Raw genomic sequence first — 162121 nt, 5'->3', positions numbered from 1 at the left:
TGTCCGAGAACGAGTCCACGTACATTCCGATCGGCATGACGCACCGCCTGGAGAATCCGGGCAAGCTGCCGCTGCACCTGATCGAAGTGCAGTCCGGCAGCTACCTCGGCGAGGACGACATCGTTCGATTCGAGGACATCTACAAGCGCGCTTGACAGGCGGGCCTTAGCGCATCCTCCGCGTCCGCACGGCCTGTGCGGACGCGTCTCTTCCTTTAGTTCCACAATGCTACAGTGCGTATGGCCGCGCGCATGCGGCATACAATGCGTCGTCGAGAACCCATCGGGGAAACATCATGAAGATGAAGACGATCATCGCGGCCGGCGCCCTGGGCGCGGCCCTGGCCGGCGTCGCCGGCACGGCGGCGGCAGGCGACATCATCGGCGGTTCCACTCTGCTTGACGCGAGCGGCCACGCCCAACTGGAACGCTGGCTCGGCGCCGGCGAATTCAACCTCAACAATGTGTACACGCTGCATCCCGGCGACACGTCGGACGCTTTCCACGCCGGCGCGGACGGCAAGGGTGCGACCTTCACCCTGCTGGAAGTGACGAACGGCGCGGGCGACAGCTTCCTCGTGGGCGGCTACAACCCGCAGAGCTGGGCCTCGGATGAGGGCTGGCACGAGACCCAGCGCGACTGGCAGCGCACGGCCTTCCTGTTCAATATGACGGACCCGGCCGTGTACCGGCAAGTGCTGACGGGCTATCAACTGCCGAGCCAGGGCCTGCGCCAGACGTACAACGAGGTCGGCTACGGCCCCATCTTCGGCTCCGGGCCGGACCTGTACGTCAACGACGCGCTGACGGCTGCCACGTCGTGGCAGCTGAGCTATGGGAATCCGGACAACGAGGGCCGCAGCATCATCGACGGCAGCCTGCACGGCGAAATCGTGAAGCTGGACGCGCTGGAAATCTTCGCGATTTCGCCCGTGCCCGAACCCGGCGCCGCGGCCATGCTGCTGGCCGGTCTCGGCGTGCTGGGCATGATCGCGCGCAGGCGCTTGTAGGGTGGGCACCCCGTGCCCACCATGCGTTCGCGGACCGATTTGCGTTTGGTGGGCACTGGGGTGCCCACCCTACTGGGACAGACTCTAAGCCGCGCTTAAGTTGTCTGCGTTGCAAGCTGTGGCATGATGTGCCCATGACCCGGATCCCGCGATTCTGCCCGTCCCTGCTCGCCTGCCTCCTCGCTTTCGTTGCGGCACCGTCCCGTGCCCAATTCGTCAGCGAGTCCCACCTCCAGCCCGATCAACTGGCCATCGTCATCAACGATGCGGAGCCGAACAGCGTCAAGGTCGGCGAGTACTATCGCAAGCGGCGCGGCATCCCGGCGGCCAACGTCGTGCATGTGCGCATTCCCGGCAAGCCGCGCGAGATCAGCGCCGAGCGGTTCGCGCAGCTGAAGGACGAGATCGACGCGCACCTGGGCCCCGGCATCCAGGCCGTGCTGATGGTGTGGACGGCGCCGTACAAGGTCGAGTGCAATTCCATCACGGGCGCGTACAGCCTCGGGTTCGACCCCGGCCAGTGCGCCAAGACGTGCGCGGCGGGCCGGCCGAGTCCCTACTTCAATTCCAGTTCCGCGCGTCCGTACACGGACCTGAATATCCGGATCTCGATGCTGTTGCCGACCGAATCCGTCGCGCAGGCCAAGGCCTTGATCGATCGCGGGGCGGGGGCGGGCTTTCGCATCGTGCCCGCCACCGCCTACTATTTGACGACGTCGGAGAAGGCGCGCAATTCGCGCGCGCTGTTCTTTCCGCCGGCCGGCAAGGTCGCGGCGCGCAGGCTGAAGACGAAGCCCATGCAGGCCGACGTGCTGGAAGGCGCCAAGGACGTCATGATCTACGAAACGGGCATGGCCGACGTCGCCAAGCTGGACACGCTCCACTTCCTGCCGGGGGCGCTGGCGGACCACCTGACGTCGCTGGGCGGCGACCTTCTCGGCGGCGAGCAGATGAGCAGCCTGCGCTGGCTGGACGCGGGCGCGACCGCCAGCTACGGCACCGTCAGCGAGCCTTGCAACCACTGGCAGAAATTCCCGAACCCGGCCGTGCTGCTCAAGCACTATGTGCAGGGCGCCAGCGCGATCGAAGCGTATTGGAAGAGCGTCGCCTGGCCGACGCAGGGCCTGTTCATCGGCGAACCGCTCGCCGCACCCTACCGCGCGCGCTGATCCGCCGGTTGTCCCGGGATTGGTCCGTTCGGACTAATCCGTGGTCATGATGTTGTCAATTTGTGCATTTAATATACATTTGTTAAATGTTGCATTGACAATTGATTTCCCAATCCCAGGACATCCCATGAACCCACGCGCTTTCCACTCTCCAGGACGCATGACCGTGCTGGCGGCCCTGCTGGCGGCCTTGTCGGCGCCCGTGTCCGCCGCGGCCGGCGGCGTCGTCATCAGCCAGGTCTATGGCGGCGGCGGCAATTCCGGCGCCACGTACAAGAACGATTTCGTCGAGCTGCTGAACACGAGCGGCACGACCGTCACGCTGGACAACTGGAGCGTGCAATACGCGTCGAGCGCGGGTACGACGTGGCAGGTCACCAAGCTGCCGGCCAGCGTGACACTCGCGGCCGGCCAGTACTACCTCGTGCAGGAGGCCAAGGGCAGCGGCGGCACGGACGCGCTGACGCCGGACACGGCCGGCACCATCGCGATGAGCGCGACGGCCGGCAAGGTGGCGCTCGTCAACACGACGACGGCGCTGTCGGGCAGCCAGCCGGTCGACAACGTCGTCGACTTCGTCGGTTTCGGCACGACGGCCAGTTACTACGAAGGCTCGGGCCCGACGCCGGCGCCGTCGAACACGCTGGCGGTGCTGCGCAAGAATGACGGCTGCCTGGACAGCGACGACAACAGCAGCGACTTCGTCACCGGCGCAGCGACCCCGCGCAACACGGGCAGCGACCGGGTGTCCTGCAGCGGCGCGCCGCTGCCGCAGCCTATCGTGCCGGCGTGCCCGGCCAGCGTGGGCGTCGACGTGGGGACGGGCACGACCGCGCCGCTGCAGGCGAGCGACGCCGACAGCCTCGTCAATAGCGCCGTCATCAGCAAGGGCGCCGTCGCCGGCATCAGCCTGACGGGCTTCACGGCCGCCACCGCCGCCAACCGCACGGCCACGGCGAACCTCGTCGTCGACGCGAGCCTGCCGGCCGGCACGTATCCGGTCGAGATCACGTTCGCCAACGACGCGAGCCAGACCGCCAGCTGCACCGTCGACGTGGCCGTCAGCGGCCTCGTCAAGATCCCGCAGATCCAAGGCAGCGGCCTGACGAGCCCGTACGCGAACACCGTGCAGTCGACGACCGGCGTGATTACGAAGAAACTGGGCAGCGGCTTCTTCATCCAGGATCCGGAAGGCGACGGCGATCCGGACACATCCGACGCCATCTTCGTGTACGGCGCCGCGACGGCCGCGCAGGAGGGCGACCTCGTGCGCGTGACGGGCACCGTGACCGAATACGCGCCGAGCGGCGCCAAGCGCTCGTACACGGAACTGAAGAACGTCAGCGCCGTGTCCGTCCTCGGCAGCGGCTACACGATCGCGCCCGTCAACATCGACCTGCCGGCCGAGCTGAGCCACTACGAAGGCATGCTGGTGCGCTTCGCGAACCCGCTGACCGTGAACGGCAACAGCTACCTGGGCGACCGCGGCGAACTGGTGCTCGCCAGCGGCCGCCGCGAGACGCCGACGAACCGCTACCGTGCCGGCTCGGCCGACGCGAACGCCCTGATGGCGGCCAACGCGCAGAACATGGTGGTCCTGGACGACGGCATCTTCACGGTGCCGCCGCATATCCCTTACCTGGCGGACGACAAGACCGTGCGCGCCGGCGACACGGTGACGGACCTCGTCGGCGTGCTGGACTTCGGCGCCATCGGCGGCGGCGGCGGCTGGTACAAGCTGCAGCCGACCGAAACGCCCGTGTTCAGCCGCACCAACCCGCGCGCGGACGCGCCGGCGGTCGCCGCCGGCAACGTGCGCGTGGCCAGCGCCAACGTCCTGAACTTCTTCACGACGTTCACGGACGGCACCGATGCCTGGGGCCGCACGGGGCAGGGCTGCACGATCGGCTCGTCGGCACCGTCCAAGAACAACTGCCGCGGCGCCGACAACATGACGGAATTCGTGCGCCAGCGCGACAAGATCGTCGACGAGCTGAAGGCGATGGACGCGGACGCCGTCGGCCTGATGGAAATCCAGAACAACGGCGACATCACGGTGAGCTATCTCGTCGACGCGCTGAACCAGGCGATCGGCGCGCCGACCCCGACGTATGCCTACGTGGCGAAGCCGGCCGCGACGGGCACGGACGCGATCCGCGTCGCCATGATCTACAAGCCGGCCGTGTTGACGCCGGTGGGCGGCGCGCTGTCGGACGGCGATGCCGTCAACAACCGCGCGCCGATGGCCCAGACGTTCAAGGTCAATGCGAACGGCGCCAAGTTCTCGCTGATCGTCAACCACCTGAAATCGAAGGGCGGCTGCGGCGGCGCGGGCGCCGGCGACACGGATGCCGGCGACGGCCAGGGCTGCTGGAACGCGACCCGCGTCCAGCAGGCCCAGCGCGTGTTCTCGTACTTCATCCCGACCGTCGTGGCGGCCGCCGGCGACCCGGACGTGCTGGCCGTGGGCGACTTCAATTCGTACGGCCACGAAGACCCGATCGCGTACCTGACGGACAACGGCATGGTCAACGAGCTGGAGCGCTTCGTCCGTCCGAACGGCATCCCGTATTCGTATGTGTTCGACGGCCAGAGCGGCTACCTCGACCATGCGCTGGCCAATGGCGCCCTCGACGCGCAGGTGGCCGGCGTGACGGAGTGGCACAACAATGCGGACGAGCCGGACGCGATCGACTACAACCTGGGCGACACGGCCGACGACCCGTACGTGAACAATCCGTTCCGCGCCTCCGACCACGATCCGGTCGTCGTGAGCCTGAACCTGGCGCCGGCCTATGCGGACGTCACGGCCAGCGTCAAGATCGCGCCGGGCGCACTCGGCTACAACCGCGTCACCGGCAAGTTCGTCGGCAGCGTCGCCATCACGAATACGAGCGGCGCGGCGCTGTCCGGACCGCTGCAATACGTGCTGCGGGGCTTGCCGGCCGGCGTCACGCTCGACAACAAGAGCGGCGACTTCGACGGCGCCCCGTACGTGACGTTGCCGGGCACGGCGCTGGCGCCGGGCGCGACCGTCAAGGTACCGCTGACCTTCACCAATCCGTCCAGGACGACCATCACGTTCACGTCGGCCCTGTATGCCGGCACCTTTTGATCGAGAGAGCGCACCATGACCCACCTGAAAACCCTGTTCTCCCGCGCGCTGCTGGCGCTGTCCCTGCTGGCCGGCGCGGGATTCGCGTCCGCCGGCCCGGTCTACCACGTCGCCCTCGACACGACCGGCACGAGCGGCGCGGGCTTCCTGCAGATCGACTTCCTGCCGTTCGCCACGAGCGACGTGGCGACGGCGACGATCAGCGGCCTCGACGGCGCCTTCACCGGCACGCCCGACCTCGTGAACGTGGCGCAGTCGGGCGGCGCGTACACGTTCTCGACCGACGCGTTCTCGGAATTGTTCCAGTCGATCACCTTGGGCGGCACGTTCGGCTTCGACGTGGCGTTCGGCGGCGTGCCGGCCGACGGCGGCAGCGCGACCTTGTCCGTCAGCCTGCTCGACAGCCCGACGACTTACCTGGCATTCCCGGCCGCCCAGATCAGCCTCGCGGCCGGCATGCCGCCCGCCATCGATGCCGATCCCGCGTTCGCCGCCGTGAACCCCGTGCCGGAACCGGCCGACTGGCTGCTCGTCGCCACCGGGTTGCTCCTGTTGACCGCGCTGCAGCGCCGCCGCGCCTGAGTCCGCGCAGGCCCTCGCCCACGATTTATTCGCCAAACATATGAATTCCTAATCGAAATCATATTGTTCAGCCGGACGTGCTTCGTGCATATTCGATCCTGTTGTCGCCAAGACAAGGATTCTTCGATGCGCACACACGTCCTCGCGGTCGATCCCGACCCCGCCGTTCGCCAGTTGCTGGAACTGAACCTGACCCGTGCCGGGCATCGCGTCGACCTGTGCCCGGACGCCGAGTCGGCGCACGCGGCGCTCGACGACGGCCCGCCCGACATGCTGTTGCTCGAATGGGATCTGCCCGGCCAGTCGGGCGCGGCGTTGATCCGGCGCCTGCGCGCCCAGGCGCGCACGTGCGAGCTGCCCATCATCATGGTGTCCGCGCGATCGGGGGAGCACGACACGATCCTCGCGCTGGAATCCGGCGCCGACGATTACCTGACGAAACCGTTCAATCCGCGCGAATTGCTGGCGCGCATGCAGGCCGTGCTGCGCCGGCGCGTGCCGCACGTGTCGGCCGACGCCGTGCAGATGGCGGGATTGCGCCTCGATCCGCACACGCAGCGCGTCGTGGCCGGCACGCGCCAGGTGGCGCTGGGGCCCGTCGAATTCCGTTTACTAAACTTCCTCATGCACCATCCGGAGCGGGTGCACACGCGCTCGCAGCTGCTGGACCAGGTCTGGGGCCGCCACGCCGTGCTCGACGAGCGCACGGTCGACGCCCACGTGGGGCGGCTGCGCCATGCGCTGCAGCCGAGCGGGCACCAGGAACACATCGAGACCGTGCGCGGCGCCGGCTACCGCTTCGTCGCCTGGACGTGAGCGTGGAACCCGTCGTCATCCTCAGCCGCCAGGAGCAGGAATACCTGCTGTGCGCCATCGAATCCGGGCTGCGCGTGGCGAGCCAGCGCCAGCTGTTCCTGTGGGCCCAGGGCCAGGTGCAGGCCTTGTTGCCGCACCGGGTGCTCGTGGGTCTGGAACTGGGGCCGGGCGGGACGCCGGCGCGGCTGGAATGCGTGCACGGCACCGTGCTGGCGCCGGCGGCGCAGCGGGCGCTGACGGACGGGCGCGACGGCCTGGCGCTGCGCATCGCGCGGCAGTGCGTGCAAGGGGGACGTCTACCGGTGCTGGCCGATTTCGGCATGGCCGCGCGCCAGCCGCTGGAGGGGCTGCGCGAGGAGATGAAGCGGATCGGGTTCGACAGCGTGCTCGTGCACGGCACGGGGCCGACGAGCGCGGGCGCCAGCGTGTTCGTGCTGTTCGGCCTCGCGCCGCGGCCGAACGCGCGCCACGCCTATTTCCTGGAATTGTTGCTGCCTTGCCTGCACCTGGCGCTGGGGCGCTTGCCGCCGCGCCGGGCGGCGGCGGGCGGTACGCCGGTGCGTCCGCTGAGCGCGCGCGAGGCCGAGATCGTCGGCTGGCTGCGGGCGGGGAAGAGCAATGACGAGATGGGGAGGATCCTGGGGATCAGCGCGCTGACCGTCAAGAACCATCTGCAGCGTATCTACCGCACGCTCGGCGTCAGCAACCGGGCGCATGCGCTGGCGCGCTGCATGGAATTGCGGCTGCTGGAAGAGGGATCCGCAGCCGCCGCGTGTCAAGACTGCGGTGCGTCGGCCGCGGCGCGGCGCATGGCTTCGTAGCGGTAGGCTTCGGCGTTCGCATCGATGATGCGCAGGCCTTTGCAGCCGTCGGCCGCGCAATCCGGCGCGGGCGTATTCGCGGTGGCGACCTGGGCGGCGTTACCGGTCTCGACCATGGCTGCGGTCTGGGTCGGCTGGTCGATCTGGGCGCCACTGCCGCAGGCGGCGAGGAGGGCGGTGAGGCTGAGGGCGAAAGCGGTACGGAAAGCGTTGATTTTCATGACTGAGGGCAATGTTTGCGTTCATCAATGCGCCCACTGTAGCGTCCGTTTTTCCGCAACTCAACACTTTTTTTGTTAAATTCGTGCAAATATTATGGTTTTGAAATATTTTTGCCTGGAAATAGCTGAAGATAGGCGATGATGAAGGGAAATATCCTGTAGGAAATTTTAAATGCATTCAGGAAAAAGTCGCGCAAAAACTACGCAGTTTTTTCTTCAATTGCACGGAAAATCATAAAGGATTTCACACAGTCAATGGGTTATGCTAGGCCATCCGTATAGCCAGCACGTGAAATGGGAGAAAGATTGTCCCGAACCTGTTCCGGCGCGCGGAACAAGGTTAAAATTTTGCGAACAAGAAATCCGTGTTTCGACCGACGAGCCCGGCGCAGGATCGCGCGATATACCAAGGTGTCATAGTTAAACCTCTCGAAATGATTTGTCGCCATCACGGGGCCATGGTAGCCTTCACGCAAGGCTTTACATTAGAGCAATAGAGGAGTCGGTTGGATGTATCGTGTGCAGACCAAGGACACCGCCGCGCGGGTCCGCCAGGCTGGTTTTACCCTGCTTGAACTTTTGGTAGTTATCGTTATCATCGGTTTGCTTGCGGCCTATGTCGGGCCCAAGTATTTCGCGCAGCTGGGCAAGTCCGAGGTCACGGTGGCCAAGGCCCAGATCGAAGCGTTCGAAAAATCGCTGGACACCTTCCGTCTCGACGTCGGCCGCTATCCGACGACGGAGGAGGGCTTGAATGCGCTGCTGACGGCCCCGCCCGCGGCGGCCGCCAAGTGGAACGGGCCCTATCTCAAGAAAAGCGTCCCGCTCGATCCGTGGGGCCACGCCTACCAATACCGCGCGCCCGGCACCAAGGGCGAGTACGAAATCGTCTCGCTCGGCAAGGACGGCCAGCCGGGCGGTGAAGGCGAGAGCGCCGACATCGTCTCCCAATAAGCGCGGTTTGTCGTTCTCGCATTCGCTCCCATGCAATTCGCGGTCCGCACCCTAGCGCCCGACATGCGCATCGCCAGCGTGGTCGTCGACGCCACCGACGAGGCGGACGCGCGCCGCCAGATCGAGGCGCGCGGCCTGTTCGTCAGCGCCATCGAACCCGCGCACGCGCCCCTGCTGCGCCGCCGGCGCGGCGGCAAGCTGTCGCTCGTGCTGTTCAGCCAGGAACTGCTCGCGCTGCTGACGGCGGGCCTGGGCATCGTCGAAGGCCTGGAAGCCCTGCTGGAAAAGGAAGCCAGCCCCGCCACGCGCGGCGTGCTGGAACGCCTGCTGGCCGGCCTGCGCGAAGGCAAGCGCCTGTCGACCGTGATGGCCGCGCAACCCCTGCTGTTCCCGCCGCTGTACGTGGGCATCGTGCGCGCGGCGGAAGGCACGAGCGACCTGCCGCGCGCGCTCGAACGCTATATCGAATACCAGCAGCGCATCGACACCGTGCGCGCCAAGGTCGTCAGCGCGTCGATCTACCCGGCCATCCTGCTGTGCGTGGGCGGCGGCGTGTCGATCTTCCTGATGTCCTATGTCGTGCCGCGCTTCGCCGAGGTCTACCAGGGCGCGGGCCGCAGCCTGCCGTGGCTGTCGCGCGTGATGCTCGACTGGGGCCAGTTCGCGGGCCGCCATGCGGGCGGCCTGTTGATCGGCTTCGCGGCCACCGTGAGCATCGCCGCCTGGGCGATCCGGCGCGCCTTGCAACGGGGCGGCGCGGCGCGCCTGCTGGCCAGGCTGCCCGGCATCGGCGAGCGCGCCCGCATCTATGAACTGTCGCGCCTGTACCTCACGCTGGGCATGCTGAACGAAGGCGGCATCACGCTCGTGAATGCGATCGATACCGTGCAGGGCATGGTGTCGCCCGGCGTGGCCGTCGGCCTGCGCGCCGCGCGCACCGCGATCGAGGCGGGACGGCCGCTGTCCGACGCGTTCGAGGCCAACGGCCTCACGACGCCGATCTCGCTGCGCATGCTGCGCGTGGGCGAGCGCACGGGCGCGATGGGCACGATGCTCACGCGCTCCGCCGCGTTCTACGACGGCGAGATCGGACGCTGGATCGACCGCTTCACGCGCACGTTCGAACCGCTGCTCATGGCGGCCATCGGCCTCGTCGTCGGCGCCATCGTCGTGCTGCTGTACATGCCGATCTTCGACCTGGCCGGAGACATGTCGTGAACGCGCCGCTCGCCTCGCTCGACGAAGCCATGCTGGCGCGCGCTCGCGCGCAAAGCCGCCAGTCGCGCCGCGCGCTCGTCGAGGAATTGCAGGGCTTGTCCGGCCTGGAGCCGCGCGAGATCGTGGGCCTGCTGGCCGCGCCGCTGGGTCTGACGGTGATGGAAACGCCGGAGATGTTCGGCCAGCAGCCCGCGTTCGACCTGCTGCCGCTGGCGCAGGCGCTGGCGCGCCACTGCGTGCTGCTGCGCGACGACGCCAGGCGGCTGACGGGCGTGATCGCCGACCCGTTCGACCTCGACCTGCAGACGTGGCTGCAGGCCCAGGCCGGCGCGACGGCCGCGCAGCCGCTGCACCTGCGGCTGGCGCTGCAGTCCGACATCCAGGCCTACCTCGGCAAGCACGAGGAATCCGCGCGCGCCGTCGACACGCTCGTCGGCGACAGTGGCGAGGGCCGGCGCGACGGCAAGAGCGCGACCGTGCTGTCGTTCGCGTCCGTGTCGGAAGCGGCCAGTCCCGCCGTCAAGCTCGTCAACTCGACCCTGTACGACGCCCTGAAGGCCGGCGCGTCCGACATCCACCTGGAGAGCACCGCCGGCGGCCTCGCCGTCAAGTACCGCGTGGACGGCGTGCTCGATCACGCCGCGTCCGTCGGCGGCATCGAACTGGCGGAGCACATCATCTCGCGCCTGAAAGTGCTGGCGGAGCTGGACATCGCCGAGCGCCGCGTCCCGCAGGACGGCAGCTTCCGCGTCGAATCGGCCGGGCGCGAGATCGACCTGCGCGTGTCGATCATGCCCAGCATCCACGGCGAGGACGCCGTCATCCGTATCCTCGACAAGCGCGCGATGATCGAGGCCTACGGCTCGCTCACGCTGGAAGCGCTGGGCTTCGACGCGCCGTCGCTGGCCACCTTGCGCATGCTGGCCCAGGAGGCCTACGGCATGCTGCTGGTGACGGGGCCGACGGGTTCCGGCAAGACGACCACCCTGTACGCGGCGCTGACCGAGATCCACAACGGCCGCGAAAAAATCATCACGATCGAGGACCCGGTCGAATACCAGCTGCCCGGCATCCTGCAGATCCCCGTCAACGAAAAGAAGGGCCTGTCGTTCGCCAAGGGCCTGCGCTCGATCCTGCGCCACGACCCGGACAAGATCATGGTCGGCGAGATCCGCGACCGCGAGACGGCGGAGATCGCGGTGCAGTCGGCGCTGACGGGCCACCTCGTGCTGACGACCGTCCACGCGAACAATGTGTTCGACGTGTTCGGCCGCTTCACGCACATGGGGATCGATCCGTACGCGTTCGTCTCGGCGCTGAACGGCATCTGGGCCCAGCGCCTGATCCGCATGAACTGCCCGCGCTGCGCCGTGCAGTACACGCCCGACGACGCCGAGCTGGCGTCCGCGCACCTGACGCGCGCGGAGGTGGCCGATCACGTGTTCATGCGCGGCGTGGGGTGCGGCGATTGCCGCGGCACCGGCTACAAGGGGCGCCGGTCGATCGCCGAGATCCTGACGCTTAACGACGAGATCCGCGAACTGATCGTCGACAAGCAGCCGATCCGCCGCATCAAGGCGGCCGCCGCCGCCAACGGCACGCGCAGCCTGCGCCTCGCGGCGCTGGACCTGGTCAAGCGCGGCGCCACGACGATCGAGGAAATTCGGAGGGTCACGCTGCATGCTTAGCGCCTTGAAATCGACGTTCGGGCAGCAGCTGCGCATCGGCGTCGCGCCGGATGCGCTGGCGCTCGTGCGCACCAGCATCTGGCCGCACGAACGGGCGCGCCTGCTGGGCCAGGTCGCGGCGACGGGGGGCGATCCGGTGTCGCTGGGCGCGGCGCTCGGCATGCTGCTGGGCGAGCACGACGTGGCCGGGTTTCCGGCGACGGTCGTGCTGTCCGACGACCTCGTGCGCCTGTGGCAGGTGACGCCGCCGCAAGGCGCGACGCGCCTCGCCGACCTGGAAGCGGCCGCCGCGCTGCGCTACCAGGCGCTGTTCGGGGGCAGTCCGGACGGCTGGACCGTGCGCGCCGACTGGGACGCCGCGCATCCGTTCCTCGCCGCCGCGCTGCCGCTGGCGCTGCTGGAACAACTGACGGCGGCAGCAAGCGGCCAGCGCTTCAAGCTCGTCGAGATCGTGCCGCAATTCGTCGCCGCGCTGAACCAGCACCGCCGCGCGCGCCGCGCGGGCGCGTGGTTCGGCGTCGTGCACGGCGGCGTGCTGTCCATCGCCGCGCTCGACGGCGACCTGCTCGCCGCCGTGCGCACGGCGCCGATCCCGCCGGGCGCGGACCGCGACTGGCTCGAAGGTCACGTGGCGCGCGAGGCGCTGCGCGTGGGCCTGTCGCGCCCCGAGCGCCTGCAGATCTGCGGACCGGCGCCCACCGGATGGGCGAGCAGCGCGGGCCGGCTGAAATTCGCCTGCACGCTGTTCGAGGACGAGACCGATCCGCTGTGGCCCGATTGCGCCCGGCTCGCGCTGACGGGGAGGGCGCCATGAAGAAGATCCGCATCGACTTCGCGCCGCCCAGCGTCGCCCGCGCGTGGCACCGCACGCCGCGCGGGACGTGGAGCCTCCTGGTCGCCGCCGTCGCGCTGGTGCCGGGGCTCGGCAGCAGCATCACGCAATACCGCGGCCTGGAGCAGAACGAGGCATTCCACGCTGCGCAGGTGGCCCGGGCGCAGGCCCGCGCCGCCGCGCGCGCGCCCGTCGCCGCGCCGGTGCGCGTCGTGCCGCCGGCGCAGGCCGGCGCCGTGAACGCGTCCGTGCAGCAGCTCAACCTGCCGTGGCGCGCCCTGCACGACGCGGTCCAGGCGGCGACGCCCGCCAACATCGCCCTGCTGGCGCTGGAACCGGACGCGAAGAAGAGCAGCGTGCGCATCACCGCGGAAGCGAAGACCAGCGACGACATGATCGCCTACGTCGAGGCGCTGCAGCAGGTCGACTGGTTCAGCACCGTGCTGCTGGCGCGCCACGAGATCAACGAGCAGGACCGCAACCGCCCGATCCGTTTCCAGATCGACGCCCAGTGGAGGGCCGCGCCATGAAGACGACCTTCGCGGCGCCCATGCTGCGCCTGCGCCTGGCGCTGCTGCGCGCGAACCCGGTCCTGCTGGCGGCGGCGCTCGTGCTGCTCGCCATGGCCGGCGCCTTCGCCTGGACCTTGCATGCCGTGTGGGCGATGGAGCGCCGGCAGGCAGCGTACGCCGCGCCGGCGCGCCCGACGGCGCGGCCCGCGACGACACCCGCGCCGGCGCCCAAGCCGGCGCCCGTGGCGCCCCCCGACAACCTGGCCGCGTTCTACGGCGCGCTGGGCGAACGGGGCGACGTCGAGCAACAGGTGAAGACGCTGTTCGCCCTCGCCGCCAAGTCCGGCCTCGTGCTGCGCCAGGGCGAGTACAAGCCGGGCTACGAGCGCAACGCCCACGTCTACACCTACCAGGTCAGCCTGCCCGTGAAAGGCAGTTACGCGGCCATCTGGCAGTTCGCGATGGCGGCGCTGCGCGCGATCCCGTTCGCGTCGCTGGACGAGATCAGCTTCCACCGCGACGCCATCGGCGACGCGACGGTGGAGGCGCGCCTGCGCCTGACCCTTTACCTGCGCGACGGGACGGCACGGCCATGAAGACGGGCCGGATTCAGCCGCGCCACGCGATCCTCGGACTGGCCCTCGTCGGCGCGGGGCTGCTCGCCGCGTTCGGCAACAAGACGCCGGCCGGCGACATCGCGGAGCCCGTGGCGCGTCCGGCCGCGCCGGCGCCGCGCGCGCCCACGCCCGCGCCGGCACGGGCACCGGCTGCGGCTACGGCTACGACACAGCCGGCCGAGGCGGGCGCGGGCCAGCCCGTCCTCGCGCTGGTGCCGCGCGATGCGCTGATCGGCGAGTCCGACACGCTGTTCGGCCAGGGGCAGAACGGCGCCGGTCCGTTCGCGCACCAGGACTGGACGCCGCCGCCCCCGCCGCCGCAACCCGCGCCGCCGCCACCGCCACCGCCGCCGCCCACGGCGCCGCCGCTGCCGTTCACCTTCATCGGCAAGTCCGTCAGCGACGGCGTATGGGAGGTCTACCTGGCGCGCGGCGCCCGCACCTACGTCGTGCGCGAGAAGGGGGCCGTGATCGACGGGACCTACCGCGTCGACGCCATCACCCCGCCGGTACTGACCCTGACCTACCTGCCGCTGAACCAGGTCCAACAGCTCAATATTGGAGTATTCGATTGATCGCTCGCCCCACTCTGGCCCGCTGCCTGCTCCCGGCGTTCGCCGCCATCCTGCTGTCCGGCTGCGCGGCGCAAATGGCCTACCGCGAAGGGAACGAGCTCGTGGCCCAGGACAAGGTCGAAGCCGGGCTCCTGAAATACCGGGAAGCGCTGGCCGCCGATCCGTCCAACGTCGTCTACAAGGCCACGTACCTGCGCGCGCGCGACGCCGCCACGAACCGCCTGCTGCCCCAGGCCGACCGTGAACTGGCCGACGGCAAGCCGGAACTGGCCATCGCGGACTACCGGCGCGTGCTGGCGTTCGATCCCCTCAACGACCGCGCGCGCGCCGGCCTGGCCCAGGTCGACGCCGACCGCCGCCACGGCGTGCTGATGGCGGAGGCGCGCACCGCGCTGGAACACAAGGACCTCGACCTGGCCAAGACCAAGCTGACCGCCATCCTGACGGAGCGCCCGTCGTACGAACCGGCGCGCCGGCTGCTGGCGGACGTCAACGAGAAGATCGCGGCGAATTCGCCCGAGGCGGCGCTGGCGGCCGCGTTCCGCACGCCCATCAGCCTGGAGTTCCGCGACGCGCCGCTCAAGCAGATCTTCGAGGTGATCGCGCGTCACTCGGGCCTCAACTTCCTGTTCGACAAGGACGTCAAGACGGACCGGCGCGCGTCCATCTTCCTCAAGAACAGCACGGTGGAAGCGGCCGTGTACTACCTCCTGATGACGAACCAGCTGGAACGCCAGGTCATGGACGGCAACACGATCCTGATCTACCCGAACATCGCGGCCAAGCAGAAGGAATACCAGGAGATGACGGTCAAGACCTTCTACCTGGCCAACGCGGAAGCGAAGTCCGTCGCCAATACCCTGAAGACGATCCTCAAGGCGCGCGACATCGTCGTGGACGAGAAGCTGAACCTCGTGATCCTGCGCGACACTCCTGAAGCCGTGAAGCTGGCGTCGCGGCTGGTGGCGCTGCAGGACGTGCCGGAGGCCGAGGTGATGCTGGACGTCGAGGTGCTGGAAGTGCAGCGCAACCGCCTGCTCGACCTGGGCGTCGACTGGCCCACGAGCCTGGCGTTCGCGCCGCTGACGACGACGGCCGGCAGCGCGATCACGGTCGACCAGCTGCGCCACCTGAACGGCCAGACGATCGGCGTGACGGGCGTCACCGGCTCGCTCACCGCCAGCAAGACCGACGGCGATTCCGAGACCCTGGCCGCGCCCCGCATCCGCGTGCGCAACAAGGAAAAGGCCAAGGTCGTCATCGGCGACAAGCTGCCGACCATCACGACGACCATTTCGTCGGGCGTGGGCGGCTTCGCGTCCGAGTCCGTGAACTACGTCGACGTCGGTCTCAAGCTCGACGTCGAGCCCACGATCTACCTGAACAACGAGGTCGGCATCCGCATCTCGCTCGAAGTCAGCAATCTCGTCGACACCGTCACGACGAAGGGCGGCACGACGGCGTACCGCATCGGCACGCGCTCGGCGTCGACGATGCTGCAGCTGAAGGATGGCGAGAACCAGGTGCTGGCGGGCCTGATCAAGAACGAGGACCGGTCGAGCAGCACCAAGCTGCCCGGGCTGGGTGATTTCCCGATCCTGGGCCGGCTGTTCGGCAGCCAGCAGGACACGCGCAACAAGACCGAGGTCGTGCTGTCGATCACGCCGCACCTGATCCGCAACCTGCAGCGCCCGCCCGCATCGGCGTCCGAATTCAGCGCCGGCACGGAAGCCAGCTTCCGGCGCCGCCCCGACATGACCGTGCGCACGCCGGCGCAACTGCCGGGGCAGGGCGCGCACCCGCTGCCGGGCGGCGCGCCCGCGCGCACGGCGCCGCCCGCGGCGCAGCCGCATCCCGCGCCGCCGCAGCCGGCACGGCCGCAATCCGCGCAACCGTTGCCGGTGCTGCCCGACCAGCCGCAGGCGGGCGCGATGGTCCCCGCCAGCAGCGTCGGCGCCAGCGGCACCTTGCCGGCCGCGCCGGCGTCCGTGGCGCCGTCCGAGCTGCCGGCCGCGCCCCCGGTCCAGATCACGCCGCTGCCGCAGCCGGACATCACGCCCATGCCGCAGCCGGCCAACAACCACGTGCCCGCGTCGCAGGCCGCGTTCCCGAACCAGAAATGAATGCCCGGCGCCCGCGCGGCTTCACCCTGATCGAGCTGCTCGTCACGCTGGCGATCCTGGCCCTGCTCGGAACGCTGCTAGTGCCGACCGCGCAGATCGCGCTGCAGCGCCGCCACGAACAGGCGCTGCGCGTCGCGCTGCACGACATCCGCGCCGCCATCGACGCGTACAAGAAGGCCGGGGACGAAGGGCGCATTCCGCGCGCGGCCGGGGCCACGGGCTATCCGCCGAAACTGGAGGTGCTCGTCGAGGGCGTGCCCGACCAGAAGAGTCCCAAGAAAGCCAAGATCTATTTTCTGCGCCGCCTGCCGCGCGATCCGTTCAACGACGACGCGGACCTCAAGGATGCCGAGACGTGGGGCAAGCGCAGCTACGCCAGCGAGCCGGACGAACCGAAGGAAGGGGACGACGTGTACGACGTCTACTCGACCTCCGGCAAGGTCGGGCTGAACGGCGTCCCTTACAGCCGCTGGTGAATCCATGGACAAGACAATGCGCAACCGGTGCAACTGGCGCAAGCGGGGTTTCACGCTGATCGAACTGCTGGTGGTGCTGGCCATCGTGGCGCTGCTCCTGACGCTGGCGGTGCCGCGCTTCTTCCCGAAGATCGACAGCACCAAGGAGACCATCCTGGCCGAGAACCTGCGCAATACGCGCGCCGTGATCGACCAGTTCCACGAAGACACCGGACGCTATCCGGAATCGCTGCAGCAGCTGGTCGAGAAACGCTACCTGCCGACGCTGCCGTTCGATCCGATCGCCGACACCGATTCGGCCTGGACGATCGTCCCGCCGGCGGAAGGCGACAAGGGCGGCGTCTACGACATCCACAGCGGCGCGCCCGGCACGGGCCGCAACGGCAAGCCGTATGCGGAATGGTAAGCCCTTGCCGCGCGAGGGCGGGTTCACCTACCTCGGGCTCGTGATCCTCGTGACCGTGATCGGCCTCGTCGGCGCGGCCACGCTGAAGGTCGATTCGTTGCTGCGGCGCGCGGCGGCGGAGCAGGAGTTGCTGGAGACGGGCGCCGCGTTCGGCGAAGCCCTGCGCACGTATGCCGAGGCGACGCCCAAGGGGCAGCCGCGGCAGCCGCCGACGCTGCAGGAGCTGTTGAAGGATCCGCGCTTTCCCGGCGTGCGCCGGCACCTGCGCAAGATCTTCGTCGACCCGCTGACGGGCAAGGCCGAGTGGGGCATCGTGTGGGCCAATCCCGGCGAGCGGCGCGGCGTGCTGGCCGTGTACAGCCTGTCGACGGCGAAGCCGCTGAAGCAGGCGAATTTCGGCCCGCGCTTTTCCGGTTTCGAGAACAAGCAGCACATCTCCGACTGGAAGTTCGCGGCGACCGGGCAGGCGATCATGCAGGGCCAGGTGCTGGCGCAGAAGTCGCAGGCGCAGAACCAGCCGGGACAACCGTCGCTGTTCCAGCCGGCGCCCGCGGACCCGCCGCCGGAGCAGCCGTCGCTGTTCCAGCCGACGCCCGCGAAACCCGCGCCGGAGCAGCCGTCGTTGTTTCCGGAGCGGGGCGCGCCGCAGTCCGACGCGGCGCCGCCGGCCGCCGTCGACGACGGCCGCTAGCCGGCGCGGTGCCTCACTTGGCGCGGCGCATGAACTGGCGCGGCCGGAAGCCCAGCGCCAGCAGCGCGGCGAAATAGACGGCGGCGGAGGCGCCGATGATGAGGAACAGGGCGCCGATGCGCAGCAGCGGGTGGGCGTGCAACGCGGCCCAGTTTAGTTGCGCCTGGCTGAACCACGCGACGAGTCCCATCAGCGCGACGGCCGCGACGACCTTGGCAAAGAACGGCAGCCAGCCCGCATGCGGCACATAGATGGCGCGCCGGCGCAGGCCCGTGAACAGGAAGCTGGCATTGATGCAGGCGCCCAGGCCGATCGACAGCGCGAGTCCCGCCACGCCGAGCCGCGGCACGAACACCAGGTTCATCAACTGCGTGGCGACGAGCACGCCGACGGCGATCTTGACCGGCGTGCGGATGTCCTGGCGCGCATAGAAGGCCGGGGCGAGGATCTTGACGAGGATGATGCCGAGCAGGCCGGCCGCATAGGCCATCAGCGGCGCGGTGGCGGCGGTGACGGCGTGGGCGGTGAAGGCGCCGTAGTTGAACAGGGTGGCGATCAGCGGATTGGCCAGCGTGGCCAGGCCGACGGCGGCCGGCAGCGCGAGCAGGAACGTGAGGCGCAGGCCCCAGTCGAGCAGGGCGGAGTATTCGACGGGATCGTTGTCCGCGTTCGCCTTGGACAGGCTGGGCAGCAGCACCGTGCCCAGCGCCACGCCCAGCATGCCGGTCGGGAATTCCATCAGCCGGTCCGCGTACTGCAGCACGGAGACGCTGCCGGCGCCCAGGCGCGACGCGATGTTCGTGTTGATGAGCAGGCTGATCTGGGCGGCCGACACGGCGAACACGGCCGGGCCCATCTTCCTGAGGATGCGCCGCACGCCGGGGTCGGACAGGCCGGCGAGGGGATTGATCGACAGGCGCGGCAGCATGCCGATGCGCTGCAGCGCCGGGATCTGCAGGCCGACCTGCAGGGCGCCGCCGACCATCACGGCCACGGCCATCGAATAGACCGGTACCTCGAAATACTTCACCATGAACAGCGAGAAGAAGATCGACGACAGGTTCCACAGCACCGGAGTGAACGCCGGGATCTTGAATTCGCGCCAGGTATTCAACACGGCGCCGGCCAGCACGACGAACGACATGCACAGGATGTAGGGGAACATCAGGCGGGTCATCACGACGCCGGCGTCGAATGCCGGCCCTGTCAGGCCGCTGGCGATGACGTACAGCACGACGGGCGCGCCGACGATGCCGAGCAGGCTGGTCGCCAGGGTCGCCCACACGAGGGTATTGGCCACGTGGTCGACGAGGGTGCGAGTGGCGGCGTCGCCTTTCTGGCTCTTGTATTCGGCCAGGATCGGCACGAAGGCCTGCGAGAACGCGCCCTCGCCGAACAGGCGGCGCAGCAGGTTGGGGAGGCGGAAGGCGATGTTGAAGGCGTCGGTGTAATCGCTGGCGCCGAAGGCACGGGCAAACAGGGAGTCGCGCAACAGGCCGGTGATACGGGACAGCATCGTCATGCTCGAGATGGCTGCCAGGGTCTTGAGTAGGTTCATAGGCCGCGATTATAGCTGTGCTATTGCACGAAAAGCGAACCAGGATTTGCCCTGTGATGAAACCTTCGCTATAATCGAGGGCTGTATTGAATTCTGTTGGCAGACACTCGTTTGGCAGGCACTGGAATGGGCCGGTTTGAATGTTTGCAAACGCAACTTGACCCCGATTAGGAAATTCCATGGCAAATACCGCACAGGCGCGCAAGCGCGCTCGTCAGGCAGTTAAGCAAAACGCGCACAATTCGGCTCAGCGCTCGACCCTGCGTACCGCAATCAAGGCCGTCCGCAAGGCCATCCAGGCTGGCGACAAGGCCGCCGCCACCCAGATCTTCCAGCAGTCCGTGTCGACCATCGACAGCATCGCTGACAAGAAAATCATCCACAAGAACAAGGCCGCTCGCCACAAGAGCCGCCTGGCTGCCGCCATCAAGGCCCTGTCGGCCTAATACCCCGACAGCAACGCCCGCGCGGCCCCGGCCGCGCGCGTAGCGTGGCTGAAAAACCCGCCTCGACGCAAGTCCGGCGGGTTTTTTTCGTCGCCCATAAATTCGGGGTCAGAGCATAAATTCGGGGTCAGAGCACATTTGAGCGACATGTTGTCCAGGTAACATCGTGCTCTCTGGGCGACCGAACACCTAGACGTTGCCGGAGCCGCTAGCGCGGCGCACGTGCTGCGCGCGCGGCGATTCATTCCCTTGCAACATTGTCGAAAAAAGTGCTCTGACCCCGAATTTGACGCTTAATGTGCTCTGACCCCGAATTGCACTGGCGCAAAAAAAGGCAGCCCGCGGGCTGCCTTGATCGGCGTCGGGGCGCTTACTTGGCTGCCGGCTCGGCCGATGCGGCTTCGGCTGCGGCGGCTTTCTTGGCCTTCTTGTGGTGGTGCTTCTTCATCTTTTTCGCGGGAGCGGCAGGTTGCTCGGCGGCGGCCGATGCGGCCGGAGCGGATGCTGCCGGGGCCGCTGCTTGCGGAGCGGCGAAAGCGGAAACGGCGAACAGGGAAGCAACCAGGCCAGCGATCAGTTTGGACATTTCGGGTTCCTTTAAAGAAGATGGTGATCCACAACGGTGAATCTGTTCCCTTAACGGCCCCCGGGAGTTGCCGGTTGACAGGTTTTTGTCGCGCCTACATTAACTTTTGGAAAGCTTGATTTAGGTCAAGCCGACCGTTCCTTGCCGCCCACGGCGGCGGCCGGCACCTCCATCCATTCGCCCGGCATCAGCGGATGCGTCGCCAGCGAAAACGGCCCGATGCTCGAGCGCACGAGGCGCAGGGTCGGCAGGCCGACGGCGGCCGTCATCCGGCGCACCTGGCGGTTCTTGCCTTCCTCGAGCGTGATCGCGATCCAGCTGGTGGGCTTGTCCTGGCGCGCGCGGATGGGCGGATTGCGCGGCCACAGCCAGTCCGGTTCCGCGATCAGCGCCGCGCGGCACGGCTTCGTCGTGAAATCGCCCAGGTCGATGGGCGCCTGCAGGCGCGCCAGGCTGGCGCGGTCGGCGACGCCATCGACCTGCACGAGATACGTCTTCGCTTCCTTGTGGTCCGGATGGGCGATCTGGTGCTGCAGGCGGCCGTCGTCCGTGAGGAGCATCAAGCCTTCGCTGTCGGCGTCGAGGCGGCCGGCCGGATAGATGTTCGGGATGTCGAGGTAGTCGGCGAGGGTGGCGCGCTCGCCTTCGCGCGAGAATTGGCAGAGCACCTGGTAGGGCTTGTTGAACAGGATGAGGGACATGAGGGATGATTTTTGGTGCATAATGTCATGCCAGTGTTGCGTCTTAGGCAAGACCGACGGCCACCCACTATTCTAATGGAGATCGCACACCCGGCGGGTCGACGTCGCCTTCGCGACCGCCGTGCGCCCACTTCGGAGAACATGATGGTTCAACATATCAAAGTACCTACCGATGGTCAAAAGATTACCGTCAACGCGGACTTCTCGCTGAACGTCCCCGACCAGCCGGTCATTCCCTATATCGAAGGCGACGGCACCGGTGTCGACATCACTCCCGTGATGCGCAAGGTCGTCGACGCGGCCGTGGCGAAGGCCTACGGCGGGCGCCGCAAGATCGCGTGGATGGAAGTGTTTGCCGGCGAGAAGTCGACGCAGGTCTATGGCCCGGACGTGTGGCTGCCACCGGAAACGCTGGAGGTCGTGCGCGAATACGTCGTGTCGATCAAGGGCCCGCTGACGACGCCGGTGGGCGGCGGCATCCGTTCGCTCAACGTCGCGCTGCGCCAGGAGCTCGACCTGTACGTCTGCCTGCGCCCCGTGCGCTACTTCAACGGCGTGCCGTCGCCGCTGCGCGAGCCGCACAAGACGGACATGGTGATCTTCCGCGAGAACTCGGAAGACATCTACGCCGGCATCGAATGGGCCGCCGGATCGCCCGAGGCGAAGAAGGTCATCGAGTTCCTGACCCGTGAGATGGGCGTGCGCAAGATCCGCTTTCCGGAAACGTCCGCGATCGGCATCAAGCCCGTGTCGCGCGAAGGTACGGAACGCCTCGTGCGCAAGGCGCTCCAGTACGCGATCGACAACGACAAGCCGTCCGTCACGATTGTCCACAAGGGCAATATCATGAAGTACACGGAAGGCGGTTTCCGCGACTGGGGCTATGCGCTGGCGCAAAGGGAATTCGGCGCCGAGCTGATCGACGGCGGACCGTGGTGCAAGTTCAAGAACCCGCGCACGGGCAAGGACATCGTCGTCAAGGATTCGATCGCGGATGCATTCCTGCAGCAGATCCTGCTGCGCCCGGCCGAGTACAGCGTGATCGCCACCTTGAACCTGAACGGCGACTACGTCTCGGACGCGTTGGCGGCCCAGGTCGGCGGCATCGGCATCGCGCCGGGCGCGAACATGTCCGACTCCGTCGCGATGTTCGAGGCGACGCACGGCACGGCGCCCAAGTACGCGGGCAAGGACTACGTGAACCCGGGTTCGCTGATCCTGTCGGCCGAGATGATGCTGCGTCACATGGGGTGGACGGAAGCGGCCGACCTGATCATCAGTTCGATGGAAAAGGCGATCGCATCGAAGCGCGTCACTTACGACTTCGCGCGCCTGATGGAAGGCGCGACCCAGGTCTCGTGCTCGGGCTTCGGCGAGGTGATGATCGAGAACATGTAAGCGCAGCCTGATTGATGCACATCAAGCCCCGTGCACGCACGGGGCTTTTTGTTTTCTCTACTAATATAGTAGGGGGACGCGGGGAAGGAGGTGGTCCTTGGCGGCTGCGCCAGAAAAAAACCCCGCCGCAGCGGGGCTTTCTGCTTCCGAGGGAGCTTACGCGCCGACGATGTTGGAAGCTTGCTTGCCTTTCGGGCCTTGCGTGACTTCGAATTGGACTTTTTGACCTTCTTTGAGGGTCTTAAAACCGTTCATATTGATCGCGGAGAAGTGCGCGAACAAATCTTCGCCGCCGTCATCAGGGGTGATGAAGCCAAAACCTTTGGAATCATTGAACCACTTAACAGTACCTGTTGCCATAAAATAACCTTCGATTAAAAACAAATCACACGAGCCATAAAAGCAAGAAGCTTCTTGCCCCCTCCTCAGCCTGCTCACTTCTTATCAACAAGTACATAAGTACATGTCAATAACTGCATTGTTGGTGCAATAATCTTGTAAGTCAAGCGGTTTTGAGGGCGTGTTGTGAAAATTTTCACAATCGCTAAAAAACAACCTCTTGATTTTGGCAATCGGGCCGCCATCTGCGCAGCGACTGGAAAACGCGTAAGATGGAAAGCAAATGGGATTACCTTGGGCGTTAGTTTCCGCACACACGAAGATCGAAAGCAATTTAGAATACCCCTATGGCAACCAAGCACGATACCGAACAGCTGCTGGAGCGGCAGACAGTCAAGCCACCTCCGTTGTATCAGGTGGCGTTGCTCAATGACGACTACACGCCGATGGAGTTCGTGGTCGCCATCATCCAGGAGTACTTCAACAAGGATCGCGAGACGGCGACGCAGATCATGCTTTCCGTACACCGCCATGGCAAAGGAGTGTGCGGCGTGTTTTCCAAAGATATAGCGTGTACCAAAGTGGAGTTTGTATTAACGCATGCGCGCAAGGCGGGCCATCCCCTGCAGTGCGTGATGGAGGAAGTATGATTGCGCAGGAACTTGAAGTATCTCTACATATGGCCTTTGTCGAAGCGCGGCAGGCTCGGCACGAGTTCATCACGGTCGAGCATCTGCTGCTGGCGCTGCTCGACAATCCGTCGGCCGCTGAAGTCCTGCGTGCGTGCGCGGTCAATATCGAAGACCTGCGTAAGACCTTGACGAATTTCATCGGCGACAATACTCCGACGGTGCCCGGCACCGGCGAGGTCGACACCCAACCGACGCTGGGCTTCCAGCGCGTGATCCAGCGCGCGATCATGCACGTCCAGTCGGCGTCGAACGGCAAGAAGGAAGTCACGGGCGCGAACGTGCTCGTGGCGATCTTCGGCGAGAAGGACTCGCATGCCGTTTACTATCTGCACCAGCAGGGCGTGACCCGTCTCGACGTGGTCAACTTCATCTCGCACGGCGTGCGCAAGGACCAGCAGATCGACAGCCAGAAGGCGTCGGAAGGCGTGGAAGAGGCGCAGGTCGAAGGCCAGGCCAAGGAAAGCCCGCTGGATCAGTTCACCCAGAACCTGAACAAGGCCGCCGCCGACGGCCGCATCGATCCGCTGATCGGGCGCGAAGAGGAAGTGGATCGCGTGATCCAGATCCTGTGCCGCCGCCGCAAGAACAATCCGCTGCTCGTGGGCGAGGCCGGCGTCGGCAAGACCGCGATCGCGGAAGGCCTGGCATGGCGCATCGTCCAGGAAGACGTGCCCGAGATCCTGCAGAATGCCGTCGTGTATTCGCTGGACATGGGCGCGCTGCTGGCCGGCACGAAGTACCGCGGCGATTTCGAGCAACGCCTGAAGGCGGTGTTGAAGCAGCTCAAGGATACGCCGAACGGCATCCTGTTCATCGACGAGATCCACACGATCATCGGCGCCGGTTCCGCATCGGGCGGCACGCTCGACGCGTCCAACCTGCTCAAGCCGGCCCTCGCGAACGGCCAGCTGAAATGCATCGGCGCGACCACGTTCACGGAATTCCGCGGCGTGTTCGAGAAGGATCACGCCTTGAGCCGCCGCTTCCAGAAAGTGGACGTGAACGAGCCGTCGATCGAGCAGACCGTGCAGATCCTGCGCGGCCTCAAGTCGCGCTTCGAAGAGCACCATGGCGTGAAGTATTCGGCGTCGGCGCTGTCGACGGCGGCCGAGCTCGCCGCGCGCTTCATCAACGACCGCCACCTGCCGGACAAGGCGATCGACGTGATCGACGAAGCGGGTGCGGCCCAGCGCGTGCTGCCGAAGTCGAAGCAGAAAAAGACCATCGGCAAGACCGAGATCGAGGACATCATCGCGAAGATCGCGCGGATTCCTCCGCAGACCGTCAACCAGGACGACCGCAGCAAGCTGCAGACCATCGACCGCGACCTGCGCAACGTCGTGTTCGGGCAAGACCCGGCCATCGAAGCGTTGTCGGCCGCGATCAAGATGGCCCGCGCCGGCCTCGGCAAGCAGGACAAGCCGATCGGTTCGTTCCTGTTCTCCGGTCCGACCGGCGTCGGCAAGACGGAAGTCGCGAAGCAGCTGGCGTTCATCCTCGGCATCGAGCTGGTGCGCTTCGACATGTCGGAATACATGGAGCGTCACGCCGTGTCGCGCCTGATCGGCGCGCCGCCGGGCTACGTCGGCTTCGACCAGGGCGGCCTGCTGACGGAAGCCATCACCAAGAAACCGCACGCGGTGCTGCTGCTGGACGAGATCGAGAAGGCCCATCCGGACATCTTCAACATCCTGCTGCAGGTGATGGACCACGGCACCTTGACCGACAACAACGGCCGCAAGGCGGACTTCCGCAACGTGATCATCATCATGACCACGAACGCGGGCGCGGAAAGCCTGACCAAGCGTTCGGTGGGCTTCGTGGATTCGAAGGCGCAGGGCGACGAGATGGCCGACATCAAGCGCATGTTCACGCCGGAGTTCCGCAACCGCCTGGATGCGATCATCAGCTTCCGCGCGCTGGACGAGGACATCATCCTGCGCGTCGTGGACAAATTCCTGATGCAGCTGGAAGAGCAGCTGCACGAGAAGAAGGTGGAAGCCATCTTCACCGAGAAACTGCGCAAGTTCCTCGCGAAGAAAGGTTTCGACCCGCAGATGGGCGCACGGCCGATGTCCCGCCTGATCCAGGACATGATCCGCAAGGCGCTGGCCGACGAGCTGCTGTTCGGCCGTCTCGTGAACGGCGGCCGCGTCACGGTCGACCTGAACGAGAAGGACGACGTGTTCCTCGAGTTCCCGGAAGGCGACGTCCCGCCGCCGCCGGAGCCGGTCGAGACCGTCGAAATCGAATAAGCGCTCCCCGATCGCGATCCCTCATCGCCGCAACGAAAGCCCGCCTCGCGCGGGCTTTTTTTTGTCCGGCGACATGCCGTGCTGTCATCCGCATGTCACAAAAGAGTTGTTGTAAGGCACAAATTTTCATTTTGTTGTCATATGGCATTTCTATAATCGCTCGTATCCCTCCCTTCCAGACACGATCCCATGCGACTCGCACACCTCAAGACCGGCACCAAGATCATCGGCGCCTTTGCCGCGGTGTCTCTTGCCATTGTCATCATTTCGATCGTCGCGCTGTGGCGCATGCAGGCTGCGGACGCCATCACGGACGATCTCGTCAACAACAAGCTGGCCCGTCAGCAGATGACGGCCGAACTGCTGGGCATGACGCGTCTGAACGGCGTGCGCGCCGTCGCCATCGCGCGCAGCGACAGCCTGGAAGCGGGCGATTATTTCCATGCCCTGCTCGCGCAGGGCGACAAGAACGCCGCCGCCCTGGAAGCGAAACTGCGCGCGCTGCCGTCCGTGCCGGACGAGCGCGCGCTGATCGACGCCGCCGCGCAGCGCAAGGCCGCCTACCTGAACGTGCGCGGGCAGGTGTTCCAGGCCAAGGACCTCGGCAAGACGCAGGACGTCGAGCAGATGGCGGCCGGCGAGCTGGCCACGACCTTCGACGCCTACACCCATGCCCTCGACGCGCTGCTGGCCTGGCAGACCCGCGAAGCGCACGCGATGGCCGCCACGTCGGCGCAAGCCTTCGCCTTCAGCCGCGTGCTGCTGCCCACGTTCGGCGTGGCCGCGCTGCTGATCGGCTGCGCGGCCGGCTGGCTGCTCACGCGCAGCATCGTCACGCCGCTGCGGGACGCCGTGGCGCTCGCCGAGCGCGTCGCCAAGGGTGACCTCAGCGCCACCATCGCCCACGAGCGCGGCGACGAGATCGGCCGCCTGTTCGATGCGCTCAACCATATGACGGGCGGCGTGTCGGCCACCGTCGTGAAGGTCCTCGACAGCGCGCGGACGATCGACGACGCGTCGGCCGAGATCGCGGCCGGCAACCGCGACCTGTCGCACCGGACGGAAGAGCAGGCGCGCAGCCTGCACGCGACCGTGCAGGCGATGGCCGACCTGACCGAGGCGGTCGAACAGAACCACGTCAACGCGCACGACGCCAACGAGCTCGCGCTGGCCGCGTCCGGCGTGGCGCAAGAGGGTGCCGGCGCCGTGGAACAGATGGTCGCGCGCATGGAAACGATCCGCCAGTCGGCCGCGCGCATCGGCGACATCACCTCGATGATCGACGGCATCGCCTTCCAGACGAATATCCTCGCGCTGAACGCGGCCGTCGAGGCGGCTAGAGCCGGCGAGCAGGGACGCGGCTTTGCCGTCGTCGCGGGCGAGGTGCGCAACCTGGCCCAGCATTCGGCGGCGGCGGCCAGGGAGATCAAGAATCTCATCGGCGAGTCGACGCTCGCCATCGAATCCGGCGCCGGCATCGCCGGCGCGGCGGGCGGCACGATGCGCGAGATCCTCGGCCGCGTGCAGCAGGTGGCCGATCTGCTGCATGCGATCGACGGCGCCAGCTCGGAGCAGGCGGCCGGCATCGCGCGCGTGCGCGGCGTCATCGCCGACATGGACGAAGCCACGCAGCAGAACGCCGCGATGGTCGAGCAGGCGGCGGCCGCGGCGGCGATGCTGCGGGCGCAGGCGGAGGGGCTGACGGACGTCGTGTCCACGTTCCGCGTGCGGGGCGGCGCGGCGGACCGCCACGTGCGCGTCGCGGACAGCGACGACGAACCGAGCCTCGCGCTGCCGGCGCCGGCCTGGGCTTGACCTCCTGCCGACGTCCGTTTCAGATGGCGGCCAGCGCCCGCGCCAGGTCCGCCCGCTGGTCGTCGACGTGCTCGATCCCGACGGATAGCCGGATCAGCCCGTCGCCGATCCCCAGCCGCGCCCGCTGGTCCGCCGGAATGGTGGCATGCGTCATGATGGCCGGGTGCTCGATCAGGCTCTCGACGCCGCCCAGGCTTTCGGCCAGCGTGAAGATCTCGCACTGTTCGAGGAAGCGGCGGGCGCCGGCCAGGTCCGTGTCGAGATCGACGGAGATGATGCCGCCGTAGCCGCGCATCTGGCGCCTTGCCAGCTCGTGCTGTGGATGCGACGCCAAGCCCGGATAGTAGACGTGCCGGACCCTGGTCTGGCCTCGCAGCCACTGCGCCAGCTCGAGCGCGTTGCCGTTGCTGCGTTCCACGCGCAGCGCCAGTGTCTTGATCCCGCGCAGCACGAGGAAGCTGTCGAACGGACCCTGGATGGCGCCGACGGCGTTCTGGATGAAGCCGAGGCGCTCGCGCCACGCCTGCTGGTGCGCGTGGCCGCCGACGACGGCGATGCCGCCGATGACGTCCGAGTGACCGTTCATGTACTTCGTCGTCGAGTGCACGACGACGTCGATGCCCAGTTCCAGCGGGCGCTGGTTGATGGGGCTGGCGAACGTGTTGTCGCAGACGGACATCACGCCGCGCTCGCGGCACAGCTGCGCGATCGCGTGCAGGTCGGCCAGCTTGAGCATGGGATTCGTCGGCGTCTCCACCCACACCATCTTCGTTTCCGGCCGCAGCGCGTTCGCGAGCGCCAGCGGGTCGGTCAGGTCGACGTAGGTGAAGTCGTGGCCGCTGCTGGCGCGGCGCACCCGTTCGAACAGGCGGTAGGTGCCGCCGTACATGTCGTCGCCGGCCACGATGTGCGAGCCGGCCGGCAGCAGCTCCAGCACGGCCGCGATGGCCGCGAGGCCGGACGCGAACGCGTACGCGGCGCCGCCGCTTTCGAGGTCGGCCACGCAGCGTTCCAGCGCCCAGCGTGTCGGGTTGTGCGAGCGGCCGTAGTCCAGGCCCTTGTGCACGCCGGGGCTTTCCTGGGCAAAGGTCGAGGTCGCGTAAATGGGCGGTATCACGGCGCCCGTGGCCGGGTCGGGCGCCTGGCCGCCGTGGATGACGCGCGTGGCGATGTGGCGTCGGTTCGTGTCGTCTGGATGGTTCACGTGAGTGTCCTGCGCAGGTGGTTGAGAAGGTCGAAGCGGGTGATCAGGCCATAGAAGCGGTCGCCGTCGACGATGACGGCCGTCAGGCCGCGGTCGAGGATGTCGCGCAGCTGCTGCATGCCGGCGGATGGGGCCAAGGTCTGCAGGTCGGACGTCATCGTGCCGGAGACGGGGGCCTTGAATCTTTCGCGTTCGCTCGTCACGTGCAGCAGCAGGTCGGACTCGTCGATCAGGCCGACGAGCTTGCCCTTGTCGATGACGGGCAGCTGCGCGAGGTCGGCGCTGCGCATGCGGTTGAAGGCGGTCAGCAGGGTGTCGGACGGCGCGACCGTCACGACCTCGCCGGCGTCGAAGCGGCGCCCGATCAGGTCGCGCAGGTCGCCCGTGCTGGGACGGTGCAGCAGGCCCTGGTCGACCATCCAGCCGTCGCTGTACACCTTGGTCAGATAGCGCGTGCCGGTGTCGCACACGAAGGTCACGACGCGCTTGGGCGTCGTCTGCGCCCGGCACCAGCGCAGCGCGGTGGCGAGCAGGGTGCCGGTCGACGAGCCGGCCAGGATGCCTTCCTGGCGCAGCAGCTCGCGCGCCGTGTTGAAGCTTTCTTCGTCGGAGATCGAATAGGCCGTCTTCACGCGCGACATTTCGGCGATGGCGGGAATGAAATCCTCGCCGATGCCTTCCACGGCCCAGGAACCGGAGACCTCGCTGACCTTGCCCGTCTCGACGTAGCCGGCCAGGATGGAGCCCTGCGGATCGGCCAGCACGAATTCGAGGTCCGGCTGGACGCGCGCGAAAAAGCGCGACAGGCCGGTGAGCGTGCCGGACGACCCGACGCCCACGACGATCGCGTCCAGCTCGTGGCGCATCTGGTCCCAGATCTCGGGGGCGGTGGTCGTCTCGTGCGCGGTGGGGTTCGCGGGATTGTTGAACTGGTCGGCGAACCAGGCGCCCGGGATCTCGCGCGCGAGCCGGGCCGCGACGTCCTGGTAGTACTCGGGATGGCCCTTGCCGACGTCGGAGCGGGTGAGGTGGATCTCGGCGCCGAGCGCCTTCAGGTGCAGGATTTTTTCGGAGGCCATCTTGTCCGGCACGACGAGTACGACGCGATAGCCCTTGATGCGCGCGACGAGGGCGAGGCCGAGTCCCGTGTTGCCGGCCGTCGCCTCGACGACGGTGCCGCCCGGCTGGAGCCGGCCGTCGCGTTCCGCCGCCTCGATCATGGCGCGGCCGACGCGGTCCTTGATGGAACCGCCGGGATTCTGGGATTCGAGCTTGAGGAACAGGCGGCACGGGCCCGTGTCCATGCGGGTCACTTCCACCATGGGGGTGTTGCCGATCAGGGAAAACAGTGCAGCTTGGGACAAGTCTTGCATAGCGCCTCCGTGCGAACGGGCCGGCGCGGGCCTCGTGGGCGCCGCGTGCGAAAAAGCTGGCACCGATCGGGCGCCAGGCCGTAGTGAAAAAATAATAATACGGCTTTTCGTGCGCGGATGCGTTGGGCCGCATTAAGGCGGACCGCACGTACTCGTCGTGAATGACGGCCTAGTTTCCGGCCTTCAATCTGCGCCACAACGTCGTGCGGCTGATGCCGAGGTAGCGCGCGGCCAGGTCGCGCCGGCCGTCGAAGCGCGCCAGCACGTCGGCCACGGTTTCCCGCGCCGGGGGCGCCGGCACCGGCGCGGCGGCGCTGGCGGGCATGGACGGTTGCGTGCCGAGTTCCGGCGCCACCGCCAGCAGGAAGGCCGGCGTCAGCGCCTGCAGCGGCTCGGCCGCGAGGAACAGCGCGAGGCGTTCCATCAGGTTGCGCAGCTCGCGCACATTGCCCGGCCAGGCATAGGCTTGCAACAGCGGGGCGCAGGCCGCGATCTCGGCCGCCAGGTTCGGGTGGGGGCGCGCGCTCAGCGCGGCCAGGGCGTTCTTGAGCGCCCATTCGGCCAGTTGCGGGATGTCCGCGCGGCGCGCGCGCAACGGGGGCAGGGCGAGGCGCAGCACGGCCAGCCGATAAAACAGGTCGGCGCGGAAGCGCCCCTCGCGCACCCGCGCTTCCAGGTCGCAGTGGGTGGCGCTGATCACGCGCACGTCGATGGGCACGGGGCGCGTGCCGCCCACGCGCATCACTTCGCGTTCTTCCAGCACGCGCAACAGGCGCGTCTGCAGCGCGAGCGGCATCTCGCCGATCTCGTCGAGGAACAAGGTGCCGCCGTCGGCCGCCTCGAACAGGCCCGCGTGGCCGCCGCGCCGCGCGCCCGTGAACGCGCCTTCCTCGTGGCCGAACAGTTCCGATTCCAGCAGCGACTCGGCGATGGCGCCGCAGTTGACGGCGACGAACGGCCGGTTGGCGCCGCGCCGCGGGCTCTCGCGGTGGATGGCCTGGGCGACGAGTTCCTTGCCGCTGCCCGTTTCGCCCTGGATGAGGACCGTGGCCGGCGAGCGCCCGTACAGCACGACGGTCTGGCGCAGGCGTTCCATCGCGGGCGATTCGCCGCGCAGGTCGGCGAGGCCGCGGCGCGCGTGGCGGCTGTCGGCGTTCGCGCCGCGGCGTCCGCGCCCGCTTTCGAGCCGGGTCAGGCGCGCCATCTCGAGGGCGTCGTCGAACGCGCGCCGGATCGAGTCGAGCGAGTACACGAACACCGTCGCCAGGCCCGCTTCCTCGGCCAGGTCGGTGATCAGGCCGGCGCCGACGATCACCTCGATCCCCGCCGCCTTCAATTCCGCGATGCTGGCGCGCGCGTCCTCTTCCGTCACGTAGGTGCGCTGTTCGACGGCGAGGCCGAACGTGGCCGCGAACTCCGCCAGTTCCGCCAGCGGCCGCTGGTATTGCACGAGGCCGATGCGCGCGGAGATGCGCCGCGCGCGCGTCAGCGCCTGCATGACGTCGAAGCCGCTGGCCGTCGCGACGACGACGGGCACCGACACGCGCCCCTTCAGGTAGGCCGCGTTGGAGCCGGCCGCGATGACGACGTCGCAGTGTTCCGTCGCCATGCGCTCGCGGATGTGGCGCGCGGCTTCGTCGAAGCCCAGGTGCAGCGGCTCGATCTGGGCCAGGTGGTCGTATTCGGGCGTGATGTGGCGGAACAGGTCGGACAGGCGCGACACCGACACCGTCCAGATGACGGGCTTGCCGGCGCCCTGGTCCGGCGCGGGCGCGGGGCGGGTGGGATAACTCATGTTGCAAGTGTAACCGAATCTGCAACCGATGTTTCAGCTTCGTTTCATACTGAAACTGTTGAGCGTAAACATTTCGGCCCGCCGTAAGAATCGGGTAAGGCGGCCCACTTAGGATCGGTGTCAGCCCGTCCACCTGAACGGCAATTAATAAAATGGAGACAAAAGTGGAAGATGACATCGTCCAGCGGGTCAAAAGCGACCCCAACTACCAGAAGCTTGTCCGGACCCGCTCCAGCTACGGCTGGATGCTGACCTGGGCCGTGATGATCGTGTACTACGGCTTCACGCTGCTGAACGCCTTCGACAAGGGGTTCATGGCCTCGAAGATCGGCTCCGGCGTCATGTCGTGGGCCGTCCCGCTCGGCCTGTTCGTGATCCTGTTCACGATCGCGATCACCGGCATGTACGTGCGCCGCGCCAACAACGAATTCGATGCGCTGACGGAAGCCATCCAACGCAACGCCGCCGCCGGCAAGGAAAAGGTACGCGCATGAAGACGACAACCCTCATCCGCAGTGCCGCCGCCGCGGCCCTGCTGGCCGCCACCGGCGCCGCGCTCGCCTCGCCCGACCTGGGCCAGGCCACCAAGCAGGCCACCAACTACACGGCGATCGGCATGTTCGTCGTGTTCGTGATCTTCACCCTGTTCATCACCAAGTGGGCCGCCAAGCGCACCCGCTCCGCCTCCGACTTCTACACGGCCGGCGGCGGCATCACCGGCTTCCAGAACGGCCTGGCGATCGCCGGCGACTACATGTCGGCCGCCTCGTTCCTGGGCATTTCCGCGGCCGTGTTCGCGAACGGCTTCGACGGCCTGATCTATGCGATCGGCTTCCTCGTCGGCTGGCCCGTCATCACGTTCCTGATGGCCGAGCGCCTGCGCAACCTGGGCCGCTTCACCTTCGCCGACGTGGCGGCCTACCGCTTCGCCCAGAAGCCGGTGCGCTCGTTCGCGGCATCGGGCACGCTCGTCACCGTGCTGTTCTACCTGATCGCCCAGATGGTCGGCGCCGGCCAGCTGATCAAGCTGCTGTTCGGCCTGGACTACTGGATCGCCGTCGTCATCGTCGGCGTGCTGATGATGGTCTACGTCCTGTTCGGCGGCATGACCGCGACGACCTGGGTGCAGATCATCAAGGCCGTGATGCTGCTGGCGGGCGCCTCGTTCATGGCGTTCTCCGTGCTGGCCATGTACCACTTCAGCCCGGAAGCGCTGTTCGCCAAGGCCGTCGAAGTGCACAGCAAGCATGATGCGATCATGGGCCCGGGCGGCTTCATCAAGGATCCGATATCCGGCATCTCGCTCGGCATGGCGTTGATGTTCGGCACGGCCGGCCTGCCGCACATCCTGATGCGTTTCTTCACCGTCCCGAACGCCAAGGAAGCGCGCAAGTCGGTGCTGTGGGCGACCACCTGGATCGGCTACTTCTACATCCTGACCTTCATCATCGGCTTCGGCGCGATCGTGCTGGTGAGCACCAACCCGGCCTTCAAGGACGCGGCCGGCAAGCTGCTGGGCGGTAACAACATGGCGGCCGTGCACCTCGCGAACGCCGTCGGCGGCGACGTCTTCCTCGGCTTCATCTCGGCCGTGGCCTTCGCCACCATCCTGGCCGTCGTGGCCGGCCTGACCCTGTCCGGCGCATCGGCCGTGTCGCACGACCTGTACGCCACCGTGATCAAGAAGGGCCAGCCGGCCCCGGGCAGCGAACTGCGCGTCTCGAAGATCACGACGGTCTGCCTCGGCATCGCCGCCGTGCTGCTGGGTATCGTGTTCGAGAAGGTCAACGTCGCGTTCATGGTGTCGCTGGCCTTCGCCATCGCCGCCTCGGCCAACTTCCCGGTGCTGTTCATGTCGGTCCTGTGGAGCAAGTGCACGACTCGCGGCGCGACCGTGGGCGGCTTCCTGGGCCTGGCCACGGCCGTGGGCCTGACCGTGGTGTCGAAGTCCGTGTGGGTCGACGTGTTCCACAACTCGGCCGCGATCTTCCCGTACACCTCGCCGGCACTGTTCTCGATGACCGTCGGCTTCGTCGGCGTCTGGCTGTTCTCGGTCACCGACAAGAGCCCGCGTGCCGCGATCGACAAGGCCGGCTTCGAGGCGCAGGAAGTGCGTTCCGAGACCGGTATCGGTGCCTCGACCGCATCGGCGCATTGATGTGAATGGTGGGCACGGGGTGCCCACCAAAACCGAAACCCGCCGCGTGCGGGTTTTTTTATTGCGGCGCCACGTCGCCCGCCTTCTCCGCGAACGGCCGCGCATAACGCACCAGCGAGACCAGCGTCTTGCCCGGCTCTTCGTTGAAGATCTCGTGCGCCGAATTCTCGAACCACACGAGCTGCTTGGACGGCGCCTTCACCTTCGCGAACCACTCGGCGGTCGCCGACGACGACACGTTGTAGTCGTGGCGGCCGTTGAAAATGACGATGGGGCAGTCGAACGTCGTGTAGACGCTGAAGTCCTGCGCGAGCACGTCCGTCAGCAGCCGGCTGCTCGAAAACTCGGTGCCGTCCCACAGGGTGCGCAGCTCCGCGTCCGAGTATTCCGGCGCCAGCTTGACGGCTGCCGATTCCGCGTCGAACCCGGTGCGGCCGTACACGGCGCCGCCGTAGCGGCCCAGCCATTTGCGCTGCAGGTACAGGTCCTTGAGCGCGAGCGGCTTGCCCGGCGCGGCATATGGCGCGATCGATGCCAGTTCGCGGATGGCTTCCTCGTTGTGTTCCCGTTTCGCGCCATCCATCGCGAAGCGCCAGCCGCGCCGCTCGCTCTCCATCGCATCCGTGATCTGGCCGACGCCGATGTAGGCGTGCAGCCAGTCCGGATGGCGTTGCGCCAGCTGGATGCCGAGCGAGGAGCCCCACGAGTGGCCGAGCACGAAGATGCGGTCCTTGCCGAATTCCTTGCGCAGCCACGCGACCATCTCCTCGGCGTCCGCCAGCATGCGCGCGCGCGTCATCGTGGGCGCGACCTTGGCCGGATCGTTGGCCGCATACGTCTTGCCGGCGCCGCGCTGGTCCCATTGGACGACCGTGAAATACTCTTCCCAGCCGCGCTGGAAGTACCAGCTCGTGGGCATCGACACATAACCGGGGCCGCCGTGCAGCATCAGCAGCACCGGATTGCGCCGGTCCGTGCCGCGCACGCTGATCCACTGGTCGATGCCGCCGATACGCACGGCGCGCGTTTCCTCGATGCCCTGCGGCGTCACGATGCGGCGCATGTCGGCGACGATCCTGACGGCGTCGGCGCGGCTGTCCGAGCCGGCGGCGCAGGCGCCGGCGGCGATGGACAGGCCGGCCAGCAGCACCGCGCACAGCCTGGATGGGCGGTTGAACATGGTCTTCTCCGGTGGATGAATGGCGTGATCGATGAGTCCGCGCGAGTCTGTTCAAATTCCATCGGACTGTCAATCGGTGTCGCGTCGTTTCGTTCGGTGTTTCATCTTGAAACAGTGTGCAACGTTCGGCGGGCAGCTTGGCTCGCCGCGCGGGCCCAAGTCCTTGAAAATCCGGGCTGTCCGCGTCCGGCGTCGACTGGCACGGTCCTTGCAAACCCTAGGCCACCACCACACTGACTCGCTTCTAGAAAGGTAAGGACATGACCCAACAATCCGCCGGCGCCGCATTCCGCCAGGCCGTCCGGGACGAACATCCGCTGCAGGTGATCGGCGCCATCAACGCCAACCATGCGCTGCTGGCCAAGCGGGCCGGCTACCGCGCCATCTATCTGTCCGGCGGCGGCGTCGCGGCGGGGTCGCTCGGCCTGCCGGACCTCGGCATCTCCGGCCTCGAGGACGTGCTGATCGACGTGCGCCGCATCACCGACGTGTGCGACCTGCCGCTGCTCGTCGACGTCGACACCGGCTTCGGCGCGTCCGCCTTCAACGTCGCGCGCACGGTGCGCTCGCTGATCAAGGCCGGCGCGGCGGCCTGCCACATCGAGGACCAGGTCGGCGCCAAGCGCTGCGGCCACCGTCCGGGCAAGGAGATCGTCAGCCAGGGCGAGATGGTCGACCGCGTCAAGGCGGCCGTCGACGCCCGCACGGACGAGAACTTCGTCATCATGGCGCGCACCGACGCGCTGGCCGTCGAAGGCATCGACAAGGCGGTCGAGCGCGCCGTCGCCTGCGTGGAGGCGGGCGCCGACATGATCTTCCCGGAAGCCATCACGAGCCTGGAGATGTACGCGCAATTCAAGAAGGCGGTCAAGGTGCCGATCCTCGCCAACATCACGGAATTCGGCGCGACGCCGCTGTTCACGGTGGACGAGCTGCGCGGCGCCGACGTCGACATCGTGCTGTATCCGCTGTCCGCGTTCCGCGCGATGAACAAGGCCGCGGAAAACGTCTACGAGGCGATCCGCCGCGACGGCACGCAGAAGAACGTCGTCGACACGATGCAGACCCGCGCGGAACTCTACGAACGCATCGATTACCACAGCTACGAACAGAAGCTCGACGCGCTGTTCGCCCAGAACAAAGCCAAATAACAGAACGAGGAGACTACGATGACCGATACCAGGAACGATCCATTGAAGACCGAAGGCGCCTTCAAGCCCAAGAAATCCGTCGCGCTGTCCGGCGTCGCCGCCGGCAATACCGCGCTGTGCTCCGTTGGCCGCTCCGGCAACGACCTGCATTACCGCGGCTACGACATCCTGGACGTGGCCGGCAACAGCGAATTCGAGGAAATCGCCTACCTGCTCGTGCACGGCAAGCTGCCGAACGCGGCGGAGCTGAAGGGCTATAAGGCGAAGCTGAAATCGCTGCGCGGCCTGCCGCAGGCGGTGAAGGCGGCGCTGGAAGCGCTGCCGGCCAGCGCGCACCCGATGGACGTGATGCGCACGGGCGCCTCCGTCCTCGGCTGCGTGCTGCCGGAAAAGGACGACCACAACGTCGCCGGCGCGCGCGACATCGCCGACCGCCTGATGGCGTCGTTCGGTTCGATGCTGCTGTACTGGTACCACTTCAGCCATAACGGCAAACGCATCGACGTGCAGACGGACGACGATTCGATCGGCGGCCACTTCCTGCACCTGCTGCACGGTACGACGCCGTCCGACGAGTGGGTCAAGGCGATGCACACGTCGTTGATCCTGTACGCGGAACACGAGTTCAACGCGTCGACGTTCGCCGCGCGCGTCGTCGCCGGCACCGGTTCCGACATCTATTCCGCGGTCACCGGCGCGATCGGCGCGCTGCGCGGTCCGAAGCACGGCGGCGCCAACGAAGTCGCGCTCGACATCCAGAAGCGCTACGAGAACGCGGACGAAGCGGAAGCGGACATCCGCAACCGCGTGGCGAACAAGGAAGTCGTGATCGGTTTCGGCCACCCGGTCTACACGATCTCCGACCCGCGCAACAAGGTGATCAAGGAAGTGGCGCGCACGCTGTCGCACAGCGCGGGCTCGATGAAGATGTTCGACATCGCCGAGCGCCTGGAATCCGTGATGTGGGAAGTCAAGAAGATGTTCCCGAACCTGGACTGGTTCTCGGCCGTGTCGTACCACATGATGGGCGTGCCGACGGCGATGTTCACGCCGCTGTTCGTCATCTCGCGCACGTCGGGCTGGTCCGCGCACGTCATCGAGCAGCGCATCGACAACAAGATCATCCGCCCGAGCGCGAACTATGTCGGGCCGGAAGACCTGCAGTTCGTGCCGCTGGGAGAGCGCAAGTGATGAGGGACACAGGCGGCTTCCACATCCGCCCCCTCGGCGCCGCGGACGCCGCGGCGTACCGCGCGCTGCGCCTGGAAAACCTGCGCGACTTCCAGTTCGCGCACGGCCCCGCGTACGAGGACGCGCTCGCGCAATCGGAAACCTGGCATGCCGACCGGCTGGCGCGACCCGACTACGCGTGGTTCGGCTCGTTCGACGGCGACGTGCTCGCCGGCGTCATCTGCCTTTGCGCCAAGAAGGGCAGCCGGCTGCACCATTCGGCGATGCTGAGTAGCCTGATGGTCGCGCGGAGCCACCAACGCGCCGGCGTGGGGCGCCTGTTGACGGCCCACATCATCGACCATGCCCGTTCGCTCGGCCACGTGCGCCGGCTGACGCTGAAGCTCATCGACGGCAATACGCCAGCGCGGCGCCTGTACGACGCCTTCGGCTTCCAATCGTTCGGCGTCGAGCCTGACGCCATTTACCATGAGGGCGGGTACCGCGCGCTGCACCACCTGCACCTCTCTCTCGTTTCACAGGCAACGCCATGAACAGTCAATACCGCAAACCCCTGCACGGCACCGAGCTGCACTACTTCGACGCGCGCACCGCCGTCGAGGACATCCAGCCGGGCGCCTGGGACACCCTCCCGTACACGTCGCGCGTGCTGGCCGAAAACCTCGTGCGCCGCTGCGATCCCGTCGCGCTGGTGCCGTCTCTCAAGCAGCTCATCGAACGCCGCCGCGACCTCGATTTCCCGTGGTTCCCCGCGCGCGTCGTGTGCCACGACATCCTCGGCCAGACGGCCCTCGTCGACCTGGCCGGCCTGCGCGACGCCATCGCGCAGGAGGGCGGCAATCCCGCGCTCGTGAACCCGGTCGTGCCGACGCAGCTCGTCGTCGACCACTCGCTCGCGGTGGAATGCGGCGGCTTCGATCCGGACGCGTTCGCGAAGAACCGCGCCATCGAGGACCGCCGCAACGAGGACCGCTTCGACTTCATCGAATGGACCCGCAAGGCGTTCGAGAACGTCGACGTGATCCCGCCGGGGAACGGCATCCTGCACCAGATCAACCTGGAACGCATGAGCCCCGTCGTGCAGGTCAAGGACGGCGTGGCGTTCCCCGACACGCTCGTCGGCACCGACTCGCACACGCCGATGGTCGACGCGCTGGGCGTCATCGCCGTCGGCGTCGGCGGCCTGGAAGCGGAGAGCGTCATGCTGGGCCGCGCGTCGTACATGCGGCTGCCGGACATCGTCGGCGTCGAACTGACCGGCAAGCCGGGCCCCGGCATCACCGCCACCGACATCGTGCTGGCGCTGACGGAATTCCTGCGCAAGTCGAAAGTGGTATCGAGCTACCTCGAGTTCCACGGCCCGGGCGCCGCGAACCTCACGCTGGGCGACCGCGCGACCATCTCCAACATGGCGCCGGAATACGGCGCCACGGCGGCGATGTTCGCCATCGACGAGCAGACCATCAAGTACCTGAAGCTGACGGGCCGCGACGACGACCTCGTGAAACTGGTCGAGCTGTATGCGAAGGAAACGGGCCTGTGGGCCGACACCTTGAGGAACGTGGAATATGAGCGGACGCTCCACTTCGACCTGTCGACCGTCGTGCGCAATATCGCCGGTCCGTCGAACCCGCACAAGCGCGTGGCCACGTCGGAACTGGCGCAGCACGGCATCACGGGCATCGTGGAAAACGAGCCGGGCAAGATGCCGGACGGCGCCGTGATCATCGCGGCGATCACGAGCTGCACGAACACGAACAATCCGCGCAACATGGTGGCCGCGGGCCTCCTCGCGCGCAACGCGAACGCGCGCGGGCTCGCGCGCAAGCCGTGGGTGAAGTCCTCGCTCGCGCCGGGCTCCAAGGCCGTGCCGCTGTACCTGGAAGAGGCGGGGCTGCTGCCGGAACTGGAAAAGCTGGGCTTCGGCGTCGTCGCCTTCGCGTGCACGACGTGCAACGGCATGTCGGGCGCGCTGGATCCGGCGATCCAGCAAGAGATCGTCGAGCGCGACCTGTACGCGACGGCCGTCCTGTCGGGCAACCGCAATTTCGACGGCCGCATCCACCCATATGCGAAGCAGGCGTTCCTTGCGTCGCCGGCGCTCGTCGTCGCGTATGCGATCGCGGGCACGATCCGCTTCGACATCGAAAAGGACGTGCTGGGCGTCGACGCCGCCGGCAACCCGGTGCGCCTTGCCGACATCTGGCCGAGCGACGCGGAGATCGACGCCGTCGTCGAGCGGGCGGTGAAGCCGCAGCAGTTCCGCAAGGTCTACGACATCATGTTCGCGCGCCGCGAGGCGGGCGATGAAGCCGTCTCGCCGCTGTACGACTGGCGCCCGATGAGTACCTATATCCGCCGTCCGCCGTACTGGGAAGGCGCGCTCGCGGGCGAGCGCACGCTGCGCGGCATGCGGCCGCTGGCGGTCCTGGGCGACAACATCACGACGGACCATTTGTCGCCGTCGAACGCCATCATGCGCGACAGCGCCGCGGGCGAATACCTCGCGAAGATGGGGCTGCCGGAAGAGGATTTCAATTCGTACGCGACGCACCGCGGCGACCACCTGACGGCGCAGCGCGCCACCTTCGCGAACCCGACCTTGAGGAACGAGATGGTGCGCAATCCGGACGGCGGTGTGCGCGCCGGTTCGCTCGCGCGCATCGAGCCGGAAGGCACCGTGACGCGGATGTGGGAAGCGATCGAGACGTACATGCAGCGCAAGCAGCCCTTGATCGTGATCGCCGGCGCGGACTACGGCCAGGGCTCGTCGCGCGACTGGGCCGCGAAGGGCGTGCGGCTGGCGGGCGTGGAAGCCATCGCGGCCGAGGGCTTCGAGCGCATCCACCGCACGAACCTCGTCGGCATGGGCGTGCTGCCGCTGGAATTCCAGCCGGGGACCACGCGCCTCACCCTGGGCATCGACGGGACCGAGACGTTCGACGTCGTCGGCGCACGCACGCCGCGGGCCACGCTCACGCTCGTCATCCATCGCAAGTCCGGCGAGACCGTCGAGGTGCCCGTCACCTGCCGGCTCGACACGGCGGAGGAAGTGTCGATCTACGAGGCGGGCGGGGTGCTGCAGCGGTTTGCGCAGGACTTCCTTGCATCTTCCAAAGTCGCGGCGTAAAGGACATCCATGATCCACGCACCCCAAATCAAAATCCCCGCCGTCTACATGCGCGGCGGGACGAGCAAAGGCGTGTTCTTCCGCCTGCAGGACCTGCCGGAAGCGGCGCAGGTCCCCGGCGCGGCGCGCGACCGGTTGCTGCTGCGCGTGATCGGCAGCCCCGACCCCTACGCCAAGCACATCGACGGCATGGGCGGCGCCACGTCCAGCACGAGCAAGACCGTCATCGTCGCGCCCAGCACGCGGCCCGGCCACGACGTCGACTATCTGTTCGGCCAGGTCGCCATCGACAAGCCGTTCGTCGACTGGAGCGGCAACTGCGGCAACCTGTCGGCCGCGGTCGGCCCGTATGCCATCGCCAACGGCTTCATCGATCCGGCGCGCATCCCGGACCACGGCACGGTGACGGTCCGCATCTGGCAGGCCAACATCAACAAGACGATCGTCGCCCACGTCCCGGTCGTGAACGGCCAGGTGCAGGAGACGGGCGACTTCGAGCTGGATGGCGTCACGTTCCCGGCGGCCGAAGTCATGCTCGAATTCATGGACCCCGCTGCCGAAGCAGGAGAGAACGGCGGTGAGGGCGGCGGCGCCATGTTCCCGACCGGGCACCTGGTTGACGACCTCGAAGTGCCGGGCGTCGGCACCCTCAAGGCGACGATGATCAACGCCGGCATCCCGACCGTCTTCGTGAACGCGGCCGACATCGGCTACACGGGCACGGAGCTGCAGGACGCCGTCAACGGCGATCCGAAGGCGCTGGCGATGTTCGAGACGATCCGTGCCTACGGCGCGATGCGCATGGGCCTGATCGCGCACGTCGAAGACGCCGCACTGCGCCAGCACACGCCGAAGGTCGCCTTCGTCGCGCCGCCCGCCGGCTACACGGCGTCGAGCGGCAAGCGGGTCGAGGCGGGCGACGTCGACCTGCTCGTGCGCGCCCTGTCGATGGGCAAGCTGCACCACGCGATGATGGGCACGGCGGCCGTCGCCATCGGCACGGCGGCCGCGATTCCGGGCACGCTCGTGAGCCTCGCCGCGGGCGGACGCGCGCACGAGGCCGTGCGGTTCGGCCATCCGTCCGGGACGTTGCGGGTCGGCGCCGAGGCGCGCCAGGAGGGCGCCGACTGGGTCGTCACGAAAGCCGTGATGAGCCGGAGCGCGCGGGTGCTGATGGAGGGATGGGTGCGCGTGCCGGCCGATGCGTTCTGAGACCGTTGCTGCGCCGCGTCACATCCGGTTTTTCGTATTTCCAAACGATAAATTACGTTGATTTTCGGATATCATCCACCCAAATTCGAAAAAGAGCCCCGTCAACGGGCCTGACGAGGACGAGGGATGGATAGGGGAACGAGTACACCGGCCTTGGTGGCCGAGGCATTGGCATTGATCGCGGCGCCGGCGTGCGCCTGCGATGGCGAAGGCAGGATCTGGGCCGCGAACGCGGCGCTCGTCGAACTGGCCGGCGGCGAGGTCGACGGCCGTCCGTTGGTATCGCTGTTCTGCGCGCACACGGCGGCGGCGCTGGCGGTCGAGATCCGCCTGTCGCTGGCCGGCGAGCGCCGCTGGGACGCACTGATCGAATGCGCTGGCCGCAGCCGGCCCGTCGAGGTCCGCGCGAAGCCGCTGCCGCCGGGCGCGGGCGGCGCCGGCGCCGTGTTCGTGTTCGGCGACGTGCTCACGTTTGGCGACGGCCAGGCCGCGCTGCGCGGGCGCCTGCTGGAACAGGCCGCGGTGGTCGAGCATGCGCCGGTCGGCATCGCCGTGACCTTGCCCGACCTCGTCAAGTCCTGCAATCCGCGCATGGCCGAGATGCTGGGCTATGCGCCGGAAGAACTGATCAACCACAGCCCGGACCAGGTCTTCGCCACGCGCGCCCAGTACGAGGCGTTCATCGGCGAAGCCGTGGTCGTGCTGGCGAGCGGGCACCTGTTCGAAAAGAGCGAGGTGCCGCTGCGCCATCGCGACGGCAGCACGATCTGGTGCCGCATCCGCGCCAAGGCCGTCGACATGAGCGCGCGCGAGGCCGGCACCGTGTGGATCGTCGAAGACGTGTCGGAAGCGCGCCAGGCGCTCACCGAGATCCAGGCGATCATGACCAACGCCACGATCGGCATCTTCTTCACGCGCGAGCGCACGATCACCCGCTACAACGGCTGCTTCGGCACGATGTTCGGCTACGGGCCCGACGAGGCGCTGGGCCTGTCGACGCGCATGCTGTATCCCAGCGACGACGCCTTCGCCGAGCTGGGCCGCACGGCGTACGGCGTGCTGGGCCAGGGCGGTTCGTTCAAGACCGAGACGACGATGGTGCGCCGCGACGGCACGCCGATGTGGGTGAACATGATCGGCTACGCCGTCAACCCGCGCGAGCTGGCCATGGGCACGATGATCTGGATGATCGAGGACCGCACGGGCCAGAAGGCGGCCGAGGAATCGCTGCGCAACGCGCTGCTGGAAAACCAGGCGATCCTCGACAACGCCGTGCTGGGCATCGCCGTCGTCGAAAAAGGCCGCACGCTGCACTGCAACCGCAAGATGGAAGAGCTGTTCGGCCATCGCGGCGGCAGCATCGAGGGGCTGCCCGTGCGCGAGCTGTATCCCGACGACGCGGGCTGGCTGGCCGCGCGCGAACAGACCCAACGCGACTTCGAGGCGGGCCGCGTGCACATGGCCGAACACGAACTGGTGCGGCGCGACGGCACGCGCTTCTGGGCGCGCCTGTCGGGCCGCCCGTTCGACATGGCGGAGCGGGGCGGGCGCAGCGTCTGGCTGATCGACGACGTCACCGCCCAGCGCGAGGCGGCCGACGCGCTGCGCCGCGCGCGCGACGAACTCGAAGTGCGCGTGCAGGAACGCACGGCGGAGCTGCAGGCCGAAATCGTCGAGCGGCGCCAGGCCGAGGCGCGCGTGCACCACATGGCCTACCACGATGCGCTCACGGGCCTGCCGAACCGCGCGCTGCTGTCCGAACGCCTCGACCGCGCGCTGCTGGCGGCGCGGCGCGACGGCCTGAAACTGGCCCTGCTGTTCATCGACCTGGACCGCTTCAAGACCATCAACGATTCGCTCGGCCACCTGACGGGCGACCACCTTCTGAAGGAAGTGGCGCGGCGCCTGTGCCGCGTCGTGCGCGCCAGCGACACCGTCGCGCGCCTGGGCGGCGACGAATTCGTCGTGCTGGTGCCGGGCGTGCGCCAGGCCGAGGAGTGCGGCCTCGTGGGCGACAAGATCATCGAGGCGCTGGCGGCGCCGGTCGAATTCGAGGGCCGCAACCTGCACATCTCGCCGTCGATCGGCATCTGCCTGTACCCGGACGACGGCGCGGACGCGACGAGCCTGATGCGCAAGGCCGACGCCGCGATGTACTACGCCAAGGCGGCGGGCCGCAACAACTACCAGTTCTACGCGGAGCCGATGAACGCGGCCGCCGCGCGCCATTTCGAGCTGGAGACGCGCCTGCGCGGCGCCCTGCTGCGCGAGGAGTTCGAGTTGTTCTACCAACCGATCGTGGGCACGCAGGACGGCCGCGTGCACGGCCTGGAAGTGCTGCTGCGCTGGCGCCATCCGGAGCAGGGGCTCGTGGCGCCCGACGACTTCATCCCGATCCTGGAAGAGAACGGCCTGATCGTGCCCGTCGGCGAATGGGTGATCCGGCGCGCGTGCGAGCAGGCGATGGCCTGGCAGCGCGCGGGCCTGCCGGCGCTGCCGCTGGCCGTCAACCTGTCGGCGCGCCAGTTCGTGCACCGGGGCCTGATCCAGTCGATCCGCGACATCGTCCACGACACCGGCATCGCCCCGGGCCTGCTGGAATTCGAGATCACGGAGACGGCGCTGATGCAGCACGGCGGCCAGACGCTGGAGACGCTGGGCCAGATCTACCGCATGGGCATCCGCCTGTCGATCGACGACTTCGGCACCGGCTATTCGAGCCTCGCGTACCTGAAGCGCTTCCCGGTCCGCAAGATCAAGATCGACCGCGCCTTCGTGCGCGATATCGAATCCAGCGGCGAGGACCAGGCCATCGTCGCCGCGATCATGGCGCTGGCGGGCAGCCTGCAGATGGCGGTCGTGGCCGAGGGCGTGGAAACCGAGGCGCAGCTGGCGCTGCTGCGCCGCGCCGGCTGCCAGTACGCCCAGGGCTATCTGTTCGCGCGGCCGGTCGAAGCCGGCGCGGTGCCGGCGCTCTTCGCCACGCCGTATTAAACGATCGTCGCGATCACCGGCGTGTGATCCGACGGCTGCTCCCACTTGCGCGGTTCGCGGTCGATGACGCACGCCTCGCAGCGCCTGGCCAGCGCCTGCGACAACAGGATGTGGTCGATGCGCAGCCCGCGGTTGCGCCGGAACGCCATCTGGCGGTAATCCCACCAGCTGTACTGCTTCTCGGGCTGCTCGAACAGCCGGAACGCGTCGACGAGGCCGAGGCCGCACAGCTCGCGCAGCGCCTCGCGTTCCAGGTCGGAGCAGTGGATCTGGCCGGCCCACAGTTCGGGGTCGTGCACGTCGCGGTCTTCGGGGGCGATGTTGTAGTCGCCCAGGATTGCGAACTGTTCGTGCATCGCCAGTTCTGCGCCGACCCACCGACGCAGCGCGTCGAACCAGCCCAGCTTGTAGGCGTATTTGTCCGAGCCGACGGCCTGGCCGTTCGGCACGTAGGCGCAGATGAAGCGCACGCCGTCGATGGTCGCCGCGATCAGGCGTTGCTGCTCGTCCTGGTAGTGCGGATTGTTGCGCACGACGTCGGCGATGGAGAGGCGCGACAGGATCGCGACGCCGTTGTACGTCTTCTGGCCGCTGAACACCACCTCATAGCCGGCCGCGTTGATCTCGGCCACCGGGAATTTGTCGTCGGTGAGCTTGGTCTCCTGGATGCAGAGCACGTCGACGGGGTTGGCGGCAAGCCACTGGAGCAGGTGGGGCAGGCGGACTTTCAGCGAGTTGACGTTCCAGGTGGCGATTTTCATTTTTGTGGTTGACCTCTATGCATGCGGTTTGCGGCGTGCCCTCGTTGCGCACGACGAGGGCGCCTGCATGATACTCGATCGACCCGGCGCGTTGGCAATGGACCGATATGTATCGCCGCCAGCATCCCGGAACGCTGTTGGAATTCGCGATATTTTTCTGTGGAAACAGAAATGAGCAAATATCACCTCTCATTTCAAAAGATTAAGATTTTCATTTAATCGTTAGAATAAGGCTTTGCACAATCAGCGGAGGGAAAGTGAAGAAAGTGAAACTGGCAGTTGTGGCTACGGCATTGGCGGTCGCGGGATTTGCGAACGCGACGGTAATGACAGTAAGCATGAGTGGCGTGATTTCTCTCGGCCACGACAATTTGGGCCTGTTCAGCGGGAAGGGCATCCTGGGCGGTTTGCCGTACGTCCTGACCGTCAGTGCTGACCTGGATGCACCTGTCAAGTACACGAGAAGTCCGGGGAACTACACGACGGAGATGTCGAGCGGACCATTTGCTGTTTCGGCGACCGTAGACGGCGTGACGTACACATTCGGTGTGACCGACGGGGTCACGATGAACGAATCGGTGATTTCTCCTTATTCCCTCTCCTTGTGGGGCGGCGGAATAGATGCGCTCGGACGTCAGGTTCGCGTACAGGAAACCGTGTCGCAGGCCGTTCACACGGATTCATTGATTGATTTCCTGTACCTTCCTTCGCCACAAAATCCGATTGTTCAATTTTCGGTCGGTTCCGGCACGGCGAGTACGCAATTCAATGCGTTTAACGCAACCGCGCTGATCATGAACGGAGATCCGGTGACGCTCCCTGCGCCGGTGCCGCCTCCCGGTCCGGTTCCCGTCCCCGAACCGGCCACGGCCACGCTGTTCGGAGCGGGTCTGCTGGGTGTCGTCGTGTTGCGGCGTCGGAAACGTCGTCAATAGCACGCCACTCGGGTCCGCGGCGTTGTTGTTACCCATCATGAGTCGAAAGTTCATGACACGATTGTAATTATTTGCGCGAATTGCAATAAACATGTCGTAAAATTATTGTCCCTGCGGTAAAAATTCGTAACGAGGCTGGAAAGTTGCGCCGAACTGTGACAAGATGTAACAATCACAGCAAGAGAAGCAGCATTTACGTATTGTCTCCTTCTCGAAAGAAAAAAATTGCAGTAGGCCAACTTACGTTGTACTATCGGCATATTGCTCTGGAACCAAGAATTTAAAAGCACTTCGTTGTTTTAACGTTGCTTTGATAAATGGTTGCCGAGGTCGGTCGAGCGGCCGGCTGAGGCAGGTGTGTAACGATCGCGGATCCGAGAGCAGGATTTGCACACAGCTTTGTAAAAGGACAACAATGCGCCAAGCATTTGAAGCATGGGCCCAACGCGATGGCCACATTGTCCGGCGTCGTGAAGACAAGCCGGAAGAGTACCTCGTGTACGAAACCCAACGCCGCTGGCTGATCTGGCAAGCCGCGCTGGCACACGGGCAGAAGACTGCGGCCGAGGTGCCGCAGAAGTTCGCGCCGTCCGAGAATCCGCCGCAGAAGATGCAGGCGGACGAGGCGAGCGTGCGCAATCGCGTACTCAACGAGGTGCTGGACGCGTTCAGCGAGCTCGATGACAACGCCGGTGTCGAAGGCATCGTCAAGGTCATCCAGAACCTCAAGAAGAAGCACCGCGCCGCGGCCGAAGAAAAGGCCTGATGCGCTTCCGCCACTACAAGGGCGGGGTGTACGAGGTGGTCTGCGAGGCCACGCTCGAGGCCGATCACACGGCCGTGGTCGTCTATCGCGGGCAGGACGGCAAGACCTGGGTCCGCCCGCGCGACGCCTTCTACGGTTCGGTCGACGTGGGCGGCGAGCGCTTGCCGCGCTTTACGCCTCTCGACCCGACGCCGGTTGCCGCTTGACCACGCCATCCCGGCGACCCCGGGATGCGCTTCGGCTCATGTGGACTCATGTCTTGCCGATTGCCGCCGTAAACGGGTAGGTATGCATTATCGGTGAAGATATGTCCCATCTTTATTTCCGTACCGCCTGTGCGCTCGCGCTGTCCGTCGTCCTGGGCGGCTGTGTGACGGCGCCGGCCGACACCTCGGACCAGCAGCTGGAAATCCACACGATTCTCGGCCACCGCGAGGTGGCGGGCGTCGGCTGCGTGCTGTCCAACGCGGCGGGGCGGTGGTTCGTCGTGGCGCCGGGCCGGGTCACGGTCGAGCGCAGCCGCAGCCCGCTGACGATCGATTGCGCGCGCGACGGGGCCGGCAGCGCGATCGAGGTGACGCAGGCGCACAACACGTCCCTGTTCGACAGCGGCCGGCTGATCGGCAGCATCATCGTGCGCGTGCGCGGCACGCACGCGGATCCCTACGGCGCCTCGGGCGTCGCGTACGAGCCGGTCCTGACCGTGCTGATGCAACCGACCGGCCACGCCGGGGCCGCGGATGCTCCGGCCGATTCCGCCAACGTCGTCTTCTGAGCCGGCAATGAAAAACGGACGCACGCGGCGTCCGTTGGCGCTGGCGCTGGTGCCAGACGACGCGCTTACACGCGATTCAGCAGGAACGTGGTCAGCAGGGGCACCGGACGGCCGGTCGCACCCTTGGCCGCGCCCGATTTCCAGGCCGTGCCGGCGATGTCCAGGTGAGCCCACGTGTAGTTGCGCGTGAAGTTCTCCAGGAAGCAGGCGGCCGTGATCGACGCGCCGCCCGGCGTGCCGATGTTGGCCAGGTCGGCGAAGTTCGACTTCAGCTGCTCGCTGTAGTTCTCGCCGATGGGGAAGCGCCACGCGACGTCGTTCGCCTGGCGGCCGGCGTCCAGCAGTTGCTGGGCGAGGGTGTCGTGGGCGTCGTCGTGGCGGGTGAACAGGCCGGACGTGTGGTGGCCCAGGGCGACGATGCAGGCGCCCGTCAAGGTGGCGATGTCGACGACGGCTGCCGGCTTGAAGCGCTCGGCGTAGGTCAGCGCGTCGGCCAGGATCAGGCGTCCCTCCGCGTCCGTATTCAGGACCTCGATGGTGGTGCCGTTCATCGCCGTGACGATGTCGCCCGGCTTGGTGGCGCGGCCCGACGGCATGTTCTCGCAGGCGGCGACGATGCCGACGACGTTCAGCTTCAGGCCCATCTCGCCGATGGCGCGGAAGGTGCCCAGCACCGAGCCGGCGCCGCACATGTCGTACTTCATCTCGTCCATGTTCGGGCCCGGCTTCAGCGAGATGCCGCCCGTGTCGAACGTGATGCCCTTGCCGACGAGGACGACCGGCGCGTCGTTCTTCTTGCCGCCGTTGTGCTTGAGGACGATGAACTTCGGCGGCTCTTCGCTGCCGCGCGTGACGGACAGGAAGCTGCCCATCTTGAGGGCTTCCAGCTGCTTGCGGTCCAGGACTTCGATGTCGAAGCCGTAGTCGCCGGCCAGCTTCTTCGCGGTGTTGGCGAGGTAGGTCGGCGTGCAGACGTTCGGCGACAGGTTGCCCAGTTCCTTCGTCAGGTTCATGCCGTTCGCGATGGCCTGGGCCTGTGCCAGGACCGCCTTCAATTGCGGCGTCGTCTGCGGCACCGCGATGACCAGCTTGCGCACGCCCGTGGGGGCCGGGTCCTTCTTGCTCTTTTGCGCGTCGGTGCGGAACTCGGCTTCGTTGGCGGCGATGACGATGCCGTTCAGGGCCCAGTTCAGGTCGCGCGCTTTCACATTCTCGAGCGGGAATGCGATAATGGCATCTTGCGCACCCAGCGAAGCGAAGGTCTTCAGGGCCGCGGTCACGGCGCCGGCGAAACTTTTCTCGCTGATGGCTTCGTCCGCGCCCATGCCGACCAGCAGCACGCGGGCCGCGGTCACGCCGGCCACGCCGCGCAGCAGCAGGGTCGAACCGGGCTTGCCGGAGATGTCACCCGACTTGACGGCCGCGCTGATGGCGCCGTTCAGATCGAGGGCTTTCGCGGCCTCCGACAGTTTCTTGTTTTCGAACACCGCGACTGCCACACAGCCCGATTTGGCTGCGGCCAGCGTGTTTTTTGTGTCGAATGCTTTTATGCTAAAGTCCATTTGATTCTCCGTTTCGAGTTTTTGACGCGCGTGCTGTCCAAGGAACCTTCCATACGGCGCCCGCTCGTGACGGTTCCCTGAGGTTCCTTCAAACCAGCAATTATAACTATCGAATGATTTTCCAACGCGCCCTACAGCGTGAATTGGCCAGTGTGGCCGGCGCCACCTTCACGGTCCTGTTTACGATCTTCGTCACCTGGACCCTGATTTCCTTCCTCGGCAAGGCCGCCGGAGGGCAGGTCGCCTCCAGCGACGTGCTGGCGCTGATCGGCTTTACGGTGCTGAATTATCTGCCAATCATCCTCATTCTGACCAGCTTTATCGCCGTCATCGCCACCATCACGCGCAGCTACCGCGATTCCGAAATGGTCGTGTGGTTCGCGTCCGGCCAGTCGCTGATGCGCTGGGTGAGCCCGGTGCTCGTGTTCGGCCTGCCGCTGGTGGCGCTGGTCGCCGCGCTGTCCTTCATCGCGACGCCGTGGGCCAAGTTGAAGAGCGCGGAATTCGCGGAGCGGTTCGAGAAGCGCGAAGACCTCAAGCGCGTGTCGCCCGGCCAGTTCCGCGAATCGACGTCGGCCAACCGCGTGTTCTTCGTCGAAGGCAGCACGCGCGGTTCGACCGTCGTGCAGAACGTGTTCGTGAATTCCGTCGACGCGAGCGGCAGCTCGATCGTCGTCGCCAAGGAAGGCGTGATCGAGGCGGACGGCAAGGGCGGCCAATACCTGGTGCTCAAGAACGGCCGGCGCTACCTGGGGCAGCCGGGACGGGCCGATTTCCAGTCGATGGAGTTCGAGCGCTACCGCATGCGCGTGTCCAGCCAGGTGCCCGTGGTGGGCTCGGGGACGCCGGCCGACGCGCTGTCGACGCCCGCGCTGCTGGCGGCGCCGAACAACCGCTTCACGAATGCAGAACTGCTGTACCGGATTTCCGCGCCGATCACGTGCGTCGTGCTGATGCTGCTGGCGATCCCGCTCGGCTTCGTCAACCCGCGCGCGGGCAGTTCCGCGAACCTGATCCTCGCGGGGCTGATCTTTTTCACCTACAGCAATCTGTCGAAGGTGTTCGAGAACAGCGTCAAACAGGGCAAGATGAGTTTCGGCATGGCGTGGTGGCCGCTGCACCTGTTCGTGCTGCTGGTCGTGGCCGGGCTGTTCGCGTGGCGCCTGAACGTCAACCACCGCTGGCACCCGCTCGCGCTGCTGGGCGCCTTCAAGCGCCGCCGCCTGCTGCGCGACGCGCGCAGCGCGGGCGCCACGCAAGAGGGCGCGCCATGAAGATCCTGCAGCGCTACTTCTTCGTCAATATCGCGCAGGCCGTCGCGTTCGTGCTCGCGGGTCTCCTCGGCCTGATCGCGTTCATGGACCTGACCCAGGAACTGCCGGGGGTGGGCAAGGGCGGCTACCTGCTCCAGCACGCGGTCCTGTACGTGCTGCTGCTCCTCCCCGGCCACGTGTACGAAACGATGCCCGTGGCCGCGCTGATCGGCACCATCTACACGATGGCGCAATTCGCCCAGACGTCGGAATTCACGATCATGCGCGCATCGTCGATGTCGACGCAGCAGGCCGGCGTCATGCTGGCCAAGATCGGCGTCGTGCTCGTCGCCATCACGTTCCTCTTCGGCGAAGTGATCACGCCGCGCACGGCGCCGATCGCGGAACGCGTGCGCCTGTCCGCGAAGGGGGCGACGGTGTCGGCGGAATTCCGCTCCGGCATGTGGACCAAGGACACGATCCACGCGGACGGCGTGAAAGGTCCCGTGACGGGGTCGCGCTTTTTCAACGCGCGCCAGATCCGTCCGGACGGCCAGCTGATCGACGTGCGCCTGTACGAGTTCGACAACGGCATGCGCATGCGCTCGCTGATCACGGCCGCCAGCGCCACGTACAGCGGCAACAGCACCTGGCGCCTGAAGGACGTCACCGAAACGCTGTTTTCCAACAGCCGCGAGCTGCCGGCGCCGGACACGCCCGTCGCGGCTGGCCAGACCATCCAGAGCCGCTTCGGCCAGGACACGGCGTCCGTCGCCACGCGCAAGGTCGAAAGCCTCGACCTCGTGTCCGAGATCACGCCCAAGATCCTGTCCGTGTCGCGCTCCGATCCGGCGCAGATGTCGGCCAACGAACTGGCCGTGTACACGCGCCATCTGGCCGAGAACCGCCAGGAGACGGAGCGCTTCAAGATCGCGTTCTGGAAAAAGCTGTTCGATCCCCTGTCGATCTTCGTGCTGATGGCGCTCGCGCTGCCGTTCGGCTATCTGCATACGCGCAGCGGCGGCATCAGCTTCAAGATCTTCATCGGCATCATGATCGGCGTGAGCTTCATTTTGATCAACGCGTTGTTTTCGCACGTGGGCATGTTGTCGACCTGGCCGGCCTTCGTGACGGCGGCCGCGCCCAGCCTGCTGTTCCTGTTGCTGGCGATCGGCGCCCTGCGCTGGGTGGAGAGACATTGATGGACAAAGCACTCGTACTGTTCGCCCACGGCGCCCGCGCCGCCGCCTGGGCTGCGCCGTTCCAGCGCCTGCGCGACCTGACCGCCGCGCGCCGCCCGGACTGCACCGTGTCGCTGGCCTTCCTCGAACTGATGACGCCGAGCTTGCCCGACGAGGTCGGCGCCCTCGTCGCGCTGGGCGCGCGCGACATCACCATCGTGCCCGTGTTCCTGGGACAGGGCGGCCATCTGCTGCGCGACCTGCCGCTGCTGCTGGACCAACTGCGCGCCAGCCATCCGCAGGCGACGTTCCGCACCGTGCCGGCCGTCGGCGAAGACCCGGGCGTGCTGGCCGCCATGGCCGACTATTGCGCGGGTGTGGCAAACGCGGCAAGTTAAGCTGTTCGTTATCTCTGTTGTCGCCGATGCATCCATTCCTGCCAATCCGATTGTTGCGGCGATAAGATTTCGTTGGTTTTCGGTGGTATTGACGGTGGAAGATTAATTTCCTCATTGCATTCTATTTTGCCGTGAGGAATCATATTCGTACGGGATAGCCGGCACGCGTTCGTGTGCCGGTCCGTGCCACCGACCACCGACGCCATGATCACTCCCACGACTTCCCTCTACGTCCGCCCGGGCTGGGCCAGCTCTTTCTGGAGCTATGCCGACGCCACCGCCACCGCCGTTTCCTTCGACATGTCGACCGCGCTGGGCCAGACGTTTGTGCGCGGGGGCATGCAGTACAGCCAGGACGGCGCCAAGACCTGGATCGCGTACACGATGCCGGTCGACGCCCAGGGTGCGTACGTGGCGACGGCGGGCACACTGTGGCGCTTCCAGGATACCCTCGGCGCCGACGGCGCGTCGCCGCAGGCGTTCAACGTCCATTACAAGCTGGCCGACGGCACCGTCGTCACAAACGTCGATACCGTGTTCCCGGACAGCCAGCCGGTCGGCGCCGTCGGCACCCGCGACGTCGTGTTCACGACCGCGCACGCGGGCGACGTCGTCGACGTGCTCCGGCCGATCGACACCGGCGACCAGGCAAGCGGCCGCTGGGTGATCGACGGCCAGTCGCAGCCGGGCCTGTTCTCCATCGTCTACAACCCGGCCGTCGACACGAGCGCGAAACTGGTCGTGGCCGACGCGAGCCTGCTGCCGGCCGACGGCCAGTCGGCCGCGGTGACCGTGCACTACTACGACCGCTACCAGATCGACAGCTACGGCAACCCGGTCCCGAACGCGGGCGTCGCGCAGACCCTCACCTATTCCATCGAACACGGCGCGACGAGCGACCTGGCCGGCTTCGGCAACGAATCGCTGGCCGGCGTGGCGCTGGACGCCTACGACTCGCATCCCGCGCTGGCCACCTTGGCGGGCGGCGGATTCGTCGCCGTGTGGCAGGGCCCGGACACCGTCGCCGGCGGCGCGGGGAGCAGCTTGTGGGCGCAATTGCGCGACGCGGGCGGCAATGCGCTGGGCGCCGCGTTCGCGCTCACGCCGGACGGCGACGCGGCGACGGAAGGCCAGCCGGCCGTGAGCGCGCTGGCGGGCGGCGGCTTCGTCGTCGCCTACACGGTGAACGGCGGCGCGTCGAACCAGATCGCCTACCGGGTCGTCGACGCGAACGGCCACGCCGGCGCCCAGCACGTGCTGGATGCCGGCGGTGCCGGCGACGCGGCGATGCCCACGGTGGCGACGCTCGCCGACGGCACGTTCGCCGTCGGCTGGCGCAGCGGCGCGGCCGTGCACGTGCAGCAGACCGCGGCCGACGGGACGCTCGTCGGCGGGCAGCAGGTCTACGGCGCGCTCGGTTCCGCGTACAGCCCCGCCGTGGCAAGCCTGAAGGACGGCGGCTATCTCGTCTCGTGGGGCCAGATCAACGACGGCAACGTCCATGCCGCCGTGAGCACGGCGCCGGCAACGGCGTTCGTGGCGAGCGGCGACGGCTACGCGGCGAGCAGCGCCACGGCCGCGCCGCTGCCGCACGTGGCAACGCTGGCGGACGGCAGCGTCGTCGTCGCGTGGGACAGCTATGCCAACGACCAGCTGGGATTGACGAACAGCGACATCTTCTTCCAGCGCTTCGACGCGGCCGGCAACAAGGTGGGCGACGTCACGCAGGCGAACGTCGGCTCGGGCGGCGGCCATAACGATGCCGAAGTGGCAGCGCTGTCCGACGGCACGTTCCTGGTCGCCTGGCAGAGCGCCGACGACGACGGCAACGGCGTGTTCGGCCGCCGCTTCGGCGCGGACGGCACGGCCATCGACGCGCAGGAATTCGCCGTCAGCCAGCTGCGCAGCGGCGACCAGGCCGGCCCCGCCGTGACGCACCTCGCGGGCGGCGGCTTTGCCGGTGCCTGGGTCGACACGGCGGCATCCGGCGGCGCCGCGATCGAGCTGCGCATCCTGGCGGGCAGCACGGGCGGCGTCGCGGCGATCGAGGGGGGAGCGCAGATGACCGGCTCGGGGGCGGCCGCGCCGGCGCCCGCGACCGGCGCGGCGGCCGCGTCCTCGCCATCGCCCGTGCCCGCGCCTGCGCCTGCACCCGTGCCTGCGCCTGCGCCTGCGCCTGCACCCGTGCCCGCGCCGGCCGCAAGCCCGCCCGTGGCCAGCACGCAGGCCGCGCCCCCGGTGACGAGCCTCGCGTTCAGCGGCGCCACGCACGCATTGGCCGCCGTGGCGGGCGAGAGCAAGGTGGCGGGGCAGGGCGGCCTCGATACGCTCGTGTATGCGAGCGCGCGCGCCGGCGCGACCATCGCCGCCGACGGCGGCACCGTCTCCGTGACGGATGCCGCGGGCAACCACGCGACGCTGTCGAACGTCGAGCGCATCCAGTTCAGCGACGGCATGGTCGCGCTGGACGTCAACGGCACGGCGGGCGAGGCGTATCGCCTGTACCAGGCCGCGTTCGACCGCACGCCGGACAAGGTGGGCCTCGGCTACTGGATCGCCGCGTTGGACAAGGGCGCGACCCTCACGCAGGTGGCGGCCGGTTTTGCCGGCAGCGCCGAATTCGCGGACCGGTACGGCGCGCACGCGACCGATACGCAATTCGTGCAGGCGCTGTACCAGAACGTGCTGCACCGCGTGGGCGACAGCGCCGGCTTCGACTTCTGGATGCATGCGCTGGCGTCGGCGGCGACGCGGGCGGACGTGCTGGCCAATTTCAGCGAGAGCGCCGAAAACCAGGCCCAGGTCATCGGCAGCATCCACAACGGCATCGACTACCTGCACTGGGGCTGAGCCGCCATCACCGAGTCGACGCAAGTTTGTCGCGCGTCATGACCCGGGCAGGCCGAAGCATCGAGACTGCTGCAATGTTCAGCAAGCTCGTCTCCCTGTTCGTCCGCCTGTGCGCGGCCCTGCATCCGCGCCGCCTGGTGCCGGCGCCGCGCGCCTGGGTCGAACTGCGCTGCGCGCGCCGCCTCGACCGCCTCGCGCGCCGCCTGCAGCGCATGCACGCGCGCATCGCCGTCATGCAGGACTACCTGACCGGCGGCGAAACACCCGCAATTCCCGCTTCCGACGCCGACGGCAGCCTGCGTCGCATGCTGGCCGGCCTGCGCGCCGAACTGGCGCGGATGCGCTGCGACCTCGCGCTGTGGCACGTGCGGGAATGCGGGGGAGAGTGCGGGGCGCGGCTGGCCGCGGCGCTGGCGCGCCTGAACCGCATCGCGGTGGACACGCACGCGGCCGCGCAGCGGCTCGAGGCCGAGCTGGAGGCGCGGGCGCGCTAGCGTTTCAGAGCGCCTGGTGCGGCCGGTGCGCCATCGCTTCGCCGATCATGACGAGGACGGGGCCGTGGGCCACGTCGAGCCCGTGCGCCAGGTCCGCCAACGTCAGCCGGCGCACGCGCTGGTCGGCCCGGCTGCAGTTTTCCACGACGACGACGGGCAGGTCGGACCGGCGTCCTTCGGCCAGCAGGCGTTCCGCCGTGGCCGCGGCTTCGCGGCCGCCCATGTATTGGACGAGGGTGTCGGTTTCCGGCAGCGCTGGATGATCCGGCTGGTCCGGCGCCGTGCTGGACGTGAAGAAGGCGACGCTGCGCGCCACGCCGCGCTTCGTCAGCGGCTGCAAGGTGGCGGCGGCGGCGGCGACGGCCGTCGTGATGCCGGGGACCACTTCGACTTCGACGCCGGCTTCTTCCAGCGCGCGCAATTCCTCGTCGGCGCGGCCGAACAGCATCGGGTCGCCGCCTTTCAGGCGCACGACGCGCGCGTAGCGGCGCGCGCAGTCGACCAGTTTGTCGTTGATGACGGTTTGCGCCGTCGAGCGCTGGCCGGACCGCTTGCCGACGGCGATCAGTTCGGCCTGCGGACACAGGGCGAGCATGTCCGGGGTGACGAGGGCGTCGTACAGCACGACCTCCGCCTCGCCGAGGAGGCGCGCCCCGCGAACGGTGATGAGATCGACGGCGCCGGGACCGGCTCCAACCAGATAAACTTTGCCCAGCGCCGCCATGGATCCCTTTCGTTCGTTACGCGTCCAGGCGAATCATACCCGCAGCGACCGTCTGGTGGGTGACTTCATCGATGAGAATGAAGGCGCCTGTTGCGCGGATCGCGTCGTACGCGTCGGCGGCCAGTGGCTGCTGCACGGCCAGTTCGATCCGCGCGATGTCGTTCAGCTTCAGGCCTTCGGCCGGGCTGTCGCCCGAATTTGCGAACACCTGGCGCTGCTGCGTGTTGACGTCGAGGATGGAGTCGATCGATTTCACCTTGGCCATCGTCTGGCGCGTGCCGTGCTTGATCCAGTACTTGCGGCGCACGTCCAGGGGTTCGTCGGCCATCCAGCACACGTCGGCCTTCACCTGCTTGAGCAGCGTCGCCGGTTGTGCGGCCGGGGCCAGCACGTCGCCGCGCGAGATGTCCACGTGTTCATTCAACGTCAAGGTGATCGACTGGCCGGCGACGGCTTGCTGCAGCGGGCCTTCGAACGTGAGGATTTCCTTGACGGTCGCCGACTGGCCGGACGGCTGCACGACGATCTGGTCGCCCACCGCGACCTTGCCCGACTCGATGCGCCCCATGTAGCCGCGGAAGTCGTTCGCTTCGTGGCCGTTGTGGCGCGCCACCAGCTGCACGGGGAAGCGGAACGGGGCGGCGTGCGTTTCGTCGTAGACGGACAGGCCTTCCAGCAGCTCGATCAAGGTCGGGCCTTCGTACCACGGCATGTTGTCGCCTTGTTCGACGACGTTGTCGCCGGCGAGCGCCGACAGCGGGATCGCGGTGATGTCCGTCAGGCCCAGCGTGTCCGCGAACGCGGTGTAGGCGGCGACGATGCGGTCGTACACGGTGCGGTCGTAGTTCACGAGGTCCATCTTGTTGACGGCGACGATCACGTGCTGGATCTGCAGCAGCTTGGCGATGGTCGAGTGGCGCTTCGTCTGCACCAGCAGTTCCACGCTGCCGTCGTCACCGAGCTTCACCTTCGACACGTCGACCAAGATGATGACGGCGTCCGCGGTCGACGCGCCCGTCACCATGTTGCGGGTGTACTGCTCGTGGCCCGGGGTGTCGGCGATGATGAACTTGCGCTTCGGCGTGGCGAAATAACGGTAGGCGACGTCGATCGTGATGCCTTGTTCGCGCTCGGCTTCCAGGCCGTCCGTCAGCAGCGACAGGTCGATCGTGTCGCCCACGGTGCGCTTGTGCTTGGAACGCGACACGGCGGCCAGCTGGTCGGCGAAGATGCCCTTGCTGTCGTACAGCAGGCGGCCGATCAGCGTGCTCTTGCCGTCGTCGACGGAGCCGGCCGTGATGAAGCGCAGCAGGCCGGCCTGCTCGTTGTTCAGGTTCAGTTTGTCGGTGATCGCGTTCATCAGAAATATCCTTGTTTCTTGCGCTTTTCCATCGAGGCTTCGGAGGTCTGGTCGTCCATGCGGGTCGCGCCGCGTTCGGTCACCTGGGTGATCGCCGTCTCGGCGATGATGTCGTCGACGGTGGCGGCCTCGGAGGCGACGGGGCACGTGCACGAAATGTCGCCCACGGTGCGGAAGCGGACGATGCGGGTTTCGACTTCCTCGCCGTCGCGGGCCGGCGTCAGCGGCGTCAGCGGCACGAGCAGGCCGTTGCGCGGGATCACCTGGCGCTCGTGCGCGAAATAGATCGGCGGCAGGGCCAGTTGTTCGCGGGCGATGTATTGCCAGACGTCGAGCTCGGTCCAGTTCGAGATCGGGAACACGCGCATGTTCTCGCCCGGGTGCACGCGGGTGTTATACAGGTCCCACAGTTCCGGACGCTGGGCTTTCGGATCCCACTGGCCGAATTCGTCGCGGAACGAGAAGATGCGCTCTTTCGCGCGCGCCTTTTCCTCGTCGCGGCGGGCGCCGCCGATGCAGGCGTCGAAGCCGTATTCGGCGATGGTTTCCAGCAGCGTGACGGCTTGCGCGGCGTTGCGCGAATCCGTCTGCGGGTTGCGCAGGCGGACGGTGCCTTTCTTGATCGAGTCCTCGACGGAACCGACGATCAGGCGCTCGCCCAATTCGGCCACGCGCGCGTCGCGGAAGGCGATCACTTCGTCGAAGTTGTGGCCCGTGTCGATGTGCACGAGCGGGAAGGGGAATTTACCCGGGCGGAACGCCTTTTCGGCCAGGCGCAGCAGCACGACGGAGTCCTTGCCGCCCGAGAACAGCAGGGCGGGGTTCGAACATTCCGCCGCGACTTCGCGCAGGATGTGGATGGCTTCGGATTCGAGGGCGTCGAGATGGCGCGCATTCACATCAGCGAGTGCATGCGGGGTGTCACTAAATGTCGTCATGTTTACTGTGCCTGTCGATGTTTTGTTGAGGCCATTAGGCCGGTGCCACGGATTTGATGCGAACGAGCTTGCCGTCCACGAGGTGCAGACCGCACTCCTTGGAGTCGGCGTTTTCCCACCACCAGCGGCCGGCGCGCACGTCCTCGCCCGGCTGGATCGCGCGGGTGCAGGGTTCGCAGCCGATCGACGGGTAGCCGCGGTCGTGCAGGTCGTTGTACGGCACGCCGTTGGCGCGGATGTAGTCCCAGACGTCTTCTTCGCTCCAGTCGGCCAGCGGATTGAACTTGGCCAGGCCGTGCGCGGCGTCGTCTTCCTGCACGGGCAGGTCGGCGCGCGTCGTCGACTGCGAGCGGCGCTGGCCCGTGATCCAGGCCTTGTTGCCGGCGAGGGCGCGGCCCAGCGGCTCGACCTTGCGCACGTAGCAGCAGCCCTTGCGCAGCTCGACGCTGTCGTAGAACGCGTTCAGGCCGTTCTTCGCGACGTACTCGTTGACCAGCTCCTGCTTCGGACGCATGACGACGATGTCGTAGCCGTAGTGGGCCTTGACCTTGTCGAACATGGCCAGCGTTTCCTTGTGCAGGCGGCCGGTCTCCAGCGAAAAGATGGTGATCGGCAGGCCGGCCTTGAGAATCAGGTCGGTGAGGACCATGTCCTCGGCCGCCAGGCTGGAAGCGAACACGGCGGGCGAAAAATCGCGCGCAATACGCTCCAGGATGCCGCGGGTTTCATCGACCCGCGCGTTCAGATCGCTCATGGGTTTCCTCGTTGGCTCGTCAGATGCCGGCACCGACGTCGCTGTGCTCGGGCAGCGTGCCGCGCTGGTGGCGGCGGAACAGGGGCAGCGCGTTGTCGACGGAACCCTGGTAGGTTTCCGAGAACACCGTCAGGCCCTTCAGTGCGTCATGGATGCTGCGGTCCTGGCGCGTCGCGTAGGCGTTGAAGCCGCAGCGCTGCATCTGGAACAGCTGGTCGCGCAGCACGTCGCCGATCGCGCGCAGCTCGCCCTGGTAGCCGAGGCGCTTGCGCAGATTGTAGGCGATCGAGTAGCCGCGGCCATCGGAAAACTTCGGGAAGTCGACGGCGACGAGGGCGAACTTGTCGAGGTCGTCCTTGAGCGTGTGCGCCAGTTCGTCCGAGGCGAACCAGACGCCCAGTTCCTTGCGGGCCGCGCGGCCCAGCAGTTGTTCGCGCTGCGCCAGCCACACGCTCACCGGGACGATGATCTTGCCGGCCGGGACGTCCACCGTCTCGGGCGTGCCGCCGTCGACGAGCTTCAGGACGCTCCAGTCGTCATCGACCACTTCGCGGTGCTTGATGATCTGCTTGTGCGAGTGCAATTCGAAATTAGGCATATTCGTCTTCCCCAACCAGTTCGCCGGCCGGGATCGGCGTGGCATACACATATTCCTTGAACGGCGCGATACCGAGGCGCTGCGCCACGTCGACGAAGCGTTCGCCCTCGACGCGATTCTTCACATACACGTCCAGCAGGCGGCCGACCACTTCCGGCATCTGCGTGGCCGAGAACGACGGGCCGATGATCTTGCCCAGCGCCGCATCGTTGCCTTGCGCGCCGCCGATCGATACTTGATACCACTCGGAACCATCTTTGTCCACGCCCAGGATGCCGATATGGCCCACGTGGTGGTGGCCGCAGGCGTTGATGCAGCCCGAGATGTTCAGTTCGATGTCGCCGATGTCGTGCTGGAAGTCCAGGTTGTCGAAGCGCTCGGCGATGGCGGCCGCGATCGGGATCGACTTCGCGTTCGCCAGCGAGCAAAAGTCGCCGCCCGGGCACGAGATGATGTCCGTCAGGAGGCCGATGTTCGGCGTCGCGAGGCCGCGCGCCTTGGCCTGCTGCCACACTTCGAACAGTTTCGACTGTTCGACGTCGGCCAGCACGAGGTTCTGCTCGTGCGTCACGCGCAGTTCGTTGAAGCTGTACTTGTCGGCCAGGTCGGCCACGAAATCCATCTGCTCCGCGGTCGCGTCGCCCGGCGGCACGCCGGTCTTCTTGAGCGACAGCACGACGGACGCATAGCCCGGCACCTTGTGCGGCTTGACGTTGCGCTGCAGCCAGTTGGCGAACGCCTTGTTGTCCGCCGAATTTGCCCCATCAACAGCGCGCGGATCGATGTTCGGCAAGGTCAGGTAGGGCTTCGGATTGAACCATTGGGCCACGCGCTCGACTTCCTCGCGGGTCAGGGTTTCCGGACCGTCCTTGAGGTCGGCAAATTCCGCCTCGACCATGCGCGCGAATTCCTCGGCGCCCACGGCCTTCACGAGGATCTTGATGCGGGCCTTGAACTTGTTGTCGCGGCGGCCGAACTGGTTGTACACGCGCATGATCGCCTGCGTGTACGTCAGCAGGTGCTGCCAGGGCACGAATTCGTTGATCACGCTGCCGATGATCGGGGTGCGGCCCAGGCCGCCGCCGACCATGAACTTGAAGCCGACTTCGCCTTCCGCGTTACGCACGGCGGTCAGGCCGATGTCGTGGACGGCGATGGCGGCGCGGTCCGTCACGGCGCCGTTGATCGCGATCTTGAACTTGCGGGGCAGGGCGATGAATTCGGGGTGGAACGTGCTCCACTGGCGGATGATCTCGGCGTACGGGCGCGCGTCGACGATCTCGTCCGCGGCGACGCCGGCGAACTGGTCCGTCGTGGTGTTACGAATGCAATTGCCCGAAGTTTGGATCGAGTGCATCTCGACGGAGGCGAGGTCCGCCAGGATGTCCGGCGTCTGTTCCAGCTCGATCCAGTTGAACTGGATGTTCTGGCGCGTCGTGAAGTGGCCGTAGCCGCGGTCGTACTTGCGCGCGATGTGCGCGAACATGCGCAGCTGCGCCGTCGACAGCAGGCCGTACGGGACGGCGATGCGCAGCATGTAGGCATGGCGCTGCATGTACAGGCCGTTCTGCAGGCGCAGCGGCAGGAATTCTTCTTCGGTCAGCTCGTCGGCGAGACGGCGCCGTACCTGGTCGCGGTACTGGGCGATGCGTTCACGTACGATGAGATGGTCGTATTGGTCGTAACGGTACATGGGCAAGATTCCTTAGGGGCGGGCCAATCCTGACCCAAACTAAGCCGAATATTAATAAAATCCAGCTATATTCCAAACGACGGAGAATTTATTTGCTTATATGAGCCAGCGGTATAAGCATCCTTGTAAAATGCAGAATGGAATTGACAGGAGGGCATCGGAAACCGTGACCGGTGCGTCCATAACTAAATCAGGGCAATGAACCTACACCAATTACGTTTCGTGCGCGAAGCGGTCCGCCAAAACTTCAACCTGACCGACGCCGCCAAGGCCTTGTTCACGTCGCAGCCCGGGGTGTCGAAAGCCATCATCGAACTGGAAGAGGAACTCGGGGTCGATATCTTCACCCGCCACGGCAAGCGCATCCGCGGCCTGACCGAGCCGGGCCGCCTCGTCCTGCAGTCGGTCGAGCTGATCATGCAGGAGATCGACAGCCTCAAGCGCATCGGCAAGGAATACGCGGCCCAGGACAGCGGCAGCTTCACCATCGCCACGACGCATACCCAGGCACGCTATACGCTGCCCAAGGTCGTGCAAGCCTTCATGCAGCGTTATCCGAAAGTCAGGTTGTCTTTGTTGCAAGGTAATCCGCGCCAGATCGCCGACATGGTCAAGAACGACCAGGCCGACCTCGCCATCGCGACGGAATCCATCGCGGCCGTCGACGGCCTCATCACGTTGCCGTGTTATCAATGGGAACACGTCCTCGTCCTGCCGCCCGAGCACCCGCTGACGAAATCGAAGGCGATTTCGCTGGAAGAAATCGCCGGATATCCATTGATCACGTACGACACCGCCTTCGCCGGCCGCAGCAAGATCGACCACGCGTTCGAATTGCGCAACCTCAAGCCGGACGTGCTGCTGGAAGCCATCGACGCCGACGTCATCAAGACGTACGTGGAACTGGGCATGGGGATCGGCATCATCGCCGGCATGGCCTTCGACCAGGAGCGCGACCGCAACCTGCGCGCGATTCCCGTCGGCCACCTGCTCGGCATGAACGTGTCGCGTGTGGCCGTCAAGCAGGGCGCCTACCTGCGCAGCTACATCTATACGTTTATCGAACTGTTGGCACCCACGCTCAGCCGCAAGATGGTCGAATCGGCCATGCGCGGCACCAGCGACAATTACGAGCTTTGAAATGAATCGACAACATGATCCGGTCGCGCGCTATTACGCGAGCAGCACGCAGGCCGCGGACGCCGCACTGTCCCGCGCCGAACGCGCCAACGATCTCGCGCGCGTGCGCGAACGCGTCGCGCAACTGGTGCGCGGGCACACCGTGCTGGAACTGGCCTGCGGCACCGGCTACTGGACCGAAGTGATTGCCGCGGCGGCCGACCAGGTATTGGCCACCGACATCCTCGACGCGATGCTGGAACGGGCGCAACGCCGCCACTTCCCGGAAGGCAAGGTCTCGTTCCGGCGCGTGGACGGTCTCGACCTTCCCGCGGACCTGGGCACGTTTTCCTGCGTCTTCATCGGTTTCTGGTGGTCGCACCTCAAGCGCGACGAGCAGGACGCGCTGCTGGGCCACTTGCGCGCGCGGCTCGGCCACGACGTCGTGCTGATCCTGCTGGACGACGCCTATGTCGAGGGCAGCAGCACGACGGTCGCGCGCACGGATGCGCAGGGCAATACGTATGAGATCGTCGCGGCGCCGGACGGCGAGCGGTTCGAGTTGCCGAAGAGTTATCCGGCCGACAGCGCGTTGCGCAAGCGGCTCGGCGGCGAGGTGCGCGAGATCCGCATCGAGCGGTTGACGTATTACTGGTTGCTCACCTGCCGGCTCAAATGACAATGGTGGGCTCGTGATTGATGCCACAGGCATCAATCACCCCACCCTCCAATTGCGTCTGCCGTAGGGTGGGCGCCCTGCGCCCACCTTGATCCGTCGCGAAACGCTTAGAACTTGTGGCGGATACCGACGGTGAACACCGACGGATCGGCGCCCAGCGCGGTTGCCGGCGGGTTCAGGCTGTTCGAACCGGCGCTCAGGCCGAAGGTGGCCAGGCCGTTGTTGTCCATGCTGGCGTACGACGCGTACAGGTTCGTGCGCTTCGACAGCGAGTAGGTATAGTCCAGCGACCAGGCATTGCCCTTGGCACCATTCTCGAGCTTGTTCTGCTGCAGAGTCGCGTAGACCTTGCTCGGGCCGAACGGATAGGCGGCGCCCAGGTTGTACTGCTTGAACTTGTTGTTCGCGCCGTCCGGATCGGCCGACAGGTAGTTGGCCATGACCTCCAGGCCGCCGATGTCCTTGAACGTGTAGGCCGCGCCGGCGCCGTATTCCTTGTCGCCGCCGCTCGAGACACGCTTGAGCGTGTGGTAGCCGGCGCCCAGGTACAGGCCGCCCATCTTGTATTCGGCGCCGATACCCTTCAGGTCGCCCGACGGACCCGTGGTCTTCTCGCCGGCCGAGTAGGTGGCCAGCACGTCGAAGCCGTTGAACGAGGCGCTCTTGTAGTTGATCGAGTTGGCCAGGCGGCGGCTCACGCGGCCCGAACCGAAGCCCGACAGGTTGCTGCCATAGAAGCCTTGGCCGGAGATGTCGGTCGCGCCGGCGATCGCGGCGATCGGCGAGTATTCGCGGCCCAGCGTCACGGTGCCGAAGTCGCCTTCCAGGCCGACGACGGCGCGGCGCTGGAACAGGCCGGCGGAATCCGATGCGCCGGTGTCGGCCGCGACGCCGGCTTCCAGGTTGAAGATGGCCTTCAGGCCGTTGCCCAGGTCTTCCGTACCGCGGAAGCCGAAGCGGCTGCCCGACAGGTCGCCCGACTGGATTTTGGTCTGGCGGCCTTCCGGACCGCCGGTATCGCCGGACTCGATGGCGGCATCGACGACGCCATACAGCGACACGTTGGTCTGGGCTTTTGCGCACAGCGGGGAGGCGGCGATCAGGGTAGCAACCGAGGCGGCGGCCAGGCGTTTGACTTGCATTCAGGTTTCTCCAATAAGATGTCGTTCGACTCAAGCGATGTCGTAATCACTTGCTTGATCGGCACGAATCTTATCGAAGCGATATGTCTGTTTGATGACATAGCGAAATGTTGTAAAGACGCTACAGTTGCGCTGTCATCAAGCTGTGACCGCCTTGTTACACGAGGTGGCCGTGCAGCGGCAGCATGATGTCGATGCGGGTGCCGTGCGGTTCGTCGGCGGCGATCGTGATCTCGCCCTTCATGGCCCAGACCCGCTCGCGCATGCCGATGAGGCCGAGGGATTCCGCCTTTTCCATGTCTTTCGGCCGGATTCCGCGGCCATCGTCGCGGATCGTGATGAGCAGGTCGCTGTTCAGCCGGAACAGGTTCATCATCACGCGCGTGGCTTCCGCGTGCCGGGCGATGTTCGTCAGCGCTTCCTGCACGATGCGGAAGATGGCCGTGCTGGCCGCGTCGTCCAGCCGCAGTTCGGCCTCGTCCGCCAGCAAGGTGGTCGGGATGGCGTAGCGCTCGACGAAATCGTCGCGCAGGCCCTGCAGGGCGAAATACAGGCCGCCTTCGTCGAGCGCGCGCGGGCGCAGGTTGGTGGCGATGCGGCGCAGCGACGCGATGGCCGTGAGCAGGTTGTCTTCCATGCCGCGCATCAGGCGCAGGCTGTCGCGCGGCGTGCCGTCGGCCTGCTGCAGCAGGGTGAGGTCCATGCGCAGCGACGCGAGGAGCTGCCCGAGGTCGTCGTGCAGTTCGCGCGCGATGTGGGTGCGCTCTTCCTCGCGGATGGTCTGCAGGGCGGCGGACAGCTGGCGCAGCTGGTCGTGCGAGCGCGTCAGTTTTTCCTGCACGCGGCGGCGTTCGCTGACGTCGCGCAGGACCACCGTGTAAAACGGCGTGCCCGTGTCGGCGCCCGAGACCGAACCTTCGATGGGGAAGCGTTCGCCGTCGACGCGCACGCCGGTGACCGTGTAATCGGTGGCGCGGCGGCCGGCGCGCCCGGGGCCGGGGCGGAAATAATCGACGGGCTGGCCGTCGTCGCCCGCGTCGACGGGGGCTTCGATGTATTGTCCCAGCGGCCTGCCCACCATGTGCTCGACGCTCGTGCCGAACAATGTGGCGGCGGCCGGGTTGGCCATGACGATGGTGTTCGATTGGTCGGCGGAAATGATGGCTTCGCTGACCTGGTTGACGATCTGGCGGCTGGCCTGCACGGTCTCGGGCTCCCATGGCGCGCGCCTGCCCAGCCAGCAGCCGGCCGCGAGCCCGATGAGGAACCAGGCTGCGGACCTGCCGGAACTGCGGGGGCGGCGCGGTCGTTTCATTCGAGACTACCTTACCCGCCATGCAAACCGCCGGCTTGACTTACATCTGCTTGAAGAGGTGCAGGAAGCTGCGGCTGACTTCGAGTTTTTCCGTGCGGCCCTTGATCAGCACGAGGTGACGGCCGCGGATGTCGCGCGTCACGCCTTCGATGGCGTTGACGTTGACGAGCGTGGCGCGGTGGATTTGCCAGAACAGCGAAGGATCGAGCTCTTCGGCCAGGTCGCGCACGGGCTTGCGGATCAGGGCCTCGAATTTCTCGGTCTGGACGCAGGTATATTTCTCGTCCGAACGGAAGAACAGGATTTCCTCGACGGGGATCATGCGCAGGTCCTGGCCGATGCTGGCCTGGATCCATTGCAGGTATTTCGGCTTGGGTGCGGCGATCTTCTCGGCCAGCTGGGACAGCATCGCCGTCACCGTGTCGCTGACGTTGACGGCCGCGCTGGCGGCCTGCGCCGGCGTCGCCAGGCGCTCCTTGAGGCGCTCGACCGTGATCTTGAGACGCTCGGGCTCGGGCGGTTTCAGCACGTAGTCGACGGCGCCGCGCTCGAACGCTTCCACGGCGTACTGGTCGTACGCGGTGACGAACACGACCTGGCTGGCGTCGCCGATGTCGCGCGCCGCCTCCATGCCCGTCTTGCCCGGCATGCGGATGTCGAGGAAGGTCAGGTCGGGCTTCAGCTCGCCGACCAGTTGCACGGCTTCGTCGCCATTCTTCGCTTCGCCGACGATGTCGAGGTCCGGCCACACCTGGGACAATCGGGTGCGCAGCAGGTCGCGCATCAGTCTTTCGTCGTCGGCAATGATAGCGGTAGGCATGGTCGGATCGTGACAGTGTGGGAGTGTCGATTATTCAACGAAATGGCGACACAATCAATACCCGGAATGCTTACTTGGGTGCAAGTTGGTAGGGAACTTCGATGGTCGCGATCACGCCGCTCGGCGCGTTGGCCGCGATGTGCAGCTGGCCGGCCTCGCCGTGCAGCAGTTTCAGGCGTTCGCGGATGTTCGACAGGCCCAGGCCGGTGCCCTTGCTGGGCACGACGCCGAACCCGACGCCGTCGTCGGCCACCGTCACGCGCAGCTTGCTGTCGACCACTTCCGCCGTGACGGCCAGGTGGCCGCCCTCGGGCTTGCACTCGAGGCCGTGCTTGATCGCGTTCTCGACCATCGACTGCAGCATCATCGGGGGAAACGCCGCGCTGCGCAGGCCTTCGGGCACGTGCAGCTCGACGGTCAGGCGCTCTTCCATGCGCATCTTGAGCAGGTCCAGGTAGGACTTGACCATGTCGACTTCGCGCCCGAGGTTGGTGACGAGGTTGTTGTCGCGCATCTGCGGCAGCACGGCGCGCAGGTACTGGATCAGGGTGCGCTGCATGGCGGACGCGCGCGGCGGATTCGTTTCGATCAGGTGTTCGACGGATGCCAGCGTGTTGAACAGGAAGTGCGGCTCGACCTGGGCCTGCATGGCCTGCATCTTGGCTTCGGACAGCTGGCGCTGCATCGATTCGCGTTCGGCGGCGGCCGTCGCGGACTGCATCTCGGCCTCGGCGCGTTTCTTGCCGCCCACGAGGGCCTTGGTGCCGAACAGCGCGAGGATCAACAGCCAGACGAAGCTCGTGAACCAGGTCGACGCCTGCTTGTGATAGCTGCGTGCCTTGGCCTCGGCCGCGTCGTCGACGGCCGCTTCGATGGCGTTGGACAATTCCTCGCCGATTTGCGGCGGCAGGTCGATGTGGACTTCCTCGCCGTTGACGCCGCGCAGGGTCTTCGTCACGGGATGGGCGGCGCCGCCCTTGCCCGCGGCCGGCGCCGGCGGGGCCGGTGGAGCCGGCGGCGCGGGGACGGCGGGCGCGGCGGCCTCCGCTTTATCGGCGGCATCGGCCGCTTTCTCGGCAGCATCGGCCGCTTTCTCGGCGGCGTCGACGTTGCCTGCGGCCGCCGCGGCCGCCGCCTTCGCCGCTTCCGCCTTCGCGGCTTCGACGTCGGGATTGATCGTGATCGTGCCGCGCCGGCTGTTCTTGCCCGGATTGATGTGGATGCCGCTGTCGTCGATCATGACGGTCGGTTCGGGCCGGCGCGCACTGTGTTCCGTGCGTGTCATCTCTTCTTCGCCGCCCGAGAACAATTCGTCCTGCAGGATCTTGCCTGCGACCAGCAGCAGGGCGGCGAACAGGAAGAATTTCCACCAAGACAGTTGCGTCACCCAAGTGGCGACCGCGTCGAAGCCGCGGTACAGCGCCGACAGCGTGTTCGAGAGGGTTTGCGGGTTGGAACGCCGTGTTTGCATGAAACTGATCTTTATCAAAAGGTGCGCCGAGTGTAACCGCTGGCACCGTGGCCGACCACTGTTGGGATGTTGCAACTTTAGTTCCGCGCCGCGTACACCGCCACCGCTTTGCGACAGCCTGCACGTTTCGGGTCCTGGAATGCACAGGTTGATGACGCCGTGATGAATTGTAGAAAAACTGTTAATTAGCAATATTGCGCGGTATGATGGACGACGTCCTGGCTGCGCCAGCCCATCTTCATTCTCGACACGAAAGGGGTTTGCCGATGTCTGCCGTACTTCAGCGTTACCGCCTCGTTACCCGCAGCGATTTCGACGGCCTCGTGTGCGCCGTCCTCCTCAAGCACCTGGACCTCATCGACGAGATCCTGTTCGTCCACCCGAAAGACATGCAGGATGGCAAGATCGCCATCAGCGCGCGCGACATCACGACGAACCTGCCGTACGTTGCCGGCGCACACCTGGCGTTCGACCATCACTTATCGGAAACGATCCGTAACACGGGCCGGCGCGACAACCATGTGATCGACCCGAAAGCGCCGTCCGCCGCGCGCGTCGTCTACGACCACTATGGCGCGACCCGGTCGTTTCCGGCCGCCTGGCGCGACATGATGGACGCCGTCGACAAGGGCGACGCGGCCCGTTTTACGCGCGAGGAAGTGCTCGATCCCAAGGGCTGGAACCTGCTGAATTTCCTGATGGATGCGCGCACGGGGCTGGGGCGCTTCCATGATTTCCGCATCTCGAACTACCAGCTGATGATGGATTTGATCGATTACTGCCGCAACCACACGATAGCCCAGATCATGGCGCTGCCCGACGTGCAGGAGCGCACCCGGCTGTACTTCGAGCACAGCGAGTTGTGCAAGGAGCAGATCCGCCGCTGCGCGCAAGTCCACGGCAACCTCGTCGTCCTCGACCTGCGCGACGAACCCGTGATCTACGCGGGCAACCGCTTCATCATCTACGCGCTGTTCCCGGAGACGAATATCTCGATCCACGTGCTGTGGGGTCTCAAGAACCAGAACACGGTGTTCGCGACGGGCAAGTCGATTCTCAACCGCACGTCGAAGACGAATATCGGGGCCTTGATGCTGGAATACGGCGGGGGCGGGCACGAGAATGCGGGCACGTGCCAGGTCTCGAACGACATGGCGGAAGACGTGCTCGGCGCGCTGGTCAACCGGATCACCGGCGAGGGGTAATCAGGCCGGCTGCTGTTCCTCGAGCATCTTCTGGGCCGCGTCCGCCGCAAGCGGCTCGCTGAACCAGATGCCCTGGAACTGGTCGCAGCCGTGCGATTCCAGGAAATCCATCTGGGGCCGGGTTTCGACGGCCTCGGCCACCACCTGCATGTTCATGTTGTGCCCGATGTCGATCAGGCTCTTGGCCACGGCTGCGCCGCCGTCCGTCAGCGTCTGGACCGTGCCGGTGGCCAGCTTGACCTGGCTGGCCGACAACTGCTGCAGATAGCCGAGATCGCACAGGCCGGCGCCGAAGCCGTCCACGGACACGTCCACGCCCAGCGTGCGCAATTGTTCGGCCAATTCGCGTCCCAGCGTCGGGTTGCGGATCAGTTCCTCGATGCGCAGGTCGAGCTGCAGGCTGTGCGGCGGCAGGCGGTGGCGCGTCAGGCGCTCGGTCAGGCAGGTGAGAAAGCCGGGCTGGGAATATTCGCGGTGCGACACGTTGACGGTCACGGGGATCTCCGCGAACCCCGCCGCGCGCAGCTGGGCGGCGAAGGCGCAGGCCTGGTCGAGCACGCGCTGGCCGATGGGGACGATCACGCCGCTTTCCTCGGCCTCGGCGAGGAAGCGGGCAGGGGCGAGCACGCCCTGGTCGGGATGGCGCCAGCGCAGCAGCGCCTCGAAGCCCGTCACGCGCTGGCCGTGGAAGGTGACGCGGGGCTGGTACAGCAGGAACAGTTCGTTCTTGTCGAGCGCGTCGCGCAGCGCCAGTTCGATGCGGTGCTTGGCCTCCGTGGTCGATTTCATGTCGGCCGAGAAGAAATGGACGTCGTTGCGGCCGCTGCCCTTGCCGTGGTACATCGCGAGGTCGGCCGCGCGCACGAGCTCCGCCGCGGTGCCGCCGTCGTGCGGATACAGCGACACGCCGACGCTGGCGCCGACGGGGATTTCGCGGTTGTTGAACGCGACGGGAATCGCGAAGCTCTGGCGCAGGCGCTCGACCATGCGCAAGGTGAAGCGCAGCGACGGCTGGTTGGCGAGGATCAGCACGAACTCGTCGCCGGACATGCGCGCCACCGTGTCGCTGTCGCGCACCGAGGCCTGCAGGCGGCGCGCGACGACCTTCAGCACGACGTCGCCCGCCTCGTGGCCGAAGTTGTCGTTGATGGCCTTGAAGTTGTCGAGGTCGATCAGCACGGTGGCGACGAGCGACTTGTGGCGCTGGGCCAGGTGCAGCGCCTGTTCCAGCCGGTCCCGCAGCAGGTTGCGGTTGGCCAGGCCCGTCAGCGCATCGTGGTTGACCTCGTGTTCAAGGTGCGCCGTGCGCAGCATGGTGGCGGTGACGTCCGTGATCACGCCGATGTAGTGCGTGACGACGCCGTGCTCGTCCTGCACGGGCGTGATGGAGAGGTCGTTCCAGAACAGTTCGCCGTTCTTGCGCAGGTTGCGCAGCACGACCTTGGCCCCCGTGTGCGCCGCGATCGCTTCGCGCAGCTGGGTGCGCTCGACGAGGTCCATGCCGGGCGCGGCCATGAAGCGCGGATCCTTGCCCATGATTTCGTGCGCGGCATAGCCCGTGATGCGTTCGAAGGCGGGGTTCACGTATTCGATGACGCTCTCGCCCTGGTCCAGCCGGGTGATCGCGATACCGTTGCTGGCCGCGTGCAGGGCGCGCTCGCGCAGGCGCAGCTGTTGTTCGTGCGCGCGCCGTTCGGTGATGTCCACGCCCATGCCGAACAGGTATTCGCCGCCGTCGCAGCGCACCCGCGTGCCGCACAGCAGCATCGGGATCTCCCGTCCGCTGCGCGCGATATAGTTCACTTCCAGCTTGAGTTCCTCGCCCCGGGTGAAGATCCGGTCCATGGCCGCGGCCACGGCCGGACGTTCGTCCAGTTCGAGCAGGTCCAGCGCGCGCGTGGCCCCCAGTTCGTCGGGGGCCAGTTCCGTGGCCCGTTCGAGGTTGTGATTCCAGAGCACGAAGCGGCCTTCGCGGTTGATCGCGTAAAACGTACCGGGAAACATGTCGACGACGGAGTACAGGGGCGTGCGGGCCACCCGTTCCGCCTCCGTGCCACCCCGCATATGCCCGGTGGCGACGGCGACGCCGCAACCCTGCATATTGCCGTCGGCGCCCAACTGGGGGGCCAGGGTCAGCGTGCCTTCCCGCACGTGCCCGCCCGCGCAATGGAGGTCGACGTGCACTTCGGCGCCTTCGGGCCGGCACGTGAGGGCGCTCCAGCCGGCGCTCCAGGCGTCGCGTCCGGGCGGCGTGAACAACGTCGTGATGGGGCGGCCGAGGATCTGTGCGGCCTGGACGCCGAATACGCCGGCGCAGGCATCGTTCCAGGCCTGGACGGTGCCGGTCCCGTCGGTGAGGAAGACGCAGCGGTTGGGCGGTTCGGAATCGGACATGCCACCCCCTGTCTCGCAGTTGAAGTCCATTGGACAACGTGGCCGGTATTTACGTTCCGCACGCGATGTCGAAACGAAAACGGCGTGCCGCGGCACGCCGTTCCTTGCGTCGTTCCGGCCGTCAGGCCGCCGCTTCCTCGCGCGGCGGCAGCGCGACCTGGTTGTCCACGCTGAACTGGTAATCCTTGAACACGTGTTCGGCGGACAGGATCTGGTAGGTGCCGTCGGACAGCTTGTGCGTCGTGTCCTTGAGGCGATACGTCGTCGAGCCGCACGTCCAGCAATTGAAATTGCGCATGTGCGTGCACAAGCACGTCTTGTCGAACACCTGGAGGTTCTTCTGGCCCGGATTGGCCTGCACTTCGCGGTTGTACGAATTGATGTAGGCGCAATTGCCCGTCGCATCCAGCAGATAGCCGTACGATTCGCAGCCGGGGCGGATGCCCGAGCCGATGGCCGGCGTCTGCTTGAGCATGCGCATCGGATAGCCCGTCGGCGACACGCCGTTGACGATGATGTCCTCTTCGCTGGCGCGGAAGTATTCCTGCTTGACCGAGTCCGGCAGGCCGCATTCGCGGGTCACGGTGAAGCGGGTCGCCACCTGCACGCCGCCCGCGCCTTTTTCCAGGAACGACACGGCGTCGCTGCCCGTGAAGATGCCGCCGGCCGCGATCAACGGGATGTCGAGCTGCTCGGCCTTCAGGTAGGCATGGATCTCGTCCATGATCGTGTGCAGGTCGTAGTCCTTCCAGTCTTCCATGCCGAAGCCCAGGTGGCCGCCCGCCAGCGGGCCTTCCACGATGACGTAGTCGGGGTTGCGGTTCAGGCGCGAGACCTTGCGCAGGAACAGTTGCAGCGCGCGGACGGACGACACGATGATGCCCAGCTTGGCGTCGCGGAAGCGGGGATGGTCCTTGATGAGATCGAACGAGCCCAGGTGCAGGCCGGCCGACATCGTGATGCCGTCGATGCCCGCGTCCAGCGCCGCCGACAGACGGACGCGCAGCGTTTCCTTGGGCGCATTCATCGTCAGCTTTTCCATGCAGTTCACGAAGATCAGGCCATCGCCTTTCTTCGCGGCCATCGTCGCGCCCACGTGCAGGCGCGTCGCCTCGGCCAGCCGTTCCAGGTCGAACTGGACGACCGACTTGTCCATATTGTTGATGTTGAACTTGTAGAGCTTGGTCTTTTCCTTGACGAAGCTGGTGTCGAACTTGCGGTCCGACACGTCCGGCACCATCGCATCGGAAATATGGCCGATGCCGCCCAGCCGGGCCGCTTCCAGGGCCAGCTCCGACGTGGAAATGTCCACGCCCATTCCGCCGATCATGATGGGCACATAGTCCTTGTTGCCCAAACGCAGGCGGAAATCATCAACACGTTTCATTGCTATCCTTACACTACCGCGGGCCTTGGCCCTGGACACACTCTCTCTGTTATTGGTATCGCCGGCGGCCGGCGTATTTTTGCCCCCGCATTCTACCGCACGCGGGGGCCCACGAGAGCACCATTTGCCGCACGGTCGTGCGGCAACGCGACACCGGCCGGCCGACGATCAGTCGCGGAAGTTGTTGAATTCCAGCGGCAGGTCCTTCACGTCCTTGCGCAGCAGGGCGATGGCTTCCTGCAGCGTGTCGCGGTCCTTGCCCGTCACGCGCACGGTCTCGCCCTGGATCGACGCTTGCACCTTGAGCTTGCTTTCCTTGACGAGCTTGGTGATCTTCTTCGCGTCTTCCGTCTCGATGCCGTTGCGCACCTTGAGCACCTGCTTGACCTTGTCGCCGCCGATCTTCTCGACCTTGCCTTCGTCGAGGAAGCGCACGTCGACCTTACGCTTGGTCATCTTGTTCAACAGCACGTCGCGCACCTGGCCGAGCTGGAAATCGGAATCGCCGAACACGGTGATCTCGCGCTCCTTCTGCTCGACCTTGGCCGAGCTGCCCTTGAAATCGAAGCGGGTGCCGATTTCCTTGTTGGATTGCTCGACGGCGTTCTTGACTTCGACCATGTCTGCTTCGCAGACCACATCAAACGATGGCATTGTTTTTTTCCTTTGTCTTGCACAGTAGTGAATAGCGATATTGTAACCAACAACGCGCGCACCACTAACCACTATAATGCGCCAAACACAACCCGCCCCAGCCATGCCAGCCGACCTGCCCCTGTCCTCCGACGTTCCCCTCGACGCCTTCAACACGTTCCGCATTCCCGCGCGCGCCAGGCGCTACCTGCGCGTGACGGATCCGGCCCAACTGGCCCGCGTCGCCGCCGACCCGCAACTGGCCGCGCTGCCGCGCCTCGTGCTCGGCGGCGGCAGCAATCTCCTGATCGCGCACGACGAGGTCGACGCCCTCGTGCTGCACATGGGCCTGGCCGGCAAGGACATCGTCGGGGAGACGCCGGACGCGATCCTCGTGCGTGCCCGCGCCGGGGAGAACTGGCACGGGTTCGTGGAGTGGACCCTGGCGCAGGGCCTGGGCGGCCTGGAAAACATGGCCCTGATCCCGGGGACCGTGGGCGCGTCGCCGATCCAGAACATCGGCGCCTACGGGGCCGAGGTCAAGGACTGTTTTCATGCGCTGACCGTGTTCGATTTCGCGACCGGCACCACGCGCACGATGGACGCGGCCGCCTGCCGCTTCGGCTACCGCGACAGCGTGTTCAAGCATGCGGAAGGCCGCGCGCTCGTCGTGCTGGACGTGACCTTCGCGCTGCCGCGCGCGTGGACGCCGAACCTGCGCTATGCGGAACTGGCGCAGGCCGTGCAGGGCATCGCGGCGCCGACGCCGCGCCAGGTGGCGGACGCCGTCATCGCGATCCGGCGGCGCAAGCTGCCGGATCCGGCCGAGATCGGCAATGCCGGCAGCTTCTTCAAGAACCCGGTCGTCTCGCGCGACCATTGCGCGACCTTGCTGGCAACCTGGCCGGACCTCGTCCATCACGCCCAGCCGGACGGCAGCGAGAAGCTGGCGGCCGGCTGGCTGATCGACCGCTGCGGCTGGAAGGGGAAGCACCTCGGGCGCGCGGGCGTCTACCCGAAACAGGCGCTCGTGCTCGTCAACAACGGCGGCGCGACGGGGGCCGAGATCATGGCGCTCGCGCGCGCCATCCAGGACGACGTCGAGGCCCGTTTCGGCGTGCGGCTGGAGCCGGAGCCCGTGCTCGTCTGAGGCGTCGTCGGGACAACGCCGGCCAACCCGGAACGCGCCAAAGAAAAAGCCGCCGGTCCTCGCGGGCCGGCGGCTTTCGTGGCGCACATCCAGGGTGTTACTGGCCGCGCTTCCTGCGTGCGTTCGCCGCGATGCGCATGCGCAGCGCGTTCAGCTTGATGAAGCCGCCGGCGTCGGCCTGGTTGTAGGCGCCGCCGTCTTCGTCGAACGTGGCGATGGTCTGGTCGAACAGCGAATCCGTCTTCGAATCGCGCGCGACGACGATGACGTTGCCCTTGTACAGCTTGACGCGCACCCAGCCGTTCACGCTCTTCTGCGTGTGGTCGATCAGCGTCTGCAGCGCGACGCGTTCCGGCGCCCACCAGTAGCCGTTGTAGATCAGCGAGGCGTAGCGCGGCATCAGGTCGTCCTTCAGGTGGGCCACTTCGCGGTCCAGCGTGATCGATTCGATGGCGCGGTGCGCGCGCAGCATGATCGTGCCGCCCGGCGTTTCATAGCAGCCGCGCGACTTCATGCCGACGTAGCGGTTTTCCACCAGGTCCAGGCGGCCGATGCCGTGCTTGCCGCCCAGGCGGTTCAATTCGGTCAGCACCGCGGCCGGCGACAGGCGCTTGCCGTTCAGGCCGACGATGTCGCCGTGCTCGTATTCGATGTCCAGGTACTCGGCCGCGTCCGGTGCCGCTTCCGGCGACACGGTCCAGCGCCACATCGATTCCTCGGCTTCCGCGCTCGGGTTTTCCAGGTGGCGGCCTTCGAACGAGATGTGCAGCAGGTTTGCGTCCATCGAGTACGGCGCGCCGCCGTTCTTGTGCTTCATGTCGATCTCGATGCCGGCGTCTTCCGCGTACTTCAGCAGCTTTTCGCGCGACAGCAGGTCCCATTCGCGCCACGGGGCGATGATCTTGACGTCCGGCTTCAGCGCGTACGCGCCCAGCTCGAAGCGCACCTGGTCGTTGCCCTTGCCGGTCGCGCCGTGCGACACGGCGTCGGCGCCGGTTTCGTTGGCGATTTCGATGAGGCGCTTGGCGATCAGCGGACGCGCGATCGACGTGCCCAGCAGGTACTCGCCTTCGTAGACGGTGTTGGCGCGGAACATCGGGAACACGAAGTCGCGCACGAATTCCTCGCGCACGTCGTCGATGTAGATGTTTTCCGGCTTGATGCCGAACTTCAGCGCCTTGGCGCGCGCCGGCTCCAGTTCTTCACCCTGGCCCAGGTCGGCGGTGAAGGTGACGATTTCGCACTTGTAGTTATCCTGCAGCCATTTCAGGATGACGGAGGTATCGAGGCCGCCCGAATAGGCGAGGACTACTTTTTTAATGTCGCTCATGGGAGTTCCAGTGGTGTCAGATGTGGAGGGGGATGATGGTCAGCCGGCCCTCGGCGGGCCGACGATCAGGCTCAATGGTGGTGAATTACTTGTCCTCGATGCGGCCCAGCAGCAGGTATTCGATCAAGGCCTTTTGCACGTGCAGGCGGTTCTCGGCCTCGTCCCAGACGACGGATTGCGGACCGTCGATGACGCCGGCCGACACTTCCTCGCCGCGGTGCGCGGGCAGGCAGTGCATGAACAGGGCGTCGCCGCTGGCGCGCGCCATCTTCGCTTCGTCGACGATGAAGCCGTCGAACGCTTTCAGGCGCTCGTTGTTTTCCTTTTCGTAGCCCATGCTCGTCCACACGTCCGTGTTCACGAGATGGGCGCCGGCGCACGCGTCCGACGGGTTCTCGAAGAAGGTGTAGTTGTTCGTGTTGACCAGCTTCGGATCCATGTCGTAGCCCTTGGGCGTGGACACGTTCAGGTGGAAGCCGAACACTTCCGCCGCCTCCAGCCAGGAGTACAGCATGTTGTTGGCGTCGCCGATCCAGGCCACCGTCTTGCCGACGATGGAGCCGCGGTGCTCGTAGTACGTGAAGATGTCGGCCAGCACCTGGCACGGGTGATGTTCGTTGGTCAGGCCGTTGATCACCGGCACGCGCGAGTTCGCCGCGAAGCGCTCGATGATGTCCTGGCCGAACGTGCGCACCATGATGATGTCGCACATGCGCGACATGACCTGGCCGGCGTCCTCGACGGGCTCGCCGCGGCCCAGCTGGCTGTCGCGTGTGTTCAGGTAGATCGCGGCGCCGCCCAGCTGGTGCATGCCGGCCTCGAACGACAGGCGCGTGCGCGTGGAGTTCTTTTCGAACACCATGACGAGCGTGCGGTCGACGAGCGGGTGGTAGATCTCGTAGTTCTTGAACTTGCGCTTGATGACGGTCGCGCGCTCGATCAGGTACTCGAACTCGTCGCGGGTGAAGTCGGAGAACTGCAGGAAGTGCTTGATATTGGTGGGAGTCGTGCCAGCCATTTTTGTGTCTGAGATACGATAATCTCTTGGATTATAAGCGTTTTGTTTATTTTCCGGAAAATTCGGCTCGGAATTTGTCAGTACAAGGTCTGCGCCGACTCGTGCAGCAACTGGCCATACAGCGCGTGGCGCAGCTTCGCGACCTTGCCGTCCGCGACGGCTTGCAGCACGGCGCACTGCGGTTCGGCCAGGTGGCGGCAGTTGTAGTACTTGCAGCCGCCCAGGTAGGGCTTGAACTCGACGAACGCCCGTTCCAGCATGCCTTCCGTCAGGTGGTACAGGCCGAATTCCTGGAAGCCCGGCGAGTCGATCAAGGTGCCGCCTGCCGGCAATTTGTACAGCCGGGTAAACGTCGTCGTGTGCTTGCCGGTGTCCAGCGCTTCCGAGATTTCGCGCACGGCGATGTCGGCGTCCGGCACCAGCAGGTTCACGAGCGAGGACTTGCCCATGCCCGACTGCCCGATCAGGATAGCCGACTGCCCCTGCAGCAGCGGCGTGAGCGTCGCGACCGTTTCCTCGGGATGCGTCTTCGCCGACACCTCGTGCAGCGGATAGCCGAGGTCCGTGTACAGGCTCGCGCGTTCGCGCGCGCGGGCGAGGTTCGGCTCCAGGTCGACCTTGTTCAGGATGAGGTGGGCGTCCACGCCCGCCGCCTCGCAGGCGACGAGGGCGCGCGACACCAGGTCGTCGGCAAAGCTGGGTTCCGTCGCGATGACGATGAACAGCCGGCTGATGTTCGCCGCGAGCAGCTTAGCTTTGTACTGGTCTGAGCGGTACAGCAGGGTCGTGCGCTCGGCGATCTTTTCGATCACCGCCTGATCGGCGGACGTCCGTTTCAGGTGCACGACGTCGCCCACCGCCACGTTGGTTTTCTTGCCGCGCGTGACGCACTGGAGGAATTCGCCGTCGACGTCGGCCAGGTAGTGGCGGCCGTGCGCGGCCACGATGGTGCCCCTCATTGCATCGACCTTATCGTGTCTGGTCATGCGCCGGCCCGTCCCGCGTACAGCGCGTCGGCCTTGGCGGCGCAGACGAAATCGTTGGCGGACAGGCGGTTGCCGGCCGAATGCGTCGTCCAGGATGCCGTGCAGCGGCGGTAGCCGACCGCGAGGTCGGGGTGGTGGTCTTCGCGGTGGATCATGAAGGCGAGGGCGTTCACGAACTCCATCGTCTCGTGAAAGTCGCGGAACACGAATTCGCGCTCGATGCGGTCGCCGGTGATCTTCCATTCAGGCACCTCGGCCAGCATCAGCTGGAGCGCGGCATCGTCCAGCGCCGGGGCGTCGTGAACGCAGTGGCGGTCGACGAGGCTCATGCGGCCCCCGCGAGGCGCAGCTGGCGGATGCGCACCGAGGCCGGCGGGTGCGAATCGTAGAACGCCGAGTGGATCGGGTCCGGCGTCAGGGTCGACGCATTGTCCTCGTACATCTTGACGAGGGCGGAGACGAGGTCGCGCGCATCGCTGTGGCTGGCGGCGAAGGCGTCCGCCTCGAACTCGTGCTTGCGCGACGTGATCGACGTGAGCGGCGAGAACGGGAACGCGAACACGGGCAGCACCAGCGAAAACAGCAGCAGCGCCATCGCATCGTTCGACGGGCCCAGCAGGGGCAGCACGCCGAGGCCCGTGTAGAACCACACCTGCGTCTTGAGCCAGCCCAGCAGCGCGAGGAAGGCGAGCGACAGGGCGAACAGCACGGCGATGCGTTTGACGATGTGCTTGAGCTTGAAGTGCCCCAGCTCGTGCGCCAGCACGGCTTCGATCTCTTCCGGGGCCAGGCGCGCCAGCAGGGTATCGAAGAACACGATGCGTTTATTCGCGCCGAAGCCGGAGAAATAGGCGTTGCCGTGGGCGGAGCGCTTGCTGCCGTCCATCACGAACAAGCCCTTGGCGGCAAAGCCGACGCGCGTCATGAGGCCCTCGATGCGGTCCTTGAGCTTGTCGTCCGCCAGCGGCGTGAACTTGTTGAACAGCGGCGCGATGACGGTCGGGTACAGCACCATCATCAACAGCTGGAAGCCGCTCCACACGAGCCAGGCGTACAGCCACCACAGGGCGCCCGTCCTGTCCATCAAGGCGAGCACGACCCACAGCAGCGGCAGGCCGATGACGGCGCCCACGAGCGCACCCTTGACGGCGTCGACGACCCACAAGCCGACCGTCATCTTGTTGAAGCCGAAGCGTTCTTCCAGCACGAACTGGCGGTAGTACGAGAACGGCAGGTCCAGCGCACCGGAGACGACGGCGAACGCGACGATCAGGGCGATCTGGTGCACCATGCCGGGGCCGAGTGCGTGCAGCAGCGCCGTCGACAGGGCCTGCAGGCCGCCCAGCAAGGTGAAGCCGGTCAGCACGAGCGTGTTCCACAGCGCCTCCCACAGGCCGAAGCGGGTCTTGGCGACCGTGTAGTCGGCCGCTTTCCGGTGCGCGGTCAGGGGAATCTTTTCGGCGAATTCGGCCGGCACCTGGTCGCGGTGCCGCAGGACGTGGCGGATGTGCCGGCGCGCCAGCCAGTAGCGCAGGCCGAGCGTGAGCAGGAGAAAGACGACGAACAAAACCGAAAACGCGGATGAAAGCATGCGGTGCCTGTGAGAAAATCTATTTTTCGGGGTCAGAGCACGAATTTCACGGTTGTGCTCTGACCCCGCAGATCAAATTCGGGGTCAGAGCGCGAATTTCGTGTTGTGCTCTGACCCCGCAGTTTAAATTCGGGGTCGGAGCGCGAATTTTACGCTTGTGCTCTGACCCCGCTGAATAAAGAGAGAATTATGTCACAAGCCAATGCCACCGAAGCAGCGACCCCACGCCCGAACGAATTCAACCTGGTCTGGATCGACATGGAAATGACCGGCCTGGATCCGGACAACGACCGCATCATCGAAGTGGCCGCCGTCGTCACGGACGCGAATCTGAACGTGCTGGCCGAAGGTCCGGTGATCGCCGTGCACCAGAGCGACGCGACGCTGGACAAGATGGACGCCTGGAACAAGGGCACGCACGGCCGCTCCGGCCTGATCGACCGCGTGAAGGCGTCGACCATCGACGAGGCCGAAGCGGAAACGCAGCTGATCGCCTTCCTGAAGCAGTGGGTGCCGGCCAATAAGTCGCCGATGTGCGGCAACTCGATCTGCCAGGACCGCCGCTTCATGGCCCGCGGCATGCCCAAGCTGGAAGCGTTCTTCCACTACCGCAACCTGGACGTGTCGACGCTCAAGGAACTGTGCCGCCGCTGGAAGCCGGAACTGGCGTCCGGCTTCAAGAAGGCGCAGAAGCACACGGCGCTGGCCGACATCATCGAGTCCATCGAAGAACTGCGTTATTACCGGGAACATTTCATCAAACTGTAAAGCGGCCTCGCGGTTTCCGACACGAAGTTGCAATCGTGCATGGGTCGGCCGCGCAGGTATGCGAGAATCCGGCCATGGCTGACATTCTGCGTACCACCGCCGGACTCGGCGGAGAGAGCGAAGTCCGGCGTCTCCTGCGGGAGCGCGACTGGAGCGTGTCGCCGCTCGGTGCGCCGGACGGCTGGCCGCCCGAGCTGGCCACCGCCGTGTCGATGGCCTTCAGTTCCGCGTTTCCGATGTTCGTCGCCTGGGGCCCGGACCTGCGCTTCCTGTACAACGACGCCTACGCGCCGATCCTCGGCGACAAGCACCCGGCCGCGTTCGGCGCGCCGTTCCAGCTGGTCTGGGCCGAAATCTGGCCCGACCTCGTCCCGATCGTCGACCGCGCGCTGTCGAACAAGTCCGCCTATTTCGAAGACCTGCCGCTCACGATGGAGCGCAAGGGCTACCGCGAACGGACCTGGTTCACGTTTTCGTACTCCCCGCTGCACGACGGCCACGGCCGCGTGGTCGGCTTGTATTGCACCGTCATCGAGACGACGGCCCGCGTGCAGGCCGAGCGCCGCGCCGCGTTCGAACTGGCGGTGGCGGACGCGCTGCGCCCGCTGGCGTCGAGCGACGACGCGATCCGCACCGGCTGCACGTTGCTGGGACAGGAACTGGGCATGGCGCGCGTGCTGTACGGCGAGGTCGACGACCGCCCGGGCACCTTGTCCATGGTGGGCGACTGGAGCCGGCCCGGTTTCGCGGGCGTGGCCGGCCACACGTTTTCCCTCGACGCCTTCGGCCCCGAATTCGCCCGCGCGGGCCGCGCCGGCGAGCTCCTGCCGCTCGCCGACGTGCGCACCGACCCGCGCGCGGCCGCGCGCCAGGGGACGTATCTCGCGCTGGACGTCCATGCCTGCCTGGCCGTGCCGCTGCGCCAGGGCGGGCGCCTGCAGGCCTTCCTCGTGCTGGGGCTCGACCGGCCGCATGCCTGGACCGACGCGGAGATGGCGCTGGCGTGCGGCACGGCCGAGCGCATCCGGGCGGCCGTCGACCTGGCGCGCGTGCAGACGACGCTGCGCGAGGAGCGCGACCGCAGCCGCACGATCCTCGACACGATCGCGGAGGGCTTCATGCTGCTCGACCGCGACTGGACCGTCCTGCAGATCAACGAGGCCGGCCTGCGCATCGCGCACATGGCGTCCGGCGCGGTCATCGGGCGCAACCACTGGGACGTCTGGCCGGAAGCCATCGACAGCGAGGCGGGGCGCATGTACCGCCGCGTGATGCGCGACCGCACGGCCGGCACCGCGGAGTACCGCCAGCGCGTGGCCGACGGCGCCGAGATCTGGTGCGAGGTACGCGCCTATCCGACGGCCGACGGCGGGGTCGTCTCGTTCTTCCGCGACGTCACGGAGCGCAAGGCGGCCGAGGACAAGCTGCGCACGGCCGACCGCCGCAAGGACGAGTTTCTCGCGATGCTGGCGCACGAACTGAGGAACCCCCTGGCGCCGATCAGCGCCGCCGCCGACCTGCTGCGCATCGGCCGCCTGGACGAAGCCCGGGTGCGCCAGAGCAGCGCCATCATCGGCCGCCAGGTGCGCCACATGACGAGCCTGGTCGACGACCTGCTCGACGTCTCGCGCGTCACGCGCGGGCTCGTGACGCTCGCGCGCGCGCCCGTGGCGGCGCGCACCATCGTCGACGAGGCGATCGAGCAGGTGCGTCCCATGTTCGAGACGCGCCGCCAGCACCTGGCCGTCGCCATCGCCGACCCGGACGCGACGGTGCTCGGCGACAAGGCGCGCCTCGTGCAGGTGCTGGCCAACCTGCTCAACAACGCGGCCAAGTACACGCCGGAAGAGCGCCGCATCGACGTGGCGGCCGGCGTCGACGCGGCGGGCGGCCGGCTGTTGCTGACGGTGCATGACGACGGCATCGGCATCGAGCCGGAACTGACGGGCCATGTGTTCGACCTGTTCACGCAGGCCGAGCGTTCCGTCGATCGCGCCCAGGGCGGCCTGGGCCTCGGCCTGGCGCTCGTCAAGAACCTCGTCGAGCTGCACGGCGGCACTGTCGCGTGCACGAGCCCCGGCCTGGGGCAGGGCAGTACCTTCGAGGTGGCATTGCCGCTGATGGCGCCGGCAACGCGGCCGTCATCGGCGGCGGCGGGCGCCGGCGCGGCCGCCGCGGCGGTGGCGGGTGGGCGGCCGCTGCGCGTGCTCGTGGTGGACGACAACGTCGACGCCGCGGCCACCCTGGGCATGCTGCTGGAAGCGTGCGGCTACCTGGTCGACGTCGAGCACGATTCGCAGCGCGCGCTCGACCACGCGCGCCAGCAGCGCCCGGACGTGGCGCTGCTCGACATCGGCCTGCCGGACATGGACGGCAACGAACTGGCCCGCCGCCTGCGCGCGGATCCGCAGACGGGGGCCATCGTGCTGGTGGCCGTTACGGGCTACGGCCAGGAACAGGACCGCCGCGCGGCGTTCGAGGCGGGGTTCGACCACCACCTCGTGAAGCCCGTCGACATGGACGCGCTGGCGGCGTTGTTGGCGGGGATCGAGAGGTAGGGGATTAACGCATCTGCGTGTAATTGACGGGCACCCAGCGATACCCCCTGCCCTGGTTGGCGAGATGGCCGAGCCCCGGGAACTGCAGGTGCGCGCCGCCGATCAGCCAGCCGTTCTTCGCCGCCTCGTCGAACACCCGCTTGCGCGCCGCATAGGCCGCCTTCTCGTCGCTGTCGAAGGCGATCGTCACCTGCGGATTGTCGAACTGGACGGCCGCCAGGTGGATCAGGTCGCCGATCAGCACGAGCTTCTGGCCATGGCTTTCCACCGCGTAGACCGTGTGGCCCGGCGTATGGCCGTGCGCGGCCATGGCGGTGACGCCCGGCACCAGCTCGCCGTCCGCGTCGATCGGCTTGAATTTGCCGGCCTGGACGTACGGGTTGATCGACGCCATCGCGCCCTTGAAGAAGTCTTTCTTGTCGGCCGGGGCCTTGGCCATGTTCGCCTGGCTCAGCCAGTAGTCGGCATCGGCCTTGCCTGCGCGCACGACCGCGTTCGGGAACACGCGCTGGCCGTTGCTTACGAGGCCGCCGATGTGGTCGCCGTGCATGTGGGTGATGTAGATCTCGTCGATCTGCTCGGGCCGGTAGCCGGCCGCCTTCAGGTTGTTGACGAACTTGCCGACGGTGGGGCCGAGCAGCGTGCCGGCGCCCGTGTCGACCAGCACCAGCTTGCTGCCGGTGTTGATCAGGAAGGCGTTGTCGGACGTTTCCACCGGCAGCTTGAGGAAGTGTTTCGCCAGCGCGGTGCGCGTCAGCTCCGGCTTCTGGCGCATGTACTGGTCCATCGGCAGGTCGAAGGTGCCGTCGCTGATCGGCGTGACTTCGATGTCGCCCACCATCACGCGGTAGAAGCCGGGCGCCGGGGTCTTGACCATCGGTGCGGCGGCCTGGGCGGTAAAGGCCGCCGCGGCGAGTGCGGCGGCGACCAGGGTCTGCTTGAGCGGTTTGATCATGTTCTCGTCCTATATCGATGTCGAAACGCGCGAACGCGGGTTTCTTATCGTACATGAATGTTCAGCAACTCGCTCGACCCCGAGCCGTCTTTACTGACGCCGCACAAGGGGGAGCGTGCGCATGGTGCGCCGCTCGTGTTCCTCGTCGTGCAGGGTGGCCGTCGCCTTGATCAGGTCGCTGCGGCTGACGACGCCCAGGAGTTGCGTGTGATCGGGCTGCGCGACCACCGGCAGGCGCTCGATGCCGTGCACGGCGAGGCGCGTGGCGACGGCGCGGCACGTCTCGCCGGGCAGCGCGACGAGCGGCGGATTGGCGCCGAACAGGGCGCCGACGAGGGTCTCCGGCGCGTGGCCGTCCAGCGTGTCGCGCTCGACCATGCCGACGACGAGGCCGCCGCGCGTGACCGGGAAGCCGCGGTGCTTCTGGCCCGGACCGAACTGGGTGGCCAGCACGTCGCCGACGGTGGCGCCGGCGTCGACGTGGAGGACGTCCGTGCTCATCACCTCGGCCACGCTGTGGCGTTCGAGCGGGTCGATGCCGTATTCGCGGTAGATGTGGTGGCCGCGGCGGGCGATCTTTTCCGTCAGGATCGAACGGCCCATCGTCAGCACCGTGAAGCCGTAGGCGCCGGCGGACGCCATCAGCAGCGGCAGCAGGGAGTTGGCGTCGTGCGTGAGTTCGAACGCGAACACGACGGCCATCACGGGCGCGCGCATCATGCCGCCGAGCGTCGCGGCCATGAACACGAGCGGCCACAGCGCCGGATCGGCGCCCGGCAGATACGGTCCGAGGACGGCGCCGAGGCCGGCGCCGAGCATCAGCAACGGCGCCAGCACGCCGCCGGACGTGCCGGAGCCGAGCGCGATCAGCCATATCACGAGCTTCACGGCCAGCAGGCCGACGATGGCGCCCGCGACCATGTGGTTGTGCAGCAGGTCGCCGATGACGTCATAGCCGACGCCCAGCGCGCGCGGCTGGAAATAACCGCCGATGCCGACCGCGAGGCCGCCCAGCGCCGGCCACCACATCCAATGGATGGGCAGGCGGTGGAAGGCGTCTTCGACGCGGTACAGCGCCGTCGACATCAGCCAGGCCAGCGCGCCGCACGCGATGCCGGCCAGGACGCAGGAGCCGAGGGCGAGCGGCGTCACGGGGGCCGTCTGCAGCGGGAACAGCGCGCCGGCGCCGATCACGAGGGGACGCAGGAAGCCGGCCACGGCGCAGGCCGTCGCCACCGGCAGCAGGCTGCGCGGACGCAGTTCGAACAGCAGCAGTTCGACGGCCATCAGCACGGCCGCCACCGGCGTGCCGAACACGGCCGTCATGCCGGCCACGGCGCCGCCCACGAGCAGCGTCTTGCGTTCGCCGCTCGTCAGGTGGAAGTACTGGGCGATCAGCGAGCCGATCGCGCCGCCCGTCATGATGATCGGGCCCTCGGCGCCGAATGGACCGCCGCTGCCGATCGCGATGCCGGACGCCAACGGTTTCAGCACCGCCACCTTGGGCGACATGGCGCTGCGCTTGAACAGGATCGCTTCGATCGCTTCGGGAATGCCGTGGCCGCGGATCGCCTCGGTGCCGTAGCGGGCGATCAGGCCGATGATGACGCCGCCCAGCACGGGGATGGCGATCACCCAGGCGCCCAGCGTGTTGTTGGCCGGCGACAGGTCGGCGATCGAGAATTTGCCGTAGAAGAACAGGTCCGTGAAGAAGCGGATCATGGTCAGCAGGACGTGCGCGGCGAGCGTGCTGAGCGCGCCGATGAGGGCGGCGAGGGCGGTGATGCGCAGCAGGCCGGTGCCGCCCGAAAAATCGCGCCGGGGCGCGGAGTGAAGCGTGGAAGAGTTCATTTTTTTATACAAGGTTGGGAACGGTAAACACGCCTTGCAAGGCGCGCAATTCGGCGCGGTGGATGGCGGCGAGCCGGGTCAGTAGCGCCTCGCCTTTCGGCAACAGGTGCACTTCGACGCGGCGCCGGTCCTCGGCGTTCGTGCGGCGCACGACGAGCTGGACGGCTTCGCAGCGCGTGACGAGCGCGACGACGCCGTGCTGCTTGGCTTGCAGGCGTTCGGCCAATTCGCCCACGGTGGCCCATTCGCGTCCGGAAATCCCCTTGATGTGCAGGAGGAGCAGGTATTGCAGCGGCGTGATGCCTTCGGCTTGCACCGCGTTTTCGGAGAAGCGCTCGAAGCGCCGCATCTGGTAGCGGAATTCCGACAAAGCGGCGAAATCCGTCTTGGACAGCGGAGGGGTGTCGTCTTTCACAGGGCGTATGTCATTGGGATATTGGCTTTGGGAACCAAATAATATATCATAACGTGATATGTTTTCGTAGCCTAATTCGCGCAGCGTCAAGCGTTGCCGTTCTTTTACAATCGATTGGAATGATGCTGGAAAAGAGTATGGAATGGATGCGGTCGTTCGTGCCGCAGCCCAATACGGTGCCGCGCGGCGAACGCATGCGCGCGGTGGCAGGCGCCCTCGTGGGGCTGTTCGTGACGGCGATCCTGAGCGACATGTTGACCGCGGGTTCCGGCATCGTCCCGCTGGCCCTGGTCGCACCGATGGGCGCGTCGGCCGTGCTGCTGTTCTGCGTACCGGCCAGCCCGCTGGCCCAGCCGTGGTCCGTCATCGGCGGGAACACGATTTCCGCGCTGGTCGGCATCATCTGTGCCAAGGCCGTGCACAACCCGGCGCTGGCGGCGCCGCTGGCGGGCGCCTGTGCCATCTTCGTGATGTTCGTGCTGCGTTGCCTGCACCCGCCCAGCGGCGCGGTGGCGCTGACGGTCGTTCTCGGGGGGCCGGCCATCCACGCGGCGGGCTTCGAGTTCGCCTTCCTGCCGGTGTGCCTGAACTCGACCCTGATCGTGCTCGCGGCGCTCGTCTTCAACAACCTGACGGGCCGGCGCTATCCGCACAACCAGAAATCCATGCTGCGCACGGCGCAGCAGGCGGCGCATGCGACGCGCGATCCGGCGCCGATGGCGCGCCTGGGCTTCACGGCCGAGGACCTGGACGCCGTGCTGGCCCGCTACGGCCAGGTGCTGGACGTGAGCCGCGACGACCTGGAAGACATCCTGCTGCAGACGGAGCAACGGGCCTACGCGCGCCGCTTCGGCACCGTGACTTGCCGCGCGATCATGTCGAAGGACGTCGTGACGGCCACGCCCGACATGTCCCTCGCCGACGCCTGGCGCCTGCTGCGCCACCACAACCTGCACGCGTTGCCGGTGCTGGACGCGTCGCACCGCGTGGCCGGCATCATCGGCCAGAGCGACTTCCTGCACCATGCCGGCCTGGACGATTACCAGACCGTGGGCGAACGCCTGCGCAGCCTGTTCGCCCACGTGCTGGGCGTGCGGCCCGAGCGCGCGGCGACGGTGGGCGAATTGATGTCGACGAAGGTGGCCGTCGTCGCGGCGGACGAACCGATCGCCACGCTCGTACCCCTGATGAGCAACGTCGGGCTGCACCACATTCCCGTGGTGGACGAGCGCCTCGTGTTCCTGGGCGTCGTCAGCCAATCCGACCTGCTGGCGGCCCTGTTCGAAAGCCGCCTGGCCGAAGCCGCCTGAAATTCGGGGTCATGAAATTCGGGGTCAGAGCACTTTTTTCGCGCAATTCGGGGTCAGAGCCCTTTTTTGCGCAATAGCCTCGCGGCACGCTGTTGCCGACACTGCCCCGCTGCCTCCAAGGCCCCGCAAGCGGCCATCCGGTGGACGCCACGGTCCGTGGCGCAGCGAAGCGGGGCTGTACGCGTATCGGCTAGCCGTCGAGCCATTGTCCGAACATTTGCTCTGACCCCGAATTTTGCGCGAAATGTGCTCTGACCCCGAATTTCAGGGTTGGTTGGCGCCGCAGCATTTCTTGTATTTCTTGCCGCTGCCGCAGGGGCAGTCGTCGTTGCGGCCGACCTTGGGTTCGTCGCGGCGCACCGTTTCGACGGCGGCCTTGCGGCGCGGCAGCCAGAAGCGGTGGATGCCCGGCAGGTTCGCTTCGATCTCCAGCGCCAGCTTGTGCGCCAGCTTCGGATTCTCGACTTCCGCCAGCTCGCTTTCCTCGATCTCGTCGGCGCCCAGCAGGTAGATCGGGCGCATCAGCGGGGCCGCTTCCGAATCCCAGATTTCGTCCCACGCGCCGGGGTGCAGGTCCATGCCTTCCCAGAATCCCCAGCACCAGGCTTCGGCGTCGATCAGCGTCTCGCCGTCGATCTCGTGCTCGACGTACAGCGGCTCGAATTCCTTGGGCGCGACCTCGAAGGTGACGAGCACCTCGTTCATGAAGCGCATGATCAGGTTGACGATGCGCTCTTCCTCTTTCGGATTCTTCCACTTGGGCACGGCGCCGTCCTCGCCCCACACGCGCGGCAGCCATTCGGCCGGCATGATGGTTTCCGGACCGATCGCGATGGCCGTGAGATAGCCGTGCAGCGTGTCCATCGTCATGGCGTCGTCGGAGCAGCGGTCGGACAGGAGGAAGTTGTCGAGGTCGTCGAATTCTTTTTCGGAGAGGGGCTGGTCGAGTTGCATTGTTTCTGTTTCCTTGCGTTGAAGGTGCCAGTGTAACGCCTCCCGCCTCGCGGCCGGCGAAAAAAAGCGCCGGCCGGCCGCCCGTCTTACAATGGCGGGATGCACAATCCCGAAATTTCTGACAGTCATCCTTTCTCCCGGCTCGATCCGCTGGCGGTCCTCGACGCCGTCGACAGCGTCGGCCTGCGCGGCGACGGCCGCCTGCTGGCGCTGAACAGTTACGAGAACCGCGTGTACCGCGTCGGCTGCGAAGACGGGCCGCCCGTCGTCGTCAAGTTCTACCGGCCCGCGCGCTGGAGCGATGCCGCCATCCTCGAGGAACACGCCTTCGTGCAGGAACTGGCCGACCAGGAGGTGCCGGTCGTGCCGGCACGCGTCCTCGCCGGCCGCAGCCTGCACGAGCACGGCGGTTTCCGCTTCGCCGTGTTCGAGAGCCGCGGCGGGCGCGCGCCCGAACTGTCCGACCCGTCGACCCTGGAATGGATCGGCCGCTTCATCGGCCGCATCCACGCGGTGGGCGCGCAGAAACCGTTCGCCGAGCGTCCCCGGCTGGACCTCGAGACGTTCGGCCGTGAGCCGCGCGCATGGTTGGTCAAGCACGGCTTCATTCCCCCCGAACTGCTGACGGCGTACACGAGCGTGCTCGACCAGGCGCTGGACGGCGTCGCCCGCTGCTACGACCGGGCCGGCGCGCTGCCGCTGCTGCGCCTGCACGGCGACTGTCACGCGGGCAATGTGCTGTGGACGGACGACGGCCCGCACTTCGTCGACTTCGACGACAGCCGCATGGGCCCGGCCGTGCAGGACTTGTGGATGCTGCTGTCGGGCGAGCGCCACGAGATGGTGCGCCAGCTGTCCGACGTGCTGGCCGGCTACGAGGACTTCTGCGAATTCGATCCGCGCCAGCTCTACCTCGTCGAGGCGCTGCGCACCTTGCGGCTGATCCATTACTCGGCGTGGCTGGCCATGCGCTGGGACGATCCCGCATTCCCCGCGGCCTTTCCCTGGTTTAATACCCAGCGTTACTGGCAAGACCGCATCCTCGAGCTGCGCGAGCAGGTGGCGCTGATGGACGAGCCGCCGCTCTGGCCCGTCTAAAGCGGGAATTGACGCTGTTTCACGATTCAGCTCGGCGTGACACGACACGGAGCCATGCCGCATAATCGAAGCGCGGGCTCGTCCGGGTCCGCATGACCCAGCGAGCGTTCCATGTCCGACTCTACTTCACCTTCCGCCAAGCACGACGACGCCGATTTCACGATCGACCTGATGCCTGCCGCCCAGGAGCACGCGGCGCCGCAGGTCGAGCCGCAGCGCGAGCATCTGGAACAGCGCGCGATCAAGGAAGGCATCGCGCGCGTGGAAGCGGAGGCGAAGGCGGCGGTGGCGGCCGAGAACCGCGCCCACGCCGAGGCCCGGGCGCGCACCTTGGCCGAGGAACGGGCCGCCATCGACGCCGAGGCGGCCGCCGCCGCGCTGGCGAACGCGCAGGCGTCGGAAGAAGCGATCGAGGCCAACCGCGACCGCATCGAAACCCTGCGCGCCGCCGCCAAGGCCGCCGCCGAGCGCCTGGAAGCGATCCGCCAGGAGACGGCGGAGCTGCGCGCCCGCGTCGCATCCGACACGCAGATCCGTCTGGCGTCCGAGGCTCGCGCCCGCGCCGAGGAAGACGCCCGCAAACGCGCGACGGAACAGGCGCGCATCGACACCGAGATCGCCGAGCGCGCCCAGCGCGACGCCGACGAACTGGCGCAGCACGCCGAGCAGGCCCGCCTGCAGGCGGCCGAGCGCGTGGCGGCCGTGCACGCGGCGCGCGAAGAAGTGCATCACAGCGCCAGCGCCGACGCCCGCGTGGCCATCCTCGCGCGCGAACGCGAACGGGCCGAGCGGGCCGCACGCCAGACGGCGGAGAAGCTGGCGGAGGCGGAAGCCGAAGCGGTGGACCTCGCGCAGCGGCGCGAACGGGCGGACCAGGTGGCGCTGGCGTCCGCGTTCGCGCGCGCGGCCGCGGAAGCGCGCGCGCTCGAGGAGGCCCGCGCCCTCGCGCACATCGAGCAGGAACGCGAAGCCATCGCCCAGGCCCAGGCGGAATCGGAGCGGACGGCCGCGCAATCGCTGCGCATGCGCCTGCAGACGGAAAAGGAATTGCGCGACGCGGCCATCCACCGCGAACGCCTGGAACGGATGGCGGCCGATGCGGCCGCCGCGCGGCGCGAGGCGGAAGCCCGCATCCTGGCCGCGACGGAAGCCCGCATCGAGGCCGACCGCAAGCTGCGCGACGTGGCCATGTCCCGCGCCGCGGCGGAAGAGGAAGAATCGCAGCAGAGCCAGGCCCGCCTCGACGCCGAGCGCGAAGCCGCCGAGCAGGCGCACCTGCGGGCGGAAGCCGACCGGGTGGCCCAGGAAGCGGCGCAGCGCGACGCCGAGGCGCAGCAGCGCGAGCGCCGGCTGGCCGAGGAACGGGCCGCGCTGGCGGACGCCGCGGCCGCCGCCCGCGCCGCGCAGAATGCCGCCCAGGAAGCGGAACTGGCCGCGCAGGCCGAACGGACCGAACACGAACGCGAGGCCGCGCGCCTGGCCGGGCAGCGCGCCGGACAGGCGCGCGAACTGGCGCAGGCCGAACAGGCCCGCGTGCAGGCCGAGCAGGACGCGCTGGCGCGCGAGCGGGCCCGCATCGAAGCGGAACGCGCGCTGGCCGCCGCCGCCGAAGCCCGCGCCGCCGCGGAAGGAGAGCAGGCCGCGCAACTGGCCGAGAAGACCGAGGCCTTGCGGCGCGAAGTCGCCGCGCTGCAGGCGGAAACGGCGGCGCGCCTCGCCGCCGCGGAACAGGAGCATGCGGCGCGCCTGCAGGCGCAGCGCGGCGCGCTCGCGGACCAGCAGGCCGACATCGCCGCGCGCCGCGCCGCGTTCGAGCAGGAGCATGCGGCGCAGCTGCAGGCCCACCAGGATGCGCTCGCGCGCCAGCAGGCCGAGTTCGACGCCCGCCGCGCCGCACTGGAGCAGGAATATGCGGCCCTGCTGGCCGCGCAGGCCGAGCAGGAACAGCGCGCGGTCGCCGAGCGCCAGGCCGCCGTCGACGCCCAGCGGGCCGTCACGGAACAGGCGGCGCGCCAGGCCGACGAGGAACAGGCGATCGCCGACGCCCAGCGCGCCCAGGCGGCCCGCGCCGCGGAACTGGCGCAGGCGCAGGCCGACCGCGCCGCGCACGAACGCCGCCAGCAGGCGTTGACGGAAGAATTGCTGGCGGCCGAACGCGCCGCCGCCGACGCCGCCCACGACGCCTTGCTGCTGCTGGAACAAAAGCTGTCGTCGCAACAGCAGCAGACGGCCGCAGACGTGCGCGCCAACGAAGCGGCGGCGGCACGCATGGCGTCCGAGCGCGCGGCCGTGACGGCGGCCGAGGCCCGCGCCGCGGCCGAGGCGGAGCGCGCGCAACTGGCGAAGATGCGCGAGGCGGCGGAGCAGGCGGCCACGCAGGCCGCGGTCGACAAGCGCGACGCCCAGCGCGCGCTGCTGGCCAATGCCCAGCTGGCCGCCGAGATGCAGCGCAAGACGGCGCTCGCCACGCAGGAAATGATGGAGGCGAAGAAGCGCCTCGTGGAACTGGAATCCGCGCGCCAGGAAGAGCAGGTGGCGGAACTGGCCGCGCTGCGCGAACAGATCGAGGTGCGCCAGGCCGAAGCGAAACAGCGCGCCGAATCGGAAGACCTCGCGCGCGAGGTGCTGGGCCGCTTCTCGCAGCAGCCGTCGAAGGTGCAGGCGGCGCTGCGGCTGGCGGACGCGGTCGCCAAGCAGCGCGCCGACCGCGATCACGAATGACCGGCCCGTGACGGGCCTGCGCCGTCAGGCCTTGGCGTTCTTTTCCAGGTACGCCCCATGCCCCGGCATCTTCGCCACCGTCTGCCCGATGAGGTCGCGCAGCCCGGCAAAGTGGCCGTGCACCTGGCGCATGTCGGCTTCGTCCACGAACGGATTGTAGCGTTCGGGCACGATGCCCAGGCCCATCAGCATCGACACGAACGAGGGCTCGGCGAAACCGTCGCGGTCGAGGATCGTCACGCGGCCCGTCGTGCGGAACAACTCGATCTGGTGCGCGAGCGAATCGGGGATGGCCATGTTCGCGCAATAGCGCCAGAATTCGGTGTCGTCACGCTTCGTCAGCTTGTAGTGCATGATGATGAAGTCGCGGATCGACTCGTAGCGGCTGCCGATCGCCCGGTTGAATTCGGCCGCCAGCCCGGGAGGGCAATCGCGGTCCGGCCACAGCTCGATCAGCTTGCCGACGGCCGTTTCGATCAGGCTGATGCTGGTCGACTCCAGCGGTTCGACGAAGCCGGCCGACAGGCCGATCGCCACGACGTTCTTGACCCACGAGTTCTTGCGCTTCCCGGTGACGAAGCGCAGCTGGCGCGGCTCGTCCAGCGCTTTGCCGTCGAGGCCGTCGAGCAGCTCCTGGCGCGCGGCGTCGTCCGTCGTGAACGCATTGCTGTAGACGTGGCCGTTGCCCGTGCGGTGCTGCAGCGGGATGCGCCAGAGCCAGCCCGAGCCCTTGGCCGTCGAACGGGTGTAGGGCGTGAGCGGCTCCACGCGGGCGCACGGGACGGCGAGGGCGCTGTTGCAGGGCAGTTGCTCGCTCCAGTCCTCGTAGCCCGCCTTCAGCGTGCCTTCGATCAGCAGGCCGCGGAAGCCCGAGCAGTCGATGAACAGGTCGCCGTCGAGGGTGCGGCCGTCGGCGAGGCGCAGGCTCGTGACGAATCCGGTCTCCGGATGCTGGTCGACGCCGGTGATCAATCCCTCGACCCGCTTGGCGCCGCGCGCCAGCGCGTAATCGCGCAGGTAGGCGGCGTACAGCCCGGCGTCGAACTGGTAGCCGAACGAAAAAGCGTTCGTGACGCCAGGCTGCGCATCGGTCGGCATCGCGAATTTGTTCTCGCGCGCCATCCGCGATGCCACGGACCAGTTTTCCAGGTCCGGCATCTGGTCGAAGGTGCGCGCGAGGCGCAGCCAGTAATGGTGCGGCGCGATCCCGTCGAGGGCCGGACCGAAGTCGCCGAAGCCGTGGAAGAAGCGGTTGCCGACGTGGCCCCAGTCCTTGAACTCGATGCCGAGCTTGAAGGTGGCCTGGGTCTTCCTGATGAAGTCGGCGTGGTCCAGCCCGAGGGCGCTGTTGTAGAAGCGGATCGTCGGCAAGGTGGCTTCGCCGACGCCGATCGTGCCGATCTCCGGCGATTCCACCAGCACGATCTCGCAGTGCCGGCCGAGCCGCTGGGCGAGCGGGGCCGCGGTCATCCAGCCGGCGGTGCCGCCGCCCACGATGACGACTTTACGGATGGGGTTTTGTTGCATGTTGTCTCCTGACGTCTTGCCGTTTCAGGAGAGTGTAGGGGAGGGCGAGCGGGGCGGCAATAGAAATGTTTGCGTCTAACATTTCCGTGGCAAAACGTCACATATTGCTGGGCGCCACCGGATTCGATCCGCCGACGACGGCCTTCTCGACGAAGTATTCCGTCTCGCCGAAGCACGAGGTCGGCACGCCGACGTGCTGCGCATACGTCAGCTGCACGCGCTGGCCCATGGCGGCCTGCAGCTGGCGCACGACGTTCTCGTCGCGCACGGTGAAATTGAAGCGCTCGGGAATCGCGCCGGGCATGCTCGACAGCAGGAGCTCGCCCTCCCACGTCTTGCACAGCCAGCCCTTGCGCGACAGCTTTTGCAGATAGCCGGCCCGTTCGCCTTCCGAATACGACCAGTGCAGCACGATCCACGTGTACAGGGCGAACAGCGCAGCGGCGGCGATGACGACGGAGGCGAGGATGGCGATGGCGCGGCGCGGCAGGGTCTTGGGCATGATCGGAAGGCGGTGGTTGAGATAACGGACGTGACGAAGCGCGCCCATTCTGACACGGGCGCGCCGATTGTCAATTAGACCAAACTTACGCGTTCACCCCGAACGAGCGGGCGAGCGGTCCGAGCCCGCCGTTGTAGCCTTGGCCGACTGCGCGGAATTTCCACTCGTTGCCGTAGCGGTAGAGCTCGCCGAAGATCATCGCCGTTTCCGTCGAGCTGTCTTCCGACAGGTCGTAGCGGGCGATCTCGCGTTCGCCGTCCGCGTTCAGGCAGCGGATGAAGGCGCGCGCCACCTGGCCGAAGTTCTGGCGGCGCTGCTCGGCTTCGTGGATGGTGACGGAGAACGCGATTTTCTCGATGTCCGGCGGCACCCGCGTGAGGTCGACGACGATGCGCTCGTCGTCGCCTTCGCCCTGGCCCGTGCGGTTGTCGCCCGTGTGCGTGACGGCGCCGTCGCTGGACTTCAGGTTGTTGTAGAAGATGAAGTCGGCATCGCCGCGCACCTTGCCGTCGCCGCGCAGCAGGAAGGCGCTGCCGTCGAGGTCGAAGGTGGCGCCGTCGGTCGCGCGCGGATCCCAGCCGAGGCCGACGATGACCTTCTTGAGGTTCGGATCTTCCTTGGACAGGTTGACGTTGCCGCCTTTTTGCAAACTGATCGCCATCTTGCTTCCTTTCTTTGGATAGGGACTAAAGTTTCAAGTCGCCGATTCGAGCGCTTCGCGCTTCTTGTAGCGGATCGACGACCACAGCGAGACCAGGATGAAGGCCACGCCGGACAGGCCGGTGAACCATTCCGGGATCTCGTACTCGACGCTGGCGAACATGATCAGGGCCAGGATGCCGATCGCGTAGTGCGCGCCGTGCTCGAGGAAAACGAATTCTTCCAGCGTGCCCTTGTGCACGAGGAACACGGTCAGCGACCGCACGAACATCGCGCCGATGGCGAGGCCCAGCATGATCACGACGACGTCGTTCGTGATCGCGAACGCGCCGATCACGCCGTCGAAGCTGAACGACGCGTCCAGCACTTCGAGGTAGATGAAGCCGCCGATGCTGCCCTGCGAAATCAGCTTGCCGACGGCCGGATCGGCTTCCTCTTCCTCCAGCAGGCCGGAAAACCAGTTCACGCCCACGTACACGAGCACGCCGACGACGCCCGCGATCAGCACGGACAGCTTGCGCTCCTGCGGCACGAGGCTCATGCAGCCGAACGCGGCGAGCAGGGTGAGCAGGATGGCGAAGCCTTCCGAGCCGTACTTGCCGACCTTTTCTTCGATCCAGCCCAGCCAGTGGAGTTCCTTTTCTTCGTCGAACAGGAAGTTGAGGAAGACCAGCAGCAGGAACGCGCCGCCGAACGCGGCCACTTCGGCGTGGCGCGACGTCAGGTTGCGGGCGTACTCGGCCGGACTGTGGACCGCCATGTGCCAGACGTCGACGAGGCCGAGCCCCGTCGCCACCGACACGATCAGCAGCGGAAACAGCAGGCGCATGCCGAACACGGCGACGACGATGCCGGCCGTGAGGAACAGTTTTTGCCAGAATGCGTTCCAGTTGCGCAGGACGGAGGCGTTGACGACCGCGTTGTCGAACGAGAGCGAGATCTCGAGCACGCCCAGCACGGCGGCGATCCACAGCCCCTGCACGAGTCCGGCGGCCCCGCCGTGGGAAAAGCCCCACCAGCCGGCCAGCGCCAGCAGGACGGCGGCGACCACGAACGACAACCTGAAATGTTGCATGCACTCCTCCCCGGTAAGCTACATTGACTGAAACACCACAACGCGCATATTAACCCGGTTCACACCGTGGCGGGCGCATCGAATGCCGTCTTGACAACGACGCCGGGCCGTCCTCGCCGAATTGCTCACGCAACATCGCATCTGCGATAATGCCGCCCGGCGTCACGCCTTCCTATTTCAGCCTGAATGGATTTCGCATGGATTTTTCTTATCTGGTCACCCCGGTGCTGACCTGGCTCGTGGTCGGCCCGATCAAATTCCTCATCAATAGCGCGCGCCAGCGGCGCTGGGCGTTCAATCTCGTCGGCAATGGCGGCTTTCCGAGCAACCACAGCGCCACCGTCACGAGCATGGCGACCCTGATCGCGCTGCGCGAGGGCATCGGCCACCCGGCGTTCGGCGTGGCCGTCACCTTGTGCTTCATCGTCATGATCGACGCCAACAGCCTGCGCCGGCACGTCGGCCGCCAGGCCGCCGCCATCAACCGCCTGGCCGCGGACACGGGCGGCCACACCACCTTGCGCGAGCGCATGGGCCACACGCTGGTCGAGATCGGCGGCGGCATCGTGACCGGGATCCTGATGGGGAATCTCGTGTACCACCTGTTCTCCAAGTAATTTACTTGGGTCCCCGCCTGCGCGGGGACCCGATGACTGCACACCATCCCCGCCGTCCACCCGGACGTCCGCCTGTCCGTTTCGTCGCGCATTCCAACCTCGGCCAAACGCATTTCATCCCGCCTATCTGCAGTTCATCCCACCAAAACCGCGCTTTGCCGAACCGTCAATTGACGCTCATGACGGCCTCATTGATACTGCCCGCTGGCCTTTTCTATTCTTATTTTTACAGGTAACGAGTCCATCTCGGGGGAACCAAGAAATGTTGCGCAAAACTATAATCTTCCTTGCTATTGCTTCCGCACTCAGTGCGTGCGGCAAACACGACAAGGACCCGGCCAAGCCAGGCGCCGCCGCCGCGCAGGCGGACGGCAAGCAGAAGGATGGCAAGCCCGTCCGGCTGCTCGTTTCGCCCGAGGATGTATTGACCGTACAGAGCAGCACCCTGGCAAACGGCCCCGTGATCACGGGTTCGATCCAGCCGGAACGCAGGGCCGACTTGCGCGCGGAAGTGTCCGCCATCGTGCTGCAGGTGCTGAAAGAAAACGGCGATCCGGTCAAGAAGGGCGACGTGCTCGTCAAGCTCGACGAGACGTCCATCCGCGACAGCCTGATGTCCGCCCAGGAAGCCCTGCGCGCCGCGACCCAGGCCTTCGACCAGTCGCAGCGCTCGCTCGACCGCCTCAAGACGCTGCGCGCGTCCGGCATGACGTCCGCCCAGGCGCTGGACGATGCGGAAGTGCGCCGCAACAATGCCCAGAGCGACGTGTCGGCCGCGCGTGCGCGCCTCGTCGCCGCCCAGCAGCAGGTGACCCGCACCGTCGTGCGCGCCCCGTTCGACGGCATCGTGTCCGACCGCAAGGTGTCGCCGGGCGATACGGCCGCCATCGGCAAGGAATTGCTGAAGGTGATCGATCCGACGAGCATGCGCTTCGAGGGCCAGGTGTCCTCGGACAAGATCGCCGCCGTCAAGGTCGGCCAGCCTGTCATGTTCCGCGTGAACGGTTACGGTGATCAAAAGTTTAGCGGCATCGTCAAGCGCATCGACCCGAGCGCCAACGACGTCACCCGCCAGGTCGAGGTGCTCGTCGGCTTTACGGGCGATACCCGCCCGCGCGTGGCCGGCCTGTACGCGGAAGGCCACATCGACGCCGAGCTGTCCGACGCGCTGATGCTGCCCGAATCCGCCCTCGTGCGCGACGGCGACAAGACGTATGCCTGGAAGCTCAAGGGCAATGCGCTGGACAAGGTCGACCTGGCGGTGGGGCCGCGCGACCCGCGCAGCGGCGGCTTCGAGGTCAAGAGCGGCCTGGCGGCGGGCGACACCGTGCTGCGCCACCCGAACTCGAGCCTGAAGGACGGCCAGCAGGTCGAATTGGCGGCGGCGCGCGTCGCCAGCGCGGCCAGCAATCCGGCGCCGGCCAAATAAACCGGGGAATTTGCAATGTTCCTTTCCAATTTCAGTGTCAAGAAGCCCATCGCCACGATCGTGCTCGTCATCGGCATGATGTGCATGGGCCTGCTCGCGCTCTCCAAGCTGCGCGTGAACCAGAATCCGGACGTCGAAATCCCGATCATCGTGGTCACGATTCCGTATCCGGGCGCGTCGCCCGAGACGAGCGAGCGCGAATTGCTCGAGCGTCTCGAAAAGCCGATGCAGGCGATCACCGGCGTCACGGAAATCGATTCCTACGCGAACGAAGGCAGCGCGACGATCGTGCTGCAGTTCGACTTCAAGCGCAACCTGATCGAGGCGTCGGACGACGTGCGCAACGCGATCGCCGGCGTGCGCTACAAGCTGCCGGTCGAGATGCGCGAGCCGGTGCTGCGGCGCGTGGACCCGTCGGCCCAGCCGATCATGAACCTGGCGCTGTCGTCCACCACGCTGAGCCATGCCGAGATTTCGCGCCTGGCCGAGGACAAGCTCGCGGACCGCCTGCGCGCCATCGACGGTGTCGCCAACGTGCAGGTCAACGGTTCGCTCAGGCGCGAACTGTCCGTGCTGCTGCACGCGCAAAAGATGCGCGAATATAACGTGTCGGTCAGCGACGTGACGAATGCGCTGGCGCGCCAGAACACGAACGCGCCGGTCGGCAAGGTGCGCAGCGAACTGGACGAAAAGGGCATCCGCCTCGTCGGCCGCATCGCGCATCCGGAAGACTTCTCGCAGGTCGTCGTCAAGCGCAACGGCGACACGATCGTGCGCCTGAACCAGGTCGCGGACGTGAAGGACGGCTTCGCCGACATCGAGAGCTACTCGATGCGTAGCGGCAAGTCCAACGTCGGCATCTCGATCATCCGCTCGCGCGAAGCGTCGACCGTGGGCATCGCCAAGAGGGTGCGCGCGATGGTCGACGACATCAACAAGGAACTGCCGAAGGGCACCAGACTGGACGTGACGCGCGACGGCGGCGACGACGCGCAGCGCAGCCTGAACAACGTGATCGAGTCGCTCGTGTTCGGCGCCGTGCTGACCATCTTCGTCGTGTACGCGTTCCTGAATTCCTGGCGTTCCACCCTGATCACGGCGCTGTCGCTGCCGACGTCGGTGCTGGCCGCGTTCATCGCCGTGTGGCTGTGCGGCTTCACGCTGAACTTCATGACGCTGCTCGGCCTGTCGCTGGCGATCGGCGTGCTGATCGACGATGCCATCGTGGTGCGCGAAAACATCGTGCGCCACATGGAAGCGGGGGCCGACCGCCGCACCGCCGCGCTCGAAGGCACCGCCGAGATCGGCATGGCCGTCGCCTCGACGACGTTCTCGATCATGGCCGTGTTCATCCCGGTCGCGTTCATGCAGGGCATTGCCGGCGAATGGTTCCGGCCGTTCGCGCTGACCGTCGCGTGCTCGGTGATCGTGTCGCTGGGCATCTCGTTCACGCTCGATCCGATGCTGTCGGCCTACTGGGGCGATCCGCCGGGCCACCACCACGCGCCGCGCCGCGGCATCGAGAAATACCTGGCGAAGTTCAACGTCTGGTTCGACCGCCAGGCCAACCGCTACGGCCACGTGATCGCCTGGGCGCTGCACCACCGCCGCTGGATGGCCATCATCGCCGTCGCCAGCCTCATCGGCGCGCTCGCCCTGCACATCATGTTCGGCGGCTCTGCGTTCCTGCCCAAGTTGGACGCGGGCCAGATCGCGATCGAAGTGCGCACGCCGGCTTCGTCGTCGGTCGGCTATGCCAAGATGAAGATGGAAGAGGCCGCCGCGCTCGCCCGTACGCTGCCGGAAACGAAAGAGACCAACAGCTCGATCACGTCGGCCGGCGGCCGCATCTACGTCGACATCGGCAAGCGCAGCCAGCGCCACCGCACGGCCGCCCAGATCGCTGTCGAACTGCGCGGCAAGATCGCGCGCCTCGTCGGTGCCGAGTACACGGTCACGGACGACTTGAACGGCAACGGCAAGCCCGTGCAGATCGAGTTCACCGGCCCCGATTCGCGCAAGCTGATGGAGCTGACGAACGCCTACATGGACAAGCTGCGCCAGGTGAGGGGCGCCGTCGACGTCACGCTGTCGCAGCAGGATCCGAAGGACGAGCTGCAGATCGAGCTCGATCGCGGCCTGGCGAACATGATGGGCATCTCGGTGGGCGACGCCGCCACCGCGCTGCGCGTCGCGTTCGCCGGCATCGAGATCGGCGACTGGGTCGATCCGACGGGCGAGACCCGCGACGTGGCCGTGCGCCTGGCGCCGGAAGACCGCGTGGGCGCCGAGAACATCGAACGCCTGCCGATCGCCGTCGCCGGCACCAACACGATGGTCCCGCTCGACCAGATCGCCAGGATCACGATGGGCAAGGGCCCGTCGGCGATCGAGCACAAGGACGGCAAGCGCGTGATTACCGTGTCGGCCAACGTCGAGGGCCGCTCGAACGGCGAGGTGACGGACGAGGCGATGAAGCTCGCCAAGACCATGGACTTCCCGCCGGGCTACGGCCTGTCGCTGGGCGGCGCCGGCAAGGACCAGGCCGAAGTGTTCACGCAGATGACGATCGCGCTCGTGTCCGGCATCGGCCTGATGTACCTGATCCTCGTGATGCAGTTCGGCTCGTTCACGGCGCCGCTCGCCGTGATGCTGTCGCTGCCGCTGTCGCTGATCGGCGTGGTCCTCGCGCTGCTGCTCACGCACGGCACGCTGAACCTGATGAGCTTCATCGGCATCATCATGCTGATGGGCCTCGTGGCGAAGAACGCGATCCTGCTGCTGGACGCCGCCCGCACCCGCGAGGCGGAAGGCATGGACCGCGAGGAGGCGCTGATGGCCGCCGGCCGCGCCCGCCTGCGTCCGATCCTGATGACGACGTTCGCGCTGATCGCCGGCATGTTCCCGGTCGCGCTGGCCCTGGGCGATTCCGGCCAGTTCTACCAGCCGCTCGCGATCGCGATCATCGGCGGCACGATCACGTCGACGATGCTGACCTTGCTGGTCGTCCCGACCTTCTACGACAGCATCGAGATCGCCCGCGACCGCATGGTCGCCAAGTTCCACCGCCGCGCGGCCCGCTTCACCGCGGTGCCGGCGTTCGTGCTGACCTTCATCGAAGCGATCCTCACCCTGGTGGTGGTGCGCCTCGTGTTCCGCCTGATCGTGAAGGCGGGCCGCTTCGCGCTGGGACGCGGCCGTCCGGCGACGGCGTGACGGTGTGCCGGCCGCGGCCGGCATCATGACAAAGGGCCTGCGTGTGCAGGCCCTTTGCCGATGCGCCATGGCGATCAGCGGCCGGAGGTGCCGGAGGTGCCGGTGTTGGAGGTGCCGGTGCCCGACGTGTCGCTGCCGGTGGTGCCCTGCGTACCCGAGGTGCCCGACGAGCCGGTGCCCGTCGTGCCCGTGCCGGTGGTGCCGGTTGCGCCCGTGCCGGTGGTGCCGGTGCCCGTTGCGCCGGTGCCGGTCTCGCCGGTGGTGCCCGTCGCGCCCGTCGTGCCGGTGGTGCCCGTGGCGCCGGTGCCCGTGGTGTCACCCGTCGTGCCCGTGCCGGTGGTGCCGGTCGTGCCGCTCGTGCCCGAGCTGTTGCTCGGCGCGGTGGCGGACGTTTCGCCGGTGCCCGTCGTGCTGGTGGGTTCATTCTTCTTGCAAGCGGCAAGGCTTGCCATCAGGGCGGCGGCGAACAGAATCTTCGATGCGTTGTTAAGAGCTTTCATTTGTTTTACTCCTCGTTCACGTCTATCGTGTACCGCCGTTTCCAGGTGAGGCGCTGGAGGGGCGGCGGCGGCTTTGGGTTCCCGATGGACCTGCCGGCCCAAGCGCGAACCATCAGGAACCGACGCAATACGCGGCTCCGGTGGAGTACGAATCCGACTGTGAGGATTAGACCGGCACGACGCCGGCCGGTTCGTTGGATTGCACTCCTTTAGCTTGGTGAAACGCCGGCAATCGTCCGACGTTTCCCTGCGTCCGCGGTGCGGCGCGCAGCGCCGTCACGTGCGGGTTAGATAAGAGCCGAACCATCATCGTTCAACCCTCAGTCCACCGGCGAAGGTGCCGGTTGGTTTCGGTGCCGCGTCGGCGCTGTCGCCGGCGGCCTGTTCGAGCAGGGCGGGGATGCCATCGCACAATTCCCGCGCCAGGTAACCCAGTCTGCCGAAACGTTCGGCCAGGTGTTCGCCCGCGCGCGCATGGAGCGCGACACCCCAGGCGGCGGCCTGCGCCAGGTCCGCGCCCCGCGCCGCGAGGCCCGCGAGGATGCCGGCCAGCACGTCGCCGGAGCCGGACGTGGCGAGCCCCACATTGCCGCCCTCGTTCTGCCAGCGCTCGCCGCCGGGCGCCGCGATCACGGTGCGCGCGCCCTTGAGCACGACGACGGCGTTCCAGTGCTGCGCGGCCTCGAGCGCGTGGCGGTCCGGCGCGGCGCAGATCTCGTCCTTGGCGCTGCCCGTCAGGTGGGCCATTTCGCCCGCATGCGGCGTCAGGAGGACGGGCACGGCGAAGCGGAACGGGGGATCGCCGGCCGGTGGATGCAGCACGGCGCCCATCGCCTCCGCGTCGAGCACCACCTTCGTGTCGCTGCCGTCCAGGCGGGGCAGCAGGGCGTGCACGAGGCGGGCCGTCGCGGCCTCGTCCTGCATGCCGGGGCCGATGAGGATGGCGCTGATCTTGTCGGCCAGCGGATCGAGCGCGGCCACGGCTTCGACGGTGAAACCGCCGGCCTCGTTTTCCGCCAGGCCCAGCACGCGCGATTCCGGCAGCGCCAGCGCGACCAGCTGGGCCACGCTGCGCCCGGTGGCGATGGTCAGCTTGCCGGCGCCCGCGCGCAGGGCCGCCGTGGCGGCGAGGATCACGGCGCCCGGCATCTCGCGCGAGCCGCCGAGGACGAGCACGTGGCCGCGGTCTTCCTTGTCGGCGTCGTTCGACGGCACGGGCAGCGGCCAGCTGCGCAGCAGGCTCGGATCGACGTCGCGCGGGCGGGCATGGGGTTGCAGCATCATGGGGACAGGACCTCAGGCCTTGGCGGCGGTGGGCTGGTCTTTGGCGACCGTGACCGGGGTGCCGCTCGCTTCCAGCGGCGCGACGAAATTGACCAGGCGCACGGCCAGCTTGCCGCGCTTGCCGAGCGTGGGGTCGAAGGCATACGAGGTGACGGAGCAGTTCGGCACGTCGCCGGCGCGGTCCTGCGCGAGGATCGCCGCCTCGTCCATCCGCTCCAGCAGGTAGCGGAAGCAGTTGACGATGACCTGGTGCGCGACGATCAGCACGCGCTCGCGCGAGTATTCGCGCGTCATCGTGTCGAGGACGCTGCGCAGGCGCAGGATGACGTCGCACCAGCTCTCCCCGCCGGGTGGACGGAAATAGAACTTGCCGACGTGGTGGCGTTGCTCATGGAGCTCGGGATACTTGTCGGCAATGCCGCGCACGGTCAACCGGTCGAGGATGCCGAACTCTTTTTCGCGCAGGCGTTCGTCGGCGTGCACGGCCAGGAGCTCGTCGCGGTCCAGGCGCTGCATCAGGATGTTGGCGGTCTCGGCCGCGCGCACGTACGGCGAATGCAGCACGACGTTCGGCTGCTCGTCGGGCGGCAGCGCGGCGAACCAGCCCGACAGGGCCTGCGACTGGCGCACGCCCAGCTCGGACAGGGGCACGTCGACGTCGCGCTCGGCGATGTCGATGCGCAGGCCGGCCGCCGCTTCGGCGGCGTCGCGTGCGACGTTACCGGCGCTTTGTCCGTGCCTGACGAGCCAGATTTCCTGAGGCCACTTCTGATCCATCATCCGACCGTTTGCGTTTTTGACATGACGCGATCATAGACGGATTCGGCGGGATTTCCGCGCACGTTTCCGGACGATAACGTGTGCCGGAACCGCGTGTAGGCGGGGTCTTACGTCAGCAGTGGCGGCGCGTCAGGCCACCTGTTCCTCGCTGTCGAGGTTGACTTCGGCGTTGCTGTCGAACACCTTCATGTCGGTCAGGCCGAGCACCCGGCTGGCGAAGGTGCCGGCCGTGATGGAACCGCTGACGTTGACGGCCGTGCGCCCCATGTCGATCAGCGGTTCGATGGAAATCAAGAGGCCCGCCAGCGCGACGGGCAGGTTCAGCGCCGACAGCACGATGAGCGCGGCGAACGTGGCGCCGCCGCCCACGCCGGCCACGCCGACGGAGCCGATCGTCACGACGCCGATCAGCGGCAGCAGGAAGGCGCTCGTGTACGGATCGATGCCGAGCGTCGGCGCGATCATCACGGCCAGCATCGCCGGATAAATGCCGGCGCAGCCGTTCTGGCCCATCATCGAGCCGAACGACGCGGCGAAGTTGGCGATGCCCTCCGGCGTGCCCAGGCGCGCGGTCTGCGTCTGCACGCTCATCGGGATCGAACCGGCGGACGTGCGCGACGAGAATGCGAACGCGAGCACGGGGAAGATTTTCTTCACGTAGCGGCCCGGATGCAGGCCGACGGCCGTGATGATCAGCAAATGTACGCAGAACATCAGGATGAGCGCGCTGTACGAGGCCGCGACGAAGCCGATCAGGTTCAGGATGTCCTGCAGGCTGGAACTGGCGACCACCTGCGTGATCAGGGCGAACACGCCGAGCGGCGTCAGGCGCAGCACGAGCGTGACCATGCGCATCACGATCACGTGGGCGACGTGGACGAATTCGCTGAATTTCTCGAACACGTCCGGCTTCTTGCCCGCGATGCCCGTGGCCGAGACGCCGATGAAGATCGAGAACAGCACGACGGCGATCGTCGACGTCTTGCGTGCGCCCGTCATGTCGAGGAAGGGGTTTTCCGGGATGAAGGACAGGATCAATGTCGGCAGCGAGACGTCCTGCGCGGTCGACAGTTTGCCTTCCAAATAGTGTCCGCGCGCGATTTCGGCCGCGCTCGACGTCAGGCCGACGGCGGTCAAGCCGTACAGCTTCGCCATCAGGATGCCGATCGCGGCCGCGATGGCCGTCGTGACCATCAGGGTGCCGATCGTCAGCGCGCTGATCTTGCCGAGCGACGATGCGTCGCGCAGCTTGAGGATGGCCTGGATGATCGAAACCATGATCAACGGCATGATGATCATCTGCAGCAGCTTGATGTAGCCCGTGCCGACGATGTCGAGGTAGGCGTTGGTCTGCGCGATGACGGGGGAACCGTTGCCGTACCAGGCCTGGAAGGCGGCGCCCAGCGCGATGCCGAGGCCAAGGCCGGTGAACACGCGTTTCGTGAAGGACAGATGGCGTTGCTGCATCGCGTACAGCAGGCCGCAGACGGCCAGGGCGATGCCCAGGTTCAGGATCAAGGGGAGACTCATGGTGTCCTTGGATTGCGTTGCCCGCGCGCCTTGTATGCGCACAGGAAATATAAGAAACGCATTCTATATCCATTCATGGGGGATTGCATGAGGTCCCATGCGGTCGGGAGGAGCTCGTTGCAAAGTGTTAAATGTTGTTGACACGGCAAGCCTGGTTTGCAACACTCGGGCGTCGTCCACCGCCACCGTCCGGAGATTCCATGCCTGTCCTGCGCCGCCTGCTGTGCCTTGTCTTGTTGTGCTGCTGGTCGGGCGCGTGGGCGCAGACCACCGTGACGGGATTCTCGCCGGAAGGACAGGTGCGGCGCGTGCGCCAGGCGGTGGCGCGCTTTTCGCAGCCGATGGTGGCGTTCGGCGACCTGCGCGCGGCCGCCCCGTTCGACGTCGCCTGCCCGGTGCCGGGCAGCGGCCGCTGGGTCGACGCGCAGACGTGGAGCTACGATTTCGACCGCGACCTGCCGGGCGCGACGCAATGCCGGTTCACGGTCAAGGCGGACGCCCATGATCTCGCCGGCCGGCCGCTTGCGGGCCCGCGCGCATTCGATGTCTCCACCGGCGGACCGGCCGTGCTGGAATCCCTGCCGCGCGAGGGCGAGGAGGGCATCGACGAGCGCCAGGCCTTCGTCCTCGCGTTGTCCGCGCCCGCGTCGGGCGACAGCATCCTGAAACAGGCTTGGTGCCGCGCCGACGGCGTCAGCGAAAAGATTCCCGTGACCCTGCTCGCGGGCGAGCAGCGCGCACAGGCGCTCCGCAACGACCGCTGGTTCGTGCGCCAGATCGTGGCCGAGGATCAAGGGAAAGAGGCGCCGTGGTCGTATTCGGCCGCGCAGCTGCGCGCCGACGACAAGGCCGGGCGCCTGGGGCGTCTCGTCGTGCTGCAGTGCCGCCGCACGCTGCCTGCGGACACCGAGGTGGCCCTCGTGTGGGGCGCCGGCGTCGCCGCGCCGAACGGCGTCGCGACCGACAAGGACCAGACGCTCACGTTCAAGACCCGCGCCGACTTCACGGCCCGCTTCAACTGCGACAAGGTCAACGCGCGCTCCCAGTGCATCCCGTTCCTGCCCATGCGCGTGCACTTCAGCGCGCCCGTGGCGGCGGCCGACGCGGCGCAGGTCTACCTGGAAGGCCCGCGCGGCAAGCGCTGGCCGGCGCTGCTGGACAAGGAAGGCGACCGCGTGCCGGACTTCGTCACGCAGGTGAACGTGCCGGGACCGTTCCCGGAACGGTCGCGCTTCACGCTGCACCTGCCCGCCGGCCTGCGCGACGACGCGGGCCGGCCCCTCGTCGACGCCGGCCGCTTCCCGCTCGCCGTGCGCACGAGCGAGGAGCCGCCGCTCGTGAAATTCGCGGCGCCGTTCGGCATCATCGAGGCGCACGGCGACCGCCTGCTGCCCGTCACGGTGCGCAACGTCGAGGCCCCGCTGGCCGGCCGCATGCACACGACCGGCGCGGCCATGCGCCTCGATGCCGGCCGCACGGCCGACGTACTGGCATGGCTGCGCAAGGTCGCCGGCCCGCACCGCGGCCTGAACCCGGGCCCGCAGGCGGGCAAGCAACTGGACGTGTCGATCTTCAAGGGCGCGAAGCCGGAGACGCTGGAACGCTTCACCTTGCCCCGTGCGCACGGCCGGCGCGCGTTCGAAGTGATCGGCATCCCGCTGCACCGGCCCGGCTTCTACGCCGTCGAGCTGCAAAGCCCGCGCCTGGGCGCCGCGCTGAACGGCAAGCGGCGCACGGCCTATGTGCGCAGCGCGGCCCTTGTCACCAACCTGGCGGCGCACCTCAAGCTGGGCGCGCAATCGTCGCTCGTGTGGGTGACGTCGCTCGACAAGGGCCAGCCCGTGCCCGGCGCGCGCGTGGAAGTGCGCGATTGCGCCGCGCGGCTGCTGTGGCATGGCACGAGCGACGCGTCCGGCATCGCGCGCATCCGCCAGGCGCTGCCGCGGGCCCGCTGCAAGGACGACGACGTCTATGTCGTGACGGCCGCGCGCGGCGACGACTTCACGTTCACCCTGTCCGACTGGAAGCAGGGCATCGAGGCATGGCGCTTCCACCTGCCCACGGGCAGCCGCGACGAGGACAGCCGCGTCGTCGCGACGGTGTTCGACCGGACCTTGCTGCGGGCCGGCGAGACCGTCCACATGAAGCACTTCCTGCGCCGCCGCACGCAGCAGGGGTTCGCCTTCGTGCGGGCGAAGGATGCCGCGCCGGCGCCGGAGAAGACGGCGCTGCCCACGCGCGGTTTCCTCATCCACCAGGGCAGCGGCGAGAAGGTCGAATTCCCGCTGCATTGGGACGCGAACGGCAGCGCCGAGGGTGAATGGGCGATTCCGCTCGACGCGAAGCTCGGCGCGTACGACGTGATGATCGGCGGCCAGGTGGCGGGCGAGTTCCGCGTCGAGCAGTTCCGCGTGCCGACGATGAAGGCCAGCCTGGCGGGACCCCAACGGCCCGCCGTGGCGCCGCAGGCCGTCACGCTCGATGCGCAGGTGAGTTATTTGTCGGGCGGTCCGGCCGGCCTCGCGCCCGTCAAGTTGCGCAGCGTCGTGCAGGACACCAGCGTGCAGTTCGACGGCTACGACGATTTCACGCTGGGAGCAGGCGACGTGCGCGAGGGCGTCGTCGACCAGGGCGACGAGGAGGACGAGGACGCCGAGACCGAAGGCACGCCGGGCCAGGACGTCGCGCGCACGCAAGCGCTGCAACTGGACCGCGCCGGCGGCGCGCGCATCGTGGTGGACAAGCTGCCGGCGATCGAGCGCCCGAAAAGCCTGCTGGCCGAGCTGTCGTACCAGGATGCCAACGGCGAGACGCTGACGGCGTCCACGCGCGTGCCCATGTGGCCGTCCGCCTACGTCGTCGGCATCATGCCGGACGGTTGGCTGCTGCGCCGCGACGGATTGAAATTCCAGACCGTCGTGCTGGACGTCGCGGGCAAGCCCGTCGCGAACGTGCCGGTGACGGTCGACTTCCTGAAACGCGAGACGTATTCGCACCGGCGCCGCCTCGTCGGCGGCTTCTATGCGTACGAGCACAGCGCCGAGATCAAGCGCGTGGGCGAGGCGTGCAGCGGCACGACGGACGCGCGCGGCCTTCTGCTGTGCGACGTGCGCGCGCCGACCGACGGCGACTTGATCCTGCGCGCGCGCGCCGCCGATCCGCAGCAGCGCGTGGCGGCCACGTATCGCGAAATCTATGTCGTGGGCATTGATGAACAGTGGTTCGCGACCGCGGACCACGACCGCATCGACCTGCTGCCGGCGCAGAAGCGCTACGAGCCGGGCGAGCAGGCGCGCTTCCAGGTGCGCAGCCCGTTCCGCAGCGCGACCGTGCTCGTGACCGTCGAGCGCGAAGGCATCCTCGACACGTACGTCCGGCACTTGTCCGGCCGCGACCAGACGATTGCGATACCCGTGAAGCCGAGCTATGCGCCGAACGTGTTCGTGTCGGCCCTCGTCGTGCGCGGCCGCGTGGCGGGCGTGCAGCCGACGGCGCTGGTGGACCTGGGCAAGCCCGCCTACAAGCTCGGGATCGCGCCGATCCGCGTCGGCTGGCAAGGCCACGAACTGAAGGTCGACGTGGCGGCCGACAAGCCCGTGTACAAGGTGCGCGAACGCGCCCAGGTCACCATCCGCGTGCGCGCGCCGGACGGCAAGGTGCCCGCCGCGGGCACGGAAGTGGCGGTGGCCGCCGTCGACGCCGGCCTGCTGGCGCTGATGCCCAACACGAGCTGGGACCTGCTCGAGACGATGATGCGGGAGCGCAGCCTGCAGGTGGAGACGGCGACGCCGCAGATGCAGGTGGTCGGCAAGCGCCACTTCGGCCGCAAGGCGTTCCCGCAGGGCGGCGGCGGCGGGCGCAGCGTCGGCCGCGAACTGTTCGAGACGCTGCTGCTGTGGCAGGGCAAGGTGGTGCTCGACGCGAACGGCGAAGCGCGCGTGGCCGTGCCGCTGAACGATTCGCTGACGACGTTCCGCGTCGTCGCCGTCGCCAGCAGCGGCGTGGGCCTGTTCGGCACGGGCGGCACGAACATCCGCACGTCGCAGGACCTGATGCTTGTCTCCGGCCTGCCGCCGCAGGTGCGCGAAGGCGACCGCCTGCGCGCCGGCTTCACGGTGCGGAATGCGAGCGACCGGCAGATCGCCGTGCGGCTCGACGCCGCCGTGACGGCCGATCGCGGCAAGCCCCAGCCGCTGCCGCACCTGGACGTCGCGCTGGCGCCGGGCGAATCGCGCGAAGCCGGCTGGGACTACGCGGTGCCGGCCGGCGTGACGGCGCTGCGGTGGGACGTGACCGCGGCCGGCGGCGGCGCGGGCGACCGCATGCGCGCGGCGCAGCAGGTCAGCCCGGCCGTGCCCGTGCGCACCCTGCAGGCGACGCTCGTGCAAATCGACGGCACGCAGACGATCCCCGTGGAGCGGCCGGCGGACGCCCTGCCGGGCCGCGGCGGCATCCGCACGACCCTGCAGGCGCGCCTGGGCGAAGACCTGCCGGGCGTGCGCGACTACATGGCGGCGTATCCGTACTCCTGCTTCGAACAGCGCACGTCGCGCGCCGTGGCGCTGCAAGACCGCGCCATGTGGGACAAGGTCGTCGCGACCCTCCCGGCGCACCTCGACGGCGATGGCCTCGTCAAGTATTTTGCGCCGATGGAGCAGGGCAGCGACGTGCTCACATCCTACGTGCTGTCCGTGACGAGCGAGGCGGACTATCCGATTCCCGACGAGCTGCGCGGCCGCATGGAAGCGGGGCTCGCGGCGTTCGTGGAAGGGAAGATCGTGCGCGGCAGCGGCCGCGCGACGGGCGAGCTGGCCGTGCGCAAGCTGGCCGCGCTGGAAGCCCTGTCGCACGGCGTGGAGGTGCAGCCGGCCATGCTGGATTCGATCGACATCCAGCCGAACCTGTGGCCGACGTCCGCCGTCATCGACTGGTATCTCATCCTGAAACGCACGCCGGCGCTGCCGCAGCGCGACGCGCGCCTGGCCCAGGCCGGCCAGATCCTGCGCGCGCGCCTGAACCTGCAGGGCACGACGCTGGGCTTTTCGACGGAGCGCACGGACGGGTGGTGGTGGCTGATGTCGTCCGCCGACGCCAACGCCAACCGCCTGCTGCTGGCGACGCTGGACGATCCGGCGTGGAAGGTCGACGCGGGCCGCCTCGCGCGCGGCACGCTGGGCCGCCAGCTGCGCGGTCACTGGGACACGACGACGGCGAACGCCTGGGGCGTCGTCGCGCTGAAGCGCTTCTCGGAAACCTACGAACACGAACCCGTGACGGGCAATGCGAGCCTCGTGGTGCGCGGCGCCGGCGCCGGCGCGCAAGCGGTCAGCTGGACGGGCCCGATCCCGGCCGACCAACCCGTGAGCGTGCTGCAGGGCTGGCCGCAGGGCCGCGGCAGCCTGACCTTGCGCCAGCTCGGCGGCGGCAAGCCGTGGGCGACGGTCCAGAGCCTGGCCGCCGTACCCCTGAAGGCGCCGCTGTCGTCCGGCTACCGCATCGCGCGCACGGTCACGCCGGTGGAGCAGAAGGTCAAGGGCGCGTGGTCGCGCGGCGACATCTACCGCGTCCACCTCGACATCGATGCGCAGTCGGACATGACGTGGGTCGTCGTCGACGATCCGATCCCGGCCGGCGCCACCGTGCTCGGTTCCGGCCTCGGACGCGATTCCCAAATCGCGACGGCGGGCGAGCGCCGCACCGGTTGGGCGTGGCCCGCGTTCGAGGAACGCACGCATGCGGGCTATCGCGCCTACTACGAGTGGCTGCCCAAGGGCCGCTTCACCGTCGAGTACACGGTCCGCCTGAACAACGAGGGCCGCTTCGCGTTGCCGCCCACGCGCGTGGAAGCGATGTACGCGCCGGAGATGTTCGGCGAGCTGCCGAATGCGGGCGTGACGGTGCAGTGATGAAAGCGCGCCTGGTGTGGATCCTGCTGCTGGCCGCGGCGCCGGCGTTCGCCGCGGTGCCGACGCCGCAGCAGGTGAGGGCGGCCTGGCGATCGTCCGACACGACCCTGCTGGACCGGCACGGCGCGACGATCGCCGCGGTGCGCGTGGACATGACGGGACGGCGCCTGCCCTGGGTCGCGCTGGACGACATCTCGCCCACGCTGGGCCGAGCCGTGCTGCAGGCCGAGGACCAGCGCTTCATGGAACATGGCGGCATCGACCTCCAGGCCATCGGCAAGGCCGCGTGGGACAACCTGTTCGGCCAGGCGGGCACGCGCACGCGCGGCGCCTCCACGATCACGATGCAGCTGGCGGGCATGCTCGATCCGAAACTGGCGCCCCGCTCGAAGGGACGCACCTGGGAGAGTAAATGGGACCAGGCGTTGGCGGCGCGCGAGCTGGAAGCGGGCTGGAACAAGCGCCAGATCCTCGAAGCGTACCTGAACCTGGCCAGCTATCGCGGCGAGCTGCAGGGCGTCGGCGCGGCCGCGTACGGATTGTTCGGCAAGGCGCCGTCCGGGCTGGACGCTGGCGAGGCCGCGATCCTCGCCAGCCTGTTGCGCGCGCCGACGGCGCCGGCGCGCACCGTCGCGCATCGCGCCTGCCTGCTGGCGCGCGAGCTCGATCCGCATGCGGATTGCGGGGCCATCGAGTGGGAAGTCGACGCCGCGTTTTCGCGCGCGGCGCCGCCGGCATCGGCGCCGGTGTCCGCCGCGACGGGCATCACGCCGCAGTTCGTACGCCGGCTCGGTGCCGGGCCGGGGACGGTCGTGCGCAGCACGCTCGACGCCGGCCTGCAGCGCTACGCCGCCGCCGCGCTGCACCGGCACCTGGCCGAACTGGCTGGCCGCAATGTGGGCGACGGGGCCGTGATCGTCATCGACAATGCCAGCGGCGAGGTGCTGGCCTACGTCGCCAACGATGGCGAGGGCGAAGTCGACGGCGTCACGGCGCTGCGCCAGGCCGGGTCCACGCTCAAGCCCTTCCTGTACGAGCTGGCGCTGGAGCGGGGCCAGTTGACGGCCGCGTCGCTGCTGGACGACACGCCCGTGACCATCCCGACCGTCGGCGGCCTGTACGTGCCGCAGAACTACGATCACCAGTACCGCGATGCGGCCAGCGTGCGCACGAGTCTCGCCGGTTCGTTGAACGTGCCCGCCGTGCGCACGCTGATGCTGGCGGGCCTGGAACGCTTCCACGAGCGCCTGCGCCTGCTGGGCATCACGAGCCTCACGGAAGCGCCCGAATTCTACGGCTGGTCGCTGGCGCTCGGCTCCGGCGACGTCAGCCTGCTGGAACTGACGGGCGCCTATCGCACCCTGGCCAACGGCGGCCTGCAGGACGGCGTGACGTTCGTGCCGCGCGCGCGCGCCCCCAAGCGGCGCGTGCTGGATGCGCGCGCCACCTTCATCGTCGCCGACATCCTGTCCGACCGCGCCGCCCGCAGCACGACGTTCGGCCTCACCAACGAGCTGGCGACGGGCTTCTGGAGCGCCGTCAAGACGGGCACCAGCAAGGACATGCGCGACAACTGGTGCGTGGGCTTCTCGGACCGCTACACGGTCGGCGTGTGGGTCGGGAATTTCGATGGCGGTTCGATGTGGGACGTGTCCGGCGTATCCGGCGCGGCGCCCGTGTGGCGCGACGTGATGGATTACCTGCACCGCGACCGCCCGAGCCGTGCGCCGGCGCCGCCGCCTGGCCTCGTGCGCCAGACGGTGTGGTTCGAGCCGGCCGTCGAGCCGGAGCGCAGCGAGTGGTTCGTGCGCGGCACGGAGACGGCCGTCGTCGCCATGCTGCCGCCGTCCCGGCGCGTGCCGCGGATCGTCTATCCGGCCGCGGACAGCGTCATCGCGCTTGACCCGGACATCCCGCCGCCGCTGCAGCGCGTGAGCCTGCGCGCCTACGGCGGCGCGGGCCTGCACTGGCAGCTGGATGGCGCGGACGCGGGCCCGGCCGACCAGGCCGCGACGTGGGCGCCGCGGCAGGGCAAGCACGAACTGGAACTGGTGGGAGACGATGGCCGGGCGGTCGCCGCCGCCCGGTTCGAGGTGCGCGGCGCGGAGGCGTCCGGTCAGCCCGCTTCGACTTTTTCGACGAGCAGCGGCGGATCGGCCGGCAAGTCCAGCGGCAGCGGCGTGAACAGCGGAGAATCCGAGCGATAGGGCACGCGGCCGTGGCGCGCGGCCGGATCGAGGTGCAGGTCCTGGTCGTCGAAGAACAGGTGCGCGCGGAACGCCTTGACGACCTTCGCCTTCGGCACGCCGCCGAGGAAGAAGATCTCGTTCACGTACACGCCCCAGTGGCGCAGGGTATTAATGACCCGCATCTCGGCCGGCGCGCTGCGCGCCGTGACGATGGCGATGCGCACGGGCGACACGTCCGCCCCGAACGGCAGCCTTTCCTGCAGGCGCGCCAGCTTGCGCAGCAGGATCGCGTAGGGTCCGTCCTTCATCGGTTCGTTCTGCTTCTCGTCCTCGATCGTGTTGAAGCGGTCCAGCCCCTCGGTCTTGTACACGAGCTCACTGGATTCGTCGAACAGCACGGCGTCGCCGTCGAAGGCGATGCGGACCTGGTCCTCGGGCGGCGCCTCGCCCGCGTGCGGCGGCGGCTTCAGGATCGCGGCAGCGCAGGCTTGCGCGTCGATCACGCGCTGGCCGTCTTCGACGTTGGTCGTCAGGAACAGATCGACGGAGAACGCGTCCAGGTAATCGACGACGGACTGCCCGCCCGTGAACGCGTGGCGCGCGATCGGCAGTCCGCGCGACCGGATGTTGTTGAAGACGCGCACGCCGGTCTCCGGGCTGTTGCGCGACATGACGACGACTTCGACGAGCGGCTTCGTCTCGGACGGGGCGTAGCGGTTCAGGCCGAGCAGGGCGCGTACGAGGGCCATGCCGGTGCCGTCGCGCAGCGGTTCGCTCTCGCGCTCGAGCATGTAGGCGCGGTAGTCTTCCAGCGCATTTTGCGGATTCTTGGCGTAGCGGGCTTTGTAGACGGCGTCGGCTTCGGCCAGGTCGAACAGGGCGGTGGCGGAGATGCCGACTACGAGGGTATCGGATAGGTCGAGGGCCATGACGTTGGGATTCCTTGGTTGCGGGAAAGAACTATTCCATCCGGAAATTATCGAGGACCGGGCCGAGGGACGCTTGAGGTCCGACAATCCCGTCGCGCGGCATGAGCGGGCACAAACCCGCCATGCGATCCGGGTAGCACGATGGTTGCCATGACCGCCCCGACTATCCAATCGACGTGCTCCACCCCGGTCGCGCGCCTGCGCGAGATCCGCGCGCTCGTGCATGCGAACAACCGCTCGTGCCTGCCGGACGAGCTCATCGTTTGCCAGATCTACATGGAGTCGCGCTTCGACCAATGCGCGCAGCCGGAAGGCAGCAGCGCGCGCGGCCTGATGCAGTTGCTGAAAGTCGCCACCCGCGAGCTGTTCCGGCTCGACAACCTGTGCAAGCCGCCGTCCCAGCGCTGCGCCGAGCCGGCGTTGTATGCGGAAGCGGATGCCTTCCATGCCAGCCCGGCGTTCATCGACGAAGCTACGAACATCCAGATGGGCACGCGTTATCTGCAGGCCCTGATCGACAAGGCCCGGCGCGAGAAGCGGCCCGATCCGGTTGCGGAGGCCTATATGGATTACCGGGGCGTGCGCAACGGTATTTATTACCGCAAGATCCGGGCGGCGGCGGAACGGCTGAAGTGCGATCCGGATGATGTCGGGGCGTTGCAGGCGATGATCGGCTGAATCGCCCACTGCTACGCGAAATGGGCGTGCTGTCGGGTTGTGTATAACGAGGTGCAATCAGCGGGATTCGACAGCTATTCATGCTCAAATCTCGTGAGCGCATGTGGACATCCAAATCCTGGGCACCCAGGCCCAGACGACATGTCAGGGAAAAGAATGATCCATGCGGTAAGGAGCCCATAATCGTCGCGGACTAATGGTGCATCAAGTTTGCATATCATTAATAGTATGTTTGCACGGCATTCCACGACATGGTTCGGCGTCCCTATTTGCCGATATACTCCCGGCTCGAAATATGGAGCTGCGCGCGGAAAATCGGTTACATTTGCCAGGTCGAGAACGCTTCGCCGGAACCTCGTTGAGACCATCTTATCGAGATTGAATGGAAGACGGTTCGGAATCGGGGTCGGGTTGCTTCCGTCAAAAATGGGCGGCTCGAGGATTTCTTTTCCTTTGAGCTGCAGCGATTTTTGTGCTGTGCAATTCGAATCCGTATCACACGTTATATCGATTACTTCCTCATAACGTCCATGTTCATCCTGCCCAGTTACAAATTTAAAGCGACCGTTCCAGCAGCCAGCGCAATGGTGAGCGGACTTGTCGGCAGTGCGCTTATTTCCGCGTAGAGGTGTTTCATCTATTGTACTCCCGTCAGCCTTGGGGGCAGGGTAGTTCGTCAGCCCTGTCTGAACTACCGTCTCCGTGCGACGCAGTTCGTAGTCGGCTTGTGGCTCCTTCTCCGCGTGTACGCGCCCGATGAGATAGGGGGAGAAAATGGACATGACTGCGGCTAAGAATATTAGCTTTTTGAGTTTTGTGTTCATCGTTATCCTCGCTGTATGGTCATGTCGGCGTTATCGCCGAGGCCGTTATTTCTCTTTGCTTCGGCAACCACAAGGCTGAGGCTCTGGCTCACCGCAAACCCAATCCCCAGACAGTATCTGATTGCGCGGCAATTCGATTTTATCGCCGCCATACTTTGCAATACACTGACCGTGCCATTGCTCCCAGCGGAACCGTAAGCCGTCTCGCATGAAGATGAAGAAGAGCTTCATGCTTTTTTTCGAGGTCGATTGCCCAAACTCGGCCGCCTGCTCCGCCTGTGAAGCCTCGGCGATGACTTCGTGCGGAATGCGCGCGCGTACCATGAGCTGCGCGCGTTTGCGTTGCACTTTGCTGCGAACTTCGTCGACGTACGATCGTATGCTCTCGAGTTCGCGGTCATTCTTTGGTTCCCTGGGGAAGGCGCGCGGCCATTCTTTCCATTCGAACTCGACTGATTCGGGGATTGCCCAAACTGGATCGGCATTATCAGTAGATACAATTCTGGGAGATGAATCGCTCCACTGCGGAAACGTTCCTGCGCGAGGGAAGGATACGTCGGATGAGGGGACGAGACGTAAAATGGAAACCATCACATCAGACATTGTATTTTGGAGTAAAACACTCGTACGCGGTCCTGTCCCACAACGTCGGTCCTCCGACAAATTTAGTGGCACGTCTGCGCAAGACCGGTCGCGCCACCATTGATCAGGCTTGGCGTTTCCGTTACTGAGGCTAATGTAAATGCTTTCGCATTCATGGGCTTCTTCTTCAGGATCGCCCCAGCTAGCTTTGAGATATTCATACAAACCCAGTCGATATACGTGAAATACTCTGAAGACTTGCGAGCGGAGCTAATTGCCTTGGCCCCGTTGAGTTGTACCAATTTCGCTAGTTCATCATCTAATACAGCGCCCAGCCGCGGCTCAATTTTTCCACACGTCGATCGAATTCCGTCATTAATTGCTATTTGCGCAGCCAAACTATATTCCCATACAGCATGCGCAGGCGGCGAATGCAAGCACGCACAAATCATTCCACTTGCCATGCAGCGCCAAATGCAGGTATCAAAAACAGCTCTATGTTTTCCCATAAGATACTCCCGCAGTGCCTGGTGTACGTGATGCCGCCACGGGTGATGGTCACTCCCGCGTCCACAACGGGTTATACCAAGGCGCATCTTCGAGTCGGCCTGAGGTGCAATCAGGTTGCGGCTGGTATGGGCTGGTCTCACACGGGAAGTCTCCGCCGTGCAGGGAAAATACGAAACCGCGTCCTCCGCTCGGATGCACGACAGTTTCCTGCACGTCCCATGCAAGCAGGACGCCGTCGTCTTTGATCCGAAATCTAAGTACGATAACGCGACCACGCGCTGCGGCCACGTACTTGAAGACTTCCTCGGGAATGCGATTGAGCACTGCGACTTTATAGTCACCGACAATATTACCGGTCGTCCAATACAGCCCGGCCTTTTCATTGGCTCCTTCACGCCAAGTTATCCGCACCCAGCGAGGAAATGACATGTTTGAGCCGCCACCAAATGAAAAGTCGCCACCGCCAGTTTGTGTTAACGTGGCAGGCGAGAACATGGTATTTCCGGCATCGGTCGTTGCGTTCACCCCTACCTTTCGGTGGGCGCCTTTCGCCAAATCGAACACTACCACGATCCCCATGCCGCGCAGTTCGCGGCTGGTTTCCGGCTTTTTTCCCATATCGGCACAGCCGACGAGAGACAAGGATCCCAGGATAAGGGCCGAGGCGGAGAATATCGCATTACGAAGTGTCGCCTTCATCATTGTCCTCACTGTATAGTCAAATTGATGTTGTAGCCGTGGTTATTGAGCCATTGCAGGTAACCCTTCATGTCCACAGTGCCCGCGATTTCGTCCTGCGCGTTTGGGTTTGACTTGTACTTGATGAATTGCACGGTATCTCCATATGACATGACACCAAGTGTCGTCTTGCGCTGCTTTTCGACACTCCCGTTCAGGTAATGCACATCCCTGTCTTGACTGGTGGCCGTCGGGCCGCCGGTATCCGCACCGTGAAGCAAGTTAGTGCTTTTGTCGTGCAGGACAGGGTTGGCGATGATGGTTCGGATTGGCTCGTTCATCTTGACGCCAGCAAAGTGTGCTTGGTCGATCATCCAGATCAAGGCCACTTTGGCGAGATCGCCATCAAGGTAGCTTCCCCCGATATCGGAGTGTGCGCCAAGGAAGCCTCGCTCGATACGTGTGGTATCTTGAGGAGTCGGCGCTCCCCGAATGGATTCCATCGGGAAACTCACCGCACCGTCCCGGTATTCATTGAGCGCCATCGCCTGCGCCACATATTTGAAAGCGGGAGGAATATCAAGTTGGTAGTCTCCGAGGTGGCTGCTCAACACCGTGTCGAACAGCCCCATGAAATTGAACGTCACCTTCTGGCACTGTTCCTTGCCACCGGATTTGGAAATATAGTGGTAATAGCCGTCCTTGAAATTCGCCGCAATCTGGTTGGCGAAATCGCGTCCTTCCGCCGCACCTCGGCTGAAACCGACGATGTCGATGTTGAAGGCGGTGTCGTCGGCGACTGCGTCGGAATATCCGTTCAACTTGTTAATCATGGCGGCGATGCGCTGCTTGCCCGTATATGCGCTCGCAATGTCGCCTGTGCCCCCGATGTCGCCTGCAAGTGGGGCGATGCCTGTGTCTTCGTCCTTGGTCCCAACCCCCGTGATGTAGAATTTCTGGTCTTGGTACAGGTTTAAAAAATTGACGACGTTGGAAAGTTCCTTCGGATTGTGTTGGTCATTGCTAGAACCGTCGAACGCAAACAGGACCAGTCCTTCCGGGTCGATATATGTGAGCGGATTGCCATCCGCATAGGCATAACCGTTGGCGCCACCCCCCAACCCCAGGGGATCGGGACTCAGATAGCGGCCACGTGCGGGATCGTAGTAGCGATGGTCGTTGTAGTACAACCCGGTTTCCTTGTCGGCATACTGCCCCGGCAGGCGCAGGTTCAGTTCGAAACCGTGTTTAGCCTGGGCTATCGTCGGCATGAGTTTGCCGAACGGGCTGTAGTTCGCCTGCCAGATGGGCTTACCCTTGGCATCCGTTGCCATCTCGACCGCGCCGAGATGGTTGGTGTGCAAGTAGACGAGGCTCTCGTCCTTGTCGAACCAGGCGGTCCAGAGCTCGGCGATGCCGGCCATGAACCCTGAGTCCGCCGTACCATGGGCCGAACCTCTGTTCGGCGTATCGATGACGGCCACGGGCTGTCCGCCCAAGTAGACATACTGGCGTCGTATCGTTCCCTTGCCGTCCAATTCGGCCACGAGCTGGCGGTTTTCGTATAGGTAGTAGGTGTGTTCGTCGCCGACGATTTTCTCGGTGCGCTCGCCTCGGTGGTTGTAGCGGTAGCGCGCCAGGACGCGCTGTCCGTCGCGTACCTCCAGCAGCTTGCCGAGAGCATCCCACGCGAAGCTGCGTTTGCCGGCGCGCTCCGGCAGGCCAGTGGCGTCGTAGCGGGCTTCGGCGATGCCGTTGCCGTTCGCCGCGGTTTGCCAACGGTCGGAAGCCGGCGCGTAGACGGTCTTGCCCGTATTGCCGCGGATGTCGTTCTGGTCGATGCCTTCCTGCTCCAGCAGGCGATTGCCGTTGTCGTCGTAATGGTAGCGGGCAAAGCTGGGATGTGGACCGGTCGCCGCGACGATGAGCCGGTCGCGCGCGTCGTACGCGTAGCCGCTCGCCGTCTCTTTGTCGCGTGTGTAGAGAAGGTTGCCCTGCGTATCCCGCAGATAGCGGTGATCCAGCAGCGCTTTCGGATCGGTGGGCAGGCCCAGCGCGCCCGGCAGCACCATTGCCGATGCGGCCAAGGCGGGTCGAATGCCAAGCAGTGCCGTCAGCACGTCGCCGTGTTGTTCCCGTGACGCCGGCATGTGCGGATCGCGATAGACGATGCGCGCGAGGCCGCCTTCCTTGCTGCGCTGATAATCTGCCTCGATGCCGTTACCGTAGGTTACGTGCTTGATGCCCACGACATCGCGTTCCAGGTTCCGGACGATGGTTTGCGTTGGCAACAACCAGTGCGGCCACGCGTTGCCGCCTGGTCTCCGTTCAAGCCCTGTGATTTGATTCTGGCCGTTGCGTACATAGTCGATGGTGCTGCCGTCCGGCAGGCTGATGCCGACCAACTGACCCAGGACGTCGTAGCGATAGCGCGTGGTATAGCCGACGAGCGTGCCGCTGGCGAGCCGAAGGATGACAGTCTTGAGGCTGGCGCGCCCGTGCTCCTCGTAGCCGTAGCGTTCGGACTGGTTCGGATGCTCGATGGCGACCAGATGCGCTCCTTCGTAGCGCCAGGTCGTGACGGTTGTCTTGCCGCTGTTGCCGGCGTCGGTCACGCGCTGCGAGACGATACGGCCCATTACGTCGTATTCGTAGCTGACGCGGTTGCCGTTCGCGTCGACGCTGTCGATCATTCGGTTCGCCGCGTCGAAGTGCCGCATGGTCTTGCCGCTGTCGGCGCCGATGGTCGCGACGATGCGGCCGAAGTCGTCCCTGAGATAGCGCGTCGTGGCGCCATTCGGCGCGATGACAGCGGTGGTGCGACCGTGTGCGTCCATCTCGAAACGGGTCGCGGCATTGGCCGCGTCCGTCACCGCCGTGATGTCGTCTGCCGCATCGTAGCCGAAGCGCATGGTGCGGCCCAGGGTGTCGGTAAGTGCATCGGGCAAGCCCCGCGCGTTCCATCCGATATGCCGGGTGCCGCCGGAGGCGTCGGTCACGGTTCGCAGCCGGCCCAGTTGGTCATATTCGTAGCGTCGCGACTGCTTGATGGTATTCGACAGTGTGGACCGCTCGAGCAGTGAGCCTTCGGTGTCGAAGCGCCAGGTTGTCACGATGCCCAGTGCCGACGCTTCCCAAGTGTTGCGGCCAGCACCGTCGTAGCCGAGGCGCGCGAGAGCATGGTAGTGTGCGCCGTCGCCGTAGCCCGATTCGACTGGATGGCCGACGCCATCGTAGCGTGTGGTGTACGTGATGCCGTCGCGGGTGATGGCGAGCAGGTCGCCTTGCGGCCTGTAGCGCAGGCTGGTGCCGCGGTCTTCGGTATTCTTGACGCTGGCGATGCGACCCGCGTAGTCATAGGTTATTTCGCTCTTACGATTTCCCGGCGCGACAATGGCGGTAACGATGCCCGCGTGCCCTCCAAACGATTCATACCGCAGGAGTTGGGCGCCGCCCGATGGTACTTTCGGCGGCGGTAGGGAAGCGTTTTGGTGGTCGTACTCGATGAGCGTGACGTCCGAATCGAGCGGCGTGCCGGTCTTGCCGTTCGGGAGCGGCCCGTCGATCTTGGTCAGCAGGCTTCGGCCGTTGATCGCGACATAGCGGTAGCGGACGGTGCGCGCGATCTGCGCGGCGGCAGTCCGGCCGTCAGCCGTCGGGCTCCATCCGTTTTCCGAAACGCTCAGGGGTTGGCCGGCGCCGTTGTAATCGACCCGTGTCATCAGTTCCTTGCCCGGCACGACGCTCGGACGCGCGATCAGCACAGGCGCGAACCCGTCGCCCCGATATTCGAAGCGCACTTGAAGCTGTTCCGCCTGCTGCCTGCCGTTCTGGTAGGCGATCTTGCTGACGCGGACGACGCGCCCAAGCCCGTCGCGTGCGGTCTTGGTGGTCGCGATCGGCTCTCCGCTGTCGGCCAGCCGAGTGACATCCACCATGCGGCCCACGCTGTCGTAGCCGTACCTCACGTTCACGTCGCCACACAGCGCGCATCCCGCACCCCGCACTTCCAGCATCCGATAGTCACCCGCGATCACCGCGTACCGGTAGACCGTCTTCTGTCCGAGGCTGTTCGTGAGGACGGTTTCGCCAGCCTTGCTGTTGTCCAGGGTGACCTTGTCCACATTGCCGGCGTGCGTGCTGAGAATGGCGCGGCCGGCACGATCGTAGCCGTAGGTGGCGTAACGTGTCGAAACCGGCTTGCCGTCCGCACCGGTGGATTCGATCCCAATCCCCGTCATCAGCCACGGATTGCGCGGGTCTTCGTGAAGGTAGACGCGGCTGGTGGTGCTGCGGGTGGTGCCGCGGCTGGAAAGGGCATGCGCCTTCTTGCCGGGATCGAAGTGGTCCGGGAGCCGCACGCGGACCAGGTTGGCCAGCAACTGCCGCTGGTCGATCAGGCCGGCGCCTTTCGGTATGGCGCTGCCGTATTCGTACTCGAAGCGTCCCACGGGAGTGTCGATGAACTGCACGCCGTGAAACTGGTTCGGGATATGGCGACCGTAGTAGACCAGGTTCAGGCTGCGTCCCTGCGGGTCGATGACCCGGACGAGCACGTTCTGGTCGTCGTAGAGCAGGCGCACGGCCTCGCCGCTCGGCGCGGTGATTCGATCGAGCTTGCCGGCATAGTTGAAGTGCAGCTTGCGGCCGTTAGTCCAGGTCCAGGTGTAGTCCGGTCGCCCGTCCTGCCGCCCCAATGACATGCTGCCATTTTCCGGATTCCTCGTGCTGCATCCGGTCGGGGCCTTGCGGTCGCGGTCGAAAATGACGCGCCCCCCGTCGGCTTGCAGCACCTGGAGCTTGCCGGCACGGTCGACCAATTCGGTCTCGTACGACAGGCGCCATCCGCGTCCCAACACGCCGTTCGGATGGCCGGGGGCGCTGTACGCGCTGTTGTAATGGCGGACGATTTCAAGACCCAGCACGCCGGGCAGGGCGGGCAGATCATCCTCACGTTGATATTTGTTGCCCGTCATGACATTGATCGGGTTGCCTGCGCCGGCATTGGCGCCGCCAGGGGGAACGCTGGCGACGCCGGGACAGCCGTTGCCATTGGGGTTTCCGCCGGGCGCCGGGATGTTGCATTGTGCGTTTGCGGGCGCAGTGACCAACAGCCATGCGAGCATCGTCACCGCGGCCCAAAGAAGATTGATCACCCGTGGTTTGCGCCCGAAAAGTGGCCGGCGCGTCACATCGGTCAAGGGAAAGATCGAGTCGTTCATGATTGACCTCATTGCGGCATGCAGCACATCTGTGAGTTCGGGACACATCCAGGCGCCGACTGGCAATGGTTCGGGTCGGTGAACGGATTGCAGGCCGGTTCCGGCGCTGGGGCGGGCGCGTCGCAACCGAGGTTCGTGCAGTCAGGCGGCTGACTGTTGCTCGCGGGCGGATCGCCAGGATTGGCAGGCTTGCCGCCGTTGCCTGGACCAGGTGTCGATACGGTCGCGTCGGACTCGATCGCATCGGATTGCATCTCGATGGTGACGTGGGTGACGACCGGAATGCGCCCCGCATCGACCAGCTTGCTATAAAAGGCGTCCGTTTGCGGATCGAGCGACTTGAGGTAAGCGATATAGAACTTGGACACGAACGGCACCTTGGGCAGGTAGCCGTGCGTGATCTTGATCTTGAGAAGGTTGGCGTCCTGCAGCGATTGCCCGGACGCCGCTTTTACCTGCACGCCTTTCGCAGCCAGGGCGCTATTGGGTATGACCCGTCGTCCGCCGGTCTTCAGCAATGTCTGCAACGCGGGATCGTTCCAGTCGTTGAAACTCTCCTTGGTCGGATTCAGCAGCTCGATGCGCAGGTTGTCGGCGACGTCGGCAGTGGCCTTCGCGGTTGCCTCGGCCACCTCGGCCAGGCTCGTGCCGCCGCCATACATGGGGGCGAGCGCCCGGACGTACGCCTGTCGCACGGCGCCGAGGTCCGCGTGCCCGACACTGCCCGCACGTCCGGCCATGAAGGTGGCATAGTTGATCTGGTTCTTTGCAAAGAACAGCATTCCATATTGCAGCAGTCCAAGGCCGAGCATGGCGATCAGCGGACCGACGACCGCAAACTCGATCATGGCCGAACCGCGCTGGCGCGCACTGCGCGGCAGGCGCGCGGATAGCGGGCGATCTTCGCAGGGGAAGTCGAGACGGGCACCCGGTGCGATGCCGAATGCCGCGACCGAGCCGGCCGCCAACTCGAGCACGTGTGCCGTGCCGGCGATGCCCCAACTGGCGCGCCAAGGCTTCAAGTGCGCCACGCAGCGGACGACCACGCCGTCGCGGTCGAGATAGACCACGTCGATCGGGTAGCGCATGAAAGCGCTGTGCACGCTCGTGCAACGTGTGATCAGCATGCCTTCCGCGGGGCCCAGCGGCGCGCTCAGCATGAGTCCCCGAAATCGCGCGAGGAAGGTGCTGGCCATGCGTAGCGTGAGCGCGTGCTTACCTGTCGTTGTGTGCAGAATGCAAACGATGATTCGTGGACTGGCCATGCTTCCCTAGAGTCCCGAATTCATGAATTGAACGGCGATCGGGAAAAACAGTACGACGAAGGTGCATGGGAAGATGAAGGCGATTAGCGGAAACAGCAGTTTGACCGGTGCTTCCATTGCAAGCTTTTCGGCGCGCAGGAAGCGTTCCGATCGACGCTGGTCGGCCTGGGCACGCAAGGCAGGTCCCAGGTTCATGCCGATCCGTTCAGCCTGGATCATGGCGGTGACGAAGTTCATCACGCTCGGTTCCTGGAGGCGCTCGCTCATGCTGCGCAGTGCCTCCGAGCGCGCCTTGCCGTTGCGGACGTCGCGCAGCACCCGCTGTATTTCGTCGCGCAGGACACCGTGCGGGCCTTTGTCGACCGCCTGGTTGAACGCGCCTTGCAGGTTCAGGCCCGCTTCCACGCACAGCGTGATCAGGTCGAGTACGAACGGCAGCGACTTTTGCAGCTGGCGCTTGCGAAATGCGATGCGGTCCTTCAGCCAGATGCCGCAGTAGGCCCAGCCGAACAGGGCGCCGGCGCCGGCTGCCTGCCAGTAGGTCGATGCGCGGAAGTCTCCGCCGGGTCCTCGCCCCAGCAGTTCGAGCACGCATGCCGCTCCCGCCGAAATTACCAGTGTGTACAGCAGGCGCGCGGCCACGAACTGCTGCGGGTTGATGCAGTATTCGAGTCCCGCCTTGCGCAAGCGGATCGCCAGCGGCGAGGTGGGTGCTTGCGACACGATCCGCGCCAGCGGATAGCTGAACCATTGGATGGGCCACCAGATCAGTCGGAACCCGAGCGGAGGGACGTCCTTGAATCGGCGATCCTCCTGCGGAATCGTGCCGATGGCGTGGGCGACCTGCATGGCGACGAGGGCTGTCGCCGTGCCGCACATCAGGGCCAGCAGCGTGACGAAAAGTGTCGTGGTCGACTGGGGCATATGGACCTCCGCTCGTCAGACGTCAATTGCGACGATTCGCCGTATGACGAAGATTCCAAGCGCTTCGAGCACGCCGATGCCGGCCAGCGCGCCCCAACCCATCGGGGTGTTCCACAAGACGCTCATCGTTGCCGGTTGCATCTGGTCGAGCACTAGCATCAGGGCGACCGGCAACAGGCCGACGATCCAGGCTTGCAGCTTGCCCTGTGCCGTCAGCGCGCGGATCTTGCCTTCGATCTGCAGCCGGCTGCGCACCGTGTGGGCCGTGCGCTCGAGCATTTCGGCGAGGCCGCCGCCGGTTTCCGAAGCGATGCGCATCGCCGACACGGTGAGGACGGTGGTGGGCGTAGGGATGCGCCGCGCCAGTCCGTTCAGGCTTTGCTCCAGCGTGGCGCCGAGTCGCTGCTCGCGCAGCAGGAGCGTGAATTCCTGTCCCAACGGTGCTGGCGCCTCGATCACGAGTTGGCCGATCGCGGATCGCAGGCTCAGTCCGGCACGAAGGGCGCCGGACAGCGTCGTCAGCGCGTCCGGCAGTTGTTCCTCGAACCGGCGCAGGCGGCGCTGGCGTAATCGCGCATAGATGAACCGCGGCAGGAACCCCAGCGCCGCGCCGACGCCGATGCCCAGTACGAAACTGCGGGTGACGAGGGCAGTGACGATGCAACCCAGTACAACCAATGTTACGTGTGTCGCGAAGACCCTGCCCGGGTCGACGAACAGGAAGAACTCGCGCGCCTGAAAGTGTGTGCGTTCGGTGAACTGAGCCCGATAGCGTGCCATCGTGGTGATGCCGATGTCGATGACGAACCAAGCGAATAGAGTTGCAGCGATAGCAGCCACGACGGTCAGTCCAATGAGGATGGCTTGGGTAGTCATTCGGTGGCCTCGCGCAAGAATCCGCCGTCTGCGAAGACCGCCTCGTCCATGTCCTCCGATCCCTCGTCCAAGAACTCATCGGCCGAAACCGATTTGAAGATATCCATGTCGAGCGTCTTGCCGGATGCGCGCAGCGATTCATAGAACGTGGGTGCCATGTCGCAGCCGGAGAAGTGGCCGCGAATCTTGGACGCGCCCCCGCCATTGCCATATCCCATGTTCACGAACCGGAACAATTCCTGCAATTGAAGCTTGCCGCTTTCGATTCCTGTGACTTCGGTGACGCTGGTGACCATGCGCGTCCCGCAGGCAAAGCGGGTCTGCTGCACGATCAGGTGGATGGCGGAAGCCACTTGCTCGCGGATGGCTGTCAGCGGCAAATCCATCCCTGCCATGAGTACCATCGTTTCCAGGCGCGCCAACGCATCGCGCGGGCTGTTGGCGTGCAAGGTGGTGAGGGATCCGTCATGGCCCGTGTTCATTGCCTGCAGCATGTCCAGCGCCTCGCCGCCGCGGCATTCTCCGACGACGATGCGGTCTGGACGCATGCGCAGGGTGTTCCTGACCAGTTCACGGATCGGTATCGCTCCTTTGCCTTCGCCATTGGCCGGGCGCGATTCGAGGCTGATCCAGTGATCGTGATGAAGCTGTAGCTCGGCGGCGTCTTCCACCGTGATGATGCGTTCGTCGGGCGGGATGAAGTTCGACAGGATGTTCAGCAGCGTAGTCTTGCCCGAACCGGTCCCTCCCGAGACCACGATGTTCCTGCGCCCGGCGACGCAGACCTCGAGGAATTCCGCCATCTCCGCGCTCATGGAGCCGAACGCAACGAGGTCCTGGGCGGTCATCTTGCGTTTGGCGAATTTACGGATCGTGAGCGCCGGGCCTTTCAGCGCCAGTGGTGGAATGATCGCGTTCACCCGTGAGCCGTCCTTGAGGCGGGCGTCGACCATCGGTGACGATTCATCGATGCGGCGCCCGAGCGGCGCGACAATCCGTTCGATCACGCCGAGTACCGCACGTTCGCTGGTAAAGGTCAACGGATGCCGTTCGAGCCGGCCCTGGCGCTCGATAAAGATCTTGTCATGCTGGTTGACCATGATCTCGGTGACGCTGCTGTCCTGAAGCAGCTCTTCGAGCGGCCCCAGGCCAACCGCTTCGTCCAGTACCTGTCGGGCAAGCAGATCGCGATCGAGTTCGGGCGGAATGGCGGCTTGCATCTCCGCCATGATCTCGAGAATGAAGTTGTTGGTTTCTTCGCGCAATTGGGCGTCGCTCATCTTCGACACGTCGTGGCGGCGCAAGTCCATTCGTTCCAGTAACGCGGCATGGAGCCGCCCGCGCCATTCGAACTCGAGCTGTTTTTGTTTGGAGAGTGGAGCTGCGACGCGGGCCAGTTCAGGACGCGATGCGGGGATAGAGCGACGGATCGCGGGCTCGTTTCGAACTGGCGCGGGCCGTTGTCCTTCCCGCTGCATGGCCTCGGATGTTTTGTCTCCGTGCGCAGCGTCCGGCGACATCGCTGGGGCTGCAGTGGTACGTCGATCTCCGATGGCACCACGCCGTTCCACGCCGGTGCTCGATCGTCCCGCGTCGGCGGTGCGTCGATCCGGGCCGCGGGTACGCCGGTTCGCCCCGCCCATCTGGGCCTGAGGCAAAGGAGAGGGCATCTCGGCCACGCGCAGCTTGAAGGGGCCGATCGATATCACGTCGGATGGCGTCAGGGGACCGTGCTGTCCCGTCACCCGCATGCCGTTGACGGTCAGGCCCAAGTAGCTGCCCATGTCTTCGATCAGGACGCCCGAAGGCGTGTTCATGAAGCGTGCGTGCTGTTTGCTGACGCGCCAACTGTCAAGCCTCACGTCATTGTTCGGACTGCTGCCCGCGACACACTCGTCCGGGACCTCGAGTGGCTTGACGCTGCCGTCGGAATGGATGATTTCTAATTTGAACATGGCAGTGTGCGGTTAATTGGCTTGCCCCGTGGTGCGCCCAGGCTGCAGCGGATCGCTGAGGTAGGGCGCCTCGCCGAGGTCCCGCTCGAGCCGCTCGTGGACGCGCTCGATCCGGTCTTTCATGGCCGGCGTGCTGCTGTCGACCAGATGCGGGGTGACCAGCACGACCAGCTCGGTTTCCTTGTTTTGAAAGCGCTTGGAGCGGAACAAGGCGCCGAGAATGGGAATGTTGCCGAGGAATGGGATGCCTTCGGTGTCGGTGCTGTTGGTCCGTTGCAGCAGGCCCGCCAGGACGATGGTTTCCCCCGGCTTCACATTGAATTCGGTCCTGGTGCGCCGTGTGAGCAATGCGGGACCATTTGTGGTGGAAACCGAGTTGTCGATCGAACTGACTTCCGAATCGATGACGGCGCGTATGGCGCCGCTGCGAGAGACCCGTGGTTCGATATCGAGCCGGATGCCGTAGGGTTTGAATTGCACGGTCACGCCGTTGACGCTGGCGACCGAATACGGGATTTCGCCGCCGGCATGGAAGGTCGCCTTGTAGCCGCTGCGAGCCGACAGTTGTGGTTCCGCCAGGATCGTGGCGGTCCCATTCTGTTCCAGCGCCTGCAATTGCGCGTTCAAGCCGAGGTTCATGGCACTCGTAACGATCGGGCTGGATGGATAGACCAGGCCGCTGGCGCTGGTGGAGGTGACGGGCAGCGCTCCTGCATCGCCGGCAGGGGGCGAGATGGAAAGCCCGCCGGTATCGCCACGGGCCACCGGGCGCCAGATGCCGCCGACCGCGGCACCGCCCGCCGCACCCCATTTGAGCCCCAGTTCGCGCAACCGGCTGCGCGGGAATTCGACGACCTTCACGTCCATCAGGACGGTCTGCTCCCATCCGATCTGGCCGGTGAAGTTGACGATTTGCGGGTAGCGCTTGGCCAGTTCGGCGACCTTGTCGCGGTCCGCGTCGCTCAAGTCGTCGCCCTCGACGATGACTTTGTCGCCGACCACGGTGGCCTTCGTCTTGGGAATCGTCGACAGGAAGCTTGCTACTTCGCGGGCATAGCGGGCCACGTCGTTGGCCATTACGGTGACCTTGACGCGTTGGTAGCGCCCGTCGTTGGTCCAGACGTACAGCATCGTGGTCCCGGCGCCGTTCGCGAAGACGATGACGTCTTTTCCGTCCAGCGCGTTGGCCGTGATGACCTGGCCGCTGCCGACGGCGATGCGCGCCACCCCGGGCGCCTCGAATACGCGGGATTCACCGACGAACATATCGATTTCCCGAGCCGGCGCGGCGGCATCGACCATGATGGATTGCGAGTCGGTTCGTTCCTGCATGTCCGGTGCGGTTTCGGGGGGGCGAGCCGGGTCAGGGCGCGAGACCGTCGCCTCCGAGGACTGGGCCGCCACCGGATTCGCCGCGAGAAGACTCAAACATACGGCAGCCAGGAGCGTCCGGTGGGCGCGAAAATCCGAAGGTATTTTGCTGACAGGCCGCACCGAAGCGCTTGCAGGTCCGCTTCGCACTGACTGAACACGGTTCTTCATGGCTCGTCGCTTTCATCAAAGACAGCTATCGGGGGCGGGGGCATCCTCGTTGCGTGTTATGGACGCGGCATCTGGATCGCAGCAACCGTGCCCGATGACCCGGCGGCAATCTCGGACGGCACGGCGACCGGGGCGGACGGCGGCACTCGGGGGCGATCGAGGCGCAGGGCATCGGGAGAGAATTTCGCGCCGTTACCTCCGTACAGCACAGGCACCGCTTGTTGTATGTGTTGAGCCGCAACACGCCGTCTTCCGAACAGCGAGGCCAGGTCGAGGCCCTTTTTGCCAATCGGTTCTTTGTCGTTCGGATTGCGCAGGAGCGCGGTCAACTTGCCGGTTTCGCGCGCGATGATGATGTCCTTGGCTTGCTCGGGCGTGGTATTCAGGGTGACCGTCGCGAATTCGGTTTTCTCGCCGCTCTTGAGGTCGTCGATCACGCGCTGACCGGTCGCCATGACCTGGACGCTTTGCAGCAGAGGCAGCACCAGCTTCTGCCCATTCTGGTCGACGGAGAACATCAGGTCGATCAGGTCTCCCGGCTCGAGCATTCCGGAAATGGAATTGATTTCGTCGACGACGACCGTGATAGCGCGCTGGCCGGGGGCCAACCGCGCCGAGAACGTCGGCGCGCGCTGGCTTTCCATTTGACTCCACATGATCATTTCGCCGCCCTTGACGTCGTAGGCGATCGCCTTGCCGTCGATCCGGGCGAAGTCTTCGGGGCGCACGGCCCCCGACTGCGCGAAATCGACTGGAACCTTGCGCACTGCCAGATTCTCCTGACCGAGTTTGCTGCCCGCGACGATATCCGTCTTGGCGACGACGATGTCGGCCGTGTCATGCTTGGCGCGTGCTTCGATGGCCTCGACCTGCCGGCTCAGGAAAATGCGCGCGCCCAGCGCGGTCAGTAATCCGATGGCAAGAGCAACGCCGAGCGATAACCACGTCTTGTTGATGTTGCGCAGCGATTGGATGTTGATTTTCATGGTCAGCCTGGAAGGGATAGGGCGTAGCTGAATTTGTGAAAGGCGGTCCGGAATGCCTCGGCCAGTTGCCACAAGGCGCTGTCCTGGTTGCGCATCGCGATGCCGAGCGCAATGGCGAGTGCGGCGCAGACTACCACGTATTCCATGCTCGCCTGACCCTGCGAATACGCTTTGCCGATGCGCTTCATTTGCCGTGCTCCGCGAAATTCAAGCGATTGAGCACGATGACGCTGTCGCCGCTGCCGTCGCGCGCGATGACCGCGATCGCTTCCGAACCCGCACGCTTGAAAAACATGGTCCTGGCGCCGGACGGCACGCGTGCCTGCGAGCGTGAAGCCTGGGCGGGGCGCGCTTCCCGTTCCAGCGTGTATCCATCGGCACGCAGCATGCGCTTGACGTACTCGGTGTTGATGTCGGCGCTGTGCGAGTTCATGACCACCGCCTGGTCGGCACGGGCCGGCGCGTCGAAGGACGAGGTGTGGCTGATCAGCGTGGAACCGGGCGGCAGGGCCGACAACAAGTGCCGGTCCGCGTCGGCATCCGGCGGCCCCTGGTCGCTCACGGCGGGCTTTGTCACCGCGACGAGTGCGCGGGTGCCGGAACCGAGCGGAGCGAGCTGTACCGTGATGTAAAACGGTCCTTCGCCACGGCCGAGCACGAGTGTCGTGCCGCGGAGGTCTTCCATCAGCGGCGCTCCCAGGAGTTGGCGCATGGTTGCCGCCAGCTCGGACGGCGTGGCACGCGAGACAAAGCCGATCATCCGGATTGGCGTCCCGTTGACGACGATCTCGCGTCCGACCTCGAATACGTCAACTTGTTTGGGAAGGGGAATCCGCGGCCAGGAAGCTTCGTCGCGGGCCGATGCGGATTCGAGCACTGCCAGCGTGCCCAGGATGACAATCCATTGCCTGAAAAGAGAATTCTTTTTAGAGTTTGCTGCTACGTACAATGTACATGCCATCATCGAATCCTCCGGCAAGTGCAGCGGCGTGAAAGACGTGTCGGCTATTTGAGTCGATCGGGTGGAACGACATCACTCCAGAATTCGAGCTCGCCGAGGCGTGGTGCTTGTACCTGGCCTACTTCTGCGATGCCGACGAGCGCAGCGGCCAGCGGTCTTACCGGCCGGAGTAATGTGCCGGGGACAAGTAACTTGCTATCGATGCGTTTGACCACTTGTTCCGAATCGGCGGCAGCCCAACCATCGATCGAGACACTCGTCCGCCGCGTGACAGACAGATTGATGTTGTCGAACGGTCGATACGCTGGGACGTCGGTCGACAAGTTGGCGAGCTTAACGGCGACACTGCCGGTAAAGACGCCGGCCGGCTTCAGGCCGAGCTGGTCGGCGATGTGCGTCTCGACCTCCGTGTTCCCTGCGCGATTGAATGGATCCCCGTCGCTTGCTGCCATGAGGCTGCCGGCCTGGGCCGAGCTACGGTTCTGGCCGAAGCCGACCGCGACATCGGTGTCGAAGTCCGCGATCAATGGCTCGTTTTTCGGGCCGTTCCAAAAGGCATTCCGGTGGGCGCGAAAGTTACCGGCAGTGTCGTTGCTCTTGATCGGAGCGTCGGGCGTGCTGAAGAAGCGGCGGCGTACTTCGCCGGCAAGTTGCGCCGGGTTTTTCCACGTGTTCTGCAATTCGTTGTTCACGGCCGCATCGAACGCGACGTAGCGACTGGCCATCAGTGTTTGGTAGGCGATGTCTTGGTATTTGGCGATCAGCGGCATGAGCAGGTACAGCGGCACCAGTACGAGTGCTACCACGAGGAATTCGGTCAGGGCCTGACCGTGGACGTGTGACCGGCAGCCGATGCGTTTGCTCATTTGCGTCCCCCGAGGTTGGTAACCGCGAACCCATCGGCCAGGTAGGGCGCGAACACGTTTGCATTGACCTTTGCATCCAGTTCCGCTTTGACGGCGTGCAAGTTCGCACCGAGCGTCGATGTGATTTCGAGCTCCATGCTCGAACCGGTCAATCCGGACGTCGCGTGCGCGGCCACGAACGAGCCGCCGCGCGAAAGACAAGCGGTGCCGTTTGGATCGAACGGCGTTTTCCAAATGTCGCATTCGATCCCGAGGATAGTCTTGTGTTCGCCGCTCTTGGCCGGCGCCAGCATCATGGCATTCTCCAGCGCCTCCCTCGCCGCACGGGTTGGCGCCGGAGCCACGGATGTGCGGCCGCCCGGTGCCGGGGGACCGGTTCGAGTCAACGGCGGCGCATCCGCATGGGCGCGCGCATCGCAAAATCCGTGGGCCCTCTTGCCGCCCAGGTCGATCTCGCAAATCCCCTTGGTGGAAGCGAGCGTCGCCATGGTCCTGCGGTTCTCGAGCAGGCTGCAGTCGGATGGGTTAACCGTGTATAGGAGGGTCGTGCTGTATGAAATGCTGCGATTCGCCGAGTCATACGCGTCGCGCTGGGTGCTGTTGACGTAGTCCGGCCAGGCCAGAGGCGGACGAGCCTGGCGGCCGGCGAGCCGGGCCGCGCGCACGCAGCTTTGCACTTGTGCCTTCAGATCGTCCAGCATGGCGGCGTGGCCGTTGGCGCCCTCGAAGTAGCCCCGGAGCCGCACCCAGTGTACCTTCACCGAGTCGCGTCCCGCGCCGAGCCGTTCGTGAGGCGGCGGCGAGTTGGCCAGGGCGTTTTCGCCCTCCGTCGTCGCATGGGCGGGCGTAAAGGCCAAACGAGCGATTGCCATCAGCGCGATCGCAGTCCTTGCCTGCAGACGAAGGCTCGTGAGTGCGGCATTGCCGCGCTGTGTCGTCATGGTGCGCCTCCGCGCGCGATCGCCTGTGCAATATCGGCGCTCGACGTCGCGACGAGATGCACCTGCCAATACGGATTGAACAGGCTTGCCAGCTCGGTACGGCCGTCGTGTCGTGGATCAGGCCGCCTGAAAAAAACTTCCGATGTGGACACCGCCGCCAACACGTTCGAGGCGAGATTGCTGTCGAACCGGGCGAGCCCGCCCGACGGCTTCACGTTGGAACTGCCTTCGGAAGTCCTTGCGTCGGCTTTCGCTCGCGTCAGCCGGATCGAGAACCGGAGCACGGGCTGCGAATCTTGCGGCGTCTTGAGCGCGGCGTCGGAGAGATCGAAAAATCCCGGCAGTCCGCTGTATTGCCACGTGCTGCTGCTGGCATAGCTGCTCGCCGCGCTGTTGTCGGAAGTTGAACCGCCAAACCCGTTGTCGCCGCCGCTTCTGGCATGGCCGGCATCTTGCGCTCCATAACCTAGCGGCGTCTCGTTTTCATCGCAGCTGGTGCCGAACAGATGAATATTCCATTGCCATTCGTGCAGCGATGCCGTGTCCATTGCGCGCCACTCGTCGAAACCGATCAATTCTGTCCCGCCGCGGCGGCGAAACTCCGCTTTATTGCCGAGTATGCAGGGGAAAAAATTGGACGACGTCCACACGCGTTGTTGGATGAACGGATCGAGATTGGCGGCCGCGAGCGTCGTCTGCTTGAAGCGGCCCCTGTCCTTGCCCGAATAGCGCTTGATGAAAGGCGCGCCTTGAAACAGCGTGAAATTATCGGTGAGGGGAATCGAATCGACATGTACCGAACCATCGTCGACGTAGTTGGCGTCGGCCACTTCCCGCATTAATGCTGCGCGCGCCGGCACCAGGGTCGCAGCCATGTTCGCTTGTGCCGCTTGCAGCGCTTGCTTTGCCAGCTCGGCGGCGACAACGGTCGCTTGAGAAGCCGGGCCGACGGCCTGGTTTAGCACTTGGGCTGTCGCGGCGCCGTAAGGGCTACTCAAGAGGTAACAGACTGGGATATAGGTAACCAGAGCAAGTGCAACAGGCCTGGAATACTGCGAGCGGCACCACATCAGCGTCGGTGCGTTTTGGGCATGGGTCGACACGTAGCGCGTCCACGAGGTCATGCTGACTGCCTGCGCAATCAAGACTTCGTTGGCGATCAGTGCGCGATTGGTATAGGCGGCGAAGTTCAGCGCGCGCGCATGCATGACGCCGGCGCTATACGCCACGGCGTCCGCAGTGTTGACGAGTTTGGTCTTCTCCGCCGTGAGCTGGCCGGTATTGAAAAGAAAGAACAGAGCGATCAGACCTCCCGCCAGCGCAAACAGCCCGAATATCAAAGCCTGTCCCCGCTGACGAGGCAGGCCCGTACGAGATCTTGCACCCGGCTGGCGGCGGGCGGTACAGGCCCTTATTTCCCTCATTGCTTTCCGGCCTCGGCCTGGTTGCCGTAGGTGGACAATGAATTTTTCTCCGCATCCGAGGCTACGCTGGCCGCTTTCGTAGCGGCGGCCTTGGCTTTGTCGATAGCTGGTTGTCCATTCGCACCGGCGACCTCCATCGCGACCCCGGCGGTCTGATTGCGCACGGTCGCTCCGAACAATTGGTAAACCGCGATGGCGGCAACCGCAATGAGCGCGACGATGATGATGTATTCGGTCATCCCTTGACCGTGTTGTTTCGACGTCCTTGCGATACGTTTCATCATGGGTTCCCCTTGGGTGAGACAGTCAAAAGTGCTTGCCGACAAGAAAATCATATGAAATCGGGGCGAGCTGAATTTTGCTGACCGTCAAGGGTGACGCATGGAAATGTTGCTTCGTGGCGAGGTGCTGACGAAGCTCAGCGGTGTCGTGTGGCGGTCACGGCTATCGGCAAGCGTTAGATGATCCGCTGCGCAGCAGGAAGAGAAGCGGGGCCGCAAAACAAAAAAGGCGTCACGATCACTCGTAACGCCTTGCTTTGCTGCTGCTGAATTCTGGTAGGCCGTGCTGGGCTCGAACCAGCGACCAACGGATTAAAAGTCCGCTGCTCTACCAACTGAGCTAACGACCCGAAAGAAGCAAGATTATAGGGGGGAACGGCGGTCGTGTCAAACGGCCCGCCTCAGCGGTTTACCGCGGTGGCTTACCTCATTGCCGCCAGCCTGTCCTTGGCCGCTTGCGCCGCCGAGGAGTCCGGGAACTTCGACACGAGCTTCTGCAGGGCCTTCTTGGCGTTCTTCTTGTCCTTGAGTTCGGTGTAGCTGGACGCGATGTTGAGCATGGCGTCCGGCGCCTTGGCGCTCGTGCCGTAATTGTCGACGACGGCTTCCTGGGCGGCGATCGCGTTCTTGTAGTCGCGCTGGGCATAGTAGGCGTTGCCGAGCCAGTACTGGGCGTTGGCGGCATAGGCCGAGTCGGGGAAGCGGCGCACGAATTCCTGCAGCGCGTCGGCGGCGGCCTTGTAGTCGCCCGACTTGAACTGGTCCATCGCGGCATCATAGGTTTTCTTTTCGGACGGCATGACTTCCGCGGTCTGGCCGTCGATGGTTTCCTGGTGCGGCTCGAGCTTCTTGAGGCGGGTATCGAGGTCGGCGTACAGGTCCTTCTGGTTCTTCTGGGCGTTCGCGACCTCGTTGGCGAGGACCTCGATCTGGCCGCGCAGGCGCGCGATTTCCTGCATGGTCTGTTCGTGCTGGTTCACCATGTCGACGCTGATCGCTTTGTCGGCCTTGTTGTCGAGGCGGGCATTGACGTCGTGCGTCAGCGCGTCGACCTTGGCGCGCAGGTCCAGGATCGCTCTGCGGGCTTCATCGTCGTCGAGCAGGCCGGCGTGCGCCTGCAGCGGCAGCCAGGCAGTCAGGGCAAGCACGACGGCCGCGAGGCGGCACTGGGACAATTTGATCATCATCTTTGACTCTTTCTAAACCTGTGGGAACTTGGGAATCCAAATGGAAACGGGGCGGGATGCAGTCTGCACCGCATCCCGCCCCGCTGTCAACGTACTGTGCTGGACAGCCGCGACAGCGTCCGATTATTGATAGACGATGTCGGCGCGGCGGTTCTCAGCCCAGGCAGCCTCGTCGTGGCCGGCGGCCTTCGGCTTTTCCTTGCCCAGCGAAACGGCTTCCATCTGGCTGTCCGACACGCCCAGTGCCGACATCGCCTTGCGGACGGCTTCGGCACGCTTCTGGCCCAGGGCCAGGTTGTACTCGGTGCCGCCGCGCTCGTCGGTGTTACCTTGGATCAGGACTTTGCGGTCCTGGTGCTTGGTCAGGTAGGCCGAGTGGTTTTCGACGACCGGCTTGCCGTCGTCGCGGACGACGTAGCTGTCGAAGTCGAAGTAGACGCTACGGTTCGCCAGAACGCCTTTCGGGTCGTTCAGCGGATCGACGGCGCCGGTTTCGACCGGCTTGATCTCGCGCGACGTATCGGCCGGCGGGGCTGCCTGGGCGACCGGCTTTTCTTCAACTTTCGGGGCTTCCTGCAGCTTGGTCGACGAGCATGCCGACAGCAGGGCCGCGGCAGCCACGATGAACGCTACACTTTTTGCATTACGCATGGTTTTTCTCCTGGTCAAAAAATTTTACTTCATAAACGGGCCCCAGCTGGGCTCCCGAATGTTTCCCGCTTGGGTGCTCAGGCGTTGCCTGACGCGCCCATCGACCGACACCACGGCCAGCGCGGTACGGCCGCCAGTCCTGGTCGCATACATGATGTATTTGCCGTTCGGCGAAAAACTCGGTTCGGTGGCCCCATCGGCCAAGCGCTGCTCCTGGCCGGTGGCCAGATCCATCGCATACAGAGAAAAACCCCCTTCGCGTTGCGAAATCCACGCCAGCGTCTTGCCGTCCGGGGAGATACGAGGGCTGATATTGTAGTTGCCGTTGAACGTGACGCGGGTTGCCTGCCCGCCGTTCACGCTCATCTTGTAGATTTGCGGACCGCCGCTGCGGTCGCTGGTGAAATAAATGGTCTGGCCGTCCGCCGAGAAGCGCGGTTCCGTATTGATGCTGTTCGTGGTCGTCAGGCGGCGCACGCCACTGCCGTCCGCGTTCACGATGTACACCTGGTAGTTGTTCGTGTCCTTGGTCAGGCCGACCGCCAGCTTCGTGCCGTCGGGCGACCAGGAAGGGGCCGAGTTGTTGCCCTTGAAGTTCGCGACCACCGTGCGCTGGCCCGTCACCAGGTTCTGCACGTAGATCACGGGCTTGCGCAGTTCGAACGACACGTAGGCCACCTTGGTGCCGTCCGGCGACCACGCCGGCGAGATGATCGGCTCGCGGCCGTGCGCGGCGACCTGTTCGCCTTCGCCGTCCGCATCGGCCACGACGAGCTTGTAATCGTGCGCGGCCGGGTCCTGCTTCACGTACGTGATGCGGGTCGAGAAGATGCCGCGCACGCCCGTCAGCTTTTCGTAGATGTCGTCGGCGATGCGGTGGGCTTCCAGGCGCGTGTTGCGCGCGGTCACGGCATCCGACAGCTGCGACAACTGCGACTGCTTGACGGTGTCGAGCAGTTTATAGCGCACTGCCAGGCGGCCGTCCGCGAGACGCTGCACCGAGCCCACGACGAGCGCGTCGGCACCGCTGGCCTTGAACGCGGCCAGGTCGATGTTGGCGGTCTCGGAAATGGGCTGGTGCGCGTCGATGACCCTGAACACGCCGCTGCGCTCGAGGTCGGCGCGGATGATCGCCGAGATTTGTTCGGGCGCCACCGATTCATCGGCAAACGCCGCGACCGCGACCGGGATCTGGTTGCTGCCCACGCCGGCGATTTCGACTTTCAGCTGGGCATGTGCGGCCGTACCCATCAACAGGGTGGCCGAAAACAGCAGGGTATGTAGTTTCTTCATGTTTCTCTCAGCAATGGTTAGAGTCGGAACGCGATCATTGCAGATCCTTCATATGGAATTCGATCACGAGTGAACGCTCTACCGTACCATCTTTCTTCTTCGGCAGTGGTGACGATTTGGTTATGCCCTTTTCGACGGCGTCGTCGAAAGCCGGCACACCACTGCTCTTGATCTTCTTGACCGAAATGATTTCGCCGGTCGGCAGTTGTTCGACGCGGAACGTCGCCGTCGGATTGCCCGGTTCGTCCAGGCTGCCCGGGTAGGACGTATTGCCTTTCACCTTGGCCGTGATGGCCGCGGAATAGCCCTTGTCCATACGCGGCGCCGTCGATTTCTCGGCCGTGCCGGTACTGGTCGGACTGCCGGCCGCGCCCGTGATGCGACGCATTTCTTCGGCGCGCGCGGCCTCCAGTTTCTTCTGTTCGGCGGCGGCCTTTTTCTTCTTCTCGGCTTCCTCTTTCTTTTTCTTTTCCGCTTCTTCTTTTTTCTTTTTCTCGGCTTCTTTTTTCTCGGCTTCGGCCTTGGCCTTTTTCTCGGCCAGCGCCTTCGCTTTCTGTTCTTCCGCGCGCTTTTCTTCCTCGACTTTGCGTTGTTGCTCTTCTTCGGCGAGCTTGCGTTTCAATTCTTCCTTGCGCTTCTTTTGACGCTCGAGCGCGATGTCCGGCTGTTTCGGCTGCGGTTGTTCGACCGCCGGCGGCGGCGGAGCGACTTTCGGCGTCGGTTGCGGCGGCGGCGTTTCCGGTTCCGGCTCCGGAGCGGGTGGGGGCGGCGGCGGGGCGGCCGTCTGCGTCGTCACGTCCCAGATTTCCGCCTCGATGGCGACGGGCGCGTTGTTCTGCCAGCTGATGCCGATCCACAGGAATGCCAGCAACAGCGCGTGCACGCCCACCGCCAGGCCGATGGCCGGCCAGCGGTTCGGTTCAGGCGGCACGCGGTAGGGCGCGCCGTTGCCGATGCTGTTCTGCTTCGTTGCTGACATCAGTTCGTCTTCACTTCGTGGCCAGTCCGACGCGGGTGATGCCCATCTTCTTGGCTTCCGAAATCAGCTGGATCACGTCGTCGTATTTGCTGTCGCGGTCGCCGGCGATCAAGACCGGATAATCCGGATGCTCGGTGTGGATGTCGCGCAGGCGCGTGACGAGCGTGGAGCGGCTGTCCACGTTTTCCAGCGGTTGCGGGTTCTTGCCGGTGATGCCGATCTGCAGCTGGGCGTTCGCCTTGATCGCGATCTGGATGTAGTCGTCCGGCGGCTGCGTGGACCGCTCGGCGCTGGGCAGCTTGATCTCGCTCGGGTTCTGCGTCGGCGGTACCGCCATGAAGATGATGAGCAGCACCAGCATCACGTCGATGTACGGCACGACGTTGATCTCGGACTTGAGCTTGCGGCGGCTGCCCCGCAGGCTGCTGTTGAAGGCCATGTCGATTCCTCGTGACGACGATCAGCGCGACTGGCGCTGCAGGATGTTCGAGAATTCCTCGACGAAGCTTTCGAAGCGGATCGCGAGGCGGTCGATGTCGTGGGTGAAGCGGTTGTACGCCACCACGGCCGGGATCGCCGCGAACAGGCCGATGGCGGTGGCGATCAGCGCTTCGGCGATGCCGGGCGCGACCGTGGCCAGCGTGGCCTGCTGCACGTTCGCCAGGCCGCGGAACGCGTTCATGATGCCCCACACGGTGCCGAGCAGGCCGATGTACGGCGACACGGAGCCGACGGAGGCCAGGAAGTTCAGGTGCGTGTCCAACTGGTCCAGTTCGCGGTGGAACGCGGCGCGCATCGCGCGGCGGGCGCCATCCAGCACGGCGCCCATGTCCAGTGCATCGCGCGACGCTTGCTTGCCCTTGATGAATTCGCCCATGCCCGCTTCGAAGATGCGCGCCAGCGGGCCGCTCTGGTCGCGCTGGCTGCTGGCGCTCTGGTGCAGCGTGTGCAGGTTGCCGCCGGCCCAAAAGCTGCGCTCGAACTGTTCGGTCTGGCGACGTGCGGCGCGGATCGCGAACAGCTTGCGGAAGATATACGTCCAGCTCATGAGAGAGATCGCGAACAGCAGAGCCATGAGCAACTGCACCAGCACGTGGGCATGGCGGATCAGTTCAATGAATGAGAGGTCTTGGACTGCGTTCATCAGATGTCTATTGGGTCAAATGAAATATCAGGCGGCACGCATTTTAGCAGCGGCAACGTCGGGTAGGGAACGGGGACGCATCGTGGCGGCATCGACGCAAGCGACTTTGACGTCGGCGCTGGAGAGCAGCGTGTCGCCGCGCCACGCTTGCTGGGAGAACTGCACGGACGCGCGGCCGAGTTTTTCCACGTTCAGGGTCAGTTTCACTTCGTCGTCCAGGCGCGCGGAAGCAAGATAGTCGAGGCTGGCGCTGCGCACGACGAAGATGGCGCCCTCGCGGTCGCGCAGGTTTTGCTGATCAATGCCGATCGAACGCAGCCATTCAGTGCGGGCGCGTTCGTAAAACTTCAGGTAATTGGCGTAGTACACGATGCCGCCGGCGTCCGTATCTTCGTAATAGACCCGAACCGTCCAGGTGAAAACTGAAGGCATTTCAGCTGCCATAAATGAAAATGGGAAACATTTTACGCCATTTTTCCCCGCTATATGTGCGCCAGCGTACATATACACGGATATAACTGGCGGACGGCCCGGTGGTTGAGTCAACGGCTCATGCCAAGCCAGCAACTGTAGCACTTTTTCATCTTGGGTGGCGCCGCTGTTACATTCGGAAAACAATTCGTCCGCCCGTCGGCCAAAAATTCGGGGTCAGAGCACAATGTTGGAGCAATTCGGGGTCAGAGCGCATTTTGCGGCAATATTTCAATCACAACAAAAAGTACTCCGCGTAGGGTTGTGGTGCAGGCTGCGCGACCGAAATACGCTACGCGTGCCGTTAAATGTCTTGTGAGCACTTGCCGAGAAAAGTGCTCTGACCCCGAATTTTCCGAAAAAAGTGCTCTGACCCCGAATTTTCAGGTGAGGTTGCGCTTGATGTTCAGCGGGCCGTAGCCCTGGCAGGTCGGCATCATCTCGATCTGGTTGATGTTGACGTGCGGCGGTAGCGAGGCGATCCAGTAGGCGGTCTCGGCAATGTCCTCGGCCGTCAGCGGCTGCGTGCCTTCGTAGACCTTGGCGGCGGCCGCGTCGTCGCCCTTGAGGCGCACGTTCGAGAATTCGGTGCCGCCGCACAGGCCCGGCGCGATGTTCGTGGCGCGCACGCCCGTGCCGACGAGGTCGGCGCGCAGGTTCAAGGTGAATTGTTCGACGAACGCCTTGGTCGCGCCGTACACGTTCCCGCCCGGGTAGGGCGTGCGGCCGGCCACCGAGCCGATGTTGATGACCAGGCCGCTGCCGCGTTCCACCATCGCGGGCAGCAGGGCGTGCGTCATCGTGACGAGGCCCTTGACGTTCGTGGCGATCATCGTCTCCCAGTCTTCCAGCGGGACGTCGTGCGCGGGCTTCGTGTTCAGGGCCAGGCCGGCGTTGTTGATCAGCACGTCGATCTGGCGCCAGGATTGCGGCAGCATCGACAGCGCTTCCTCGATCGACGCCTTGTCGGTGACATCCATCACGATCGGCAGGGCCGACTCGCCCAGCTCGCGGGCCAGGGCGTCGAGGCGCTCCTTGCGCCGTGCCGCCAGCACCACCTGGTGTCCATTCTTGACGAAAGTGCGCGCCATGGCGGCGCCGAATCCGGCCGATGCGCCGGTGATGAAAACGATCATGTTGGGTTGCCTGGCAGGGTGGTAACTGCAGGATTGTAGCCGAAATGACCATGCGGGACAGCGCTCGCCCTCCGGGTTGCCAGGGCGTCATCGGTTTCCTTGCCTGTCAGCCGCACAATCCCGTACAATCGGGAGTTCCATTTACATCTCACGTAACTGGCGAAAACCGTGCGCTGCCGTCCGATCAGGAGCGATCGGCCTGCCGGTGCGTGGCGAAGGTGGGCTCCCACCGGGGAACGTGAGATTTCTCATTGCCGTTCGCCTGGGCAGCCACCGACTGGTACGCGTCTGTAGCGCGGCTGCCCTGTGTGTTTCCGGCTCCCGCCCGTTCAGCGCTCACCGTTGCCTGGTTCTCTTATCGATTGGAGTTTTTTCATGTTTGCAAAAGATCACACGCTCGCCAAGGTCGACCCGGATCTGTGGGATGCCATCCAGAAGGAAAACAAGCGCCAGCAGGACCACATCGAGCTGATCGCATCCGAAAACTACACGTCGCCGGCCGTCATGCAGGCCCAGGGCTCGCAACTGACCAACAAGTACGCCGAAGGCTATCCGGGCAAGCGCTACTACGGCGGGTGCGAATACGTCGACATCGCCGAGCAACTGGCGATCGACCGCGTCAAGCAGCTGTTCGGCGCCGAAGCCGCGAACGTCCAGCCGAACTCGGGCTCGCAGGCGAACCAGGGCGTGTTCTTCGCCATGCTGAAGCCGGGCGACACGATCATGGGCATGTCGCTGGCCGAAGGCGGCCACCTCACGCACGGCATGGCGCTGAACATGTCGGGCAAATGGTTCAATGTCGTCTCCTACGGCCTGACCGAGCAGGAAGACATCGACTACGAGCAGATGGAACGCCTGGCCCGCGAGCACAAGCCGAAGCTGATCATCGCCGGCGCGTCCGCCTTCGCCCTGCGCATCGACTTCGAGCGCTTCGCCCGCGTGGCGAAGGAAGTCGGCGCCTACTTCATGGTCGACATGGCCCACTACGCCGGCCTGATCGCCGCCGGCGAATACCCGAACCCGGTGCCGCACGCCGACTTCGTCACGTCGACGACGCACAAATCGCTGCGCGGCCCGCGCGGCGGCATCATCCTGATGAAGGCCGAGCACGAGAAGGCCATCAACTCGGCCATCTTCCCGGGCATCCAGGGCGGTCCGCTGATGCACGTCATCGCCGGCAAGGCGGTCGCGTTCAAGGAAGCGCTGTCGCCGGAATTCAAGGCCTACCAGCAGCAGGTCGTCAAGAACGCCAAGGCGCTGGCCGACACCCTGACCGCGCGCGGCCTGCGCATCGTCTCGGGCCGTACCGAGTCGCACGTGATGCTCGTCGACCTGCGTTCGAAGGGCCTCACCGGCAAGGAAGCGGAAGCCATCCTCGGCCAGGCACACATGACCTGCAACAAGAACGGCATCCCGAACGACCCGCAGAAGCCGTTCGTGACGTCGGGCATCCGCCTGGGCAGCCCGGCCTTCACGACGCGCGGCTTCAAGGAAGAGGACGCCGTCAAGGTCGGCCACCTGATCGCCGACGTGCTGGACAACCCGCACGACGCCGCGACCATCGACCGCGTCAAGGCGGAAGTCAAGAAACTGACCGACAAATACCCGGTCTACGAAGCGTAACGCGGTAACGGGACGCCGCGCGGCGTCCCATCATTTTCCAGCAGTAGCCGGCCCATGAAATGTCCGTTCTGTCAGCATGACGACACCCAGGTCCTCGATACCCGCGTATCCGAGGAAGGCGACGCCATCCGGCGCCGGCGCCGCTGCGCCCGCTGCGACAAGCGCTTCACCACCTACGAACGGGTCGAGCTGTCGATGCCGTTCATCGTCAAGAAGAACGGCAGCCGCACCGAATACGAATCCTCCAAGCTGCGCGGCAGCCTGATGCTCGCGCTGCGCAAGCGGCCCGTCGCGGCCGAAGCGATCGACCGCGCCGTCGCGTCGATCGAGGAAAAACTCCTCACCAGCGGCCGCCGCGAAGTCGACACCGGCCATGTCGGCGAACTGGTGATGCAGGAACTCCAGCGCCTCGACAAGATCGCGTACATCCGCTTCGCCTCCGTCTACAAGAATTTCGAAGACCTGGCCGAGTTCCAGGAAGCCATCGCCGAAGTGGGCCAGCCGCGTAAATAAGCGCGTCCGTTTTCTCCCGTTTTAGTTGCATCCGCACGGTTGAGCCACCACACGGCTTGCCCGGGCTCGACTGTTACCTTGTCAGCTCCGCAAACAAAGCTGGAGGTCGTCGATGCGCTTGCCGCCGCGTCCATCGTTGCGTGTGCGCGCCGGGTTCACGCTCGTCGAGGTGCTCGTCGCGCTGTTCGTCGTCGCCCTCGGCATTGGCGGCGCGGCCGGACTGCAGGCGCTCGCCGTGCGTTCGGCACGCGATGCCGCGCACCTGTCCGACGCCACGCGCCTCGCAAGCTCGCTGGCCGAGCGCATGCGCGCGAACCCCCATGCGCTGGCGCTGCCGGACGCCGCCAATCCCTACCTCCAGCTCGATTACGACGCCGGCGGTGGGGCACCGGCCGCCTCCACGCTGTGCTATGCCGACACGACCTGCGATGCCGACGCACTGGCGCGCTTCGACCTGTTCGAGGTGTCGCAAGACGTGGCGGCCGGCTTGCCCGGCGGGCGCATCCGCGTCTGCCGCGATGCCGGCCCGTCCGATGCGGCCGGCTTGCCGGCCTGGGCCTGCGATGCCGAGGCCGGCGCGCCGCTCGTCGTCAAGGTCGGCTGGCGCGCGCAAGGCGACACGGCGACGGGCGCGCCGAAGCTCATGCTGGCGCTGGCGGGAGCGGGGCCATGAGACGTTCCCGTCGCCAGGCCGGCGTCACGCTGGTCGAATTGATGGTGGCGCTGGCCATCGGTCTCGGCATCGTGCTGACGGCCGGCCGGCTGCTCGTGCTGGCGAACGGCGCGTATGCGGCGCAGGTCGAGTCGGGCACCGTCGACGACGGCGGACGCTTCGCCGCCGACCTCATCGGCCGCGCCGTGCGCCAGGCGGGCGCCGCCGACGTCGCGACGCTGGCCGATCCGGCTTCCGATGCCGCGCCCGCACGCCTGGCCGGGCTGGACGCGCGCACCTTGTCCCGCACGGCGCCGGGCATGGCCGACCCGCTGCCCGGCGCCGTGAACGGCAGCGACGTGCTGGCCATCCGCTTTCCCGGCGCGGACGGCGCCGTCGACTGCGCCGGCTTTCCGGCCGCCGCGGGCGAGGAGGGCTGGAGCATCTTCTACGTGGCGCGCAACGGCGAAGGCGAGGCCGAACTGCGCTGCAAATACCGGGGCGCCGCCCACTGGAGCGCGGACGCCGTCGTGAGTGGCGTGGACGGCTTCCAGGTCCTGTACGCCGTGGACACGGACGATCCGCCCGACGGCGTCGCCAACCGCTACCTGAACGCGGCGGCGGTCGACGCGCTCGACGCGGCGCTGGCCGGCCTCGGCACGGCCGAATTCAACCACCGGACGCACTGGAAGCGCGTCGTCGGCGTGCGCGTGGGCTTGTTGCTGCACGGCAGCCGACCCACGCGGGCGGCGCCCGGCAGCACGCGCTACGACCTGCTGGGCGCCGGCTATGCGGATGCCGCCGGCGCGGACGATCCGGGCAGTTCGCTGGACGAGGCGCGCATGACGTCCGACCTGCGGCGGCGCGAACGGCGGCTGTTCACGTTCACGGTCGCCTTGCCGGCGCCGCCGTCATGACGTCGCGCCGTTCCGAACACGGCCTGGCCCTCGTCTGCGCATTGATGCTGATGCTCGCGGCGACGGTGATCGGCGTGGCCGTCGCGCGCGGCGCGTTCGTCCTGCTGGCGGCGGCGCGCAACGAACGCGACCGCGACGTGGCGCGGGCCGCGGCCGAGGCCGCCTTGCGCGATGCCGAGCACGATATCGCCGGCACGGCGGAGTCACCGCCGGCCCGGGCCGCGCATTTCGGCCCGGCAGGGGCAAGCGCCTTCGTCGACGGCTGCGGGCACGGCGACGACGATCTCGGCCTTTGCCTCGCCCGCTCGCCGCCCGCGTGGGAAACGCTGGATCTGGCGGACGAAGACAATCCGGCGCTCGTGCCTTACGGTCGCTTCACGGGGGCCACGCTGGCCGTCGGCCATGGCATGCTGCCGGCGCGGCTGCCGGCCTATGTGATCGAAAGGATCTCCCCGTCCGGTTCGACGGCGCGGCAGGGCAGTTTTTATCGCATCACGGCCATCGGATTCGGGACGCGCGTTTCGACGCAGGTCGTGCTGCAGTCGCTGTACCGCTTGCCGCCGCCCGCGGCGGGCGGCGCAGCTGGAGGCGGCGACGACGGCGGCAACGCAAGCGGTAACGGAGACGGTAACGGCAACGGCAACGGCAACGGCAACGGCAACGGCAACGGCAACCGAGGAGACAACGACGATGGCGACGCGAGCGACGGACACGACAACGGACACGATGGCGCCGCCGGCACCGGCACCGGCACCGGCACCGGCAACGCCTCGCCGACGCAACCGCAAGGACGCCAGTTGCCCGCCGGCCGCATCGGCTGGGCCGAAATCGCGAACTGGGCAGAGCTCCACGCCCGCGTCCGCCCGTGACGCCGGCTTCACGCTGGTCGAGCTGATGATCGTCGTGGCCATCGTCGGCATCCTCGGCGCGCTCGCGTATCCGACCTACGCCGGCTACATCGTCCGCACGCGGCGCGTCGAGGGCGAGGTGGCGCTGATCGAGGCCATGCAGAAGCAGGAGCGTTACCACCTCCAGCACAACACCTATGTCGAATTCTCGGCCGAAGAGCCCGGCACGGACGGCTTCGCGTGGTGGTCGGGCGCCAACGCGTCCGCCAGCGCCTACGAGCTGGACGCGCATGCCTGTCCCGGCCGCGACATCGCCGAATGCGTCGAGGTCCGCGCCCGTCCCGGCACGGCGCGGGTCGACCTGCGCTTCCGCGATCCCGACTGCGGTGCGCTGACCCTGGACAGCACCGGGCGCCAGGGCGCGCAAGGTTCGGGGGCGCGATGTTGGCCGTGACGTCCGCTTGGACGCCGGTCCGGCGGGCCCGCGGCGTGACGCTGCCGGAGCTGTGCGTCGTGCTGGCGGTGGCCGCCATCGCGCTGGCCGTCGCCGCGCCCGACCTGCGCGACCTCGTGCGGACCGAGCAGCTGAAAGCGGCGGCGGGCGACCTGTTCGCGGCGATCGATCTCGCGCGGGCGCAGGCGCTGGCGCGCGGGCGGCAGGTCAAGCTCGTGCCGCTCGACCCGCCGGGCGCCGACTGGCGCCTGGGGTGGCGCGTGTTCGACGACCGCGACGGCGACGGGCGGCCGGGTGCGGACGAGCTGATCGCGGAGCACGGGCCGCTGCCGGCCGGCATCGCCGTCGACTTCGCGTTCACGAATGCAGCGCCGCCGTACTATATCGCCTACAATGGCGCGGGACGCAGTTGTGCCGACGGCAACAGCGCGGCCGCGCGCTGGGGAACGGTGTCGCTGTTCCACGGCGGGCGCATCCGCCGTATTAAAATCAATATGCTGGGCCGGGCGCGCGTGTGCGATCCGGCGCGCGACGCGGGGTGCGACGGCGCGCCGGCGCCGCCCTGACGCCACGACCGCATGCAGGAAAGCAAGACAACGTAGCGAGACCGGAAACAGAGTGCAGATACAGAGCGATACCGACGGCATGGCGCTGGCCCTGGAATGGGCGGCGAAGGGCATGTACATCACGGCGCCCAACCCGCGCATCGGCTGCGTGATCGTGCGCGACGGCGTCGTCATCGGTGCCGGCCACACGCAGCCGGCCGGCCAGGCCCACGCCGAGATCCAGGCCCTGCGCGATGCCCAGGCGCGCGGCAACGACGTGCGCGGCGCCACCGCCTACGTGACGCTGGAGCCGTGCAGCCACTACGGCCGCACGCCGCCGTGCTCGAACGCGCTGGTCCAGGCCGGGCTGGGCCGGGTCGTCGCGGCCATGGTCGACCCGAATCCACTCGTGGCCGGGCGCGGCATGGCGCAGCTGGAGGCGGCCGGGATCGACGTCAGCGCGGGCGTGCTGGCGCGGCAGGCGTACGAATTGAACATCGGCTTCTTCACGCGCATGCGCCACGGCCGTCCGTGGGTGCGGCTCAAGACGGCGGCCAGCCTGGACGGCGTCACGGCATTGGAAAACGGCGAGAGCCAGTGGATCACGAGCCCGGAGGCGCGCGCGGACGGCCACGCGTGGCGCGCCCGCGCGAGCGCGATCCTGACCGGCATCGGCACGATCAAGGCCGACAACCCGCAACTGACCGTGCGCGGCATCGACACGCCCTTGCAGCCGCGCCGCGTGATCGTCGACAGCCGCCTCGACATCGGCACGGACGCGTGCATCCTGCAAGGCGCGCCGTGCTGGATCGTGGCCGCCGTGCCGCGTCCGGACAAAGAGGCGGCGCTGCAGGCGATGGGGCACGAGATCATCATGCTGCCGAATCCGTCCGGCAAGGTCGACCTGCCGGCGCTGATGCGCGAGCTGGGCCGCCGCGAGATCAACGAATTGCACGTGGAAGCCGGCGGCAAGTTGAATGCGTCGCTCGTGCGCGAGGGATGCGTGGACGAGTTGCTCGTGTACCTGGCGCCCAGCCTCGTCGGCCCGGGGCAGGGCATGTTCGCGCTGCCGCCGCTGGCGCACCTCGCGGACAAGGTGCCGCTGCATTTCCACGGCGTGGCCCAGGTCGGCCCGGACCTGCGCATCCTCGCGCGGTTCCGCCCGGACGACGACCCGAACCGCCACGCGTAACACCGATACAGCACAACAAAGGAAGAGACTTATGTTCACCGGAATCGTCGCTGCCGTCGGCAGCATCAAATCGGTCACTCCGCTCGCGGACGGCGCGGATGCGGGCGTGCGCCTGGACATCGATGCGGGCGGCCTGCCGCTGGCCGACGTCGCGCTGGGCGACTCGATCGCCATCAACGGCGCCTGCATGACCGTCGTCGAAAAGACCGACAAGGCGTTTGCCGTCGACGTGTCGCGCGAGAGCCTCAATCGCACGGTCGGCCTCGACCAGCCGGGCGAAGTGAACCTGGAAAAGGCGCTGACCCTGGCCGAGCGCCTGGGCGGCCATCTCGTCTCGGGCCACGTGGACGGCCTCGGCGAGGTGAATAGCTTCGAGCAGGTGGGCGAGTCGTGGAAACTCGTGATCGACGCGCCCCGCGACCTGGGCAAATACCTGGCCTACAAGGGCTCCGTCGTCGTGAACGGCGTGTCGCTGACCGTCAACAGCGTCGAAGACATCGGCGGGGCGGGCACCGCCTGCTGCCGCTTCTCGATCAACCTGATCCCGCACACGATCGCCGTCACGACGCTGAAGCACCTGCGCGCCGGCGCCAAGGTCAACCTGGAAATCGACCTCATCGCGCGCTACGTCGAGCGCATGCTCAGCGCCGCCAAGGCCTGACGCAATCCGTCCCGATGTCCCGAGAGATTCTCACGCACGGCAAGACCCTGGCCCGTGGCGCGGCGGCGCTCACGCTGCTCGTTGCGGCGGGGCTCGCCTCGGCCGACCCGGCCGGCATGCGCACCTACCGCATGCTCGCGATGACGCCGGGCGGCGATCGCATCGCGGCCGTCGAAGCGGTGGAGGACGAAGGGCAGACGGGGCCGCGCGTCGTCGTGCGCGACACGGCCACGGGCAAGGTCGCGTCGACGTGGCAACAATCCGGCTGCGGGCAATGCACGGTGGGATCGCTGGCCTGGTCGCCGGACCAGACGACGCTCGCCGCGATCGTCACCGACCCCGGGGCCGGCACCGCCAGCGTGGAGCTGTTGCGCGCCGGCCGCATGACGACCCTGGCCACCGTGAAGGGCGTCGCGGGCACCGTGCGCTGGTCGCCGGACGGGCGCCAGGTCGCGTTCCTCGCGACGGTCGGCGCGAAAAAGATGACGGGCGCCGTCGAGGCGGGCGCGCGGCAGGTCGGCGAGATCGGCCTTGCGCAGGACGAGGACGAGCAGCGCATCGCGATCGTCCCGGCGGCGGGCGGAAACTACCGGCTCGTGTCGCCGGGCGACACGTTCGTCTACGAATACGACTGGACGCCGGACGGCAAGGGCTTCGTCGTCACGAGCGCGCGGGGCAACGGCGACGACAACTGGTGGGTCGCGACCCTGGGCCACGTCGACGCCGCCAGCGGCCGCCTGCGCGTGATCGCGGCGCCGAAGATGCAGATGAATATGCCGCACGTGTCGCCGGACGGCCGCACGGTGGCGTTCATCGGCGGGCTGATGAGCGACTTCGGTTCCGTCGGCGGTGACGTCTACACGGTGCCGCTCGATGGCGGCGAACCGGTCGACGTGACGCCGGACTACAAGGGCACTTTCAACGGCATCGCGTGGCGCGGCAAGGCCTTGTTCGCGTCCGTGCTGGCGGGCAGCGATGCGGGCATTGCCGCGATCGACCCGGACGCGCGCGCGGCGCGCATGCTGTGGCGGGCCCCGGTGGGCGCGATGGCCAACCGCGACGGCCGCTTCGTGTTCAGCGCGGACGGCCGGGTGGCCGCGTCCGTGACGGAAGACTTCGAGCACGCGCCGCGCATCGTCGCCGGCCGCCTGCCGGAGCTGGAGCCCATCACGCACGACAACGACGGCTTCGCGCCGCAGGTGGCCGCGCGCAGCGTCGCCTGGACCAACGAAGGCTTCAGCGTGCAGGGCTGGCTGGTGGGGCCGCGCAGCATCGCCGCGGGCAAGACCTATCCGATGATCGTGCAGGTGCACGGCGGCCCGGCGGCGGCCGTGACGCCGCATTACGTGTCGGCCGGCGACGCCGGCAACCCGCTGCTGCGCGACCTGGTGCAGGCCGGCTATTTCGTCTTCATGCCGAACCCGCGCGGCAGCTATGGCCAGGGCGCCGCGTTCACCCGGGCGAACCGGCGCGACTTCGGCGGCGGCGACTGGCGCGACATCCTGGCCGGCGTCGACGCGGCCATCGCGCAGGCCCCCATCGACGGCAACCGCCTCGGCCTGATGGGGCATTCCTACGGCGGCTTCATGACGATGTGGGGCGTCACCCACAGCCGGCGCTTCCAGGCCGCGGTGGCCGGCGCCGGCATCGCCAACTGGATCAGCTATTACGGCCAGAACGGCATCGACCAGTGGATGGTGCCTTACTTCGGCGCGACGATGTACGACGACCCGGCGATCTACCGCGCGGCCTCGCCCATCGAATCGGTCAAGGCGGCGCGCACGCCGACGCTGATCTACGTGGGGGAGCGCGACGTCGAGTGCCCGGCGGCGCAGTCGTTCGAGTTCTGGCACGCGCTGCGGGCGTTGGGCGTGCCCACCACATTGCTCGTGTACGAAGGCGAGGGGCACGCGTTCCGCAAGCCGGAGAACCTGCGCGACCTGCGCGCGCGCGAGATCGCGTGGTTCGGCAAATACCTGGCGCCGTGACGGCGGGAGTCATCCCTTCTTGACGGGCTTGCCGCCGGCCTCGTTCCTGGCCTGGGCCGCGGCGGTCTTCGTTTCCGGATTCAACACCACCTGCACGTAGTTCTCGGTGTTCAGGTAACGCTGCGCGGCCCGCTTCACGTCGCCGACGGTCAGCTTCTGCACTTCCTGGTCGAACGTGAGGATGGTGCCCGGGTCCGTGCCTTCCGTCAGCGAGGTCTGCAGCGCGGCCAGCCAGTACGTGTTGTCCTGCAGCGACTTGCGGTAGGTCTGCAGCCAGTTCGTCTTGACCTTGTCCAGGTCGGCCTGCGTCGGGCCTTCGGTGCGCATGCGCTCGATTTCGGCGAACATCGCGGAGAGCACCTTGTCGACGTTGCTTGGCCCCGTCGGCAGGGTGACGCCGACCGTGTAGTGGCTGTACGGGATGCGCGTCATCGAGCCTTCCATGCCGCCGCCGTAGATCAGGCCCAGCTTTTCGCGCAGCACGTCGATGATGCGGATGTTCATGACTTCCGTCAGCGCGGACAGGCGCAGTTCTTCCAGTTCCGTGACGTCGGTCGGGCCGGTGAACGTCAGCGATACGGTGCTGCGGTCTTCCGAGCCGCTGTTGACTTCGCGCTTGACGACGCCCGACACGGGCCGGATGCCGAGGTCGCGGTAGGTCGTCGGGATGTCCGGCGTCGGCAGGCTGCCGAGATAGGTGGCGATCAGCGGCTTGATGGCGGCCACGTCGAAGCTGCCGACGAAAATGAACGTCAGGCCCTTGGCACTGGAAAAGCGCTGGCGGTAGATGGAGATCGCGCGGTCCAGGTCGATCTTGGGGATGTCCTCGGGACGCAGCGCGCGCGGTGCGCGCGGGTTGTTGTTGTACAGCGTGGCCAGCACGGTGTCGCCGAACAGGGCGCCCGGCTGCGACAGCCGGTTGCGCGCCAGTTCCGTCTGCTTGCCGATGAATGATTTATACAGATCCTCGTCGCGCCGCACGCCGGCGAACTTGAGCCAGACCATCTGCAGCATCGTCTCGACGTCGGTGGCGCCGGCCGTGCCCGCGACGACGTCCGTGTTGTTGCCCAGGCCGGCGCTGACGGACGCGGCCTTGCCGGCCAGGATCTTGCGCATGTCCAGCGGCGAGAAATCCTTCAGGCCCATCGCGGCGACGATGGTGTCGGCGTAGCGGGCGTTGAACGTGTCCTTGTCGTCGAACAGGCTCTGGCCGCCGAAGCGGGCGGCGCTCATCAGGACTTGGTCGTTGCGGAACGTCGTCGGCTTGAGGATCACCTTGACGCCGTTCGACAACGTGAGGCGGGTCAGGCCCAGCGGTTCGTCGCGGTTTTCGTCGACGATCGTGCCGGGCGCCGGCGGGTGGTCCATCAGGTGCGCGGCCACGGCTTTTTCGTCGTGTGGCCGCACGTCGTGCTGTTCGGCCGCCGTGATGGCGGCCAGCAACTGGTCGCCGGTCGGGATCGCGGCGTCGCCTTCGGGCTTGGTCGAGCCCGTGTAGATCACGAGCTTGCCGGAGTCGGCGGGAATGGTCTTGGCGGCGTAGGCATCGATCTCGGCCAGTGTGATGCCGGGCAGCATGTCGGTCACGTAGCGGTATTCCGCATCGATGCCGGGAATCGATTCGCCTTCGAGGAAGTTGCGCATCAATTCGGACGCGTGGACGGCGGAATCGGTCTTGTCGCGCTCGTTCCAGGCGCGCTCGTAGGTGCGCAGCATCGTCTTCTTCATGCGGTCCAGTTCGGCCGCCGTGAAGCCGAAGCGGCGCGCCCGCTCGTTTTCCTGCACGAGCGCGTCGATGGCGGTGGTGGCGCCGCTCATGCCGAGCGCGGCCATCGCATTGTACGAGCGGTAGCGCGGCGTCAGGCGCGACAGGGCGCTGCTGGCGCCGATGAACGGCGGGGAGGGCAGTTGCGACAGTTCCTGCAAGCGCTGGTTCAGCATGCCCGCGAACAGGGCTTCGATCAATTGCTCGCGGTAGCCGCGCAGCGTTTCGCGTTCGTGGAACGGACGGACCGGGTAGCGGATCAGGATCGACGCCGGGCCCGCTTCCTTGTCGGTGACGACGAGGGCTTCGTTGTCGGTGCGCGCCGGGATCCTGGCGTACACGCGGGGGCGTTCGTGGGCCGGATTCTTGAGACCGGCAAAATGGCGCCGGATCATGTGCTCGGCTTTTGCCGGATCGATGTCGCCGACCGCGACGACGGCCATCAGGTCGGGACGATACCAGTCGCGGTAGAAGCGGCGCAGCGTGTCCGGCTCGAACGTGCGGATGACGTCTTCCTGGCCGATGGGCAGGCGGTCGGCATAGCGCGAGCCGTTGTAGATCTTGGGCATCAGCACTTTCTGGATGCGGTCGCCCGCGCCCTTGCCGAGGCGCGCTTCCTCGAGGACGATGTCGCGTTCCTTGTCGATGTCGGCGTCCTTCAAGGTCAGGCCGTGGGCCCAGTCTTCCAGTACGAGGAAGGCCTTGTCGAGATCCTCCTTGCGGTCGGACGGGACGGGCAGGATGTAGACCGTCTCGTCGAACGACGTGTAGGCGTTCAGGTCGGCGCCGAACTTCACGCCGATCGATTGCAGGTAGGACACGAGCTCGTGCCGCTTGAAATGGCGCGAACCGTTGAACGCCATGTGTTCGGTGAAGTGGGCCAGGCCCTGCTGGTCATCGTCCTCGAGGATGGAACCGGCCTTGACGACGAGGCGCAGTTCCAGCTTGTGCTCGGGCATCCGGTTGCGCTGGACGTAATAGGTCAGGCCATTGTCGAGCTTGCCGACCTTGACCTGGGCGCCGACCGGCAGCGGATCGTCCAGCTTCAGCGGCGCGCCCGGCGCCAGGCCTTGCACGAGCAGGGCGGCAACGAGGAACGAGATACGGGCGATACGGATGACCATGCGACGGCGTCCTCAACACGGAAAAAATCATTCTACCTTGCCCCGCTGGCGCCACACTTGTAAATGAGCATGATGTAACGCAGGGCCGACAAGGAGTCTCGTTGTCATTATGCAACGAAACAATGCGGCGGGAGTGGTAGTGGGACTCTAGAGTGCGCGGCGGCCGGCGGGGGATACGGCCGAGGACTGGCAAATCCTTTAAAATAGCGGATTTCCGCACCAGCCGGTCCGTATTCGAGGAATCCACATGCCCATCTCCACCACCCAGGAAATCGTTGACGAACTGCGCGCCGGGCGCATGGTCATTTTGGTCGACGAGGAAGACCGCGAGAACGAAGGCGACCTGGTGCTTGCCGCCGAACACGTCACGCCCGAGGCGATCAATTTCATGATCCGCCACGCGCGCGGCCTCGTCTGCCTGACCTTGTCCGAGGAGATGTGCGACCGCCTCGAGCTGCCGATGATGACGACCCGCAACGGCACGTCGTTCGGCACCAATTTCACCGTGTCGATCGAGGCGGCCGAAGGCGTCACGACGGGCATCTCGGCGGCCGACCGCGCGCGCACCATCCAGGTGGCCGTGGCGCAGGATGCGAAGCCGGAAGACCTCGTGCAGCCGGGCCACATCTTCCCGCTGCGCGCCGTCAAGGGCGGCGTGCTGATGCGCGCCGGCCACACGGAAGCCGGCTGCGACCTCACCGAGATGGCGGGCCTGACCCCGGCGTCCGTCATCTGCGAGATCATCAAGGAAGACGGCACGATGGCGCGCCTGCCGGATCTGCTGGAATTCGCGCAGGAACACGGCCTCAAGATCGGCACGATCGCCGACCTGATCCACTACCGCAGCCAGCACGAGACCCTCGTCGAGCGCGTGGCGGAGCGTCCGCTGTCGACCGTGCACGGCGAATTCAAGCTGGTCGCCTTCCGCGACAAGCCGAGCGGTTCGGCGCACCTGGCGCTCGTCCACGGCAATCCGCAGGAAGACCGCGAGACGCTCGTGCGCGTGCACCAGCCGGTGTCCATCATCGACCTGCTGGACAGCGCGTCGACGTCGCACTCGTGGAACCTCGCGGCCGCGCTGCAGGCCGTGCGGCGGGCGGAAGCGGGCGTCATCGTCCTGCTCGACTGCGCCGAGACGGCCGACGAACTGTTCGCGCAATTCGCCGACAAGCCGGCGCGCCCGGTCGGCCGCGCCGCCAACCTGGACCTGCGCACCTACGGCATCGGTGCGCAGATCCTGCGCCAGCTCGGCGTGCGCAAGATGAAGCTGCTGGCCAATCCGCGCAAGATGCCGTCCATGACGGGCTTCGACCTGGAGGTGACGGGCTACCTGGCCAAGCCGGGCTGCGACGTTCCTGCGTAAGGCATTACGTACTTTACGCGCGCCATCGCCAACGCGGTAACATTGACCCATTCATTCACAATATATAAAGAGAAGGCATAGCCATGACGGTAGGAACTTTTGAAAGCAATCTGGCAGGCGAAGGCCTGCGCATCGGTATCGTGCAAGCACGTTTCAATGCCGATGTCGGCCATGGACTGTTGTCGGCCTGCCTGGCGGAACTGAAACATCTCGGCGTGGCCGATGAAGACATCCTGCACGTGACCGTCCCGGGCGCGCTGGAAATTCCGCTGGCCCTGCAGAAGATGGCCGAGACGCAGCAGTTCGACGCGCTGGTCGCCCTGGGCGCCGTCATCCGCGGCGAGACCTATCACTTCGAGCTCGTGTCGAACGAGTCGGGCGCCGGCATCACCCGCATCGGCCTGGATTACGGCATGCCGATCGCCAACGCCGTGCTGACCACCGAGAACGACGAGCAGGCGGAAGCCCGCATGGCCGAGAAGGGCACGGACGCGGCCCGCGTCGCGGTCGAGATGGCCAACCTGCTGCTGGGCCTCGAAGAGCTGCAGGCCGAAGAAGACTAAGACTGACCGAGTAAAACATGACTGACAAGACCACGCACGCCAACCCCAACAAGAACCGCACGCCCCGTCACCGCGCGCGCGAGTTCGCCCTCCAGGGGCTGTATCAATGGCTGCTGAACAATGAGCCGGCCACTACGATCGTCGCCAACATCCGCAGCGCGCACGGCTTCGACAAGGCCGACAGCGACTATTTCACGGCGCTGCTGCACGGCGCGATCGCGCAGTCGGTGGAACTGCGCGAAGTGATCGCGCCGACCGTCGACCGTCCGATCGCGGAACTGTCGCCGATCGAACACGCCGTCCTGCTGCTCGGCGCGTACGAGCTGAAGAACCAGATCGAGATCCCGTACCGCGTCGTGATCAACGAGGCCGTGGAACTGACGAAATCGTTCGGCGGTATCGACGGCCACAAGTACGTGAACGGCGTGCTGGACCGTCTGGCCGGCAAGCTGCGGCCGGACGAGGTGGGTGCGGACGCGAAGCGCTGAGCTGCTTCTTTGCGCAAGCGCAAAGGCCGCCCCAGGAAACTGTGGCGGCTTTTTTCATGCGCCGATCCTATCCGGATTCCACCCGGCATGTGTAATCGCCGCGCCGGTGGTTTTGCATATGCATTTACGGAAAAACGAAATTGAATTCAAGGTCGCATCTGCCAATGATGACCACTCATCCAATACAACCTTTGGAGATGGAGACTTATGAAAAAACATTTTGTTCTAGCTTCGCTCGCAGCGGCCGTTCTGCTGGCGGGCTGCGGTGGCAGTAATGGGGAGACCGGCACCGGTGCGCAGGCGGTGACCCTGGCCGCCGTCGGCAAGCCCGTGTCGGCCAGCGTCAGTGCCGTCAAGTCGACCAACTCGGGCTTTACCGCGCTGTCCACGCTGCACGTGGGCCAGACGGCGTATTTCCAGGTGCTGGGCAGCAAGTTGACGAGTACCCTGGCGCTGGACGTGACCGATTGCGCCGGCATGACGACGCTCTCGATCACGACCACCGAAGCGCATTACCGCTGCACGCCGGGCAGCCCCGACGGCATGAAGACGATCACGGTCAGGGATAAAACAGGCGGCACGACGCTGTACACCAGTTCGGTGTACGTGCAGCCCACGAATCCGGCCCCGATCACGACGGCGCTGCCGATGCCTACCCGCGGCTTCAACCTGGGCAATTCGCTGGAAGCCATCTGGGGTTATTCGATCCCGAGCCAGGCCGTGTATACGTCCGCCGCCAACGCCGGCTTCAATGCCGTGCGCATCCCGTGTGCATGGGCGTCGAATTCCGATGCCTCCGGCAACATCGACCCCGTCTACATGGCCAAGGTCAAGCAGGCTGTCGACTACAGCATTGCGGCCGGCATGTATGTCGTCATCAATGTTCACTGGGATGGAGGTTGGTTCGACAGCAACATCGGTGACACGGTCGACCCGACCCTCGACGCGAAGTACCGCAATGTCTGGTCGCAGATCGCGGCCGCGTTCGCCGGCTACGACAACCACCTGTTGTTCGCGGCCGCGAACGAGCCGGCCATCAACACGCCCACGAAGATGAAGACGCTCATGTCGTACTACCAGAGCTTCGTCGATACCGTGCGCGCGGCCGGCGGCAACAACACCAACCGCTGGCTCATGCTGCCGATCCAGGGGGATGTGTCGTGGATTGCCGCATTGCCCTCCGACTCGACCCCGGGCCGCCTGGGCGTCGAATTCCACAACTACACGCCGTCGCTGTTCACGATCATCCACACGGACCAGTCGTGGGGCAACGCGATCTACTACTGGGGTCAGTCCTACCATTATTCGGGCGATCCGAGCCGCAGCGCCACGTGGGGCGAGGAAGGCTACAACGATGCGTTCTACCAGCAGTTGACGGACCAGTTCGTCAGCAAGGGCGTGCCCGTGATGATCGGCGAATACCAGGCCGCCGCAACGCCTGGCCTGACGGGTGCCTCGCAGACCTGGAACAACGCGTCCCGGCTGTACTGGAACAAGTACCTGAGCGAATCCGCCCGCGCGCACGGCTTGAGCCCGTTCTACTGGAGCACGCCGAACGCCCCGTTCACGTACGATACCGGCGCCATCACCGATTCGGCCCTCGTCACTGCCTTGACCGGCGGCGTCGCACCGCCGCCGCCGAATGGCGCGCCGTACGCAGTGACCGGCGTCACCGCCACGGCCGGTACCGGCCAGGTCACCGTGTCGTGGAATGCCGTCGGCGGGGCGACCAGCTACCAGCTGTACCGCACGGCCAATTCCGGCAGCGAACCTGCCACGCCGTCCGTCAGCGGCGTCACCGGCACGACGTTCACGGACACGGGCCTGAATCCCGGCACGACGTATTACTACCGCGTGGTGGCCGTGAACAGCTCGGGCGCGTCGGGCTTCTCCACCGAGGCGAGCGCCAGCACGCCCGGCACCAACCCGGATCCGGCCAAGTACCATTTCGAGACCGATACCCAGTCGTGGACGCCCAACGGCGCCCAGGTCACCGGCGTCGCGACGTCCACCGCGCAGCACTACGCGGGCCAGCGCTCGCTGGCCGTGAACTTCAGCAGCACGGCGGCGGCCATCTCGTCGGTGGAGACGAGCGGCGTGGTCGTGCCGTCCGGCGCGACGATCACCTTCCACGTCTACATCCCGGCCGGCAGCCAGATCACGACGGTCGAGCCGTATCTCCAGGACTACAACTGGGGCTGGACCTCGAACCCTGTCACCAGCTTTACGCCGGGCGCGTGGAACACGTTCACGCTGACGGTGCCGTCGGCGTCGATCACGCCGCTGCAGCGCCTTGGACTCAGGCTGACGACGGGGGCGGCGTGGACCGGTACCCTCTACATCGACTCGGTCAATTGGTAAGCCGCGCCGACCTGGGGCCACTGATCCCTTGATTCCTTGATCCCTTGATCCGTTATCCCGCAGGACAGGGCCGCGTGCGAACGCGGCCTTTTTTGTTGCGCGCCTACATCAAACTGCCCGGCGCGGACCGGCGCGCGCGGTGGGATAACATACATATTTGCAATTTCGGCAATTTCATACTTCGCGCTGCGCAAAAATGTAATTGAACTCACGTCCGCACCTTCCATGATGATCACTCGACCAACAAGATCTTGGAGGTGGAGACGTATGAAAAAACATTTCGTTATTGCTGCATTGGCAGCCGCCGTGCTGCTGGCAGGCTGCGGCGCCAGTGACACGGACACGGGCGCAGGAGGGCAGTCGCCCCAGCTCCTGGCGATGTCCGGCCGAGCCTCGATGGCCAGCGTCAGTGGCGTCAGCTCGACCGACTCGAGCTTCACGACACTGTCCACGCTGCACCTGGGCCAGGCCGCGTATTTCAAGGTGCTGGGCAGTAAAATGCCGAGCACCCTGGCGCTGGACGTGACGGATTGCACCGGCATGACGACGCTCTCGACGAGCGCCACGGAAGCGCATTACCGGTGCACGCCGGGCGGCACCGCCGGCATGAAGACCGTCACGGTCAGGGACAAGACGGGCGGCACGACCTTGTACACCAGTTCGGTGAACGTGCAGGCCACGAATCCGCCGCCCATCACGACGGCGTTGCCGATGCCGACGCGCGGCTTCAACCTGGGCAATTCGCTGGAAGCCGTCTGGGGCTATACGATCCCGAGCCAGGCGTTGTACACGTCCGCCGCCAACGCTGGCTTCAACGCCGTGCGCATCCCGTGCGCCTGGAATACGAATACGGACCAGACCACCGGCCAGATCGATCCGGCCTATATGGCCAAGGTCAAGCAGGCCGTCGACTACAGTATCGCGGCCGGCATGTACGTGGTCATCAACGACCACTGGGACAACGGCTGGTTCGAGAACAATATCGGCGACACGGTCGACCCGGCCCTCGACGCCAAGATGCGCAGCATGTGGACGCAGATCGCGACCGCGTTCGCCGGCTACGACAACCACCTGCTGTTCGCGGCCGCGAACGAGCCGAACGTCAGCAGGCCGTCGCAGACGACGGCGCTGATGTCGTACTACCAGACCTTCGTCAACGCGGTGCGTGGCGTCGGCGGGGCCAACACCAACCGCTGGCTCGTGTTGCCGATCCAGGGAGACGCGTCGTGGGTCACGGCGCTGCCGTCGGACCCGACGCCGGGCCGCCTGATGATGGAATTCCATAACTACTCGCCGTCGCTGTTCACGATCATCCACACGGACCAGACGTGGGGCAACGCGATCTACTACTGGGGCTCGGCCTACCATTATTCCGGCGATCCGACCCGTAACGCCACATGGGGCGAGGAGGGCACGATCGACGCCGCCATGCAGCAGTTGCAGGACCTGTTCGTCAGCAAGGGCGTGCCCGTGATGATCGGCGAGTTCGGCGCCTTCGTCACGCCGGGTCTGACGGGCGCCTCGCAGACGTGGAACAACGCGTCGCGCCTGTACTGGAACAAGTTCTCGGCCGATTCGGCCCGCGCCCACGGCCTGAGCCCGTTCTACTGGAGTACGCCGAACTCACCGTTCATCACGTTCGACACGGGCGTCATCAACGATCAGGCCCTCGTCACCCTCCTGACCGGCGGCGCCGCGCCGCCGCCGCCGAACGGTGCGCCGGTCGCGGTCACCGGTCTCGCCGCCACGGCCGGCAACGGCCAGGTCACCCTGACGTGGAACGCCGTCAGCGGCGCCACCAGCTACCAGCTGTACCGCACCGGAAATTCCGGCAATGAATCCGCCACGCCGTCCGTCAGCGGCCTCACCGGCACGACGTTCACGGACACGGGCCTGAATCCCGGCACGACGTATTACTACCACATTGTGGCCGTGAACAGCTCGGGTGCGTCCGGCTTCTCGCCCGAGGCCAGTGCAAGCACGCCCGGCACGAACCCGGACCCGACGAAGTTCAATTTCGAGGTCGATCCCCAGCTGTGGGCGCCCGGCGGCGCGCAGATCAGCGGCGTCGCGTCGTCGACCGCCCAGCACTACGCGGGGCTGCGGTCGCTGGCCGTGAATTTCGGCGGCGCGGCGGCGGGCACGTCGTCGGTGAGCGTGAGCGGCGTGGCGGTGCCGTCCGGCGCGACGATCACGTTCCACGTCTTCATCCCGGCCGGCAGCCAGATCACGAGCATCGAGCCCTATCTCCAGGACTACAACTGGAACTGGGTCTCGAACCCGACGAGCACCTTCACGCCGGGCGCCTGGAACACGTTCACGCTGACGGTGCCGTCGTCGTCGGTGACGCCGCTCCAGCATCTCGGCCTGAACCTGACGACGGGCGGGGCGTGGACGGGAACCGTCTACGTCGACGCGATCAACTGGTAAGCCGCATCGACAGGGGCTGACCGGCCGGTCGGCCCGCAGCACAAGGCCGCGTGCGAACGCGGCCTTTTTTTCGGGTGCGCCCGGCAGGGCGCACCTACTTGGAGGTGAAAGTCCTCTACTCGCCCGACAAGGGGAAGAGTTAGCCGAACGGCAAGGGTGTCGCGGGCGACCGCGAATCTGAAGGAAGCCGAAGGCAAAG

Annotated in this window: 138 protein-coding genes, 1 tRNA gene, 2 pseudogenes and 1 riboswitch; of the genes and pseudogenes, 71 read left to right on the top strand and 70 right to left on the bottom strand. The window is 66.3% G+C overall.

From position 1 onward, the window contains the following. The 7 genes and pseudogenes from ISF28_RS24495 to ISF28_RS24465 all read left to right on the top strand — a co-directional run. Window positions 1–155, top strand: a pseudogene (locus tag ISF28_RS24495) (mannose-1-phosphate guanylyltransferase/mannose-6-phosphate isomerase); the annotation flags it as partial. Between the two features lie 140 nt (window positions 156–295). Next, window positions 296–1009: a PEP_CTERM-anchored TLD domain-containing protein gene (locus tag ISF28_RS24490; RefSeq protein ID WP_229519354.1), complete on the top strand. Its 714-nt coding sequence runs from the start codon at window positions 296–298 to the stop codon at window positions 1007–1009. Between the two features lie 134 nt (window positions 1010–1143). Continuing rightward, window positions 1144–2178, top strand: coding sequence for a TIGR03790 family protein (locus ISF28_RS24485; protein WP_198119783.1), 1035 nt, complete (start codon window positions 1144–1146; stop codon window positions 2176–2178). Between the two features lie 127 nt (window positions 2179–2305). Next, window positions 2306–5293 (top strand): ExeM/NucH family extracellular endonuclease, encoded by a 2988-nt coding sequence (locus ISF28_RS24480; protein ID WP_198119782.1) that lies wholly within the window; start codon window positions 2306–2308, stop codon window positions 5291–5293. 15 nt (window positions 5294–5308) lie between these two features. Continuing rightward, window positions 5309–5875, top strand: coding sequence for an NF038129 family PEP-CTERM protein (locus ISF28_RS24475; protein WP_198119781.1), 567 nt, complete (start codon window positions 5309–5311; stop codon window positions 5873–5875). A gap of 126 nt (window positions 5876–6001) precedes the next feature. Continuing rightward, window positions 6002–6691 carry a winged helix-turn-helix domain-containing protein gene (locus tag ISF28_RS24470; RefSeq protein ID WP_198119780.1) on the top strand — a complete coding sequence of 230 codons (690 nt, stop codon included), beginning with the start codon at window positions 6002–6004 and terminating at the stop codon, window positions 6689–6691. Between the two features lie 2 nt (window positions 6692–6693). Beyond that, complete coding sequence (locus ISF28_RS24465; RefSeq protein ID WP_198119779.1) at window positions 6694–7512, top strand: LuxR C-terminal-related transcriptional regulator; 819 nt, start codon at window positions 6694–6696, stop codon at window positions 7510–7512. Here the strand turns inward: ISF28_RS24465 and ISF28_RS24460 are convergent. Further along, complete coding sequence (locus ISF28_RS24460) at window positions 7467–7733, bottom strand: hypothetical protein (RefSeq protein WP_198119778.1); 267 nt, start codon at window positions 7731–7733, stop codon at window positions 7467–7469. The two genes, ISF28_RS24465 and ISF28_RS24460, sit on opposite strands and share 46 nt — an antisense overlap. A gap of 510 nt (window positions 7734–8243) precedes the next feature. Between ISF28_RS24460 and gspG the strand changes: the two genes are divergently transcribed. From gspG to ISF28_RS24405, 11 genes are read left to right on the top strand one after another with little or no spacing between them, the layout of a single operon-like run. Further along, a complete protein-coding gene (gspG, locus tag ISF28_RS24455) occupies window positions 8244–8687 on the top strand; it encodes a type II secretion system major pseudopilin GspG (RefSeq protein WP_198119777.1) in 444 nt (147 codons plus the stop codon). Window positions 8688–8717: 30 nt separating this feature from the next. Beyond that, window positions 8718–9905 carry a type II secretion system F family protein gene (locus ISF28_RS24450; RefSeq protein ID WP_198119776.1) on the top strand — a complete coding sequence of 396 codons (1188 nt, stop codon included), beginning with the start codon at window positions 8718–8720 and terminating at the stop codon, window positions 9903–9905. Between the two features lie 29 nt (window positions 9906–9934). After that, entirely contained in the window at window positions 9935–11593 is a 1659-nt protein-coding gene (locus tag ISF28_RS24445) for a GspE/PulE family protein (protein WP_198119796.1), read from the top strand. Beyond that, window positions 11586–12407 carry a hypothetical protein gene (locus tag ISF28_RS24440; RefSeq protein ID WP_198119775.1) on the top strand — a complete coding sequence of 274 codons (822 nt, stop codon included), beginning with the start codon at window positions 11586–11588 and terminating at the stop codon, window positions 12405–12407. The genes ISF28_RS24445 and ISF28_RS24440 overlap by 8 nt, the downstream gene beginning before the upstream one ends. Beyond that, the gene (locus ISF28_RS24435; protein ID WP_198119774.1) at window positions 12404–12955 is read left to right on the top strand and encodes a PilN domain-containing protein; all 552 of its coding nucleotides are present in this window, start codon (window positions 12404–12406) and stop codon (window positions 12953–12955) included. Before ISF28_RS24440 ends, ISF28_RS24435 begins: the two co-directional genes overlap by 4 nt. Next, on the top strand, window positions 12952–13533 hold the full coding sequence (locus tag ISF28_RS24430) for a hypothetical protein (RefSeq protein ID WP_198119773.1): 582 nt from the start codon (window positions 12952–12954) through the stop codon (window positions 13531–13533). Before ISF28_RS24435 ends, ISF28_RS24430 begins: the two co-directional genes overlap by 4 nt. Next, the gene (locus tag ISF28_RS24425) at window positions 13530–14129 is read left to right on the top strand and encodes a hypothetical protein (RefSeq protein ID WP_229519353.1); all 600 of its coding nucleotides are present in this window, start codon (window positions 13530–13532) and stop codon (window positions 14127–14129) included. The genes ISF28_RS24430 and ISF28_RS24425 overlap by 4 nt, the downstream gene beginning before the upstream one ends. Next, window positions 14126–16252, top strand: a complete 2127-nt coding sequence (locus ISF28_RS24420; RefSeq protein ID WP_229519352.1) for a secretin GspD/PilQ domain-containing protein — start codon at window positions 14126–14128, stop codon at window positions 16250–16252. The genes ISF28_RS24425 and ISF28_RS24420 overlap by 4 nt, the downstream gene beginning before the upstream one ends. Continuing rightward, window positions 16249–16728, top strand: a complete 480-nt coding sequence (locus ISF28_RS24415; protein ID WP_198119772.1) for a type II secretion system protein — start codon at window positions 16249–16251, stop codon at window positions 16726–16728. The genes ISF28_RS24420 and ISF28_RS24415 overlap by 4 nt, the downstream gene beginning before the upstream one ends. Window positions 16729–16732: 4 nt before the next feature. Further along, window positions 16733–17134 carry a type II secretion system protein gene (locus tag ISF28_RS24410; RefSeq protein WP_229519351.1) on the top strand — a complete coding sequence of 134 codons (402 nt, stop codon included), beginning with the start codon at window positions 16733–16735 and terminating at the stop codon, window positions 17132–17134. After that, a complete protein-coding gene (locus tag ISF28_RS24405; RefSeq protein ID WP_198119771.1) occupies window positions 17121–17825 on the top strand; it encodes a type II secretion system protein in 705 nt (234 codons plus the stop codon). The genes ISF28_RS24410 and ISF28_RS24405 overlap by 14 nt, the downstream gene beginning before the upstream one ends. A gap of 13 nt (window positions 17826–17838) precedes the next feature. Here ISF28_RS24405 and murJ read toward each other — a convergent pair whose 3' ends face one another. Next, a complete protein-coding gene (gene murJ / locus ISF28_RS24400) occupies window positions 17839–19383 on the bottom strand; it encodes a murein biosynthesis integral membrane protein MurJ (RefSeq protein ID WP_198119770.1) in 1545 nt (514 codons plus the stop codon). Window positions 19384–19562: 179 nt separating this feature from the next. Between murJ and rpsT the strand changes: the two genes are divergently transcribed. Beyond that, entirely contained in the window at window positions 19563–19829 is a 267-nt protein-coding gene (gene rpsT / locus ISF28_RS24395; protein ID WP_198119769.1) for a 30S ribosomal protein S20, read from the top strand. A 370-nt stretch (window positions 19830–20199) separates the two neighbouring features. Here rpsT and ISF28_RS24390 read toward each other — a convergent pair whose 3' ends face one another. Beyond that, the gene (locus ISF28_RS24390; RefSeq protein ID WP_198119768.1) at window positions 20200–20415 is read right to left on the bottom strand and encodes a hypothetical protein; all 216 of its coding nucleotides are present in this window, start codon (window positions 20413–20415) and stop codon (window positions 20200–20202) included. Window positions 20416–20540: 125 nt separating this feature from the next. Then, entirely contained in the window at window positions 20541–21116 is a 576-nt protein-coding gene (locus ISF28_RS24385; protein WP_198119767.1) for a pseudouridine synthase, read from the bottom strand. Window positions 21117–21260: 144 nt separating this feature from the next. Here ISF28_RS24385 and icd point away from each other — a divergent pair, with 144 nt between their 5' ends. After that, the gene (gene icd / locus ISF28_RS24380; RefSeq protein ID WP_198119792.1) at window positions 21261–22514 is read left to right on the top strand and encodes an NADP-dependent isocitrate dehydrogenase; all 1254 of its coding nucleotides are present in this window, start codon (window positions 21261–21263) and stop codon (window positions 22512–22514) included. A gap of 156 nt (window positions 22515–22670) precedes the next feature. On the opposite strand, the gene cspE is transcribed toward icd, so the two are convergent. Next, the gene (gene cspE, locus ISF28_RS24375) at window positions 22671–22874 is read right to left on the bottom strand and encodes a transcription antiterminator/RNA stability regulator CspE (protein ID WP_036165387.1); all 204 of its coding nucleotides are present in this window, start codon (window positions 22872–22874) and stop codon (window positions 22671–22673) included. A gap of 326 nt (window positions 22875–23200) precedes the next feature. Here cspE and clpS point away from each other — a divergent pair, with 326 nt between their 5' ends. The 3 genes from clpS to ISF28_RS24360 all read left to right on the top strand — a co-directional run bounded on the left by clpS (window position 23201) and on the right by ISF28_RS24360 (window position 27615). Beyond that, window positions 23201–23503: an ATP-dependent Clp protease adapter ClpS gene (gene clpS, locus ISF28_RS24370; RefSeq protein WP_027864722.1), complete on the top strand. Its 303-nt coding sequence runs from the start codon at window positions 23201–23203 to the stop codon at window positions 23501–23503. Next, on the top strand, window positions 23500–25800 hold the full coding sequence (gene clpA / locus ISF28_RS24365) for an ATP-dependent Clp protease ATP-binding subunit ClpA (RefSeq protein ID WP_198119766.1): 2301 nt from the start codon (window positions 23500–23502) through the stop codon (window positions 25798–25800). Before clpS ends, clpA begins: the two co-directional genes overlap by 4 nt. A 189-nt stretch (window positions 25801–25989) precedes the next feature. Further along, window positions 25990–27615, top strand: coding sequence for a methyl-accepting chemotaxis protein (locus ISF28_RS24360; protein WP_198119765.1), 1626 nt, complete (start codon window positions 25990–25992; stop codon window positions 27613–27615). 19 nt (window positions 27616–27634) lie between these two features. Here ISF28_RS24360 and ISF28_RS24355 read toward each other — a convergent pair whose 3' ends face one another. From ISF28_RS24355 to prpR, 3 genes are all read right to left on the bottom strand, one after another. Beyond that, complete coding sequence (locus tag ISF28_RS24355; protein WP_198119764.1) at window positions 27635–28819, bottom strand: trans-sulfuration enzyme family protein; 1185 nt, start codon at window positions 28817–28819, stop codon at window positions 27635–27637. Further along, window positions 28816–30192, bottom strand: a complete 1377-nt coding sequence (locus ISF28_RS24350; RefSeq protein ID WP_198119763.1) for a pyridoxal-phosphate dependent enzyme — start codon at window positions 30190–30192, stop codon at window positions 28816–28818. The genes ISF28_RS24355 and ISF28_RS24350 overlap by 4 nt, the downstream gene beginning before the upstream one ends. 169 nt (window positions 30193–30361) lie before the next feature. Further along, the gene (gene prpR, locus ISF28_RS24345; protein WP_198119762.1) at window positions 30362–31987 is read right to left on the bottom strand and encodes a propionate catabolism operon regulatory protein PrpR; all 1626 of its coding nucleotides are present in this window, start codon (window positions 31985–31987) and stop codon (window positions 30362–30364) included. Window positions 31988–32151: 164 nt separating this feature from the next. On the opposite strand from prpR, the gene ISF28_RS24340 reads away from it, so the two are divergent. Together ISF28_RS24340 and ISF28_RS24335 are read left to right on the top strand one after the other, a co-directional pair. Further along, entirely contained in the window at window positions 32152–32481 is a 330-nt protein-coding gene (locus ISF28_RS24340) for a DUF485 domain-containing protein (protein WP_198119761.1), read from the top strand. Further along, entirely contained in the window at window positions 32478–34145 is a 1668-nt protein-coding gene (locus tag ISF28_RS24335) for a cation acetate symporter (RefSeq protein ID WP_198119760.1), read from the top strand. Before ISF28_RS24340 ends, ISF28_RS24335 begins: the two co-directional genes overlap by 4 nt. Window positions 34146–34203: 58 nt before the next feature. Here the strand turns inward: ISF28_RS24335 and ISF28_RS24330 are convergent, their stop codons facing one another. After that, window positions 34204–35325: an alpha/beta fold hydrolase gene (locus ISF28_RS24330; RefSeq protein WP_198119759.1), complete on the bottom strand. Its 1122-nt coding sequence runs from the start codon at window positions 35323–35325 to the stop codon at window positions 34204–34206. 260 nt (window positions 35326–35585) lie between these two features. Here ISF28_RS24330 and prpB point away from each other — a divergent pair, with 260 nt between their 5' ends. The 6 genes from prpB (at window position 35586) to ISF28_RS24300 (ending at window position 45003) form a co-directional block, all read left to right on the top strand. Then, window positions 35586–36476 carry a methylisocitrate lyase gene (gene prpB / locus ISF28_RS24325; protein WP_198119758.1) on the top strand — a complete coding sequence of 297 codons (891 nt, stop codon included), beginning with the start codon at window positions 35586–35588 and terminating at the stop codon, window positions 36474–36476. Between the two features lie 18 nt (window positions 36477–36494). Beyond that, on the top strand, window positions 36495–37667 hold the full coding sequence (prpC, locus tag ISF28_RS24320; RefSeq protein WP_198119757.1) for a bifunctional 2-methylcitrate synthase/citrate synthase: 1173 nt from the start codon (window positions 36495–36497) through the stop codon (window positions 37665–37667). Next, window positions 37667–38200, top strand: coding sequence for a GNAT family N-acetyltransferase (locus ISF28_RS24315; RefSeq protein ID WP_198119756.1), 534 nt, complete (start codon window positions 37667–37669; stop codon window positions 38198–38200). Before prpC ends, ISF28_RS24315 begins: the two co-directional genes overlap by 1 nt. After that, window positions 38197–40797 (top strand): Fe/S-dependent 2-methylisocitrate dehydratase AcnD, encoded by a 2601-nt coding sequence (gene acnD, locus ISF28_RS24310; protein WP_198119755.1) that lies wholly within the window; start codon window positions 38197–38199, stop codon window positions 40795–40797. Before ISF28_RS24315 ends, acnD begins: the two co-directional genes overlap by 4 nt. 9 nt (window positions 40798–40806) lie before the next feature. Continuing rightward, window positions 40807–42009 (top strand): 2-methylaconitate cis-trans isomerase PrpF, encoded by a 1203-nt coding sequence (gene prpF, locus ISF28_RS24305; protein WP_198119754.1) that lies wholly within the window; start codon window positions 40807–40809, stop codon window positions 42007–42009. A 126-nt stretch (window positions 42010–42135) separates the two neighbouring features. Then, window positions 42136–45003: an EAL domain-containing protein gene (locus ISF28_RS24300; RefSeq protein ID WP_198119753.1), complete on the top strand. Its 2868-nt coding sequence runs from the start codon at window positions 42136–42138 to the stop codon at window positions 45001–45003. On the opposite strand, the gene xth is transcribed toward ISF28_RS24300, so the two are convergent. Beyond that, window positions 45000–45764 (bottom strand): exodeoxyribonuclease III, encoded by a 765-nt coding sequence (gene xth / locus ISF28_RS24295; RefSeq protein WP_198119752.1) that lies wholly within the window; start codon window positions 45762–45764, stop codon window positions 45000–45002. The two genes, ISF28_RS24300 and xth, sit on opposite strands and share 4 nt — an antisense overlap. A gap of 257 nt (window positions 45765–46021) precedes the next feature. Between xth and ISF28_RS31100 the strand changes: the two genes are divergently transcribed. The 4 genes from ISF28_RS31100 (at window position 46022) to ISF28_RS24275 (ending at window position 48240) form a co-directional block, all read left to right on the top strand. Beyond that, entirely contained in the window at window positions 46022–46699 is a 678-nt protein-coding gene (locus ISF28_RS31100) for a PEP-CTERM sorting domain-containing protein (protein ID WP_198119751.1), read from the top strand. A gap of 415 nt (window positions 46700–47114) precedes the next feature. Then, on the top strand, window positions 47115–47465 hold the full coding sequence (locus tag ISF28_RS24285; protein WP_198119750.1) for a phiTE_015 family protein: 351 nt from the start codon (window positions 47115–47117) through the stop codon (window positions 47463–47465). Then, window positions 47465–47671, top strand: coding sequence for a DUF1653 domain-containing protein (locus ISF28_RS24280; RefSeq protein ID WP_198119749.1), 207 nt, complete (start codon window positions 47465–47467; stop codon window positions 47669–47671). Before ISF28_RS24285 ends, ISF28_RS24280 begins: the two co-directional genes overlap by 1 nt. 101 nt (window positions 47672–47772) lie before the next feature. Beyond that, window positions 47773–48240 carry a hypothetical protein gene (locus tag ISF28_RS24275; protein ID WP_198119748.1) on the top strand — a complete coding sequence of 156 codons (468 nt, stop codon included), beginning with the start codon at window positions 47773–47775 and terminating at the stop codon, window positions 48238–48240. A gap of 65 nt (window positions 48241–48305) precedes the next feature. Here the strand turns inward: ISF28_RS24275 and ISF28_RS24270 are convergent, their stop codons facing one another. Beyond that, the gene (locus ISF28_RS24270; RefSeq protein WP_198119747.1) at window positions 48306–49802 is read right to left on the bottom strand and encodes a leucyl aminopeptidase; all 1497 of its coding nucleotides are present in this window, start codon (window positions 49800–49802) and stop codon (window positions 48306–48308) included. A gap of 113 nt (window positions 49803–49915) precedes the next feature. On the opposite strand from ISF28_RS24270, the gene lptF reads away from it, so the two are divergent. The 5 genes from lptF (at window position 49916) to ISF28_RS24245 (ending at window position 55978) form a co-directional block, all read left to right on the top strand. Then, window positions 49916–51076: an LPS export ABC transporter permease LptF gene (gene lptF, locus ISF28_RS24265; protein ID WP_198119746.1), complete on the top strand. Its 1161-nt coding sequence runs from the start codon at window positions 49916–49918 to the stop codon at window positions 51074–51076. Next, window positions 51073–52257 carry an LPS export ABC transporter permease LptG gene (gene lptG / locus ISF28_RS24260; protein ID WP_198119745.1) on the top strand — a complete coding sequence of 395 codons (1185 nt, stop codon included), beginning with the start codon at window positions 51073–51075 and terminating at the stop codon, window positions 52255–52257. The genes lptF and lptG overlap by 4 nt, the downstream gene beginning before the upstream one ends. Beyond that, complete coding sequence (locus tag ISF28_RS24255; protein WP_198119744.1) at window positions 52257–52634, top strand: sirohydrochlorin chelatase; 378 nt, start codon at window positions 52257–52259, stop codon at window positions 52632–52634. The genes lptG and ISF28_RS24255 overlap by 1 nt, the downstream gene beginning before the upstream one ends. Window positions 52635–52838: 204 nt before the next feature. Continuing rightward, the gene (locus ISF28_RS24250; protein ID WP_198119743.1) at window positions 52839–55484 is read left to right on the top strand and encodes a DUF4214 domain-containing protein; all 2646 of its coding nucleotides are present in this window, start codon (window positions 52839–52841) and stop codon (window positions 55482–55484) included. Between the two features lie 74 nt (window positions 55485–55558). Next, window positions 55559–55978 carry a hypothetical protein gene (locus ISF28_RS24245; RefSeq protein WP_198119742.1) on the top strand — a complete coding sequence of 140 codons (420 nt, stop codon included), beginning with the start codon at window positions 55559–55561 and terminating at the stop codon, window positions 55976–55978. A gap of 4 nt (window positions 55979–55982) precedes the next feature. On the opposite strand, the gene cobA is transcribed toward ISF28_RS24245, so the two are convergent. From cobA to ISF28_RS24215, 6 genes are read right to left on the bottom strand one after another with little or no spacing between them, the layout of a single operon-like run. Then, window positions 55983–56702: a uroporphyrinogen-III C-methyltransferase gene (gene cobA / locus ISF28_RS24240; RefSeq protein ID WP_198119741.1), complete on the bottom strand. Its 720-nt coding sequence runs from the start codon at window positions 56700–56702 to the stop codon at window positions 55983–55985. 16 nt (window positions 56703–56718) lie between these two features. After that, window positions 56719–58062 (bottom strand): sulfate adenylyltransferase subunit 1, encoded by a 1344-nt coding sequence (locus tag ISF28_RS24235; protein WP_198119740.1) that lies wholly within the window; start codon window positions 58060–58062, stop codon window positions 56719–56721. After that, entirely contained in the window at window positions 58062–59000 is a 939-nt protein-coding gene (gene cysD / locus ISF28_RS24230; protein WP_198119739.1) for a sulfate adenylyltransferase subunit CysD, read from the bottom strand. The genes ISF28_RS24235 and cysD overlap by 1 nt, the downstream gene beginning before the upstream one ends. Before the next feature lie 34 nt (window positions 59001–59034). Then, window positions 59035–59754 (bottom strand): phosphoadenylyl-sulfate reductase, encoded by a 720-nt coding sequence (locus ISF28_RS24225; protein WP_198119738.1) that lies wholly within the window; start codon window positions 59752–59754, stop codon window positions 59035–59037. 19 nt (window positions 59755–59773) lie between these two features. Then, window positions 59774–60352 (bottom strand): DUF934 domain-containing protein, encoded by a 579-nt coding sequence (locus tag ISF28_RS24220; RefSeq protein WP_198119737.1) that lies wholly within the window; start codon window positions 60350–60352, stop codon window positions 59774–59776. After that, window positions 60345–62045: a nitrite/sulfite reductase gene (locus ISF28_RS24215; RefSeq protein ID WP_198119736.1), complete on the bottom strand. Its 1701-nt coding sequence runs from the start codon at window positions 62043–62045 to the stop codon at window positions 60345–60347. The genes ISF28_RS24220 and ISF28_RS24215 overlap by 8 nt, the downstream gene beginning before the upstream one ends. A gap of 198 nt (window positions 62046–62243) precedes the next feature. Here ISF28_RS24215 and ISF28_RS24210 point away from each other — a divergent pair, with 198 nt between their 5' ends. Both ISF28_RS24210 and ISF28_RS24205 read left to right on the top strand, forming a co-directional pair. After that, window positions 62244–63185 (top strand): CysB family HTH-type transcriptional regulator, encoded by a 942-nt coding sequence (locus ISF28_RS24210; protein WP_198119735.1) that lies wholly within the window; start codon window positions 62244–62246, stop codon window positions 63183–63185. A gap of 1 nt (window position 63186) precedes the next feature. Next, window positions 63187–63843 (top strand): class I SAM-dependent methyltransferase, encoded by a 657-nt coding sequence (locus ISF28_RS24205; protein WP_198119734.1) that lies wholly within the window; start codon window positions 63187–63189, stop codon window positions 63841–63843. 107 nt (window positions 63844–63950) lie between these two features. Here ISF28_RS24205 and ISF28_RS24200 read toward each other — a convergent pair whose 3' ends face one another. From ISF28_RS24200 to ISF28_RS24185, 4 genes are all read right to left on the bottom strand, one after another. After that, window positions 63951–64985 carry a porin gene (locus tag ISF28_RS24200; RefSeq protein ID WP_198119733.1) on the bottom strand — a complete coding sequence of 345 codons (1035 nt, stop codon included), beginning with the start codon at window positions 64983–64985 and terminating at the stop codon, window positions 63951–63953. 157 nt (window positions 64986–65142) lie between these two features. Further along, window positions 65143–66300: a PAS domain-containing sensor histidine kinase gene (locus tag ISF28_RS24195; protein ID WP_198119732.1), complete on the bottom strand. Its 1158-nt coding sequence runs from the start codon at window positions 66298–66300 to the stop codon at window positions 65143–65145. Window positions 66301–66340: 40 nt separating this feature from the next. Next, window positions 66341–67120 (bottom strand): LytR/AlgR family response regulator transcription factor, encoded by a 780-nt coding sequence (locus ISF28_RS24190; protein WP_198119731.1) that lies wholly within the window; start codon window positions 67118–67120, stop codon window positions 66341–66343. A gap of 70 nt (window positions 67121–67190) precedes the next feature. After that, complete coding sequence (locus tag ISF28_RS24185) at window positions 67191–68591, bottom strand: sensor histidine kinase (protein ID WP_198119730.1); 1401 nt, start codon at window positions 68589–68591, stop codon at window positions 67191–67193. Window positions 68592–68857: 266 nt separating this feature from the next. Here ISF28_RS24185 and ISF28_RS24180 point away from each other — a divergent pair, with 266 nt between their 5' ends. Further along, window positions 68858–69796: an exopolyphosphatase gene (locus ISF28_RS24180; RefSeq protein WP_198119729.1), complete on the top strand. Its 939-nt coding sequence runs from the start codon at window positions 68858–68860 to the stop codon at window positions 69794–69796. On the opposite strand, the gene ISF28_RS24175 is transcribed toward ISF28_RS24180, so the two are convergent. The 3 genes from ISF28_RS24175 to ISF28_RS24165 all read right to left on the bottom strand — a co-directional run bounded on the left by ISF28_RS24175 (window position 69797) and on the right by ISF28_RS24165 (window position 74231). Then, window positions 69797–72190, bottom strand: coding sequence for a sensor domain-containing protein (locus tag ISF28_RS24175; protein ID WP_198119728.1), 2394 nt, complete (start codon window positions 72188–72190; stop codon window positions 69797–69799). A 121-nt stretch (window positions 72191–72311) separates the two neighbouring features. Next, window positions 72312–73577, bottom strand: a complete 1266-nt coding sequence (locus ISF28_RS24170; RefSeq protein WP_198119727.1) for a nitronate monooxygenase — start codon at window positions 73575–73577, stop codon at window positions 72312–72314. A 168-nt stretch (window positions 73578–73745) separates the two neighbouring features. Continuing rightward, window positions 73746–74231, bottom strand: a complete 486-nt coding sequence (locus tag ISF28_RS24165) for a YajQ family cyclic di-GMP-binding protein (protein WP_198119726.1) — start codon at window positions 74229–74231, stop codon at window positions 73746–73748. 103 nt (window positions 74232–74334) lie between these two features. Here ISF28_RS24165 and murB point away from each other — a divergent pair, with 103 nt between their 5' ends. Continuing rightward, window positions 74335–75360 (top strand): UDP-N-acetylmuramate dehydrogenase, encoded by a 1026-nt coding sequence (murB, locus tag ISF28_RS24160; protein WP_198119725.1) that lies wholly within the window; start codon window positions 74335–74337, stop codon window positions 75358–75360. A gap of 97 nt (window positions 75361–75457) precedes the next feature. On the opposite strand, the gene ISF28_RS24155 is transcribed toward murB, so the two are convergent. The 5 genes from ISF28_RS24155 to ISF28_RS24135 all read right to left on the bottom strand — a co-directional run bounded on the left by ISF28_RS24155 (window position 75458) and on the right by ISF28_RS24135 (window position 80285). Further along, window positions 75458–76690 (bottom strand): argininosuccinate synthase, encoded by a 1233-nt coding sequence (locus ISF28_RS24155; RefSeq protein WP_198119724.1) that lies wholly within the window; start codon window positions 76688–76690, stop codon window positions 75458–75460. A gap of 85 nt (window positions 76691–76775) precedes the next feature. Next, window positions 76776–77708, bottom strand: a complete 933-nt coding sequence (gene argF, locus ISF28_RS24150) for an ornithine carbamoyltransferase (protein WP_198119723.1) — start codon at window positions 77706–77708, stop codon at window positions 76776–76778. A gap of 77 nt (window positions 77709–77785) precedes the next feature. Next, on the bottom strand, window positions 77786–78694 hold the full coding sequence (rsgA, locus tag ISF28_RS24145; protein ID WP_198119722.1) for a ribosome small subunit-dependent GTPase A: 909 nt from the start codon (window positions 78692–78694) through the stop codon (window positions 77786–77788). Then, a complete protein-coding gene (locus tag ISF28_RS24140) occupies window positions 78691–79023 on the bottom strand; it encodes a 4a-hydroxytetrahydrobiopterin dehydratase (protein ID WP_198119721.1) in 333 nt (110 codons plus the stop codon). Before ISF28_RS24140 ends, rsgA begins: the two co-directional genes overlap by 4 nt. Next, complete coding sequence (locus ISF28_RS24135) at window positions 79020–80285, bottom strand: M48 family metallopeptidase (protein ID WP_198119720.1); 1266 nt, start codon at window positions 80283–80285, stop codon at window positions 79020–79022. The genes ISF28_RS24140 and ISF28_RS24135 overlap by 4 nt, the downstream gene beginning before the upstream one ends. Window positions 80286–80474: 189 nt before the next feature. On the opposite strand from ISF28_RS24135, the gene orn reads away from it, so the two are divergent. Continuing rightward, window positions 80475–81053, top strand: a complete 579-nt coding sequence (gene orn, locus ISF28_RS24130) for an oligoribonuclease (protein WP_198119719.1) — start codon at window positions 80475–80477, stop codon at window positions 81051–81053. A gap of 74 nt (window positions 81054–81127) precedes the next feature. Continuing rightward, window positions 81128–83611: an ATP-binding protein gene (locus ISF28_RS24125; RefSeq protein ID WP_198119718.1), complete on the top strand. Its 2484-nt coding sequence runs from the start codon at window positions 81128–81130 to the stop codon at window positions 83609–83611. Between the two features lie 4 nt (window positions 83612–83615). Here the strand turns inward: ISF28_RS24125 and ISF28_RS24120 are convergent, their stop codons facing one another. The 3 genes from ISF28_RS24120 to ISF28_RS24110 all read right to left on the bottom strand — a co-directional run bounded on the left by ISF28_RS24120 (window position 83616) and on the right by ISF28_RS24110 (window position 86766). Continuing rightward, window positions 83616–84566 (bottom strand): MBL fold metallo-hydrolase, encoded by a 951-nt coding sequence (locus ISF28_RS24120; RefSeq protein ID WP_198119717.1) that lies wholly within the window; start codon window positions 84564–84566, stop codon window positions 83616–83618. Window positions 84567–84656: 90 nt separating this feature from the next. Then, window positions 84657–86417, bottom strand: coding sequence for a chloride channel protein (locus ISF28_RS24115; RefSeq protein ID WP_198119716.1), 1761 nt, complete (start codon window positions 86415–86417; stop codon window positions 84657–84659). A 4-nt stretch (window positions 86418–86421) separates the two neighbouring features. After that, window positions 86422–86766 carry a MarR family winged helix-turn-helix transcriptional regulator gene (locus ISF28_RS24110; RefSeq protein ID WP_198119791.1) on the bottom strand — a complete coding sequence of 115 codons (345 nt, stop codon included), beginning with the start codon at window positions 86764–86766 and terminating at the stop codon, window positions 86422–86424. A gap of 203 nt (window positions 86767–86969) precedes the next feature. On the opposite strand from ISF28_RS24110, the gene ISF28_RS24105 reads away from it, so the two are divergent. Further along, complete coding sequence (locus ISF28_RS24105) at window positions 86970–88142, top strand: HPP family protein (RefSeq protein WP_229519350.1); 1173 nt, start codon at window positions 86970–86972, stop codon at window positions 88140–88142. A gap of 264 nt (window positions 88143–88406) precedes the next feature. Here the strand turns inward: ISF28_RS24105 and ISF28_RS24100 are convergent, their stop codons facing one another. Then, a complete protein-coding gene (locus ISF28_RS24100; RefSeq protein WP_198119714.1) occupies window positions 88407–89096 on the bottom strand; it encodes a UPF0149 family protein in 690 nt (229 codons plus the stop codon). A 99-nt stretch (window positions 89097–89195) separates the two neighbouring features. Here ISF28_RS24100 and ISF28_RS24095 point away from each other — a divergent pair, with 99 nt between their 5' ends. Together ISF28_RS24095 and ISF28_RS24090 are read left to right on the top strand one after the other, a co-directional pair. Beyond that, the gene (locus ISF28_RS24095; RefSeq protein WP_198119713.1) at window positions 89196–90194 is read left to right on the top strand and encodes a serine/threonine protein kinase; all 999 of its coding nucleotides are present in this window, start codon (window positions 89196–89198) and stop codon (window positions 90192–90194) included. Between the two features lie 111 nt (window positions 90195–90305). Further along, window positions 90306–92915 (top strand): coiled-coil domain-containing protein, encoded by a 2610-nt coding sequence (locus tag ISF28_RS24090; protein ID WP_198119712.1) that lies wholly within the window; start codon window positions 90306–90308, stop codon window positions 92913–92915. Window positions 92916–92939: 24 nt separating this feature from the next. Here ISF28_RS24090 and ISF28_RS24085 read toward each other — a convergent pair whose 3' ends face one another. From ISF28_RS24085 to ISF28_RS24070, 4 genes are all read right to left on the bottom strand, one after another. Further along, window positions 92940–94442 (bottom strand): tryptophan halogenase family protein, encoded by a 1503-nt coding sequence (locus tag ISF28_RS24085; protein WP_198119711.1) that lies wholly within the window; start codon window positions 94440–94442, stop codon window positions 92940–92942. A 97-nt stretch (window positions 94443–94539) separates the two neighbouring features. Next, window positions 94540–94944, bottom strand: coding sequence for a DUF8785 domain-containing protein (locus ISF28_RS24080; protein WP_198119710.1), 405 nt, complete (start codon window positions 94942–94944; stop codon window positions 94540–94542). 85 nt (window positions 94945–95029) lie between these two features. After that, window positions 95030–95605: a TerD family protein gene (locus tag ISF28_RS24075; protein ID WP_198119709.1), complete on the bottom strand. Its 576-nt coding sequence runs from the start codon at window positions 95603–95605 to the stop codon at window positions 95030–95032. A gap of 33 nt (window positions 95606–95638) precedes the next feature. Further along, window positions 95639–96679 carry a DUF475 domain-containing protein gene (locus tag ISF28_RS24070; protein ID WP_198119708.1) on the bottom strand — a complete coding sequence of 347 codons (1041 nt, stop codon included), beginning with the start codon at window positions 96677–96679 and terminating at the stop codon, window positions 95639–95641. 197 nt (window positions 96680–96876) lie between these two features. Between ISF28_RS24070 and ISF28_RS24065 the strand changes: the two genes are divergently transcribed. The 3 genes from ISF28_RS24065 (at window position 96877) to ISF28_RS24055 (ending at window position 101941) form a co-directional block, all read left to right on the top strand. After that, on the top strand, window positions 96877–97296 hold the full coding sequence (locus ISF28_RS24065) for a divergent PAP2 family protein (protein WP_198119707.1): 420 nt from the start codon (window positions 96877–96879) through the stop codon (window positions 97294–97296). A 262-nt stretch (window positions 97297–97558) separates the two neighbouring features. Next, window positions 97559–98725: an efflux RND transporter periplasmic adaptor subunit gene (locus tag ISF28_RS24060; protein ID WP_198119706.1), complete on the top strand. Its 1167-nt coding sequence runs from the start codon at window positions 97559–97561 to the stop codon at window positions 98723–98725. Window positions 98726–98740: 15 nt separating this feature from the next. Beyond that, on the top strand, window positions 98741–101941 hold the full coding sequence (locus ISF28_RS24055; RefSeq protein ID WP_198119705.1) for an efflux RND transporter permease subunit: 3201 nt from the start codon (window positions 98741–98743) through the stop codon (window positions 101939–101941). 74 nt (window positions 101942–102015) lie between these two features. On the opposite strand, the gene ISF28_RS24050 is transcribed toward ISF28_RS24055, so the two are convergent. From ISF28_RS24050 to ISF28_RS24035, 4 genes are all read right to left on the bottom strand, one after another. After that, on the bottom strand, window positions 102016–102441 hold the full coding sequence (locus ISF28_RS24050; RefSeq protein ID WP_198119704.1) for a hypothetical protein: 426 nt from the start codon (window positions 102439–102441) through the stop codon (window positions 102016–102018). 306 nt (window positions 102442–102747) lie between these two features. Then, window positions 102748–103725 (bottom strand): NAD(P)H-hydrate dehydratase, encoded by a 978-nt coding sequence (locus ISF28_RS24045; RefSeq protein WP_229519349.1) that lies wholly within the window; start codon window positions 103723–103725, stop codon window positions 102748–102750. 12 nt (window positions 103726–103737) lie between these two features. Beyond that, window positions 103738–104502 (bottom strand): histidine phosphatase family protein, encoded by a 765-nt coding sequence (locus ISF28_RS24040; protein ID WP_198119789.1) that lies wholly within the window; start codon window positions 104500–104502, stop codon window positions 103738–103740. Window positions 104503–104634: 132 nt separating this feature from the next. Beyond that, window positions 104635–106035, bottom strand: coding sequence for an L-cystine transporter (locus tag ISF28_RS24035; protein WP_198119703.1), 1401 nt, complete (start codon window positions 106033–106035; stop codon window positions 104635–104637). Window positions 106036–106235: 200 nt separating this feature from the next. On the opposite strand from ISF28_RS24035, the gene ISF28_RS24030 reads away from it, so the two are divergent. Together ISF28_RS24030 and pbpC are read left to right on the top strand one after the other, a co-directional pair. Then, window positions 106236–111941, top strand: a complete 5706-nt coding sequence (locus ISF28_RS24030) for an alpha-2-macroglobulin family protein (RefSeq protein ID WP_198119702.1) — start codon at window positions 106236–106238, stop codon at window positions 111939–111941. Further along, complete coding sequence (gene pbpC / locus ISF28_RS24025; RefSeq protein ID WP_198119701.1) at window positions 111941–114148, top strand: penicillin-binding protein 1C; 2208 nt, start codon at window positions 111941–111943, stop codon at window positions 114146–114148. The genes ISF28_RS24030 and pbpC overlap by 1 nt, the downstream gene beginning before the upstream one ends. Here the strand turns inward: pbpC and ISF28_RS24020 are convergent. Continuing rightward, entirely contained in the window at window positions 114058–115059 is a 1002-nt protein-coding gene (locus ISF28_RS24020) for a 5'-nucleotidase (RefSeq protein WP_198119700.1), read from the bottom strand. The genes pbpC and ISF28_RS24020 overlap by 91 nt on opposite strands. A 150-nt stretch (window positions 115060–115209) precedes the next feature. Between ISF28_RS24020 and ISF28_RS24015 the strand changes: the two genes are divergently transcribed. Beyond that, on the top strand, window positions 115210–115737 hold the full coding sequence (locus tag ISF28_RS24015; protein WP_198119699.1) for a lysozyme family protein: 528 nt from the start codon (window positions 115210–115212) through the stop codon (window positions 115735–115737). A 74-nt stretch (window positions 115738–115811) separates the two neighbouring features. Here the strand turns inward: ISF28_RS24015 and ISF28_RS24010 are convergent, their stop codons facing one another. From ISF28_RS24010 to ISF28_RS23885, 26 genes are all read right to left on the bottom strand, one after another. Next, window positions 115812–116561: a hypothetical protein gene (locus tag ISF28_RS24010; RefSeq protein ID WP_198119698.1), complete on the bottom strand. Its 750-nt coding sequence runs from the start codon at window positions 116559–116561 to the stop codon at window positions 115812–115814. A gap of 45 nt (window positions 116562–116606) precedes the next feature. Then, entirely contained in the window at window positions 116607–117164 is a 558-nt protein-coding gene (locus ISF28_RS24005) for a hypothetical protein (RefSeq protein WP_198119697.1), read from the bottom strand. A gap of 62 nt (window positions 117165–117226) precedes the next feature. Further along, window positions 117227–117652, bottom strand: a complete 426-nt coding sequence (locus ISF28_RS24000; protein WP_198119696.1) for a hypothetical protein — start codon at window positions 117650–117652, stop codon at window positions 117227–117229. Between the two features lie 49 nt (window positions 117653–117701). Next, on the bottom strand, window positions 117702–118352 hold the full coding sequence (locus tag ISF28_RS23995; RefSeq protein ID WP_198119695.1) for a hypothetical protein: 651 nt from the start codon (window positions 118350–118352) through the stop codon (window positions 117702–117704). A gap of 8 nt (window positions 118353–118360) precedes the next feature. Then, window positions 118361–123553 (bottom strand): RHS repeat-associated core domain-containing protein, encoded by a 5193-nt coding sequence (locus tag ISF28_RS23990; protein ID WP_198119694.1) that lies wholly within the window; start codon window positions 123551–123553, stop codon window positions 118361–118363. Window positions 123554–123561: 8 nt separating this feature from the next. Further along, window positions 123562–124818, bottom strand: coding sequence for a DUF192 domain-containing protein (locus ISF28_RS23985; protein ID WP_502572576.1), 1257 nt, complete (start codon window positions 124816–124818; stop codon window positions 123562–123564). Between the two features lie 6 nt (window positions 124819–124824). Next, entirely contained in the window at window positions 124825–125742 is a 918-nt protein-coding gene (locus ISF28_RS23980) for a type II secretion system F family protein (RefSeq protein WP_198119692.1), read from the bottom strand. 15 nt (window positions 125743–125757) lie between these two features. Further along, window positions 125758–126618, bottom strand: coding sequence for a type II secretion system F family protein (locus ISF28_RS23975; RefSeq protein ID WP_198119691.1), 861 nt, complete (start codon window positions 126616–126618; stop codon window positions 125758–125760). Beyond that, window positions 126615–128573, bottom strand: coding sequence for a TadA family conjugal transfer-associated ATPase (locus tag ISF28_RS23970; protein ID WP_198119690.1), 1959 nt, complete (start codon window positions 128571–128573; stop codon window positions 126615–126617). Before ISF28_RS23970 ends, ISF28_RS23975 begins: the two co-directional genes overlap by 4 nt. Before the next feature lie 12 nt (window positions 128574–128585). Then, on the bottom strand, window positions 128586–129905 hold the full coding sequence (locus tag ISF28_RS23965; protein WP_229519348.1) for a type II and III secretion system protein family protein: 1320 nt from the start codon (window positions 129903–129905) through the stop codon (window positions 128586–128588). A gap of 266 nt (window positions 129906–130171) precedes the next feature. Next, entirely contained in the window at window positions 130172–131101 is a 930-nt protein-coding gene (cpaB, locus tag ISF28_RS23960) for a Flp pilus assembly protein CpaB (protein WP_198119688.1), read from the bottom strand. Window positions 131102–131103: 2 nt separating this feature from the next. Next, entirely contained in the window at window positions 131104–131289 is a 186-nt protein-coding gene (locus ISF28_RS23955; RefSeq protein ID WP_198119687.1) for a hypothetical protein, read from the bottom strand. Beyond that, complete coding sequence (locus tag ISF28_RS23950; protein ID WP_198119686.1) at window positions 131286–132065, bottom strand: hypothetical protein; 780 nt, start codon at window positions 132063–132065, stop codon at window positions 131286–131288. The genes ISF28_RS23955 and ISF28_RS23950 overlap by 4 nt, the downstream gene beginning before the upstream one ends. Before the next feature lie 41 nt (window positions 132066–132106). Continuing rightward, on the bottom strand, window positions 132107–132928 hold the full coding sequence (locus ISF28_RS23945) for a hypothetical protein (protein ID WP_198119685.1): 822 nt from the start codon (window positions 132926–132928) through the stop codon (window positions 132107–132109). Further along, window positions 132925–133869: a hypothetical protein gene (locus ISF28_RS23940; RefSeq protein WP_198119684.1), complete on the bottom strand. Its 945-nt coding sequence runs from the start codon at window positions 133867–133869 to the stop codon at window positions 132925–132927. Before ISF28_RS23940 ends, ISF28_RS23945 begins: the two co-directional genes overlap by 4 nt. Further along, the gene (locus ISF28_RS23935) at window positions 133866–135209 is read right to left on the bottom strand and encodes a pilus assembly protein TadG-related protein (protein WP_229519347.1); all 1344 of its coding nucleotides are present in this window, start codon (window positions 135207–135209) and stop codon (window positions 133866–133868) included. Before ISF28_RS23935 ends, ISF28_RS23940 begins: the two co-directional genes overlap by 4 nt. 80 nt (window positions 135210–135289) lie before the next feature. Then, window positions 135290–135574, bottom strand: coding sequence for a hypothetical protein (locus ISF28_RS23930; RefSeq protein WP_198119788.1), 285 nt, complete (start codon window positions 135572–135574; stop codon window positions 135290–135292). Window positions 135575–135848: 274 nt separating this feature from the next. After that, a tRNA-Lys gene (locus tag ISF28_RS23925) sits at window positions 135849–135924 on the bottom strand. 72 nt (window positions 135925–135996) lie between these two features. Then, the gene (gene ybgF / locus ISF28_RS23920; RefSeq protein ID WP_198119787.1) at window positions 135997–136758 is read right to left on the bottom strand and encodes a tol-pal system protein YbgF; all 762 of its coding nucleotides are present in this window, start codon (window positions 136756–136758) and stop codon (window positions 135997–135999) included. Between the two features lie 126 nt (window positions 136759–136884). Next, window positions 136885–137412 (bottom strand): peptidoglycan-associated lipoprotein Pal, encoded by a 528-nt coding sequence (gene pal / locus ISF28_RS23915; protein ID WP_198119682.1) that lies wholly within the window; start codon window positions 137410–137412, stop codon window positions 136885–136887. Window positions 137413–137436: 24 nt separating this feature from the next. After that, window positions 137437–138705 carry a Tol-Pal system beta propeller repeat protein TolB gene (gene tolB, locus ISF28_RS23910; RefSeq protein WP_198119681.1) on the bottom strand — a complete coding sequence of 423 codons (1269 nt, stop codon included), beginning with the start codon at window positions 138703–138705 and terminating at the stop codon, window positions 137437–137439. 34 nt (window positions 138706–138739) lie between these two features. Beyond that, window positions 138740–139684, bottom strand: a complete 945-nt coding sequence (gene tolA, locus ISF28_RS23905) for a cell envelope integrity protein TolA (RefSeq protein WP_198119680.1) — start codon at window positions 139682–139684, stop codon at window positions 138740–138742. A gap of 10 nt (window positions 139685–139694) precedes the next feature. Beyond that, window positions 139695–140123 (bottom strand): biopolymer transporter ExbD, encoded by a 429-nt coding sequence (locus ISF28_RS23900; protein WP_198119679.1) that lies wholly within the window; start codon window positions 140121–140123, stop codon window positions 139695–139697. A 21-nt stretch (window positions 140124–140144) separates the two neighbouring features. Continuing rightward, window positions 140145–140828, bottom strand: a complete 684-nt coding sequence (gene tolQ / locus ISF28_RS23895) for a protein TolQ (protein ID WP_198119678.1) — start codon at window positions 140826–140828, stop codon at window positions 140145–140147. A gap of 27 nt (window positions 140829–140855) precedes the next feature. Next, on the bottom strand, window positions 140856–141272 hold the full coding sequence (ybgC, locus tag ISF28_RS23890; RefSeq protein WP_307727469.1) for a tol-pal system-associated acyl-CoA thioesterase: 417 nt from the start codon (window positions 141270–141272) through the stop codon (window positions 140856–140858). Between the two features lie 410 nt (window positions 141273–141682). Beyond that, window positions 141683–142435 carry an SDR family oxidoreductase gene (locus tag ISF28_RS23885; protein ID WP_198119677.1) on the bottom strand — a complete coding sequence of 251 codons (753 nt, stop codon included), beginning with the start codon at window positions 142433–142435 and terminating at the stop codon, window positions 141683–141685. 142 nt (window positions 142436–142577) lie between these two features. Then, a riboswitch (ZMP/ZTP riboswitch) is annotated at window positions 142578–142710 on the top strand. 100 nt (window positions 142711–142810) lie between these two features. Here ISF28_RS23885 and glyA point away from each other — a divergent pair. The 11 genes and pseudogenes from glyA to ISF28_RS23835 all read left to right on the top strand — a co-directional run bounded on the left by glyA (window position 142811) and on the right by ISF28_RS23835 (window position 151828). After that, window positions 142811–144058: a serine hydroxymethyltransferase gene (gene glyA, locus ISF28_RS23880; protein WP_198119676.1), complete on the top strand. Its 1248-nt coding sequence runs from the start codon at window positions 142811–142813 to the stop codon at window positions 144056–144058. 54 nt (window positions 144059–144112) lie between these two features. Next, a complete protein-coding gene (gene nrdR / locus ISF28_RS23875; protein WP_198119675.1) occupies window positions 144113–144571 on the top strand; it encodes a transcriptional regulator NrdR in 459 nt (152 codons plus the stop codon). A 112-nt stretch (window positions 144572–144683) separates the two neighbouring features. Beyond that, window positions 144684–145244: a type IV pilus modification protein PilV gene (pilV, locus tag ISF28_RS23870; protein ID WP_198119674.1), complete on the top strand. Its 561-nt coding sequence runs from the start codon at window positions 144684–144686 to the stop codon at window positions 145242–145244. Further along, a complete protein-coding gene (locus ISF28_RS23865) occupies window positions 145241–146140 on the top strand; it encodes a PilW family protein (RefSeq protein ID WP_198119673.1) in 900 nt (299 codons plus the stop codon). Before pilV ends, ISF28_RS23865 begins: the two co-directional genes overlap by 4 nt. Beyond that, window positions 146137–147009 (top strand): pilus assembly PilX family protein, encoded by an 873-nt coding sequence (locus ISF28_RS23860; RefSeq protein WP_198119672.1) that lies wholly within the window; start codon window positions 146137–146139, stop codon window positions 147007–147009. The genes ISF28_RS23865 and ISF28_RS23860 overlap by 4 nt, the downstream gene beginning before the upstream one ends. Window positions 147010–147016: 7 nt before the next feature. Then, a pseudogene (locus ISF28_RS31285) lies at window positions 147017–147073 on the top strand (prepilin-type N-terminal cleavage/methylation domain-containing protein); the annotation flags it as partial. Next, window positions 147050–147442, top strand: a complete 393-nt coding sequence (locus ISF28_RS23855) for a type IV pilin protein (protein ID WP_370663494.1) — start codon at window positions 147050–147052, stop codon at window positions 147440–147442. The pseudogene ISF28_RS31285 and the gene ISF28_RS23855, both read left to right, overlap by 24 nt. Then, the gene (locus ISF28_RS23850) at window positions 147439–148008 is read left to right on the top strand and encodes a GspH/FimT family pseudopilin (protein ID WP_370663493.1); all 570 of its coding nucleotides are present in this window, start codon (window positions 147439–147441) and stop codon (window positions 148006–148008) included. The genes ISF28_RS23855 and ISF28_RS23850 overlap by 4 nt, the downstream gene beginning before the upstream one ends. Before the next feature lie 52 nt (window positions 148009–148060). After that, entirely contained in the window at window positions 148061–149179 is a 1119-nt protein-coding gene (gene ribD / locus ISF28_RS23845; protein WP_370663492.1) for a bifunctional diaminohydroxyphosphoribosylaminopyrimidine deaminase/5-amino-6-(5-phosphoribosylamino)uracil reductase RibD, read from the top strand. A 31-nt stretch (window positions 149180–149210) separates the two neighbouring features. Beyond that, window positions 149211–149840, top strand: a complete 630-nt coding sequence (locus tag ISF28_RS23840; protein ID WP_198119670.1) for a riboflavin synthase — start codon at window positions 149211–149213, stop codon at window positions 149838–149840. A gap of 14 nt (window positions 149841–149854) precedes the next feature. Further along, the gene (locus ISF28_RS23835; protein WP_229519346.1) at window positions 149855–151828 is read left to right on the top strand and encodes a S9 family peptidase; all 1974 of its coding nucleotides are present in this window, start codon (window positions 149855–149857) and stop codon (window positions 151826–151828) included. Window positions 151829–151837: 9 nt separating this feature from the next. On the opposite strand, the gene ISF28_RS23830 is transcribed toward ISF28_RS23835, so the two are convergent. Further along, window positions 151838–154717: a M16 family metallopeptidase gene (locus ISF28_RS23830; RefSeq protein WP_198119669.1), complete on the bottom strand. Its 2880-nt coding sequence runs from the start codon at window positions 154715–154717 to the stop codon at window positions 151838–151840. A gap of 247 nt (window positions 154718–154964) precedes the next feature. On the opposite strand from ISF28_RS23830, the gene ribBA reads away from it, so the two are divergent. From ribBA to ISF28_RS23810, 4 genes are all read left to right on the top strand, one after another. After that, window positions 154965–156080: a bifunctional 3,4-dihydroxy-2-butanone-4-phosphate synthase/GTP cyclohydrolase II gene (gene ribBA, locus ISF28_RS23825; RefSeq protein WP_198119668.1), complete on the top strand. Its 1116-nt coding sequence runs from the start codon at window positions 154965–154967 to the stop codon at window positions 156078–156080. A gap of 83 nt (window positions 156081–156163) precedes the next feature. Further along, window positions 156164–156643, top strand: coding sequence for a 6,7-dimethyl-8-ribityllumazine synthase (gene ribH / locus ISF28_RS23820; RefSeq protein ID WP_198119667.1), 480 nt, complete (start codon window positions 156164–156166; stop codon window positions 156641–156643). 17 nt (window positions 156644–156660) lie between these two features. Beyond that, the gene (nusB, locus tag ISF28_RS23815; protein ID WP_198119666.1) at window positions 156661–157131 is read left to right on the top strand and encodes a transcription antitermination factor NusB; all 471 of its coding nucleotides are present in this window, start codon (window positions 156661–156663) and stop codon (window positions 157129–157131) included. 207 nt (window positions 157132–157338) lie between these two features. Continuing rightward, entirely contained in the window at window positions 157339–159492 is a 2154-nt protein-coding gene (locus tag ISF28_RS23810) for a cellulase family glycosylhydrolase (RefSeq protein ID WP_198119665.1), read from the top strand. On the opposite strand, the gene ISF28_RS23805 is transcribed toward ISF28_RS23810, so the two are convergent. Continuing rightward, window positions 159468–159932 carry a hypothetical protein gene (locus ISF28_RS23805; RefSeq protein ID WP_198119664.1) on the bottom strand — a complete coding sequence of 155 codons (465 nt, stop codon included), beginning with the start codon at window positions 159930–159932 and terminating at the stop codon, window positions 159468–159470. The two genes, ISF28_RS23810 and ISF28_RS23805, sit on opposite strands and share 25 nt — an antisense overlap. Between ISF28_RS23805 and ISF28_RS23800 the strand changes: the two genes are divergently transcribed. Beyond that, window positions 159889–161922 carry a glycoside hydrolase family 5 protein gene (locus tag ISF28_RS23800; protein WP_198119663.1) on the top strand — a complete coding sequence of 678 codons (2034 nt, stop codon included), beginning with the start codon at window positions 159889–159891 and terminating at the stop codon, window positions 161920–161922. The two genes, ISF28_RS23805 and ISF28_RS23800, sit on opposite strands and share 44 nt — an antisense overlap. Window positions 161923–162121: the final 199 nt, after the last annotated feature.

Source organism: Massilia rhizosphaerae, assembly GCF_016093545.1.
In the GTDB taxonomy this organism is placed as follows: domain Bacteria; phylum Pseudomonadota; class Gammaproteobacteria; order Burkholderiales; family Burkholderiaceae_D; genus Telluria; species Telluria rhizosphaerae.
This window is presented reverse-complemented; position numbering and strand designations above follow the sequence as displayed.

Excerpts from the sequence above, each read along its gene's own strand:
- ISF28_RS23975 (WP_198119691.1), bottom strand. The coding sequence starts at position 126,618 with ATGACTACCCAAGCCATCCTCATTGGACTGACCGTCGTGGCTGCTATC.
- ISF28_RS24480 (WP_198119782.1), top strand. The coding sequence starts at position 2,306 with ATGAACCCACGCGCTTTCCACTCTCCAGGACGCATGACCGTGCTGGCG.
- orn (WP_198119719.1), top strand. The coding sequence starts at position 80,475 with ATGTCACAAGCCAATGCCACCGAAGCAGCGACCCCACGCCCGAACGAA.
- ISF28_RS23885 (WP_198119677.1), bottom strand. The coding sequence starts at position 142,435 with ATGATCGTTTTCATCACCGGCGCATCGGCCGGATTCGGCGCCGCCATG.
- ISF28_RS24190 (WP_198119731.1), bottom strand. The coding sequence starts at position 67,120 with ATGCCTACCGCTATCATTGCCGACGACGAAAGACTGATGCGCGACCTG.
- ISF28_RS24075 (WP_198119709.1), bottom strand. The coding sequence starts at position 95,605 with ATGGCGATCAGTTTGCAAAAAGGCGGCAACGTCAACCTGTCCAAGGAA.
- ISF28_RS23930 (WP_198119788.1), bottom strand. The coding sequence starts at position 135,574 with ATGAAACGTATCGCAAGGACGTCGAAACAACACGGTCAAGGGATGACC.
- ISF28_RS24415 (WP_198119772.1), top strand. The coding sequence starts at position 16,249 with ATGAATGCCCGGCGCCCGCGCGGCTTCACCCTGATCGAGCTGCTCGTC.
- ISF28_RS24490 (WP_229519354.1), top strand. The coding sequence starts at position 296 with ATGAAGATGAAGACGATCATCGCGGCCGGCGCCCTGGGCGCGGCCCTG.
- lptF (WP_198119746.1), top strand. The coding sequence starts at position 49,916 with ATGATTTTCCAACGCGCCCTACAGCGTGAATTGGCCAGTGTGGCCGGC.
- ISF28_RS24285 (WP_198119750.1), top strand. The coding sequence starts at position 47,115 with ATGCGCCAAGCATTTGAAGCATGGGCCCAACGCGATGGCCACATTGTC.
- ISF28_RS23810 (WP_198119665.1), top strand. The coding sequence starts at position 157,339 with ATGAAAAAACATTTTGTTCTAGCTTCGCTCGCAGCGGCCGTTCTGCTG.
- ISF28_RS24300 (WP_198119753.1), top strand. The coding sequence starts at position 42,136 with ATGGATAGGGGAACGAGTACACCGGCCTTGGTGGCCGAGGCATTGGCA.
- acnD (WP_198119755.1), top strand. The coding sequence starts at position 38,197 with ATGAACAGTCAATACCGCAAACCCCTGCACGGCACCGAGCTGCACTAC.
- cysD (WP_198119739.1), bottom strand. The coding sequence starts at position 59,000 with ATGACGACATTTAGTGACACCCCGCATGCACTCGCTGATGTGAATGCG.
- ISF28_RS24165 (WP_198119726.1), bottom strand. The coding sequence starts at position 74,231 with ATGCCATCGTTTGATGTGGTCTGCGAAGCAGACATGGTCGAAGTCAAG.
- ISF28_RS24275 (WP_198119748.1), top strand. The coding sequence starts at position 47,773 with ATGTCCCATCTTTATTTCCGTACCGCCTGTGCGCTCGCGCTGTCCGTC.
- ISF28_RS23950 (WP_198119686.1), bottom strand. The coding sequence starts at position 132,065 with ATGATGGCATGTACATTGTACGTAGCAGCAAACTCTAAAAAGAATTCT.
- ISF28_RS24120 (WP_198119717.1), bottom strand. The coding sequence starts at position 84,566 with ATGATCAAACCGCTCAAGCAGACCCTGGTCGCCGCCGCACTCGCCGCG.
- ribBA (WP_198119668.1), top strand. The coding sequence starts at position 154,965 with ATGCCCATCTCCACCACCCAGGAAATCGTTGACGAACTGCGCGCCGGG.
- ribH (WP_198119667.1), top strand. The coding sequence starts at position 156,164 with ATGACGGTAGGAACTTTTGAAAGCAATCTGGCAGGCGAAGGCCTGCGC.
- ISF28_RS23865 (WP_198119673.1), top strand. The coding sequence starts at position 145,241 with ATGAGACGTTCCCGTCGCCAGGCCGGCGTCACGCTGGTCGAATTGATG.
- ybgF (WP_198119787.1), bottom strand. The coding sequence starts at position 136,758 with ATGATCAAATTGTCCCAGTGCCGCCTCGCGGCCGTCGTGCTTGCCCTG.
- ISF28_RS24105 (WP_229519350.1), top strand. The coding sequence starts at position 86,970 with ATGGAATGGATGCGGTCGTTCGTGCCGCAGCCCAATACGGTGCCGCGC.
- ISF28_RS24385 (WP_198119767.1), bottom strand. The coding sequence starts at position 21,116 with ATGTCCCTCATCCTGTTCAACAAGCCCTACCAGGTGCTCTGCCAATTC.
- ISF28_RS24425 (WP_229519353.1), top strand. The coding sequence starts at position 13,530 with ATGAAGACGGGCCGGATTCAGCCGCGCCACGCGATCCTCGGACTGGCC.
- ISF28_RS24430 (WP_198119773.1), top strand. The coding sequence starts at position 12,952 with ATGAAGACGACCTTCGCGGCGCCCATGCTGCGCCTGCGCCTGGCGCTG.
- ISF28_RS24360 (WP_198119765.1), top strand. The coding sequence starts at position 25,990 with ATGCGACTCGCACACCTCAAGACCGGCACCAAGATCATCGGCGCCTTT.
- ISF28_RS23970 (WP_198119690.1), bottom strand. The coding sequence starts at position 128,573 with ATGTTCAAATTAGAAATCATCCATTCCGACGGCAGCGTCAAGCCACTC.
- ISF28_RS24205 (WP_198119734.1), top strand. The coding sequence starts at position 63,187 with ATGAATCGACAACATGATCCGGTCGCGCGCTATTACGCGAGCAGCACG.
- ISF28_RS24100 (WP_198119714.1), bottom strand. The coding sequence starts at position 89,096 with ATGCAACTCGACCAGCCCCTCTCCGAAAAAGAATTCGACGACCTCGAC.
- pal (WP_198119682.1), bottom strand. The coding sequence starts at position 137,412 with ATGCGTAATGCAAAAAGTGTAGCGTTCATCGTGGCTGCCGCGGCCCTG.
- nrdR (WP_198119675.1), top strand. The coding sequence starts at position 144,113 with ATGAAATGTCCGTTCTGTCAGCATGACGACACCCAGGTCCTCGATACC.
- ISF28_RS23900 (WP_198119679.1), bottom strand. The coding sequence starts at position 140,123 with ATGGCCTTCAACAGCAGCCTGCGGGGCAGCCGCCGCAAGCTCAAGTCC.
- ISF28_RS24080 (WP_198119710.1), bottom strand. The coding sequence starts at position 94,944 with ATGCCCAAGACCCTGCCGCGCCGCGCCATCGCCATCCTCGCCTCCGTC.
- ISF28_RS24405 (WP_198119771.1), top strand. The coding sequence starts at position 17,121 with ATGCGGAATGGTAAGCCCTTGCCGCGCGAGGGCGGGTTCACCTACCTC.
- ISF28_RS23995 (WP_198119695.1), bottom strand. The coding sequence starts at position 118,352 with ATGAAGGCGACACTTCGTAATGCGATATTCTCCGCCTCGGCCCTTATC.
- prpF (WP_198119754.1), top strand. The coding sequence starts at position 40,807 with ATGATCCACGCACCCCAAATCAAAATCCCCGCCGTCTACATGCGCGGC.
- clpA (WP_198119766.1), top strand. The coding sequence starts at position 23,500 with ATGATTGCGCAGGAACTTGAAGTATCTCTACATATGGCCTTTGTCGAA.
- nusB (WP_198119666.1), top strand. The coding sequence starts at position 156,661 with ATGACTGACAAGACCACGCACGCCAACCCCAACAAGAACCGCACGCCC.
- ISF28_RS24280 (WP_198119749.1), top strand. The coding sequence starts at position 47,465 with ATGCGCTTCCGCCACTACAAGGGCGGGGTGTACGAGGTGGTCTGCGAG.
- ISF28_RS24450 (WP_198119776.1), top strand. The coding sequence starts at position 8,718 with ATGCAATTCGCGGTCCGCACCCTAGCGCCCGACATGCGCATCGCCAGC.
- ISF28_RS24095 (WP_198119713.1), top strand. The coding sequence starts at position 89,196 with ATGCACAATCCCGAAATTTCTGACAGTCATCCTTTCTCCCGGCTCGAT.
- ISF28_RS24010 (WP_198119698.1), bottom strand. The coding sequence starts at position 116,561 with ATGAACACAAAACTCAAAAAGCTAATATTCTTAGCCGCAGTCATGTCC.
- tolA (WP_198119680.1), bottom strand. The coding sequence starts at position 139,684 with ATGTCAGCAACGAAGCAGAACAGCATCGGCAACGGCGCGCCCTACCGC.
- ISF28_RS24035 (WP_198119703.1), bottom strand. The coding sequence starts at position 106,035 with ATGAGTCTCCCCTTGATCCTGAACCTGGGCATCGCCCTGGCCGTCTGC.
- ISF28_RS24200 (WP_198119733.1), bottom strand. The coding sequence starts at position 64,985 with ATGCAAGTCAAACGCCTGGCCGCCGCCTCGGTTGCTACCCTGATCGCC.
- ISF28_RS23955 (WP_198119687.1), bottom strand. The coding sequence starts at position 131,289 with ATGAAGCGCATCGGCAAAGCGTATTCGCAGGGTCAGGCGAGCATGGAA.
- argF (WP_198119723.1), bottom strand. The coding sequence starts at position 77,708 with ATGGCTGGCACGACTCCCACCAATATCAAGCACTTCCTGCAGTTCTCC.
- tolQ (WP_198119678.1), bottom strand. The coding sequence starts at position 140,828 with ATGAACGCAGTCCAAGACCTCTCATTCATTGAACTGATCCGCCATGCC.
- cspE (WP_036165387.1), bottom strand. The coding sequence starts at position 22,874 with ATGGCAACAGGTACTGTTAAGTGGTTCAATGATTCCAAAGGTTTTGGC.
- murJ (WP_198119770.1), bottom strand. The coding sequence starts at position 19,383 with ATGAACCTACTCAAGACCCTGGCAGCCATCTCGAGCATGACGATGCTG.
- ISF28_RS24040 (WP_198119789.1), bottom strand. The coding sequence starts at position 104,502 with ATGGATCAGAAGTGGCCTCAGGAAATCTGGCTCGTCAGGCACGGACAA.
- ISF28_RS23800 (WP_198119663.1), top strand. The coding sequence starts at position 159,889 with ATGGCCAGCGTCAGTGGCGTCAGCTCGACCGACTCGAGCTTCACGACA.
- prpR (WP_198119762.1), bottom strand. The coding sequence starts at position 31,987 with ATGAGTTATCCCACCCGCCCCGCGCCCGCGCCGGACCAGGGCGCCGGC.
- ISF28_RS24440 (WP_198119775.1), top strand. The coding sequence starts at position 11,586 with ATGCTTAGCGCCTTGAAATCGACGTTCGGGCAGCAGCTGCGCATCGGC.
- ISF28_RS24335 (WP_198119760.1), top strand. The coding sequence starts at position 32,478 with ATGAAGACGACAACCCTCATCCGCAGTGCCGCCGCCGCGGCCCTGCTG.
- clpS (WP_027864722.1), top strand. The coding sequence starts at position 23,201 with ATGGCAACCAAGCACGATACCGAACAGCTGCTGGAGCGGCAGACAGTC.
- cpaB (WP_198119688.1), bottom strand. The coding sequence starts at position 131,101 with ATGAAAATCAACATCCAATCGCTGCGCAACATCAACAAGACGTGGTTA.
- gspG (WP_198119777.1), top strand. The coding sequence starts at position 8,244 with ATGTATCGTGTGCAGACCAAGGACACCGCCGCGCGGGTCCGCCAGGCT.
- ISF28_RS24350 (WP_198119763.1), bottom strand. The coding sequence starts at position 30,192 with ATGCAAGACTTGTCCCAAGCTGCACTGTTTTCCCTGATCGGCAACACC.
- ISF28_RS24225 (WP_198119738.1), bottom strand. The coding sequence starts at position 59,754 with ATGAGCGATCTGAACGCGCGGGTCGATGAAACCCGCGGCATCCTGGAG.
- ISF28_RS24065 (WP_198119707.1), top strand. The coding sequence starts at position 96,877 with ATGGATTTTTCTTATCTGGTCACCCCGGTGCTGACCTGGCTCGTGGTC.
- ISF28_RS24235 (WP_198119740.1), bottom strand. The coding sequence starts at position 58,062 with ATGAACGCGATCACCGACAAACTGAACCTGAACAACGAGCAGGCCGGC.
- ISF28_RS23945 (WP_198119685.1), bottom strand. The coding sequence starts at position 132,928 with ATGAGCAAACGCATCGGCTGCCGGTCACACGTCCACGGTCAGGCCCTG.
- ISF28_RS24410 (WP_229519351.1), top strand. The coding sequence starts at position 16,733 with ATGGACAAGACAATGCGCAACCGGTGCAACTGGCGCAAGCGGGGTTTC.
- rsgA (WP_198119722.1), bottom strand. The coding sequence starts at position 78,694 with ATGACCAGACACGATAAGGTCGATGCAATGAGGGGCACCATCGTGGCC.
- icd (WP_198119792.1), top strand. The coding sequence starts at position 21,261 with ATGGTTCAACATATCAAAGTACCTACCGATGGTCAAAAGATTACCGTC.
- ISF28_RS24030 (WP_198119702.1), top strand. The coding sequence starts at position 106,236 with ATGCCTGTCCTGCGCCGCCTGCTGTGCCTTGTCTTGTTGTGCTGCTGG.
- ISF28_RS24215 (WP_198119736.1), bottom strand. The coding sequence starts at position 62,045 with ATGTACCGTTACGACCAATACGACCATCTCATCGTACGTGAACGCATC.
- ISF28_RS24330 (WP_198119759.1), bottom strand. The coding sequence starts at position 35,325 with ATGTTCAACCGCCCATCCAGGCTGTGCGCGGTGCTGCTGGCCGGCCTG.
- ISF28_RS24000 (WP_198119696.1), bottom strand. The coding sequence starts at position 117,652 with ATGGGAAAACATAGAGCTGTTTTTGATACCTGCATTTGGCGCTGCATG.
- ISF28_RS24015 (WP_198119699.1), top strand. The coding sequence starts at position 115,210 with ATGACCGCCCCGACTATCCAATCGACGTGCTCCACCCCGGTCGCGCGC.
- ISF28_RS23985 (WP_502572576.1), bottom strand. The coding sequence starts at position 124,818 with ATGGCCAGTCCACGAATCATCGTTTGCATTCTGCACACAACGACAGGT.
- ISF28_RS24460 (WP_198119778.1), bottom strand. The coding sequence starts at position 7,733 with ATGAAAATCAACGCTTTCCGTACCGCTTTCGCCCTCAGCCTCACCGCC.
- ISF28_RS23835 (WP_229519346.1), top strand. The coding sequence starts at position 149,855 with ATGTCCCGAGAGATTCTCACGCACGGCAAGACCCTGGCCCGTGGCGCG.
- ybgC (WP_307727469.1), bottom strand. The coding sequence starts at position 141,272 with ATGGCAGCTGAAATGCCTTCAGTTTTCACCTGGACGGTTCGGGTCTAT.
- ISF28_RS23860 (WP_198119672.1), top strand. The coding sequence starts at position 146,137 with ATGACGTCGCGCCGTTCCGAACACGGCCTGGCCCTCGTCTGCGCATTG.
- ISF28_RS24315 (WP_198119756.1), top strand. The coding sequence starts at position 37,667 with ATGAGGGACACAGGCGGCTTCCACATCCGCCCCCTCGGCGCCGCGGAC.
- ISF28_RS24115 (WP_198119716.1), bottom strand. The coding sequence starts at position 86,417 with ATGAACTCTTCCACGCTTCACTCCGCGCCCCGGCGCGATTTTTCGGGC.
- rpsT (WP_198119769.1), top strand. The coding sequence starts at position 19,563 with ATGGCAAATACCGCACAGGCGCGCAAGCGCGCTCGTCAGGCAGTTAAG.
- ISF28_RS24055 (WP_198119705.1), top strand. The coding sequence starts at position 98,741 with ATGTTCCTTTCCAATTTCAGTGTCAAGAAGCCCATCGCCACGATCGTG.
- ISF28_RS24390 (WP_198119768.1), bottom strand. The coding sequence starts at position 20,415 with ATGTCCAAACTGATCGCTGGCCTGGTTGCTTCCCTGTTCGCCGTTTCC.
- ISF28_RS23840 (WP_198119670.1), top strand. The coding sequence starts at position 149,211 with ATGTTCACCGGAATCGTCGCTGCCGTCGGCAGCATCAAATCGGTCACT.
- ISF28_RS23990 (WP_198119694.1), bottom strand. The coding sequence starts at position 123,553 with ATGAACGACTCGATCTTTCCCTTGACCGATGTGACGCGCCGGCCACTT.
- lptG (WP_198119745.1), top strand. The coding sequence starts at position 51,073 with ATGAAGATCCTGCAGCGCTACTTCTTCGTCAATATCGCGCAGGCCGTC.
- ISF28_RS24020 (WP_198119700.1), bottom strand. The coding sequence starts at position 115,059 with ATGGCCCTCGACCTATCCGATACCCTCGTAGTCGGCATCTCCGCCACC.
- prpB (WP_198119758.1), top strand. The coding sequence starts at position 35,586 with ATGACCCAACAATCCGCCGGCGCCGCATTCCGCCAGGCCGTCCGGGAC.
- ISF28_RS24210 (WP_198119735.1), top strand. The coding sequence starts at position 62,244 with ATGAACCTACACCAATTACGTTTCGTGCGCGAAGCGGTCCGCCAAAAC.
- glyA (WP_198119676.1), top strand. The coding sequence starts at position 142,811 with ATGTTTGCAAAAGATCACACGCTCGCCAAGGTCGACCCGGATCTGTGG.
- ISF28_RS24005 (WP_198119697.1), bottom strand. The coding sequence starts at position 117,164 with ATGTCTGATGTGATGGTTTCCATTTTACGTCTCGTCCCCTCATCCGAC.
- ISF28_RS24140 (WP_198119721.1), bottom strand. The coding sequence starts at position 79,023 with ATGAGCCTCGTCGACCGCCACTGCGTTCACGACGCCCCGGCGCTGGAC.
- prpC (WP_198119757.1), top strand. The coding sequence starts at position 36,495 with ATGACCGATACCAGGAACGATCCATTGAAGACCGAAGGCGCCTTCAAG.
- ISF28_RS24085 (WP_198119711.1), bottom strand. The coding sequence starts at position 94,442 with ATGCAACAAAACCCCATCCGTAAAGTCGTCATCGTGGGCGGCGGCACC.
- pbpC (WP_198119701.1), top strand. The coding sequence starts at position 111,941 with ATGAAAGCGCGCCTGGTGTGGATCCTGCTGCTGGCCGCGGCGCCGGCG.
- ISF28_RS24170 (WP_198119727.1), bottom strand. The coding sequence starts at position 73,577 with ATGAAACGTGTTGATGATTTCCGCCTGCGTTTGGGCAACAAGGACTAT.
- ISF28_RS24195 (WP_198119732.1), bottom strand. The coding sequence starts at position 66,300 with ATGAAACGACCGCGCCGCCCCCGCAGTTCCGGCAGGTCCGCAGCCTGG.
- ISF28_RS24090 (WP_198119712.1), top strand. The coding sequence starts at position 90,306 with ATGTCCGACTCTACTTCACCTTCCGCCAAGCACGACGACGCCGATTTC.
- ISF28_RS24180 (WP_198119729.1), top strand. The coding sequence starts at position 68,858 with ATGTCTGCCGTACTTCAGCGTTACCGCCTCGTTACCCGCAGCGATTTC.
- ISF28_RS24270 (WP_198119747.1), bottom strand. The coding sequence starts at position 49,802 with ATGGACTTTAGCATAAAAGCATTCGACACAAAAAACACGCTGGCCGCA.
- ISF28_RS23980 (WP_198119692.1), bottom strand. The coding sequence starts at position 125,742 with ATGCCCCAGTCGACCACGACACTTTTCGTCACGCTGCTGGCCCTGATG.
- pilV (WP_198119674.1), top strand. The coding sequence starts at position 144,684 with ATGCGCTTGCCGCCGCGTCCATCGTTGCGTGTGCGCGCCGGGTTCACG.
- ISF28_RS24110 (WP_198119791.1), bottom strand. The coding sequence starts at position 86,766 with ATGCGGCGCTTCGAGCGCTTCTCCGAAAACGCGGTGCAAGCCGAAGGC.
- ISF28_RS24185 (WP_198119730.1), bottom strand. The coding sequence starts at position 68,591 with ATGCAAACACGGCGTTCCAACCCGCAAACCCTCTCGAACACGCTGTCG.
- ISF28_RS24475 (WP_198119781.1), top strand. The coding sequence starts at position 5,309 with ATGACCCACCTGAAAACCCTGTTCTCCCGCGCGCTGCTGGCGCTGTCC.
- ISF28_RS24245 (WP_198119742.1), top strand. The coding sequence starts at position 55,559 with ATGTTCAGCAAGCTCGTCTCCCTGTTCGTCCGCCTGTGCGCGGCCCTG.
- tolB (WP_198119681.1), bottom strand. The coding sequence starts at position 138,705 with ATGAAGAAACTACATACCCTGCTGTTTTCGGCCACCCTGTTGATGGGT.
- ISF28_RS24250 (WP_198119743.1), top strand. The coding sequence starts at position 52,839 with ATGATCACTCCCACGACTTCCCTCTACGTCCGCCCGGGCTGGGCCAGC.
- ISF28_RS24060 (WP_198119706.1), top strand. The coding sequence starts at position 97,559 with ATGTTGCGCAAAACTATAATCTTCCTTGCTATTGCTTCCGCACTCAGT.
- ISF28_RS24445 (WP_198119796.1), top strand. The coding sequence starts at position 9,935 with ATGCTGGCGCGCGCTCGCGCGCAAAGCCGCCAGTCGCGCCGCGCGCTC.
- ISF28_RS24070 (WP_198119708.1), bottom strand. The coding sequence starts at position 96,679 with ATGCAACATTTCAGGTTGTCGTTCGTGGTCGCCGCCGTCCTGCTGGCG.
- ISF28_RS23940 (WP_198119684.1), bottom strand. The coding sequence starts at position 133,869 with ATGACGACACAGCGCGGCAATGCCGCACTCACGAGCCTTCGTCTGCAG.
- ISF28_RS23965 (WP_229519348.1), bottom strand. The coding sequence starts at position 129,905 with ATGCAGGAACGAACCGACTCGCAATCCATCATGGTCGATGCCGCCGCG.
- ISF28_RS24485 (WP_198119783.1), top strand. The coding sequence starts at position 1,144 with ATGACCCGGATCCCGCGATTCTGCCCGTCCCTGCTCGCCTGCCTCCTC.
- xth (WP_198119752.1), bottom strand. The coding sequence starts at position 45,764 with ATGAAAATCGCCACCTGGAACGTCAACTCGCTGAAAGTCCGCCTGCCC.
- cobA (WP_198119741.1), bottom strand. The coding sequence starts at position 56,702 with ATGGCGGCGCTGGGCAAAGTTTATCTGGTTGGAGCCGGTCCCGGCGCC.
- ISF28_RS24175 (WP_198119728.1), bottom strand. The coding sequence starts at position 72,190 with ATGTCCGATTCCGAACCGCCCAACCGCTGCGTCTTCCTCACCGACGGG.
- ISF28_RS24155 (WP_198119724.1), bottom strand. The coding sequence starts at position 76,690 with ATGAGCGACATTAAAAAAGTAGTCCTCGCCTATTCGGGCGGCCTCGAT.
- ISF28_RS24220 (WP_198119737.1), bottom strand. The coding sequence starts at position 60,352 with ATGCCTAATTTCGAATTGCACTCGCACAAGCAGATCATCAAGCACCGC.
- murB (WP_198119725.1), top strand. The coding sequence starts at position 74,335 with ATGCCAGCCGACCTGCCCCTGTCCTCCGACGTTCCCCTCGACGCCTTC.
- ISF28_RS24435 (WP_198119774.1), top strand. The coding sequence starts at position 12,404 with ATGAAGAAGATCCGCATCGACTTCGCGCCGCCCAGCGTCGCCCGCGCG.
- ISF28_RS24255 (WP_198119744.1), top strand. The coding sequence starts at position 52,257 with ATGGACAAAGCACTCGTACTGTTCGCCCACGGCGCCCGCGCCGCCGCC.
- ISF28_RS24050 (WP_198119704.1), bottom strand. The coding sequence starts at position 102,441 with ATGAAAGCTCTTAACAACGCATCGAAGATTCTGTTCGCCGCCGCCCTG.
- ISF28_RS24045 (WP_229519349.1), bottom strand. The coding sequence starts at position 103,725 with ATGATGCTGCAACCCCATGCCCGCCCGCGCGACGTCGATCCGAGCCTG.
- ISF28_RS24470 (WP_198119780.1), top strand. The coding sequence starts at position 6,002 with ATGCGCACACACGTCCTCGCGGTCGATCCCGACCCCGCCGTTCGCCAG.
- ISF28_RS23830 (WP_198119669.1), bottom strand. The coding sequence starts at position 154,717 with ATGGTCATCCGTATCGCCCGTATCTCGTTCCTCGTTGCCGCCCTGCTC.
- ISF28_RS24135 (WP_198119720.1), bottom strand. The coding sequence starts at position 80,285 with ATGCTTTCATCCGCGTTTTCGGTTTTGTTCGTCGTCTTTCTCCTGCTC.
- ISF28_RS24125 (WP_198119718.1), top strand. The coding sequence starts at position 81,128 with ATGGCTGACATTCTGCGTACCACCGCCGGACTCGGCGGAGAGAGCGAA.